General features: G+C 42.4%; 146 protein-coding genes, 1 tRNA gene and 7 pseudogenes (1 of these 154 only partly in view). 66 read left to right on the forward strand and 88 right to left on the reverse strand.

What is annotated here, in order from left to right; translation table 11 throughout:
- Window positions 1-5,910: the 3' portion of a Tc toxin subunit A-related protein gene (locus tag TI10_RS10310; protein WP_049583215.1), read on the forward strand. 1,638 nt of this gene lie to the left of the window's left edge; only the last 5,910 of its 7,548 coding nucleotides appear in the window; its start codon lies beyond the left edge, outside the window; its stop codon occupies window positions 5,908-5,910.
- A 56-nt stretch (window positions 5,911-5,966) separates the two neighbouring features.
- Window positions 5,967-10,412, forward strand: a complete 4,446-nt coding sequence (locus TI10_RS10315) for a SpvB/TcaC N-terminal domain-containing protein (protein ID WP_049583216.1) — start codon at window positions 5,967-5,969, stop codon at window positions 10,410-10,412.
- Between the two features lie 193 nt (window positions 10,413-10,605).
- Here TI10_RS10315 and TI10_RS10320 read toward each other — a convergent pair whose 3' ends face one another.
- From TI10_RS10320 to TI10_RS10365, 11 genes and pseudogenes are all read right to left on the reverse strand, one after another.
- Window positions 10,606-11,235 (reverse strand): AAA family ATPase, encoded by a 630-nt coding sequence (locus tag TI10_RS10320; protein WP_049583217.1) that lies wholly within the window; start codon window positions 11,233-11,235, stop codon window positions 10,606-10,608.
- A 140-nt stretch (window positions 11,236-11,375) separates the two neighbouring features.
- A complete protein-coding gene (locus TI10_RS10325) occupies window positions 11,376-12,353 on the reverse strand; it encodes a hypothetical protein (protein ID WP_049583218.1) in 978 nt (325 codons plus the stop codon).
- Window positions 12,354-12,617: 264 nt separating this feature from the next.
- A pseudogene (locus tag TI10_RS10330) lies at window positions 12,618-12,989 on the reverse strand (hypothetical protein); the annotation flags it as partial.
- A 34-nt stretch (window positions 12,990-13,023) separates the two neighbouring features.
- Window positions 13,024-13,755: a hypothetical protein gene (locus TI10_RS10335; protein WP_049583220.1), complete on the reverse strand. Its 732-nt coding sequence runs from the start codon at window positions 13,753-13,755 to the stop codon at window positions 13,024-13,026.
- Window positions 13,752-14,642, reverse strand: a complete 891-nt coding sequence (locus TI10_RS26475; protein WP_336431692.1) for a lipase family protein — start codon at window positions 14,640-14,642, stop codon at window positions 13,752-13,754. The genes TI10_RS10335 and TI10_RS26475 overlap by 4 nt, the downstream gene beginning before the upstream one ends.
- Entirely contained in the window at window positions 14,546-15,640 is a 1,095-nt protein-coding gene (locus tag TI10_RS26480) for an alpha/beta hydrolase family protein (protein ID WP_336431690.1), read from the reverse strand. Before TI10_RS26480 ends, TI10_RS26475 begins: the two co-directional genes overlap by 97 nt.
- Before the next feature lie 555 nt (window positions 15,641-16,195).
- Window positions 16,196-16,957 carry a DUF4123 domain-containing protein gene (locus TI10_RS10345; RefSeq protein ID WP_049583221.1) on the reverse strand — a complete coding sequence of 254 codons (762 nt, stop codon included), beginning with the start codon at window positions 16,955-16,957 and terminating at the stop codon, window positions 16,196-16,198.
- Window positions 16,954-17,304: a hypothetical protein gene (locus TI10_RS26615; RefSeq protein ID WP_049583222.1), complete on the reverse strand. Its 351-nt coding sequence runs from the start codon at window positions 17,302-17,304 to the stop codon at window positions 16,954-16,956. The genes TI10_RS10345 and TI10_RS26615 overlap by 4 nt, the downstream gene beginning before the upstream one ends.
- Before the next feature lie 126 nt (window positions 17,305-17,430).
- A complete protein-coding gene (locus TI10_RS26620) occupies window positions 17,431-17,505 on the reverse strand; it encodes a bacteriophage T4 gp5 trimerisation domain-containing protein (protein WP_387554472.1) in 75 nt (24 codons plus the stop codon).
- A 294-nt stretch (window positions 17,506-17,799) separates the two neighbouring features.
- Window positions 17,800-18,546 (reverse strand): hypothetical protein, encoded by a 747-nt coding sequence (locus TI10_RS10360; RefSeq protein ID WP_049583224.1) that lies wholly within the window; start codon window positions 18,544-18,546, stop codon window positions 17,800-17,802.
- Complete coding sequence (locus TI10_RS10365; protein WP_049583225.1) at window positions 18,543-20,459, reverse strand: lipase family protein; 1,917 nt, start codon at window positions 20,457-20,459, stop codon at window positions 18,543-18,545. Before TI10_RS10365 ends, TI10_RS10360 begins: the two co-directional genes overlap by 4 nt.
- Window positions 20,460-21,373: 914 nt before the next feature.
- Between TI10_RS10365 and TI10_RS10375 the strand changes: the two genes are divergently transcribed.
- The 3 genes from TI10_RS10375 (at window position 21,374) to TI10_RS10385 (ending at window position 26,916) form a co-directional block, all read left to right on the forward strand.
- The gene (locus TI10_RS10375) at window positions 21,374-24,121 is read left to right on the forward strand and encodes an RHS repeat protein (protein ID WP_049583227.1); all 2,748 of its coding nucleotides are present in this window, start codon (window positions 21,374-21,376) and stop codon (window positions 24,119-24,121) included.
- Window positions 24,122-24,937: 816 nt separating this feature from the next.
- Window positions 24,938-25,918 carry a hypothetical protein gene (locus tag TI10_RS10380; protein ID WP_049583228.1) on the forward strand — a complete coding sequence of 327 codons (981 nt, stop codon included), beginning with the start codon at window positions 24,938-24,940 and terminating at the stop codon, window positions 25,916-25,918.
- Window positions 25,919-25,929: 11 nt separating this feature from the next.
- Complete coding sequence (locus TI10_RS10385; protein WP_049583229.1) at window positions 25,930-26,916, forward strand: thiaminase II/PqqC family protein; 987 nt, start codon at window positions 25,930-25,932, stop codon at window positions 26,914-26,916.
- A gap of 289 nt (window positions 26,917-27,205) precedes the next feature.
- On the opposite strand, the gene fbaA is transcribed toward TI10_RS10385, so the two are convergent.
- The 3 genes from fbaA to epd form a co-directional block, all read right to left on the reverse strand.
- The gene (gene fbaA / locus TI10_RS10390) at window positions 27,206-28,282 is read right to left on the reverse strand and encodes a class II fructose-bisphosphate aldolase (protein ID WP_049583230.1); all 1,077 of its coding nucleotides are present in this window, start codon (window positions 28,280-28,282) and stop codon (window positions 27,206-27,208) included.
- 62 nt (window positions 28,283-28,344) lie between these two features.
- Window positions 28,345-29,508 (reverse strand): phosphoglycerate kinase, encoded by a 1,164-nt coding sequence (gene pgk, locus TI10_RS10395; RefSeq protein WP_049583231.1) that lies wholly within the window; start codon window positions 29,506-29,508, stop codon window positions 28,345-28,347.
- 82 nt (window positions 29,509-29,590) lie between these two features.
- The gene (gene epd / locus TI10_RS10400; RefSeq protein ID WP_049583232.1) at window positions 29,591-30,610 is read right to left on the reverse strand and encodes an erythrose-4-phosphate dehydrogenase; all 1,020 of its coding nucleotides are present in this window, start codon (window positions 30,608-30,610) and stop codon (window positions 29,591-29,593) included.
- A 371-nt stretch (window positions 30,611-30,981) separates the two neighbouring features.
- On the opposite strand from epd, the gene TI10_RS10405 reads away from it, so the two are divergent.
- Both TI10_RS10405 and TI10_RS10410 read left to right on the forward strand, forming a co-directional pair.
- Window positions 30,982-31,455 (forward strand): MarR family winged helix-turn-helix transcriptional regulator, encoded by a 474-nt coding sequence (locus TI10_RS10405; RefSeq protein WP_053093440.1) that lies wholly within the window; start codon window positions 30,982-30,984, stop codon window positions 31,453-31,455.
- 210 nt (window positions 31,456-31,665) lie between these two features.
- A complete protein-coding gene (locus tag TI10_RS10410) occupies window positions 31,666-32,037 on the forward strand; it encodes an antibiotic biosynthesis monooxygenase family protein (RefSeq protein WP_036808094.1) in 372 nt (123 codons plus the stop codon).
- Window positions 32,038-32,142: 105 nt separating this feature from the next.
- Here the strand turns inward: TI10_RS10410 and tkt are convergent, their stop codons facing one another.
- Entirely contained in the window at window positions 32,143-34,137 is a 1,995-nt protein-coding gene (tkt, locus tag TI10_RS10415; protein WP_049583233.1) for a transketolase, read from the reverse strand.
- 626 nt (window positions 34,138-34,763) lie between these two features.
- Here tkt and TI10_RS10420 point away from each other — a divergent pair.
- From TI10_RS10420 to TI10_RS10435, 4 genes are all read left to right on the forward strand, one after another.
- The gene (locus TI10_RS10420; RefSeq protein ID WP_049583234.1) at window positions 34,764-35,453 is read left to right on the forward strand and encodes a PAS domain-containing protein; all 690 of its coding nucleotides are present in this window, start codon (window positions 34,764-34,766) and stop codon (window positions 35,451-35,453) included.
- A 60-nt stretch (window positions 35,454-35,513) separates the two neighbouring features.
- Complete coding sequence (locus TI10_RS10425; RefSeq protein WP_080985021.1) at window positions 35,514-36,197, forward strand: helix-turn-helix transcriptional regulator; 684 nt, start codon at window positions 35,514-35,516, stop codon at window positions 36,195-36,197.
- A 17-nt stretch (window positions 36,198-36,214) separates the two neighbouring features.
- Window positions 36,215-36,883, forward strand: coding sequence for a helix-turn-helix transcriptional regulator (locus tag TI10_RS10430; protein ID WP_049583235.1), 669 nt, complete (start codon window positions 36,215-36,217; stop codon window positions 36,881-36,883).
- Window positions 36,884-37,367: 484 nt separating this feature from the next.
- Window positions 37,368-37,634, forward strand: coding sequence for a helix-turn-helix domain-containing protein (locus TI10_RS10435; RefSeq protein ID WP_049583236.1), 267 nt, complete (start codon window positions 37,368-37,370; stop codon window positions 37,632-37,634).
- Between the two features lie 127 nt (window positions 37,635-37,761).
- On the opposite strand, the gene TI10_RS10440 is transcribed toward TI10_RS10435, so the two are convergent.
- Together TI10_RS10440 and dnaQ are read right to left on the reverse strand one after the other, a co-directional pair.
- A tRNA-Asp gene (locus tag TI10_RS10440) sits at window positions 37,762-37,838 on the reverse strand.
- Between the two features lie 129 nt (window positions 37,839-37,967).
- The gene (gene dnaQ / locus TI10_RS10445; protein WP_049583237.1) at window positions 37,968-38,714 is read right to left on the reverse strand and encodes a DNA polymerase III subunit epsilon; all 747 of its coding nucleotides are present in this window, start codon (window positions 38,712-38,714) and stop codon (window positions 37,968-37,970) included.
- Between the two features lie 57 nt (window positions 38,715-38,771).
- On the opposite strand from dnaQ, the gene rnhA reads away from it, so the two are divergent.
- A complete protein-coding gene (gene rnhA, locus TI10_RS10450) occupies window positions 38,772-39,242 on the forward strand; it encodes a ribonuclease HI (RefSeq protein WP_049583238.1) in 471 nt (156 codons plus the stop codon).
- On the opposite strand, the gene TI10_RS10455 is transcribed toward rnhA, so the two are convergent.
- A complete protein-coding gene (locus TI10_RS10455; protein WP_049583239.1) occupies window positions 39,239-39,955 on the reverse strand; it encodes a class I SAM-dependent methyltransferase in 717 nt (238 codons plus the stop codon). The two genes, rnhA and TI10_RS10455, sit on opposite strands and share 4 nt — an antisense overlap.
- A 42-nt stretch (window positions 39,956-39,997) precedes the next feature.
- Here TI10_RS10455 and gloB point away from each other — a divergent pair, with 42 nt between their 5' ends.
- Both gloB and mltD read left to right on the forward strand, forming a co-directional pair.
- Window positions 39,998-40,750 (forward strand): hydroxyacylglutathione hydrolase, encoded by a 753-nt coding sequence (gene gloB / locus TI10_RS10460; RefSeq protein WP_049583240.1) that lies wholly within the window; start codon window positions 39,998-40,000, stop codon window positions 40,748-40,750.
- A gap of 71 nt (window positions 40,751-40,821) precedes the next feature.
- Window positions 40,822-42,186 (forward strand): murein transglycosylase D, encoded by a 1,365-nt coding sequence (gene mltD / locus TI10_RS10465; RefSeq protein WP_049583241.1) that lies wholly within the window; start codon window positions 40,822-40,824, stop codon window positions 42,184-42,186.
- Between the two features lie 191 nt (window positions 42,187-42,377).
- Here the strand turns inward: mltD and TI10_RS10470 are convergent, their stop codons facing one another.
- From TI10_RS10470 to TI10_RS25925, 6 genes and pseudogenes are all read right to left on the reverse strand, one after another.
- Window positions 42,378-43,199, reverse strand: coding sequence for an ATP-binding cassette domain-containing protein (locus TI10_RS10470; protein ID WP_336431693.1), 822 nt, complete (start codon window positions 43,197-43,199; stop codon window positions 42,378-42,380).
- Window positions 43,176-43,469, reverse strand: a pseudogene (locus TI10_RS26800) (ABC transporter transmembrane domain-containing protein); the annotation flags it as partial. The gene TI10_RS10470 and the pseudogene TI10_RS26800, both read right to left, overlap by 24 nt.
- Window positions 43,470-43,609: 140 nt before the next feature.
- Window positions 43,610-43,927 carry a hypothetical protein gene (locus TI10_RS25690; RefSeq protein WP_175445361.1) on the reverse strand — a complete coding sequence of 106 codons (318 nt, stop codon included), beginning with the start codon at window positions 43,925-43,927 and terminating at the stop codon, window positions 43,610-43,612.
- A 60-nt stretch (window positions 43,928-43,987) separates the two neighbouring features.
- Complete coding sequence (locus TI10_RS10480; protein WP_049583242.1) at window positions 43,988-44,194, reverse strand: helix-turn-helix domain-containing protein; 207 nt, start codon at window positions 44,192-44,194, stop codon at window positions 43,988-43,990.
- A gap of 122 nt (window positions 44,195-44,316) precedes the next feature.
- On the reverse strand, window positions 44,317-44,766 hold the full coding sequence (locus tag TI10_RS10485; protein WP_049583243.1) for a DUF2975 domain-containing protein: 450 nt from the start codon (window positions 44,764-44,766) through the stop codon (window positions 44,317-44,319).
- Between the two features lie 693 nt (window positions 44,767-45,459).
- A complete protein-coding gene (locus TI10_RS25925; RefSeq protein ID WP_240000706.1) occupies window positions 45,460-45,639 on the reverse strand; it encodes a hypothetical protein in 180 nt (59 codons plus the stop codon).
- 283 nt (window positions 45,640-45,922) lie between these two features.
- On the opposite strand from TI10_RS25925, the gene TI10_RS25930 reads away from it, so the two are divergent.
- Window positions 45,923-46,483, forward strand: a complete 561-nt coding sequence (locus TI10_RS25930; RefSeq protein WP_244161562.1) for a 2OG-Fe(II) oxygenase family protein — start codon at window positions 45,923-45,925, stop codon at window positions 46,481-46,483.
- A 362-nt stretch (window positions 46,484-46,845) separates the two neighbouring features.
- Here TI10_RS25930 and TI10_RS10495 read toward each other — a convergent pair whose 3' ends face one another.
- Complete coding sequence (locus tag TI10_RS10495; protein ID WP_049583245.1) at window positions 46,846-48,027, reverse strand: MFS transporter; 1,182 nt, start codon at window positions 48,025-48,027, stop codon at window positions 46,846-46,848.
- A 49-nt stretch (window positions 48,028-48,076) separates the two neighbouring features.
- Complete coding sequence (locus tag TI10_RS10500) at window positions 48,077-48,478, reverse strand: dTMP kinase (RefSeq protein WP_336431694.1); 402 nt, start codon at window positions 48,476-48,478, stop codon at window positions 48,077-48,079.
- A 921-nt stretch (window positions 48,479-49,399) separates the two neighbouring features.
- Here TI10_RS10500 and TI10_RS10505 point away from each other — a divergent pair.
- A complete protein-coding gene (locus tag TI10_RS10505) occupies window positions 49,400-50,611 on the forward strand; it encodes an MFS transporter (RefSeq protein WP_244161563.1) in 1,212 nt (403 codons plus the stop codon).
- Window positions 50,612-50,702: 91 nt separating this feature from the next.
- On the opposite strand, the gene TI10_RS10510 is transcribed toward TI10_RS10505, so the two are convergent.
- Window positions 50,703-52,088, reverse strand: a complete 1,386-nt coding sequence (locus TI10_RS10510) for an SLC13 family permease (protein WP_049583247.1) — start codon at window positions 52,086-52,088, stop codon at window positions 50,703-50,705.
- A 708-nt stretch (window positions 52,089-52,796) separates the two neighbouring features.
- Between TI10_RS10510 and TI10_RS10515 the strand changes: the two genes are divergently transcribed.
- The 5 genes from TI10_RS10515 (at window position 52,797) to TI10_RS10535 (ending at window position 57,063) form a co-directional block, all read left to right on the forward strand.
- Window positions 52,797-53,525: a helix-turn-helix transcriptional regulator gene (locus tag TI10_RS10515; protein WP_049583248.1), complete on the forward strand. Its 729-nt coding sequence runs from the start codon at window positions 52,797-52,799 to the stop codon at window positions 53,523-53,525.
- Between the two features lie 160 nt (window positions 53,526-53,685).
- Window positions 53,686-54,414: a helix-turn-helix transcriptional regulator gene (locus TI10_RS10520; RefSeq protein WP_049583398.1), complete on the forward strand. Its 729-nt coding sequence runs from the start codon at window positions 53,686-53,688 to the stop codon at window positions 54,412-54,414.
- 160 nt (window positions 54,415-54,574) lie between these two features.
- Complete coding sequence (locus TI10_RS10525) at window positions 54,575-55,297, forward strand: helix-turn-helix transcriptional regulator (protein WP_049583399.1); 723 nt, start codon at window positions 54,575-54,577, stop codon at window positions 55,295-55,297.
- 160 nt (window positions 55,298-55,457) lie between these two features.
- Window positions 55,458-56,180 carry a helix-turn-helix transcriptional regulator gene (locus TI10_RS10530; RefSeq protein WP_049583400.1) on the forward strand — a complete coding sequence of 241 codons (723 nt, stop codon included), beginning with the start codon at window positions 55,458-55,460 and terminating at the stop codon, window positions 56,178-56,180.
- Between the two features lie 160 nt (window positions 56,181-56,340).
- Entirely contained in the window at window positions 56,341-57,063 is a 723-nt protein-coding gene (locus TI10_RS10535; RefSeq protein ID WP_049583249.1) for a helix-turn-helix transcriptional regulator, read from the forward strand.
- 333 nt (window positions 57,064-57,396) lie between these two features.
- Here TI10_RS10535 and TI10_RS10540 read toward each other — a convergent pair whose 3' ends face one another.
- From TI10_RS10540 to pyrG, 9 genes and pseudogenes are all read right to left on the reverse strand, one after another.
- On the reverse strand, window positions 57,397-57,606 hold the full coding sequence (locus tag TI10_RS10540) for a helix-turn-helix domain-containing protein (RefSeq protein ID WP_036808528.1): 210 nt from the start codon (window positions 57,604-57,606) through the stop codon (window positions 57,397-57,399).
- A 462-nt stretch (window positions 57,607-58,068) separates the two neighbouring features.
- Window positions 58,069-59,261 (reverse strand): annotated as a pseudogene (locus tag TI10_RS10545) (MFS transporter).
- Between the two features lie 23 nt (window positions 59,262-59,284).
- Entirely contained in the window at window positions 59,285-60,466 is a 1,182-nt protein-coding gene (locus TI10_RS10550; protein ID WP_049583250.1) for a cysteine desulfurase family protein, read from the reverse strand.
- Between the two features lie 60 nt (window positions 60,467-60,526).
- Window positions 60,527-61,234 carry a hypothetical protein gene (locus TI10_RS10555; protein ID WP_049583401.1) on the reverse strand — a complete coding sequence of 236 codons (708 nt, stop codon included), beginning with the start codon at window positions 61,232-61,234 and terminating at the stop codon, window positions 60,527-60,529.
- A gap of 548 nt (window positions 61,235-61,782) precedes the next feature.
- On the reverse strand, window positions 61,783-61,890 hold the full coding sequence (locus TI10_RS26625; protein WP_244161564.1) for a type II toxin-antitoxin system YafQ family toxin: 108 nt from the start codon (window positions 61,888-61,890) through the stop codon (window positions 61,783-61,785).
- Window positions 61,857-62,183 carry a type II toxin-antitoxin system RelE/ParE family toxin gene (locus tag TI10_RS23685; protein WP_080985024.1) on the reverse strand — a complete coding sequence of 109 codons (327 nt, stop codon included), beginning with the start codon at window positions 62,181-62,183 and terminating at the stop codon, window positions 61,857-61,859. The genes TI10_RS26625 and TI10_RS23685 overlap by 34 nt, the downstream gene beginning before the upstream one ends.
- A 2-nt stretch (window positions 62,184-62,185) precedes the next feature.
- Entirely contained in the window at window positions 62,186-62,443 is a 258-nt protein-coding gene (locus TI10_RS10565; RefSeq protein ID WP_049583252.1) for a type II toxin-antitoxin system RelB/DinJ family antitoxin, read from the reverse strand.
- Window positions 62,444-62,589: 146 nt separating this feature from the next.
- The gene (gene eno / locus TI10_RS10570) at window positions 62,590-63,891 is read right to left on the reverse strand and encodes a phosphopyruvate hydratase (RefSeq protein ID WP_049583253.1); all 1,302 of its coding nucleotides are present in this window, start codon (window positions 63,889-63,891) and stop codon (window positions 62,590-62,592) included.
- A gap of 72 nt (window positions 63,892-63,963) precedes the next feature.
- The gene (gene pyrG / locus TI10_RS10575; RefSeq protein WP_049583254.1) at window positions 63,964-65,601 is read right to left on the reverse strand and encodes a glutamine hydrolyzing CTP synthase; all 1,638 of its coding nucleotides are present in this window, start codon (window positions 65,599-65,601) and stop codon (window positions 63,964-63,966) included.
- Window positions 65,602-65,932: 331 nt separating this feature from the next.
- On the opposite strand from pyrG, the gene TI10_RS10580 reads away from it, so the two are divergent.
- The 3 genes from TI10_RS10580 to TI10_RS10590 are packed head-to-tail and all read left to right on the forward strand — an operon-like array spanning window position 65,933 to window position 67,620.
- Window positions 65,933-66,280 carry a hypothetical protein gene (locus TI10_RS10580; protein ID WP_049583255.1) on the forward strand — a complete coding sequence of 116 codons (348 nt, stop codon included), beginning with the start codon at window positions 65,933-65,935 and terminating at the stop codon, window positions 66,278-66,280.
- 1 nt (window position 66,281) lies between these two features.
- A complete protein-coding gene (locus TI10_RS10585; protein ID WP_049583256.1) occupies window positions 66,282-66,884 on the forward strand; it encodes a restriction endonuclease fold toxin 5 domain-containing protein in 603 nt (200 codons plus the stop codon).
- A gap of 13 nt (window positions 66,885-66,897) precedes the next feature.
- Window positions 66,898-67,620, forward strand: a complete 723-nt coding sequence (locus TI10_RS10590; protein ID WP_049583257.1) for an Imm52 family immunity protein — start codon at window positions 66,898-66,900, stop codon at window positions 67,618-67,620.
- Between the two features lie 206 nt (window positions 67,621-67,826).
- Here TI10_RS10590 and mazG read toward each other — a convergent pair whose 3' ends face one another.
- The 3 genes from mazG to rlmD are packed head-to-tail and all read right to left on the reverse strand — an operon-like array spanning window position 67,827 to window position 72,225.
- Window positions 67,827-68,606: a nucleoside triphosphate pyrophosphohydrolase gene (gene mazG / locus TI10_RS10595; protein ID WP_049583258.1), complete on the reverse strand. Its 780-nt coding sequence runs from the start codon at window positions 68,604-68,606 to the stop codon at window positions 67,827-67,829.
- 29 nt (window positions 68,607-68,635) lie between these two features.
- The gene (gene relA, locus TI10_RS10600; protein WP_049583259.1) at window positions 68,636-70,867 is read right to left on the reverse strand and encodes a GTP diphosphokinase; all 2,232 of its coding nucleotides are present in this window, start codon (window positions 70,865-70,867) and stop codon (window positions 68,636-68,638) included.
- Window positions 70,868-70,908: 41 nt separating this feature from the next.
- Window positions 70,909-72,225, reverse strand: coding sequence for a 23S rRNA (uracil(1939)-C(5))-methyltransferase RlmD (rlmD, locus tag TI10_RS10605; protein WP_049583261.1), 1,317 nt, complete (start codon window positions 72,223-72,225; stop codon window positions 70,909-70,911).
- 53 nt (window positions 72,226-72,278) lie between these two features.
- Between rlmD and TI10_RS10610 the strand changes: the two genes are divergently transcribed.
- The gene (locus TI10_RS10610; protein ID WP_049583262.1) at window positions 72,279-74,630 is read left to right on the forward strand and encodes an ATP-binding protein; all 2,352 of its coding nucleotides are present in this window, start codon (window positions 72,279-72,281) and stop codon (window positions 74,628-74,630) included.
- On the opposite strand, the gene dgt is transcribed toward TI10_RS10610, so the two are convergent.
- Window positions 74,614-76,140, reverse strand: a complete 1,527-nt coding sequence (gene dgt, locus TI10_RS10615) for a dGTPase (RefSeq protein WP_049583263.1) — start codon at window positions 76,138-76,140, stop codon at window positions 74,614-74,616. The genes TI10_RS10610 and dgt overlap by 17 nt on opposite strands.
- A gap of 126 nt (window positions 76,141-76,266) precedes the next feature.
- Here dgt and mtnN point away from each other — a divergent pair, with 126 nt between their 5' ends.
- The gene (gene mtnN / locus TI10_RS10620; protein ID WP_049583264.1) at window positions 76,267-76,968 is read left to right on the forward strand and encodes a 5'-methylthioadenosine/S-adenosylhomocysteine nucleosidase; all 702 of its coding nucleotides are present in this window, start codon (window positions 76,267-76,269) and stop codon (window positions 76,966-76,968) included.
- An 80-nt stretch (window positions 76,969-77,048) separates the two neighbouring features.
- Window positions 77,049-77,876, forward strand: coding sequence for a vitamin B12 ABC transporter substrate-binding protein BtuF (gene btuF, locus TI10_RS10625; protein ID WP_049583265.1), 828 nt, complete (start codon window positions 77,049-77,051; stop codon window positions 77,874-77,876).
- An 88-nt stretch (window positions 77,877-77,964) separates the two neighbouring features.
- On the opposite strand, the gene erpA is transcribed toward btuF, so the two are convergent.
- Entirely contained in the window at window positions 77,965-78,309 is a 345-nt protein-coding gene (gene erpA / locus TI10_RS10630) for an iron-sulfur cluster insertion protein ErpA (RefSeq protein ID WP_049583402.1), read from the reverse strand.
- 331 nt (window positions 78,310-78,640) lie between these two features.
- Here erpA and TI10_RS10635 point away from each other — a divergent pair, with 331 nt between their 5' ends.
- Together TI10_RS10635 and hemL are read left to right on the forward strand one after the other, a co-directional pair.
- On the forward strand, window positions 78,641-79,426 hold the full coding sequence (locus tag TI10_RS10635; RefSeq protein ID WP_049583266.1) for a DUF1460 domain-containing protein: 786 nt from the start codon (window positions 78,641-78,643) through the stop codon (window positions 79,424-79,426).
- 50 nt (window positions 79,427-79,476) lie between these two features.
- Window positions 79,477-80,760, forward strand: a complete 1,284-nt coding sequence (gene hemL / locus TI10_RS10640; protein WP_049583267.1) for a glutamate-1-semialdehyde 2,1-aminomutase — start codon at window positions 79,477-79,479, stop codon at window positions 80,758-80,760.
- A gap of 41 nt (window positions 80,761-80,801) precedes the next feature.
- Here the strand turns inward: hemL and TI10_RS10645 are convergent, their stop codons facing one another.
- The 5 genes from TI10_RS10645 to TI10_RS10665 all read right to left on the reverse strand — a co-directional run bounded on the left by TI10_RS10645 (window position 80,802) and on the right by TI10_RS10665 (window position 84,292).
- The gene (locus TI10_RS10645) at window positions 80,802-81,062 is read right to left on the reverse strand and encodes an antitoxin (protein ID WP_049583268.1); all 261 of its coding nucleotides are present in this window, start codon (window positions 81,060-81,062) and stop codon (window positions 80,802-80,804) included.
- 265 nt (window positions 81,063-81,327) lie between these two features.
- On the reverse strand, window positions 81,328-81,537 hold the full coding sequence (locus TI10_RS10650; RefSeq protein ID WP_244161572.1) for a bacteriocin immunity protein: 210 nt from the start codon (window positions 81,535-81,537) through the stop codon (window positions 81,328-81,330).
- Between the two features lie 155 nt (window positions 81,538-81,692).
- Window positions 81,693-82,154: a DUF6392 family protein gene (locus tag TI10_RS10655; RefSeq protein WP_049583403.1), complete on the reverse strand. Its 462-nt coding sequence runs from the start codon at window positions 82,152-82,154 to the stop codon at window positions 81,693-81,695.
- 171 nt (window positions 82,155-82,325) lie between these two features.
- The gene (locus TI10_RS10660) at window positions 82,326-82,799 is read right to left on the reverse strand and encodes a DUF6392 family protein (RefSeq protein ID WP_049583269.1); all 474 of its coding nucleotides are present in this window, start codon (window positions 82,797-82,799) and stop codon (window positions 82,326-82,328) included.
- Window positions 82,799-84,292 carry an S-type pyocin domain-containing protein gene (locus TI10_RS10665; protein WP_244161573.1) on the reverse strand — a complete coding sequence of 498 codons (1,494 nt, stop codon included), beginning with the start codon at window positions 84,290-84,292 and terminating at the stop codon, window positions 82,799-82,801. The genes TI10_RS10660 and TI10_RS10665 overlap by 1 nt, the downstream gene beginning before the upstream one ends.
- A gap of 145 nt (window positions 84,293-84,437) precedes the next feature.
- Here TI10_RS10665 and TI10_RS24990 point away from each other — a divergent pair, with 145 nt between their 5' ends.
- Window positions 84,438-84,575 carry a hypothetical protein gene (locus TI10_RS24990; RefSeq protein WP_155416475.1) on the forward strand — a complete coding sequence of 46 codons (138 nt, stop codon included), beginning with the start codon at window positions 84,438-84,440 and terminating at the stop codon, window positions 84,573-84,575.
- Window positions 84,576-84,589: 14 nt separating this feature from the next.
- Here TI10_RS24990 and mrcB read toward each other — a convergent pair whose 3' ends face one another.
- Both mrcB and hrpB read right to left on the reverse strand, forming a co-directional pair.
- The gene (gene mrcB / locus TI10_RS10670) at window positions 84,590-87,049 is read right to left on the reverse strand and encodes a bifunctional glycosyl transferase/transpeptidase (RefSeq protein ID WP_049583272.1); all 2,460 of its coding nucleotides are present in this window, start codon (window positions 87,047-87,049) and stop codon (window positions 84,590-84,592) included.
- Between the two features lie 89 nt (window positions 87,050-87,138).
- Window positions 87,139-89,580 (reverse strand): ATP-dependent helicase HrpB, encoded by a 2,442-nt coding sequence (gene hrpB / locus TI10_RS10675; protein ID WP_049583273.1) that lies wholly within the window; start codon window positions 89,578-89,580, stop codon window positions 87,139-87,141.
- 92 nt (window positions 89,581-89,672) lie between these two features.
- On the opposite strand from hrpB, the gene sfsA reads away from it, so the two are divergent.
- From sfsA to panD, 8 genes are all read left to right on the forward strand, one after another.
- Complete coding sequence (gene sfsA / locus TI10_RS10680) at window positions 89,673-90,380, forward strand: DNA/RNA nuclease SfsA (RefSeq protein ID WP_049583274.1); 708 nt, start codon at window positions 89,673-89,675, stop codon at window positions 90,378-90,380.
- Between the two features lie 195 nt (window positions 90,381-90,575).
- Window positions 90,576-91,031 carry an RNA polymerase-binding protein DksA gene (gene dksA / locus TI10_RS10685; protein WP_011145244.1) on the forward strand — a complete coding sequence of 152 codons (456 nt, stop codon included), beginning with the start codon at window positions 90,576-90,578 and terminating at the stop codon, window positions 91,029-91,031.
- A gap of 188 nt (window positions 91,032-91,219) precedes the next feature.
- Entirely contained in the window at window positions 91,220-92,107 is an 888-nt protein-coding gene (gene gluQRS / locus TI10_RS10690; RefSeq protein WP_049583275.1) for a tRNA glutamyl-Q(34) synthetase GluQRS, read from the forward strand.
- A gap of 151 nt (window positions 92,108-92,258) precedes the next feature.
- Window positions 92,259-93,761, forward strand: a complete 1,503-nt coding sequence (gene pcnB, locus TI10_RS10695; RefSeq protein WP_244161565.1) for a polynucleotide adenylyltransferase PcnB — start codon at window positions 92,259-92,261, stop codon at window positions 93,759-93,761.
- Between the two features lie 5 nt (window positions 93,762-93,766).
- Window positions 93,767-94,282, forward strand: coding sequence for a 2-amino-4-hydroxy-6-hydroxymethyldihydropteridine diphosphokinase (gene folK / locus TI10_RS10700; RefSeq protein ID WP_049583277.1), 516 nt, complete (start codon window positions 93,767-93,769; stop codon window positions 94,280-94,282).
- A 70-nt stretch (window positions 94,283-94,352) separates the two neighbouring features.
- Complete coding sequence (gene panB / locus TI10_RS10705) at window positions 94,353-95,144, forward strand: 3-methyl-2-oxobutanoate hydroxymethyltransferase (protein ID WP_049583278.1); 792 nt, start codon at window positions 94,353-94,355, stop codon at window positions 95,142-95,144.
- A 53-nt stretch (window positions 95,145-95,197) separates the two neighbouring features.
- The gene (panC, locus tag TI10_RS10710) at window positions 95,198-96,052 is read left to right on the forward strand and encodes a pantoate--beta-alanine ligase (protein WP_049583279.1); all 855 of its coding nucleotides are present in this window, start codon (window positions 95,198-95,200) and stop codon (window positions 96,050-96,052) included.
- 71 nt (window positions 96,053-96,123) lie between these two features.
- Window positions 96,124-96,504 (forward strand): aspartate 1-decarboxylase, encoded by a 381-nt coding sequence (gene panD / locus TI10_RS10715; protein ID WP_049583280.1) that lies wholly within the window; start codon window positions 96,124-96,126, stop codon window positions 96,502-96,504.
- A 78-nt stretch (window positions 96,505-96,582) separates the two neighbouring features.
- On the opposite strand, the gene TI10_RS10720 is transcribed toward panD, so the two are convergent.
- Both TI10_RS10720 and TI10_RS10725 read right to left on the reverse strand, forming a co-directional pair.
- On the reverse strand, window positions 96,583-97,353 hold the full coding sequence (locus TI10_RS10720; RefSeq protein WP_049583281.1) for an ABC transporter permease: 771 nt from the start codon (window positions 97,351-97,353) through the stop codon (window positions 96,583-96,585).
- A complete protein-coding gene (locus TI10_RS10725; RefSeq protein WP_049583283.1) occupies window positions 97,350-98,276 on the reverse strand; it encodes an ABC transporter ATP-binding protein in 927 nt (308 codons plus the stop codon). The genes TI10_RS10720 and TI10_RS10725 overlap by 4 nt, the downstream gene beginning before the upstream one ends.
- A gap of 187 nt (window positions 98,277-98,463) precedes the next feature.
- On the opposite strand from TI10_RS10725, the gene can reads away from it, so the two are divergent.
- The 3 genes from can (at window position 98,464) to TI10_RS10740 (ending at window position 100,228) form a co-directional block, all read left to right on the forward strand.
- On the forward strand, window positions 98,464-99,117 hold the full coding sequence (can, locus tag TI10_RS10730) for a carbonate dehydratase (protein ID WP_049583284.1): 654 nt from the start codon (window positions 98,464-98,466) through the stop codon (window positions 99,115-99,117).
- Window positions 99,118-99,632: 515 nt separating this feature from the next.
- Window positions 99,633-99,887, forward strand: coding sequence for an AbrB/MazE/SpoVT family DNA-binding domain-containing protein (locus tag TI10_RS10735; RefSeq protein WP_049583285.1), 255 nt, complete (start codon window positions 99,633-99,635; stop codon window positions 99,885-99,887).
- On the forward strand, window positions 99,887-100,228 hold the full coding sequence (locus TI10_RS10740; protein ID WP_049583286.1) for a type II toxin-antitoxin system ChpB family toxin: 342 nt from the start codon (window positions 99,887-99,889) through the stop codon (window positions 100,226-100,228). Before TI10_RS10735 ends, TI10_RS10740 begins: the two co-directional genes overlap by 1 nt.
- 168 nt (window positions 100,229-100,396) lie before the next feature.
- On the opposite strand, the gene hpt is transcribed toward TI10_RS10740, so the two are convergent.
- From hpt to cueO, 3 genes are all read right to left on the reverse strand, one after another.
- Complete coding sequence (gene hpt / locus TI10_RS10745; protein WP_049583287.1) at window positions 100,397-100,933, reverse strand: hypoxanthine phosphoribosyltransferase; 537 nt, start codon at window positions 100,931-100,933, stop codon at window positions 100,397-100,399.
- 379 nt (window positions 100,934-101,312) lie between these two features.
- The gene (locus tag TI10_RS10750; RefSeq protein ID WP_244161566.1) at window positions 101,313-101,852 is read right to left on the reverse strand and encodes a Panacea domain-containing protein; all 540 of its coding nucleotides are present in this window, start codon (window positions 101,850-101,852) and stop codon (window positions 101,313-101,315) included.
- Window positions 101,853-101,964: 112 nt separating this feature from the next.
- The gene (gene cueO, locus TI10_RS10755) at window positions 101,965-103,509 is read right to left on the reverse strand and encodes a multicopper oxidase CueO (protein WP_049583289.1); all 1,545 of its coding nucleotides are present in this window, start codon (window positions 103,507-103,509) and stop codon (window positions 101,965-101,967) included.
- Window positions 103,510-103,714: 205 nt separating this feature from the next.
- Between cueO and TI10_RS10760 the strand changes: the two genes are divergently transcribed.
- The 4 genes and pseudogenes from TI10_RS10760 to TI10_RS10775 form a co-directional block, all read left to right on the forward strand.
- Window positions 103,715-104,062 carry a YacC family pilotin-like protein gene (locus tag TI10_RS10760; protein WP_036782614.1) on the forward strand — a complete coding sequence of 116 codons (348 nt, stop codon included), beginning with the start codon at window positions 103,715-103,717 and terminating at the stop codon, window positions 104,060-104,062.
- 112 nt (window positions 104,063-104,174) lie between these two features.
- Entirely contained in the window at window positions 104,175-105,038 is an 864-nt protein-coding gene (speE, locus tag TI10_RS10765) for a polyamine aminopropyltransferase (protein ID WP_049583290.1), read from the forward strand.
- Window positions 105,039-105,066: 28 nt separating this feature from the next.
- On the forward strand, window positions 105,067-105,861 hold the full coding sequence (gene speD / locus TI10_RS10770; RefSeq protein ID WP_049583291.1) for an adenosylmethionine decarboxylase: 795 nt from the start codon (window positions 105,067-105,069) through the stop codon (window positions 105,859-105,861).
- Window positions 105,862-105,971: 110 nt separating this feature from the next.
- Window positions 105,972-106,394, forward strand: a pseudogene (locus TI10_RS10775) (transposase); the annotation flags it as partial.
- 83 nt (window positions 106,395-106,477) lie between these two features.
- Here the strand turns inward: TI10_RS10775 and TI10_RS10780 are convergent.
- The 3 genes from TI10_RS10780 to TI10_RS10790 all read right to left on the reverse strand — a co-directional run bounded on the left by TI10_RS10780 (window position 106,478) and on the right by TI10_RS10790 (window position 107,783).
- Window positions 106,478-106,885, reverse strand: a complete 408-nt coding sequence (locus TI10_RS10780; protein WP_049583292.1) for a type II toxin-antitoxin system HicB family antitoxin — start codon at window positions 106,883-106,885, stop codon at window positions 106,478-106,480.
- A 51-nt stretch (window positions 106,886-106,936) separates the two neighbouring features.
- Window positions 106,937-107,119 (reverse strand): type II toxin-antitoxin system HicA family toxin, encoded by a 183-nt coding sequence (locus TI10_RS10785; protein WP_049583293.1) that lies wholly within the window; start codon window positions 107,117-107,119, stop codon window positions 106,937-106,939.
- Between the two features lie 124 nt (window positions 107,120-107,243).
- A complete protein-coding gene (locus TI10_RS10790) occupies window positions 107,244-107,783 on the reverse strand; it encodes a cysteine hydrolase family protein (protein ID WP_074524926.1) in 540 nt (179 codons plus the stop codon).
- 238 nt (window positions 107,784-108,021) lie between these two features.
- On the opposite strand from TI10_RS10790, the gene TI10_RS10795 reads away from it, so the two are divergent.
- Both TI10_RS10795 and TI10_RS10800 read left to right on the forward strand, forming a co-directional pair.
- On the forward strand, window positions 108,022-108,201 hold the full coding sequence (locus TI10_RS10795; RefSeq protein ID WP_049583294.1) for a type II toxin-antitoxin system HicA family toxin: 180 nt from the start codon (window positions 108,022-108,024) through the stop codon (window positions 108,199-108,201).
- Between the two features lie 20 nt (window positions 108,202-108,221).
- Window positions 108,222-108,632: a type II toxin-antitoxin system HicB family antitoxin gene (locus TI10_RS10800; protein ID WP_049583296.1), complete on the forward strand. Its 411-nt coding sequence runs from the start codon at window positions 108,222-108,224 to the stop codon at window positions 108,630-108,632.
- 130 nt (window positions 108,633-108,762) lie between these two features.
- On the opposite strand, the gene TI10_RS10805 is transcribed toward TI10_RS10800, so the two are convergent.
- The 9 genes from TI10_RS10805 to agaR are packed head-to-tail and all read right to left on the reverse strand — an operon-like array spanning window position 108,763 to window position 117,478.
- Window positions 108,763-110,667 carry an alpha-galactosidase gene (locus TI10_RS10805; RefSeq protein ID WP_080985026.1) on the reverse strand — a complete coding sequence of 635 codons (1,905 nt, stop codon included), beginning with the start codon at window positions 110,665-110,667 and terminating at the stop codon, window positions 108,763-108,765.
- 38 nt (window positions 110,668-110,705) lie between these two features.
- Window positions 110,706-111,566 (reverse strand): tagatose bisphosphate family class II aldolase, encoded by an 861-nt coding sequence (locus TI10_RS10810; RefSeq protein WP_049583297.1) that lies wholly within the window; start codon window positions 111,564-111,566, stop codon window positions 110,706-110,708.
- Between the two features lie 9 nt (window positions 111,567-111,575).
- Window positions 111,576-112,010 (reverse strand): PTS galactosamine/N-acetylgalactosamine transporter subunit IIA, encoded by a 435-nt coding sequence (gene agaF, locus TI10_RS10815; RefSeq protein ID WP_049583298.1) that lies wholly within the window; start codon window positions 112,008-112,010, stop codon window positions 111,576-111,578.
- 22 nt (window positions 112,011-112,032) lie between these two features.
- On the reverse strand, window positions 112,033-112,926 hold the full coding sequence (locus TI10_RS10820; RefSeq protein ID WP_049583299.1) for a PTS system mannose/fructose/sorbose family transporter subunit IID: 894 nt from the start codon (window positions 112,924-112,926) through the stop codon (window positions 112,033-112,035).
- Window positions 112,916-113,701 carry a PTS N-acetylgalactosamine transporter subunit IIC gene (gene agaW, locus TI10_RS10825; RefSeq protein WP_049583300.1) on the reverse strand — a complete coding sequence of 262 codons (786 nt, stop codon included), beginning with the start codon at window positions 113,699-113,701 and terminating at the stop codon, window positions 112,916-112,918. The genes TI10_RS10820 and agaW overlap by 11 nt, the downstream gene beginning before the upstream one ends.
- 10 nt (window positions 113,702-113,711) lie before the next feature.
- The gene (gene agaV / locus TI10_RS10830; RefSeq protein ID WP_011145207.1) at window positions 113,712-114,194 is read right to left on the reverse strand and encodes a PTS N-acetylgalactosamine transporter subunit IIB; all 483 of its coding nucleotides are present in this window, start codon (window positions 114,192-114,194) and stop codon (window positions 113,712-113,714) included.
- Complete coding sequence (locus TI10_RS10835; RefSeq protein WP_049583301.1) at window positions 114,160-115,377, reverse strand: AgaS family sugar isomerase; 1,218 nt, start codon at window positions 115,375-115,377, stop codon at window positions 114,160-114,162. Before TI10_RS10835 ends, agaV begins: the two co-directional genes overlap by 35 nt.
- Window positions 115,374-116,669, reverse strand: coding sequence for a D-tagatose-bisphosphate aldolase, class II, non-catalytic subunit (locus TI10_RS10840; RefSeq protein WP_049583302.1), 1,296 nt, complete (start codon window positions 116,667-116,669; stop codon window positions 115,374-115,376). Before TI10_RS10840 ends, TI10_RS10835 begins: the two co-directional genes overlap by 4 nt.
- Window positions 116,670-116,704: 35 nt before the next feature.
- Window positions 116,705-117,478 carry a transcriptional repressor AgaR gene (gene agaR, locus TI10_RS10845; RefSeq protein WP_049583303.1) on the reverse strand — a complete coding sequence of 258 codons (774 nt, stop codon included), beginning with the start codon at window positions 117,476-117,478 and terminating at the stop codon, window positions 116,705-116,707.
- 400 nt (window positions 117,479-117,878) lie between these two features.
- Between agaR and ampC the strand changes: the two genes are divergently transcribed.
- The gene (ampC, locus tag TI10_RS10855) at window positions 117,879-119,036 is read left to right on the forward strand and encodes a class C beta-lactamase (protein ID WP_049583305.1); all 1,158 of its coding nucleotides are present in this window, start codon (window positions 117,879-117,881) and stop codon (window positions 119,034-119,036) included.
- 81 nt (window positions 119,037-119,117) lie between these two features.
- Here ampC and TI10_RS10860 read toward each other — a convergent pair whose 3' ends face one another.
- From TI10_RS10860 to TI10_RS10870, 3 genes are all read right to left on the reverse strand, one after another.
- Window positions 119,118-120,416 carry a phospholipase gene (locus TI10_RS10860; protein ID WP_049583306.1) on the reverse strand — a complete coding sequence of 433 codons (1,299 nt, stop codon included), beginning with the start codon at window positions 120,414-120,416 and terminating at the stop codon, window positions 119,118-119,120.
- A 36-nt stretch (window positions 120,417-120,452) separates the two neighbouring features.
- The gene (locus tag TI10_RS10865) at window positions 120,453-120,965 is read right to left on the reverse strand and encodes a CesT family type III secretion system chaperone (protein WP_244161567.1); all 513 of its coding nucleotides are present in this window, start codon (window positions 120,963-120,965) and stop codon (window positions 120,453-120,455) included.
- 194 nt (window positions 120,966-121,159) lie between these two features.
- Window positions 121,160-122,254 (reverse strand): terpene synthase family protein, encoded by a 1,095-nt coding sequence (locus TI10_RS10870; RefSeq protein ID WP_049583307.1) that lies wholly within the window; start codon window positions 122,252-122,254, stop codon window positions 121,160-121,162.
- A 193-nt stretch (window positions 122,255-122,447) separates the two neighbouring features.
- Between TI10_RS10870 and TI10_RS10875 the strand changes: the two are divergent.
- The 8 genes and pseudogenes from TI10_RS10875 to TI10_RS10910 all read left to right on the forward strand — a co-directional run.
- Window positions 122,448-122,597 (forward strand): annotated as a pseudogene (locus TI10_RS10875) (NadS family protein); the annotation flags it as partial.
- A gap of 140 nt (window positions 122,598-122,737) precedes the next feature.
- Window positions 122,738-123,370 (forward strand): response regulator transcription factor, encoded by a 633-nt coding sequence (locus tag TI10_RS10880; RefSeq protein ID WP_049583308.1) that lies wholly within the window; start codon window positions 122,738-122,740, stop codon window positions 123,368-123,370.
- On the forward strand, window positions 123,367-124,911 hold the full coding sequence (locus TI10_RS10885; RefSeq protein ID WP_049583309.1) for an MASE1 domain-containing sensor histidine kinase: 1,545 nt from the start codon (window positions 123,367-123,369) through the stop codon (window positions 124,909-124,911). Before TI10_RS10880 ends, TI10_RS10885 begins: the two co-directional genes overlap by 4 nt.
- 73 nt (window positions 124,912-124,984) lie before the next feature.
- Window positions 124,985-126,331, forward strand: a complete 1,347-nt coding sequence (gene uhpC / locus TI10_RS10890) for an MFS transporter family glucose-6-phosphate receptor UhpC (protein ID WP_074524925.1) — start codon at window positions 124,985-124,987, stop codon at window positions 126,329-126,331.
- 17 nt (window positions 126,332-126,348) lie between these two features.
- Window positions 126,349-127,380: an ABC transporter substrate-binding protein gene (locus TI10_RS10895; RefSeq protein ID WP_049583311.1), complete on the forward strand. Its 1,032-nt coding sequence runs from the start codon at window positions 126,349-126,351 to the stop codon at window positions 127,378-127,380.
- A gap of 70 nt (window positions 127,381-127,450) precedes the next feature.
- Complete coding sequence (locus tag TI10_RS10900; protein ID WP_049583312.1) at window positions 127,451-129,529, forward strand: ABC transporter permease; 2,079 nt, start codon at window positions 127,451-127,453, stop codon at window positions 129,527-129,529.
- A gap of 15 nt (window positions 129,530-129,544) precedes the next feature.
- The gene (gene fbpC, locus TI10_RS10905; protein ID WP_049583313.1) at window positions 129,545-130,600 is read left to right on the forward strand and encodes a ferric ABC transporter ATP-binding protein; all 1,056 of its coding nucleotides are present in this window, start codon (window positions 129,545-129,547) and stop codon (window positions 130,598-130,600) included.
- Between the two features lie 352 nt (window positions 130,601-130,952).
- Window positions 130,953-131,219 (forward strand): helix-turn-helix domain-containing protein, encoded by a 267-nt coding sequence (locus tag TI10_RS10910; RefSeq protein WP_049583409.1) that lies wholly within the window; start codon window positions 130,953-130,955, stop codon window positions 131,217-131,219.
- Window positions 131,220-131,354: 135 nt separating this feature from the next.
- Here the strand turns inward: TI10_RS10910 and TI10_RS10915 are convergent, their stop codons facing one another.
- From TI10_RS10915 to TI10_RS10935, 5 genes are all read right to left on the reverse strand, one after another.
- Window positions 131,355-135,770, reverse strand: coding sequence for a Tc toxin subunit A-related protein (locus TI10_RS10915; protein ID WP_049583314.1), 4,416 nt, complete (start codon window positions 135,768-135,770; stop codon window positions 131,355-131,357).
- A 48-nt stretch (window positions 135,771-135,818) separates the two neighbouring features.
- Entirely contained in the window at window positions 135,819-138,707 is a 2,889-nt protein-coding gene (locus tag TI10_RS10920; protein ID WP_049583315.1) for a Tc toxin subunit A, read from the reverse strand.
- 134 nt (window positions 138,708-138,841) lie between these two features.
- Window positions 138,842-141,166: a hypothetical protein gene (locus tag TI10_RS10925; RefSeq protein ID WP_049583316.1), complete on the reverse strand. Its 2,325-nt coding sequence runs from the start codon at window positions 141,164-141,166 to the stop codon at window positions 138,842-138,844.
- 404 nt (window positions 141,167-141,570) lie between these two features.
- The gene (locus tag TI10_RS10930) at window positions 141,571-142,539 is read right to left on the reverse strand and encodes a threo-3-hydroxy-L-aspartate ammonia-lyase (protein ID WP_049583317.1); all 969 of its coding nucleotides are present in this window, start codon (window positions 142,537-142,539) and stop codon (window positions 141,571-141,573) included.
- A 37-nt stretch (window positions 142,540-142,576) separates the two neighbouring features.
- Window positions 142,577-143,200 carry a TetR/AcrR family transcriptional regulator gene (locus TI10_RS10935; protein ID WP_049583318.1) on the reverse strand — a complete coding sequence of 208 codons (624 nt, stop codon included), beginning with the start codon at window positions 143,198-143,200 and terminating at the stop codon, window positions 142,577-142,579.
- Between the two features lie 236 nt (window positions 143,201-143,436).
- Between TI10_RS10935 and TI10_RS10940 the strand changes: the two genes are divergently transcribed.
- Window positions 143,437-144,648, forward strand: coding sequence for a Tm-1-like ATP-binding domain-containing protein (locus TI10_RS10940; RefSeq protein ID WP_049583319.1), 1,212 nt, complete (start codon window positions 143,437-143,439; stop codon window positions 144,646-144,648).
- Between the two features lie 308 nt (window positions 144,649-144,956).
- Here TI10_RS10940 and mtr read toward each other — a convergent pair whose 3' ends face one another.
- The 3 genes from mtr to tnaC all read right to left on the reverse strand — a co-directional run bounded on the left by mtr (window position 144,957) and on the right by tnaC (window position 147,944).
- Window positions 144,957-146,240 carry a tryptophan permease gene (gene mtr / locus TI10_RS10945; RefSeq protein ID WP_049583320.1) on the reverse strand — a complete coding sequence of 428 codons (1,284 nt, stop codon included), beginning with the start codon at window positions 146,238-146,240 and terminating at the stop codon, window positions 144,957-144,959.
- An 80-nt stretch (window positions 146,241-146,320) separates the two neighbouring features.
- Window positions 146,321-147,721: a tryptophanase gene (gene tnaA, locus TI10_RS10950; RefSeq protein WP_049583410.1), complete on the reverse strand. Its 1,401-nt coding sequence runs from the start codon at window positions 147,719-147,721 to the stop codon at window positions 146,321-146,323.
- Window positions 147,722-147,845: 124 nt separating this feature from the next.
- A complete protein-coding gene (gene tnaC, locus TI10_RS26630; protein WP_074524924.1) occupies window positions 147,846-147,944 on the reverse strand; it encodes a tryptophanase leader peptide in 99 nt (32 codons plus the stop codon).
- Between the two features lie 1,488 nt (window positions 147,945-149,432).
- On the opposite strand from tnaC, the gene TI10_RS10955 reads away from it, so the two are divergent.
- The 8 genes and pseudogenes from TI10_RS10955 (at window position 149,433) to TI10_RS10990 (ending at window position 159,953) form a co-directional block, all read left to right on the forward strand.
- Complete coding sequence (locus TI10_RS10955; protein WP_049583321.1) at window positions 149,433-150,773, forward strand: MATE family efflux transporter; 1,341 nt, start codon at window positions 149,433-149,435, stop codon at window positions 150,771-150,773.
- Between the two features lie 314 nt (window positions 150,774-151,087).
- Entirely contained in the window at window positions 151,088-154,135 is a 3,048-nt protein-coding gene (gene fdnG / locus TI10_RS10960) for a formate dehydrogenase-N subunit alpha (protein WP_074524923.1), read from the forward strand.
- 12 nt (window positions 154,136-154,147) lie between these two features.
- Window positions 154,148-154,264, forward strand: a pseudogene (locus tag TI10_RS24995) (formate dehydrogenase subunit beta); the annotation flags it as partial.
- A 1,143-nt stretch (window positions 154,265-155,407) separates the two neighbouring features.
- Window positions 155,408-156,184, forward strand: a complete 777-nt coding sequence (locus TI10_RS10970) for a HisA/HisF-related TIM barrel protein (RefSeq protein WP_049583323.1) — start codon at window positions 155,408-155,410, stop codon at window positions 156,182-156,184.
- Between the two features lie 2 nt (window positions 156,185-156,186).
- Window positions 156,187-157,371, forward strand: a complete 1,185-nt coding sequence (locus TI10_RS10975) for a phosphoribosyltransferase (RefSeq protein WP_049583324.1) — start codon at window positions 156,187-156,189, stop codon at window positions 157,369-157,371.
- Window positions 157,372-157,392: 21 nt separating this feature from the next.
- Window positions 157,393-158,055: an HAD family hydrolase gene (locus tag TI10_RS10980; RefSeq protein ID WP_049583325.1), complete on the forward strand. Its 663-nt coding sequence runs from the start codon at window positions 157,393-157,395 to the stop codon at window positions 158,053-158,055.
- 194 nt (window positions 158,056-158,249) lie between these two features.
- Window positions 158,250-159,508: pseudogene (locus TI10_RS10985) on the forward strand (adenylosuccinate synthase).
- A gap of 16 nt (window positions 159,509-159,524) precedes the next feature.
- Complete coding sequence (locus TI10_RS10990) at window positions 159,525-159,953, forward strand: NUDIX domain-containing protein (RefSeq protein WP_049583327.1); 429 nt, start codon at window positions 159,525-159,527, stop codon at window positions 159,951-159,953.
- Window positions 159,954-160,359: 406 nt separating this feature from the next.
- Here the strand turns inward: TI10_RS10990 and TI10_RS10995 are convergent, their stop codons facing one another.
- The 10 genes from TI10_RS10995 to TI10_RS11040 all read right to left on the reverse strand — a co-directional run bounded on the left by TI10_RS10995 (window position 160,360) and on the right by TI10_RS11040 (window position 168,378).
- Window positions 160,360-160,665 (reverse strand): helix-turn-helix domain-containing protein, encoded by a 306-nt coding sequence (locus tag TI10_RS10995; protein WP_031281449.1) that lies wholly within the window; start codon window positions 160,663-160,665, stop codon window positions 160,360-160,362.
- 29 nt (window positions 160,666-160,694) lie between these two features.
- Complete coding sequence (locus TI10_RS11000; protein ID WP_049583328.1) at window positions 160,695-161,513, reverse strand: MrpH family fimbial adhesin; 819 nt, start codon at window positions 161,511-161,513, stop codon at window positions 160,695-160,697.
- Between the two features lie 26 nt (window positions 161,514-161,539).
- Window positions 161,540-162,085: a fimbrial protein gene (locus TI10_RS11005; protein WP_053093442.1), complete on the reverse strand. Its 546-nt coding sequence runs from the start codon at window positions 162,083-162,085 to the stop codon at window positions 161,540-161,542.
- Window positions 162,086-162,096: 11 nt separating this feature from the next.
- Window positions 162,097-162,588, reverse strand: coding sequence for a fimbrial protein (locus tag TI10_RS11010; RefSeq protein ID WP_049583329.1), 492 nt, complete (start codon window positions 162,586-162,588; stop codon window positions 162,097-162,099).
- Between the two features lie 14 nt (window positions 162,589-162,602).
- Window positions 162,603-163,178 carry a fimbrial protein gene (locus TI10_RS11015; RefSeq protein WP_049583330.1) on the reverse strand — a complete coding sequence of 192 codons (576 nt, stop codon included), beginning with the start codon at window positions 163,176-163,178 and terminating at the stop codon, window positions 162,603-162,605.
- Window positions 163,171-163,764 (reverse strand): fimbrial protein, encoded by a 594-nt coding sequence (locus TI10_RS11020; protein WP_049583331.1) that lies wholly within the window; start codon window positions 163,762-163,764, stop codon window positions 163,171-163,173. Before TI10_RS11020 ends, TI10_RS11015 begins: the two co-directional genes overlap by 8 nt.
- Before the next feature lie 24 nt (window positions 163,765-163,788).
- Window positions 163,789-164,538, reverse strand: a complete 750-nt coding sequence (locus TI10_RS11025) for a fimbria/pilus periplasmic chaperone (RefSeq protein WP_049583333.1) — start codon at window positions 164,536-164,538, stop codon at window positions 163,789-163,791.
- Window positions 164,539-164,631: 93 nt separating this feature from the next.
- Entirely contained in the window at window positions 164,632-167,187 is a 2,556-nt protein-coding gene (locus TI10_RS11030) for an outer membrane usher protein (protein ID WP_049583335.1), read from the reverse strand.
- Between the two features lie 19 nt (window positions 167,188-167,206).
- Window positions 167,207-167,755, reverse strand: a complete 549-nt coding sequence (locus tag TI10_RS11035; RefSeq protein WP_049583336.1) for a fimbrial protein — start codon at window positions 167,753-167,755, stop codon at window positions 167,207-167,209.
- A gap of 83 nt (window positions 167,756-167,838) precedes the next feature.
- Complete coding sequence (locus TI10_RS11040; protein WP_049583337.1) at window positions 167,839-168,378, reverse strand: fimbrial protein; 540 nt, start codon at window positions 168,376-168,378, stop codon at window positions 167,839-167,841.
- A gap of 684 nt (window positions 168,379-169,062) precedes the next feature.
- Here TI10_RS11040 and TI10_RS11045 point away from each other — a divergent pair.
- Window positions 169,063-169,635, forward strand: a complete 573-nt coding sequence (locus TI10_RS11045; RefSeq protein ID WP_049583338.1) for a tyrosine-type DNA invertase — start codon at window positions 169,063-169,065, stop codon at window positions 169,633-169,635.
- Between the two features lie 394 nt (window positions 169,636-170,029).
- Here the strand turns inward: TI10_RS11045 and TI10_RS11050 are convergent, their stop codons facing one another.
- Both TI10_RS11050 and TI10_RS11055 read right to left on the reverse strand, forming a co-directional pair.
- Window positions 170,030-170,626 carry an AidA/PixA family protein gene (locus TI10_RS11050; protein ID WP_049583339.1) on the reverse strand — a complete coding sequence of 199 codons (597 nt, stop codon included), beginning with the start codon at window positions 170,624-170,626 and terminating at the stop codon, window positions 170,030-170,032.
- 39 nt (window positions 170,627-170,665) lie between these two features.
- On the reverse strand, window positions 170,666-171,247 hold the full coding sequence (locus TI10_RS11055) for an AidA/PixA family protein (RefSeq protein WP_049583340.1): 582 nt from the start codon (window positions 171,245-171,247) through the stop codon (window positions 170,666-170,668).
- Window positions 171,248-171,353: the final 106 nt, after the last annotated feature.

Raw genomic sequence — 171,353 nt, forward strand, 5'->3', positions numbered from 1 at the left:
TGGCGTAAATCCGTGCTTAAACGTGCATTTAATATCGATGATATTTCCCTCTACCGCCTGCTTAAAATTACCAACCATAATAATCAAGATGGAAAGATTAAAAATAACTTAAATAATCTTTCTGATTTATATATTGGGAAATTACTGGCAGAAATTCATCAATTAACCATTGATGAATTGGATTTATTGCTGGTTGCCGTGGGTGAAGGAGAAACTAATTTATCCGCTATCAGTGATAAACAACTGGCGGCACTGATCAGAAAACTCAATACCATTACCGTCTGGCTACAGACACAGAAGTGGAGTGCGTTCCAATTATTTGTTATGACTTCCACCAGCTATAACAAAACGCTGACGCCTGAAATTAAGAATCTGCTGGATACCGTCTACCACGGTTTACAAGGCTTTGATAAAGACAAGGCAAATTTACTGCATGTTATGGCGCCCTATATTGCGGCCACCTTACAATTATCATCGGAAAATGTCGCCCATTCTGTGCTGCTTTGGGCAGACAAGTTAAAGCCCGGCGACGGCGCAATGACAGCCGAAAAATTCTGGGACTGGTTGAATACTCAATATACGCCAGATTCATCGGAAGTATTAGCAACACAGGAACATATTGTTCAGTATTGTCAGGCGTTGGCGCAATTAGAAATGGTTTACCATTCCACCGGTATCAATGAAAACGCCTTCCGCCTGTTTGTGACAAAACCAGAGATGTTTGGCTCGTCAACTGAGGCAGTACCTGCGCATGATGCACTTTCACTGATCATGCTGACGCGTTTTGCAGATTGGGTTAATGCGTTAGGCGAAAAAGCCTCTTCCGTACTAGCGGCATTTGAAGCTAACAGTTTAACGGCAGAACAATTGGCTGATGCCATGAATCTTGATGCTAATTTGCTATTGCAAGCCAGTACTCAAGCACAAAACCATCAACATCTTCCCCCAGTGACGCAAAAAAATGCTTTCTCCTGTTGGACATCTATCGACACTATCCTGCAATGGGTTAATGTTGCACAACAATTGAATGTCGCCCCACAGGGAGTTTCCGCTTTGGTCGGGCTGGATTATATTCAATTAAATCAAAAAATCCCCACCTATGCCCAGTGGGAAAGTGCTGGGGAAATATTGACTGCCGGATTGAATTCACAACAGGCTGATATATTACACGCTTTTTTGGACGAATCTCGCAGTGCCGCATTAAGCACCTACTATATCCGTCAAGTCGCCAAGCCAGCGGCAGCCATAAAAAGCCGTGATGACTTGTACCAATACTTACTAATTGATAATCAGGTTTCCGCTGCAATCAAAACTACCCGGATTGCCGAAGCCATTGCCAGCATTCAACTGTACGTCAACCGCACGCTGGAAAATGTAGAAGAAAATGCCCATTCAGGGGTTATCAGCCGTCAGTTCTTTATCGACTGGGACAAATATAACAAACGCTACAGCACCTGGGCGGGTGTTTCTCAATTAGTTTACTACCCGGAAAACTATATTGATCCCACCATGCGTATCGGACAAACCAAAATGATGGACGCATTATTGCAATCCGTCAGCCAAAGCCAATTAAATGCCGATACTGTCGAAGACGCCTTTATGTCTTATCTGACATCGTTTGAGCAAGTGGCTAATCTTAAAGTTATTAGCGCGTATCACGATAATATTAACAACGATCAAGGGCTGACCTATTTTATCGGCCTCAGTGAAACTGATACCGGTGAATACTATTGGCGCAGTGTCGATCACAGTAAATTCAGCGACGGTAAATTCGCCGCTAATGCCTGGAGTGAATGGCACAAAATTGATTGTCCAATTAATCCTTACCGAAGCACTATCCGTCCTGTGATGTACAAATCCCGCTTGTATCTGCTCTGGTTGGAACAAAAGGAGATCACTAAACAAACAGGAAATAGCAAAGATGGCTATCAAACCGAGACAGATTATCGTTATGAGCTAAAATTGGCGCATATCCGTTATGACGGTACCTGGAATACGCCAATCACTTTTGATGTCAATGAAAAAATATCCAAGCTAGAACTGGCAAAAAATAAAGCGCCTGGGCTCTATTGTGCTGGTTATCAAGGTGAAGATACGTTGCTGGTTATGTTTTATAACCAACAAGATACACTCGATAGTTATAAAACCGCTTCAATGCAAGGGCTATATATCTTTGCCGATATGGAATATAAAGATATGACCGATGGACAATACAAATCTTATCGGGACAACAGCTATAAACAATTCGATACTAATAGTGTCAGAAGAGTGAATAACCGCTATGCAGAGGATTATGAAATTCCCTCATCGGTAAATAGCCGTAAAGGCTATGATTGGGGAGATTATTATCTCAGTATGGTATATAACGGAGATATTCCAACTATTAGTTACAAAGCCACATCAAGTGATTTAAAAATCTATATCTCGCCAAAATTAAGAATTATTCATAATGGATATGAAGGGCAGCAACGCAATCAATGCAATCTAATGAATAAATATGGCAAACTAGGTGATAAATTTATTGTTTATACTAGCTTGGGAGTTAATCCAAATAATTCGTCAAATAAGCTGATGTTTTACCCCGTTTATCAATATAACGGAAATGTCAGTGGGCTTAGTCAAGGGAGATTACTATTCCACCGTGACACCAATTATTCATCTAAAGTAGAAGCTTGGATTCCTGGAGCAGGACGTTCTCTAACCAATCCGAATGCTGCCATTGGTGATGATTATGCTACAGACTCGTTAAACAAACCGAATGATCTTAAGCAATACGTCTATATGACTGACAGTAAAGGTACTGCTACCGATGTCTCAGGACCAGTAGATATCAATACTGCAATTTCCCCGGCAAAAGTTCAGGTAACAGTAAAAGCCGGTAGCAAAGAACAAACGTTTACCGCGGATAAAAATGTCTCCATTCAGCCATCCCCTAGCTTTGATGAAATGAATTATCAATTTAATGCTCTCGAAATAGATGGCTCAAGTCTGAATTTTACTAACAATTCAGCCAGTATTGATATTACCTTTACCGCATTTGCAGAGGATGGACGTAAACTGGGTTATGAAAGTTTCAGTATTCCTATTACCCGCAAGGTGAGTACTGATAATTCCCTGACCCTGCGCCATAATGAAAATGGTGCGCAATATATGCAATGGGGAGTCTATCGCATTCGTCTTAATACTTTATTTGCTCGCCAATTAGTTGCGCGAGCCACTACCGGTATTGATACGATTCTGAGTATGGAAACTCAGAATATTCAGGAACCACAGTTAGGCAAAGGTTTCTACGCTACGTTCGTGATACCTCCGTATAACCCATCAACTCATGGTGATGAACGTTGGTTTAAGCTTTATATCAAACATGTTGTTGATAATAATTCACATATTATCTATTCAGGTCAGCTAAAAGATACAAATATAAGCACCACGTTATTTATCCCTCTTGATGATGTTCCATTGAACCAAGATTACAGCGCCAAGGTTTACATGACCTTCAAGAAATCACCATCAGATGGTACCTGGTGGGGCCCTCACTTTGTTAGAGATGATAAAGGAATAGTAACAATAAACCCTAAATCCATTTTGACCCACTTTGAGAGCGTCAATGTCCTGAATAATATTAGTAGCGAACCAATGGATTTCAGCGGCGCTAACAGCCTCTATTTTTGGGAACTGTTCTACTATACCCCGATGCTGGTTGCCCAACGTTTGTTGCATGAGCAAAACTTTGATGAAGCGAACCGCTGGCTGAAATATGTCTGGAGCCCATCCGGGTATATTGTTCACGGCCAGATTCAGAATTATCAATGGAACGTCCGCCCGTTATTGGAAGATACCAGTTGGAACAGTGATCCTTTGGATTCCGTCGATCCTGACGCGGTAGCGCAGCACGATCCGATGCACTATAAAGTTTCAACCTTTATGCGCACCCTTGATCTGTTGATCGCGCGCGGCGACCATGCTTACCGCCAATTGGAGCGCGATACGCTTAACGAAGCGAAGATGTGGTATATGCAAGCGCTGCATCTGTTAGGCGATAAACCTTATCTGCCGCTGAGTACCACATGGAATGATCCACGACTGGACAAAGCCGCGGATATTACTACCCAAAGTGCTCATTCCAGCTCAATAGTCGCTTTGCGGCAGAGTACACCGGCGCTTTTATCATTGCGCAGCGCCAATACCCTGACCGATCTCTTCCTGCCGCAAATCAATGAAGTGATGATGAATTACTGGCAAACATTAGCTCAGAGAGTATACAACCTGCGCCACAACCTCTCTATCGACGGTCAGCCGTTATATCTGCCAATCTATGCCACACCGGCGGACCCGAAAGCGTTACTCAGCGCCGCTGTTGCCACTTCTCAAGGTGGAGGCAAGCTGCCGGAGTCATTTATGTCCCTGTGGCGTTTCCCGCACATGCTGGAAAATGCTCGCAGCATGGTTAGCCAGCTCACCCAATTCGGCTCCACGTTACAAAATATTATCGAACGTCAGGACGCAGAAGCGCTCAATGCGTTATTACAAAATCAGGCCGCAGAGCTGATATTGACTAACCTGAGTATTCAAGACAAAACCATTGAAGAACTGGATGCCGAGAAAACCGTGCTGGAAAAATCCAAAGCGGGAGCACAATCGCGCTTTGATAGCTATAGCAAACTGCATGATGAAAACATCAACGCCGGTGAAAACCAAGCTATGACGCTACGAGCGTCCGCAGCCGGGCTTACCACGGCGGTTCAGGCATCCCGTCTGGCCGGCGCAGCGGCTGATCTGGTGCCTAACATCTTCGGCTTCGCCGGTGGTGGTAGCCGTTGGGGGGCTATCGCTGAGGCGACCGGCTATGTAATGGAATTTTCCGCTAATGTTATGAATACCGAAGCGGATAAAATTAGCCAATCTGAAACCTACCGTCGTCGCCGTCAGGAGTGGGAAATTCAGCGTAATAATGCCGAAGCGGAGCTGAAACAACTCGATGCCCAACTTAAATCGCTGGCAGTACGCCGTGAAGCCGCCGTATTGCAAAAAACCAGCCTGAAAACCCAACAAGAGCAGACCCAAGCCCAATTGGCCTTCCTGCAACGTAAGTTCAGCAATCAAGCGTTGTACAACTGGCTACGTGGCCGACTGGCAGCAATTTACTTCCAATTCTACGACTTGGCTATCGCGCGTTGTTTAATGGCAGAGCAGGCTTACCGTTGGGAAATTAGCGATGACTCTGCTCGCTTTATTAAACCGGGCGCCTGGCAAGGAACCTATGCAGGTCTGCTGGCAGGTGAAACCTTGATGCTAAGTTTGGCACAAATGGAAGACGCCCATTTAAGACGCGATAAACGCGCATTAGAGGTCGAACGTACAGTATCGCTGGCCGAAATTTATGCTGGTTTACCGCAAGATAAAGGCCCATTCTCCCTGACGCAAGAAATCGAGAAGCTGGTGAATGCAGGTTCAGGCAGCGCCGGCAGTGGTAATAATAATTTGGCATTTGGCGCCGGCACGGACACTAAAACTTCTTTGCAGGCATCCATTTCATTAGCTGATTTAAAAATTCGTGAGGATTACCCGGAATCTATTGGCAAAATCCGACGCATCAAACAGATCAGCGTTACCCTGCCGGCGCTATTGGGACCTTATCAGGATGTGCAGGCAATATTATCTTACGGCGATAAAGCCGGATTAGCGAACGGCTGTGCAGCGCTGGCCGTTTCCCACGGTACGAATGACAGCGGTCAATTCCAGCTCGATTTCAACGATGGCAAATTCCTGCCGTTTGAAGGTATCGCCATTGATCAAGGTACGCTAACACTGAGTTTTCCTAATGCATCAACGCCAGCCAAAGGTAAACAAGCCACTATGTTAAAAACCCTGAACGATATCATTTTGCATATTCGCTACACCATTAAGTAACCATCCCAACACAGAACTAAGACAGGCCCCGAATCGGGGTCTGGTAAGGAGTTTCTATGCAGAATTCACAGACATTCAGCATGACCGAGCTGTCATTACCTAAGGGCGGCGGCGCCATTACCGGTATGGGTGAAGCATTAACGCCGGCCGGGCCGGATGGTATGGCAGCCTTATCGCTGCCATTGCCCATTTCTGCCGGACGTGGTTATGCCCCCTCGCTCACGCTGAACTACAACAGCGGAACCGGTAACAGCCCGTTCGGTCTCGGTTGGGACTGTAACGTCATGACAATTCGTCGTCGCACCAGTACCGGCGTGCCGAATTATGATGAAACCGATACTTTTCTGGGGCCGGAAGGTGAAGTGTTGGTCGTAGCATTAAATGAGGCAGGTCAAGCTGATATCCGCAGTGAATCCTCATTACAGGGCATCAATTTGGGGATGACCTTCACCGTTACCGGTTATCGCTCCCGTTTGGAAAGCCACTTTAGCCGGTTGGAATACTGGCAACCCCAAACAACAGGCGCAACCGATTTCTGGCTGATATACAGCCCCGACGGACAAGCCCATTTACTGGGCAAAAATCCTCAAGCACGCATCAGCAATCCACTAAATGTTAACCAAACAGCGCAATGGCTATTGGAAGCCTCGGTATCATCCCACGGCGAGCAGATTTATTATCAGTATCGAGCCGAAGATGAAACTGATTGCGAAACTGACGAACTCACAGCCCACCCGAACACAACCGTCCAGCGCTACCTGCAAGTAGTACATTACGGTAATCTAACCGCCAGCGAAGTATTTCCCACGCTAAATGGAGATGATCCACTCAAATCTGGCTGGTTGTTCTGTTTAGTATTTGATTACGGTGAGCGCAAAAACAGCTTATCTGAAATGCCGCCATTTAAAGCCACAAGTAACTGGCTTTGCCGCAAAGACCGTTTTTCCCGTTATGAATACGGTTTTGCATTGCGCACCCGGCGCTTATGTCGCCAAATACTGATGTTTCACCGTCTGCAAACCCTGTCTGGTCAGGCAAAAGGCGACGATGAACCCGCATTAGTTTCACGTCTGATACTGGATTATGACGAAAACGCGGTGGTCAGTACGCTCGTTTCTGTCCGCCGAGTGGGACATGAGCAAGATGGCACAACGGCGGTCGCCCTGCCGCCATTGGAACTGGCTTATCAGCCTTTTGAACCAGAACAAAAAGCACTCTGGCGACCAATGGATGTACTGGCGAATTTCAACACCATCCAACGCTGGCAACTGCTTGATCTGCAAGGCGAAGGCGTACCCGGTATTCTGTATCAGGATAAAAATGGCTGGTGGTATCGATCTGCTCAACGTCAGACAGGGGAAGAGATGAATGCGGTCACCTGGGGCAAAATGCAACTCCTTCCTATCACGCCCGCTATTCAGGATAACGCCTCACTGATGGATATTAATGGTGATGGGCAACTGGATTGGGTTATCACCGGTCCGGGGCTAAGGGGTTATCACAGCCAGCATCCAGATGGCAGTTGGACACGTTTTACGCCGTTGCACGCCTTACCGATAGAATATACCCATCCCCGCGCCCAACTTGCGGATTTAATGGGGGCCGGGCTGTCCGATTTAGTGCTGATTGGTCCCAAAAGCGTGCGTTTGTATGCCAATAACCGTGATGGTTTTACCGAAGGACGGGATGTGGTGCAATCCGGTGGTATCACCCTGCCGTTACCGGGCGCCGATGCGCGTAAGTTAGTGGCCTTTAGCGACGTACTCGGTTCAGGCCAAGCACATTTGGTTGAAGTTAGTGCGACGAAAGTCACCTGCTGGCCAAATCTGGGACATGGCCGTTTTGGTCAGCCAATCACATTGCCGGGATTTAGCCAATCCGCCGCCAATTTTAATCCTGATCGAGTTCATCTGGCCGATCTGGACGGTAGTGGTCCTGCCGATCTGATTTATGTTCATGCTGACCATCTGGATATTTTCAGCAATGAAAGTGGTAACGGTTTTGCACAACCATTCACACTCCGTTTTCCTGACGGCCTGCGTTTTGATGATACTTGCCAGCTACAAGTGGCTGATGTACAGGGATTAGGGGTTGTCAGCCTGATCCTGAGCGTACCGCATATGGCGCCACACCATTGGCGCTGCGATCTGACCAACGCGAAACCGTGGTTACTCAGTGAAATGAACAACAACATGGGAGCCCATCACACCCTGCATTACCGTAGCTCCGTCCAGTTTTGGCTGGATGAAAAAGCCGCAGCCTTAGCTACCGGACAAACACCGGTCTGTTACCTGCCCTTCCCGGTCCATACCCTGTGGCAAACAGAAACCGAGGATGAAATCAGCGGCAATAAATTAGTGACCACTTTACGTTACGCTCACGGCGCCTGGGATGGACGTGAGCGGGAATTTCGCGGCTTTGGCTATGTTGAGCAGACAGACAGCCATCAACTGGCTCAAGGCAATGCGCCGGAACGTACATCACCGGCACTTACCAAAAACTGGTATGCCACCGGAATCCCTGAGGTAGACAATACGCTATCTGCCGGGTATTGGCGCGGTGATACGCAGGCTTTCACTGGTTTTACGCCACACTTTACTCTCTGGAAAGAGGGCAAAGATGTTCCACTGACACCGGAAGATGACCACAATCTGTACTGGTTAAACCGGGCACTAAAAGGTCAACCACTGCGTAGTGAACTCTACGGGCTAGATGGCAGCGCACAGCAGAAGATCCCCTATACAGTGACTGAATCCCGCCCACAAGTGCGCCAATTACAAGATAACACTACCCTTTCCCCGGTGCTCTGGGCCTCAGTGGTGGAAAGTCGTAGTTATCACTATGAACGTATCATCAGCGATCCCCAATGCAATCAGGATATCACTCTGTCCAGTGACCTATTCGGGCAACCGCTGAAACAGGTTTCAGTGCAATATCCCCGCCGCAATAAACCAACAACCAATCCGTATCCCGATACACTACCAGATACTCTGTTTGCCAGCAGTTATGACGACCAACAACAACTATTGCGGTTAACCTACCAGCAATCCAGTTGGCATCATCTAATTGCTAATGAACTCAGAGTGTTAGGATTACCGGATGGTACACGCAGTGATGCTTTCACTTACGATGCTAAACACGTGCCTGTTGATGGTTTAAATCTGGAAGCTCTATGTGCTGAAAATAGCCTGATTGCCGATGATAAACCTCGCGAATACCTCAACCAGCAACGAACGTTCTATACCGATGGGAAAACCGATGGAAAAAATCCAACGCCACTGAAAACACCGACACGACAGGCTTTAATCGCCTTTACCGAAACGGCGGTATTAACGGAATCTCTGTTATCCGCATTTGATGGCGGTATCACGCCAGATGAATTACCCGGCCTTCTGACACAAGCAGGATACCAACAAGAACCTTATCTGTTCCCACTCAGTGGCGAAAACCAAGTCTGGGTAGCACGCAAAGGCTATACCGATTACGGAACTGAGGTACAATTTTGGCGTCCTGTCGCACAACGTAACACCCAGTTAACCGGGAAAACGACTCTAAAATGGGATACCCACTACTGTGTCATCACTCAAACCCAAGACGCGGCTGGTTTGACTGTCTCAGCCAATTATGACTGGCGTTTTCTCACACCTATGCAACTGACTGATATCAACGATAATGTGCATATCATAACCTTGGATGCGCTAGGACGCCCTGTCACTCAACGTTTCTGGGGAATCGAAAATGGTGTGGCAACAGGTTACTCTTCACCAGAAGCAAAACCATTCACTCCACCAGTCGATGTCAATGCTGCCATTGCTCTGACCGGACCACTCCCTGTCGCGCAGTGTCTGGTCTATGCGCCGGACAGTTGGATGCCGCTATTCGGTCAGGAAACCTTCAACACATTAACGCAGGAAGAGCAAAAGACACTGCGTGATTTACGGATTATCACAGAAGATTGGCGTATTTGCGCACTGGCTCGCCGCCGTTGGCTACAAAGTCAAAAAGCCGGCACACCATTGGTTAAGCTGTTAACCAACAGCATCGGTTTACCTCCCCACAACCTCATGCTGGCTACGGACCGTTATGACCGTGATTCTGAACAGCAAATTCGTCAACAAGTCGCATTCAGTGATGGTTTTGGCCGTTTGTTGCAAGCGGCTGTGCGGCATGAGGCAGGCGAAGCCTGGCAACGTAACCAAGACGGTTCTCTGGTGACAAAAATGGAAGATACCAAAACGCGCTGGGCGATTACGGGACGCACTGAATATGACAATAAGGGGCAGGCGATACGAACTTATCAGCCCTATTTCCTCAATGACTGGCGATATGTGAGTGATGACAGCGCCAGAAAAGAGGCCTATGCCGATACTCATATCTATGATCCGATTGGGCGGGAAATCCAAGTTATCACGGCAAAAGGCTGGCTGCGGCAGAACCAATATTTCCCGTGGTTTACCGTGAGTGAAGATGAAAATGATTTGTCCGCTGACGCGCTCGTGTAATTGAATCAAGATTCGCTCGTTTAATGTTAACGAGCGAATATAATATACCTAATAGATTTCGAGTTGCAGCGCGGCGGCAAGTGAACGAATCCCCAGGAGCATAGATAACTATGTGACTGGGGTGAGTGAAAGCAGCCAACAAAGCAGCAGCTTGAAAGATGAAGGGTATAAATAAGAAACTGCATTGTGAGTTCTAAATAGAGTAGCAGCATATTTTATTGCCTTTTATTTCATAGGTAATAAAATTCAATTGCTGTAAAAATCTGTCATCATGAGAACTAAAAATAACAACTTTCTCTTCTGCAAGAGAAATCAATAATTCAATTAAAAATGTTATAGAATCTGAATCAAGACCATTTGTTGGCTCATCAAAAATATAAACATCCGCATCGGTAATAAAAGCTGATGTCAATAGAAATTTCTTTTTTATCCCAAGTGACATATGTCCATACTCAATACCAGAATAATTAGATATACCAAAACCATTTAAATAGTAATCTAATTGATATTTTAAATTACTTTTCCTATAACGCTGACTTAAATTAATCACATCCATTCCCGTGATGAAATTATAAAAGTTAACATTATCCGATAGATAAAAACCATGCTGTTGCAAATTAAATCGGCTCTTTTCTCCCTTTTTTATAAAATTAACCATTCCTTTTTTAACCTTATTTACACCAGCAATACTTGAAAGAAAAGTCGTTTTACCCGCCCCATTAACTCCCGCAATACGGTTTAATCCAACCCGAAAATCACAATTGACTCCTGAAAAAATAGTCTTACCATTAATAACAACCTCTAACCCAATAACTTCAAGCATAAATAACCCCTAAAAATAACGTAAAAAAGAAAATAACACCAACAATAATAATTTTCGTGTATTGCGTTCTCAACAGAGAAATAAAAGAAACAATAATAGAAAGAAAAGCATAAGATAAAAATATAATCACAGGAAAAGATTTAACAACAAGAAAGCAAAAAATAAAAAACAAAGCAAATAAAAAACAAAGAAATACCATAATTAAAAAAGAATATTTTCCGCACAGATAAAAAGTTGGACAAATATGAAAGATAATTTATTTCAATATATGATAGATTATAAAATAACAACATGCATATATATAAAACAACACTGGCATATATTAATGATATATAATCAGCCTTGTTTGGGATTTGAGAAAAGGCACTTTCACATAATAGATATAAAAGCAGAACAGATAATGCCATAATAAGCACAGACATTTTATTTTTATTAAAACAATAACGAAGATTCATTATATAAGGCAATGAAAAAAAACCTGATGAAAATAATTTTTTATTTCTATTAATTATATAACATGGTGTGAAATTCAAATATAATATCAATGCTACTAATGGAATAACTAATGTAAAAATCAAATCATATAATATTCCACTCCTGAATGATGCCGCCAGAAGAAAGAACACAGCAACAATAAAAAAATGCAAAAAACTTAATTCAAATAAGCAAAATCCAATTACAGCAAAAGAAACTATCAAAAAAAACACAGATGAAAGGTAATGCAAATAATTAACATTTTCGTAAAAAAAACCTATAAAGAAGAAAATAACTATCGGAAAAGCACTATAAATAAAAAAAACGATACGACTAAAAAACAACGTTTTTTTACCTACCAAAGAAACGATGATTGAATTCTCCTTTGCAGAAGGAAAAAACCTTATGTTAATCAAATAAAATACCATATATACCATTAAAGATATGGCAGTAAAATAAAATGATTTTATGTAGCCATCTGGAATAATAATATTGGAAGATAAAGTTATTAAAACCTCAAAGATACCACTGAACTTTGCCGGAAGTAATAAAAGAAAAAGGAATATAATGACATTTTTATTCCCAGACGCAAATTTCTTTATCCTACCTTTATATTCCAAGGCATCAGCGATTATTAAATTCATACTGCCTCTCTAAAACCAAAATCTAAATAATGTCCTTGGTGAATCTTTAGGGAATTTCGTCCTGGAATGCAAATATAAATAGTTACTGAAAACAATACATTGATTTTTAATTAAATACTGGCGATATGACCTTAATGATGCTACTTTATTTTCCAGTATTCAATTCGATCATTATTCCAATCAATGCTCCCATCCGGGTATTCAATCCTCGCAGGTTCTTTACCCGGTGGGATAATCACTTTCGGCATCTTGGTTTCATCCAGTTTTCACCAGATGGCTGACATCGGTATAACTTACCGAAACAAAGGCTCGGTCAATCTTCCATTTACATCGTCCACCACCGTTAAAAGGTAGTTTCGCCTGAAAGTAACCGGTTTGCGGATCAGCTTTTACATCCAGACGTAATCCGTTATAAGTTGGTACCTTAAAAGGCGACATATTGGAATCGAAACGATATTCAAGGCAATCTTTTGAGATATACACAGCGGATACATATGGTTCTGTATATTTTGGCACTACCCCTTCCACCGTAATCCACTGATTCTCTTTGGGCGGAGAAAGTGGCTCATTAGGATCAGCACAGCCTGATATTAAAATCACGGATAAGACAAATAAGTATTGCTTGATATTTATCATGGTAAGTTTTCCTCAATGCCTACAGAAGGAGATATTATTTTATCTTCCAGTAATCTATCGTTTGGCGACGGAGGTCGATTCTTCCATTGGGATATTCAACCCATTCTCCTCTCCCTTTAGTTACCGTGATTTTTGGCATTTTGGTTTCATCCAGCTTAGGTTTATAGGTGATTTTCCATTTAACGCCCGGTGTTAACTTCAACCTAAAGGGATACATACTAACTTCACCCTGTAAGGACACGCTTTTCGGAAATCCTTCAACCATTTCTAAAACAGGATAAATAATCGGGCTAAAATTAATCGTATTCAATGCGGGGATTTCGCTAATATTTGTCCGGGCAGCATCATTGATAAATGCGATTAAACCTGTTCCCCCATAGGGCACTGCATCTTTTACCAGATGGTGGACATCGGTATAACTGATTGACACAAACGCTCGGTTGATTTTCCATTTACACCTACCCCCGCCATTAAAAGGTAGTTTTGCCTGAAAGTAACCGGTTTGTGGATCAGCTTTTACATCCTCCAAACGTAATCCGTTATAGGTTGGTACCTTAAAAGGCGACATATTGGAATCCAGACGATACTCAAGGCAATCTTTTGAGATATACTCTGCCGACACATGAGGTGCGGTATATTTCGGTGCCACTCCTTCTACGGTGATCCACTGATTTTCTTTGGGCGGAGAAAGCGGCTCATTAGGATCAGCACAGCCAGATATTAAAATCACTGACAAGACCGATAAGTATTGTTTGATATTTGTCATGGTAAGTTTTCCTCAATTCCTACAGCATTATCTATATAGCGTGTTAAAGCTAACGGTCCCTGTTGATCTTGTTGAGTGCAAATCAGAGCTTGCTTTAGTTGATGGTCTATTTGTAAAAATAATGCATCGCGTTGCCGAATATCAGCAACAATATCGGCCCTATCGTTCAGTGTTTTTTCAAATAGTTGTTCCTGATCTCGAAAAAAATGGTATTTATCTGGTGCAATCAACTCCGCCAGTCGTGCGCCAATGTAACAGGCATATTTCCTTGAACGATGATCAGGGAAACCCAAGGCATCCTTTTCGGTTGGATTCTCGTTCAATGGAAACCATTTGGCCTTATCCATATCTCTTATCCGCTTAAAAAATCCTTTCTGAATCTCTCCTGCGTCCTTTAGATTATGTTCCGTTTCACGGTTTAGCGACGGAATTAAATATAATTTTGTTTTGGTGGGTAAAGTAGTTCTGAGTCGTATATGGTTGCTTGGATTACGTTCTTCCTGCCATTCAATAACCAGATTGATTTTACAAAAGTGCACTATTTTTCCGTGATGCAGGAAAATTTCACCGCTTTTGGTAACATCCAACAATTCAACAGGGCTGAATAGATAGCCGAGTGGTCCCCAACAATCATATAGCCAGTTATCCAGATTTTTTTCCGGTGGTAAGGAAGGGATTGGGTCATCTTCGTTCACATGGCGGTAATGGGTGATATCTGCCAGTTCCTGTACTGCACTAGCAGTTAACACCCGGGGCATTCCATAGCTGTAAAGACACGGATCATATTCTTTCAGTTGTGCGCAATGTAGTAATGCAAGTGCGCCACCCAGACTGGGCCACAGACGAATAATTTTTTGTTTGTAGCGAACTTGGTAATATCGGGAAATACTTTTTTATCCGTATTATTAGGAACTTTTAACTTGCTAACCAGGCTAAATGCTTCCCAAAACCCTTTATGTACTTTGCCGCTGTGAATAAATCCGCTGCATAGCGCTTTTTCATCGCAACCTAATTCCAAAGGTTGGTATGTGGCATCCGTCAGGATATCTCGCTTGCTGGCTGTACCCCGCCAACTGACAATCACATCATTTTTACTGACCGCATAAAATAATTGAGTATCACCCTGTTTATTATCTCCTGCTTTTGAATCAATAAATTCCACTTGAGTGTAACGTTCACTAAACGGCACATCGTAAACTACAGGTGTTGCCAATAATGTTTCCACTTTATAGGGCAATTTTGAAACATCCACCATTTGCCGGTTAAAAAAATGTTTAACCGAACCTTCAATATCAACATCCCCGTCAGCATAGGCCAGCACGCTCATCAAGCACTGGTTATAAGCATTCACAATGGAATACTCTTTTTGATGGTGCAGCAACAAAACCCAGGCCCGAAACGGACATACTTCCAGAACATACCGTCTATTCACCGGATGGACCTGATAGCCTTGTGGTTCCGGGTCCGGGAAATGATAGGGAGGCGGAATTTTTTTAGGATCATTCCAATCATCTAGCGTCGGCAACCCATCACTGATCTGCCCGATAGTCACATAGCGATATTGATGGCCTTCGGCTTCCGCTTTTGGTTTCACCACCGAAGCCTCTTCACCGCGTTTTTCTCGCAACGGACGCTGTTCCATCTCATCGGCCAGCGGCTGAGCATCAATATATAGCGTCACCGGATGAGGCAACAGCTCCTCTTCTCTAAGCACACCGAAACCATTAGTTACCCCTCGGCGCACATAACCCGGGGTGCCGCGACTAATCAGGCGATAAGGCATGTTGACCAGCGGCTTTCCTTGTTCATCCACCAACTGAAATTCCACCCAGTTTTTCAAAAAACGCTTACAATCAAAACACAAGCGTGGATCTGATATACCCATTAGTTTGACTTCCTTCTTTATAACGTTATTTCTCCGTCCGGCTATCAATCACCTTCATCAGCATAAATATCCTGTCAAGAATAGCGTTCATTGATTTCGTCACCAAAGAAACAAGATAGTAAAAATCCTATTACCACAGATAAAAAACACCGCTTATGCCGTGAGTAATAGTGAGTTGAACGACAGGAATACAGCGGTGCATCCCCATCAATTAGTCCCTTTGAATAAAGGGAACAGAATTTGAAATTTCCGTCATACCGTCCATATTACGGAACTTAGATTATGATTATTAAATCACCACCAAATGGCAAGAAAAATTTTCATTTTTTAATTTACGAAGAATGAATTTGTAAGAAAGTGTTACAAATTCAATAGAAATTGAGTTATCGTCAATTTCAAGTTAAGCGAGTATAGATGCTAATAATTGGCATAACTCAATCCGGTTGGGTTAATATTTTCTTTTTGGCGATTGCCAGATCACACAAACCGGATTGAGTTTCCTCAAGTGAGCTATTATTTAATGCAAACATGCATACGCTACTTAATAGTCATATATCACTCACCTAATGTCTGTAAGTAATTTGCACTGGTAAGATTATTAATGCCATCTCCGTTTTCTAAACGCACTTTCAGCCAATCAATAATTCGTTCCTGTAATTTCCCTCTCGGCTTATCCAATTTCTCAGCCAATTCACCGAGGTTTTCCCATAAATCGCTAATAAGTACGAATACCTGCCCTTGCAAGGCGTAATCAGAATGGAACCAAGCCTCAATTAAATGATGGCCTAAGACAAAAGGCTTTTCATGTTCACTTTGACCACAATTCTCAGGGCGGTAATAAACCTGCGGCTCAGGCGCATCTATCATTAATTCACACACCGGCGTTAGAAACCCCGACCAATCGCTGATAACCATTGCCGGTAATAATTGATTGAGAATACGCGAATCCATACTACGCAAGAGCACCTGTTTCTCCTGTAATATCACCTGCTGACGTGAACGCCAATGATTAAGCTGTCGCACCCATAAATTTTCACTGCGATAAGCCCATCCCCAACTGTTATCGCTCAAGGCATGACTATCAAGCAAATGACCAATTACTGACAGGCAGCCTGACTTGGGCTGAACCAGCCAGGGGCTTTGCGCCAGCATGTGATCCATCGGGGTATTGCTGTATAGCGGGAAAGCCTGCTCTACCCAGTCGTTTCTATAAAAGAGAGTGACAGTGTTCGGCTTTGCCAATGAATTGAGCATAAAGAAAACGGGCGGTTTATTGGCAACATTCAACCATTGCTGCCAGTTTATGGACATGTTCATACATCCTCCTGGTTATCGATAATCAAGTTAGCTTCCAATTGAGCCTGCACAACGCAAAGCGGTCTGGCCGGATATTTAACCCCCGGCAGAGGCGCAACGCCCTCTGGTAGTTGTAGTGATAAGCCGCGCCCGGTACCGGCTGAACCTTGCCCGACTAATAAATTCGGCGAAGTCAGAATACCGCCGGGAGTTAACCGGATAAAATGACTGCCGACTTTTAAGGTAATTTCTGACGCCGCTTCCAACACCATTTTACCGCCGCTTTTCAGGTGCGTTTCCTGTCCGCTTTCAGCCACCAATGCATCCCCAGTCTGTAAATGCTGACTGCCGGTGATACGGTGCGACACATCGCCATCGGTACTGTATTTACCGGAACCGGTGATTTTCCGGTGGTCATCAGCATGGATTTCACTGTACCGGTTACTATCGATCCGTTGTTTATGGTCGTGTTTAATATGCCAGTAAGCATCATGCTAAATATGGGCGGTCAGATCTTTTTGCCCGTGCAGGTAAATCTCTTCCTGATCTTTTGCATCCTCAAAGCGCAACTCATTAAAACCTTGACCTTTGTGAGTCCGGGTCTTAAACGTGGTTCGGGTCTTTTCAGCGGGTAAAAAAAAGTATCGCCAATTGCCCAGGAAATAAAATAGAGAAATAATAATGACAACGTTATTTTCATATTGGAGTTCCTTTTTATTATGGTATTACAATGGCTATAGATCCTAGACTTTTTTTCCTGAAAATCGATAACATGGCAGAGAAAATGTAATCCATCATTCACATGAACCCTTTATTTTCTGGAGTTAGCGCATCGGTAAACTGGCGGTATGATCTTAATGATGTTACTTTATTTTCCAGTATTCAATTCGATCATTATTCCAATCAATGCTCCCATCCGGGTATTCAATCCTCGCAGGTTCTTTACCCGGTGGAATAATCACTTTCGGCATCTTGGTTTCATTCAGTTTAGGCTTATAGATAATCTTCCATTCCGCTCCCGGAGTTAACATCAACCTGAATGGACGCATTTCGCCTTCACCTAGCAAGGATATTCTTTTGGGGAACCCGTCAATCATTTCTAAAACAGGGTAAATAACCGGACGGTAATCTATAGTATTTAATGTTGCTGTTTCGTTAAGATATGTCTGGGTCGCATCATTGATAAATGCAGTTAAACCTGTTCCCCCATATGGCTTCGCATCTTTCACCAGATGGGTGGCATCGGTATAATTTACTGACACAGAGGCCCGATTGATTCTCCATTTGCACCAGCCCCCGCCATTAAAAGGTAATTTCACCTGAAAATAACCGGTTTGTGGATCAGCTTTTACATTCAACTCCAATCCATAATAAGTCGGCACTTGATAAGGCGACATTCCTGCATCCAACTGATATTCAAGACAATCTTTTGATATATACTGCGCATACACATACGGTTCCGTATACTTTGGCGCCACTCCCTCCACAGTGATCATCTTTTCCTTTCCGTCAGATGTAAAAGGGAAAAGCCAGTTGAAAAAGGTGTCGCCAAACGCCCAGTAAATAAAATAGAGAAACAATAAGAGCAGCGTTGTTTTCAATATTTTCATACAGACAGTTCCTTCTTATCACAGTAATGTTGTAAGGCCAGTGTTCCTTGTTCTTCCTGCTGGCTCACGGTTAGTGATTTTACTAACTGCTTATCCATATCCAGAAAATAGAGATTTCGGTAGTAAATATTGTCAGGGATAAGCATCTTATGATTATCCATTTTCGCCTTAAATTGACGCTGACTATCCTGATAGACCGTAATCTTATCCGGTTCGCATAACTCCCTGAGTCGTTTATCAATATAACCGGCATATTTATACGAGCTATGATTAGAAAATCCGAATCCCCCTTTTAAATCAGTACTTCTGTTTTCAACAAACAGTTTGTCTTTTTCTTGTTGACTTAACTGATTAAACAACGCATTTTGCTGCTCGCCAGCCAGAGAAAAATCTTTTTCTGTTTCCTGGTTTAATTCAGGAATTAAATAGAGCTTTGTGGTGTTATCCAATATTTCCTCAGCAACACCCATTATAGGGGAGAAATTCCTGGCGGAAATAAGCCATTCCGGGCAACTGTTAGCTTTAAAAAAATGCACAACTTTACCATGATGCAAATAGATTTCTTTACTGATAGTCGCTTGTTTAATGGCTTTAACAATCGGTGATGGAGACACTAGTTTCACTATTTCCCAATCATACCCTGCCAGCGTCCAATACTTGAAAAACCCATTATCCATATCCTGCTCAAATGGTACGGAAGGAATTACATCATCTTCATTAACATGGCGATAGTGGATAATGGAGGACAATTCCTCTACTGCACTACGAGTTAATGTTCGCGGCATCCCGTAACTGTAGAGACAAGGATTGTGTTCTTTCAGTTGTGCGCTGTGTAGTAATGCCAACGCACCGCCCAAGCTGTGACCACAGACAAATAATCTCCGTCTTTTAGCCAATCCAATGATCTCACCGAATACTGTTTTTTCTTTCTCATCGTGGACAGTTAATTTTCCAATCAGATTAAAAGCTTCCCAGAACCCCCTATGCACTTTGCCATGATGAATAAATTCGCTGCATAACGCTTTATCATCATCGCAATTTAAAGCCAATGGTTGGAAGGTGGCATCAGTCAGGTAATTTTCTAGAGTAACCGTGCCCCGCCAACTGACAATCATGTCTTTTTCGCTGGCGGCATAAAACAGTTTGGTATCACCCTGTTTATTATTCCCTGCTCGTGAATCAATAAATTCCACCTCAGTATAACGTTCACTAAACGGTACATTATAAACCACAGGGGCCGCTGACACTTTTTCCACCTGATAAGGTAACTTCGAGACATCCACCATTTGCCGGTTAAAAAAGTGTTTAACCGAGCCTACTACATTGACATCCCCATCTGCATAAGCCAGCACGCTCATTAAGCTCTGGTTATAAGCATTCACAATGGAATACTCTTTTTGATGATGCAACAGCAGAACCCAGGCCCGAAACGGGCATACTTCCAGAACATACCGTCGATTCATCGGATGGACCTGATAGCCTTGTGGTTCTGGGTCCGGGAAGTGATAAGGGGGTGGGATGTCTTTGTGGTCCCACCCTTGAATCTCCGGCACCCCATCACTAATCTGCCCGATAGTCACATAGCGATATTGATGGCCTTCGGTTTCTGCTTTCGGTTTCACCACCGAAGCCTCTTCACCCCGTATTTCCCGCAATGGACGCCGTTCCATTTCATCGGCCAGTGGTTGGGCGCCGATATACAGGGTTACCGGTTGGGATGGCATATCTTCTTCCCTTAATAATCCATTGCCATCGGTAACGCCCTTACGTCCCAGCCGAGGATTTCCTCGGATTTTCAAACGATAAGGCATATTGACCAAGGGTTTCCCCTGTTCATCCACCAACTGAAATTCCAGCCAGTTTTTCAGTATGTTTTTACAATCAATACAATCGAGTGGGCTTAATTTGCTCATTGATATTCTTTCCTTACTGTTAACGTTATATATAAGGGCGCAGCCCGAACATCATGGGATAAAAATCCCACAGGAGTTCTCCCGTCTGGCCATCAATGACCTTCATCATCACAAAAGCATCCATACTGATGAAATCAGCACAAACACCTCAATATGACCACAACTTATTGATTTATCTAAAAATGAATAAAACAGTAAAAATCCTATTACCTCAGATAAGAAACATCGCTTATACCGTGAGTAATAATGAGTTGAGCGACAGGGATACAGCAGTGCATCCCCATCAATTAGTCCCTTTGAATAAGGGAACAGAATTTGAAATTTCAGTCATACCGTCCATATAACGGAACTTAGGTTATGATTATTAAATCATCACCAAATGGCAAGAAAAATTTTCATTTTTTCATTTAAGAATAATGAATTTGTAAGAAAGTGTTACAAACTCAATAGAAATTAATTTATTGTTAATCTAATGAAGGATGAAATTACAAAAATAACCCAGTTCTCAGGGAGAATAATTCACAATATATAGAACAACCTGACCTTCACTTAATTTCCTGTTAGGAGTAGAAACATCTTGATGATTCAATCAATGAAATACCGTAATGTCATCGGTATTATAACTGCCGTTATTTAATAAATTTATCTTTAACGGTGAGATACAAGTGATTCGTTATTTAAGTTCCATCGGCATATCAAATCGGCTAACCATTTGTTTTCCCAATATTTGGCTGATCGTACCCGCTATCTGATACCTTAATTTCCATCAATACAATCTCAAAAATTACCAACGCGTTTGCATTAATAGCATCTCGATAAATCTCTTTCCTTGTCTATTTAGTGATATAAAGTCGTTTGGCTGTTGCCGTAACTTAAATTATTTTAAAGATTAACACCGTCTAAGGAGTTTAAATATGAGCAGTTATCATTCTGCAATTGACCAAAAAACACCATCGATCAATGTATTGGATAATAGGAAGTTAAATGTACGTTCTTTAGAATATCTACGCACTCAAGTTGATGAAAACAGTGATGAATTAATCACTCTCTATGAGTTCAATATGCAAGGATTTCAGGTAAAAAGTACCGATCCTCGTAAGAATAAAAACCAAAGCGGCCCGAATTTCATTCGCGTCTTTAATCTTGCTGGTCAGGTTCTACGTGAAGAAGGTGTTGATGCTGGTCGAACTATCACCCTCAATGATATTGAAGGTCGCACGGTATTGACCATCAATGCAGCCGGTGTCCGTCAAAACCATCGCTACGAAGATAACACCTTACCCGGTCGTCTGCTCGCTATTACCGAACAGGCGCAGACAGAAGAGAAAACCACCGAGCGTCTTATCTGGGCCGGCAATACGCAGCAAGAAAAAGATTACAACCTTGCTGGTCAGTGTGTCCGATATTACGATACCGCAGGACTCACTCAACTCAACAGCCTTTCCCTTGCGGGCATTGTGCTATCACAATCTCAACAACTGCTCGTCGATAACCAAAATGCCGACTGGACAGGAGAAGACCAAAGCCTCTGGCAGCAAAAACTGAGCAGTGATGTCTATACCACTCAAAATAGCACTGATGCCACCGGGGCTTTACTTATCCAGACCGATGCCAAAGGCAACATCCAGCGGCTGGCCTATGATGTAGCCGGGCAGTTAAAAGGCTGTTGGTTGACACTCAAAGGTCAAGCCGAGCAAGTGATTATCAAATCGCTGACTTACTCTGCCGCCGGACAAAAATTACGCGAAGAGCACGGTAACGGGGTTATCACCGAATACAGCTATGAACCGGAAACCCAACGGCTGATTGGTATCACCACCCGCCGCCCATCAGACGCTAAAGTGTTGCAAGATTTACGCTATCAATATGATCCGGTAGGCAATGTGATCAATATACGCAATGATGCGGAAGCTACCCGCTTTTGGCGCAATCAGAAAGTGGTCCCGGAAAATAACTATACCTACGATTCCTTGTATCAGCTTATTAGCGCCACCGGGCGTGAAATGGCTAATATAGGTCAGCAAAATAACCAACTGCCCTCCCCTGCACTACCTTCCGACAACAATACCTACACTAACTATACTCGCGGCTACAGCTATGATCGCAGCGGTAATCTGACACAAATTCGGCACAGTTCACCGGCTACCCAAAATAACTACACCACCGCTATCACCATCTCGAATCGCAGCAACCGAGGCGTTCTCAGTACGCTGACAACAGATCCCAATCAAGTGGATACGTTATTTGATGCCGGTGGTCACCAAACCAGTTTATTACCCGGTCAGACGTTGGTTTGGACATCACGAGGAGAGCTAAAGCAGGTCAATAACGGTCCAGGAAACGAATGGTACCGCTACGGCAGCAACGGCATGAGGCAACTGAAAGTGAGTGAACAGCAAACCCAGAATACTACGCAGCAACAACGGGTAATCTATTTGCCGGGGCTAGAATTACGCACAACCCAGAACAGCGCCACAACAACAGAAGAGTTACACGTCATCACATTAGGTGAAGCGGGTCGCGCACAGGTACGAGTGCTGCACTGGGAGAGCGGTAAACCAGAAGGTATCAACAACAATCAGCTACGTTACAGCTACGATAATCTGATCGGTTCCAGCCAGCTTGAACTAGACAATCAAGGGCAGATTATTAGTGAGGAAGAGTATTATCCATTCGGCGGAACAGCGCTGTGGGCAGCAAGCAGCCAAATAGAAGCTAACTATAAAACTATTCGCTATTCAGGCAAAGAGCGGGATGCTACCGGGTTATATTATTACGGTTACCGCTATTATCAACCGTGGTCAGGCAGGTGGTTAAGTGCAGATCCGGCAGGGACAATTGATGGACTGAATCTATATCGGATGGTAAGAAATAATCCAGTCAGTTTACAGGATGAAAATGGATTGGCGCCAGAAAGAGGAAAATATACCAAAGAGGTGAATTTCCTTGATGAATTAAAATTTAAATTGGCAGCCAAAAATTCACATGTTGTTAAATGGAACGAGAAAGAAAGCAATTATACAAAAAATAAATCATTGAAAGTGGTTCGGGTCGGTGATTCCGATCCATCGGGTTATTTACTCGGTCACGAAGAATTGTTAAAGGGGATAGAACAAAGTCAAATAATATATAGTCGACTTGAAGAAAATCCATACCTTTCAGAAAAATCAAAGACCAATCTTTCTTTGGGATCTGAAATATCCGATTATATGGCAAAAACCATAAAAGATACGATATCAGAGTATGCAGAAGGGCATAAATATAGAAGCAATCACCCTGATTTTTACGCAGAAACAGATTTCTTTGCTTTAATGGATAAAAGCGAAAAAAATGATTATTCAGGCGAGAGAAAAATTTATGCCGCAATGGAGGTGAAGGTCTATCATGATTTAAAAAATAAACAATCAGAATTACATGTCAACTATGCATTGGCCCATCCCTATACGCAACTTAGTAATGAAGAAAGAGCGCAACTGCAAGAAGCAGAACCCGCTATTGCAATAAATAGAGAATATAATTTCAAAGGCGTTGGCAAATTCCTGACAATGAAAGCAATTAAAAAATCATTGAAAGGACAGAAGATCAATAGGATATCAACAGATGCTATTAATGTTCGCTCTGCGGCTATCGCTGAGAATTTAGGAATGCGGAGAGCCTCATAAATTTAGTAATAGGATTTTAAATAGAAGGTAATATCATTTACTGAGTATCATTCCCCTTGAATGCAAATTCAGGGGGTAATTACACAGAATAATGTACAGACTCATTTTGGCCTGTTCTCAGACGCAAATTTTTTATCCTACTTTTATATTTCAATGCATCAGCTATTATTAAATTCATACGGCTGTCCCTAAAACCAAAATCTAAATAACGTCCTTATTTCGTTCAGAACAATTAAAGCTGATCCTCCCAATCAACGATTGATGTCTCTATAAAAGGTAAGTAATATTACTAAAATTAGGATATTGTAACCCGATCACACAAGTGATTAATATTCAACACATACTTAACATATTATTATTAATTATTATTTATAATAAATGAAATTATAAAAAAATCTCTTATATATATTGTTTTGTTTTTTACATCATATTTCATGTATAAATAAACCCAAACATTTTAAAATTTAAATTTTAAAGAATAAAAACCCATATTTAACTTCCAATACAAAATTTAACACGAAAATGATTTCATTAAATCAATACTTGGGTTTTTAGTTATTGCCTCAAATTAATAAATTTGTTATTTCTCTTATGTATTCTCACATATGTGGAATACATTAACATTAATCTTTTAACATAATGGAGCAAATCATGGACAAGAAAACAAATAGTACTCCTAGCCCCGCTGCCAAGCAGAAAGCCAAGGTCGTTATCAAACCGAAAAGTGATCGGCCAATTCTGATGGCAGTTCACCTGTAATCCCTCCTAAACAGTCAGCCCGCAAGCTGGCTGTTTTTATTTCTGGTAGAGAATACTATGGAAAAAAATAACTACGCTATATTCGGCCATTTGGAAAAAAATGGCAGTGATTTCGTATTCAGCGATAAATATATAACCTTCGACGTTGAAAATCTTTCCGGAAATATCAATGACTGGAATGCGGTACTCAACTCCTGCGACGGGAATACTCCGCTAAAAAACATCCTGGAAAAGCACCCAAAAATTCACGGTGAAGAAGCCACTGAGTTTCTGAATGCTCTGGTGAACAATAAGATTGGTTATATCAATAACTCTGGTGAAGAATTTGTATCCGGTGATGAAGCAATACTGATTCTCGAAGATCTCCAAGCGAACCTGCTTTATTCTATGCTCTATAAGAATAAATTCTGGCAAACGATGCAATCCCCACAGGATGTACCAGAAAAAGTTTATTACGGTATGGCAATTGAAAACTATCACTTCCTATTCCGTGAAAGCTGGTTTGACTCTCCGGTTCTGAGTTACCCGCCTTCAACGAAGGCCAAACTCATTATGAATAAGTTTTACGGCGAGGAGTACGGATATGATGAACTTATTCTGAATGCACTAAATCATCTAGGTATTGAAAGAGCAGACATGGCAGAAACCCTGCCGCTTCCTGAGACTCTGTCTCTCTGTGATGCCCTGGCCTACTGGTCAGCAAACGATCCGCTGTTCTTCTTCAGCATCATGGATATCCTCGAAGGAAAAGATATTAAAGTAAACAGCTATATTTTGGCGATGGAAAGCAGCGGAAAAATTCCGCCTGACTTTATTAAGCCAATTAAGGCACACGCAAATATTAATATTGCAGCCGAACATGGAATTCTTACCCGTGAATTCTTTCATGAAATCCCTGTTGTCCGTTACGACCAGATGAAGAGTATGATTACGAATACCCAACTCTTCGTTGAGCTTTACGATGATTTTCACAGTGCTGTCTGGAATTATTACTCAGACGATAGCAAACCTCTACTTCGTCGCCTGTCAGATATTTAACGGAGCCCGTCATGCAGACTTCATACCAACGTTTCATTACTCCACGTTTTCGAGATGGCGTGCAATACGCCCGCCACGGAGAAGAACATTATATTGACTACCGTCAGCAGGGAATGGTGCTTTCTCTCGATAAGAAAGATAATTCACTCGGCAATTTTCTCTCTGATTTGAAGGCTGGAGGGAAAACTCAAGCCGAACTAAAAGCTGCTCATCCAGTATTATCTGACGAAATAGAAGATATTATTGAACAGCTCGACAGCCATTATCTTCTGACAGAAAGTCATTATCCAAACATCAGCGGTACCCTGTCAGGCAAACAATTTGCCAATCAGCTTAAACGATATTCACGTGTATGGCATGCGCAACTGGGTAATTCGGCACTCTATACTGCTATGAGTGAAGGACGAGCTACCCGTTCCCAGCTCATTGGTTATACTATCGAATATTATCATATCGTCAAAGCCGCGCCGTCTATCATTGCCCCGGCGATGTCTCATAAATGCCCAGATCCCGTTTTTCAGGGAATAAAACAGCTTTTTCTCGAAGAACACGATCATGAAACTATGATGCTGAAAACACTCTCTGCGGTGGGGCTCCCGGAAGAGCAGGTTAAGAAAGCAACGCCTCTTTCCAGCACGTTTGCCATTTTCTGCACTCTCAGCACATTCGCACGTCAGCACCTTCTGAGCTTCATCTCCGCGCTATTTTTGTTCGAAGAACCTTATCCAGAATTTAACGATGTCTTCGTAACCACTTGCCAGTCACTCGATCTTCCTGAAAAATTCTGGAAACCAATCATCGACCATTCAGCTATCAATGAGGAAGGTGGTCATCATCTCATCACCGATGAGCTGCTGGAGCATATTTCAGCCATCTCCGCGGAAGAAGCTCGCGTCACATTGGTTCACATCATGACGCTGCTGGAAACCATGAAAATATGGGATGCACAGATATGCAGTAGCTATGAATCCGCCCTGAATCTACGTATTTTCGTGTAAGAACCGGCCATAGAACAATGGAGTTTAAATCATTATGTCAAATCGGCGCTCCATGCCCCAATTCTTAAAAAAAGGTCAACATGTTCAGGCATCCATTTGATTCCCCGCCTGAATGGGTTCGCTGGCATGAATGGAGACTGCATGAAGGAATGTCTATCTCACCATTGACTGATTCTTTTCACCGGCATACTCGATCAGCGCATATCACACGTGTTGTCTCTCACAGGAGTGTCATAAATGTCCGTTCTGTTCCCTCTGAATGAAAATTCAGAGGGAACTCTTTCGTTAATTACAACACATCAACCGCGTTCAATTCTTTGAAAGCCTGTTCCAGACGAGCAATCATAGAAACCTGACCGGCACGCAGCCATACCCGTGGATCGTAGAATTTCTTATTAGGTTTATCTGCGCCTTCTGGATTGCCTAACTGGCCTTGCAGATAACCTTCGTTCTTTTTGTAGTAGTTGAGAATACCTTCCCAAGCCGCCCATTGGGTGTCAGTATCGATATTCATTTTAACAACGCCATAACTGACCGCTTCTTTGATCTCTTCCGCGGTAGAACCAGAACCGCCGTGGAAAACAAAATCCAGGCTGTTATGTGGCAGATTGAATTTCTCAGCAACATAGTCTTGAGAGTTACGCAAAATTTTTGGCGTCAGTTTAACGTTACCCGGCTTATAAACACCATGAACGTTACCGAAAGAAGCCGCAATAGTGAAACGTGGGCTGATAGCATTCAGTTTCTCATATGCATAAGCAACATCTTCCGGTTGAGTGTACAGCGCAGAGCTATCCATATGGCTGTTATCAACGCCATCTTCTTCCCCGCCAGTGCAGCCCAACTCAATTTCCAGCGTCATATCGATTTTTGCCATACGCGCCAAATAATGGCTGCAAATCTCAATATTCTCTTCCAGAGACTCTTCTGACAGATCGATCATGTGAGAAGAGAATAAGGGTTTACCCGTCGCTGCGTAATGCTTTTCACCTGCCTCTAACAGGCCGTCAATCCACGGCAACAATTTACGCGCACAGTGGTCAGTATGCAGGATCACAGGAACACCATAATGTTCAGCCATCTGATGAACATGGTGAGCACCAGAAATTGAACCCAGAATAGCCGCTTGTTGACCTTCAGCTTTCAAACCTTTACCGGCAATAAAAGCCGCGCCGCCGTTAGAGAACTGAATAATAACGGGAGAACGAACTTTGGCAGCGGTTTCCAACACGGCATTGATTGAATCAGTACCTACACAGTTGACCGCCGGCAAAGCAAAGTTGTTTTCTTTGGCTATAGCGAACACTTTTTGAACATCATCACCAGTGATGACACCCGGTTTTACGAAATCAAAAATTTTAGACATGTTACGTGGGTCCTGTTTAGAGCGGGTAGCCAACCAACCAGCCGCTACCCGTCATGACTTAATTACTGTTTTGCACGTTCTTCCAACATCACAACCGCAGGCAGTTTCTTCCCTTCCACGAACTCGAGGAAAGCGCCGCCGCCGGTAGAAATATAAGAGATTTTGTCAGCAATACCGAACAGGTCGATCGCTGCCAGCGTATCGCCGCCGCCAGCGATAGAGAAAGCATCACTATCAGCAATGGCGCGTGCGACAATTTCAGTTCCTTGACGGAAATTAGGGAATTCAAATACGCCAACCGGGCCATTCCATAGAATCGTTTTGGCGTTTTTCAGAATATCCGCCAAACGTTGAGCGGATTCATCCCCCAGATCGAGGATCTGCTCATCATCTTTAATATCGCGGGTAGATTTCAACGTTGCTTCAGCCGTTTCAGAAAATTCTGTCGCCACACGAACATCGATCGGCACCGGAATATCACAGCTTATCAGCAATTTTTTCGCTTCCGGGATCAAGTCATCTTCATAGAGAGAACGACCAACATTGTGGCCTTCCGCGGCAACAAAGGTATTCGCGATACCACCGCCGACAATCAGTTGGTCGGCAATTTTAGACAGCGTATCCAGAACGGTCAGCTTGGTTGAAACTTTAGATCCCCCGACGATTGCCACCATTGGGCGAGCCGGATTACCCAACGCTTTACCTAATGCCTCTAATTCTGCGGACAGCAAAGGACCGGCACAAGCAACAGGAGCAAACTTAGCCACGCCGTGAGTAGAAGCCTGAGCGCGATGAGCAGTACCGAATGCATCCATGACATAAATATCACACAGGGAAGCATATTTTTTAGCCAAGGCTTCGTCGTCTTTCTTCTCACCTTTATTAAAGCGAACGTTCTCCAGCACAACCAGTTCACCTTCCGCGACATCTACCCCTTCCAGATACTCTTTTTCCAATCGAACAGGGGAAGATAATTTCTCTTTTAGATAGTCTACTACTGGTTTCAGCGAGAATTCTTCATTGTATTCGCCTTCTGTAGGGCGGCCAAGGTGAGAAGTGATCATCACTTTAGCACCCTGTTTTAATACTGCTTCAATGGTCGGCAAGGAAGCACGAATACGCGCATCAGAGGTGACTGTGCCATCTTTTACCGGAACGTTCAGGTCAGCGCGGATCAAAACACGCTTACCCGCCAGATCTAGATCGGTCATCTTAATTACAGACATGGTGAATCCTCTCATTGATTCTCTAAATTATTTAATCTTGCGCCGTGTGCGGATCTATTATGGACCGTCTATCGACAACAGATCATTTGAAACTCGTAGCAGCCATTGCTAACGTTGTATCTAACATGCGGTTAGCAAATCCCCACTCATTATCGCACCAGACTAATGTCTTAATCAGGTGTTGCCCACTGACTCGCGTTTGTGTGCCATCAACAATCGCGCTGTGGGGATCATGGTTAAAATCCGTTGAGACTAACGGTAATTCGGTATAGTCAACTATACCACGAAATGAAGTAGCTGCTGATTTTTGCATTAATTCGTTGATTTTTTTAACAGTTACTGAGGATTTTACCGTAACGCTCAAATCAATAGCCGTAACGTTAATCGTTGGTACACGCACGGAGATAGCTTCAAAGCGGTCACAAAACTTTGGAAAAATCCGGGTTATCCCTGCGGCTAACTTGGTATCCACCGGAATGATAGACTGACTGGCAGCCCGAGTACGCCGTAAATCTTTGTGATAAGCATCAATGACTGGTTGGTCATTCATTGAGGCATGAATGGTTGTCACTGTACCCGATTCAATTTCAAATTCATCATCCAATAATTTAATGATGGGAATAATGCAATTAGTGGTACAGGAAGCATTGGACACAATACGATCTTCTGCTGTCAGTAAATGCTGATTCACGCCATAGACCACCGTCGCATCTAAATCATTGCCCCCCGGATGAGCAAACAACACTTTTTTGGCGCCACTGGCAAGATGCGCTTCGCCATCGGCTCTGCTGCCATAAATCCCACTGCAATCAAGAACAATATCAATTCCCAATTCTTGCCAAGGCAGCATCGATATATCGGGTTGATGAAACAAACGAATATTATCATCGCCAACCTGCAATAAATCATTATTCAGGCGCACATCCCAGGCAAAACGACCATGACTAGAGTCATATTTTAGCAAGTGCGCAATTCCTTCAGCATCTGCCAGCTCATTAACAGCAATAATCGAAATTTCAGCCCGGCGCCCAGATTCATAAAGAGCACGTAAAATACTACGCCCTATTCTGCCAAAACCGTTTATTGCTACCTTGATTGTCATGTTACTCCCTGAATATAGTTATTACCACGCAACCGCTTAGAATAACTGACTAAATCACCGATGTACTGATTGCTTATCACAAAATTATCAAAATCGCGTACAGAAAACCGCTTTAGATAATAAAACGAAACGATTCAGCTATAAATAATGAGAGTACGGGAAAAGGAGATTGATAGCAATAGTCGTTGGATATTAAAGGCTGTTGCTCATATTCGTCGAACGTAAGCAAGCAGAAAGAAACAATCCCACCGTTATTTACTCACATCTGCGACATTGATCATCAATATCACTTGCTGAAATATTGACATTCAATTTCAATAAGTGGAAACTGGTTGTCGTTTTTTGAGGTGCTAAGGAAAAGGAAGTAAATCGTGTCAACCGAGAAAACTTCGGCGTTTGAGGTATTCACTGAGATCACATTGGCGGTATTTCGGCTCAATGCCTTACTGCTCTCCAAAGGGGATCAGCTCGTTGCCCCATTGGGGATCACAAGTGCAAGATGGCAAGTACTCGGTGCGATTGCGCACGCGCCACACCCACTTACCGCGCCTCAGATTGCCGCCGCAATGGGGATCACTCGCCAAGGAGTGCAAAAGCAATTGAATCTCGGGCTGAGCTCAGGGATGGTGAAAACCATCACTAATCCTCGGCATGAACGCTCACCACTCTATCAACTGACCGAGCTTGGTTGGCGTACTTTTGATGCGGCGATATCGCTGGAAGCTGACTGGGTCGGAGCACTGGTGGAATCCTCTGATCCTAACGAGCTAAAAGTGACATTGAATACCTTAATCAGCTTGGAGACGAAGCTGGAAGAGTCACCAGTGCCAAATAGCACGACATAGCGCTACGGATTCGTTTGTTAAAACTGACAAAGAACTACCAAATAGTTAACGTGGAAACAGCATGTAAATTGGTGGAACGCATTTGTTTTTACGTTGACATTGTCTCTACGTTGACATATTGCCGTTAAAAGCCGCGTAAATCGCGCGGCTCGCCTCGGCGCAGTAGCAATACAAACATAAATATAAGCAAATAATTTTCAGGAGATAGAAATGGTCAAACTAGAAGAAATGGACACCCACGTAACCCTGCGGGAACAATTATTTTCAAACACCGATGGCTCCATCGTGCTGGTGAACATATTTCATGTTGATCCCTCAATGGCTGACACCCTGATAGAGACTTGGAAGGAAGATGCAGAATATTTCCGGTCTAAGGTAGGCCTGATTTCCGCACAATTACATCGCGGAATCGCTGGCAGCGGCACATTCATGAACTATGCCGTTTGGGAGAGTCTGGAGCATTTTCGCGCTGCGTTCACGAATCCTGAATTCAAGGAAAAACTCGCCAAGTATCCTGATGGGATTGTCGGTTCGCCTCACGTATTCCAAAAAGTCGCCGTCCCTGGAATTTGCGTGGCATAAGCCGAAGAAAGCTGTCACGATCCCTGTTCGATAACGATATCGTGCAGAAAAAGAGCGCACCCGCTCAATGTTTGCCTCAGGTGCGCTCATTTATGAATTGACTCATTATTTCAGCAGAGCTTTAGCCTTAGCGACCACATTCTCTACAGTGAAACCAAACGCTTTAAACAGTTGATCAGCAGGCGCTGATTCACCAAATGTTTCCATACCAACGATAGCGCCATTCATACCGACATATTTAAACCAGTAATCGGCAATACTCGCTTCGATTGCAACACGTGCAGAAACCGCAGCAGGCAGAACTGTTTCCCGGTATGCAGCATCTTGCTTATCAAAAGCATCAGTAGACGGCATGGAGACTACGCGCACCTGACGACCTTCCTCAGTCAATTGGTGGTAAGCGCTTACCGCTAACTCAATTTCTGAACCGGTTGCGATCAGAATCAGTTCTGGCTGCCCTTCACAATCTTTCAGGATGTAAGCCCCTTTCTCAATATTAGCCAACTGCTCAGCAGTACGTTCTTGCTGTGCCAGATTCTGGCGAGAGAAAATCAGCGCTGATGGGCCTGCTTTACGTTCGATTGCATATTTCCACGCCACCGCAGATTCCACCTGGTCACATGGGCGCCATGTGCTCAGATTTGGCGTCACACGCAAACTGGCAAGCTGTTCTACTGGCTGATGAGTCGGACCATCTTCACCCAAACCGATTGAGTCATGGGTGTAAACAAAGATGCTGCGAATCTTCATTAATGCCGCCATACGCACTGCGTTACGGGCATATTCAACGAACATCAGGAAAGTTGCGCCATAAGGCACAAAACCACCATGCAGAGCGATACCGTTCATAATGGCTGACATGCCAAACTCACGAACGCCGTAATGGATGTAGTTACCGGCCTGATCTTCGTTCAATGGCTTAGAACCTGACCACATCGTGAGGTTACTTGGCGCCAAATCAGCAGAACCCCCCATAAATTCAGGCAACACTTTACCAAAAGCTTCCAAAGCATTCTGGGAGGCTTTACGGCTGGCAATATTGGCCGGATTTTTTTGCAACTGTTCGATAAATGCTTTTGATTCAGCTTCCCAGTTTGCCGGTAACTCGCCACCGGTACGACGTTTGAATTCAGCAGCTAATTCAGGATACGCTTTTTCATAGGCAGCGAATTTTTCATTCCAAGCGGATTGTTTCGCATTGCCAGCTTCTTTTGCATCCCACACAGAATAGATGTCCGCTGGAATTTCAAATGCCGGATAATTCCAACCCAGCGCCTCGCGAGTCGCAGCGATTTCCCCATCACCCAATGGCGCGCCATGAGAATCATGGGTACCCGCTTTGGTCGGCGCGCCAAAACCGATAATCGTTTTGCACATTAGCAGAGAAGGTTTATCCGCAACTTTACGCGCTTCTTCAATAGCAGCTTTGATCGAATCCGCATTATGACCATCAACGCCGCGAATCACATGCCAGCCATAAGCCTCAAAACGGCTTGCAGTATCATCGGTAAACCAGCCTTCAACATGACCATCAATGGAAATGCCATTGTCATCATAGAAAGCAACCAACTTGCCTAGCTTTAAAGTACCCGCCAGAGAGCAAACTTCATGAGAAATGCCCTCCATCATGCAGCCATCCCCCATAAAGACATAAGTATTATGGTCAACGATCTCATGACCAGGACGGTTAAATTGCGCGGCCAAAGTACGTTCAGCAATCGCGAAACCTACTGCGTTGGCAATCCCCTGCCCTAAAGGGCCTGTCGTCGTTTCTACGCCTGGAGTATAACCATACTCAGGATGGCCTGGGGTTTTAGAGTGTAACTGACGGAAATTTTTCAGATCATCAACTGAAACGCCATAACCGGTGAGATGCAACAGGCTATAAATCAGCATAGAACCATGACCGTTAGACAATACAAAACGGTCACGATCGACCCAATGTGGATCAGTTGGGTTATGATTCAAATAATCACGCCATAAAACTTCGGCGATATCAGCCATTCCCATAGGCGCGCCAGGGTGCCCTGATTTTGCTTTCTGCACAGCATCCATGCTCAGGAAGCGAATAGCATTAGCAAGGGTTTTACGAGTGGTCATTTTCTACTCCAAGTGGGATAAAAACATTTAGGGGGATAATTTTCTCAGCACAGCGTACAAACCGCAATCTTTAACGCCAAATGCCAGAAAACTATCTTAATTTCATCTGAACGGCAATTCTTTGATTTACCTTACTGTTCTATATGCTCCAGGAGATTCTCTCCCTTGCCGTCGCGATGCATCTTGAAATCCATTGGGTATATTAGTTACAAATCAAGCGATAAAATAACCCATTAAACAGAGACATATTCTCAATTTATGAGCATTTTCAGCCACTAAATTGATTATTTATATTGCTCCTAATTATATGATAATAATCTCTTAATAATTTGATTTATCAATAGTGAATACAGAGAAAAAACATCAATCAAAAGCCAATGTTATTTCAATATCAATAAACTAATAAACAATTCAAAACAAAATAATACTTATAGTTATATTTTCCTATATGATGATATTTTTACCCAAAATAATAAGCAATTTAATTAACAGACATAGATAACATAAAAAAATATTATTTTTTGGCGAATTAATTATTGCAATCCATTATATAATCAGGTTATTTTAAATAGAACATATAAAATAGACACGCAGATGACTACTTAATTAACAACTAGGGCATTTCCATGTCAAATATCAAAAACCAACCAAATAATATCACTCCACAATTAATTTACATGTGGGAAAAAAGTAATGAACCTTGGGGCGCAAAAGATCGCCAATCAAGGTTTATATATGCAAATCCTGCTTTTTACCAACTGCTTAATCTGCCCGAAGATTTCGAGATTATAGGGCTTTCAACAGGGGAACTGCCCTCACCTATTGCAGAATATACGGAAGAATATTGTCGTCAAGATCAAAAAGTGATGCAAACCATGAAAACAGTCACTTCACTTGAGACTCATCAATTTGGTGAAAATAAAATCCAGCAAACCTATCGCTGTAGTAAATACCCACTTTGTGATGAAAATGGGAACTGCATCGGCATTACTTTTCATATGTCCAAAGCTCAAAATTTTTCTATTGCTTACTATCATGAAAAAATATCTCCAACAGCTTTGGAATTTACACCTCCTAATGACATGCTGACTCAAACTGAATGGGAAGTTCTCTTTTTAGCTCTTCGCTCACTGGACGAAGAAAGTATCAGCGAAGAATTAATGATAAGTACAGAAGATGCCATGAATCATATTCAGTCAATTTACCAAAAATTTAATCTACCGCTGCATATAGAATTAGAAGATTTCTGTAAAGCAAATAAGTTTGATCTATATATTCCAGAAAGGTTCGTCGCTATTGGCAGCCAAGAGTTATAAATTCCCATTAATTCAAATCTAAAACCCAGATATTTTTCCAATAACAATAGGAATTATGTTGTGAGCTATAAAAAATTAACTGTATCGCCTCAAATTATTAATTTAATGGAAACCAGCCATGAACCCTGGGGCATAAAAGATCTACATTCCCGTTTTGTCTATGAAAACAAGGCAATGGCTATGTTGCGCGATCTTCCCCGTGGTTTTAATGTAGAAGGGCGTCTAGACAATGATCTGCCTTGGGAAGGCGCCGCTTTTGCAGAACAATTTCAGATCCATGACAGAGCAGTAATGCAAGCAGAACAAAGAATATGCTCATTAGAAACCCATTTATATGGTAGAGAAAAATTACTTTCTTCCTACTTCTTCGAAAAGTTTCCATTTTACAATGAAGATAATCAATGTGTCGGTGTCATTTTCCATGCCTGGAAAGCCGAAGCCTATTCTCTGACGCGCTTTTTTTATGGTAAGCTCCCTGCTTCTATTATGTTCCAGCCTCCTTCTGAGCTATTTACCCAACGGGAATGGGATGTCATTTTTCTATTTTTACAGAGATACACCAGTAAACAGATCGGGCGAATACTGAATATTTCTTATCGCACGGTAGAAACGCACATGTTACGGATATACAAGAAAATTGGTATTAATTCTGGTCAGCAATTGGATGAATATTGCCGCCTTAATGATTTTGATCTCTATGTTCCTGAGAGATTTTTAAAACCCGGAAGTAAAATGTTTATATAATGTGGTAAATAAAACAGATGAAAACAACGAATAATATATCAGCTCAGATAATAAACACCATAAAACATAGCCATGATCCCTGGGGTATTAAAGATAAAAGCACTCGCTTTATTTATGAGAATACCGCAATGGTTATGCTACAAGATATCCCGCTTGATTTGAACATCGAAGGACGTTTCGATTGTGAATTACCCTGGGAAGGAGCCATCTTTGAAGAGCAATTCCAACGGCATGACAGAACAGTCATGCGTTTAGAAAAAAGTATATGCTCGTTAGAAACACATCGATTTGGCAAAGAACGACGTCTTTGCTCCTATTTCTTCGAGAAATTCCCATTTTATAATGAAGATAATGAATGTATTGGTATTATTTTCCATGGACGGAAAGCGGAAGCATCGGCTTTAAAGGCGTTTTTCAATGGAAAATTGCCGCCTTCCATTATGTTTTGCTCTCCCTCAGAACAATTATCCCAACAAGAGTGGGAAATTATTTTCCTATTTCTGACGAAACATAGCAGAAAGGAAATCAGTGAGAGACTTAATATTCCTTATCAATCGGTCAAAGACCAGATAGAAAAAACATATCAGAAACTAAAAGTGAACTCTGATTCTCAATTTGAGGAGTATTGTCGTATAAATAATTTTCACCTTTATATACCAGAGAGATTTTTATTCCCGTATTTATAAATCTGATATTTATATCAAAGTTATTATAAAGGAAACAATATTATAAAATCCAAATATGAACTTATTAAACTAGTTATACTAAGACTAAACTAGATGATATATGAAATAAAATCCTAGAGTCGTGGCTTGCAAAAGATAAGGAGTTTCTCTGCATTTATGTAAATGTAATATTCATCACCGTTAATAAATTGTCTAAAAAAATAGCAAAAAAATGATCATAAGAAACTATTAATTATTTAAGCTATTAAGATAAGAATATTTTTCGTGGATAATAATAATGCTCTTTACATTCATAAAAAACACCTCCAATATATAGGGAATACTCTGTTATAAAACAATCGATAATATTATTCAGTATTCTCTCCGATAGCCAATTCAATTAACCTTGATCGATAATCTGCACCTAATTACTACCAAACAGCAAAACATTGATAATCTATCTATTATCAATGTTTTTCTCACAATTAAAACTTGGAGATTATTTATGGATATTCAAGACTGGCATCCGGCAGATATTATTGCAGCACTGAGAAAACAAGGCACAAATCTTTCAGCGGTTTCTCGCAAAGCTGGCTTAGCATCATCGACGCTGAGTAATGCATTACATCGTCCGTGGCCAAAGGGAGAAGCATTAATCGCCACTGAATTAGGTTTACATCCATCGGATATTTGGCCATCACGCTATAGACCTGGCAAAGAAAATAAATTTCTAATAAGGGTTGAGGAAACAAGTAGTATAGAAAGCTGGTAGTATCTCTATGTCTTATTTCAATGCAATTTCATTATCATTTATATTGTCTATCGAGAGATTACTACATGATATAAGTACAAACAACAAACAAAAAGCCCTGGGTAACTACCCAGGGCTTCGGAATCTTTGGCGGTGCGGACGGGACTCGAACCCGCGACCCCCGGCGTGACAGGCCGGTATTCTAACCGACTGAACTACCGCACCGCGCAGTGTTCTGGTTAAGAACGAGGTGAATATTACGAATCCAAGATCATTCCGTCAATATCTTTTATAACAAAGTGACGTGTTTGATCAACTTTTCACCCCAAAAGGTGATTTATCCACAATTTTATGTTAACTCTGTTCAGAACTTATACGCCATAAACAGCTCCCGCCTTTCTTCTCAACTAAATCCAATCTGGATTCGTGAGCGGCGAGTTCTTCATCCGTTGCATAAACAACTTTTAATGCCGTTTGAGGCCGGGTAATACGCTGTATTTCAGAAACATTCGCACCGCCAGCAATTTCCCCTTCCATTGAAAAAGTAAGAGAAGTCTGACCGCCTGTCATTATCAAATAGACATCAGCCAATATCTCGGCATCAAGTAACGCCCCATGTAAAGTTCGTTTAGAGTTGTCTATATCATAACGATCACACAACGCATCAAGGTTATTTCTTTTCCCCGGAAATAACCCTCTCGCAAGTTGTAAGCTATCAGTAATCTTGCAGAAATCCGCAGTTGGCGAAATATCACGATTCAACTTGCCAAACTCATAATCGATAAAGCCGATATCGAAGGGAGCGTTATGTATGATCAATTCAGCGCCGCGAATAAATTCAATAAACTCATCTGCAATATCAGCAAACAGCGGTTTATCCTGCAAAAATTCATCACTGATCCCATGCACTTCAAATGCTTCCGGATCGACCAATCTATCCGGCTGAATATAAACATGAAAATGGCGCCCAGTTAAACGACGGTTAATAACCTCCACAGCCCCAATTTCAATAATTTTGTGCCCTTCATAGTGAACACCTAATTTATTCATACCGGTAGTTTCGGTATCAAGAACAACTTGTCGTGTAATTGCCGTGCTCATAATGCCTTTTTATGTCAGACTTAGGGTTTTGAATTGAATAAGAAGAGTCTACCAGATATGAGCAAGCAGGTAGAAATTTTCACCGATGGATCTTGTCTCGGCAATCCGGGGCCAGGAGGTTACGGTGTGTTATTACGTTATCAACAACATGAAAAAACCCTTAGCGAAGGTTTTTATCGTACAACAAACAACAGAATGGAGCTCATGGCGGCAATTATTGGCTTAGAAACGCTAACTCGCCCTTGCAAAATTGTCTTGACCACCGACAGTCAGTATGTACGTCAAGGCATTACACAGTGGATTCATAACTGGAAAAAACGCGGCTGGCGTAAAGCAGACAAATCTCCTGTCAGTAATGTCGATTTATGGCAACGGCTTGAGCAAGCCATTAACCGCCATGACATTGATTGGCAATGGGTCAAAGGCCATGCCGGACATGATGAAAATGAACGTTGTGATGAATTGGCCCGTACCGCAGCAAACTCACCAACAGAAACCGACGCTGGATATCTCGAAAATAGAGATTAACTGCGCTTTCGGTAACATTTTGTTACGCCAACGGCACTGCCCAATTTAGGTTTTAATAACGTCACTTTTATCTGGTTTAATGTTAATGGCAGTGTACGTTTGCGGGCAATAATCAAACTGACACAACCTAATACAGACAAGTGCCGATTAACAAAACCCGTTTCATTTCGCCAAGGCAATATTTGAAAACTGTCACGGTACACCACTTCATAATTAAGCAAACTCAACCAATCAAGTTGGCGCATCAGAGAAAACATCCGGCTGCAATAGGGTTGATGACGCCATAATCCCGGTACTAATTTTCCCAAACCAAGCAGACTCAATGAATTAAAACCACTGATAATGAGCCAACCATCATCAATCATCACCCGGTCAACTTCCCGCAAAAGACGATGGGGATCAGCGCTGTAAGCCAGCATATGACTTAACAAACAAGCATCAACGGACTTTTCTTCAAACGGTAAATGGTAAGGATCAGTAATCACATGCATATTCTTGCCTTCCTTACCCACATTAATCTGATTAAAAATCGGGCACTCATTGCTGTCAATTTCAGCGCTCAAATTACCGACTTTCAACAGATGAAAACCAAATATTTTCGGCCACCAGGGTTGTAATTGGCGCTCCAAAGCGGCACGGTAATATTCCCCCCAAGGTAAATCAGCCCAAGAAGCCGGGGGATTTATGTTCTGTATTGTATGTGCAGATTTCATGGCTTCTTTTCCTTATAACCCGCTGTTAATAAGAGGTATACAATGGAGCTTATCAGCATTCCTGCCCTTTCGGATAATTACATTTGGTTACTTTGTGACGAAAATAGACATGTTGTCATCGTTGATCCGACAGAATCACAACCCGTTCTTGATACCTTAAAATCCCGCGGCTGGATACCCGATGCAATTTTACTTACCCATCATCATCACGATCATGTTGGCGGCGTTCCTGGAATTATTGATCGATTCCCTGAGCTACCAGTATACGGCCCAAAAGAAACCCAGAGCAAAGGTGCGACGATGATAGTATGTGGCGGCGATAGCATCCATTTCGGTCATTTTTGTTTCCAGATCATCGACGTTCCAGGCCATACTCTGGGACATATTGCTTTTTATCAAGCGCCTTACCTCTTTTGTGGGGATACTTTATTCTCTGGTGGTTGCGGGCGCCTGTTTGAAGGAACCGCTGAACAGATGTACTCATCTCTAAGCAAAATAGCTGAACTGCCCGATGACACACTGATCTGTTGCGCCCATGAATATACCGTTTCTAATATGAAATTTGCTCATGCTATTTTGCCCAATCATACTATCAGCGAATATCAGCAAAAAGTAACCCAAATGAGGGAAAACAATCAACCAACAGTACCAACCACATTACAAACCGAGAAAAAAATTAATGTTTTCTTAAAATGTGATGATATTGATTTACAAAGGAATATTGGAATGATCCCCAACGCTCAACCGCTTTCCGCCGTTTTCCGTCAACTAAGAAGACAAAAAGATCAATTCTGATTTAGAGAGTTGCTATATCAAGCCAAGATAAGTATTATTGGTCGTCTTTTAAGCAACCATAAAAATTAATTATGAAGACAAAAGCGATTCTGTTCGCATCTGTCTTGCTGGTTGGCTGTCAATCCGGGCCTGATTGGTCGACGACAGCCGGACAACGGGTACAGAATTCGTCTTCAACGAGTCTAAAGACAGGCAAGATAGCAGCAATTGATGATATCAATCAGCTTGCTGCTTACTGGGGAGAGGGTGATTCTGGCGCTCAGCGTGAGCTGTGGGGATACATCCGTGATGAGTTGAAGATGAAAATCCCTGATAATTACAGGGTTCGTGAACAACGAAATTATTACCTAAAAAACAAGAGCTATCTCCACGATGTAACTTTACGGGCTGAACCGTATATGTACTGGATAGTCAGGCAGATCAAGCAACGCGACATGCCGATGGAACTGGTACTGGTACCCATAGTGGAGAGTGCTTTTAACCCGCACGCTACCTCACGCGCTAAGGCGGCCGGGCTGTGGCAAATTGTCCCGGATACGGGTCGCAATTACGGCCTTACTCAGGATAAATGGTACGATGCACGCCGAGATGTTGCCGCATCAACAACTGCTGCCCTGAATCTGTTACAACGCCTGAATAAAATGTTCAATGGCGACTGGTTATTGACTATTGCTGCTTATAACAGCGGCGAAGGCCGTGTTATGCGCGCAATAAAAGAAAACCAGATAAAAGGTAAGCCGACTGATTTCTGGTCATTATCACTACCACGGGAGACTACGCTCTATGTGCCTAAAGTTCTGGCGCTCAGTGATGTCATCCGCAACAGCGATAAATATGGCATTACGCTGCCAAAATCCAATAACCAGCGAGCGCTTGCTCAAGTTGATGTCGGTCAACAAATCACGCTGTCTCAAGCCGCAGAACTGGCGGGTATGTCTCTAACTTCGATTAAAGCCTATAACCCTGGCTATAAGCGAGGAGTGACATCGCCTAACGGTCCACATTACATTATGCTGCCAAAGGCGAAAGTTGATCAGTTTAAAAACTCGCTGGCAAATAAAACAATTCTAAGCAATATTCGTCAGGAAGTTGCTAAAAACAACCGCAGATTGAGCAAACAAAGCCAATATAAAGTTCGTTCAGGCGATACATTATCCGCTATTGCAAAGCGGTTTAATATTTCCATCCGCGAATTACAACACATGAATAATCTGAAAACTGCCAGATTGTTGAAAATTGGACAAATATTAAGGGTAAATAGTGACAATGCCATTATTTACCGTGTACGCCAAGGCGATTCAATTGCCAGTATTGCTAAACGTCACGGTATCAACATTAAGGATTTAATGAACTGGAACGATGGCATAAAAACAACAGATATAAAACCAGGAATTGAGTTAACACTCTATGTCAATGAATTTTCTGATGAAGCTTAAAACTTTTTCCAGATGATATTTGACTGTTGAAATAACCACCACCTCCCCAAGAGGTGGTTTAAGGATGACAATAATAGATGGCCCTCTTCTGGTGCCATTTACTTTATATCCAGTGGAATAAAGCTGAAATTGCAATATTCATAAAAGCCTCATGATTAATATCTGAATGTTAAACATACTATTACTCAATATTATGATTCCACATTAGACAAAGTTATCACCCGATCTGCACAGGCAATGGTCGACGGACGGTGTGCAATAATTATCCGAGTTATTGATAAAGCTGAAATCTCAGCATTAATAGAAGCTTCATTATCAATATCTAAGTGACTAGTCGCTTCATCCATAAATAAAATATTTGGGCGACGATAAAGGGCCCTGGCAATCAATAAACGCTGTTTCTGTCCACCGGACAAACTCCCACCTAACTCACTTAACATTGTTTCATACTTCATAGGTAATTTAAGAATATCTTGATGGATATTGCTCAATATGGCACATTTCTCAACCCATATTTCGTCTCTATTATCATCGAAACCAGAAATATTTTCGGAAATACTACCAGAAAAAAGTTTATCCTCCTGTAAAACACAGGCAATATGCTTACGATAATTATTTAGTCCAATATCCATGATATTGATATTATTAAAAAGAATCTCACCGTGAGCGGGTTCTATTAATCCTGCCATTAATTTCATCAATGTCGTTTTGCCAATGCCAGAAGGACCAACAATAGCAACACTCTCACCAGGTTCGAAATAAAGATTGAGATTATTAATAATTGGCTTACCATATTCATCATATCGGAAAGTTAAATTCTTGACCTCCAAAGATGATGCCTTTTCTGGCTCCACAATACGACGTGATTCTTTTTGCTCTTCTGTTTTAGATAAAGCAATATCGGAAATACGCTCGTTATGTAACGACAACATTCTGAATTGCAGAGCAATGTTAATTAGATTCGCTGTCCTATCTGCAAATAATCCCCGATATGCATTAAATGCTACAAACATTCCTACGGTCATACTCTCATTAATCACTTGATTAGTCGCCAATCCAAGAACAGTAATTTGTTCTAAAGTAACGATTAACGCATTGACTTCAGCAAAAATCATATCAAACTTATTAAGACGAATTTGAGAGTTGCTTGCTTCTATATTGAGATTTAACCATTGTTGTGAACGATGTCTGATAAGACCTAATACTTTCAATGTAGTAATCCCATATAATGTCTCCATTAAATGAGAATTTGACCGAGCATTTTTTACAATTTGTTCATGGGAAGCCTGTTGATAATATTCATATAGAGGAAGATATTACGGGAAAAATATTTTAAACTAACTGTGCCTGAGGATTCAAACAACAAGCCTCAGCAAAAACTCTGATAATACCCCAGGCACTTTATTATTAAACAAATCTTAGATCACAGTACAGTATTTTTTACACATTGAATAAAAGGTTTTACCTCTTCACTTCTTTTCTTATCTAAAGGCTTTTCTGTTTCATCGGAAACATCAAACCTTCCTTTAAATTTTCCATCTACATTCGCCGTTTCCTTATCTGACTTTCCAACAACACTAATTGTGTATGAATGCCCTTTGGGAAGTAAATCCGTACATTTACTCAAGGCACCTTTTTCGTTGGCATGAATTTCATTATTAACATCATTTACTGATGTTTCTGCAAAAGAAAACGGAATATAAGCCAAACCAAGCAATAAAGCATATGATAGAAATTTCATCTCTTTTCCTTATTCACTAAATTGACATAACAATTAACAATACTAACTAACACTAACCAACTAATCTTCTTTAAACTCCAGTATATCTCCAGGTTGACACTCCAAATATTGACATATAGCATTTAAAGTAGAGAATCTAATTCCCTTAATCTTTCCTTTCTTTAATAAAGACAGATTTTGTTCGGTAATTCCTATTAATAACGCGAGATCTTTAGATTTAACCTTCCTCTTTGCCATCATTACATCTAGAGTCATATGAATTGACACAGTGTACCCCTATATAATACTCTGATTTTCAGCGTATATATCACAGGCTTGATAAAGAATACGAGAAATTATAGCCAAGCAAGCCGACATAAAAAAAGCGACAAAATGGCCGGTAGTCAAACTTATTGATATAAAATACCCCCCTGTAACTCATCCATCGTTAGCCATAAAGTTAGCAAAGGCTCACATAGAATATCTAACATACTCCAACCAATCACTCCCCAACCAGCAAATCCTAAATACCTTGCTGTTTTCTTTGAAAAGTAATCCCTTTGGCTATAACTTCTAAACAGTTGATGTAAAGACCACAAACTAAATATTAATGATGACAACGGGATACTTGTTATGAGAATTCCACCGGTAAGCTGCCACCAACTGAAAGAATATATATCAAAATTAGGTAATATTCTTTCCGTGAGAGAAAACCCAAGTCCGTACTTCTCTAGGATCAATTCTGGTTTCACCCAACTAAAAATGTTAATTATAATAGCCACCGTGATGACTAACAGAGAAAATTTAGACATGACTAAGCTAAGATTAGTCATTCGATCCAATTTTGAAGAGTCTGTCATACTTACCCCCATCATCAATCATAATCACACTATAGCCAAAAATTACCATAAAACAACACTTTCTTATCGTAAAACGATAATAATTTTATACCTTGGATTAGAATAATTAGGTAACAAATTGTTTTTCAAGCATCTTTTTAAAAAGAAAAATGAACAGATAAGGTAGATGAACATTTTTTCCTATAAGCAAAGATAATTTTTACATTTAAAAACCCATCTTAATAAGATTACTCCATGATATAAAAGTAAAAAAATATATTTCACCCGGTATATGGATTCATTGTCTGGAATAAACTCCCATGAGGATAAACTCTAAAACAATAAATATATCTGTCATCAATAAAAAGATGATTTTAATACTTAATTACTCTGAAAAAACATAATTTCAAATACAAACAGCAATTATACAAACTCTTTTTTATAAATTACCATCAAATTAATTTCATATACTTTCCCCAATATAGATAATTACAATAAAATTAATAACAATTGTAAAAATACAAATGATTACATTTGTCAATTTATAAAAAATATATAAAATACAATTACTTAGACATAAGTATAACGAAAAAACGAATTAGTACACTATAATAATGAACAAGATAAAGATACATTATGTTGAATACAACTTATCGGGTTCAATTTCCAAACTTCTTTTATTTCGAACTGATAAGAATAGAAAATTGTATACCATTATAAATGGCTAGCAAATTTCATCCAAAAATCAAAGATATTCACGAATAAAATAAAAACTCTATCACTATACCTAAGGACTACGACTATGAAAACTTCATCAACAATGCGAACCCCAGTCAAACTACCACCAATGCCATCGGAAAGCGAAGTCTCAAAAACATATAAATCAGCAGACATGGCGCGCTCCTATCTAGAGGGAGATAATCTTATTTTTACTGACAACGACGGTTTTGACCGAGCACTCAGGGATGGTTTTTTCCTCCTGAAAGCACCACCATATATGGATTTTGAACACGGCGATCGATTTGCACACCACTTCTTTGAACCAGCCGCAGAAGGCGACCTTCGACCCTATACGGGATTCAAATCATGCACTTTTTCCAATGGTTACGAAGGTTATTTCGATAGAGAACATGATCAATGGGAACATTTCCGCCTCGAACGGAAACACTGGAACCTTATGCCGTCAGAGGTCGCGACACTAGGTCGCCATATGACACACGTCGGCATATGTATACTACGCTCTGTGTTAGCTTATATTGGTATTCCTCGTCGTGATTGGGAACTCGTCACCAATGGTATTTCCGAAGGGCTAGAGAACCAAGTGTTATCGTTTAACCACTTCCGGTCAGAAAAAGCCACCCGAGGTTCTAAATTTCATCGGGATTCAGGATGGGTAACTGTCCTAAGATCAACTGAACGTGGTCTATTGGCTTATATAAATGATGAGCTTTTGGCTATTGATCCTGTTCCGGGACACCTGATCATTAACTTCGGTAGTTCGCTAGAAGTGCTGACTGAAAATTTAATGCCGAATGTTCGAGCTAACGTGCATGGCGTTGTTCGTACAGAACGCAATCGACAGCGCGATAGAATGTCGTATGTCATGTATTTAGTCAGCAATCTGGCTGGCAATATCTACAAATATGGTCCCAACGGCCCAATCAAAGTTCAATCCGTCAAAGAATTTACTATCCAAGAAATGAATCGGACATACGATGATGATAATGACGCTTTGTAGATATTTTCTGCATAATAAATCGAGGTCATAACACAGATTTAGTTGACAGATACCTTTATATCGGTATCTGTCAGGTTAAATCGACATATGAACCTCGATCCCTCTCAGACTCACCAAATCGTCAGACATATGAGAATGAATTTCTGATAGTCAAGCTGTCTTCCAACAATAATGGTATTCAATCTGAAATACCGTGTGGCTGCCATAAAAACAATCTTGCCGAAAAAAAGAGGTCAATGGGGTTTGAGGACCTATATTTACTCGAAAGAATTTAATAATAATTGCTATTGCCGAAATTAAACTTTCTAGAATTTTGTTTTTTATTCACTAGGTTACCACGATAGTAAAAGGATAAAACCGTATCATGACGTGGATTTACGATTTATTAAAACAACCACAATTATGGTTAAAAAAATACCGATAAATGTTGTAAAAAAAACGATGCTTATGGAAAAAAAATAGGATATTGTGGAACCTATCAAAGGGCCAATAAACATGGAAAGACCAACAGAAATTGACGTTAAGCCAAATATTTTAGCTGAATTATCATTAGTTGCAAATTTCTGCATATAAATGGTAATAATAATATTATTCATAGACGACCCTACTCCTATTATTACCATTGCTAAAAACATAAAAAACAAATTGATTTTATCAGAAAATAAATCGTTAAATTGATTTGTTATTCCTATTAAAAGATATCCTGTTCCCCACAAAAAGAATGAAAATAATATAATATTTAAAGATATGTTAATCTTATACTTTCCAAATACCAAACCAATTAAAACACCTGAAATACCAGAAAGGCACACAGCAAAACTATAATGGCTTCCATTTAGTCCCTGCTCCATAAAACTAAGCGCTATTAAGCTATCTGATAGATAGCCAAAACAAGTTAAAGTGGAAATAACAATAAATGGAAATAATATTTTATTGTCTTTCATTGCATTAAAGTAATTAGTTAGTGATATCTTGTTTTTCTTGCGGTTAACATTAATCAATGGTTCTGAAACAAAAATATATAAGATTGCTGAAATAAAATAAAGCATTGATATTAAAACAAGAGTCTGTTTTATTGAATAATAGATAAGAATAAAACCTAAAAATAACGGGGCCGCCATTTTGTATATTTGAAATAAAACCTGCCAATAACTAAATTTCTTTTCAAATTGGTTGGTTGATATGTTTTTTAATATTATAAAATTAGAAGGTCCTAGAAATAAACGAAGGATGTTTTTAATAAAAGAATAAAGAATATATATATTAACGTCATCAATGTTGTATTGAAATGTGGTAATAACACCGCAAAGTAACGAAATAATAATAATACATTTTTTTGGTTTTATATTTTCATCTACAAATGACGAAACATAGGGAGTTAGAAATAGTAACGATGCAGCATATGAAATTGTATATAAAGATGAGTATATCGCTCCACCATTCCAATGATATGTGATTAGCGTGAATGATATTATCATCTCCAAATACAAGGTAAAAGAATTTCCTGATGAGGCTAATATTAATTTGCGAAATTCTTTATCCATTATTTTTCTCCAACTAAAATAGACTTAATAAATATAGTACTTACAGTAATTACATCTTTCTTAGTATTTCCCCTTGAATAATATCCACGGTTAATTTAATGACTGCATCTTTAGTTAAGGTGTCAGTATCAATGATTTTCCAAGAATCATCATAAAACGTCTGGTATTGATTAAGAACGTGTTTTTGATACTCTATAAAATCATATTTTTCATTTACCTCTAATTTTCCAGATTCACTAGGCTTTAATATTTTTTTCCTCTTTTCAGCAGTACCTGGAGGAACATCAAGATATATAACCATGTCCGGCTTTGTATTTATAGATAGAACCGAATTACTTAATTCTGCTAATTCCGTAGATTTAAGTAAGAACCTTGCTAAATATTTATAATACCAACTATCACATATAATAATTTTACCTTTTATGGAACTATGCCATTTTTTGAAAAAAATTCCATTCCTTGCACTAAATCATTTAAAGGTTCTAATCCCGCGACAAACCAAATATGCTATTGTCTTTTTTACATCAAATAATCTGCCTGCATAAATTGCATAATCTGACGATGAAAACGACCCTAATATTTTAGGGGAAATGATAATTTATATATTTTCGCTTCGTGCCAAAATAAAATTACGAGATGAATTCATTAAACCATTATCATAATTCAACCCTTCATAATTAGTTAGTGGCCTAAATGCTTTCACTGTTATCACATTCACCTTATCCTCATCTGGGATTTTTTTTATCAAATATACCGGATTAAAATTTAATCCAGCTTTGTAATATTAACAGCTTTTATTATTTCAGCTATATAATAGTTAATATATTTGTGAATTCCATCACAACTAAAAATATAACTCATTGAAAAAACTGTAAATTGTTTGTTATTTTTTGTGATAAAATTTGTATTAAGCTTGGTATGCTTTCCAATAGGTTTATTTGATGTAATTATTTGAATTTATTGTCATTATTTTTGCGATCATGTATTCAATGCGGTGATCATCATATAAAATTCTGTCATTTATTAGAAAATTCTTGATGATCAAAGTTGACGTGAAATACCTATTTTATCAGCAGACCTCACCTTAGAATGAAGCGACTAAATCGTAAGACTTTAGGCTACTCAAAATCAGTAGGAATGCATCGCCACAGAGGGCGTTCAGTATTCCGTGTCACGCATAATCAGGTGACAATTACACAGAAACAGAATAAGGTACAGACTCATTAATTCCGTGCTCACTTTCTTTATTGAGTCTATTACTAACGCGTTTCCCCTTTTTCCTTTGTAATATTTTCACGTCTGCCTAATCTGGTCTGTCCCATCACGCTTTACCACAAGAAATATACGAACATCTATCTACATATGGAGTTAAATGAACCTTATGAACATAAAAACACAATATTCACCCACTCTGGGACAGAGTACAGACTATATGCTTTTATTTATCCTTTCAGTCACCGTATTCTTCGTTGGCGCAACCGAATTCATGTTGTCATCCATGCTTACCCCTCTTGCAGTAGCCTTCGGGACAACTACTGTCGGAGCGTCCTGGCTGGTATCCAGCTATGCATTTTCCTATGCTCTGGCAGCGCCTGTATTTGGGTATTTTTCAGATCGTATTAACAGAAGCAAATTACTTCTAGGTTCTCTGCTATTTTTCGCCGCAGATGGCTTCGCTATCATTCTCTCCCCCACACTTAATATCGCAATCACGCTACGAATTTTTGGCGGTATAGCATCCGCGGTAATCATACCCACCGTATTTGCCTTGATCGCCGATATTATCCCTTATAATCGCCAAACCGAAGCGATGGGCGTCGTTATGCTTGGTATGACTTTTGGTATTGCATTCGGTCCAGCTTTAGCCGGAATACTGACAGATTTAATAAATTGGCAAGCGCCATTTTTATTTAGCTCACTCGGCTGTGTCGTTACATTCATCATCGGGATCTACTGCCTTCCATCAAAAACTGTGCCTATAAAGCCAACAAACCAACAATTAATCTGGTTTCGGCAATGGTCGGTTGTCAGGCCACTCATTGCAAAAGGAGCCTGGAATGGTGCCGGTGTTTCTGCTTTTCTCCTGTCAGGGGAAGTTTTGCGTCAACGGTACGGATTTGGTCCAACCGAAATCGGCTTGACCGTTATCGCCTTTGGCGTCGGTCTGGGAATAGGGAATATGTCCGCTGGTTGGCTTCGCAAGCTTTGTAACCGAGAAGAAGTGACTTTAGTCTTTGTCAGTCTGCTACTGACTGGTGTGATCTCCGTTTTCATGCTCGCTCCAATTATGCTCTTCGGCTCACTGGGATGTTTGATACTTTGGGGAATCGCGCTTGGAGTTGGAGCTCCTACAAGTACCGTCGTTTTAGCAACACGAGCAGGTCCTAATAAAGGTATGGTTCTGGCCTTTGCAGAAACATTCAATAATCTGGGAATCTTGAGCTTAGTACCATTAACTACTATTGGGTTAATTGCAGGAGGTTCGAGCACAGCAATGGCCGTGCTATTCGTTGGGTTGATTATCGGCCTTACATTGACAATATTAGATTTCTGGCTGACGCGTTCGGCAAATCCTTTTCTATGAATATTCGCCCTCTGGCTTTATTTCCCCACCATATATTCGATGGGGATATTGATAAATTATTGTATCCAGAGGGACATGAGTAAATTTTCAGTTACAGCCAGAATAACCAAGCAAATAAAGAGATGATCGCGATGCTGGCAATATTCAGAACCATACCTACTCTGACCATTTCAGTCTGTTTAATATGACCGGAGCTGAAAACAATCGCATTAGGTGGTGTAGCAACCGGCAACATAAAGGCACAGGATGCCCCGAAACCGATAATTAGCGTCAACGTCATTATCGGCATACCCAACGCTTCCGCAACGGTTGCGAATATCGGTACTAGCAAAGCGGCGCTAGCTGTATTACTGGTAAATTCAGTCAGGAAGATAATAAATGCCGTGACCGCAACAATAATCACAAACCAGTGACTTGCGCCAAAAGTAGCGGCCATACCATTTGCCATGATTTCACTAGCACCTGAGTTTTTCAAAATAGCGCTTAAAGTCAGACCACCGCCAAACAGTATCAACACACCCCACTCGGTGTTATTCTGAATCTGGGACCAACTCGCAACTCCCGTTATACCAATCAGAACGGCAGCACCGACAGCAATAATGGTATCCAGATCTTTCACTCCCCCTAAGGCAGAACTGATAACCGTGCTAAAGATCCAGCAGAATACAGTTAATAGGAAGATCAGCATGGTCATCAAACGCTTGCCAGTCCAATCCTGTTTTTCCAGCTTCATGTTGAATTTATGATTCAAATTCGGGCGCAGCATCAGATACATAATACCCACCATCATTGGCATCAAAATAACAACCAGAGGAATGCCCAATTTCATCCAACTGAAGAAATCGATACCCAGTTGAGCCGCAGCAATTGCGTTTGGCGGGCTTCCTACCAAAGTACCTAAACCACCGATACTTGCACTATAAGCTACCCCCAACAGCACAAATACAAATGTATGGCGCTCAGAACGCGCATCCAGATTCGACAAAATACCCAAGACTAATGGCAACATCATCGCGGCAGTCGCAGTGTTACTGATCCACATGGAAAGACCAGCCGTTACACCAAACAACAGCATCACTGCTACAGACAAGCGTCCACGGGCAATCATCAGCAGACGATTAGCAATCAGCCTGTCCAGCCCTTGTATGTGAAGTGCAGTTGCCAAAGCAAAGCCACCAAAAAACAGGAAGATGATGGGATTAGCAAAAGATTTCAGCGCATCTCCCGTATTCATCAATCCCATACCAACTGCCAGAATTGGAATACATAATGCAGTAATTGTGACGTGAATAGCTTCGGTAAGCCACAGCACACCAACAAATACCATTAATGCTAAACCCGCATTGGCTTTTTCACCAAACGGCAATGTATTCAGTAAAATAAATAGTAATACAACATCAGCAGCCAGAATAATTAAGCCTTTTTTATTAGAAAAATTTGGCCTTATAGCTGCGGTTAAAGATTGAGAAGCATCCATGGTGACTCCATTAGCGCCGGTGATATCTGATCCACCATTGCTACAATTGTTAAAAAAATACAAGGCGTGTGAATATAAGGAGTCTTCTCCAGGAAGCAAATGCAGTTCTTTGAATTTTGCGACCTAAAGCGCGAGAACTAACCAATTAAATCATAACAGACGGTATTTTATACAAATTTTTGTATTTATATCACATTATTACATCTTTCCAGGTATAGAAAAGCGCTACGTTTTATGTAAATTGTCGGGCATAAAAACAGATGAACTCTCCCCTTCCCAAGCTACCGACAAACTAATTTTTTCTCATCTTTCACTGATAACTCTATGAGGAGAAAGTTTTACTATTTGAATAAGTGAAAATTTCTATAATCCCTCGCTTTCAGATGGCACGAAAACAATAGTTCACATGATTTAACCTGAACAAGTCAGATCCACGGAGTAAATTTTCCCACATTCCATCCAAAGTATTTCATATTGAAATATTCCATTGATAACATAATCAACAAAGAAAATTTTACACAATATAAAATATTAGCATATTGAAGATATTTACCCTCTGTAGAATCATCCGCACCAAATAGGCGCCCCAAAACTCATAAATATAATTATCCATTGTGTTATAAAAGTGATAACTTTACATGGAAGTTTTTACAGTTTTACAGTTTTACAGTTTTACAGTTTTACAGTTCAATCATGATGGGTGAAATTATGAAAGATAACACTAACACGATGAGTTTCTCTGTAAACAAAGATCTGGATGTTCATTCAAAAAGCTTTGATGCTTTCATATCGTACATGGAAAACAGCAACGATTTTTGGATCATAAAAGACAGCGAATCTCGATTTGTCTATGCCAATGATATTATGATCTATTATAGCGGCCTTCCTAAAGGTTTTAATATAGAAGGGAGGCTTGATAGTGAATGTCCAGCTCCGTGGTCTGAATTTGAAGATATTATACAAGCTAATGATAAAAACGTAATGGCGAATCAAAAAACCATTCCGGTACTAAACACCTTTACTTATGGCGGGAGAGAAAAAATGATCCAGCCGTTTCTAGTCGATATTACCCCTTTAATGAAGGATGGAAAATGTATTGGGGTTGTGGGGCACGGTAGAAAACTTCAAATTTATTCCATGTATCATTTTGAAAACAACAGGCATCCTGAATCATTAACTTTTGGCACACCAACTGATTTATTTACTGATAGAGAGTTCGATATCGTATTTTTTGCTTTGCAGTCATTAAGCGCTAAAGATATAGCTAAAAAATTAGGTATCACATATAGAACAGTACAAAGCAGGTTACAATTTATTTACCAAAAAATAGGGATAAATTCATTAAGCCAGTTAAAAGAATATTGTAGGGGTAAGGGGTACGACAATTATGCTCCTACCCGATTTATGAACCCTAATCCCTATATACCTCTGGCATAACAATGCACAACATTACTATCGTCACTATGCCATTAGGGTTTTGCCTAAGAGAACCTTATGCTCCGACCAAAACTCGCTTAACAACGCGAAAAGTAGTTTTGTGGGATACCTCACATGGAGGTTATCGCGGTTTTACAGTTTAATCATGATAGGTGAAATTATGAAAGATAACATTAACACTATGAGTTTCTCTGTAAACAAAGATCTGGATGTTTATTCAAAAAGCTTTGATGCTTTCATATCATATATGGAAAATAGCAACGATCTTTGGGTTATAAAAGACAACGAATCTCGATTCGTCTATGTGAATGATGCTACGCTTTATTACAGTGGCCTTCCTAGGGGTTTTAACATAGAAGGTAAACTTGATAGTGAATGTCCAGCACCGTGGGCCGAGTTTGCAGATATTATACAAGCTAATGATAAAAATGTAATGATGAGTCAAAAAACCATTCCGGTACTAAACACCTTAACTTATGGCGGGAAAGAAAAAATAATCCAGCCGTTTCTAGCCAATGTTACACCATTAATGAAGGACGGAAAATGTATTGGGGTTGTAGGACACGGTAGAAAACTTCAAATTTATTCCATGTATCATTTTGAAAACAACAGGCATCCAGACTCATTAACTCTTGGTACACCAACTGATTTATTTACTGATAGAGAGTTCGATATCGTATTTTTTGCTTTGCAATCATTAAGCGCTAAAGATATAGCTAAAAAATTAGGTATCACATATAGAACAGTACAAAGCAGGTTACAATTTATTTACCAAAAAATAGGGATAAATTCATTAAGCCAGTTAAAAGAATATTGCCGGGGCAAGGGGTACGATAATTATGCTCCGACCCGATTTATTAACCCTAATCCCTATATACCTCTGGCATAACAATGCACAGCATTACTATCGTCACTATGTCATTAAGGTTCTGCCTAAGAGAACCTTATGCTCTGACCAAAACTCGCTTAACAGCGCAAAAAACAGTTTTGTGGGATACCTCACATGGAGGTTATCGCGGTTTTACAGTTCAATCATGATGGGTGAGATTATGAAAGACAATACGATGAGTTTCTCTGTAAATAAAGATCTGGATGTTCATTCAAAAAGCTTTGATGCTTTCATATCATATATGGAAAGCAGCAACGATTTTTGGATCATAAAAGACAGTGAATCTCGATTCGTTTATGCTAATGATGTTACGCATTATTACTGCAACCTACCCAAAGGTTTTAATATGGAAGGTAGGCTTGATAGTGAATGCCCAGGACCGTGGGTCGAGTTTGTAGACATTATACAAGCCAATGATAAAAACGTAATGACGAGTCAAAAAACCATTCCAGTATTAAACACTTTCATCTATGGCGGGAGACAAAAAATAATCCAACCACTTCTAGTCAATATTACCCCTCTAATGAAGGATGGAAAATGTATTGGGGTTGTGGGACACGGTAGAAAACTTCAAATTTATTCCATGTATCATTTTGAAAACAACAGGCATCCTGAATCATTAACTTTTGGCACACCAACTGATTTATTTACTGATAGAGAGTTCGATATCGTATTTTTTGCTTTGCAGTCATTAAGCGCTAAAGATATAGCTAAAAAATTAGGTATCACATATAGAACCGTACAAAGCAGGTTACAATTTATTTACCAAAAAATAGGGATAAATTCATTAAGCCAGTTAAAAGAATATTGTAGGGGTAAGGGGTACGATAATTATGCGCCTACCCGATTTATTAACCCTAATCCTTATATACCTCTGGCATAACAATGCACAACATTGCTGTCATCACTATGCCATTAAGGTTCTGTTTAACAGAACCTTATGCTCTGACCAAAACTCGCTTAACAGCGCAAAAAACAGTTTTGTGGGATACCTCACATGGAGGTTATCGCGGTTTTACAGTTCAATCATGATGGGTGAGATTATGAAAGACAATACGATGAGTTTCTCTGTAAATAAAGATCTGGATGTTCATTCAAAAAGCTTTGATGCTTTCATATCATATATGGAAAGCAGCAACGATTTTTGGGCTATAAAAGACAACCAACATCGATTCGTCTATGCCAATGATACTATGCTTTATTACAGCGGTCTTCCTAAGGGGTTTAATATTGAAGGGAGGCTTGTTAGTGAGTGCCCGGCTCCGTGGTCTGAGCTTGAAGATATTGTACATGCTAGTGATGGCAATGTAATGACGAGTCAAAAGACCATTCCGGTACTAAACACCTTCATTTACGGCGGGAGAGAAAAAATAATCCAACCATTTTTGGTCAATGTTACACCGTTAATGAAGAATGGGGAATGTATTGGGGTTGTGGGACACGGTAAAAAACTTCAAATTTATTCCATGTATCATTTTGAAAACAACAGGCATCCTGAATCATTATCATTTGGCAACCCAACTGAGATTTTTACAGATAGAGAGTTCGATATCGTATTTTTTGCATTGCAATCGCTAAGCGCTAAAGACATAGCAAGAAAATTAGGTATCACATATAGAACGGTACAAAGCAGGCTACATGTCATTTACCAGAAAATAGGGATAAATTCATTAAGCCAGTTAAAAGAATATTGCAGGGGCAAAGGGTATGATAACTATGCTCCTACCCGATTTATTAACCCTAACCCTTTTATACCTCTGGCATAACAATGCATAACATTGCTGTCATCACTATGCCATTAAGGTTCTGTTTAACAGAACCTTATGCTCCGACCAAAACTCGCTTAACAACGCGAAAAGCAGTTTTGTGGAATACCTCACATGGACGTTATCGCGGTTTTACAGTTCAATCATAATGGGTGAAGTTATGAAAGATAACACGATGAGTTTCTCTATAAACAAAGATCTGGATGTTCATTCAGAAAACTTTGATGCTTTCATATCATATATGGAAAACAGCAACGATGTTTGGGTTATAAAAGACAACGAATCTCGATTCATCTATGCCAATGATACTATGATTTATTACAGCGGTCTTCCTAAAGGTTTTAATATAGAAGGGAGGCTTGATGGTGAGTGTCCAGCACCGTGGTCTGAGTTTGAAAATATTATACAAGCTAATGATAACCATGTAATGACGAGTCAAAAGACCATTCGGGTACTACACACTTTCACTTATGTCGGGAGAGAAAAAATAATCCAACCATTTCTGGTCAATGTTACTCCTCTAATGAAGGATGGAAAATGTATTGGGGTTGTAGGACACGGTAGAAAACTTGAAATTTATTCCATGTATCATTTTGAAAACAACATTCATCCAGAGTCATTAACTTTTGGCAAACCAACTGATTTATTTACTGACAGAGAGTTCGATATCGTATTTTTTGCGTTGCAATCGCTAAGCGCTAAAGATATAGCGAGAAAATTAGGTATCACATATAGAACGGTACAAAGTAGACTACATGTCATTTATCAGAAAATAGGGATAAATTCATTAAGCCAGTTAAAAGAATATTGCCGGGGTAAGGGGTATGATAACTACGCCCCGACCCGATTTATTAACCCTAATCCCTATATAACTCTGGAATAATGATGAACCATACCGTTATTGTCACTATTCCATTAAGGTTCTGCCGGGCAGAACCCTATTCGCCTCCCAAAAAGTTTTGGTTTACCCGATTTTGGAATACTACTCCTATCTGGCGATCTGTGAAATCAACAGAAATATATATATAGAGAGAGAAGTGTCAGCATAGTACAAAAGATTAAATAATTGATACAAAAAAATTAATTATGACAAACATCAAAGAGTGACATTAATAACGATATTTTAATCATACCTGAAGCTTTTCACAAGACACAAAAAAAGCTTCAGGCATTTAATCTCTTCTCATTGGATTTTTTTCGAGAAGTTTATTTTAATTCATTTTGAATATCTGCTTGGCCATATTTCGAAAGGCTCACAATCTAAAGCAGTAGCAATAAGTTGTTCACCCTTAGGCCACGGACGGTGCAAAGCATTTGATAAAGTGGATGATGCAAGCCCCGCACCTCTTGAAATAGCAGATAACGACGTTCCCCGTTTTTTAAGTCCGGCAATAATATCCGCTGGGTGCCAGTCGTTTTTTACAATCATTCCTTCCTCTCCTTTCAGCTTGGTTATTCAAGGTGCGATATTCGTACTCTCTTCAAATTAATATTTTTATATTGTTACAGCTTTTTCCCTGAGTCCACACTTGTGCGGAATATTAAAAAATAGGTGCTCTAAGACGTTAAACCCGGCTAACTGCCTATCCCAATAGACACTAAGTACAGCCAAATATTCTCCGCATAGGAAAATGTTATATCTGACAATTAAAAGGTCATAAATGAACTTTAATTATTAAGCAATGTTCTTTTCTGGATACTAGAATATTTAAAAAGTTTAGTTGTTTTGGGAAATGTTGGAAGCCGCATTAAATACATTAGCGAATGTCCTAAAAAAGCGCTTCAATTATGAGGAATGACGCCAATTAAATACTTTAATAGCCATCGAAAAATTGCTTACGCAACAGCAAATCAGCCAGTCGATAATTATCGACTGGCTGAATGACCGTTAACGTGCTTCATTCTGTGCCGTTAGCCTGCCCTTAATACGATAAAACCACCGCCCTCCCAACAACGCCACCACAAGTTCAAGAGATGCTATTGCAGCTAGAGTTAGGATAAACAAGGTTTTACCGGCGCCAACTAATATCCATCCGCCTATCGCTGGAAATCCAAATATCCCCACAAAGTAGGCGACAACGAACCAGGTAAGAGCCGCATGACGATTCTCAAGCGCAGAGTCGTTTACTGCCCATGTTTGAATAACGGGATACACCAATCCATACCCTATCCCCGTTAACATGGCCGCCGCAATCTGGAATATAGGGTGAACCGGTATGCCTAGCAGGGCTAGAATGCCCATAATTAAGAATAACATCAGCGCGATGACCAACGGGATACGGGGCATCGTCGATAAATGGCGGGCCAACAAAAGCCGCGATACAACCACAGTTGCTGCATGTACAGCAAAGAATGTACTTGCATTTGCTCGAGTCCCTTCGACCAGCGAACTCTGGAACGACATCATTCCAGAGAATACACAGCCTCCCAAACCCACCATCACAATGGGACGGATCGCACTACTGGCAGCAATCTTGGTTATTTTTTTCACCCAAGGTCTCAGTGATAACTCCCGTTGACCATGCGGTTCCTTGATCCCAAAGGTCGCCAGAAGTAGTGAGGCGAAGATACCGATGACGCCAACAAAGAGAAATGTTATTCGAATGGGCACTCCTGCCTGTTCAACCGCTGCGGCGAGGAGAATGGGACTACCGCAAATCCCAGCCATTTGAAACGCGCTGAAACGAGTAAACCAGTGCCCTCTGTCAGCGTCAGTGACACGCTCCGACAATGCCATCGGCCCACTGATGTAGAACATTCCCCAACCGAGTCCAATCAAGAACGCTGCGATACGCGGAATGTAACTCAGTTCACCACTGAAACCGCCTAAAAGAAAATAACCACAAGACATCGCCAATGCCGCAAGGGCTGCAAGGCGCGATGCTTCCAGTTGCCCGGCAAACCATCCCACCAAAGGAACGCCAATCAGGGTGCCGACCAAGGCCACGCTAAGGGTCGTCCCAGTGTCAATGTCACTCCCCCTTGTGACCGAAAATACGCGGAAATAAGAAAGGTGGCGCCATATCCCCCCGCAGTGAACAGGGTTCCGAACAGGAGAAAAAGTGCCGACATTGTTCGCATGAGTCAAACTCCATCTTAATTATTCATAAGACGCCGAATGGCTTTGGCGCCATCGACCTCAGTTTATTCACCGCTTTTTGTAGACGGAGACAAACATACCGTATCTCGTCCTCATTATTAAATCTGCCCAGTCCGAAACGCACACTGGCTTGAGCCTGAGCATCACTGAGCCCTATCGCCTTCAGTACATGTGACGGAGCTCTATTAGCAGATGTGCATGCAGACCCAGAAGACAACGCAACCTCGGAAAGCTCCAGCAAAAGCGAGTCAGCATCCAAACCGTTGAAGGAGACATTTAACAGACCGGGAAGGCATTCGGTGAGATGGCCGTTTATCCGAACATCAGCTACATTCTCGATAATATACAATCGAAGCAAATCCCGTAGATAACGTAACCTCATTGACTCATCAGGCAAGTTTTTAACAGACAGTTCGACGGCACGCCCGAAGCCTACTATCCCCGGGACGTTAAGGGTTCCAGAGCGTAGACCTCGCTCATGTCCCCCTCCAACAATGAGAGGAGCGAGTGCTATATTCTTATTGCGTGAATCGATATAAAGTGCGCCGATCCCCTTTGGCCCATATATTTTGTGCGCTGAAAATGAAGCAAGGCTTATATTCATGCGTTGTACATCAAATTTTATTTTGCCGAGCGCTTGCGTGGCATCTGTATGAAGAGGAATATCACGTTCTTTACAGATCGCGCCTATCTCTTCAATTTTTTGTATTGAACCAATCTCGTTGTTAGCTGCCATAATCGAAACGAGATAGGTATCATCTCTTATTGCTCGAGATATTGAGTCTGGAGATACGACGCCGTCGCTTTGCGGCGGTAAATAGGTCACCTCGATTCCCATTGATTCGAGCCTAACGCAACAATCAAGAACAGCCTTATGCTCAATTGTCGATGTGATGACATGCCCTTTTTTACCCCTATATTGAAGGCCCGCGATTGCAAGATTATTCGACTCGGTGGAGCCAGACGTGAATATAATATCGGAATGACTCGCCGCATTTATCGATGTCGATATCACTTTTCTTGCATTATCAACAGCTTCCATCGCTTTCCACCCAAATACATGGTTATTACTGGCAGCATTTCCATAAGCGCAGGTAAAATAAGGCATCATAGCTTGAAGCACATCGGGATCTAATGGCGTTGTAGCATTGTTATCCAAATATATCGGCCGAGTTAAGTTGTACATAATTTTCCCCCTTAACAAACAAAGATGAAATTATTTTTTTATTATCTTGACTATTATCTGCTAAGCAGTAACTACATCGCCTTTACTCACCTCCCCTTCTTCATTAACCAGATTGAGACGAATGGCAGTTGAAACACCGAGCATATGGCTGAGTTGTAGCCCACGCACATATGCCAAAGCTCTCGACCAAGCGCAGTCCTCAAAGAACACCTCCAGAATAGCCTCTGAACCTTTGTGATCACCTGCGGCTTTCTCAAAATATTCCTTCGTAATTGCCGCACAGGTGAGTTTCTGAGTCGGCTCTTCGTAAGCAGCATCTGATGTCGGCGGTTTGCCGTCAGCGAGGTTTTTGGACACCATCCGCCGTGTGATGATTTCGGGTATTTCTCCAGAGGCTAAGATGTGGACAAGGTGCTGCCTGGCTGAATCTTCGTGAATAACACGTATTTCACTGAGCGGAATCTGATATTTTTCTGTTACGGGCAAGAAGATATTCCTGATCGAGGCATGGAGATGACTCAAGCGGGGGTTCCGTTTTTGAGAATTAGTGAGGTTCTCTATCAGGAACTGGAGGCGGAATATCCCATGATGATCGAATGCCACGGATATCCTCGGTAATTGACCACATTTATCTTGGCTTCGCCTGGCAAACATCAAAGCAGCCTCAAAGGCTTTCAACTGAGCCTCAACAACTATCTCACGATCCTTATTAAGATAAACTCGAGAATTCCCTGCCAGTATGCTTACGTTAGTTTCTCGCTGATTCATTTTCATCAATATCCTTTTCCATGATGGATCGTATGTATAAGGATGCCCGAAGCATCCATTAATTTTTGGAGCAAAGGGAGTTCTTAAAGAGTGATTGATATAACGTATGGAAGATAAGGAGATCTTTATAATTTCACGTACGCTGAATACCGTTTTCTCTTGCGATCTCGGTTATAAAACAAGTATGTCTGATATTAGGCAAGGGTATAATTCCCATAAAAGAAGTTGGATAAAGGTTAGCGTATCTTTTTTATCAAAAAATAGATCTTCGTCTTGTTTAAACATTTTTTCTTTTTGACCTTGCAGTCGAGGCTCTGAGCCCAGCCATCGGACATCATTTAGCTCTCAGCTTACCGGGTAATTCTGTCACACCAATACAAGGCTCTAGTTGCCAAGTATGGATATGTCCGAACTGTTGTTGAGACAGCTAACTAAAATCCGTTATATCAAGGTAAATCTTCTCAGCAACATTAAAGGGGGGATTCTCGCTATTAAGCCATCGGCGAAAAGTTTCATATGTGAAAACATGGCTGCACCGACCGACTGCCTCAGGAAAACTCAAAAAAATCAGCATGGCTACCAACTCGATACAAGATCAATTCAGTGTCCGTACGTCGATAAATCAGTAGTAAATCCAGTGCTCCATGACATTCCAAATAACCAATATATACCCAATGGATTTCAAGATGCATCGCGACGGCAAAGGAACGAATCCCCGGGAGCATAGATAACTATGTGACCGGGGTGAGTGAGTGCAGCCAACAAAGAGGCAACTTGAAAGATGACGGGGATAGTTACCATTCAGGCGGTGTTCTTTATACTTCGGTGGTAATGGCTGGCCGGTTTGCAAAAGCGCAAGGGTTTTCATAATGATTTCTTGCGCTTTTTTATTGTTGACGTACTTTTTGGCATCCCTTTTAAATCGGCTCTGATAAACGAAAATCAACACTGTTACCAGCCTAAATCACTTTTTAATTCATCAAGCGTGTTGGCACGGTGAACACCTATCCCGTTCTCTAGATCATGAATTGCCTGTAACGTCTCGCTATTCGGTTGCAGCAACCCATCCGGTAGCCGACCTTCTGCGGCTAATCGATTAATAACCATACGTATAACGGTAGATAAATCGAGCCCAAGCGCTTTGGCATTTGCCATTGCCGCCGCTTTGCAGGCTGGTGACACCCTGGCTCTGACAACAGTATCAGTCATAGTAAATGCTCCCCTGTGTGTTTGATTAGAACACCGTAGCCTTTTTGTAGCCACACGTCAAAAGATTATAAATATGACTTGGTAGCCAATTATCTGAGGAGGGTTTTACCCCTCCTGTTTAATTCTAATACTTAATTAATTACCTATTAAGACTGACCTTTTACTTCTTTCAGGCCATAGAAAGGAGCGCGGTTACCCAAAGCTTCTTCAATACGGATCAACTGGTTATATTTAGCAACGCGATCAGAACGGCTCATAGAACCGGTTTTGATTTGACCTGCGGCGGTACCTACGGCCAAGTCAGCAATAGTCGCATCCTCAGTTTCACCAGAACGATGAGAGATTACCGCCGTGTAACCTGCGTCTTTGGCCATTTTAATCGCGGCCAGTGTTTCTGTCAGAGAACCAATCTGGTTGAATTTAATCAAAATGGAGTTAGCAATGCCTTTCTCAATACCTTCTTTCAGGATCTTAGTATTGGTAACAAACAGGTCGTCGCCAACCAATTGGATTTTCTCGCCCAATACTTTTGTCTGGTAAGCAAAGCCTTCCCAGTCAGATTCATTCAATCCATCTTCGATAGAAACAATCGGGTATTTTCTGGTCAAATCTTCCAGGTAATGAGTGAACTCTTGAGAAGTGAAAGTTTTACCTTCACCTTTCAGTTCGTAGTTACCCGTTTCTGGGTTGTAGAATTCAGAAGCGGCACAATCCATAGCCAAAGTGACATCTTTGCCCAAAACATAACCAGCTTGTTCTACCGCTTCTTTGATAGCAGCCAGCGCAGCCGCGTTAGATTCCAGGTTAGGCGCATAGCCCCCTTCGTCACCAACCGCAGTGCTCATACCTTTCGCTTTCAGAACTTTAGCCAAATTATGGAAAACTTCAGAGCCAATACGAACCGCCTCTTTCAGCGTTTTTGCACCAATCGGCTGAATCATAAATTCCTGAATATCAACGTTGTTATCCGCATGCTCACCGCCATTGATGATGTTCATCATTGGCAACGGCATAGAGAATTTACCCGGAGTGCCATTCAATTCAGCAATGTGCTCGTACAACGGCATGCCTTTCGCTGCTGATGCTGCTTTAGCGTTAGCCAGAGAAACTGCCAGAATCGCGTTAGCACCGAATTGGGATTTATTTTCAGTACCATCCAGGTCGATCATGATTCTGTCGATGTTAGCCTGATCTTTAGCATCCTGACCGACAACTGCCTGTGCAATCGGGCCATTTACTGCATCAACAGCTTTCAATACACCTTTACCCATAAAACGGGATTTGTCACCGTCACGCAGTTCTAACGCTTCGCGAGAACCGGTAGATGCGCCAGAGGGCGCAGCCGCTAAACCCACAAATCCCCCTTCCAGATGCACTTCTGCCTCTACGGTTGGGTTACCACGGGAGTCAATGATTTCACGACCGATCACTTTAACGATTTTGGACATTAGGTTTTCCTCAGTACAAGTTACATTTCAGGTAAGCGACGGAATAGTTCATACCGTCACTCACTGCACATCTTATTTGAGCTGGCCTTTCTGATATTTACCGGCAGCTTTAACAAAGCCAGTAAACAATGGATGACCATCACGAGGAGTGGAAGTAAATTCTGGGTGGAACTGACAAGCCACGAACCAAGGATGGTCTGGGATCTCAATAATTTCTACTAATTTATGGTCTACTGAACGACCCGCTACCCGCAGACCAGCATTTTCAATACGTTTCAACAGTAAATTATTCACTTCATAACGATGACGATGACGCTCAACAATCGTATCCGCCCCATACAAGGCGCGCACCAAGCTATCTTTTGTCAGGTGGCATGGCTGACCGCCTACACGCATCGTTCCACCAAGATCACTCTCTTCGCTACGCACTTCTAAATTACCGTCTTCATCACGCCATTCGGTGATCAACCCAACAACCGGGAACCGGCAATCAGGTTCAAATTCTGTTGAGCTGGCTTTTTCCAAGCCCGCAACATGACGAGAAAACTCAATCAATGCCACCTGCATGCCGAGACAGATCCCCAGATAAGGGATTTTATTCTCACGCGCATAACGGGCTGTCATGATTTTGCCTTCCACACCACGACCACCGAAACCACCAGGAACCAGAATCGCATCCAATCCCTTCAATAATTCAACACCACGAGTTTCAACATCTTGGGAATCAATCAGCTTGATATTCACCGTCAGGCGATTTTTCAATCCACCGTGCTTCAATGCCTCAATCACGGATTTGTACGCATCAGGCAATTCAACGTATTTACCCACCATCCCAATCGTGATTTCACCGGAAGGATTAGCTTCTTCGTAAATGACCTGTTCCCATTCGGACAAGTTTGCTTCCGGGCAATCAAGGCTGAATCGTTTACAAATATAATCATCTAAGCCTTGAGATTTCAATAGCCCTGGGATTTTATAAATGGAATCAACGTCTTTTAGGGAGATAACCGCTTTTTCCGGCACATTACAGAAAAGAGCAATTTTTGCACGTTCGTTAGCAGGGATGACGCGATCTGAACGACAAATCAGAATATCTGGTTGAATACCGATAGAAAGCAGTTCTTTTACCGAATGTTGAGTCGGTTTAGTTTTGACTTCGCCAGCCGCTGCCAGATAAGGAACCAGCGTCAGGTGCAGATATAACGTGTGTTCACGGCCAACTTCTACTGCCATTTGACGAATGGCTTCAAGGAATGGCAACGATTCGATATCACCGACAGTACCGCCAACTTCCACCAGCACCACATCATGACCTTCACCACCGCTGATGATGCGATCTTTAATTTCATTGGTGATATGAGGAATAACTTGAACGGTCGCCCCCAAATAGTCGCCACGGCGCTCTTTGCGCAGAACTTCGGAATAAACCCGCCCCGTCGTAAAGTTATTACGGCGAGTCATTTTAGTACGGATGAAACGCTCATAGTGACCTAAATCGAGATCAGTTTCAGCACCGTCTTCGGTAACGAAAACCTCCCCGTGTTGAATTGGACTCATCGTACCTGGATCGACATTGATGTACGGGTCCAGTTTCATAATAGTGACATTGAGTCCACGGGCTTCGAGTATAGCCGCCAAAGAGGCTGCGGCAATGCCTTTACCCAGAGAGGATACGACCCCGCCGGTCACAAAAATATAATTAGTTTTCATGCTGAACCTGAAAGTTTAGGTTTAAAAGATGATGGATACAACAGGACGGGAAAGCAGTATACCTGAACCTTAAATTTGCCACAAATAATCTGAACGCAAATAAGGTATTTTTCCCCTCCACAGCATTTTCAATGTAGACATGTGTACAGACACAAACTTCATTTTTCATGAAGCCAATCGTTATTGCCTCTTCTCAATTTCGAATGAATTTATTGCCTTAATTGATTAAAAAACAGCATGATTGTTCGCAATGCAATCATTTCAGCTAAATTGCACTCAGATAAAAGGCCCAATATAGGTAATAGTAGCTTATGAGTTAAGGAGCGATACCATGATTATACTGACTCAGGAACAATTCGATAAAATTATTGATGCAGGGGACAATGTTTATATTGAAAAAATCAAGCAATGCATTTTGTCAAAACATGCCGACTTGGTTGTGCATGAAGATGAGAAAAATTTGCATAAGCGACTGAGAGAGGCATATCGATATCTAATCGACGACCTAGGATTTAGAAATAAAAAGCTTATTAAATCATACCTTTATTTAACCGCCTTCAATCTTAATTTCCATGATGCGCCAGAAATCAAAAATGCCCTTGAAACAGGAGAAAACCCGGAACAACAATACAAAGATATCCTGAGGATAACAGATAACTTATTGAAAAGGAGAAATTAACATGCCTTTACCTCTGTTAGTTCCGGTAGCCCTGACTGCTGCCGAATATGCAGCATCAGCCCTTGCGGGCATATTAGTCGGCGTTGGGGTTGGCCTCGGTGTTGAGGAGATGACAAAAGAGGATGAAAAAGAGGAATCGCTAGCCCAAACAGATGAAATCAGTACAGTAAGGGAAGAATGCAAGGTGTGTCCAGCGACTGAGAAAGTAAGTTCTAACTGGGAGAGTACCAGTTCATATTCGCAGATTACCCTTGATTATCAACTCCAAATAGCTAAAACCATTTACAAACCTGACGCCAAACTTATACAAGTTTGGGAATGCTTAGGCGTGAGTTTTGATGGCTGGCGCCCAGAATGGTGCCTGTTTCTGGAATCCAAAGCTAAGTATGATCAGTTTTTTAGGAAGGGAAAGCCAATGGAGTGGTGGACGGGAAAAGATTCAATGAAAAACCAGGGAGGACGGCAGCAAGAAGTATGCACTTCATTGAATGGCATTCCACGTTCCCACTGGCATTTTATGGAACCTATGAGCGCGGCTTACTATTCAAAGGAGTTTTCTAAACATCCCAATATTAAAGTATTTCATACCCCCTTATTCAGATAATGCGAGACAACAAATGACTATTTTATCACCAGAAATAAAGCTATATTTTGACCGGCAAGAACCCTTGACTCCACAAATAGTATTAGCTGATTTATATCGAATTACTCAGCAAATCGATCACTTTTTTAGCCGTCATAAGACTTGGTATTTGACTGGTCATACTCGTAAAGAAGCATTAGAACACCTTGTTTTTGAAGAGAACCTCCCGACAGAAAAAGCGTTTCAAGTGTTTGAAAAAAATTACAAAAAAAATTTTCCTTTTATAGGAAAAAGTATTTGGGATGGTGAAGATGATGATCTTGCCTGTTCCCTATTCTATGAGAACTATCGTAGTGACAGGTTAGGACAAACTGAAATAACAATAGATCTTAATATTGACGAAAAGGAGTTTCAGTTTTCACGGTTGATTGATTTTATTACCTTTTTGGTTTTCAGCCGTAATTCCCCCTACATTATGGTGGAAACTAACGGCTATACCTTGAATCGAAATCAGGTATTTCCCGACAGGTTAAGTGCAGGTTGGATGATTTATTTACCCTTCGTTATAGACCCCTCATTGTTACCAATGGCAGATGAAATCTTGCCTATTGCCAATGATAAAGAGCAATTGGGGACATTGATCATCACCAAAAAAGGCATTTTTGACGGCGAAAATCAGGACGATATTGATAAAGCCAATGATGTTGAAATTCAGTTGGTAAATCTGGGATTACTGCCATTAATTACTGAGGTTTAACGGCAACGAGATAATTTTCTATTCTTCATCATTCCTTTGATATCTTTTCGTGAATTAGCTCCGCTTTCTGTTTCCGCTTTTTTCGCGTTGATAACAGCCCTCTTGGGCTGTTTGCCATCCCTTTCCCTCCTTAATACCAAAAGTTCGCTCTGCTCTCAATTAGCATTCTGGAAGGAAAATTTCAGCTTTCCGGCCATTCTTTCCGGTTACTGTTTCTTAACCTGCTGCCACATTTGTTCCATTTCTTCCAATGTCGCCGCTTCCAAGGTGTGGCCTTGGTTCAGGATCAACTTTTCTACTTCTCTAAATCGGTTATCAAACTTATTGCATGCTTTTTGCAATGCAATTTCCGGTTTGTATCCGAGATGGCGGGATAAGTTCACAACGGCAAACAATAAATCGCCAATCTCCTCTTCCAGGTGCTGTTGATCAACAACCGCCTGATGAGCCTCATCCATCACTTCGTCGATCTCTTCGTAAACTTTGTCCAGCACTGGCCCCAAAGTATCCCAGTCAAAACCAACCGCTGCACAGCGCTTCTGTATTTTATACGCTTTCATCAATGCCGGCAGACTTGCCGGAATGTCATCAAGGACCGAATGCAGATCTTTTTGCGCTCTTTCCTGCGCCTTACGTTTTTCCCAACCATTGATAGCTACATCACTGTTGATATCCTGCTGCTGACCGAAAATATGTGGATGGCGGCGTTCCAGCTTATCGCTAATCGCATGACAGATATCATCAAAATCAAACAATTGTTGCTCTTTGCCCATTTCAGCATAGAACACCACCTGAAATAACAGATCGCCCAATTCTTCTTTTAGATCAGAAAAATCACCACGTTCAATGGCATCAATGACTTCATAAGTCTCTTCCAATGTATAAGGCGCGATGGTTTTGAATGTCTGTTGTTTGTCCCAGGGACATCCCTGTTGAGGATGGCGCAACTGCGCCATAATCTCTAATAACCGTTTTATACCCGTCATCTTTCAAGTTGCCTCTTTGTTGGCTGCGGTCAGTTGCCATGAAGACGTTTGGCTTCAATAACATCCGGCAACTGATTGGTTTTCGCCAAGATCCGCCCCAGTACTTGCAGGTTATAAATCTCAATATTCATATCGATGGTAGCAATCTGCTGTTTGACATCACTGCGGCTACTCACCCCAAGTACATTCACCTTTTCATTCGCCAGGATCGTGGTGATATCACGCAGTAATCCACTGCGATCATTCGCAACGACACGCACAATCAGTGAGTAACCGCTGGAATAACTCTCTCCCCAAACCGCATCCACCACCCTTTCCGGCGCATTTGCCTGCAACTCTGCCAACTGTTCACAATCAACCCAATGGATAGAAATCCCCCGGCCACGCGTGATAAAGCCGACAATCTCATCGCCGGGAATGGGCTGGCAGCAACGGGCAATGTGATGCATCAAGTTACCCACACCTTCTACCACAATCCGCCCATCGTCTTTAGCAGAACTACGCTGTGGATGTGATTTATTTTCTAAATTGCGAAGCGCTTCCCGATCTGCATCCTCTGCGGTGGTTTTCTTGAGTTTGCTTTGTAAGAAATTGACCAACTGGTTAATACGGATATCACCAACTCCAATTCCCGCCAGTACTTCATCAAGTGTATGAACGTTATAACGGGCAATGAGTAGCTTTTCCGCCTCTTTTAGGCTGATATCCAAGTGTTCCAGTTCGTTATCCAGCATCTGACGACCTGCGATAATGTTTTTATCCCGATCCTGTTTGCGGAACCAGTTATGGATTTTCGCCCGGCCGCGGCTTGTGGTGACATAGCCCAAGTTTGGATTTAACCAATCACGACTTGGGTTCGGGTGTTTCTGGGTAATGATTTCAATCTGATCGCCCATTTGCAATTGATAGCTGAATGGAACAATGCGACCACTGATTTTCGCCCCAATACAACGATGTCCCACATCGCTGTGAATATGGTAGGCAAAATCCAGCGGCGTAGAACCGGTAGGTAGATCAATAACATCGCCTTTCGGTGTAAATACATATACCCGATCATCAAACACCTGGCTGCGAACCTCATCCAGCATCTCACCAGAATCAGCCATCTCTTCCTGCCATGCGATCAGTTTACGCAGCCATGCAATGCGTCCTTCATATCCGACACGATTGCCCGCCACCGCACCCTCTTTATATTTCCAGTGGGCGGCTATGCCCAATTCGGCATCTTCATGCATCTGACGGGTACGGATCTGAATTTCCAATGTCTTACCGCTTGGCCCAAGCACGACGGTATGAATGGATTGATAGCCATTCGGCTTCGGGTTAGCCACATAATCATCAAATTCATCCGGCAAATGACGATAGTGAGTATGTACTATCCCCAGTGCCGCGTAACAATCCTGCAAACGTTCAACCACAATCCGCACAGCCCGAACATCAAACAGCTCATCAAATGCCAGTGATTTTTTCTGCATTTTGCGCCAGATGCTGTAGATATGTTTAGGACGCCCGTATATTTCAGTAGCGACGCCCTCTTTAAGCATATGCTTACGTAATGTACTGACAAAGTGATCAATATACTGCTCACGATCAATTCGGCGCTCATGCAATAATTTCGCAATTTTTTTATATTCATCAGGATGGAGATAACGGAAGCAGTAATCCTCAAGTTCCCATTTAAGTTGACCAATGCCTAGTCGGTTAGCGAGCGGCGCATAAATATTGGAACACTCTTTCGCAGCCAGTACACGCTCATCTTCAGTCGCCTCTTTAACTTCCCGCAAATGGGCAATCCGTTCTGCCAATTTGATAATGACACAACGAAAATCTTCCACCATTGCCAGTAGCATCCGGCGAACATTATCAACCTGTACAGAGCAGATTGAATCGTGATGAGTGGCTTTTAACTGGCGAATAGCATCCATTTCCATAACGCCTTTCACCAGATTGGTAATCACGCTACCAAACGCCTCGGTGACAGTTTGATCGTCAAGTAATTTAGCATCCATCAATGGGAACAGTAGCGCAGCACGCATACTGTCATTATCCATACTCAGGGTAGAGAGGATCTCAACCATCTCTACGCCACGCCATAACAGAAGTTCTGCATCAGGATGATTTTGCGCTTTTTCGTGACAATAACGCCAGGTTTCGGCTAATTTCTCACCCAATTGAAGATTCGCTACATTTAAACTAGCGATCCACCTGTTTACTGCAAACTCTCCCGCAGGGGTTAAATGAGCACTTCTTACCGCAACCATAATCTCTCCCGACTACTTCATAGCTTCTACCCAACCACAATCTAACGACTAAATAGCGCCATTGACTCCAGATGACCTGTATGCGGAAACATATCCAGCATCCGCACACTGATAATTCGATAGCCAGCCTCAAGCAGAATCTTACTGTCTCTCGCCAATGTTGTTGGATTACAAGAGACGTAGACCACTTTTTCCGGGGCTAACTCAACAATGTGTGACATGACGCCTGCCGCACCAGCACGCGCCGGATCTAATAAAACCTTGTTAAACCCCAGTTTCGCCCAGGGTTGATGATGTATGTCAGCTTCCAGGTTCTCATGGCAGAAAGATATGTTATCCAAATTATTTAATCTGGCATTATATTGCCCATTAGCCACCAGCGTGGCAACCCCTTCGACTCCGACCACAGATTGCACTACGCGACCAATAGGTAAGGTAAAATTCCCCATTCCACAGAACAGATCGAGCACCCGGTCATTCGATTGTAAATCAAGCCACTCTATCGCCTGAGCAACCATTTGTTGATTCACCTGATCGTTAACCTGAATAAAATCTCTTGGACTGAAAACCAATTTTAAGCCACCAACCTGATACCAAGGTTCCGGCGGTTCATTCAGTGGTTCAAGCGAGGTTTCATCCGCCGCCAAGTAAACAGCAACGTTATGTTGCACAGAAAACGTGCATAGCTTCTCTTTATCCTCCCGTTTCAAGGGATCAAGATGGCGCAACACTATAAATGGACCATTATCTGCTAGCACCAATTCCACATGCCCTAACCGTTTCACTGCTTTCAAGTTATTCAGACACTGAGATAATGGCTGCAATAACTGTTCCAATTCAGGCCGCAAAACAGGGCACTCTTTTATAGCAACTAATTCATTGGATTGATTTTGACGAAATCCCATCACCAGTTGGCGCTGTTTTACTTGATAATGTAAACCAAGCCTTGCCCGGCGCCGATAACCATATTCGGGACCGAGAATCACCGGCTTGGCAGAAACCGTTACACCGGTTTCCCGTCTAATCAGATGTTCGAGGACGCTGGCTTTACTCTCACGTTGTAAATCAGATGCAACATGTTGTTGCTGACAACCGCCACATACTCCAAAATGCGGGCAACGAGGATTTACACGATATGGACTGTCAGATAGACGCTTAACCAACTTTGCTTTGGCAAACTGGCGCTTCTCTTCCGTTATTTGTACCTGTGCTTGTTCACCGGGCAATAATCCGGCGACAAAAATAGTTTTACCCTGATGGCGAGCTACGCCCTGCCCTTGGGCATCCAGATTATCAGCAGTGACTGTGATGATATGTCGATTTACTGTTCGGCGATTGGGGGAATAAAATTGCACCATGATTCTTACGGACTATGAATTATTAAGTTCCTATTTTCCCATAATGGACGATTATGACCAAATATAGCTTACGCATCCGCATGATGAGCCTGATCCTAGTGCCAATTTTACTGGTTGGCATGTTTTTCAGTATCTCATTCCTCTGTTATCACCATCGTGAACTGAAAAACCAGATTGTTAGATCTGGGATCAGTATTATCGAACCCCTTTCTATTGCCAGTGAAATTGGCATAAACCTGCATAACCGTGAACGTGTCAATTCATTGATAACCCGGCTTCATCGCAGAAATTCTGAGATAGTTCGGGCGATTGCCATTTTTAATGACGATAATGAACTATTTGATATATCAAACTATAAATACAATTCAGCTCAACTACAGATCTCGCCAGATATGCCTCTGCCAACCACCCTGACAAAAACGGAGGTTAAAAACAGTATTATCTTACGCATACCCATTATTTCAGAACACCACTTGTCTCAGAATCAGCAACATTCTGACATCCCATCTTTACGTCCGATTGGTTACATCGCCATTGATCTTGATTTACGGTCAGCTCACTTACAACAATATAAAGAGATCATTATCTTTATATTGCTATTACTCATTTGCCTTGGTTGGGCATCTCTGTTCGCCTACCATTTGGTTCGTAAGATCACAAAGCCTATCAGCGATATGGTCAGTACTGTCGATAGAATTCGCCAAGGACAATTAAATAGCCGTGTCAACGGGAAATATTTTGGTGAATTAGATACGCTGAAAAATGGCATTAATGCAATGGCTAAATCCCTTTCCAGCTATAAAGAAGAGATGAAAAACGATATTGATCAAGCAACATCGGATCTGCGGGAAACAATGGAGCAATTCGAAATTCAGAACGTTGAGCTGGCGATAGCGAAAAAACGCGCTCAAGAAGCGGCCAGAATAAAAACGGAATTTCTGGCAAATATGTCTCATGAATTACGCACACCACTTAATGGCGTAATTGGCTTCACCCGCCAAACACTGAAAACACCGTTAACAATACAGCAAACTGAATATTTGTATATTATCGAGCGTTCCGCGAATCATCTATTGAATATTATCAATGATATATTAGATTTTTCACGGCTTGAAGCGGATAAATTGGTATTGGAAAACGTTCCATTCCTTTTACAGGATACAATTGATGAGGTCATGGTGTTACTGACACTGAGCGCCAAAAGTAAGAATATTCAGCTAACTCACCATGTTGATCCCCAAATACCAAATCTGGTCGTAGGCGATCCCACGCGCCTCCAGCAAATATTCACCAATATCATCGGTAACGCAATTAAATTCACTGAACAGGGTTCTGTGGAGATAAAGATCAATTTGCTACAACAGAAGCACCACAAAATTAATTTAGAGATTACAGTCAGCGATACAGGTATTGGTATCAGCCCTGAACAGCAACCTCATCTATTTCAGGCTTTTCATCAAGCAAATGCCAGTATTTCCCGCCGTTATGGCGGCACCGGCCTCGGTCTAGTCATTACACGGAAACTGATCCAAGAAATGGGCGGAAATATCAGTTTTACCAGCGAGCCAAAAAAAGGTTCTGTTTTCCGTTTTGATTTATGGCTAGGAAAAAATGATTTCATTCTAACCGACTCAGTTGTACCACAAAAAACGCTTACTCATCCCCCACGTTTACCGATGACCGTCATGGCCGTTGACGATAATCCAGCCAATCTCAAACTAATAGGTTCATTACTGGAAGAAATCGTGGAAAAAACCGTGCTATGTAACAGTGGAGAAACAGCGTTGCAGTCAGCAACCTCTCACCATTTTGATGTCATTCTGATGGATATTCATATGCCAGGTATGGATGGCATCTGTACTTCCGACCGCATCCACCAGCTACGGCGACACCGCAGTACACCGATCATTGCGGTTACAGCTTATACCTGCCGACCAAAGAGCGATACAGATCAATCTCCATTTGAAGATTTCCTGACCAAACCTCTTGACGAAGATAGCCTGAGATCGGTATTAAATCGCTATGTCAAAACACCAGAATCACAACATATTAACTGGTCATTAGCATTACAACAGGCCATTGGAAAAGAACAGTTAGCTGTAGATATGCTGCAAATGTTGGTAGATTTATTGCCAATGATTAAAACAATCACAGAAAAAGTTTTGTCAGGGGAAGCAGTGGAAAATTATCAGCAGCAGATCCATAAACTACACGGTAGCTGCTGTTATAGTGGTGTGCCACAACTTAAAGCCCTCTGCCAATTAATTGAACAACAATTACAGCAAGGCATTCAATTAACGGATATAGAACCTGAATTGTTGGAACTGACAGACGAAATTGATCATGTACTCACCGCTGCCCAAAAGATATTGAGTAACGGCGAGAATATCAATTGCACACAATAAATTTCCGATATTCTTCATAAGCATAATTATCTGTCATGCCACTGATGTAATCCTGGATAAGACGGGCACGGTAATAGAATTCCATCAGGTCTTTTTCAGATTCATCAGTGGCAACAATTTTTTCCACTGCTTCACCATAAGCCAGACGATGCTTGGTGGAAAGTTTGTGTAACAGTCGAGTTTCCATAAAATAATCCTTGTGGAAATTGTTCTGGTTTAATTCCACAAAAGCCTGACGGGACATCTTCAATAACGGATAATAAAAATCCAATAGCCCATTAATAACTCGGTATCCCTGTAACTCCAATTCTTCAATTTCTGGATGATTAAATACTCTCTTACAGGCAATATTCTTCAACGTTTTAAGTAATCGATGCTCTTCACTACTATCTTCAAGCAGCGCTTGATTAAATGAACCCGCAAAAACAGCCGGCAGATGATCAATAAAACGACGAGCAGTATAAGGCACAAGTTTACCGGTGATATAAACCCGCAGATACATAAAAAATTGATCCTGCTGGCTTCGACGTAATTCGTTACCATGAGTTCCCTTGTACGCCTTTCTAACCGTGACATCGAATAGATCCCCGATCCGATGACCACCATTCTCTTGCCACTCCTGTTCCAAATATTCCATCAATGTATCGACGCTGAAAATCGCTTTTTCAACAGCATCATCCAAATCAGCAATGCAATAAGAGATATCATCTGCGGCTTCCATAATATAAGTCAGCGGGAAGCGACAGAATTCACCCATTTTAAGTTCACGATATAATTCTCGGACAAAATGCTCTTCCGACCAATAAAAACCCGGTTTTTTCATCAAGTAATTAAATTGATTTGGTATTTCTTCAAGACGAAAAGCAGGACAAGTATATTTTAGAATACAGCCAACTTGGGCATAAGTCAGATTGAGTTTTAATAAGCTATGCACCATACGGATAGCCTGAGCATTCCCTTCAAACTGACATAAATCTTTACGTAACTGGCGACGAAAGAGATCTTTTTTCACATCGCCACACAAACGCAATGCGGGGATTTCGCATCGATCTTCCCGTTTAATATTTTCCAGAGAAAAATTAAGATCGAGCTTTCTGGCAAACCAATCTTTAATTGCCGCTTCACCAAAATGACCAAATGGCGGATTACCAATATCGTGCATTAAACACGCCATTTCAATCAAACTTTCAAATGACAATAGTCGTTTATCCAACCCGTAATCGGCCAGCAAATTACGTGTTTTCAATTCATTAATAATCGTTTTCGAAATATAACGCCCAACCTGTTGCACTTCCAATGAATGTGTCAAGCGACTGCGGACAGCGGCATTATTTTCCAGTGGAAAAACCTGTGTTTTCTGCTGTAAACGGCGAATAGCCGCTGAATTCATAATCCGCCCACGATCGCTTTCAAACTGGCGAATAATCTGCTCTTCATCATTAGGATCAATATGATACTGACGGTATTTACGCTGATAGTTAAGCTTCCGACTAAAGTCTATCCCGGACATTTATCCCCCGACTTGTGAGATAGCGCTGTTTTACATCACAGATTATCTGATTGTTTCGTATTAGATGTTAAAATCAAATATGGGATGATTCTATATGATTAATTAATCAACAGCGAGTATGACATCATGAAAGTAGGCGTGATAGGTGCTATGGAGCAAGAAGTGACTTTATTGCGCGATCAAATTGAAGATCGCCAAACACTGTCACGAGGTGGTTGCGAAATCTATACCGGTAAACTCAACGGCGTGGAGATTGCACTATTAAAATCCGGTATTGGTAAAGTTTCCGCCGCAATTGGTACAACTTTGCTGCTTGAACATTGTCAGCCTGATGTGATTATTAACACCGGCTCAGCGGGTGGCCTTGATCCGAAGCTACAAATCGGTGATATCGTGGTATCCAGCGAAGTTCGCTATCATGATGCTGATGTTACCGCTTTTGGTTATGAACCCGGTCAGATGGCACAATGTCCTCCGGCATTTGTAGCGGATGACCAGCTAATTGATCTGGCGGAAAAGTGTATTCATTCTCTGAATCTGAACGCAGTGCGTGGGCTGATTTGCAGCGGTGATGCATTTATTAATGGCGCGGAACCCCTGGCGCGTATCCGGGCGATATTCCCACAAGTGACGGCGGTAGAAATGGAAGCCGCAGCAATAGGGCATGTCTGCCATCAATACAACACTCCGTTTGTCATTGTACGTGCTATCTCTGATGTGGCAGATAAAGAATCTCATATCAGCTTTGATGAATTTCTTGCTGTTGCAGCCCGTCAATCGACATTAATGGTCAACGCAATGCTGACAACGCTGAGTCAAGATAAATAATATATTACTGACACGCCCTAATTAATATTTTCGGGCGTGTCTGTGGGCAACATATTTAATGTTTTAAAGAGCACATCACAATGAAATGGATAAAAAGCGCGAGTTCAATTGGGTTATCGCTTTTACTGTTTCTCAGTAGTTTCAGTCATTTTCTGCATGCCGCTCCCTTACGGGTAATCAGTTTATCGCCGTCAACCACTGAATTAGCCTATGCCGCCGGGTTAGGCGACAATCTGATTGCAGCCAGCGCCTACTCTGATTATCCCCCTCAAGCCCGTAAACTTGAGCAAGTGGCTAATTGGCAAGGCATCAATCTGGAACGAATTATTACCCTCAAACCTGATCTGATTCTGGCATGGCGTGGCGGTAATCCCCAACGTCCGCTGGAACAACTCGCTGCTTTTGGTATTAAAATCTTTTATTCCGATCCCACCACCACCGAACAAATAGCGCAGGATTTAGAACGGCTCGCTGAATATAGCCCTCACCCAGCACAAGCAAAAAAATCAGCGACTGAACTTCGTCAACGATTTGTCAATTTGCAACAAAAATATGCCGCTCCAACCCCAAAATCGGTCTTTTTACAATTCGGCACTTATCCTCTATTTACCGCCTCGGGACATACACTGCAAAGTGAAGTGCTTTCAATCTGTGGCGGCAGCAATATTTTTGCCAACAGCCCCGTTCCCTGGCCTCAAGTCAGTCGTGAACAAGTACTCATCAGAAAACCTGAGATAATTGTTATCAGCGGTGGACAGGAACAAGTCAAATTAATTGAGAATTTCTGGCATCCACAATTACATGCCAAAGTCATTACATTACATGAAGATTGGTTTCACCGCGCGGGACCGCGCATCATTCTGGCAGCCGAACAGCTATGCCAGCAATTGAACGATAATGGTTCCTGATAAATCAGAATCACTTAAAAGATGACAGGAATATCCCGCAAACAGGTCATATGATATTCACAGACCCATTGCGGGAAATCGCCTGGAATCAGATACTAAAAGAAGAACCACAACCACAGGTTGTCTTCGCATTAGGGTTCGTGACGATAAAACGTGAACCCTCAAGACCTTCGGTATAATCAACACAGCCGCCAACCAAATATTGCAGGCTCATCGGATCAACAACCAACTCCACACCTTGTTTTTCAATGGTCATATCACCATCATTTATTTGATCATCGAAGGTAAAACTATACTGAAAACCACTGCACCCGCCACCGGTGATATAAACCCGCAAACGCAAATTTGGATTTTCTTCATCCGAAACCAAGATTTTCACTTTGTTAGCAGCAGCATCAGTAAACTGCAAAGGTAATGCGATATCATCGCTCATCATTTTTTACTCCAGACCGGAACCCGGCAAAAACATTCAGAGATTTGCCGATCATTAATAACTCGAATTATCCAATACCTGATTAGTTGGTTCAAGTTTTGTCATTCTGATAACACACGAACCGCAAAAAAATTATCACACATTTGTTTAGCATCAATGCCGCCTTAGCGACAAATGACGACCTTTTACGATAGCCTAAAAGGAGGGTAAACCGTCACGTATAGTTAAACCTGCCGTCAATCAATTAACCGTTAAGAAGGAAAAATATTGATTTATCATCATGATTAGTTACTTTATTGAATATTTTTCAAAGTAACCACATGGAGTTCCTATGCGAAAAATGTTGCCGCTGATGCTTATTGTCACCTTAGCAGGCTGTGCCGCTCATAGCAGACAAGCCGATATTGACAGCTATACCGCGAAAAAAATTAATGAAATTATCGAAAACCAAGTAAAACCGGGAAAAAAAGATAATCCAGGTGAAATAATAAAAAGCGTCTCTTATCAATTCCTGGGCACCCCTTATGCCGCAAATAAACTTATTGGCTCCCCGGCCGAACCTGAAAAATTAGTTATAGACTTCAATGGGCTAGACTGTTTTACTTTCCTTGATTATGTAGAATCGCTAAGGAAATCCAACGACCAAAATGATTTTGTAAAAAATCTCATCCAGACAAGGTATATCGACGGAAAGATTAACTTCTTGCAAAGAAAACACTTCTTTACAGATTGGTCAACTAGAGAAAAATTAAATGCCAAAGATGTAACAGACGAAATAAGTTCTTCTTACATAAGAATCACAAAAAGCCTAAATAGAAAGGCTGATGGCGGCGAATATATTCCCGGACTGGGCATTATCAAAAGAGAGATTAAATATATTCCAGGAGATAAGGTCGATGATGCCGTCATTAAGAACCTAAAGACCGGCGATTATATAGGAATATATACCCATCTTGCCGGATTGGATGTCACACATACAGGGATTTTTATTATGACAGATCATGGCCCAATGCTGAGGAATGCATCCTCACTTGCTGCGAATAAAAAAGTTGTCGATTCGCCATTTCTTGATTATGTCAAGAATAAACCCGGAATTATCGTTCTAAGAGCATTATAATCCGTAGGGCAAACGACAAACTCACTTAAAAATAGATTCAGGAGCCTTTCATGAGCCAGTCCGATATTCTTTATTCTCAGGCAAAGCAACTTATTCCCGGCGGCGTCAATTCTCCGGTACGTGCATTTAATGGTGTTGGCGGCACGCCGCTGTTTATCAAACACGCTGATGGCGCTTATCTCTATGATGTTGATGGTAAAGCCTATATCGATTATGTCGGTTCCTGGGGGCCGATGGTACTGGGGCATAACCACAGCGCTATCCGTAATGCCGTTATCAAAGCCGCAGAGCAAGGATTGAGTTTTGGCGCCCCCACCGCCGCGGAAGTGGAAATGGCACAATTGGTAACTGAACTGGTGCCATCAATGGATATGGTACGTATGGTCAACTCAGGCACAGAAGCAACCATGAGTGCTATCCGGCTGGCCCGTGGCTATACCCATCGCGATAAAATCATCAAATTCGAAGGTTGCTATCACGGCCACGCTGATTGCTTGCTGGTGAAAGCCGGTTCTGGCGCATTAACCATCGGTCAACCAAATTCACCGGGGGTTCCGGTTGATTTCGTCAAACATACGCTAACCTGTACCTATAACGATTTGAATTCAGTTCGAGAAGCGTTTGAACAATATCCGCAAGAGATCGCCTGTATTATTGTTGAACCGGTTGCGGGTAATATGAACTGCATACCGCCACAACCAGAATTCCTACCCGGTCTGCGCACGCTGTGTGATGAATTCGGTGCTTTGTTGATTATCGATGAAGTGATGACCGGTTTCCGCGTCGCTTTATCCGGCGCACAATCTTATTACGATGTCGAACCCGATATAACTTGCCTTGGCAAAATCATTGGCGGCGGTATGCCCGTTGGCGCTTTCGGCGGGCGTTATGAAGTGATGGAGAAATTAGCTCCCATTGGCCCTGTTTATCAGGCCGGAACCTTGTCCGGTAATCCGATTGCAATGGCTGCCGGCCTGGCCTGTCTAAAAGAAGTTTCTCAGCCCGGTGTACATCAACGTTTAACCGAGCTAACAGATAATCTGGCTGCTGGCCTGACGAAAGCAGCAAAAGCGGCCGGTATTCCTCTGGTGGTTAACCATGTCGGCGGTATGTTTGGCATTTTCTTTACCGATGCGGAGAAAGTATCCTGTTATCAGGATGTGATGAATTGCGATATTGAACGTTTTAAACATTTCTTTCACTTGATGCTTGATGAAGGGATTTATTTAGCGCCTTCTGCATTTGAAGCAGGTTTTATGTCTATTGCTCACATTGATGAAGATATTCAGCGTACTGTTGATGCAGCCGCTCGTTGCTTTGCCAAGCTGAAATAATTTCTTTATTTTCAAATAATAGCGCCGTATTTTTACGGCGTTTATTCTTTCCATCCTTCGAATGGGTCACAAGATTGTTCATGCTGATACCGCTCTTCTTTACTCAGAAAATCGTCGGGAATAGTTGTTCCCTTCAATGCCGCAAAAAATCCGGCCCAGTCGTGCGGCTTACAGGACAGTATTACATCTCCTGTCTCAGGATCTTTTCGGATAAAAACTTCATCAGAGTCAAACCTATAAGCTGCTGGCAGACGTACCGCTTGACTGTTCCCATCCATAAACAATTTAGCTTTATGCCCCATACAACCTCCTGATATTGATTGGTATATCCCAAAGCCTATCACAGATATTGATATACCCGTTATCTTTCAAGCTGCCTCTTTGTTGGCTGCGCTCACTCACCCCGGTCACATAGTTATCTATGCTCCCGGGGATTCGCTCCCTTGCCGTCGCGATGCAACTTGAAATCTATAGGGTATATATACCTCACACACCAGCGCCATATTCTGAATTGGGGATATCAGAATATAATCTAGGAAATCCTTTCCCTCTTTCACCTAATTTCTATTATTTTTTAAAGCCAGGCTTGCCGTTTTTAGCTCGCCATTCTTTTACAATTCTTAAAATTCCCTCTGGGGAGTCATCTTCTCCATTTTCAGGATAATAAATTAAATCTACCCCTGAAGGGTGCTCAGTTATTTTTATAAAATTCTCTAATAGAGCATCTTGCCCTTCCTCTGTACCTTCATCCAATATTATTCTTGAAACCAGATTTATAAACTCATTTTAGGTATATTCTTCCAGTTTACTTTTCAAGTTCATTTTACTTTACCTCTTTATTCATATTTTATCTTTATATACAAACACTGACAATAGTTTATTATATGCTATCCAATTAAAATAGAAAATTGGGAAAACACTCCAGAAATCGTTTATAAAAAATGTTCAAATATTAATGCATGTACCCGTAGATCAGCCAAATAGAGAAAACGAATTTCTGTATTAGGATATTGACTATTTAGCTTATGTGTATAAGCATCGTATCCACCAACAATACCAATGACCGGGATTTTTTCTGGGCTACCAACAGAATCAGGTTCCCCCATAAGTGCTCTAACAATTGCTCTATCCATTGAATGTAAAAATGGGTAAGGCATTTCTCCACTATATACGCCACTACTGTCATAAACATTGATCAATGTGAACTGTACCGATTTTAGCTGTTTTGAGGCATCATCAAAAACAAGCCTCACACCTGATTCAGGTTTGTAAAAAAACTCTTCATCTCCTTCAAAGAAATATTCAAACCTATTATCTGGAATAATCTGTTTTTCAATTAGTTGCTCTGCTGTCTGCGCCAAGTTATCAATTAACTCTTTAATGTTGATTTCCATTATTTTATAACCAAAATCTGGTATGCAATAGAATAAAACTTCGATGTTAAACATGGGTAGTGGTTTGTAAGCCTCTACCCTATCAAAGCAGGAAACTGGAAAAATGACTCCAAATCGTATTTCTAAAAGAGAATTAATTCTTCCTCTGCTCATTCCGTTTTTAAGATATCTCTACCACGTAACATTTTCAGCACGAAGGAAAGTTATTGTCTCAACCTGCTCAAACAAATCATAGGATAATTGTATATAAATACTTTCCTCAGATTCAGGTACATTGTAAAGGTAGAGGTCTTTCCAGCCATATTGACGGTTAAACACCTTGCATGGTGGAAAGGACTTAATTGCTGGCCCCAAATGCTCCTTAATCCATTCACGTGTCATTGAATTAATCAGAGGAGGTGGCAATTGATTTGGGTAAACATAACGGGGCCGTTCTTCATCGATCAATGTCAGAGTGACATGTGTCAATTTCTTACTAGCCCGATCGAAAGCTAGAAATACCCCCTCTTTCTGCATATCTAACGACACATAATCATCACCAGAGTCTCCTCTAGGCTTACTCTTATAAGGGATTAATCCTTCATCAAAAATTTTCTGATAAGTTTTCCCCAAACTATTAATTAGGTCTTCAACGTTGATAGTCATTATTTATATAACCCCTGCTTCTGATTTATATCGTGAATCTTTTGGTGAGCTTGCTCCAGTTCTTGTTCACTAAACCCTTCTTCCTCAAGGTAGGGTTTTATAGCATTAAAATTATTATCTACAGCTTGTTTTAAGTCTTTTGCATCCCTTGCGATTTGTTCTGGTGTATTACGACCTCCATAGGTTTCACTGTATTTCTGATGTACTTTCGAAGGAATGATAATAGCTGCAACATCTTTTACCTGTTTGTTTTGTTCTTTTGGTGCCAACGTGGGATTTAGCCTTTTTGCTGCTGCTTTTACAGCCGCAGCCGAAGGAATATGATCCGCATGCATACCACCTCTTAACCGACCATTAAAGTTACGATATAAATCCACTTCCAGCGATTTCACCGGCGGTTTACTCAAATACACATACACCGGCGGCATATTCGGAATGGGGAGTACCAAAATATAATCGCGGAAATCCTTCTCTTCCGGCATAGGGAACGATTCAATATCGCTGCCCACTTTATCCGGGATCGGCAACACGGTTATTTGCGACGGAATAAACGGTCGTTCTTCATTCCCGGTATGGGCCGGAACTTTGAATTCTTGTTCGTTCGGCGTCCATAAAATCGTCGGCCGGTGCTCTCCCGGCTCCCAGAACTCGTAATTACCGGTGGTCCGATTCAGCGTCATCATGCGAACCGGCACTTTATCCAAACCGCCTTCCGGGCTGACGTGATATCCCTGAACCGTTATCCTGCCGCTTTTTTCATCTCTGATCCAGCGAAAACGCACGCGAGTAGAAGCTTTACCATACTGTTCCGCTATCTGTCTCAGGCGATATGGGGTTAGGTAATCTTCCTCACCGTCATTCAACTTAGGTGAATAAAACAGCCCCATTAACCCAATTGTTACCGGATTCGGGGCCGCCAACCAACGCCCTGCACTGATGGCGCTACCACCAATGTAACGCATCACCAGCCCTTCCCCTTCCGCTACCGCGCTGCGGGCAGTTGCGGCCACAGAGGTAGCGGCTGCTTCGGCTTTATCTTCACCGTCACGGAACCACCGTTTATACCACGGTAATTTTTTATCCTGCGATTTATCCGGTTCAGGTGGGTGTTGCTTGCCCTGTGGAGGCGGTTCTGGTTTTTGCGGCGTTACAGGAGCAGGAGATGACGGAACCTGATATATCGCCATCCTGCCGAAATTATCTGCGGGTTCGGCTTCGGTTCCCGCATCAGTACAACCTTTACCCCGCAGGCAGGATTTCGCAAATACCGGTATCGGCGGCGGAGGCGTCGGCGTTACAGACGGCTTTGGCTGAATACTACCCGCTTCCTTTGTCGGCGAGGAGAAACTCTGCATCACTATATTCGCAGGAGCGACAACTCGGTCAGCAGCCTTATCCTGTTTCTCATAGCTGTCCATCTCCGAATTAATGAATCGGGCCCGGCAGGGGCAAGTACTTACACTATCCAGTGTGCCAGCCAACTTGCGCCCCATATCAAACACATCGGATACACCACCAACAATCGTGTAAGTACCGGGATGTTTGCCACAGGTAACTTTATCCCCTTCACGAGCGGTTGCCTTTCGCGATAATGGTGTAAAGCCGAAAAGGTAATGACGCGATATGTTTGGGAATCTGATGAAAAAAACGGTGAAAGGTGGCTTTGCAGACGAAAAACAATATTCAGGAAAACAATACTCAGAAAGTCAAAACGCTGACCAGAAGATCAGCGTTTTGTCATTTATCTTATTAAATATTTATACCCTATGGATTTAAAGATGACGGGTATATTATTGTCCAAACATCTCTCGTAACCAGCCCGGCGCTTCTTCTTGCTGTTGAACAGGTGCTGATACCGCTGTTTGCTGGCACAAACTCTGTGGATCATAAGTCCAAACCGGTAATGTTCGCCAACCACTGCCGCTACAACTAAAGCTGCCATCCTGATTAACCGCCATATCGACAATGCCTTCCGGTGGAATGTTATTCAGCATCAGCGGCGTCTGATTTTCCAGATAACGGCGATACACATTCAACGCCCCTGTAGCACCGGTCAGATTGGTCGGTTCGTTGTTGTCACGGCCAACCCATGCAATCACCACTTCTTTACCATCGATTCCGGCAAACCAGCTATCACGCAGATCATTGGTAGTGCCCGTTTTACCCGCCAGATTATAGCGACCAAACTTGGCCGCCAGAGAACGAGAAGTCCCGCTCGCTACCACCTGCTGCATACCGTACAGCGTCAGATAAGCCGCCTGAGCCGGTACCGCCCGTTCAGCCTGTGGGTAACTCTGATATATCACAGTGCCATCTTCCGTGATAACAGAACGTAATGCGGAAAGTGTCGCACGGTTGCCGCCACTCGCCATCGTCTGGTATTCCTGCGCCGCTTCTAAAGGCGTCAAGCTGAGAGAACCCAGTAACATAGCCGGAACCTGCTGAATCACTTCCTCCGGTACGCCAAGCCGGATCAAGGTGTTGCTGACATGATCAAGACCAACAGCCAATCCAAGATTCACTGTAGGAATATTCAGAGAATTCGCCAGCGCATCTATTAACATGACACGCCCACGGAAACGACGGTCATAATTTCTCGGTTCCCAAGCTTTGCTGTTCGGTAGTTTTACTACCAAGGGTTCATCTGCCAGCCAGTTATTCAACCGATATTGATCAGGTTCACTCAAGGCCGCCAAATAGGTAGATGGTTTCGCTAGTGAGCCAATTGAGCGACGCGCCATCATTGCTCGGTTAAATCCCGCATATTGAGGTTGAGAACCGCCAACCATCGCCCTGATTTCACCACTGATGCGATCGACAATGACCATTGCCCCTTCAAGATCAGCAATTTTGCGGGTTTTTCTCAGGCTGGCAATCCCCTCCTCTACTGCGTTTTCAGCCGCATCCTGAGATACCGGGTCCAATGTCGTGAAGATTTTCACGCCGGACAGGTCATTGACTTTATCCCCCAGTCTGTCCTGCAATTCCTTACGAACTAGCTGCATAAACGCCGGTTGTGGGGTAATAACACCACTTTTCGGTTTTACCCCCAGTGGACGAGCGCTCAATAATTTATAAAGATCTTCATCAATAATTTGCTGGTTTTGTAACAGCTTGAGCACCACATTACGACGCTGGAGAGCGAGTTTAGGATTACGCCACGGATTATAGAGCGAAGCGCCTTTCACCATACCGACCAGCAACGCCTGTTGATCTAAACTCAATTCATCCACTGGCCGACCAAAATAGTAAAGACTCGCCAGCGGGAATCCTCGGATCTGCTCATCACCACTTTGACCTAAATAAACTTCGTTCAGATACAGTTCGAGAATCCGATCTTTGCTGTAGCGATAATCCATCAGCACAGCCATATAGGCTTCATTGGCTTTACGTATCAAAGTGCGTTCATTGGTCAGGAACAGGTTTTTAACCAATTGTTGCGTCAGGGTACTTCCCCCCTGAACCGTGCGCCCGGCAGTCAAGTTAGCCAATACGGCACGCCCAATGGAAAGAATACGGATGCCATCATGTTGATAGAAATGGCGATCTTCCGTCGCCAGCAAGGTGTTAACCAGTAACTCTGGGAAACCCGAACGTGGCACAAATAACCGCTGCTCCCCATTGGGAGACTGCAACATGGTAATCAACTTCGGATCAAGGCGGAAGAATCCAAACTGACGCTGATTTTCCAGATTTTCGATCCCTGCCAAACGGTTATCGCTGAAAGTTAGCAGAGCGTGGATCTGTCCCTCTTTGCTGTCAGGGAAATCAAACGGACGGCGCAACATTTCAATGGTTTCACCTCTGACAGAAAACTCTCCTGGACGGGTAATTTTCGTCACCTGACGATACTGCATTCCTTCCAGCAGGTGTACCATCTCTTTCTTGCTGTAGTTCATGCCCGGTTCAAGATTAACCATGCGGCCATAAACTGCCGCCGGTAACTCCCAAACTTTTCCGTCAATGCGATCGCGGATTTTGGCGTCCAGATAGACACCATAAGCCGCCAGCAATACGGCAAAAATAATAAATATCTTGAATAACAACCAGAACCAACGCCGCTTTTTCTTCGGTGGACGGGAATACATTCCTTTCGTTGTCATGGGTTGATCCTCTTCATCATCGTAGTCATCATCTTCATAGCCATTATCATCGTCATCCAACAGATATCGTCTTTTTAACGGCCGTTTACGGCGGGATACCGGTTTTTTGCCTTTACGCCCGATTGGTTGACGATCTTCACCAGACATTCCAAAATTCTCCAAAGCCGCTTAGATGCTAATTAATTGATATTCATATCTTTTAGTGAATCTATTCGCCGGCAAAAAGTTGTTAAATTCTACTGCGAATATTTTTTTACCCGCCGAGTGGGTAATGTATTTGCCGGATCATCCGGCCATAGATGTTTTGGGTAACGCCCTTTCATCTCTTTTTGCACTTCTCGATACGAGCCTCGCCAAAAAGCGGCCAAGTCTTGCGTAATCTGCAATGGCCTTTGGGCTGGCGATAATAGTTCAAGCACCACGGCCACCCGCCCTTTTGCCAGAGATGGGCTTTGCTGCTCACCATACATTTCCTGCATCCGAACAGATAATACCGGTGGTTTATCACTGAAATAACAGATTGCTATCCGACTGCCAGTTGGAACAGTGTAATAAATAGGCAATTCATTATCCAGACACTGTTGTTGTTGCCAATCCAGTAAACTTTCCAGTGCCGGCAACAAATCAATCTGTTTCAGCCCTTTCAAATCACGCACACCAGTAAGGAACGGCATCAACCAATCATCAAGAGAAACCATTAATGCATCATTATCTACTGCCGGCCACTGCATTTCAGGCAACCATCTGGCCGCACATTGGATACGGATGCACAATTGAACTGCCGCCGGCGACCAGTTCAACTCATGTAATCCCTCACTACGTAACCAGTTTAGCAGGGCCTGTTGTAATTGCTCATCTGAAGGCTTTGTCAATCGTTGGGCTTTCACTGTGAGGCTGCCGCATTGCAGCCGATTCCAAGCCTGCAATGTCCCTTTGTTATCATCCCATTCAACGGCACTCTGTTCGCTAAATAAATTCGGTTGTTGCTGTATCAGTCGTTCAATATCCAGAGGACAAGCCAGCAAAATACGCGCATCAGGATTTCTGCTGTTTTGTAATAATGAAGGAGCCACCAGCCACGATTCGCCGGATAACTTTTCTTCATCATCAATTATCGCTCCCAGACCATTCGCCAGTTGAAAACGCCCTGCCTTATCCCGATTTTTGGCGATTCGATCAGGGAAACCCAGGGCTAATAGCATTGCAGCCAATCCGCCGTCTGGTTCACCAAAATGATCGCCCATATTCCTAGCTAACTGCTTTGCCCGCCGTAACCAATGAGCTTGTCGCCGCTCAACCCAATAAGTGATATCCGGCTGACCACCACGGGGCGGCTCCTCCAGAATCGCGGTCAGCATAGCGGCAGTCGCCAGCATGTCGGCCCCTCGTTCCAATCCCGCACATAACATCGCAGCCAAGCGCGGATCACTGCCAGATTCCGCCATTTTTCTGCCTCTCGACGTTAACTGACCATTGTTATTGATTGCACCCAACTGCAATAACAGCGATTTGGCTACCGCCAAAGCTGCCGCAGGCGGCCTATCTAGCCAGTGCAATTGGGAAATATCATGACATCCCCACTGCAATAAGGAGAGCCATAAGCTACTGAGATCAGCATTCAGAATTTCAGGCTCACTATGTTCTGCCGCTCTTTCTGCCTGTTCCTGGCTGAATAGATGCCAACAAACGCCGGCTTCCAGTCGGCCTGCTCGACCAGCTCGTTGCGTCATAGACGCCTGACTGATGCGTTGAGTGATCAGACGAGTCAACCCATTTTTGGGTTCAAAACGCGTCGTGCGTTCAAGGCCGCTATCAATCATCAATCGAATACCTTCAATCGTTAAGCTGGTTTCTGCAATGTTAGTCGCCAAAACAACTTTACGACGTCCACGTGGTGAAGGTTCGATAGCTTTTTGTTGCTCAGCCAATGACAACGCACCGTATAACGGGCAAAGATCAGTATCTTCAGCAACTATCTCTTTAAGCAGTCCACATACCCGTTGAATTTCTCCGCTACCCGGCAAAAACAACAGCACAGAACCTTGCTCCTGTTGGAGTAACCGCAATACAACTGAAGCTACACCCTGTTCAAAAGGTTGGTGAGCAGGCAAAGAACAATAATGTCTGGTCACCGGAAAACTTCGCCCTTCTGAAATAATCACTGGCGCATTAGGTAATAAGGAAGAGAGCCGCTGATTATCCAGCGTCGCCGACATGATCAAAATTCGTAGATCATCCCGCAGCCCTGCCTGTACATCCAGCAACAATGCCAGCGCCAAATCAGCCTGCAAGCTGCGCTCATGGAATTCATCCAGAATGACCAGAGAAACGCCTGTTAGCATGGGGTCCTGCTGTAACATTCGAGCCAGAATGCCTTCCGTTACCACTTCAAGGCGGGTAGTCGCACTCACTTTCGTTTCTGAACGCATCCGATAACCCACCGTCTGCCCGGTATTTTCATTCAGTTGAGCAGCAAGGCGATTAGCAACACTGCGAGCAGCAATCCGCCGTGGTTCTAACATGATGATGCGCCCAGAAAAATCGGCCTTTTTCAGAATTTCCAATGGCAAAACCGTCGATTTCCCGGCACCGGCCGGAGCATGAAGCAGGACCTGTTGTGAACTTTTCAACGCACTCAAAACAGGCTCGACGACCTCATATACAGGCAATAAAGACACAAACACTCCATACAAAGAAAGTTAACTTTCAACCGCCGGCATTGTAGCATTACCCGCTTCAATCTTATGCCATCAGTCATCAAGGAGTTTTTATGGAGTTCCATCCACCCTTACAATCCGCCACGCTAATTCGTCGTTATAAACGCTTCCTGGCTGATGTCATTACACCGGAAGGTGAAACACTGACTATCCACTGCGCCAATACGGGCGCAATGACCGGCTGTGCTACACCGGGAGATACGGTTTGGTACTCCACATCTGACAACCCAAAGCGCAAATACCCTAACAGTTGGGAATTAACAGAAACGCAGGATGGTCATTGGATTTGCGTCAATACGCTCAGAGCAAATGATTTAGTCGCTGAGGCCATTGCCCAACATGCCATTCCAGAATTTTCTGAATATAAAAAAATCAGTCGGGAAGTAAAATATGGCGAAGAGAACAGCCGGATAGATCTATTGTTACAAGCAGAACAACAAGTTAATTGCTATATTGAAGTGAAATCAGTGACTCTTCTCCAGGAAAATTGCGGCTATTTCCCTGATGCTGTCACGACCCGCGGGCAAAAACACCTGCGGGAATTGCAACACATAGCAGAGCAAGGGCAAAGAGCGGTATTATTTTTTGCGGTTTTGCATTCTGGCATCAGGCAGGTCGCGGCGGCAGCACATATTGATCATAATTATTCATCTCTTTTGGAACAAGCGCAAAATTCTGGGGTCGAAGTTATCTGTTACCAGGCCAACATGACAGGAAAAGGGATGATTTTAGGCGATAAGTTAACTTTTGTACTAAAATGATTAATTTATCGATTTACCTAATTATTTGCAGCCAGGTTGTACAAGGTGTAAAGGCATGCAATACATTTGCTTCCACACCATTGTGAAACTAATGGCAGGAACAATTGCCAACCCATGCTCCATCTGCTATTTATAGCGGCCTGTTTTTTTCCCCGCTAGGGGTTTGTTTGATAGTGCGTGTGTAGGAGAAGTATTATGCAAGAAGGGCAAAAACGTAAAACCTCGTCCTTAAGCATTCTCGCCATCGCTGGGGTAGAACCTTACCAAGAAAAGCCAGGTGAAGAATACATGAACGATGCCCAGTTGGCGCATTTCAAGCTAATTCTTGAAGCATGGCGCAATCAACTCAGGGATGAAGTAGATCGTACTGTATCTCATATGCAAGATGAGGCAGCGAACTTCCCTGATCCAGTTGACCGTGCGGCGCAGGAAGAAGAATTCAGTCTTGAATTACGTAACCGCGATCGTGAACGTAAGTTGATTAAGAAGATCGAGAAAACCCTGAAAAAAGTCGAAGATGACGATTTCGGTTTTTGTGAATCCTGTGGCATTGAGATCGGCATCCGTCGTTTGGAAGCCCGTCCAACCGCAGATTTGTGTATTGATTGTAAAACTCTGGCCGAAATCCGTGAAAAACAGATGGCTGGCTAACTAATGGTGTTCCGAATACGGCGTCTTCATGGCGCCGTATATACCCTATGGATTTCAAGATGCATCGCGACGGTAAGGGAGCGAATCCCCGGGAGCATAGATAACTATGTGACCGGGGTGAGTGAGTGCAGCCAACAAAGAGGCAACTTGAAGGATAACGAGTATAAACAATCGCCACTGATCCCCATATGATAAAATCTGAACGTCCCCGCGCTTATATTGGGCGTTTCGCCCCGTCACCTTCTGGCGACCTGCATTTTGGTTCATTAATCACTGCCATTGGCAGCTATTTGCAAGCCCGCGCTTGTCAGGGAAAGTGGCTGATACGTATTGATAATATTGATCCGCCTAGAGAAGTTCCCGGTGCTGCCAATCGTATTCTTCATGCGCTTGAGCATTACGGTTTACATTGGGATGGTGAAATTCTCTATCAATCTCAGCGCCATGAGGCTTACCGCCATATCCTTAATCAATTGCAACAACAAAGCTTAAGCTATTACTGCACCTGTACCCGTCAACGCATTCACCAGACTAATGGTTTTTATGATAGAAGCTGTCGTGAATTAAATTTGCCCGTCGATAATGCAGCAATTCGATTCAAACAACGTCATCCGGTTTACGGTTTTGAAGATAAATTGCAAGGATATCTGAACGCCGATCCGGTCATGGCTGAGGAAGATTTTATTATTCACCGTCGTGACGGCTTATTTGCCTATAATTTGGTAGTTGTTATTGATGATGATTACCAAGGGGTGACCGAGGTGGTAAGAGGGGCTGATTTGATCGAACCAACCGTCCGTCAGATTGCGCTTTATCAGCAGTTAAATCTGAAAATACCTGACTATATTCATTTACCACTCGCTCTGAATAAGGATGGCAATAAACTTTCCAAACAGAATCATGCTATGCCGATCCCATTGGATGATCCCCGGCCATTACTGATTAAGGCATTATCTTTCCTTAATCAACCTGTCATCGAAAACTGGCAAGACCTTTCTCGTGATCAGTTGTTGAAAAAAGCAACAGCACGTTGGGAGCTAGACCGAATTCCACGACAAGGTAAAATGCATAGATAACGTGAATAAAATTACGGTTAGTCATAACAACCATTCTCAAAAAATACACAGTAGGCTATGATTAGCCGCTGTTTTTTATTTGTTTTATATGATTAGTTACTTATCGAGGTGTACCATTTTTAACCGAGTAGCAAATTTCTGCCGTAACTTATTGATCCGCGAAGGGAAAACTAACCGCGAACCACAGGCAGCCAGTGAAGGATCAATCACCGGATCTAATCGTTCTACTCAGGAAGAGTACGTAACTCTTCACTCTAATCGCCAAAACTACCATCAATCTTCATCCAATGTGAAAAGACAAAGGAAGGTTGAACAGGAGAATCCCCATTCGGATTCATTGATAACGATCATTCCACGGGAACAACATAGTATTTCCCGCAGAGATATCAGTGAAAATGCGCTGAAAGTTCTTTACCGTCTGAATAAATCCGGCTTTGAAGCCTATCTGGTTGGCGGTGGCGTCCGTGATTTATTACTCGGTACGAAACCGAAAGATTTTGATATTGCCACCAATGCTACACCAGAACAGGTACGTAAATTATTTCGCAACTGCCGTTTGGTTGGACGCCGTTTTCGCTTAGCTCATATTATGTTTGGTCAGGAAGTGATTGAAGTCGCAACATTCCGTGGTCCACATGAACAAACGGATTCTGATGATAAAAATCAGTCACAACAAGCACAAAGCGGTATGTTACTGCGGGATAACATCTTCGGATCAATTGAAGAAGATGCTATGCGCCGCGATTTCACCATAAACAGCCTCTATTACGGCATCAGTGATTTCTCTCTGCGTGATTATGCTGGCGGCCTTCATGATCTGGAAACCGGTGTTATCCGTTTGATTGGCGATCCTGAAACTCGCTATCGAGAAGATCCAGTAAGAATGCTGCGCGCGATCCGGTTCGCCTGCAAACTCAATATGACCATCAGCGAAGATACCGCCGAACCGATTTCTCGTTTGGCTTTTCTGCTGAGTAATATTCCACCAGCCCGTCTGTTTGAAGAATCTCTAAAACTTTTACAAACCGGCCAAGGCTACAGCACTTATCAACTTCTGCGCGAATATCACCTATTTCAACCACTTTTCCCATTGGTTCAACTCTATTTCACCGAAAATAACGACTCGCCAATGGAGCGTATGGTCAATCAGGTTTTGAAGAATACCGATTACCGGTTACAGAACGATAAACGAGTTAATCCAGCGTTTTTGTTCGCCGCGATGCTCTGGTATCCACTGGTTGAACATGCAGAAAAGCTGTCCCAAGAAGGCGGCCTGGCTTACTACGACGCTTTTGCATTGGCTATGAATGATATTCTGGATGAGCAATGCCACTCCATTGCCATTCCTAAGCGTCTGACAACCGTCATGCGTGATATCTGGCAATTACAGTTACGTCTGCCACGCCGTCACGGTAAGCGGGCAAACAAGCTGATGGAACATCCTAAATTCCGTGCTGCCTATGATTTGCTGGAACTGCGAGCCAATGTCGAAAACCGCAATGAACTAAAAGAGCTTGCCCATTGGTGGGGAGAGTTTCAGCAAGTCAATGCATCACAGCAGCGGAGTATGATTTCCGACTTGGGCAGTGAGATCGTCCGCCGTCGTACACGGCCGCGCCGTCACTATAAACCAAGACTAAGCAGGAACGGCTGATAATCATGGCTCGTGTTTATATCGCTATTGGCAGCAATCTCGCGGAACCTATGCAGCAAGTAAAAAATGCGCTTGCTGCACTAAAAGATCTACCGGAAACAGAATTTATTGTCTGCTCCTCACTGTATCGTACTAAACCGATGGGGCCGCAGAATCAACCTGATTTTCTGAATGTGGCAGTCGCGCTGGAGACCACTCTAATACCGGAAGAATTACTCAATCACACTCAGGCGATTGAACTGGTTCAAGGGCGGGTAAGAAAAGATGAGCGCTGGGGGCCAAGAACACTTGATCTGGATATCATGCTATTTGGCGATCGGGTGATTAATACCGAACGCTTGACAGTACCTCACTACGGGCTAAAACAGCGCGAATTTATGCTCTACCCGTTAGCCGAAATTGCCCCTGATCTCATATTTCCTGACGGGGAAGCTTTATCTGAAAGACTAAAACATATTCCAGAAAACGGCCTGGAGCTCTGGCTGCAACCGCAGTCCTCTGATTCTAATCATTACATATAAGGATCTCAGTTCAGTCCGTGGCCGATTTCTGTACATAACAAGAAAAATTGCAGGAGAAGGAAAATAGATAATGAAACCAATAACCATGACTGATCTGAATCAGCTCAAGAAAGAAAAACGTAAGTTCGCGACTATTACCGCTTATGACGCCAGCTTTGCCCACCTGTTCGCTGAACAAGGTATCGATGTCATGCTGGTTGGCGACTCACTGGGTATGACAGTGCAAGGGGCTGATACCACCATTCCAGTGACAGTTGAAGATACTGTCTATCATACTCGTTGCGTCCGTGCCGGAGCACCTTATACTTTTATTATTGCCGATATGCCTTTCATGAGTTATGCCACCCCAGAGCAGAGTTGTGAAAATGCGGCTAAGCTCATGCGTGCTGGCGCTAACATGGTGAAACTTGAAGGCGGTAGCTGGTTATACGATACCATTAGTATGCTTACCGAGCGTTCTGTACCCGTTTGCGCTCATTTAGGACTCACTCCCCAGTCAGTTCATATTCTGGGCGGTTATAGAGTTCAGGGGCGTGATGAAGAATCAGCTAATCAATTGATAAAAGATGCCATTACCTTAGAAAAGGCGGGCATACAACTGCTGGTACTAGAATGCGTCCCGGTTGATTTGGCTAAACGTATCACCGATGAATTACAGATCCCGGTCATTGGTATTGGCGCTGGCAATGTGACTGATGGGCAAGTTTTAGTGATGCATGACGTACTAGGCATTACAGTAAGCCCGCCTAAATTTGTGAAAAACTTCCTTGAAGAAGCAGGAAATATACGTGCTGCCATCCGCTTATATAAAGAACAGGTGGAAAGCGGCATCTACCCAGGTAAAGAACACTCATTTTATTAATAAATTACCCTTATTAGCCCGAAGGCTGCAAACAGACTAAGGAGTATTAAGCAATGCTGATTGTCGAAACTGTACCGATTCTACGCCGTGAAATCCGCCGTTGGCGTCAGGAAGGAAAACGCATTGCACTGGTGCCGACAATGGGTAACTTGCACGACGGCCATATGACGTTAGTCGATACAGCCAAAGGGCAAGCAGATATTGTAATCGTCTCTATTTTCGTCAACCCGATGCAGTTTAATCGTCAGGATGATCTGGCAAGATATCCCCGCACTTTACAAGAAGATTGTGAAAAACTTCATCAACATGGTGTCGATCTGGTATTTGCTCCTGCTGATAGGGAAATATACCCTAATGGTATGGAATATCAGACTTATGTTGAAGTTCCTGGGCTTTCTACCATGTTGGAAGGGGCCAGTCGTCCCGGTCATTTCCGGGGTGTTTCAACCGTGGTGAGCAAACTGTTCAATCTAGTGCAACCAGATTTAACCTATTTTGGCGAAAAAGATTTTCAGCAATTACAACTTATTCGCAAAATGATTGCCGATCTGGCTTATGATATTACGCTGGTTTCAGTACCCACGGTGCGCGATAAAAATGGTCTGGCTCTTAGTTCACGTAATAACAATTTAACAGCCGATGAACATCTAATCGCTCCAGAACTCAGCAAGATTATGCGATCTATCGCTGAAAAAATGGCGCAAGGCGAACGCTACACAGAACAATTGCTTACTCAAGCTTCCGCGCAGCTACACGAAGCGGGCTTTGTACCTGATGAGTTGTTTATCTGTGACGCGGAAACATTGGCGCCGTTAAATACCGAAAGCAAAAAAGCCGTTATTCTAATGGCTGCTTGGTTAGGGCAAACCCGTTTGATCGATAATCAGCAAGTAGATTTAACGCAATAATCGCCGTTGTTGCATCAGGCGTTATTGACGCAAAAAAGGTTCTAAGTTGTCATCGAATCAGGAGAAAAACCATGTTACGCACGATGCTACAGGGAAAATTACACCGAGTGAAAGTCACTCAGGCGGATTTGCATTATGAAGGTTCCTGTGCAATTGATCAGAATTTCATGGATGCAGCCGGTATTCTGGAATATGAAGCTATTGATATCTATAACGTGGATAACGGCGAGCGTTTTTCCACTTATGCTATCGCCGCTGAACGTGGTTCTAGAATAATTTCAGTTAACGGGGCAGCAGCACGCCGTGCTGCGGTAGGTGATAAGCTAATTATTTGCTCATACGTACAAATCCCTAACGAAGATGCCCGTCACCATAAGCCTAATGTCGCCTATTTTGACGGTGATAATATGATGAGCCGTATAGCTAAAGCCGTGCCAGTTCAGGTAGCTTAAATTGAATTTAGTCCCCTAAAATTAGTAAGCAAAATTTAGGGGGCTTCAAAAATAGAAACTTTTAATAAATTACCGGATTTAGGTCCTCAACCCTCGCCCTGTTTCAATTAAATACCAAGCAACAAGATAAAAAACCACAATAAATGCGGTCAAAACACTTAATGTAATTATCAAAGAAACATCGGTAATACCCAGGAAACCATAACGGAAACCACTAATCATATAAACGATTGGGTTCAGCTTGGAAACCGCTTGCCAAAATGGGGGTAATAACGTCAATGAATAAAACACCCCGCCAAGATAGGTCAGTGGCGTTAATACGAAGGTCGGAATAATGCTGATATCATCAAACGTTTTAGCGAAAATCGAATTCAGCAAACCACCCAGTGAGAACAGAATAGAGGTCATCAACAATGTGATAACAATCATCCACCACGCATGAATATGAAGTGGAACAAAAAATAGAGAAACCAATGTCACCAAAATACCGACGCAAACACCACGGGCAACACCACCACCAACAAAACCTACAATAACTATATGTGTCGGAACCGGCGCTACCAATAATTCCTCAATACTGCGCTGGAATTTCGCGCCAAAGAAAGAGGAAGAAACATTGGCATAAGAGTTAGTAATCACCGCCATCATAATCAGGCCAGGGACAATAAACTGCATATAATCGACACCGCCCATTTCTCCAATGCGCGAACCAATCAAGCTACCGAAGATAATAAAATAGAGCGACATGGTAATAACCGGCGGTAATAAAGTCTGTACCCAAATACGCCCAAAACGGGTAATTTCTTTAATCCAGATAGTTTTTAGCGCCACCCAGTACAACTGAATCATTGACTATCTCCTTGCTTGTTGTTCACCAAGCTGACAAATAACTCTTCCAGACGGTTCGCTTTATTGCGCATGCTCAGAATATGAATACCCTGAGCGCTTAATTGGGTAAATACGCTATTTATTCCCTGACCACGTTGAACATCCACTTCCAAAGTGGAGGCATCCAGCAGCCGATAATCATATCCTACCAGTTCAAGAGTTGGGTTTTGCGTTGCCAGATCGAAGAAGAATGTTTCAGATTCCACCCGACTGAGTAGATTTTTCATACTGGTGTTTTCCACCAATTCACCATGCTGAATAATACCAATATTACGGCACAGCATTTCTGCTTCTTCTAAATAGTGAGTCGTTAAAATAATTGTCGTTCCCTGTGCATTTAACTGTTGCAAAAAACTCCACATAGATCGACGAAGTTCAATATCAACACCGGCAGTTGGTTCATCAAGGATCAATAATTTAGGCTGATGCATCAAAGCACGTACAATCATCAGACGTCGTTTCATCCCTCCAGACAGACGAATCGCCCGTTGATTGCGTTTTTCCCACAGATCTAACTGCGACAAATAAGTTTTCGCTCTGGCTTGCGCCACTTTTCGCGGTACGCCATAGTAACCGGCCTGATTGAGAACAATCTGCAACACCGTCTCAAACGGATTAAAGTTAAATTCTTGCGGAACAAGACCTAACTGGCGTTTAGCATTCACAATATCGGTATCAATATCATAGCCAAACACTTTAACCTTACCGCTGCTTTTATTTACCAGAGAGCTAATAATGCCGATTGTGGTGGACTTCCCTGCACCATTCGGACCCAATAATGCGTAGAAGTCTCCAACTTCCACATTCAGGTCTATCCCACGCAGCGCCTTAACACCATCAGTGTAAGTCTTAGTAAGCTGCGTTAACTCCAATGCATAAGTCATAAATTACAAAACACCTTTATTATCTGGTCGCCTTTGCGTGCAATGTGGAAACATAATGCTCCTTTTCTGCCTGACTTTCTTTGCAAAAACAGCAGAAAGATTAAAAACAAACAGCAACAAAATATTAAAATTTTAATTGATGTTGTATATGATTCTATCTTAAAGAAACACTACCAGGCTATGAATCATGATGAAAAAAATAGAAGAGCTGCTTGCCAATAACAAGCAGTGGTCAGAATCGGTTAACGAAGAAAACCCAAGTTTTTTCAAAGAATTAGCAAAAGCACAAAAACCTCGGTTCTTATGGATTGGCTGTTCAGACAGCCGGGTGCCAGCAGAAAAGCTAATTGATGCCGCCCCCGGAGACTTATTCGTTCACAGAAACGTTGCAAACCTGGTGATTCATACTGACTTAAATTGTCTTTCAGTTATTCAATATGCCGTAGATGTACTGGAAGTTGAACATATCATTATCTGCGGACACTATGGTTGTGGTGGTATCGAAGCTGCAATTGATGGCACCGAACTGGGATTGATTAACAACTGGCTGTTACATATCCGTGATCTCTGGTATAAACACAGTTCTATGCTAGGTGAATTACCCCCGAATGAGCGTCTGAACCGTCTGTGCGAAATTAATGTTGTTGAACAGGTATATAACCTTGGCCACTCAACGATTATGCAAGCAGCATGGAAACGAGGCCAGAAAGTGATGATCCACGGTTGGGTTTACGGTATTCATAATGGTCAGTTGCAAGATCTGGAAGTCACGGCTGATAGTCGTGAAAAACTGGAACTTGCCTATCGCCAGACCGTATCCAAATTGACGAATAAGAAGTAAGTTTTCAGATCACTAACAAAATACGCTGTAGAAAAGGTTATATTTAACCTCTTCTATAGTGTAATTAAACGAAGATTTATACAGATTTTTATTTTATTAAATCGCTGCCTATTTGAATCTTAAGTATTTATTTTTATTTCTTTATTTTACGAATGTACTCAATATGGTAATAAAAAGAAAACAACATAATTCATGATAAATATATTCATCATCACTACAGAAAAAAGGAAAGATAAATATATTATTATCCACTAGGTAAAAAATTCGGTTATCAGTTCTACCACCTGCATTCCATTTGACTGTTTCCTACCTTGTCGAAATTGTTACAAAAGGCTAGCGTTTCTTACTAAAATAAGGAATGTTTCAAATTTTCCTTGAATGGACAAAGTAGTTCATGAAAAGAACATTTTTATGGGCTATTGAATCACATTACCTGTAATAACAATGTTGACACTTAGGTAAAACCACTCTACAGTGTCAACAATGTGATAACCGTTACTTACGAGGAAAGTGCTATGCTCACTCATGTCAGAAAAATTGGAAACTCTGTTGGTACTATTATTCCAGCTCAGCTATTGAAATCCCTCCACCTGAAAGAGGGTGACCAATTATCAATTGTCGAAGAACAAGGAAAAATTGTAATCTCTGCGGTAAACCATCGTCCCAAGTATAAATTGGCCGATCTACTTGCTCTATGTGACTCAGAAGCACCGATACCTGAAATATTAAAAGAATGGGATGCTAGTAAACCTGTAGGGAATGAAGTGTAATGGCAATATTTCAACGAGGGGATATTATTGAAGCTTGCTTAAACCCGGTCGCGGGTCAAGAACTGCAAGGTGACAAAAGACCATGCTTAGTAATAAGTCCATACAATTTTAACAAATTAGGTTTAACAATTATTGCTCCTATAACACAAGGAGGAAATTATGCCAGGTTCGCAGGTTTTGCCGTGACATTAATGGGCACCGGTACACAGACTCAAGGAGTGCTATTAGCGAATGGCATTCGTTCCGTCGATCTAAGTGCAAGACAGGCAAGAAAAATTGAAGAGGCACCGACGTCTGTAGTTAATGAAATTTTAGCCATAGTGTCCAGCATATTGGAATAAATTCTACTATTAATCAGGGATATCTGCCGATATGGTTCTACGACCGGAAGCCGTATTAGGCACCAGAGCCGAAATGTAGATAGGAACGCAGCCCTCTACACATCATGCCTGAATCACATAAGCCAAAAACGGCAACCCAAAAGTTGCCGCTTTCAAATGAGATAAAAACTACTCTTCTAACAAAACCACATGGCCGATATAAGGCAAATGACGGTAAAGTTGCGCATAATCGATACCATAACCCACCACAAATTTATCCTCAATTGAATAACCAATCCACTCAACCGGAACATTAACTTCACGGCGGGAAGGTTTATCCAGCAAGGTACAAATTGCCAGTGATTTTGGCTCACGCAGCGCCAAAATTTCACGCACTTTATTCAGGGTATTACCTGAATCAATAATATCTTCCACAATCAATACATGCTTACCGCGAATATCTTCGTCCAGATCTTTCAGGATTTTCACATCACGCGTGGAATTCATACCGCTACCGTAACTGGAAGCCGTCATAAAATCGACTTGATGAGGGATCTGAATTTCACGGCATAAATCAGCCATAAAAATAAATGAACCTCTCAGCAATCCGACCAACACCAGCTCACTACCGCCGTCACGATAGTGTTCAGTAATCTGTTTTCCCAGTTCAGCAATACGTTGTTTAACCTCCTGTTCGGAGATCATAACTTCTACAGTGTGTTTCATTATAAAGTTAACCAATTGTTTTTAATGAATAATTATATGAAAATCAATAAAAAATCATAACCAGTTGATATGCCAATTAATACGCCATTCTTCTAGCAATATTGTTGAACAATTCCTTTTCTCTAGAATATCTAAAGGCAAGTATGGCATAAGATAAGGATGTTTATAGTATTTAGAAGAGAAACCAATCTACAGATCATACACCAAAAATATTATTTAGTAATAATAGCTCACAGCAGCAAACCAACAGATATTTTAACTTTGGCGGCGTTGTAAAAGGACAGTGAAGATAAAGAACGTCTCCTATAACCAAACTCTGTTTGCCTGAAAAATCTGCCCTAAAAGATGTGGGAAATCTGTCACCAAGATTAGTCATCAGCTACTCAGCAGAAGTCAGATAAGCAATTAATTTATCACCATCTTTACAACTGGCAGCTATCACTTCCAACGGAATCTCACCATTCTGGTTAGCCGCCATCCAAACACTATCGTGGCTGATATCACGTATTTCTTTAAAAGAGAGATTCCCATATTTTTCAATTGCTTCATTTATGCAATCAATATCAGAATCGCTAAATACATCTTCATCGAAATCACGCAAAGCACGTATTTGGTTATTTCCATAACGTCCTTCTACTGACAACGATGACCGAATAACATCAACATCACACCTATTTGGAATAAAGCGCCCGTCTCCCCTGGCTACTTTTATAATATCATAGGCATTCTCTGCAACGGGGCCATCTTTCATTGCAAGATAATTATCACCCGTAATTAACCGGCCATAACGCTCCAAATGCAGCCGGTCAGCAAAATACAGAATTTTACCCACATGATAAATGTCAGAAATTGGTGCTGTAGAGGCAACATACAGAATAGCCTCTATAGCCTTTTCTGAGTCAAATCTTGCACTAAGCATCTCAATTACCTTCATTTAAACAGGATAAATAATACACAAAACCTATGCCTATTTTAATACCTACCATAATCCCTGTACAACGCTTTGTTATGCTCCATTGCGGTCAGCAAAATTATTTACTAACAGTAAAACCCACCATCATGCCAGTATCTTCATGCTCCAGTAGATGACAGTGCGCCATAAATGGGTGTTTCGCTCCCGCCGTATGCTTGAACTGAACCAGCACTTCACTCTCCTTACCTTCCACATGCACAATATCTTTCCAACCACTGCGGTGAGCAGCAGGCTTACGGCCATTTTCACTCAAAATACGAAAGCGGGTGCCGTGGATATGGAACGGATGCAGCATCATATCGCCAACCCCAGAAATCACCCAACGCTCATACTGCCCCTGTTTTACATCAAAAGCAGGTTCCATCATGGAGAAAGCCCGCCCATTAATGGTATTCGCACGATGGAAATTTAGTTCACCACCATGATGCATATCTCCGTGGTTCATATTCCCATGATCCATTCCCATACCCGCCATAGCACGCTCACCGTAGCGTTGAGACAACATCATCATTCCCTGCATATCCAGACGACTATCCATCGCCAGATGTAAACGACGCCTATTCAAACCGTTAAAAGAAGGCAATGCAGGAAGCGTGGCAAGCTGTTCCGACAGTATTACGCGGCTAGAAAAAAGCTGAGGTTGAATACGTAAAACCGGCAGTGGCTGCTCAAATGGCGGTAACGTCATTCCTATCTGAACCACAGGCAACGTCACCAGATCGAAAGATTTGCCATCCGAAGCATCTATAACTACCTCAAAACGTTCTCCCGCCAGAATCGGTAACTCATTAACCGCAACCGGTTCCGCTAACAAACCACCATCACTGGCAACAACATACAACTGACGACCATCACTGGTCGCAATATTGAGGCTACGAGCATTACAACCATTTAGCAAACGCAAACGTAACCAGCCGCGCGGTGCAGTATGTTGGGGCAAAACAACACCGTTGGTCAGCATCATATCGCCAAACCAACCAACAGCAGCGCTCATTACATCCAGTTGATAATCAATCTGCCCCTCGTTATTCAAGCGCTTATCCTGCAACACTACCGGAATATCATCCACGCCCCATCGATTTGGCAACCCCGTATTAATAGTGTTCTCATCTTCAATCAGTACTAATCCACCAAGCCCCATTGCAACCTGATAACCCGTCTTGCCATGCGTATGTGGATGGAACCAACAAGTTGCTTCCGGTTGTTCAGGCGTAAAACTAACCGCCCGACTCCCACCTGGCGCAATCATCGCATGTGGGCCGCCATCAGCTTCCCCAGTAATCTCCAGACCATGCCAGTGAACCGTGGTTTCTTCCGGTAGATGATTACGAATATCGATAGTAACGGGTTTACCAGAAGTCAATTTCAGTGCCGGCCCCAGTAAATCACCGTTGTAACCCCAAGTTTTAGTCACCGTTCCTGCTTTAAAACTAGATTTTCCCGCTTTGATTTCAATAGCGATTTTCCCTGTCGCATCTGGCTCTAGTTGTGGAGGGACAGGTAATGCCGGATAAGACTCAGCAAAGGAGAAACGACTCCATACAGGTAACATACTGGATACACCCATAATGGCGCTTAATCTGATAAAATCACGTCGTTGCATATTCACTTCCTAGTTAACTCAACCAAAAAATAGACAACAAAAAAACATCTCATAAAGGAAACCTAAGGGCTACCCTTACAGGAAGGTCAAGCAAAGGGAATGTGATTTAAGTCGATCTTTACAGTAATTTTAAAAAATAAATTTTACCTAACAAATATATTAATATGTTAACGTACTATGACATGGATTGATTATAATAATACAAATGCGAAAATTAGCTCTCTTGACTTACATACTGGTTCTTTTCGGTTTTTCTCACCCCGCAAAAGCGCTGACAGAAAATGAAGCTGAAGATCTGGCCGATCTGACAGCGGTGTTTATCTACCTGAAATATGACTGTGGTTACAGCCAAATTCCTGACCGGGAAATTAAACGAGCCATTATTTATTTCGCTCAACGCAATAAGTGGGATTTAACTAATTACAACAGCCAATTGATGGACAAACTCAACGAAGAAAGCTACCAAGATCTAAAAGGAATTTACCTATCCAATGCGATAAAGTGTCATGCTCTCGCCAGAGATTCGCTGAGTTTATTCGCCTACGTTAAATAGTCCTTTTCCTCATACCCCCAAAGGGGTAAATTTCACCGTGCAACTATGAAAATTGTTGGTTATTATGTGCACCCAATTTTCATGACTGTCACAGTGGAGGAAAAGCCGGGATATGTCACAAAAAGAAATTTGGTACGAAACCCTGCACGCCAACTTTGGCCAGTATTTTTCCGTTGATAAAGTGCTTTATCACGATAAAACTGAGCATCAAGATTTGATCATCTTTGAAAACGCGGCATTAGGCCGCATTATGGCGCTGGATGGCACAGTACAAACGACTGAACGTGATGAATTTATCTACCACGAAATGATGGCCCATGTTCCCTTATTCGCCCACGGGAACGCCAAACGAGTACTGATTATCGGCGGTGGTGATGGTGGTATGTTACGTGAAGTCTGCCGTCATCAATATCTTGAAAGCATCACTATGGTTGAAATCGATGCTGGGGTAGTTGAATTCTGCCGTCAGTATCTGCCTAATCATAATGCCGGCGCTTATGATGATCCACGCTTTAATCTGATCATTGACGATGGCGTTAACTTCGTGAATACCACCGATCAGAAATTCGATGTCATTATCTCTGATTGCACAGATCCGATCGGGCCCGGTGAAGGATTATTCACATCTGAATTCTATCAAGGTTGCCAACGCTGCCTGAATGAAGGCGGCATCTTTGTTGCTCAAAATGGTGTTTGTTTCCTGCAACAGGACGAAGCAGTCACCAGCCATAAAAAATTGAGCAACTATTTTGCTGACAGCGGTTTCTATCAGGCTGCTATTCCAACCTATTATGGCGGAATTATGACCTTTGCCTGGGCAAGCCAAAACCCAGCACTATGCCATGTGGATCTGGCAACATTGCAACAGCGCTTTAACAACGCAGGTTTTACCTGCCGTTACTACAATCCAGCCGTTCATGCCGGTAGCTTTGCCTTACCACAATATCTGCTGGATGCACTATCTGAGAACCCATAATCACCCATTAGCCAGGAGGTGAAATAAATTGCACAAGCTGAAATTGCACGGCTTTAATAACCTGACAAAAAGCCTGAGTTTTTGTATTTACGATATCTGTTATGCAAAAAGCCGAGCTGATCGGGATAGTTATATCGCTTATATTGACGAACAATATAACGCTAACCGTTTAACGGAAATTCTTAGCGAAACGTGTTCGATCATTGGTGCAAATATTTTGAATATCGCCCGTCAGGACTATGAGCCGCAAGGGGCAAGCGTTACCATACTCGTCAGCGAAGAGCCGATGGACCCAAAGGATGTAGACAATACTGAAAATCCAGGTCCATTACCCGATTCCGTCGTTGGTCATTTGGATAAGAGCCATATCTGCGTTCACACTTATCCAGAAAGCCATCCGGGCGGCGGTATATGCACTTTCAGAGCTGATATTGAAGTATCAACCTGCGGTGTTATTTCACCTCTCAAAGCACTGAACTATCTGATCCACGAATTAGAATCAGATATTGTCACGATGGATTATCGTGTCCGCGGTTTCACCAGAGACGTAAATGGCGTGAAACACTATATCGATCATAAAATTAGCTCTATCCAGAACTATATGACTGAAGAAGTGCAATCTCAGTATTACATGATGGATGTTAATATTTATCAGGAAAATCTATTTCATACAAAAATGATGCTAAAAAGATTTGACCTGAATGATTACCTATTTAATGCCACACCAGAACAACTTAGTGAAACTGAAAAGCAGGAAATTACCCATCTTTTGAAAAAAGAGATACAAGAAATCTATTATGGACGTAATTTACCCGCTGTTTAACTTTCACTAACTTATTATTTAACCTGAGGTTTGCTTAAGAAGGGGACTAAGTGCCTGAGGCACGATCAAAGTTTTTGCTAGATAAAACAAAATCGTGGAGATCCTCAGGCATATCTAATTTAGAAAAACTTTACTGCTGCGTCGATGACTTTTGCCAAAAATTTATTCCTCTCTGGCATCAACAGTTAATTGAAAACGGCTTGCTCAAACGTCGCCGCGAAGCTTCCCTTTCTCTCAGTGAAGTCATGACGCTCCTCATTTTATTCCACATGAGCCATTATCGTGATTTTAAAACGTCTTATATTCAGCATGTTAAACACTATCTTAAGGCCGATTTTCCCAAGTTGGTCAGCTACACCTGGATGTTAACCTTGAAGCAAAGGGCGCTCATTCCCCTCTGTGCTTTTCTTTCGTCACGCAAGGCTGAAACTCAAGGGATCGCTTTTATCGATTCAACCAAAATTGCCGTTTGTCACAACCTCCGTATTCCCCGTCATCGCGTATTTAAGGGCGTCGCACAGCGAGGGAAAACGAGGTTAGTCATGTCACTTTGGTATTCTTAAAAGAAAAAACCCGCTGTTAGCGGGCTTTTCATGGTTTTGATAGAGGGATTATCTTACGAGTGTTTCGACAGCTCACGCCGAGCCAATTCAGCCAAGAATCCGCTGCGGCTATGATACTCACGATGTGAGTTCACGTATTCATCAATTCTACCCAACAAAAGTTGAGGCATAGTAATGTTTAGCTTGATGGCTTTTCCATCGTATTTAGTTAAATCCACGTCAACATAAGCCCAACTGCCGCCGGTGCAATCTTCATTGCTTAGATGGTCAGCAACAGTTCTGGCTTGTACTGGAGCCTCACCCTTTTCGCTCATGTATTCAAAATAAGTATCTAATGCGTTTTGAGCATCGCTAATAGCGTCGTCAATGGTATCGCCAGCAAAGTAACATCCGATCACGTCTGGCACAAAACCGGAAAACGATCCGTCGTCAGCCTGATGTAAATAAATAGGATATCTCATGCTTACACCTTCTCTTTGATCAAAGAGCGGCCTTTCAACCGCTTAATTAAGTTATTTCAGTCCTGCTTGTTTAAGTATTTTATTGAGCGTCCCGATCGCCAAATCTTTGCGCGGATGCGGAATTACTATCGGGCTGGGTTCCCCTGATTTCTCGAAAACATGATGCGAACCATTGGCTCGCACAAAATTCCAGCCAACTGCTTTGATTTGCTTTATTAGTTCATCGCTAGACATTATCCCTCTCTTTAATCAAAACCAAGAGAATGATAGCACCGCTTATACCCACCATCAACACCAATACCCATGATGGGTATAAGAAATATTGTTCGGGTAGCCGACTATAACCCATTATTCCAATTTACATGACTAATGCAGTGCTCATTATAATTTCAGCACCGTAAATGGTTTTAAGGTAATCCAGAGCAGCTTGCTGATCGATGCCGGGAAAAACACACACAGCATCTGACAAAACTTTGATTTGATAACCGCGTATAAATGCGCCATAAGCGGTATGTCTGACACAACAATGAGTATGTTGGCCGGTTAACACAACTTCCGTCACACCATATACTTGCAAAACCTCTTCCAGATCGGTTCCATCGAAAGCCCCATAAAATCGCTTGGGCAAAACAATTTCACGTTCTGCTCCAATAGGAGCCAGTGCCTCAATGACATTAGCGCCTGATGTTCCGGCCATTGCATGTTTACCCCAAATACTTATTTCTCGATCATCAGCTCGATGAGCATCATTAGCATAAACCACCAGCCAATCCGGTTGACGCCGGGCATGATCAATCAGCCGTTTAATTACCGGTACGATCTTCATCGCATCCGCCTCATTGGCGAGTAATCCTGTGACAAAATCGTTCAGCATGTCAATTACGATCAACGCTTTCATTCGTTTTGTCCTTTAAATTTGTTTGTACAAAAACAATTGCAGTGACTGACTTCCACCACTAAGTTACAGACAATTCTGACAAGATTTTCTTATGATTAATATTAGCTCATGAAACTGGGATGGCCGACTTTTTAGCTGCTCTAGCAACTAATAATAACGCCAATAACCCCTATTATCTTGACACATGACATTACAGGGTTATTATAACTCCACAAAGACAAAACAAGAGAGCTGGAGGATGGATAGCAGAAACGCGATAGCAATGATAGAAGCTGACGGATGGTATCTGGTGAGGGTTAAAGGCAGTCATCATCAGTTCAAACATCCGACCAAGAAAGGACTGGTAACGGTAAAACACCCACAAAAGGACATACCTTTACCAACATTAAAAAGTATCCAAAAACAGGCGGGGCTTTAGCCCACTTCTTGGAGGTGTAAATGTTATATCCAGTTGCCATTGACAAAGGTAATTCATCCTTTGGCGTCCGTGTCCCAGATATCCCAGGTTGCTTTTCTGGCGGAGATAATTTTACAGACGCGATAGAAAGCGCCCGTGAAGCAATTGAAGCGCATATCGAATTGCTGGTTGATGATAACGAAGTAGTACCAGAAGCGACCAGCGTGGAAAACTACCTGACAAACCCTGAATATATGGGGGCAATATGGGCATTAGTTGATGTAGATATTACCCGATTATTGGGGAAGTCAGAAAAAATCAACGTCACTCTTCCATCATTGCTGATCCGCCGTATCGATCAATTCGTCGCAAGCCATCCAGAATACGGGAGTCGTTCAGGTTTTTTATCACATATAGCAGCAGAAAAAGTTATTGGTAGAGCCAAAATCTAATACATCTGAAGTGTCAAATTATTGACAATATGCTGACTTTATTCTAATAAAACACCGCCATAATAGTTTCCACAAATAATCACAGCCCTGAATAAAATAGTTTATCCAGGGCCACTTAATAACACGGTGATTATTTCGATGGTGTCAAAGAAAAGGTCAACGTCTCCAACGGCTGGAGGGTAATCAACGCTGTTTTATTGATAAACTTCGGTACCGAGCTGTTCTCGCCATAATCGATATTAACGTCATATACCGAAGGCTGATTATCAGGCAATTCAAGATCGCTTTGCAGATCCAGATAATATTGTTTCACTTCATCCGATGGATTGCGCAAAGTAATAATCGACTTTTTCGGACTCCAGGCTCCCCAACCGTACACCGCTAGATCGGTGGGATCTTTACCAATCCAATGGGTATCAAACAGCACATCTTTATTTTCCTCTGACCATTTCGCCGCGTTTGCCAGCGTATCCCAATCCTCGGTGGTCAACAGTTCAGGCGTAACATACATCTCCTGTAACTGCGTGCCGCTGCCAAAATAGCTCCAAACCTGATCAGCAAAATCTTTAGGTGACTGTTTATCCAGATGCTTAGCCTGTTTAGCATAAACAATGCCATGCAGCATCAACGAATTCAGTGGAAACAGCGGCCCCTTTGTTACGACATTACGATAAGTTTCCGCATCACGGTAGGTAAGCCACTGCTGCACTTTGGAACCTGTACCGTAAAACTCCACATCATAGCCGCCACGCCAAATAGAATCGGCGAAAAATAGCCAGGAAGGCGTGGCTTTAGTGCCTGTGGTCAAGTTGATAAACAGTTCATTTCCTGTACCGCGCATATCTTCAATAAGATGGATAGCGGCATCAAAATCACTGGTGAATGAACTCCCTTTAATCACACGATCAGCATTGCCGGTGCCATCCAGCTTAAACATGGATACATTTTGTTGTTGAATCAGGTTGAGTACCCGTTTATGGAAATTGGCGTAGTAATTAGGGCCTGAAAGCGCAAATCGGCCATCTATCACTTCATAGCCAAACTCCTCCGCATGGGAAACACGTTGCTCACCAGGTTTACCATAACCGCCCCAAGGAGAAAGCCAAATACCTAAACGAGCACGATATTGATCTGCCGCCTGTTTAAGATTTTTAAATTCATGGGGAAATGCTTCACTAAAACCCCAATCTCCTTTGAGGTTATCCCAACCATCATCAAACAGATAACCACCCAACTTCACACCGCGCTTAGTCGCCAACTCCTGCCCAAATTGATTGATACGGGTCAACGCCTCTTGTTCAGTATAAGGAGTGAAGAAACCAATATCGTACCAAGAGTTGTAATGTAGAAAAGGACTATATTCACGCGGACGAGCATTGTTCAAAAACTCATTGACGTTGCGCCGCAATTGCCCTTTTTGATAAACACCAATATACGTCTTATAACTTAGCGTTTTTCCCGGTTCTAACGGGATAGAGAGCGCAATTTTTTGCGAAGTGTTCCCTTTATAAGCCTCAGTGTTAATCAATGGATTACCGGGAACAATAAAGAAACTATCGCTGATAATCGGTGAACTGACGATAGACCCGTGAACAAAAGCGGTTTTCGTGTGAAATGGTATCAACGAGACAGAGCTGAGCTCCAACGCATTTTTCTGCGGTGTAATGGTGATTTCAAACGAGCCGTACTTATCTTTACCCTCCACAGTAATTATATTTTTTACCTGAATGTCGCCATGTTTCAGGGAGACAACAATACGATTGTGCTTTTTGCTGATATCAGTAATTTGAAAATCTTTAGCCGTGAGCTTCTCTCCTGATTTCAACGTGATTTCAAACAGATTGTCAGTAATGATTTGATCGTGGTTTTTGGGATTTTCAAACTTCAGTTGCGTCACTTTACCGTGTTCGTCGCTAACAGTTACGTGGTAATTGTTGCCGTCCAACAACCAGCTATCTGCCCAGACTGGAGCACTACACAACACGGAACTCGCTAATAAACTCAACGTAATTTTATTTAACGTTCTTATTTTCACAGCAGTTTCCTTATAGTCAGAATGAAAAAACAGAATCTTCACGAATACAGCTTGCCTGTACTGCCACAAATCCGGATCTTTTCTTCTACTACTGCCTGCATAGCCTGTTTTCCCGGCGCGATATATTTACGTGGATCATTCGCATCTGGATGCTGGATGAAATAACGCTTTACCGCATCAGCAAAAGCAATTTTCAAATCGGTCGCCACATTGACTTTACATACGCCAAGGCCAATCGCTTGCTGGATCATCACTTCAGGAATACCCGATGCCCCATGCAGCACCAACGGAATATCCACCTGTTCACAGATTGCCGCTAACCGATCAAAATCCAGATGCGGTTCACCATGATACAAACCATGCGCAGAACCAATCGCTACCGCCAGAGAATCAATACCGGTACGGGCAACAAAGGCTTTTGCTGCCAGCGGATCGGTAAAAAAACTATCGGCGCTGGAGACCTGCAAATCATCTTCCTGCCCGCCTAGTCGCCCCAATTCCGCCTCAACGCTAACATCGTAACGATGACAAAATCGTACCACCTCAGCCACCTTGCGAATATTCTCTTCAAAGGGTAAATGCGAGCCATCAATCATTACCGAACGCACACCTGCGGTCACTTTATGACTGATATCCTCCAGTTCCTCATGATGATCGAGATGCAACGCCAGCGGCAAATTATGGCGGCGAGCGGCATCCTGACAGATTGACACCAAATAATCAGTCCCCGCATAACTGAAAGTACTTGGCGTACCTGCCAGAATAACTGGCGATGCCAGACGTGCAGCAGTTTCCGCTACCACCTGAACAGTTTCCAGATTATGGACATTAAAAGCAGGAACCGCATAGCCTTCACGCAAGGCCTTCTTCAACATTTGACGACTAGAAATCAGGTACATATAAACTCCTTAAATGCCATCCAGATTCGGGCTGTCATACCTGCGTTTCTGTTGTTCATGCCACAGGCTGGTTAATCCCCGCCGCCCACATTCCAGCGCCATATCACGAAATGTTTCCAAGGTTATATCTTCACGATCCAGCATCATCTCTACCGCCAATTGCATATTAGTACCGGTGATAACTTCATAACATGGATTAGCTATTGCCAGTTGCGCCGCCTGCCGGAACGGTGATCCACCCAGTAAGTCACTGAGAATAATGACACCCTCGCCACTATCGCAGGCGGCGCAGGCCGCCTCCAGCAACACCAATAATTGTTGCGTACTGACTCCCTCAGGAAAATCGACAGCACAGCACTGAGGTTGTCGTCCGACGACTTGTTCCACTGCCTGCAACAACCCACTGGCGAAATGCCCATGACCGGTGATTACAATACCTAACATTCCCTCTCCTCAGTGCCGTTTATTAAAGAAAACCCACAAACTTTCCTACAATCCCGATCACGACGGTCAAACCAATTAATTTGACCGGGGAAAATCCTTTTTTCATCAACCAAAACACCAACAGGGTGAAACACAACGGCAATAAATTCGGCATTAGTTTATCCAACACATCCTTCTGCAACGCCACACTGGCCTTACCGGCGTTTATCACCACCGGCGTCGAGAGATGGACATAGGAAGCCACTAACGCCCCGATTACCGTCATTCCTACTATCGAAGCAGCATGGGAGATCTTCTTGGTATGCTTTTTCAACAATGCTAATGCACTGGTGCCTGCACGATAACCATAATGCGCCAGACCAAAACGCAAGCCGAAATGTACGATATTGAACAACAACAGGAATATGATGGGACCGAACAGACTGCCCTGTAGCGCCAGAGAGGCCCCGATACCTGCGCAGATGGGTAGCAGAGTCAACCAGAATAATGCATCGCCAATCCCACCTAGCGGCCCCATTAGCGCCACTTTCACCGCGCGAATAGTGGAAATTTTCTCTTTATTCCGCTCCATTGCCAGCACCAATCCAGACAGGAAAGTGACATCAAACGGATGCACATTGATAAATTCCATATGCATCTTCATCGAATTTGCCAGATCTTGCGGGTTTTTGTGGATCTTACGCAGACCGGGAATCAAGGTGTACAACCAGCCCCCCGCCTGCATACGTTCATAGTTAAATGATGCCTGTAGCAACAAAGAGCGCAATGCCATACGGTTCAAATCGCCTTTGGTCAGATCCTCGCTCGGTATCGTGTCCTGATAGTCATCCTGCTCAACCTGACTGGTTGCCAGCGCCTGCGCCATCCTGTTCTCAGCTTTGGCGGCCATAGCCGCATCGGTGTCGTTAAATGCCATCTTCCATCTCCTGAGATTGAGTGGTAGGTACGCTGCGTTCAGCGGCCTCTTCCATACGGGAACGGTTAAAGAAATCGATCAGTGCAATCGCAAAAGCGCCAAGCGCTACGGCAATAATCGGCATATTAAGGAACGTGACTGAAATGAAACCCAAAATGAAATAAGCGATATAAGTCTTTTTCATCATGATCTTCATCAGCATAGAAAAACCGATAGCAGGCATCATGCCCCCCGCAACCGCCAGACCATCCAACAACCATTGCGGCGCCTTCTGTACCATGACGCTGGCAGCACCGGCACCGAAATAGATCGGTAGAAATGCCACAATAAAGTAGAAACAAAACAGTATGGTGATACCCAGATAATTCACACGCTCCACACCGCGCCAGTTCAACGCTTTCACCATCTGATCGCATTTATGCATCATGGGTGAAAACACCGTAAACAGCAGGGTGATGCAGCCTTGCACCGCAATGGAAAACGGCACCGCGATACCAATCGCTACCTTAGGATCAGCATGAGTCAAAATAGCGAATGCCGTACCAATCACACCACCAATCACCACATTTGGCGGCTGAGCGCCTGCCAGCGGCACCATGCCCATCCAGACCAGCTCCAGTGACCCTCCGACCAACAAACCCGTCTGTACATCCCCTAAAATCAGCCCAACCAACGGCCCAATCACGACTGGACGATGAAAATGAGTCAAGCCATCGAACAGATCCACCCCGGCCAATCCGGCCAGTAACCCAATCAATATCGCATCAATCAGCATAACTCACCCCTCAAACCAGCAATTTGGCGATAGGTTCTCCCGCTTCATCCGGCACTCGCCGAATCTCGCAAGTGACGCCCAGTTGCTCCAGTTCACGAAACACCACCACGTCACTGTCATCAACCGAAACCGTCTTATGGATTTGACGCTTTCCCTCAGCAAAATGCATATTACCCACGTTAACGAAGCGGATCGGTACCCCGCCTTTTACTAACGTCAGTACATCCTGCGGTGTTTTACAGACAATGAAAATTTTCTGGCGCTCAGCCGCTTTATGAATCACATCAATGGTTTTTTGCAGGGTGAAATAACGCGTCTGAACCCCATCAGAAACCACCATATCCATCAGATTTTGCTGCATCAAATCACCGGCAACGTGATCGTTAGCCACCAATACCAAATTGGCCCCCAGAGAATTGGTCCAGGTCACACCAACTTGACCATGCACCAACCGGTTATCAATTCGGGTCATTAAAATATTCGGTATCGACATAATCACTCCTGCTACATTTTATTCTTTGTGAAGACGGTGGATGATAAGGATAAATTTCCACCCCCTTCACCACGCGGTTGACTTCCCCTGTCGGACATGGATTGTCTGGCGTTATGCCCAGTGCCAGCGAGGTTTCAAACGCTAACATCTGCAAAAATATCAAATAAGGGAACAATAGCCAGATATCGTCTTGTTCACTATTAATCACCGTGAACCCTTTCCCCTGTGTGCCGCTCAGTGCAACAATTTGACACGCCAATCCGTCATGATTCAGTTCATGCCATAGATCGAGATCATAACGACGACGATATTGATCAGCAGAAAGCATCATGACCACCAGCGTATCCCGTTCAATCATAAACTTCGGCCCATGACGCACTCCCATTGACGAGTCGTAACGAGTGGCGACATGCCCGGCGGTCAACTCCAGCATCTTGAGCGCCCCCTCCTCTGCTATTCCAGTAAAACAACTGGAACCCAGACACATCATGCGTTTAAAACCGCTACGGGCCAGCCGCTTAATCTGTTCCTGCCACCGCCCTCTTTCCCGCTCACACAACGCGATCATCGCCATCAACGATTCCCCATTCTGTTCCAACGTTAACGGCCCTAGCAGCAAGATTGTTGCTAACGTCATACAACTGAAACTGGACGTCATAGCAAAACTCTGGTCATGAGAACCCTGTGGCATATTCAATGAACAGACGTGAGCGCGCCCTTCGGCATAACGCGCCAATGCCCCACCGGGATTACAGGTCAGCATCAGGTGATAACAGCGTGGCAGGAGTTGATCCGCCAGTTTTACCGCCGCCACGCTCTCCGGGCTATTGCCCGATCGCCCATAGGAAATCAGTAAAGTTGAACGTGTTGGATCAAGATATTGCAAAGGAGAAGGCACAATATCTGTCGTGCTATACGCGACCACATTCAGTCCGCACTGCTCACGCAACCAAGGCGCCAGCGTGCGCCCGATAAACGCGGAGGAACCTGCGCCACACAGCACTATCTGTAACTCTGGCTCCGATAACAACGGCTGCAAAAAGGGTCGCCACAACGCTTCCTCACGTTGCAGATTTTGATATAACTGACGCCAAAGCTCAGGCTGTTGATAAATCTCTCTGGCGGTATGCAACGCATGATGCTCACGCAACCAGACTTCGGTATAGGAAAACAGCTCATTCATGCTAAAACTCCTTGTACTTCAGGCTCACAAGCCTGCGCATAGCTCAAGAGCACAGAACGAATTTTATCGAGCACCCAGGCATGTGGGTCATTATCCAACCTTCCGGCATTAACGGCCTGCGCCTGATCAGGCAGGTACTGACTCAGTAGTGAAAGGGAAACCGGGCGACAACGCAGGTTATCCATCAAGGTGTTCACTGCCTGTTGTACTTGCGGATGCGGCCAGTAGTAACGAACGCGATCACTCAAACTGTATTGACGATCAATAAACTGTTGATGAGGTGTACCGTGGTAATAACGGTTCCAGTGCTCCGGCTGCTCAAGCATGACCTGTTCTAACGTGGCGCACAGATGAGCCGCGCCCGGTTCCCCATTCCATTCACCATCGATTTTATCGAGTGCGAACAACGCCTCACGTAAAGCAAAAGTCAAAGCCGGACCAACTTTCAGAATGGCAAAGTGATCGCGTACCAATTCACGGTAAGCTTGCGCTGTTTGATAATCAGTGGAATGGGCTTCATAGACTAAATAGGGTTGAGATTCGATATATTGACTCAGCGCCGCGGCACGTTCAGGCTGATAATGTTCGATATGATGGTGATCGAACTCCACACCCGGCTGTACCACCAGCGCAATTACCCTCGGCCATACCGGTTCCAATCCAGCCAACTGCCAAGCTTGTTGATGTACACTCAACGTTGTAGCCGCAGCCTGAGGCGTCGTGACTTGCATTCCAGCCAATGCTTCTTTGGCTCCGCCCGGTACCGGCACTTCGGTACCGATCACATAAACCGGTGGTTCTCCCCCCACCTGCTGCCAACAACGTTCCGCCACCTGACACAAACGAGCTGCACGTACCGCAACCTCCTTGTCGCCCAGCGGCGTTGGATCATCCAGACAAGACATCGAACAATCGAGATGTATCTTACGAAACCCCGCCGCCACATAATCGTGTATCAACGTTTCAGCCAGTTTCATTGCCTGTTCAGCGGGAAGATCCTGCCAGGCATTTGGTCCAAGATGATCGCCTCCTAACCAAACACGATCACGCGGTAAACCAATACGATCGGCCTGTTGCCAAACTGCATCCCGGAATTGAGCAGGTTGCATCCCGGTATAACCGCCAAATTGATTGACCTGATTAGAGGTTGCTTCAATCAGCACCGAGGTTTTACGCTCTTTAGCGACGCGCAAAGCGCTTTCCAATACCCAAGGATGAGCGGAACAGACCGAATAGATCCCCACTGCTTCACCTGATTTGTGACGACGGATAAGTTGTAATAGTGACTGCATGGTGTCTCCCATGCGGGCAAGAATCTCTGTCAGCGCTATTCGTCGGCAATAATCACATCCACGCCGAGTTCAATTAATGCCCGCCTGTAGTTATCGGGGATCCGACTGTCAGTAATCAGCCGATGAATCTGTCCGGCTTGACGGATCATGCAAAAACTTCTACGCCCAAATTTACTGGCATCCGCCACCGCGATAATTTCATGCGCCACCTCACACATTACGCGATTCAGATGGGCTTCACCGGGATGTGGCGTGGTTATCCCTGCTTCCAGATCAAAACCATCGACGCCAAGAAATAGGGTGTTAAAGCGATATTGACGCAATTGCTGTTCCGCAGCCGGACCATAGAGCGAGTAGGAATTCTGACGCACACTCCCGCCAAGCACCATCACCTCCATCCGGTCAAACCCCGCCAGTTCATAGGCAATATTCAACGCGTTAGTCATGACCACCAAATCACGCCGCTCTTTAAGAAATGGCGCGATTTGCGTGGTAGTCGAACCGGAATCAAGGATCAGGGCATCACCATCCTGAACAAACTGTGCCGCCCTGGCCGCAATGCGTGATTTCACATCACGATTCATCCGACCTTTATCTTGCAAGGGGCGATCAAAAGCGAATTGCTGATTCAACATGGCGCCGCCATAAGAACGCAATGCGCAACCTTTTTGTTCCAGATAACGCAGATCATTACGGATAGTGACGCTGGAAACCCCAAAATGGGCGCTCAGATGCTCAACGCGCACGCTGCCCTCATGACACAGCAAGTCGATAATCTGTTCACGCCTTTTTACGGTATCCACGGCCATTCCGTTATACTCCTCAGATTTTCAGCAACAAATCTACGTCACCTGTGATGAATTGCTTTCTCTCTCTTTCGATTTAATTACAACAAAAGCAATTAAATGAAATTGTGATCGCTATTACAGTCTATTATATAGACAAAAATTGGCATAAAAGGTTTCGATTAGAAACAAAACGAAAGGAAATACCAAATTTTCTGGTTACTGACTATTTCCTCAGAAATGAGTTTTTATCTGACTTTTGGATAATAATTGAGACTAAAGAAACGAAAGCGCTTGGTTTTCAATCAGCAACCGCAAAGTTTTATTTTGTCAGGTGATAGAGATCACAAATTTTGTGATTGGGTGTACAAATCCTGATAAAATCCAAGACTGAAAGCTCTTACTGTAATTAAGGACACGCCACATGACAAAACGATTTTCGGTGCTGACTGGCGGGCTGCTGCTTGCCGCTTCTCTCGGCGCTCAGGCCTCGAATACACCCGATCAGACCCGTCTGACAAATACTGTTGACAAGACCATACACTCCCTGATGCAGGAATATGACATTCCAGGAATGGCGATTGCGGTGACTTTCCGCGGTCAACATTTTTTCTATCAATACGGTAACGCATCAAAAGAGAACAACACGCCGGTCACCAAAGAGACAATCTTTGAATTAGGCTCGGTCAGCAAAACCTTTACCGGCAGCCTGATTTCTTGGGCGCAGGTGACGGGGGCCATTTCCTTCTCCGATAAGGCCAGCCAGCATTTTCAACCACTTACAGGCAGCGCCTTTGACAACATAAACCTGCTGAATATTGCCACCTATACTGCGGGCGGCCTGCCGTTACAATTCCCTGATGAGATCGACAGCAATAGCAAAATGGTGGACTGGTTTCAGCACTGGCAACCAAAGTACACACCCGGAACCTACCGCCAGTATTCCAATCCCAGCATTGGGCTAGCGGGCTATATCGTTGCCCAACGCCTTGAAAAACCTTACTCAATACTGATGGAAAAGCAGATCCTTTCACCGCTTGGTCTGCACCATGCTTGGTTTAACGTGCCCGCGCAGGAGATGAAACATTATGCATTGGGTTATTCAAAAGAGAATAAACCGATTCGCATAAACCCGGGCGTGCTGGATGAGGAAGCCTATGGTCTGAAAACCAGCGCACAGGAGCTGATCGGCTTCGTAGATGCGAATATCGATCCTTCCCGCGTAGGTGACAGCAAGTTGGCACAGGCCATTCGGGCAACCCACACCGGCTATTATCGGGTAGGGGAGATGACGCAAGGACTGGGCTGGGAGCTTTATCACTGGCCTGTTACCCTTGAGCAGGTACTGAGCGGCAACTCGGCGCAGATCGCTTATCAGGCCAACAAAGCCACGGAACTATCGCCGCCAGAACCGCCAACGGATGCGCTTTTTATCAATAAAACCGGTTCCACCAATGGCTTCGGCTCGTATGTCGCGTTTGTGCCGCAAGAGCAAATGGGTATTGTGCTGCTAGCCAACAAAAACTACCCCAACGAGGCACGCATCAAAGCGGCTTGGCAAATCCTCAAGGCGCTGAAATAACACGCAATTGCGTTAAATTCAGTTGTCTATTGGCAGCAACAGCGCCTCCCGCAGGAGGCGCTGTCCTAACATATCGAGTCGTTAAGCCAGTAAGGCTTCTAAACCTGCGGTCACCGACTCCATACGGTGACCACCTGAGTGCTCAATCACATAACGCTTGCCGACCTGAGAAGAAGCATCCAGACCCCAAATACCATGTTCGGCCTTCTGACTCAGAGGATCGCTACTAGTATTGATGTGGGTGACGTTGGCACTATCCAACTTGTCGGCCAACCGATCCCGCAATCCTACATGCAATCCCATGCTGTTGAATGCGGTGACCTTGATCCCATGTTTGATACCCGCATATTGCGCCAGCCCGCCGCCCAAAGAGTGTCCCAGAACCTCAACCTTGCCGCCATATTGTTTAGTAAAAGCCTTGACCAAGCGGTCAGCATCCTGAAACGCGCTATCCTTGATCCCTAAAGCAGCGCCGACATCGCTCTTCACCGTACCTGGACGCTTGGTTGGCTGAGTGCCCACGAAGGAAAGCACCATCGTATCTTCACGCTTGTAGACCGCAACCTTGAGCGCAGACCAGGCATCTCCCTCAAGGATTAAAGGATCATTCGCCCCCTTGCCGGGACGAACATGCAGAGTTAACTCACTGCCGGTCCCGCCACTACCATCTTTCCGGCGAGCCAGTATCGAGGACGGAATATCAGCCAGAGTGGCATGGCTGTAACCTGCCGGCATATCCCGATAGCTACTGGAGCAACTGATTCTCGCCAATTGGGCCGCATCCATCACTGCTTTAGCTCCCACAGCATTCAACGGCTCTTGTCCCGCTTTAGCCACAAATGCGGGTTTGGCAATCACCTTGGCAGAATTCAGCAATTGCTCGGCACGCGTTCCAGCCTGCAAACGATCGGACGCGCCAAGCGGTAGGTGCGAGATTCCCTTCGCTCCCGCGCCAGCCAGCCCCAAAGTAGAGGATGCCAGCAAACGCCCTGTGGATTCCGCCAGATTTTTAACGCCTGCAACCCCGACCGAAATCGCACCACTTGTTACGCTACTGGCGCCGCCAGTGATATTAGCCAATCCCTTGATAATGGCCCCAGTCCAGTAACGCGCCTTACCTTTGGCGCTCTGCGCATGGGAGTCATGTCCTCCCTGTATGGCAGTGCCAATCTTGCGAGCAGGGGCACTCAGGGTCAGATATTTCAGTGTGGTGGTCAGCACCTTGCCCGGCGACACCTGAGTACCAAGACCAGTACTGGTGTAATGGGAAGCAAGCTGATGATGAACATTGTTATTGCGAGACGGCGTCTGTACTTCTCCGTTCGAAAGGGGCGCCAATGCCGTGGCGCTGGGAGTGTGCCCAATACCTTGAATAGACATCTTATTATTCTCCTTGATTATTCAGATGACCGAAATTCAGCATACGATGGCCGAACCGGGTAATGGATGCAGCGCAGATGCTCCATTCTGCTGGGTGTTGATCACCTGAAACTGGGCCTGCAAGCTGACTCCAAGATCGAGAAACTCCCCCAGAGTCTGCATAAATGCAGTTTCGTCAAACATCTCGATCAACGCAGAGAAGCTCAACACCAGATAATTGGTACGACTGTCCAGGCTGATCTGACTGCCGCCCGTGGTGAGACCGAACATATTCAGCTCAAGGGCAGCCCGAGTCAGCATCAACTGGCCCGATTCATCTACAGGCAATCGCAACAAAGGAATATAGAGATAAAATGCTTGAACATCGTCATTATCCGGTACTTCAACGATGCACTCTCCACCTTGTCCGAAAGGCACGGTACAGTGACCATCGCCGCCAAGGCTCAAAGCCACATCTTGGCGCTTACCAACAAGGTGCAACCATTCCGATACTGTCTGTTGATATGCTTTCACTAATGATATTCTCCGCTCGTTGTCCCTTGCAGACAAAGGGTTTCGCACGCAATAAGAAGTGGAAGCATATTAACAATCACTGGCAAGCGGTGATTTATCTCCGGGGCGAAGTTTTTTATATCGACGTCGAAATAGCGCCTGATTGGCAGTTGGGTTGCACCGCGCTCAGTTCGGTCAGCAAAAGTTGTCCTGATAGCGTGGTGTAGACCATCTTGTCATGATCTCGCAGGTTAATTTATGTGAGTTTTACGAACCGGATCATATTCCCACCACCATTCAAAGGAGGGAAGTCCTAGCGATTCGAAACTTTCCGGCGGCAGAATATCGGTGAATTCTCCCCCTTCAAATACATCATCATAGGAAAGACCACTGATAGAACAATAGCGCTTACAAGTCCGAACCCAAAGCAAACAGCCACTGTAATAGGTAGTCAATCCATTAATGTAATCACGAACTTCAAGAGATGAAGTAACCAATACCTCTTTTTGTAACCGCAAGAACAAGCTCACTACCCGCCAACGCAGTTCCCAATAATGCTCCATGCTCTGTTCAACCGTATAACCATATTGTCGACACATGACACTAATTACATTGTGCTGCTTATCATCCACCGCCCGTGCTTGCTCCTTAATATAGGCGTAGAGCTCGAGATCCCATGCAGTTAAGCTGCTTATCATCTCTGACAATGCACAAACTCGGCGATCTTTAAACTCATCTTGGCTAATATTAATACCTGCAATAATATGGTTGAGCACAGGATAAGCCCAACTACCCCCACCATACATACGCATCACCAAATAATCGTCGAGCAAAGGTTTTGGTTCCACCGCTTTCCACATTTCAGCCATGATGTAAGTACGCATTCCTTCAAAAAAACGGCCTGCTAGAGTAGGGGATGCATAGCGATCTAATCGAATACGCAAGTCGCGCATTGCCCTAGCGTAACGGTCATTGTTGACGGGATATTCAGGAGATTCAAGAGCACGCTGTAGCTGAGCCGCATTATGGATAAAAGCGGCGGGATTTACGCTTAATGGCCCTTCATCACAATATTCATCATCATAGGCAAAACCCCACATTACGAAATCTGAGCCCACTTGTAGCAATTCCTTGCTCCCCTTTGGATACATTAACCCCGCCAACCGCGCGCTTCCCATTTGCCATAAACGTCGCCTTTGTGTTTCGTCACTATATAAGCGAAAGCGATCCGCATATTCACGCGAAGCTGCTTCAATCTCACAATTTTCCGGATCTTCCGCATTAACTAATGGATGTGACATATACGGGAGTGGATTAGGTATGGGGAGAATTTTAATGATATTCACAAATAATTGGCTCCATAAAGTAATTGATTGACGGAGTGTGGCTTAATAGTCATTAATTTATAGATGGATATCGGTTTTTTTTCCAATCAGTTCAATCTTTTGGATTAAATTAATTGTTGAAACAACAAGCAAGGTTAAACTATGTGATGAAAATATCATATGTGATTTACTGAAATAGCCAACCGAGGTATTTATGAAACATGAATTATTTGCCGATCTGCTAGCCAGTGCGGAAGAAATGGTGAAAATTGAAAAAGGTGATCTAACACCAAAACCGGAACACGTTCACACTTTCACGGAAATCAATGTGAAAGCAATACGCGAAGCAACTGGCCTGAAACAACCCCCTCCATCTACTTAGTCACCCGACAACTCACTAAATTTGTTAGCTTTCTTACAAATTCAACTTATTAATTTGCACAACCTGCCTTTCCTGCACATCATGCAACTTATTGCATTTACCATTATTCATTAACAATAATTATGATTAGAGTTGCACTTATTGACGACCACGTAGTCGTCCGTTCCGGTTTTGCCCAATTACTGACGCTTGAAAATGATCTTGAAATTGCCGGGCAATACGCCAGCGCCAGCGAAGCTTGGTCGGGTTTACTCAGAACCCCGATTGACGTTGCCGTGATGGATATTGCTATGCCGGATGAAAGCGGTTTGCACCTGCTCACCCGGTTACGGCAAAAACGGCCTGATTTTCGCACTATTATTCTCAGCATTTATGACACCACCGCATTTGTCCAAAGTGCGCTGGATGCCGGCGCCTGCGGCTATCTCACCAAACGATGCGGCCCGGAAGAGTTGGTACAGGCAGTACGCTCCGTACATCAAGGGGGATGCTATTTGTGTGCTGATGCGCTAAAAGCGCTGCGTCAAACATCACAGAAAGTTACAGCACTGCAAGTTCTAACCCCCAGAGAACGGGAAATATTTGATCTGCTCATCAATGGCATTAATGTTAAAACTATCGCCGAGCAACTCTATCTCAGTCATAAAACGGTTCATGTTCATCGTGCCAATATTCTTAGCAAACTCCAGTGTGATAGCACCATTGATCTGGTTCATTACGCCCTGCAACACCAGATTCTGATGGGGAACCCATGAACAGAGGATCACGATTCGGCCTGTTATCACTCTTTCTGCTGATCTTTTATTCACTGAGCTGGCTTGCTCTGTGGACCATCAGCTTCTACCTGAATGACAATGGGCAACAAGCTGCGTTACTTCTGCCACAAGGGTTACGGCTGGCACTGTTTATCCTACTGGGACGTCGTTACTTGCCAACCTTATTAGCCACTGAGATTGCCATTTTGCTATGGCTTGGCAGCGAACAACTTATTACTCACAATATCATTCTGTTATCCCCCTTTCTCAGCCTAATACCCACCTTTATCGTGCAGCAATTCTGGTGGCGCTATCCCCTGTATTGGCAACGGCTCTCAATTCTGCTGGCTGGCGTAGCCGCCAATAGCCTGTTGCAAGCTGTTTGTCTGGGGTTTGCGCTGACTGTCGGCGCCAGCCACCTGTTTCTCACCTCGTTAACCGGTGGTGTTTTACTGTCGCCTTTTGTTTATCTGATCTATGAATATCTACGTCAGCAACATTTAAAAAACATACTGCAACCGAGCAATCCAGATCCGCAGTTACGCCCTTCTTTGTTAATGTGGTGTTGTCTATTCTGCTTGCTAGGATTGAGCGCCCAGATCTTTATGTCACCAGAAATTGAAAATCTTTTGGTGATTCTAATATTTATCCCCAATGTTTTTATGGCCTACCGTTATGGCTGGCAAGGCGGCGTACTGGCGGCTTTGCTAGGGAGTCTAATGATCACGTCAGCTCGGCAATTCAATGGAGCTTTTAATGATTTAGGCGAACTGGAAATGTTCCTGACCATTCAGGCTTTATTAGGCATAGGTCTGGGGATAGCCATCAGCCGTCAACAACAGCTCGCTGAGAATTTGCAACGTTACCGTGAACTCTTAGAGCAGGAGTTAACCGCCCGTCATAATCTGATGAAGCAACTGGTTCACACAGAAGAAGACGTTTGTAAAAGTATTGCTCGCGAGTTACATGATGAAATTGGTCAGAATATTACTGCCATTCAAATTCAGGCAACGCTGATAAAACGTACCGCCACCACCCCGGCAACAGAAATGATCGCGGAACAGATCAATAAACTGGCTCAACAGATCCATCAATCCACTCGCCAATTATTACGCCAATTGCGCCCACCGGTTCTGGAAGAGATGTCCTTAGAAAAAGCGCTTCACCATCTGATCCATGAATTTGCGTTTAAAGAACGCGATATTGATTGCCAGTTGAATTACCAGATTCCTCAAAATCCAACCAATGAAACGGTGGTTTTTACCCTTTACCGTCTGGTTCAGGAGTTACTGAACAATATCAGCAAACATGCCAAAGCGACCAGAATCGCCATCATCCTGCGGCAACGCCGGGATGTGATTGAACTTAGAATCAGTGATAACGGTATCGGCATTACAGAAGATAAAAGAAAAGGCGGATTGGGCCTCCAGGGCATTGAAGAACGTATCCGTGCATTAGGTGGAGATTGGCAATTAAGTAACGATAACGGTACGCGTATAATTGTTAAGCTGCCCACAAATTCTGATGAAAATCAAGCATAACTAGGAATTATTCCTAGAGGCCTAAAACCTTATCCCATCCATTTTCATTAATTTTTCTTTATATTTCCTTTTCATGGAGGAGCCGAGTATGCAAACCACCAGCCAGGAACAGATTTCACAGCACTATCGCCGCTGGCGCAGCCGTTTGCTGATTTCCATGATCATTGGCTATGCCGCATTTTACCTGACACGAAAAAGCTTCAACTTTGTCATGCCGGTTATGCAGTTGGAACTGGGATTGGATAAAGGGCATATTGGCTGGATAACCACTCTATTTTATCTGGCCTACGGCAGCTCAAAATTTATTTCCGGCGTATTTCATGATCACACCGGTTATCGCTGGTTTATGGGCGCCGGATTAGTGATGACAGGTGTGTTAAACATTATCTTCGCTTTCTGCTCGTCATTTTCCGCACTGCTGATTATCTGGACACTAAACGGCTTCTTTCAGGGCTGGGGATGGCCGCCCTGCGCCAGATTGCTGACGCATTGGTACTCCCGCAATGAGCGTGGTTTCTGGTGGGGATACTGGAATATCTCCATCAATATTGTTGGCATTACTGTCCCAATGTTGTCCGCTTTTCTGGCGACAACTTATGGCTGGCAAACAGCGCTGATGATGCCGGGAATTATCGGCATTTTATTGGGCGTCTGGCTCTGTCATCAGTTATGCGGCACACCACAACAGCAAGGTTTGCCCAGTGTGGGGCAGTGGCGGCAGGATTCACTGGAGCTTCGACACGAACAACTATCGCTCCCCATGCCGATGATGCAGATATTGCGGGATACGATCTTAACTAACAGAACTATCTGGTTGCTAGGATTCTCCTACATTCTGGTCTATCTCATCAGAATGGCGATTAACGATTGGGGAAACCTGTGGTTGTCAGAAACACATGGCACCAATCTACTCAGTGCCAATGCGACGCTCTCACTGTTTGAACTCGGTGGTTTAACCGGCGCTCTGTTTTCCGGTTGGGGATCTGATTTACTGTTCCGCGGCCAACGCGCCCCAATGATTCTCCTGTTTGCGCTTGGGCTATTTATGGCTGTCACCGCATTGTGGCTCACCCCCATCCATCACTACGCGCTGTTGGCAGTCTGTTTTTTCAGTATCGGTTTTTTTGTATTTGGCCCGCAAATGCTAATTGGGTTGGCAGCAACAGAATATTGCCATAAACAAGCTGCCGGCACCGTCACAGGTTACCTAGGATTGTACGCCTACCTGGGCGCAGCAATCGCAGGCTGGCCGCTAAGTCAAGTGGTTGCGTACTACGGCTGGTCAGGGATGTTTGCCCTGCTCACCGCCGCAGCCGCCATGATGGGTTTGCTGTTGATGCCGCTGTTAATGGCAGACGTTGGTAAAAGGGAACATATGGCAGGGGTAGCATCGCCACTTTCCAATAATAAGCAGTTTTGAATACTAAGGATAAAATAATGAAACTGAAACCTCTCTCTACACTTATCGCAGCCGGTCTAATCGTTGCTGCATTTACCAACAGCGCTCAGGCCGCCGGACGTTTAATCGTTTATTGCAGCGCCACTAACGCCCTGTGTGAAGCTGAAACCAGAGCATTCGGTGAAAAATACAATGTAAAAACCACTTTTGTCCGTAATGGTTCAGGCAGCACCTTGGCAAAAATCGAAGCCGAAAAACGCAACCCACAAGCGGATGTTTGGTACGGTGGTACACTGGACCCACAATCTCAAGCGGGAGAAATGGATCTGCTAGAACCTTATAAATCTCCTAATCTGACGCAAATCATGCCGCAGTTCCGCGACCCGGCTAAACGTAAAGGCAACTACAGCTCCGCCGTTTACGTCGGTATTCTCGGCTATGGCGTCAACACTGAACGTCTAAAAGAGAAAAATTTGCCGATTCCAACCTGCTGGAAAGATCTCACCAAACCAATATATAAAGGCGAAATTCAGATTGCTGATCCTCAAAGTTCAGGCACCGCTTACACCGCGTTAGCAACTTTTGTTCAGCTCTGGGGCAAAGATCAGGCATTTGATTACCTGAAAAAACTGAACGCCAACATTTCTCAGTACACCAAATCCGGCATTGCGCCAGCGCGAAATGCCGCTCGCGGCGAATCCGCGATTGGTATCGGTTTCCTGCATGACTACTCATTGGAAGTAGAAAATGGCGCCCCACTAAAACTTATCGCGCCATGTGAAAGTACCGGTTATGAAATCGGCGGCGTAAGTATCATCAAAAATGCTCGCAATATGGACAACGCTAAACTGTTTGTTGACTGGGTGTTATCCAAAGAAGCTCAAGAATTGAGTTGGAAGAAAGGAAAAGCTTATCAGATCCTGACCAACACTAAGGCGAAAGCTTCTCCTTTGGCGCTTAAATTATCCGATCTGAAACTGATTAATTACGATATGGATAAATATGGCGCCAGTAATGTACGCAAAGAGTTAATTACCAAATGGGTGACAGAAGTGAAAATGGCTAAATAAAGTCAGTCAAGGGCGGATCACCCCGCCCTTAACAAGCTATCTCACGATAATAATAAAAAAGAGGGAAATTATGTCTCACGATTTTACCTTGCCTATCAGACAGAAGCAGGATGCCGTGTTCTGGTGGATTGCCCTGATGTGGCTGGCCTTCGCGCTTCTGCCATCATGGAGCCTGGACTACGGCCTTTTCGACTCTACTCAAGATGAACTTCTCGCCGCCTATGGCTGGAACGGATTAAACCTCAGCTTATTGTGGTTCCTGTTACCCTCAGTGCTGCTACTACGTTCACTCACACCAGCAAACCGCAATCAGCATAGCCGCCACTATTTTGACGCAGGTTATGCCTTATTATGCGCACTATTTGTCGTTATCAGTGCCGCTATTATCGGTCGTGGACTAGGCTACTCTACGATTCTCTTGTTTATCTCACTGGGCGCGATTATTACTCTGGCCCTGTCTCGCCTTGAGTGGCTAGGCGGCGATAGTTTTGTCATCGGTTCATTGGTCGCGGTTATTGCCCTCATCGGCATATTTATCCTTTATCCGAGTATTGCCATCTTTATTCCGATGTTTACGGATGATGCCGGTCAGTTTGCCCCATTTACTTTTATATCGATCCTGGGGCAGGCACATATTATTCAGGTTATCATCAACTCCGTTCTGCTCTCGCTGGCGGTTGGTACTGGCTGTACCTTCTTCGGGCTGGTGCTGGCAATTTATACCGCCAGAATCGCCCGCCGTTCCGCCATTATTGGCCGGGTATTTTCCATCTTACCCATCGTCACGCCGCCGTTTGTAGTCGGTTTAGGCGTCACCCTGATGATGGGCCGTTCCGGTTATATCACTGAATTTATGGCAACCTGGTTTGGCCTAACCAACACCAACTGGCTGTATGGCTTTACCGGGATCTGGCTGGCGCAAGTGCTAGCCTTTACACCAATGGCATTTATGATCCTTGATGGCGCCATCAAAACCATCCATCCCTCATTGGAAGAAGCTTCTTACACTCTACGCGCTAACCGCTATCAGACGTTCTTCAATGTTTTTATTCCGCTGTTGAAACCAGCACTGGCGAACTCTTTCCTGATTGTCATTGTCCAGTCGCTGGCCGATTTTAGTAATCCACTGGTACTGGGTGGTAGTTTTGACGTATTGGCAACTCAGATCTATTTTTATATCACCGGTTCTCAACTTGACTATCAAGCCGCCAGTACTCTCGGCGCTTCGCTGCTGGTTTTCTCGCTATTGGTTTTCTGCGTGCAATATCTGTGGATTGGTAAACGCTCCTATGTCACGGTTTCCGGCAAATCCTATCGTGGTGACGTACAACCGTTGCCAACTTCACTGGTTTGGGGTGTCTGCGCCATCCTATTTATCTGGGTTGTATTTAACATTCTGCTGTACGGCAGCATCTTCTACGGCAGTTTCACCGTCAACTGGGGAGTAGATTACACACTGACCTTGGACAACTTCATCAAACTGTTTGGTCAAGGTCTGCACGATGGCGCATGGCCATCATTACTGGATACCCTGCTCTACGCCGGTATCGCTGCACCCATTACCGCCATCCTTGGTTTGCTGATTGCCTACATTGTTGTACGTCAGGAATTTCGCGGTAAAAAAACTATCGAATTCACTACCATGCTGTGCTTTGCTGTACCGGGTACCGTCGCCGGGGTTTCCTATATTCTGGCCTTCAACGATTCACCTTTTTATCTCACCGGAACCGCAGCCATCGTCATTATCTCCATGACCATGCGCAATGTGCCGGTAGGTATCCGTGCCGGTATTGCTGGCCTTGGGCAAATTGATAAATCACTGGATGAAGCTTCACTCAGCCTGCGCGCCGGATCGATGAAAACCATCTTCCATATACTGTTACCCTTACTGCGCCCGGCGATTTTATCCGCACTGATCTACAGCTTCGTGCGTGCGATTACCACCGTCAGCGCGATTGTCTTCCTAGTGACGCCAGACACCCGCGTAGCAACCTCTTATATTCTGAATCGAGTGGAAGATGGTGAATACGGGGTTGCTATCGCTTATGGCTCGATCCTGATTGTGGTTATGCTGGCGATTATTTTCTTATTTGACTATCTGATTGGCGAAGCGCGGATCTCTCGTTCCAAAGCCAAAAATGCACAGTAATCACGGAGTGACGATATGACACAACAAAATTTTGTCGAACTGAAAAATGTAACCAAACGGTTCGGTAGCAACACCGTGATCGATAATCTGGATCTGTCTATTCCACAGGGACATATGGTCACACTGTTAGGGCCATCCGGCTGCGGTAAAACCACCGTATTGCGTCTGGTTGCCGGGCTGGAGAAACCGAGTGAAGGTCAGATTTTCATTGACGGTGAAGACGTTACGGATCGCTCTATCCAGCAACGGGATATCTGCATGGTATTTCAGTCCTACGCCCTGTTCCCGCATATGTCGCTAGGGGAAAATATTGGTTACGGGCTGAAAATGCTAGGGCGGCCTAAAGCGGAAATACGCGAGCGGGTTAAAGAGGCACTGGAGCTGGTGGATTTGGGTGGCTTTGAAGATCGTTATGTAGACCAAATCTCCGGTGGTCAACAACAGCGTGTTGCTCTCGCTCGCGCACTGATCCTCAAACCTAAAGTGTTACTTTTCGATGAACCGCTGAGTAACCTTGATGCTAATCTGCGCCGCAGTATGCGCGAGAAAATCCGCGAATTACAGCAGCAATTTAATATCACCTCGCTATATGTTACTCATGATCAAAGTGAGGCATTTGCCGTTTCCGATGCGGTACTGGTGATGAATAAAGGTAAAATCATGCAAATTGGCACGCCACAAACACTCTATCGCCAGCCAGCATCTGAGTTTATGGCAAGTTTTATGGGAGATGCCAATATCTTCCCGGCGATTTTAGCGGCTGATTATGTCGAGATTTTCCAATATCGCCTGCCGCGACCAGCAAACTTTACCACCAACCGACAATCGGTAACGGTAGGCGTCAGACCGGAAGCCATTACCCTGAACCGGGATGGAAATATCAGCCAACGCTGCACCATCAGCCATGTGGCTTACATGGGGCCACAATATGAAGTCACCGTAGATTGGCAAGGGCAAACGCTGTTATTACAGATTAACGCCACCCAATTGCAACCCAATGTCGGCGATAATTACTATCTGGAAATTCATCCGTTTGGGATGTTTATTTTGGCAGAGCAAAGCAGCCGTTAATTTGATTGCAAAAAATCCTGACTTTCCGATCAAGAGGCCGCCAGTTGGCGGCCTTATATAATGAAAAAAAGACATTGCCGCAGAACTTTTGAAGTATGATGATGAAAAATGCTCGAACTAGGACTTAGTAGAGGTGAAAGTGAGCACTAAATTGAACGAAATGCTTGGCTTTGCCAAAGAGCTGGAAGAGGCTGGTATTTCTAACGGTGATTTAACCAAAAAACTTGAAACTAAAATTCAGACTCGCAATTTAAGTACTGCACTGCTTCCAAAAGAAAAAAAGACAACCAACAAGCAGGATGCGGAGCTTACCAGAAAACGTTTTAAAACACTTAATACAAGAACGGAAATCATGAAAATGCAGACTTTTGAAAATGTATGGGACGCGATCAGTGATACACCGGAACAAGCCGAAAACATGAAAATCCGAGCGCAGCTAATGAATATGCTCAATGAATGGATTGCAAAACGGGAATTTACCCAAGCTGAAGCCGCCAGAATGCTAGGGGTTACCCAGCCCCGTATTTCAGAACTTGCCAGAGGGAAAATACAGCTTTTCAGTGTGGATAAACTGATTGCAATGATGGCTCATGCAGGTGTGTATATTCGGCATAGGTAGTGATTCCCTTTTTAATATATTGTCCATCATGGCTTCATCCCCAATTAAAACAGCAAGAACCTGGCAAATAATGGGAATAAATTTACCAGATTCCTGATTAAATATTAAATACAAAAACAGCGACAAATAAACATATTATTTAAGTAGCTCTCTTACCTGACCGGCAAATGCCTCACCGCCATCTTTCGCAGTATAACGTACATGCAAAATAATATCGGTCAAATTATCCAGAATATCTCGCTGTATACTGTCTGTTGCCGCTGATGGGAAGGTAAGTTTCCAGTCAGAAACCGCCCCAGTTCCTTCAAAAGGTAAATAGCGATCATCACCGAAATTAAGATTAAATGTACCACTATCATTAATCCCTGATGAAAGTGCGATTTGTTGGCTCGCCCGCAAATTGGTGACAATCTGCTTATTATCGCCCTCCTTATTTGACAGTAAATATTTCACACCATTAATATCCGGCGTTTTCAACGTATAACTTTTCGTTTGAGTTAAGGTCGCTTTAATATCCTGATAAGGACCAATTAATGTTGGTAGCGTGACTGATACAGAAGTGATTTGGCGTAAATAATGCCCGGCATAATCTTGATCAAATAACTTTTCATTCAGTATAAATGTCATTCCTTCACCGGTTTTAAGTTCAGATTGAATCTCTGCCCATTTTTTAGTACCAGATAATAGATTTTTTAACGAGATTGTTTTAGTTAACTCTAAACGACGTTCATTACGATTCAAATAAGCTGACTCCATTTTCAGTAGATTCAATTTAATCTTTTCACCTACCAATAAACCATTATGGTTATCATCCCAACCATTTTGCACAATAAATTGTGTGGCAAAATCCCCCATTTCATATTGCCAGCATGCTTGTGCATTTAAACATAACGAAAGCACTGCATCGTAAGCCTGACGATATAATGACATCATCTGATCATTCAGCCATTGATAAAGAGAAGATTTCGTTACTCTGGTCACCGTAAGAAATTGATACATATCCTGCTCTTTTTGCAGTTGAGCCTGAGATTGTTGTAACGTTGTATTCGCGGCGGAGATTTGCGCCTCTTGCTGTTCAAGCTGTTTTTTCAACATTTCCAGCTCACTTTCCGCCTGTTTATATTGAATCTCCCACTCTTCACGTCGCCGGTTATAACCCGCTTTAACACTCAATGTATCACTCGCCATGTGCATGATTAATGATGCAGTACGTGTAATACCGGCAGAACAAACAAGCGGCATATGCCATCGTTGTCCACCAAATGACGTTCCCGCAATGCTAGGTATCAACGAAGCGGCACCGGCGGCAGTTAACATTCCTTCCTCAACAGAAGAAATAATTTTTGCCGTACCTTGTAAATTCAGCGCATTGGTTTCATCTGTAGAAATATTTTCATCATAAAGCGCCTTATAATGATCAATTCGCTGTTGTAATGTCTGCTGACTTTTTAATAATGCCTCTTTCCCTTTTTCAGCAATTGCGACAGCATCTTTCTGCAATGAAATAGCAAAAATAGCTAACTCATTCAAATGTAATTGATTCAACTCTTCCTGTTCTGCGCGATCTTTACGTTCTTGCGCACTCAAGAGTAAATCACCAAAATGACTTAATGTATCTACCGCATGATAAACACTGGGTAATAATGCCCGGAAACGATAAGGCGGTATATTCAAAATACCCGTACTACCTGCTGCCAATAATGATCCACCGTTCGCCATTAAAGCGAGCAAATTTTTTGGATCAACCGGTGTTGCATATAATGGTAACGACAAAGGTTTACCATCTAAAGTTAAGTTATGGCGCAAATTATAAAATCTGCTGGATAAAATATCCCAATACCACAATAAATCATTGTTCAAAGGAACTCGGAAAATAGCATTATCCACCGCCGTATGAGCACCGACTTCAGTGGCTGGAAGATCAATTAATATATCAGGATCAATATTACTCTCAAATTCGCGTAATTTATTATTCTTTGAAGAGGTGACATCCGCCAATTCAATCGGTAGCCAATGACTAACTAAATCAAAATCAGGTCTGGGACCCAGTAATTGCTGTGCTTGAAGATAGCGTAATTTAGCATTATTAAGTCCGTCATTGGTCAGAAAGCGATAAAAACTATCACCAAAATCAATTAAGTTCTGCACATACATTTGAAATATGGCTTTCTTATAATGTACCGGATCTGCATAAGCTATCGCATCTGGATCTTGTAATCCTTTTAGTTGTACTGAACTATCTTGGGAAACCTCTAACAAGCTGCAATTCCAATAGCTTAGACTACCATTAGCCTTATTTTTTACTCCTGGGTTAAAAATATAATGCAACCAGTTTTGAGCATCCTGATATTGTTGTGACGCATTGAGTTGATAAGCAACTAAATAAGGCACATGAAAGAAAAGCTCCCAGAAATAAATACTATTCGCTCCGTTAAGCGCCGAATCACTATTTTCATTACTCCCCGGAATAGGCGGCTCTTTAATATGTTGCGCCTCCCAACTCAATACATCTGCAATAGAATGGTTAGCCCGCGCAATAAGCTCTTTACCAAATAGGGTATTTAATCTGATAGATCGATATTTAAATTGTAATTCAGTCATATCCAAATACTGTGCTTGCGTTTTTTTATCATAGGCCAACAGCAAATTAGGATAGGGAGTTTTACTTAGTTTAACTTCATAATAATTATAACCTAAGTCCGCATCTTCCCCCTCTTTTTTATAACCTAATTTTAAAAATACACTTGAATCATTACCATTTATTTCATCGAGATCAAGTTCTACCGTAGGAATAAGACTATTTCCATTGAGTAATTGGCGTTCTGAATATAACAGACTATCGCTTCCCCCTTTAGTATTCCATAAACAGAAATCAGCCTCCCTATAACCTGAATGATCAATATCTACTTTTGGCGTTCCCTCTCCAGATGCAACAAGTTTACCACCAGATTTATTAATCTCTGAACTGAATACTTTAGCCTCTTGCAATCCAGACAATGGCACTTCCATTTCTTTGGTAAAATGATAGGCATTACCCTGTTTTTCTCCCCATTCAGAAAAATTAACATTTAGCTCAGGATAGCCACTTTGACTTGAATTAAACATAATATAAAAATAGTCACCTGATGCATAACCATTATCATTAATAGTCACCACGACAGAAACGGTTATTTTTCCATTATTTTCTTTGGCGCCATCAGCGAGTGAAATATTAACCTTTCCTGCTTCACTCGATTTACTTTTAAGATCAATATCACATACTACAGACTTAATAACCTCTTTCCCAATTGACAAACTATTATTACCACTAAGGCGTAGTTTGCTACTGCCCATTTCAGCAAATAGTGTCATTTTCCCTGTCGCAAGCCCAGAATGACTTCCTGACTCCTGATAAACCGGTTTATCAACTAATTTATAAGTATCGCCAAAATAAGCTGACAACATATTCGATTGTGCGAGATCTTCCGTAGGATTAGATTTAATCTGTTGATAAATATAGAGATCTAATAACTTATCACCAACCAAAGGCACAGGAACTTCGTTAAATAGTAAATTACAAGAGTACGGATGATGATCTTCTTTTGATATATTATCATTTGATTTTTCTGTTTTATAAATAGCAGAAATAACTAATACAGGTTCAGCTCGCAAATCCATTAATGCAATTAGTTCAAAACCACTATTAACTTTATTCTTATCACCCGTAAAAGTACGTAATTTATTTGGAAGACTCCATTCACCATTAAATTTTCGATAGATCAAATTAATACTATAATAATTTTCTTGTTTATTATTATCAGCTTCATGTGCCAACCAAACGATATGAAGACGACCATCAATAACAATCGGCCGGATCTTAATCACTTCCCCAGTAGCAGGAATGCCAATTTTCTCCCATTCTTTCCAAGCGGTAGGATTAATGACATCTTGCATATTTCGATTAGCCATATTCAGCGATCGCCAGTAATATTGACCTGGCGTAATATTCATTTTACCAATAAAATAATATTCAGCCTGAGCGGGGGCTAATTCTTTAGTCGTATTGATATAGCCACTCATTAACTCTAAGTTACTTATCTCTTCAAATTTATTCAAGTAATTCAATATGGCTTCCTGAACAACCTCGTCACTCAATTTACCTTTATTTAAATTACCCTCTAACTCCTTAAAATCACTTGTTTTACCTTGACGTAATATAGGGCTAATATAATTCTCTGGATAATTCCATAATTGTTGAAAACCAGCCCAAATATTATATTGGCTTAAAACATTATTCCATTTTTCTACTTTATCTTCATATTGATAATCATACCCGGGTTCCATATTAAGCATAATACCATTAATATATTGCTGAACACTGGAAATCGCTTGTGCAACGACACTGGTATTAACCTGACTAGATACCTGATTATCAATAAGTAAATATTGATACAAATCATCCGGCGTCTTTAAATCGGGTACATTAGCTGTTTCTGCAATATGCCCCAAATAATAACTCACCAATCCATCACGAACATTCTCAGCTAATTTTTTAGAAACAATATTTTTCATATCCTGAACCTCTATTAAACATTTGTTATTCCACCATGACAGTTATATTTACAGAGTTGCGACTATCGCTGTACCAACCTGTTTATAATCCTCATAAGAGGAATGAGCATTAATATTTATCGTCGCTAACAATGAACGCATGGAAAGCGCCATTTCCTCAGACCAAACTTTAAGTCTCATCATGGTATCTATTTCGGCCAATGTTTTTGCTGTATTATCTTCCTTGCCAACAACATATGAATTAGCCAATATCACTTCATCACTCTGCCATGACAATAGTTCAGTTAATATTTTCACCATATTAGCTTTATCGTTATTTTGACCATCCGTATTGACGAGCTGCAAATAACGCAATATTTTATCTTCCGAGTTATCTAAAGAAGCAGCTAACTGCATCCAATCCCGATAGCGACTGAAATAATAAATAACCGATAAAGAAAGTTGCGTGCTCTGGCAGCCAAACCATTCAGGATGTTCAGAAAAATGATTCAACATCACAGTACTCAATTGGAAGGTCTTAATCACTGCAATATATCGCGATAAATCATACATCAGTATCAAATAATCCTGGTCGATCATCTCTGGCTGTAAATTCTTGTTATCAAACAGTTCAAATGACTTCAACAAAAAATCATAACTACTTGAACCGATCCAATTTAAAATAAATAACGGAAATGGTTGTGATAACTGAAATGCATTTGCCAACATACTGGCTGATATTGCATTTTGTGCAGATTGAGTTTGCGTGATAATTGCAGTCCATTGCTCAGCAATAGATAGTTTGACTTTATCATCAAGTAATATACTTTTTATCGCTTTATTAATTTCATCAGTGATATTAACATCAGGTTTAACTAAGCCATATTTTTGATGCGATACTGCATTTAAAACCGTTTGACGTGGAGTTAGCCAATTAATCAAATCACCATTATTATCTAATGCTGGCAAGGTATTCGACGATAAACTTTCCAGGGTTAAGCTTTCTGAATTACGATGCAGTCCAACTTGATTAATAAAGGCAATCTGGGCTGCATTTCCGGTCATAACGACTTCGTTTGCCGGTAATAATAATAGTTGAAGAGTACCAACAGATAATTTATTTTTTGCCAACCATTCTGTGGCTTGCTCCATTGCAATCATAATATCCAAGATATCTGTTTGCCTATTATTTCCCGATTGCGATAAATAAGGAATACCAGCAACCTGTTTTAATACTTTATTTCCACCTATCAGCGTTAAAAGAACCACACCTTCCTGTGGTGTTAATCCCAAAATTCTCGATAATTGCACAATGCGATAAAACGCAGAAATAACAGCAAGTGAACATGTTAAACTCTTCTTACCAATCGATTCGGCAACTAATGGCGCTAATAGAGAAAAATCCTTCGCTTCAATTTTCAATCCAGCGCATAACTTACTAATAATAATATCGTCCTGTTTTTTCTCCGAATAAAACTCACTATCATCAATCACCAATGGCGTATCAAATAACGCAGATGAATTGAAAATCTGATCAAAGAAAGGGATATCGGCACCCGTCGAAAAAGGGGTAATTTGATATATCAACGCGGCAAAATCATCAGGTGAGATATGATATTTCTTGCTCCAATGATGGAAAATACCTAACATACGTAAGGTATTCTCATTCATCTGTAATTGTTTATTTGCATCCCCTTCTGCCCGCATAGTCGAAGTCACCAATAGATCAATTTTATCTACCGGCAAATTAACCCATTTCCACAACCGTATCATGCGATTTAATCTATCAAAGCGTTCATGGCTCACACCTGATAATTTATTTACTTCTTGTGGCAAATTAACATTTGAAACAAATTCACGATACAAATGTAAAAAATCACTCTCTTTTGCATTTGGTCCGTTAATAAAAATGGCGCCATAACTATAAGGCGCCGCAGGCATAGTTAAATTACGCACATTTTGCGATAATCTCACGTTATTTTGTTCCAATGCCGCCCCTTTATTGGTAGATATTCCTTTTATACATAATAATTGCTCAACTTCCGCTACAGAGAGAGAAGTTTGTGTAGTAAAAGTTGATAACAATTCCAGTAATTTCTCATTATTAACACCGTAATTATCCTGATAGAATTGGCTATTAGATGAATTCAAAGGCTCACTAATTATTTTTTGCTGAGAAATTCCTAGCTGATTTGCTAAAGGTACTACAAATTCTCCATTAGCAGTATTCAGATTGGATTTAAGAAAATAAGGATAACTCTTATCTGTCTGTTGCATCATCTCCAGACAAAAAAGTTTTTTATTATCAAACGTTAGGTTAATTTGGTTTTGTGCATAATCATAAGGGAGCTGGAATGGATAACGTACATTAACCAAAAGATCATAACTGGATAAATTGGCCTTTCCTTGCTGTTTTAGCATATCTTCCAAACGCTGACTAAGCATGGTATTAACCAATGACAGTGTTGTAATTTCCTGATTAATACTGACATCATCCAGAATTAAGTGAGCTAAATCAGGTCGGCGTTTATCAATTTTAATTGCTTCAGCTTCGGCATTGATTTCAATATCCATAGCTAATTTATAAATCTCTGCCAAATAAGCAACCGGTGAATTATTTGCTTCCGGTGCGCTATTTGGGCAATATTGCTGCCAGTTATCCTGAAATAAAGATTGATATTGAGGATTTTCTTTTAATGAAAGAGAAGAATAACTCCTGGCATATGTATGATGAGTATAATGCTGCTGGCGAAATTTACGCGCTATTTGTATAGCATAGCTGTTTGCTGTATCATAAATATCTGCTGCCTGATGTTCTGAATTATACTTCGCTAAAAATAGATTACGAGGTATTCTTATAATGTCAAAAATAGATTTATAATCTGATTCAATTATCTTATCGGTAAAGTTATATTTATTACCTAATTTCTCTAGCAATGGGCTGATATCATGATTCATAGAATCGCCTTTATTTATTGGAAATATATGGATGAGGATTTTATCTAACAATGAGAATAAATTTGAGAACAGAGATGCAATAAACAATAAGGAGTTTATTGCATCATCTGATAGTTATTAAGAGTATTTAATAATTAACTGATTTTCGGTTCCAGTGTAATCAGAGCATATCCCGCACGATTGGGTTTATTTTTATGTGTCACTCTGAGTAAAACAATTTCTGAACGCGTAATATCATTTGGCGCAGTATAAGTTGCAGTATATTTTTCGATAGGATTGTCAAACTCATCTTTTCCTACAATTTCGGGTTTCCCCACCTTAGTATCTCCTCTTTCTGGCATAAGGCTCCATTCACTTGGAGAAAAATCTGAGTTACCTGTAGAAGAAAAATCTATATTTCCATCTGGTATTAATGAATCTCTGCTATAGCTAGGATCAATCCTGAACTCAGCTTGCGTGTTTTTACTGATAAGCAAAATATTCACTTTATCTAAATCGCCATTATCAGCAACAGCCGTCACCGTAACCATATTATATCCGGCCGGGAAAGAAGACGGAGGCGTATATTTGCCATTCGCATCAACAACACCATAGACAGTACCCGTTTCCACACTCCAATTCACTTTCTTATTACCATAAACAGTAAAATTGACATTCTTATTAACATCATTTTCATTGATAACAACGAAAGAAGGGCTAACCGATACTGAGGAAGGCAACAGAGTTACAACCGCTGAAGCTTTAGCGTTTGTTTTAGCATCTGTCGCAGTAATTGTCACAATTTGACTATTCCCTTTTATCTTAGTCGGTGCCGTATAATCGCCAGTATTCGCATCAATACTCCCCAATTCTGCTGGAGTAATAGACCAATTTACCGTTGCATTGGTGTTGGTTGTGAATTTATGCTTAGTGTTTACTGGCATCGTTAATTGAAGATCATTGATTTTAAAAGCAGTTGATGTTGGGGAAATATTACCAAATAACACCATATCCCCGGGCACATACACTTTATCAAATTCAAGATAATTGCTTTCAGGAAAAAGAAGGTGATTAACTGCAAATAGGCTAATGCTATTTAATTGAATTTTTGCTACGTTGGCTAAATCCGTTTCAACGACACCTTTAACAATTTCTGCTGTTTTATCAATAAACTCTGATTCAAAATCAGGGCCGATAAGACCGCCCCATCCAGATGCGCCTTGTTTATCATAACGGGTACTCATTCCATAATGTGATTCTAACTTAATTTCATCATTAGATATAACTGTAGGCGTAATATCTATCGAACCATCAACATAGAAATCAATGTTATTTCTAGAATAATGACCAGTTATTAAACTATCTTCCAAGACGCCAACGCTTTGAGAAAAATGATAAGGTTGACCACTATTACCTACTCCAGAAAAGATAATTTTTTCCTTCTCAGGTTTAATATACATGCCAGAATAAGGAGTTTTTACCTTTTCCGGCCAAATGCTCGTGGCGCCATTATATTTAACCAATCCCGTCCATACTGTATAGTTTCCCCTTTTATATTGTACAGGCTCATCACTTTCAGAATATCCGCTTTTTATATTCAAATATTTAGCTGAATCATCTTGTTGACTATCGAGACTGACTAGTTCTAATTCTACTCCGGTCGAACTCGGTAATAAATATTCATATTGCGGCTTAAGAATATTCTCAAACAGTGTCTTATTACTGAGAATTAACACCGCAGAACGATTATCCGGTATCAAATAGGGAAAATTACTTGAGTTAGTTGGTAATACTCCACCGTTAGGATTATAGTTTGTTGCAATAAATAACAACACCGCCCCATGACCATAATTATCAGAACCATATACATTAGCACCGGGTGCCGGTTGCGTTCTGATTTTAAACATTTTCGGCACTAATCCATCCGTATTATTCAACTTCAAGATACCTAACTCATAAGTGACGTCATTATTCTTGAGCAAATTACGGAAAAACTCCTTTACTTCGGCTGGCGCATTGTCAATAACATTAACTTCCCCCAAAGTCCCTTTTTTAAACTCAACGACAACTTTTCCATCATTACCAACAGCTCCTGTTGCCGCAATTAAGTCAACAGTTATGGTCATATAGTAATCATTATTCGGCGTAATTCTTTGATAATTCTTTACTCTACCATCATCATAAAGTTCTACTATCGTGCCAGAAATAAAGTTTAATTTTACCGTTGCCTGAGAACCTTCAATTGATGAATTTTCAAAGGAAATTAATGGTACTCCCAATATCAAATTGTCAAATTTTGTCTTCTTATCTTTGCTTTCCCAGAAAATAGGAGAAAAATGTGTACCTTCACTCACTTTTCTCACATATTGCTGTTCAAACAGCATATTTATTTTATCTCTATCATAGGCAGCAATAATATCCCATCCAAGAGTCTTCGTTTTCCCATTAAAATCATTAACAATACTATTTTCTGTAGACATATAATCACCTATGTTTGAAGTTATGAAAAATATGTTATTAAGGCAAGCGGATTAGATAATAGCTACCGCCATCATATTAATTCAATAATATGAAATTAATCACTTGAATAATTTATATTTGTGCTCTATTGCCAACTTAGACATAAGTTGAAGAAAACATATATATTAATCATATACATCCAAATAAATTAATTAGGATGTATATGATTAATATAACATGTATCAATGTGAATATAACATAGGAAAATATTAACATAAAATATGTAGTGGCTAACACATAATATTAGCCCCACAGTTAATATTTAAATACAAAAATCAACAACTGAAAAACAATAATTACATTGCAAAACAATATTATAAGTTCTGTGAATATCAAAAAAACCTTTCTATGTGACTTATTATGTCTAAGGTTGTTTTGCCAGCAAAGTGCAGTAACGTTCGATATCCACATTACCGCCACTGACAATAATCCCTACCCTTTGGCCTCTCAGTGATTGACTCATCTGGCAGGCAGCAGCAAAACTCAGGCAGCCGGTTGGTTCAACAATCATCTTCATTCTTTCAGCATAAAAATGCATTGTATCCACCAATTCTTCATCAGAAACCGTGAAAATATCATCAACGTTTCTTCGGATAATATCGAAAGTGTATTGACCAAGGTGTTGAGTTTGCGCTCCATCAGCAATGGTTCTTGGCGTATCAATATGGATAATCTTCCCCTGACGGAATGATTGTTGAGCATCATTACCCGCTTCCGGTTCTACGCCATAAATTTTACATTCAGGAGAGAAATAGCGAGCAGCAAGCGCACTCCCTGAAAGCAAACCTCCGCCACCAAGACAGACAAACAATGCGTTCAGTTCACCAACCTCTTCAAACAACTCTTTTGCCGCTGTTCCCTGCCCGGCAATAATATGCGGGTGATCATAAGGAGGAATTAAGGTCAATCCCTGCTTTTCTGATAATTCACGACTAATTTGTTCGCGATCGTCCGTATAACGATCATAAAAAACAATTTTACCACCATAACCTTCGGTCGCCGCTACCTTAGCCGCCGGCGCATCGAACGGCATAATGATTGTCGCCGGCATATTCAGTATACGAGCTGCCAATGAAATCGCCTGAGCATGATTACCCGATGAATAAGTCACAACCCCATTACGGCGTTGTTCATCACTAAATTGTGATAACGCATTAAAAGCACCACGAAATTTAAATGCTCCCATCCGCTGATAATTTTCACATTTAAAAAATAACTTGGCTCCAGTCATTTCATCAGCAGTACCGGAAGTCAGGACCGGAGTACGGTGAGCATAACCTTCTATACGCCGGGCAGCCGCTATAACATCATCATAAGCAGGAATATTTTGCATAAAAATAACCGTCAGTTATATAAAACATAGACAAAAATCACGCTAACTCAGAATCTCTGTGCGCCTGATTGATAATCGCTTTTGCCATCCATTTAGTGATCTCAATAATTTCTGCATTATCCATCTGCCAGATATCTTTCATCACCAGAAAGACTTCAGAGCCATAAATCAGGGAGAAAGAACGAATGACATTTTCCAAGGTATCCGGCGGAAAATGCCCTTTTAAAGGTTCAACAACCATTGCAAGGATATCTTTACGATGCCCACGAACCACTTTCTTTTCCTGTTTATCTTCAGATAAGCATCCGTGAGCCCATTGTTGCAAAGAAACCAACAGAGCAGCCCGCAATGCGCCTTCATGTTGAAACATTCGGGGATAGGCAAAATTCAACAACTCAATAATCCGCTCCTCAGTTTTTTCACTGGTAGGCTTCCAGGTAAGAATCGGTCCAAGGCTGGCGCCGACAATTGCATCAATTAAATCACTTTGAGTCGGAAAATAACGATATGCCGTTGCTCTGGAAACACCAGCATGCATTGCCAATTCAGAAACCGAAGGTATCGCTCTCTGTTCAAAAAGTTCCAACGCCGCATTTATTAGCAATGTATAAGTTTTTTTCCGAGTACCGGTAAAATGAGTTTTTGTCTTCGAGTCCATCATCCCCACAGCTCTTTCACAATAAAAATCGCTACATTAACACTTATGGTTAAAATACTTTTCCGCTATCATCACTCTACTCAACTATCTACAAAACGATCAAATTGATTCAGCTTATTTATGGATAAAATGAGATAACAGTCTCAATTTGATAATATAACAGTGATACTTGAGTCTCATCTTGACTATAATCTGTCCATGAATGAGTAGTCAGCACCAGGGAAGTATTCATAATTATAATGAAAAAAAACCAAGGCTATGTATATATCGCTACTATTTTTGATACCAAGCGCGCAGAAATTTTCTACGTCAGGGATCTGATCAAAAAAGCTGGCCTTGCTGTTCGAACTGTGGATTTGACTACTCAACCCGGCTCACTGGAAAGAGGTGCGGATATTACGGCCCAAACAGTAGCAGAGCATCACCCGCAGGGTAAAGAAGCGGTTTTCTGTGGTGATAAGGGGAAAGCCATTTCCGCAATGTCAGTTGCTTTCAATATTTTTTTATCAAAACAAACTGATGTTTTAGCCATTCTAGGTCTGGGAGGTTCCTGCGGTACAGCGCTGATCACACCGGCAATGCAATCTTTACCCGTAGGTATACCAAAACTTATGGTTTCTACTATGGCCTCCGGTGATGTTTCTGGCTATGTGGGTGTTAGCGATATTTCTATGCTGTATTCGGTCACTGATGTATCCGGTCTTAACCGAATCTCTCGCCAAGTGTTAAAAAACGCGGCCAACCAAATTGCAGGGGCAGTCTATTTTCATGAAGAGAACAATATTGAAGATAAACCGGCTATTGGTCTGACGATGTTTGGTGTGACGACACCTTGCATACAGTTATTAACCAGAGAGTTGGAACAACAGTATGATTGTCTGGTTTTCCATGCAACCGGCAGCGGCGGCAAAACAATGGAAAAACTAGCCGAAAGCCGTTTGCTTCACAGTCTACTGGATATCACGACCACTGAGGTCTGTGACTATCTGTTTGGAGGCGCTCTTGCTTGTGACGCTGACCGTTTGGGAGCAATCGCTCGCTCGCAAATACCTTATATTGGCTCTTGCGGAGCGTTGGATATGGTGAACTTTGGTCATCTGAATACTATCCCAGAACGCTACAAATACAGGCAATTTTACCGGCACAATTCGCAAGTAACATTAATGCGCACCATACCCGAAGAGAACCGCCAAATGGGAACTTGGATCGCTGAAAAACTCAATCGGTGCGAAGGAAAAGTAAAATTTATTATTCCAGAAGGAGGGTTTTCTGCTCTGGACATTAAAGATGGACCATTCTGGAATCCTGATGCTAATCAAGCATTCATCCAAGCTTTCGAGGCCACATTGATAGAAACGGAAAATAGACAACTAATTAAAAGCCCTCATCATGTAAATTCACCTGATTTTTGCCAACAGGTGATTGATGAATACCAGCAGATGATGGCTTAGTACTGGCGGCAATACTGTTGCAAAAACAACACTGACATTGAAAGATTATATACAACTAATTAATGACTAGGCAAAATGTTGCCAAAAGAGGGCATTCTAATGCTATTGTTCTATCAGTGACGAATTTACGACGTGTCTGTTGGAACGTTGTACTAAAAGAAATTAAAGCAGTTGATTATTCGTGTTCTTAAAGGGAAGCCATAAGAACTTCCTGTTAATAACCTTGCTGTAAGATGTTGGGAGTTAGCAAACTAAATTAAAACATAAATATACCTGCTTTGTTTTCTCCCTTTCGGAGCTTATTTCCGTCAACACCAGGCTCCTGCGGCACCCACCGCAGGAGTTTTTTTATGAATAAACCGGCATAGATTAAAATTTGATAAGATATGCGCAATGGCATTCAGTACACCAAATAACAAAATCAAGCCGAGCATTACATTACCTCCCCAAACTCGATACATAGGGCTGCCAAATCGCTTACGAGATGCTCTGGCAAGTAATGCGGGAACGATAGCAGCCCAAATTGTTGCAGCAAGGCCAGCAAAGCCAATCGCATGAATAAAGCCATTCGGGTAAATCATTCCACCAACCATTGGCGGAAGAAACGTCACCAATGCCGTTTTAAAACGCCCCAACTTGGTATCATCAAATTTAAGCAGATCAGCCAGATAATCGAACAACCCAAGCGTGACGCCAAGGAATGAGCTGGCAACGGCAAAGTTAGAAAAGAGAGTTAATAATAAGTCCAGAGCTGAACTGTTCAATCCCCCACTTAATGATTGAACCAAAACATCAATATTGCCCCCTTTTGCTATGATTTCGACAAAATCAGGCCGGGAAATATTTCCCATTGCGCCAATTAACCAGATCAAATAAAGCACCAAGGCCATTGATGTCCCAATAAACAGGCATCTCTTTATTTTCTCTGGCTCTTTCCCATAATATTTCATCAGGCTAGGAACATTGCCATGATAGCCAAAGGAGACCAGACAAAAAGGTAAAGTCATTAATACATAAGGCCAGTAAGTCGGATTGACTTCAGTTGTATTAAACAATACCGCTGGTTTAACGTTATAAAGCAAACCGCCAAACGTCATAAAGAAAGTTAATATCTTAGCACCAAGAATAATTGATGTTATCCGGCTGACAGTTTTAGTACTTAACCAGATAATAAATGCAACCACAAAAGCAAATAAAAAACCAGCAAACCCAGGTGAAAAGTCTATCGATACCTCCCGCATAGCATGTTGAATAATCGATCCGCTAGCGGAAATATAAGCGTAGGTTAGTATATATAAAACAAAAGCAAGGGTAATACCATTAATGATATTCCAACCATTGCCCAACAGATCTTTTGTGATGGTACTGAAACTTGAACCAATTCGATAATTAAGATTGGCTTCCAATATCATTAATCCTGAATGCAACATGCAAAACCAGGTAAAAATCAAAGCGGCGATTGACCAGAAAAACCATGCTCCTGACATAACAACCGGTAAGGAAAACATGCCCGCGCCAATAATCGTTCCGCCAATGATCATTGCGCCGCCAAATAAAGATGGAGACGATTTTGTTATCGGCAAAGTAGCCATATGCGTTACCCTAGCGTGGCTTTATATAAATAAGCAGTAAAATTGGGGATGCTCTTAGATAAAGAGCATCCCGATATTTATTATTTAATTGGTTTTAATCTTGCAACGAAATGCCGTAATACTGATGGCTCATAAGTAAATGTTAATCCTTTAATCTGAGGCATTCGCTCCTTCAAGGAAATAAAGGCTTCTACAACATAATCCATATGATCATTAGTATAGACACGGCGAGGAATAGTTAAACGCAAAAGCTCCATTGGCGATGGTTTCTGTTTGCCGGTTTTTGGATCACGACCTAATAACAAAGAACCAATTTCCACACTTCTTATTCCCGCTTCCAGATATAATTCATTATTCAGCGCATGAGCAGGGAATTGTTCCCCCGGAATATGCGGTAATAATAATTTAGCATCAACAAATACAGCATGACCACCGGTTGGATATTGAATAGGAATACCAGCCTCTCTTAATCTATTACCCAAATAAGCCACCTGATTAATACGATATGTCAGATAATCTTCATTCATTCCTTCTTCAAGACCAATCGCCAGTGCCTCCATATCGCGCCCGGCAAGGCCGCCATAAGTCACAAACCCTTCCATTGGCACACAACGGGTACGCACTTCATTAAAGAGATCTTCATCATCACGGAAACAACAAAGACCGCCAATATTGACTAAAGGATCTTTTTTAGCTGACATTGTTAACATATCGCCATATTGATACATCTCCTTGACGATCTGTTTCACGGATTTATTTTCATAGCCCTTTTCTCTTTGCTTAATAAACCAGGCATTTTCACAGAAGCGGGCTGAATCAATCACTACAGGAATATCATATTGCTTTGCAATCTCATACACGGCTTTCATATTAGCGAGAGAGATGGGCTGACCACCGGAACTATTACAGGTAACGGTTGTAATAATCGCGACAACATTATCAGCGCCCTGTTCTGCTATCGTTTTTTTCAATTCATCAATATCAAAATCGCCTTTCCAATCATAATAGGTGGTGGTATCAAAGGCTTTTGGCGTGACAACATTAATTGCTTTCGCGCCATTTAATTCAACATGAGCCGCTGTCGTATCAAAATGGAAATTAGAAATAAACACCGGATGCGTTGCACCACCTTGTGCTTTTTTACGGGCAATTAATGTCGGGAATAAAATCTGTTCCGCTCCACGCCCTTGGTGGGTTGGAATAGTATATGGGTAACCAATTAATTCATTAACTTTATCACATAGATGATAATAGTTACGGGAACCGGCATAAGCTTCATCCCCCATCATCATGCCCGCCCACTGGCGATCACTCATTGCTCCGGTACCGGAATCTGTCAGCAAATCAATATAAACCGCATCACTGGGTAACAGGAATGGATTATATCCGGCTTCTTCCAATGCTTTTTCACGTTCGGCACGGGTAGTCATACGAATATTTTCTATCATTTTAATACGAAAAGGTTCTGGAATACGTTTCATATATATTTTTTTATCCAATAGTTGGCTATACCGCATAATTCAGGCAAATTTCCAAAAACAGCCAGAAATACGCAAGAATAAATGTAGTGATTACAAGATTTAATTTTAAATATAACCAGAACAACTAATCAGGGAAAAAATGAGAAATGCGGTGATCGACATTAAACCATGCTTGCATATTACAAGAACAAATAAGATGATGACGTAAAAATATAGAAATCATAGATTGAATTTATTCCCTGACTAAAATCAGCCACTAAGATATAGATAATATTTAAATTATCCGTGACCAATTCCACAAAATAGAAAACATCAAAAATATAATTTCATATATAGATTCAATTTAATAGATTAAATAAATTATCAAGAAAAATAAAAAACAGATTTAACAAATAGATATAACAATTCAATTAATCTCCATTAATTAAATAAACCATTAATACAATAACCTAATAAAACAATAAACTATCCCATGAAAAAAAATCACTACAACAATGCCAAGATTAATACTATTTCCATATTACTAAATACAATATAGAAAAACCGATTATTGAAGATTTAAATCTAACCACTATAAAATAGCCATTATTGCTATAAAAAACTGTTTAATCAATGCTTGAATCTTTTCAAAACTCAATCTAAAACTATTTAAGCAACTCTCTTATCTTAATAACATTATCTTATTAATTTAAATAGTCTTAGTCAATTGACATTAAAAATAGAATCTTAATAACCAAAATATATTTTTCAATTTACTCTATTTTTAAATAATAAAAAAATTCCCCAAAATCCGCCCTTTATCAAAGGGCGGAAAATAGGAAAAAACAGAGGAAGAATTCCGTATAACACAATATATAACGTAATATATAACGCAATAATTGTGCTAACTGGATATCAATAGAATTCCATTTTCAATTAATTATTTTTTTCAGCTACAATAGGAGTTAAGTCATCAGAATTTAAATGATTAGGCGCTTGAGAACCGATAATACATGTTGCAGTATGAGATGAAAAAATAACACATTTTGCCGCACATATAGGAAAACTCGGGGACGATACACAAGCATGGATAGATGTAGAAAAAACAGAAAAGAAAGTTAACGTTAAAAAGGACCAAAATAACTGGTGTTGTAGTCTATTGATCATCATATCACCTCTCTGAATGGTATATTTTCATTTCCTTATATTTCGACTCCTTTAAATTCATTATAGAGCAAAATTTAACCGAAAAAAAATTTCTATCACTTCGTTGATAAACCGTTTAAGTTATTATAAAAAACTGAATGACCAAATTTGAAACATCCCATAATCCAACAAGATTATTCATCAATGCAAAACCATAAAGAATATTTAAATAAAATTCTATAATGATTCATTAACATGCATATCATATGTCGACATTCCATAAGCAGCAATAATAAATCAAAAGTTGTGTAAAGTATGTTTAACACTGAAATGTAAATCTTTATCAATGCAAATACTCATTTAAATATCTTAAGTATTTACGAATGAATTTATTTACTTACCTATTGATTTTCACTCTCTCGCAAAAAATGTACTGGCGGTCCCTTAATCACAGAATTCACTTTTTTATCTTTACCTTATCTCTGTTAACGGATAAATAAACCATGTACAATGCTTAAATATTTCCTGAGTACGCGGCATCTCAAGAAATAATTCATTTACCTTTTTCAATAAGCAGGTTTTTCAAATGCATCAAACTGATGTTACTGAGCGTTCGCTCTTTTCATTAAGCTGGCCGATTTTTATTGATATTCTTCTCCATTTGGCCACTTTATTAATTAATACTTATATGGTGAGCCATGTTTCTACTTCTTATCTGGCTGCTATGGCTGTCGGTAATCAGGTATTTGATCTGTTTATCACTATCTTCAACTTTATCAGTGTTGGATGCACGGTCGTCATTGCTCAATATATTGGCGCAGGTAAACGAGATAAAGCCAGCCAGGCAATCCATATTTCTATTGCATTCAACTTCTTGCTTGGGTTTAGCTGTGCGCTGATTACTGTCTTCTTCGGCTATAAAATCTTGCATATCATGAATATGCCGGAACATCTGATGGAAGATGGCTTTAACTATCTGCACATTCTCGGCATCTGTCTGATCCCCGAAGCCATTTCGATTATTCTGGCCGCTTGTCTGCGGGTTTATGGGAAATCGAAAGCGGCGATGTATGTTACTTTGATTGCTAACTTGCTGACAGTGCTAGGTAATATGATCGTCCTATATGGTTTCTTCGGATTACCTAAATATGGTCTGGAAGGTGTCGCCTGGTCTACGGTCTTTGGCCGGATTGTCGCCGTAATCCTATTATTCTGCCTGCTCAGTTATGGCCTGCGGATCAAATTTACGCTGGCAGGTTTCCTGCGCTGGTCACAAGGTATGTTGGGCAAAATCTTATATATCGGTTTACCCGCTGCGGGTGAAAACGTAGTGTGGATACTGCAATATATGGCGGCCATAGCATTTATTGGGCTAATGGGTGAAATTCCATTGGCAGCGCAAACACTCTATTTCCAGTTATCATTGTTTGTGATGTTATTTGGCATTTCTATCAGCATCGGTAACGAAATTATGGTCGGTCATCTGGTCGGCGCTAAACGATTTGAAGATGCTTATATCCGTGGCCTTAATAGTTTGAAAATTGGTTGTATCGTCACGATTGTAGTGGTCGCTGCTTTCTGGTTTTTCAGAGTGCCAATTCTGCATTTTCTGACGCAAGATGAAGCTATTATCAAACTGCTGTTACCTCTATTTTTGCTGTCCGTTTTTATGGAGCCAATCCGTACCGCGAATATCGTTATGGTGAACGCATTGCGCGCTTCCGGTGATGCTCGCTTCCCACTATATGCGGCCATGTTCTTTATGTGGTGTATTGCTATTCCGGTGGGGTACTTTTTGGGGATCAAAATGGAAATGGGCATTTTAGGTATTTGGATCGGTTTCTTCTGTGATGAGTGGCTGCGTGGACTTACTAACATCTGGCGTTGGAAATCTAAAAAATGGCAAACTAAACGACTCGATATTTGAATGATTAAAATAATTGTTCAGCCAGTCTCCTCAGAGTAGTTTCTTCCAGTTACCCCACACACAACAAGAGGTACCCGAATCGGCGCCTCTTGTTAATTTAAAAAAAGTCAATTCTCAAAAGCTGACGGGTGCTATTATTGAATAATAATCTCAGGTAGTTTACAGCTCATCAATGCAGTGGGTTCTCCGCGATACCCAGGAGTGTTTTGAATGACGAACGAGCCGGGCTATGAAATCAATTGCTCACAATTTATCAAAGTGTTATTGCATCAGAAGTAAAGCAATGTCGTCATTCAAAAATAAGGAGAAGACCGATGCAGGTTAGCAGAAGAACTTTCTTCAAGATCTGCGCGGGTGGTATGGCGGGAACAACAGTCGCCGCGCTGGGATTTGCTCCAACTGTGGCGCTGGCTGAAACTCGTCAGTATAAACTACTGCGCTCGCGTGAAATTCGTAATAACTGCACTTATTGTTCCGTTGGCTGCGGCATTCTGATGTACAGCCTGGGCGATGGTGCGAAAAACGTCAAAGAAAGCATTTTTCATATCGAAGGCGATCCAGATCATCCGGTCAGCCGGGGTTCTCTGTGCCCGAAAGGGGCTGGAGTGCTTGATTATATTCGCAGTAAAAACCGTCTCCAATACCCCGAGTACCGCGCACCCGGTTCTGATCAATGGCAACGTATCAGTTGGGATCAAGCGATTGAACGCATTGCCCGTTTGATGAAAGATGACCGTGACGCCAACTTTGTTGAGAAGAATGAAAACAATGTCACCGTTAACCGCTGGCTAACAACGGGTATGCTCTGTTCCTCCGCAGCGAGTAATGAAACCGGTATTCTCGATCAGAAATTTACCCGCGCAATGGGCATGATCGCTATCGATAGTCAGGCACGCCTTTGTCACGGCCCAACGGTATCTGCCTTGGGGCCAACATTTGGCCGAGGCGCCATGACCAACAACTGGGTAGATATCAAAAACGCTAACATTGTCCTGATCATGGGTGGAAACGCCGCTGAAGCGCACCCAGTCGGTTTCAAATGGGTTATTGAAGCAAAAATTAAAAACAATGCGCAAGTGATCGTTGTTGACCCACGCTTCAACCGCAGTGCTGCTGTGGCCGATTTTTATGCTCCGATCCGTGCCGGTTCAGATACCGCATTCTTACTGGGTATGATCCGCTATTTAACGCTCAACAACAAAATCCAGTCTGAATATGTTAAGGCTTACACCAATGCCTGTTTGATTGTTCGAGCAGATTATCAGTTCGCAGATGGCTTATTCAGCGGCTTTGATCAAGCCGCCAAGAGCTATGACAAATCCTCATGGCATTACGAAACCGATGAACAGGGGTATGCCAAACGAGATGATACGCTATCTCATCCACGCTGCGTCTGGAACCTATTAAAAAATCACGTTGAACGCTATACCCCTGAACAAGTTTCCAGCTTGTGTGGTACATCAGAAGCGGATTTCCTCTATATTTGTTCCCAATTAGCAACTACCGCCGTAACCCATCGTACCGCAACTATTCTCTACGCACTGGGTTGGACTCACCACACGGGAGGCGCTCAGATTATCCGCGCCGCTGCAATGGTGCAACTACTGCTAGGTAATGTGGGCATGCCAGGCGGTGGGGTTAACGCACTGCGCGGCCACTCTAATATTCAAGGCTATAGTGATCTTGGCTTATTATCACTGAATCTGCCCGGCTATCTGCCGCTGCCAAATGAGAAACAGGAGAGCCTGGCAACCTATCTGGCGCAAACAACACCAAAAGCGCTGGTTGCCAATCAGGTTAACTACTGGAAAAACACGCCGCGTTTCTTTATCAGCCTGCTAAAAAGTTTCTGGGGAGAACACGCCACCGCAGAAAATGATTGGGGTTATGACTGGCTACCTAAATGGGATAAAAGCTACGATATTATGACGCAAACGGAGTTAATGACTCAGGGCAAAATGAACGGCTACATCGTTCAGGGTTTTAATCCATTAGCGGCATTCCCGGATAAAAATAAGTCGAGTAGAGCACTAGCTAAACTAAAATATCTGGTGGTGATTGACCCGTTGATCACGGAATCTTCTAATTTCTGGCAGAACCACGGCGAGATGAATGATGTCAATCCGGCTGATATTCAAACTGAAGTTTTTCGCCTGCCCTCCTCCTGCTTTGCCGAAGAAAATGGATCGATTGCTAACTCAGGCCGCTGGCTACAATGGCATTGGGCTGGCGCACAGCCACCGGGAGAAGCGCTGCACGACGGTAAAATTCTGGGCAAATTACTGCTACGACTGCGTGAACTTTATCGTGAAGAAGGTGGCGCTTACGCTGAACCTATCATGAATCTGTCGTGGGATTATCAAAATCCTGAAGATCCGACACCGGAAGAAATTGCCCGCGAAGCCAATGGTAAAGCATTAACAGAGATTAAAGACGAAAACGGCAATATCATTCTGAAAAAAGGTCAGCAACTTTCCAGCTTCTCCCAACTGAAAGATGATGGTTCCACCTCCAGCTTCTGCTGGATCTACAGCGGTTGTTGGACCGAACAAGGCAACCAAATGGCTCGCCGTGATAACGCTGACCCATCCGGTCTGGGCTGTACGCCCGGTTGGGCATGGGCATGGCCACAAAACCGCCGGGTACTCTACAACCGAGCTTCGGTTGATCCACATGGCAAACCGTGGGACCCAAATCGTGAGCTGATTAAATGGGATGGCAATACATGGCGCGGCTTTGACGTTGTTGACTATAGCAATGCAGAACCGGGAACCCACGTCGGACCGTTTATCATGCAACCAGAAGGGGTAGCCCGACTATTCTCCATCGATAAAATGGCTGACGGGCCATTCCCTGAACATTATGAACCGATTGAATCACCGATCGACACAAATCCGCTTCATCCAAATGTTATTTCTAATCCAGTGGCGCGGATCTTTAGTTCCGACGCCGCTTGTATGGGGAAAGCCAACGAATTCCCTTATGTTGCAACAACCTATTCCATCACAGAGCTGTTCCGTCACTGGACAAAACACGCCCAACTCAATGCCGTCATCCAGCCCGAACAGTTTATTGAAATCGGCGAAAAGCTGGCGGCAGAAAAAGGCATTATTCAAGGGGATGAAGTAAAAGTGTCTTCCAAACGCGGTTTTATCAAAGCCAAAGCAGTTGTCACCAAGCGAATTCAACAATTGACCATTAACGGCAAGCAAGTTGAAACCATTGGTATTCCTTGCCACTGGGGTTTTGCGGGGGCAACCCAAAAAGGCTTTCTTGCCAATACGCTCACCCCTTCCGTCGGTGATGCCAACGCGCATACACCAGAATACAAGGCATTTCTGGTCAATATAGAAAAGGTGTAACAAGAGCGAATCATGGCAATACAATCTCAAGATATTATTCGTCGATCCGCCACGCATTCCTTTACCCCGGCGCCACGTATCCGTGATCATCAAGAAGAAGTAGCAAAACTGATCGACGTTACCACCTGTAATTCGCCGCCAATATTTTCCATCATGTCGGCATTGGTCCAAATCGTACCAGCGAACAAGACGAAGAACATGCCAGACAAGATGATGAAATGGCTGATGAATATTTTCGACACACCACAGTTAGCACGGAATTTGGCGAAGAAACATCATCCTCGTTGGTACAGAGAAATCCGTCAGAAAGCAAAACAGGAGGAAACAGATCCTTAGCAATATTTTAGTCTTTCCCAAAATTTAAACGAAAGTTATTGATCGAACGAAACGCAGTCTGGCAACAGACTGCGTTGATACTTGTATCATATATCTAAACATTACGATCAATATCACTGCAAATATATATACCCTTCATCTTTCAAGCTGCTGCTTTGTTGGCTGCTTTCACTCACCCCAGTCACATAGTTATCTATGCTCCTGGGGATTCGTTCACTTGCCGCCGCGCTGCAACTCGAAATCTATTAGGTATATTCATACCAAATAACCAATGAAATTATATTATTATAATATAAATTGTTGTCATCAATGACAAAAACAAATTATTTTTATAGAAATTACCTATGCAATAGATTTATATAATACAAACAAATAATTACCACGGAATAAATAGAATATAACTAAATATTAATTACAGTTACTATTTTAAATTCTCGGTAATTATATCCTCCTAATAGTTAAAGCTAACCACTCTAATAAACACAATTACTACACACATTTATTTGTTATAAATCGATATATTTTACTGATATTATCTAAAAAAATAGATTTATATTACTTTTAGCGATTAAAATATTGGATAAATAACACCAAATTTTTCCTAACAACATTAGCAGAATTATTTCTTATATATTCAGAATGAATCGCTATTTACCTACCTTTAAAATAACTCTTCTTAAGTAAATATAAGATTAACTAGCTTAATAAAGTTCTACAAATTGCTATAGTTAGCTAATAACCTTATTGAGTAATTTTTTCCTTTCACTATTATAAATCGATGAAATGTTATTGAATCCATTAAATCAATCCATTAATCTTTAATCCAATTTCTTTTTAAAAGAAGCAAAAAATATATTTATTCGTTACGTTATAAGCTGCAATTGCAGTAGTTACATATCATTATTAGTTTTTAGATAATTAATTAGGATGCATTCAATGATAAGTAAGGAAACATTCGAGATATTTCCCTCTGTAGATATTGTTGACGGAATAGCAATGACATCAAATTCCGCAATTCGATTAACTCGTGGTGAAAGCCCTACATTACGCAGACCTTTAGGTACTCCGGCCGAAGTAGCGCTCGCCTGGCAAAATGCCGGGGCAAAATGGATACATGTTGTTGATCTTGATGCTGCATCAGGACGGGGTTCAAACAGCCACCTGATTGCTGATGTCCTTGCTGCGGTCGACATTAACGTACAGGTCTGTGGCGGAATCAGAGATGAAACCATCTTGCGCAAAGTATTAGCAACCGGATGCCAACGCGTTAATTTAGGGACCGCAGCATTAGAAAACCCAGATTGGTGTGCCCGAGCAATTGCAGAATATGGCGATAAGATCGCCATTGCTCTGGATGTAAAAAGCACATCAGAGGGTTATCAACTGGCAACACACGGATGGAATGTCAGCAAAGGCAATCTCTGGGATGTCCTTGAGCGCCTCGACAAACAGGGTTGTCAACGCTACGTCGTAACCGATGTTGAGCGAGGCGGCATGATGAGTTCGCCAAACTTCACGCTATTACAGGAAGTTTGTGCGAAAACGTCATCGCCCGTCATTGCCGGCGGTGGAGTATCGAGCTTGGATGATCTCCGCGCTTTGGCCGATCTATCCACTATCGGTGTCGAAGGCGCAATTCTTGGTCAAGCACTACATATTGGTAAGGTTCCTCTCGAAGATGCCCTTGCTGCAACACGATCATCGAGACATTGACTATGGAATCTTTATCTCCCGTTTTGGATCTCCGCTCTATTGGCTTACTGGGCGAATTGCGTAGCGTACCTGAAACAAGCTATTTAACGAAACAAGTGATGGCGCTGCCTGGTTTACTCACAGAGAAACCAGCATTCTTGGGTTCCCGCGGTGTTGCCTATTACGAACAAAAACCTTGTCACGAACTACTGATGACGGCGAAATATTACACAGAATACATCTCTCAACTTGAGTGTACCGACAAGCTGTGTACTGCCCCGTCAAAATATATATTAGCCGATCATAGCCTGGCAAAATTGCTCAGAATCGTTGATAGCTTATTAAGTTCTCCACAGACAGTTAACGAAGATATTGTGCTATTCATTGATGGGATCAAGGAGTGTGCAAAAGTCGTCAGCTCAACGCTGATGGGTACAGCATTCACTTTTTCACCCTCTTCGATCCATGACCTAAAATTGCCTTCATCTACGGAACACAAAGTACCCAGACCGTTTATTGAAGGGGATAATCATCTGTTAACTTTGGCCGCAGCCCAAATTGACAAATGCCCCAACTCCTCTGTTGTCGGCATTATGTTAGGAGGATCAGCGGCAGCGGCAATCACAGCCGCAGCATGGGATAGCGAGCTTAATTTAGTGAAAGTTTCCCGTTACGATGATACGTCTCGCAAAAGCAATCATCTCTGGGGGCGCAATATTCCACCTGGGCAAACCGTGACAATTATTGATGATAATTGCGGAACAGGCGACACCTTACGTCAGGCAGCCGATCTGGTCATGGCCCAAACCGGGCAATGTCCGAAGGCCCGTGCCGTCGAACTGCATTGGGAAAAATTATTACGTACCCGCGTTTATGGGCATGCTGATCGTGTATTCAGCCCTGAAACTTTAGATGTATTGACGCCTTGGTGTTTCAGGCATCATCAGGTCTTGGATCGTTTAATTAATCAGCCCTTCGCTGATGATAAATATGTTCATACCACCACAGCGGATTGGGTTGCCTATTCATACAGTTTATTGTCTGTTCTTCATGACACCCTGACAGATTCAACATGGGCAGCCAAGTTATTGCGTTTTTTATTAAATCTAAAAGCACAAACACCACTGAACTATGAACAACCAATCGATGCATTTAAGGCTCTGGCATATCAATGTCCTGAATGTTCAGCTCGCAAAAACCAATTTTAGAAAAAGGGAAGTTAATTGATTATGACAACGGCACATATTATTTGGGATTGGAATGGCACATTACTTAATGATGTCAATGTTTCATTGAGCGCAACCAATTTCGCACTAGCAGAAATCGGTATTGAACCACTGACGCTGGAACAATATCGGGAACATTATTGTGTTCCAGTACAAACTTTCTATAAACAAGTGATTGGCCGTGAACCTTCGTCTTCTGAATGGTCAGTGATCGGAAAAATATTTAATTTTCACTATCGCCCGGGTATTCAGAAAGCCAGTTTAACGGAAGGCGTAAGTCAGCTCCTTGCTTCCCGTCATGAAACAGGCGCGACTCAATCATTATGTTCACTGATGGAGCATCATGAATTGGTCCCTATGCTTGATAATCATGGTATTGGTAAATTCTTTACCCAAATAGATGGTAGAAATACGCCATTATTGACAACCGGCAAATCAGAGCAGTTAGCGAATCATCTCAAAAAACTTAATGTTGCTCCTGAGCAAAGTGTGGTTATTGGGGACGCCACCGATGACGCCATTGCCGCATTAGCAGCGGGAACTCATGCCATTCTTTATACCGGAGGAACCCATAGCCGCGTCAGTCTTGAAACTGCCGGCGTTCCCGTGGTTGATACATTAAGTGAGGCGTTATTAATAGCCGATTCTTTGGTCTATAAACAGTAATAACGAGGCTGTTCAAAATAACTTAGTAAGAAAGGAATAATTTACAACGGCATACGAATAGATATTTGGCACATGAGTTTTAAAAGAGCAGCTTAGTATTTTAAAGCAGATTATTCATTATTAAAAATCATCATCCAAGATGATGATTTAACTATTATTTTGAATAAATCAATAAATAATTAAGGAATAGATTCATGTTAACTGCTGTAGTTGGACTTCAATTCGGAGATGAAGGTAAAGGAAAATTTGTTGACTATTTGTCTGTCAACATCAATAACATTGCTCGATTCAATGGCGGCGCTAATGCGGGTCATTGTGTGCAACACGGTAATCTAAGAGGCTCATTTTCTCAATTACCAGCCTCACTCAACAAAAAGAATTTATATATCTGCCAAGGTGCTTTAATCAGTCTTCCTATTCTGGTTAAAGAGATCGATTTTATACAAAAAGAAAAATTGACTCTAATATATTTATCGATCCTCGATGCCATATCGTCTTACCATTACACTCTGAGTTAAATCGAGCGTCAGAAAAATATAAAGGTAAGCAGAAGATAGGTTCGGTTGGCGTCGGCGTCGGGGCCTGTGTTGAAGACAAAGCCAATCGTCATGGCATTCGGCTTATTGATACGCTTGATAAAGAGCAATTAAGAAGTAAATTAGAATTTCTCTGGGGTATCAGAGAGAAGCAGATCAACCATGTTTTTAATGCGCAAGCTACATTAGATTTTGAAGAGATGTTAGAAACAACGCATCAATATGGCAAGAGAATAGAACCCTATTTCACGTTCACTAATGAAGTTATCGGTGATTTACTTAATTCTGGAGAAGATGTTTTACTTGAAACATCACAAGCTACTTTCTTAGATAATAGTTTTGGTACTTATCCTTATACTGTGGCATATCAGACCTTGGTGCAAACCTGCTTTGCCATGATAGGCATACCAGCACAGAAAATGCATATTGTCGGTGTGATGAAATCCTATATGATCCGTGTCGGTAACGGGCCATTCCCCACAGAATTATTGACAGAACAGGCTGATTATATTCGTGAGCGCGGAAACGAGTATGGCACCGTTTCAAAAAGGCCAAGACGTTGTGGCTGGTTGGACTTATCCCTGATTAAACAAGCGGTGAAACTCAATGGCGTAACAGAACTCGCTATAACGAATGTTGATGTTCTTGCTGATTTACCCGAAATAAAAGTCGCTATCGCCTATGAAATTGATGATAAGCTCGTCTGTTGCGATGACGCATTATTACGGCTTGATAAAGTCAAACCCATCTATAAGACATTTAAGTCCTGGGGAGAACTTAACTCATCATATACACATTTAATGGAACTGCCTATTGAGCTGGTTGACTTCTTATCTTTTATTCAAGACTATGCTGGAGTCCCAATCAAATATATTTCCTATGGGCCAGACAGAAATCAGACATTAGTCATGAAATAAAAGCGGGGAGAAAATAATGATTCACTATGTAACAGGGTTTATGTTTTCTAAAGATAAAAAACATGTCTCCCTGATTTCAAAATTACAACCCAGTTGGCAAAAAGGGAAACTTAATGGGATTGGTGGAAAAATAGAAGCGGGTGAAAGCCCTCAACAGGCAATGGCAAGAGAATTTGCTGAAGAAGCCGGCATTGAAACACGTCCTGAAGAGTGGCGATTATTTACCGTCTTAACTCGCCCTGACGTTTATCAGGTAAATTTTCTCTATATGTATGATGATCGTGTCTATTCTGTCAATTCTATCGAGAAAGAGATCGTCAATATCTATGAAACAAATTCATTGCCCGATAATGTGATCTATAACTTACGTTGGTTGATCCCGATGGCGGCCGATGAACATTTACGTTTCGATAAAGAAATAGAAATAACAGAAATGCGGGGTTAGATACGGTATAGCGAGTATTTTATCTATACCCTATGTATTTCAAGATGCATCGCGACGGCAAGGGAGCGAATCCCCGGGAGCATAGATAACTATGTGACCGGGGTGAGCGAGCGCAGCCAACAAAGAGACAACTTGAAAGATAACGGGTATCACTAACAATAGTAATGAATAGTAATGAATAGTAATGAATAGTAATGAATAGTAATGAGGAGGAAATTTCACATACATGATTAAATTACTATCTGAACTTTAATAACTTCTTCAAAAGGGGAGATGGATAAGAATGGATTCTTTGACTTGTAGTAATAACATGGCTAACGAAGAAATCATAAAAGTGACCGTTCCGTCGGTCACGAAACTCAGTCATCAACTGGTTTATAGATCCCCTTATTGGAGCCGAGATCAGTTAACATCCAAATTTACCCAATGTAGCCTCCGCAATAGGGATATATTGGTCTGTTAATTTATTGATGCTGTTATTGGTGGCAGGATAACAACAATCAAGGAAAAACCAATTTATCGGCGTCTCCAATATTGAAGCGATCTGCACCAGATGGGATAAATTAATTCGGTTTATCCCTCTCTCATAACGTGAGAGTTGTTGCTGACTAATACCTATTTTTTCCGCCAATTTTACGGCGGTCATACCCAACTCTTTCCTTCTTTTTTGAATACGCTTCCCTACTAATAGATGATCTTGTTTCATTTTCATCCCAGCCTTTAAATTAAAAAAACACCTTTTTATGGCATTGCCAAAATTATCGCCCCTGATCCTGAGAAAGGTCCTGCCTCTACTCTGCCATTTTTTTGTAAAATTGATTTCACTGTAACGGGTACATTTCCGCCAGCCGGTACAAACACAGCGACACCCTCTTCACCATTTTTCTCATTTAATAGCAATTTAGCTTTCAAACTACCATCACTTCTTAAAGGTACTAATCCCCTATCAGGTCCCGTCGCCGTCACGATAATCTCTATGTCTACATTGCAAGTCACATTGATATTTTCCGCTCTGGTTGCGCCTTCCAAGTTTGCCTCATCAATACTACCGTAATTAAGTTCAACGGAGCCTTCACTGACTTGACAAAATCCTATCGGCGGCGGTGCTACGCCACATAAAGATCCAGGTAATAATCTTCCATGAAAACCACTTCGATCGGTTTCATAAAATAGCCCGACACATTCCTGATGAGACCGAATAGCAGGGCCAAAATGTTTTGCCACTCCGGTGATCGGAAAACTGGTATATTTCAATATCTCCGCTTGCACTTGTTTCATTGTCTTAAATCTTTCCACACGAGTATTGAATAGCCTATAAGGCTGCCCGGAATAACCATCAGCAAAATGGCGATGGTTAACCGATATCCAACACGCAGAATAACCATAACAAGGATTGGGCGTAAAATCGTTTTCTGGGTCCCAACGTTCAATGACAAAAGTATAATAGGCATTTGTAGGAATTCCCTCGGATTTAGTGATATATGAAAATATTGATGCAACCGCACTTAATGAAAACAGCGATAATAAAAGTACCAGGCAAACAGAGAATAACTTTTTCATTGAGTTACCTAATAAAACTGTGCAAGTTAGTCATAATTCAGATTAAATGTCGCAATCGCATGAAATACGCCTCGCTTAATCGTCTGGTTAGCTAGCGCAGTGGGTTCTGCCTGCACATAGGCTTGCAGTACAATCAAGTTTTCCCCCTCTTTTAACGAATAGGCATCCCCCTCCTTATTCAATGGCAACCGTCTGCCTTCTGCCGTTTCTATACCGATGGCAATCCCATAGGCTTGGCTCCCTGCACTTAACGCTAATAAGCCCGGCAATTGTGGATTTTCCATGCCGCTGAATGTCAGTTTAATCGATTTCCCCACACTCATATCGCAACCCGATAACCGGAGTAGAAAAGGTTCACTATTGGTCCTACCATGCAGATACAAATATTTTTCAGAAATTGTTGCAAAATCGAGTTGGATATCTTCATCACCCGGTTTAATCGTGCAAGGTTCTTTAACCAATGCACCGTGAAAACGCATATTATCCGCAGCCTGTACCACTTGATGACTATAAACCGTGGCAGCAATAACCATAAAACCAACACGCAACACGAATAACTTTAAATATTTCATTATGTTTCCTTTCACTGGTATTCCGCCAGCAATGTCGCCGTCACTTCAAATACCCCTTCCGGCAACGTACTTCCCGGCTTTTTTACCGGCACCGCTTGTATCACCGGCTGTTTCTGTGATGTCACCGGAATACGCTTATTAAGGGTGAATGCTTTACCATCCAACGTCAGACGAATGCCTAAATCAGTAATATTGGTTTTCAATGCCGCATCATCAAATGAAGTTGGCAGGCCAATCACTGTCAATCCTAAATTCCAACCTGAGATATTAGGCGCACATACCAACTGGTAATTCACGGGCTTGGTATAATTCATCCCGTCCACCTGATGGATGCCAACATTGTGACCAAAATCGACATCAATCATATTGCCGTCATTAATAACGCAAGGGGGCGCTTCAAGCAGTGTGCCGTGAAACCACATATTATCTGCCGCCTGTCCCGGCATAATACTGATTAACCCCAGGCACACGCCCCAGAAAACACGATAGATCAGAGGGTTCATTGCATGTCTCCCGTTCACTGGTATTCAACCATCATGGTCGCACCCGCGCCAAAGTCGCCGCCTTTCAATGCCGTAGCCATATCTTTTACCGGCACCGCATGTAATTCAGGAAAATCAGGATAGTTAAATTTCATCCAGTCATTGACGGGCAATTTTCGTCCGTTATGAATGACAGCGATACCAAGCCCAGTGTGATTGGTTTGCAACACCGCTGGATCAAAACTGGCAGTGTTACCCGATATCATCATTTTCATTGCATTAGCTGGCATTTTTTCACATTTCACGGTGTATTTGACGGGTTGCATATAATTAACCCCATCAATCCGAGTAATCATCACGTCGCCAAAATCCACATCAATAGTATTGCCATTATTAATCACACAAGGTGGAGGCGCGATAACTACGCCGTAAATATTGACCGGCGTTTTGCCCGAAAAATTACTGACAGGTCTTGCTGCTAAATTTACCCTTTTTGTCAGTAAATCGGCCTGAGCATTAACACTCAATAAACAGCCAAACAGTAATACGCTCCATTTTTTCTGCCTGCGATACTGTTTTTTTATTCCCAGAGAACACAGCGAGTTAGTCATAATTCACCCTGAAATCCACTACCGCGCGATATTGCCCAATCCCTAGCGCTCTCGGCGTCCGCACCGGCGTCACGTAATATTCCAAGCTGTCCTGCCCCGCTGCCGCAAAACGTGGGCGTCCCCGCTCTCCCAACCGGATATCATTATTCGCGCTATCTGTTATCTGTAACCCCAACCCGGTAATACCGGTCACCCGCACCAGATGTGGGTAATCGCGATCCGCCGGTGCCACAAAACTAACCGTCACCACCGGCTGTAACTGATTCCACGTCAGATTGCCGTTCCGCCGGTCCTCTACAGCCCCTTTGGTTCTTAAACAGTCACGAAACTTCAATGTGAACGGGATCGGCGTCCCTTTATCACCTGGCTGGCGTAAGTCACTGTTTGGCGTACTCCCCAGATTCACCTCCTGCCATGCGGAAGTCATGTCCAATCGACAAGCCGCCTCAGTCAACCCGCCAAACACATGCAATTCACCGTGCAATCCGTCTATATCTGCTGACCGCTTTTCCCTCGCCTGACTCTCCATCACGGGTATCAGCCAGATCGCCAGTATCAGTACGCAGCCTATCCGCTTGATGTTCATCGTCGTTCCTCCCGGCTTCGCCCGTCACGACGAACTTTTAGCCACCTGACAATGGTTGCCTGCGCAACTAAAAGTCAGTTGCGGCCGGCCGCCATAATCATTGACATACGTCAGTACCGGCGCACTGCCCAATGCCCCTACACTACCACTCAGCACCGCGCTACTTTTAGGCGCTATCATCAATGGTTTAAAACCCGCCGCCGTCTCTCCCTTAAGCTGGCTCGATGCATCCACTATGGTGATGTAATAGGGTGTCGGATTGTTCACCTGATATTGGTTCCCCTGACGCGTCAAAGTCATCTTCTCTTGCCACGGATTGTCCAAATCAGTGCGGCTGGCAAAAATAGCTTTCGGGCGATAGAACAGCTTGATTCGAGTTTGTAGCGCAATCTGCAAGGTATTCGGCTTCTTGCTACGCGGCGGAATTTCACGCAAGTTAAAATAGAACAAGCTTTCCCGATCTTGTGGTAACTGCGCGATTGTTGGCAGTGACTGTATTTTCACCTGACTCTTAGCGCCCGGCTCCACCCGCTGTACCGGCGGCGTCACCACTAACGGACCATTGATTTTGTTACCCTGCTCATCTTCTATCCATCCCTGCGCCAGATATGGCAACTCTTTGTTCTGGTTGCTAATATCCATGCTGGTGGATTTGTCCTCACCGTTAAACACGATGCGGGTACGATCCAGCGCAATGGCCGCCATTGACTCACTGATCACTGACAGGCTTAAGATAGCTATCGTGACTACACTGATTGTATTCTTCAATTTCATCCTCAATTACTCATTCTTAGCATAATCATTACAGGTCACCGCGATACGTTTCGGTGACAACAACAAAGTTTTCACGCTGCCGGTCAATTCAAGTTATGGCCGTTTATTACCGTCGGCCAGTTGGCAGAGCAGTAATAACGAAGCCATCTCTTCTACTTTGGGTAATTCTGGCGGCAGCTCAATCACACATTGCAATTCCCCATCCCAACGCACATCCAGTTTCTCTCCCGGATTTATCCCGCTCAGGTAGGTGTTCCCACTATCACTGACGATACCGATCTCCCGTTGATCCTTATTCAGTACCGTTGCCCCAAATGGCGGCGCGTTACCGTCCGGCAAGCGGATCAGGGCCATCGCTTTTTCACCGGATATCACCTGAAATTTGCGATAGCCAATCGCCCCTTCCGTCAACGTCGCTTGTTGTACCGACCGTATTGCCTCTACGTTGTCCGGCAATTTGTTCAAATCAATACTCGCACTGTTACGGTAATAGTTGTTCACATCAGAGATCACCGCTTTACCAAACATATTGGTATGGGTAATCGCGCCGAAACCTTTCACCGGTACACCGCCGACACCATCGGTATCCACCATCAAACGGGTGGTGCCCGGCATATTAATGCGATGCAGCGCCGCGCCTTTTGGCGTCATGGTCATGCCCCCCTGAATAGAAAGCGCCGCCGTGGTATAACGCCCATCCTGATAACTCGCGCTGGTCGTCAGTTGAGCACGATCGCCGTAATGGGTTAAATAACCGTTCGCCGCGGCCTTGCCGTCAATACTGGTACCAACCGCTAAACGATAGTTACTGTTTTCATTAATCCGATCGTAATAACCTACCGTGTGGGAGTTACCTTCCCGGTTGGCCATTGCGTTATAACTGATAGTGCCTGAGTTACCCCACGGCAGGGATAATGTCATATACATCCCGTCGTCATTTTTACCTTCATATTTATTACGGTAAGCAGACAGATTCAGGTTAATGTTCTTATAACTTCCAATATCAAAATAGCGTGATATTGACACGTTATAACGATCGTTATTCGAACGATTCCAGTAAGTCTGGTGGCTGTAATTCAAATAGATACTGGTACCAATATGCGTGAATTGCTTATTCAACATAATGGTGTAAAGCTCTTTATTGCTCTCCGCATCGCCATCGTGATAACGGCGATCCAGATACTGGCTCATGCTCATAAAGTCACGTTCTGAGAAACGGTAACCAGCAAAAGTCACCTGGCTGTCATACTCTTCAAAACGTTTGGAATAACTGAGGCGATAAGATCCTCCCATCAATGTTTGGTCCTCAGCCGGTAAATGAGCGCGGGATTCAGTAACATCAAAGGAAAGTGCGCCAAAGGCCATCAGATCACGCCCAACCCCCAATGACAACGCGTTATAATCCCCAGCTCCCAATATCCCGCCGTACAGCGACCAACCGTTGTTTACTCCCCAGGAAAATTCGCCGATACCAAAGCCCGATCCTTCACTGTGATGCTTCCAGTTAGTCGGCTTGCCCGCCGCCAGTTTGTACTGCACCCGGCCCGGGCGGGTTAAATAAGGAATATTCGCGGTATCGATCTGAAACTCTTGTAAACCGCCATCCTGCTCCTCTACCCGTACATCCAGTTTGCCGCTCACTGCGTCATTAATGTCCTGAATACGGAATGGACCTGGCGCAACTTGGGTCTCATATAACACCCGACCCTGCTGACGAATAGTCACTCTGGCATTGGTTTTCGCTACTCCGGTTACTTCCGGCGCATAGCCTCGCAGGTTCGGCGGTAACATATTGTCATCCGTCGCCAGACTGACGCCGGTAAAACGGAAGCTGTCGAAGATATTTGAATTGAGGTAATCCTCACCCAACGTTAACTTAGCCTGCCAACGCGGTATTGCCCGGTATAAATAATAGCGGCTCCAATCCCAATTCTTCTCAGTGCTCCCTCCCCGCCCCGAGATGTGGTTGTACTGTGATTGCCAGTCTGCCCGCAGACGCCAAGCGCCCAAATTTATCCCGGTCGTACCATTAGCGCTGACATTCTGATTTTCATTTCCTTTCGTCGGCTTAGAGACCTGGGCATTGACGTTATAATCAAACATCATGCCAAAAATTCCGTCATCCCAACGTGACGGCGGGTCCCAGTCTGGCGAGCTATATTCAAGATAGGCTTGAGGCACACTCAGGTATAACGTGTCGCTGCTCAGATCACCGCGCACCGTCATGCCAGACAGCGTTTTAGTCTCCAGACACCGATTATTGTTCCACCAGGTCATCTTTGATTCCCATTCCGCCCGTAGCCCCAACTGCTTCACCAGCTCAGGCGGCAAACACGCCACACTCCCCTTCGGATCATCCGGCGGCGCCATAAAGGTAACCGGCATCTCCGGCAGTTCGCTTTTATTCAGCCTTATCGTCATTTGATAATCCCCCGGCATGATATAACCCGCACGGGAAAATTCTTTTAAATTAATCCGAGAACGATCCTGAACATCTAACACATCCGTATTAAATTCAATTTCCTGTTCCGCATACACAGCATGAGTACCTGTTAAAGCAAGCAATGACAAAACAATAAGAGGTTTCAGGACACACCTAACCGAGACCACCTTGTCATATTCAGTGGTCAAACCTAAAAACAAAGCCATAACATTCCCAGATCGATGATTAGTGATAATCCAGCCTGAACCGAACAGTGGTTCGATACTGCCCTGCTTGCAATAACTGGCGATTACCCACCAATCGCATCGCGTAATTAAGCGTCATCTGCCCTGCCTGTAAGTCCCCCAGCGGCAATGGAGTTCCCGGATACGCCTGATTGCCGTATATGTCTGTAATTTGTAATGCCACCCCTTGAGCTACGCCAGACAACCGGAAATTGTTCCCATCAGGCACGCCGTCAAACATCACCTGAAAGTGGCGCCAATCGGGTTTACCCAAGGCGGCAGAAGTCAGTACACAGTTAATCAAACGGATGGAAAAAGGGCGCGTGGCTCCCTGTCCATCATGTATCATCCGGCTTACCGGGATCGTGGCTAACTCAATCGTCTGGTCACGGCTACCTGCGTCAATCGCACAGGCCGTATCAATGATGGCGCCTTGCATGCTAACGCGGCCATATCCTTGCGTTCCTCGTGGAGCAGCCGTTTCAGCTTCAATAACACAGGAAAACATTAACAGGCAGGGCACTACAACAACGGCAGCATATCGACTCATGGCTTCTCTCCAGCTAAACTTATTCAAAATTTTTGATTAGGAAACGCCCGCTTCCCTGTCAGCGTTTCCGTGCATGAAAAGACTTATTGATAAGTCAACTGGAAGTTGGCAATGCCGGTGAAATTACCCGGAACAACGGCATCAGGTGAAGTATCACCTTGAAGATAGGCGGCAAAATGCAGATCATTATCACCATCATGCAGAGCGACAGCCGGTGAAGGGGTACCTAGTTTGATTTTGTTACCGCCCGCATCCGTGATCGCAATACCAGCACCTTTCGCAACGCCTTCGATACCTAGCAAACCATCACCGCCGGTGATACTAGATTTAGCGCCAATAAACGTCGTGGTGACTGTACTTATCGTTTCCGTCGTACAGTTATCTAAAGAAATTTTGAATGGCGTGGAAGAAGAACGGCCGCCGTTTTTTAAAGATGCGCTAGAAATAGAGCCCATTGGAACTACCTGATCAACCGTTTCTGGGGTGATAGAGCAAGGTGCATCAGTAATAGACCCGGTAAAAGTCACCGTTCCGTGACCTTGGCTAGGATTGGCTGCATTAACAGAACCCGCAACCAAAGCTACGCCTAGCCCCAGGGCCATAACCAATTTATTCAATCTCATGTGAATTAATTCCTTGAATTTAAGGATAAAATACCCAATACCATAAAAAAATAACCGTGCAGGACTCCAGATCCATGCACCCAATATTCAGCGCAAAAATAGTTTAAAAATCTCGGATTAATATTTTCTAAACCAAACAAAATGCACCAAACTGTAAATATGTTCCTATAAAACGACCGATTAAGTCAAATTTTGTGTAATGCGAAATTGCCAATATTTAACTGTTTATAATATAGGGCTTTTTTTCATTGTTTTTTACTATTTTTCACACTCTTTCATTTCTTTATTGTAAAGAATCAGTGGGTTCATCTGAATTCAATCAAATATTAATTGATTAATTAGATTATAAGTTCAAATTAATGTTTTTTTTCGATTGTTAACTCCGAAATATTATGTGCTCTTAGTGTTTTTGACTAAAAAAAACAGTTTGGTGCATTCTGTTCAGTTTCTTTTTATTGTTAAATAATTTCCATATATATAATTACTAAGCTTACAAGCTGATATTTTCTATTAAAAAATGGCTATCTATAACTATCTAAAAACGATAATTATAGATTTAGGTCAAAATAAATAGAGTTACCAGCTAATAATTTTATAAAAGTTCTATTAATTGATATATTCCGGTAGATTAATATTATTTCTCTACCTATAACAATCCGCCCCAATTTCACAGGAATTATTTTCATGAAGAAACGTAAGTTTTTAACCAGATATGAAATTAATGCGATTTTAGAAAAAGCACGTCAGGGACGTCACGCTGAGCGAGATTATTGCATGCTATTGATGTGCTTCATTCATGGATTAAGAGTGAGTGAGCTATGTAATCTAACGTTATCCGATCTTGATCTTAGCTCAGAAATTATTCATGTCAGACGATTAAAAGGGGGATTATCAACAACACATCCGCTAATACCAGAAGAAATTAAAGCGCTAAATCAATGGCTTAATATTAGAAAGAGTTGGCGAGAATCAGATACAGCATGGGTTTTTTTATCACAAAAATCAGGAGCTATTTCACGCCAGCAAGTTTATGGTTTATTAAAGCGTTATGGCAAGCAAGCATTAGTTAATATTTCACCTCATCCACACATGTTAAGACATGCTTGTGGTTACGCTCTCGCTGATTTAGGAAGAGATACACGCCTTATTCAAGATTATCTCGGTCATCGCAATATATCCCATACCGTTATTTACACTGCAAGCAATGTAAAACGGTTCTTCAAGATATGGGAGGCTCCTGCAAAAGGACTCGATTAATTTCAATATCTCTTTTTTATGTAAGAAATGTAGTATGAGAAACTATTTCTCTTGGAAACAAAAAAATCATCTCATCATCCAATGGTAAAAATCCTCGTCCATATACTGATGAGGGTTTTTTATACGATATAATAATTATTCACATTATAAGATACTACTTATTATTTCTTATAATTACTTTTAAATTCTTTTAGAAATCAATGAATAAAGCAATTAAATAAAACCATGTATTTAAGGGGAGTTTTAATCATAAATTCCATTATTAAATGAATGGATATTTTTGCAGGAATGAAGAAAATAAAATCACTGGAAATTATACTCTGTTTTCCAGTGATAACTTACAACTGTTAACATTTCATTGGTTGATTTATTAAATTTTTAGGTAATGCTAAATTTAATCAACGACTTGAACATTTAGAGAATGAGCAAGGTAGCCAACAAGATTACCAATATTGTCTTTAACATTCCATCTTTCGAAAATGGATATATACCATGAATATTTGGCTATGCCTGGAGTGCGTAATTTAGAACCTTGATTGAAAATATTACGCGTTTCCAGTACTACAGGATAATCTTGATTAGTCCCTAATGTTGCCTCTTTGCTTGGGGCCGCAACTTGAGATACAGCCGAAGTTAAAGTGGGTGGCGAAACTAGCGATTTGGCATCTACCCCTGCCATATGATACAGAAATACCTGATCATCAAATTGAGCTGATAAAGTAGAAGCTCGCCACCTAACGATATCCCCTACCTTACCTTGAATTAAAAGTGTAGCTTGAGCATTATTCTTGGGAACATAGATATTATTTTGAGAGGTAATGTAATAAATGTATTTATCATCCATGACAGTGGGTGCGCCAGGGTCTTTACTAATGGAATTGCCAAGATCATTTTTAATAGCTTGTACATCAACAACGGCAAGAATATCAATCAATTGTACACTATTAATGGATCTTATATCATTCAAGTCTGAATCTTCAATATTATTCATAATACTATTCCTATTTTTATATATTAGTTTTATAAATATTTAATCATCTAGAACTGTAATGAAAGGGTCATGACCAATATATCCAAGGAGTTGTTTTTTACGATATATTTTCATATACCAGACATACGAACCGTGTCCTGCCCTCTGAGCTGTTGATTGATGATAATATCTTGTTATTAGTCCGCCATTATTTTCCCCATCTCTTTTATATACCACACTACTTATATTATTATTATCATCTTTAGCCAAATAAGGAATGGAAATATCACCATAATCAAGTTGCGGTAATGTTATAAGCGAAACATCACCACCGTCATCAGCTTGTAATCTCATATGGCATAAAAGTACTGTATATTCAAATTGCTGTGTCAAAGACATTGGTCTCCATCTAATGTCATCAGCAACGTTAACAGTTACCTCCAACTCGCCTTTAGCATTATTTTTAGGCGTATAAAGATTTCCATTGCTTGTTATATAATAAAAATATTTATTATGTACTGATTTAGCCGTCCCGAGTGTTTTTGATTTACTTAAATCATAATTACTAAGAATAGCTTCTACATCCACACAAATAAGAATATCTACAGCTTGATATTTCGAAATCGCGATAACGTCGCTCATATCTATTCTCCATCACAATAAAGTGTTAGATTGTTTAACAATCATCTATTATATTAATAATTCAGTTCAAAAAAACCACTGATATAAATCATAGTTTTTAAAAAAA

Origin of the sequence: Photorhabdus luminescens subsp. luminescens, from assembly GCF_001083805.1 — a bacterium.
Classification (GTDB): domain Bacteria; phylum Pseudomonadota; class Gammaproteobacteria; order Enterobacterales; family Enterobacteriaceae; genus Photorhabdus; species Photorhabdus luminescens.

What these genes read in the sequence shown, in the direction of transcription:
- TI10_RS10315 (WP_049583216.1), top strand. Translation starts at nt 5,967, where the DNA reads ATGCAGAATTCACAGACATTCAGCATGACCGAGCTGTCATTACCTAAG.
- TI10_RS10320 (WP_049583217.1), bottom strand. Translation starts at nt 11,235, where the DNA reads ATGCTTGAAGTTATTGGGTTAGAGGTTGTTATTAATGGTAAGACTATT.
- TI10_RS10325 (WP_049583218.1), bottom strand. Translation starts at nt 12,353, where the DNA reads ATGAATTTAATAATCGCTGATGCCTTGGAATATAAAGGTAGGATAAAG.
- TI10_RS10335 (WP_049583220.1), bottom strand. Translation starts at nt 13,755, where the DNA reads ATGACAAATATCAAACAATACTTATCGGTCTTGTCAGTGATTTTAATA.
- TI10_RS26480 (WP_336431690.1), bottom strand. Translation starts at nt 15,640, where the DNA reads ATGGGTATATCAGATCCACGCTTGTGTTTTGATTGTAAGCGTTTTTTG.
- TI10_RS10345 (WP_049583221.1), bottom strand. Translation starts at nt 16,957, where the DNA reads ATGAACATGTCCATAAACTGGCAGCAATGGTTGAATGTTGCCAATAAA.
- TI10_RS10360 (WP_049583224.1), bottom strand. Translation starts at nt 18,546, where the DNA reads ATGAAAATATTGAAAACAACGCTGCTCTTATTGTTTCTCTATTTTATT.
- TI10_RS10365 (WP_049583225.1), bottom strand. Translation starts at nt 20,459, where the DNA reads ATGAGCAAATTAAGCCCACTCGATTGTATTGATTGTAAAAACATACTG.
- TI10_RS10375 (WP_049583227.1), top strand. Translation starts at nt 21,374, where the DNA reads ATGAGCAGTTATCATTCTGCAATTGACCAAAAAACACCATCGATCAAT.
- TI10_RS10380 (WP_049583228.1), top strand. Translation starts at nt 24,938, where the DNA reads ATGGAAAAAAATAACTACGCTATATTCGGCCATTTGGAAAAAAATGGC.
- TI10_RS10385 (WP_049583229.1), top strand. Translation starts at nt 25,930, where the DNA reads ATGCAGACTTCATACCAACGTTTCATTACTCCACGTTTTCGAGATGGC.
- fbaA (WP_049583230.1), bottom strand. Translation starts at nt 28,282, where the DNA reads ATGTCTAAAATTTTTGATTTCGTAAAACCGGGTGTCATCACTGGTGAT.
- pgk (WP_049583231.1), bottom strand. Translation starts at nt 29,508, where the DNA reads ATGTCTGTAATTAAGATGACCGATCTAGATCTGGCGGGTAAGCGTGTT.
- epd (WP_049583232.1), bottom strand. Translation starts at nt 30,610, where the DNA reads ATGACAATCAAGGTAGCAATAAACGGTTTTGGCAGAATAGGGCGTAGT.
- TI10_RS10410 (WP_036808094.1), top strand. Translation starts at nt 31,666, where the DNA reads ATGGTCAAACTAGAAGAAATGGACACCCACGTAACCCTGCGGGAACAA.
- tkt (WP_049583233.1), bottom strand. Translation starts at nt 34,137, where the DNA reads ATGACCACTCGTAAAACCCTTGCTAATGCTATTCGCTTCCTGAGCATG.
- TI10_RS10420 (WP_049583234.1), top strand. Translation starts at nt 34,764, where the DNA reads ATGTCAAATATCAAAAACCAACCAAATAATATCACTCCACAATTAATT.
- TI10_RS10430 (WP_049583235.1), top strand. Translation starts at nt 36,215, where the DNA reads ATGAAAACAACGAATAATATATCAGCTCAGATAATAAACACCATAAAA.
- TI10_RS10435 (WP_049583236.1), top strand. Translation starts at nt 37,368, where the DNA reads ATGGATATTCAAGACTGGCATCCGGCAGATATTATTGCAGCACTGAGA.
- dnaQ (WP_049583237.1), bottom strand. Translation starts at nt 38,714, where the DNA reads ATGAGCACGGCAATTACACGACAAGTTGTTCTTGATACCGAAACTACC.
- rnhA (WP_049583238.1), top strand. Translation starts at nt 38,772, where the DNA reads ATGAGCAAGCAGGTAGAAATTTTCACCGATGGATCTTGTCTCGGCAAT.
- TI10_RS10455 (WP_049583239.1), bottom strand. Translation starts at nt 39,955, where the DNA reads ATGAAATCTGCACATACAATACAGAACATAAATCCCCCGGCTTCTTGG.
- gloB (WP_049583240.1), top strand. Translation starts at nt 39,998, where the DNA reads ATGGAGCTTATCAGCATTCCTGCCCTTTCGGATAATTACATTTGGTTA.
- mltD (WP_049583241.1), top strand. Translation starts at nt 40,822, where the DNA reads ATGAAGACAAAAGCGATTCTGTTCGCATCTGTCTTGCTGGTTGGCTGT.
- TI10_RS10470 (WP_336431693.1), bottom strand. Translation starts at nt 43,199, where the DNA reads ATGTTTGTAGCATTTAATGCATATCGGGGATTATTTGCAGATAGGACA.
- TI10_RS25690 (WP_175445361.1), bottom strand. Translation starts at nt 43,927, where the DNA reads ATGAAATTTCTATCATATGCTTTATTGCTTGGTTTGGCTTATATTCCG.
- TI10_RS10485 (WP_049583243.1), bottom strand. Translation starts at nt 44,766, where the DNA reads ATGACAGACTCTTCAAAATTGGATCGAATGACTAATCTTAGCTTAGTC.
- TI10_RS25925 (WP_240000706.1), bottom strand. Translation starts at nt 45,639, where the DNA reads ATGTCTGCTGATTTATATGTTTTTGAGACTTCGCTTTCCGATGGCATT.
- TI10_RS25930 (WP_244161562.1), top strand. Translation starts at nt 45,923, where the DNA reads ATGCCGTCAGAGGTCGCGACACTAGGTCGCCATATGACACACGTCGGC.
- TI10_RS10495 (WP_049583245.1), bottom strand. Translation starts at nt 48,027, where the DNA reads ATGGATAAAGAATTTCGCAAATTAATATTAGCCTCATCAGGAAATTCT.
- TI10_RS10505 (WP_244161563.1), top strand. Translation starts at nt 49,400, where the DNA reads ATGAACCTTATGAACATAAAAACACAATATTCACCCACTCTGGGACAG.
- TI10_RS10510 (WP_049583247.1), bottom strand. Translation starts at nt 52,088, where the DNA reads ATGGATGCTTCTCAATCTTTAACCGCAGCTATAAGGCCAAATTTTTCT.
- TI10_RS10515 (WP_049583248.1), top strand. Translation starts at nt 52,797, where the DNA reads ATGAAAGATAACACTAACACGATGAGTTTCTCTGTAAACAAAGATCTG.
- TI10_RS10520 (WP_049583398.1), top strand. Translation starts at nt 53,686, where the DNA reads ATGAAAGATAACATTAACACTATGAGTTTCTCTGTAAACAAAGATCTG.
- TI10_RS10525 (WP_049583399.1), top strand. Translation starts at nt 54,575, where the DNA reads ATGAAAGACAATACGATGAGTTTCTCTGTAAATAAAGATCTGGATGTT.
- TI10_RS10530 (WP_049583400.1), top strand. Translation starts at nt 55,458, where the DNA reads ATGAAAGACAATACGATGAGTTTCTCTGTAAATAAAGATCTGGATGTT.
- TI10_RS10535 (WP_049583249.1), top strand. Translation starts at nt 56,341, where the DNA reads ATGAAAGATAACACGATGAGTTTCTCTATAAACAAAGATCTGGATGTT.
- TI10_RS10550 (WP_049583250.1), bottom strand. Translation starts at nt 60,466, where the DNA reads ATGTACAACTTAACTCGGCCGATATATTTGGATAACAATGCTACAACG.
- TI10_RS10555 (WP_049583401.1), bottom strand. Translation starts at nt 61,234, where the DNA reads ATGAATCAGCGAGAAACTAACGTAAGCATACTGGCAGGGAATTCTCGA.
- TI10_RS10565 (WP_049583252.1), bottom strand. Translation starts at nt 62,443, where the DNA reads ATGACTGATACTGTTGTCAGAGCCAGGGTGTCACCAGCCTGCAAAGCG.
- eno (WP_049583253.1), bottom strand. Translation starts at nt 63,891, where the DNA reads ATGTCCAAAATCGTTAAAGTGATCGGTCGTGAAATCATTGACTCCCGT.
- pyrG (WP_049583254.1), bottom strand. Translation starts at nt 65,601, where the DNA reads ATGAAAACTAATTATATTTTTGTGACCGGCGGGGTCGTATCCTCTCTG.
- TI10_RS10580 (WP_049583255.1), top strand. Translation starts at nt 65,933, where the DNA reads ATGATTATACTGACTCAGGAACAATTCGATAAAATTATTGATGCAGGG.
- TI10_RS10585 (WP_049583256.1), top strand. Translation starts at nt 66,282, where the DNA reads ATGCCTTTACCTCTGTTAGTTCCGGTAGCCCTGACTGCTGCCGAATAT.
- TI10_RS10590 (WP_049583257.1), top strand. Translation starts at nt 66,898, where the DNA reads ATGACTATTTTATCACCAGAAATAAAGCTATATTTTGACCGGCAAGAA.
- mazG (WP_049583258.1), bottom strand. Translation starts at nt 68,606, where the DNA reads ATGACGGGTATAAAACGGTTATTAGAGATTATGGCGCAGTTGCGCCAT.
- relA (WP_049583259.1), bottom strand. Translation starts at nt 70,867, where the DNA reads ATGGTTGCGGTAAGAAGTGCTCATTTAACCCCTGCGGGAGAGTTTGCA.
- rlmD (WP_049583261.1), bottom strand. Translation starts at nt 72,225, where the DNA reads ATGGTGCAATTTTATTCCCCCAATCGCCGAACAGTAAATCGACATATC.
- TI10_RS10610 (WP_049583262.1), top strand. Translation starts at nt 72,279, where the DNA reads ATGACCAAATATAGCTTACGCATCCGCATGATGAGCCTGATCCTAGTG.
- dgt (WP_049583263.1), bottom strand. Translation starts at nt 76,140, where the DNA reads ATGTCCGGGATAGACTTTAGTCGGAAGCTTAACTATCAGCGTAAATAC.
- mtnN (WP_049583264.1), top strand. Translation starts at nt 76,267, where the DNA reads ATGAAAGTAGGCGTGATAGGTGCTATGGAGCAAGAAGTGACTTTATTG.
- btuF (WP_049583265.1), top strand. Translation starts at nt 77,049, where the DNA reads ATGAAATGGATAAAAAGCGCGAGTTCAATTGGGTTATCGCTTTTACTG.
- erpA (WP_049583402.1), bottom strand. Translation starts at nt 78,309, where the DNA reads ATGAGCGATGATATCGCATTACCTTTGCAGTTTACTGATGCTGCTGCT.
- TI10_RS10635 (WP_049583266.1), top strand. Translation starts at nt 78,641, where the DNA reads ATGCGAAAAATGTTGCCGCTGATGCTTATTGTCACCTTAGCAGGCTGT.
- hemL (WP_049583267.1), top strand. Translation starts at nt 79,477, where the DNA reads ATGAGCCAGTCCGATATTCTTTATTCTCAGGCAAAGCAACTTATTCCC.
- TI10_RS10645 (WP_049583268.1), bottom strand. Translation starts at nt 81,062, where the DNA reads ATGGGGCATAAAGCTAAATTGTTTATGGATGGGAACAGTCAAGCGGTA.
- TI10_RS10655 (WP_049583403.1), bottom strand. Translation starts at nt 82,154, where the DNA reads ATGGAAATCAACATTAAAGAGTTAATTGATAACTTGGCGCAGACAGCA.
- TI10_RS10660 (WP_049583269.1), bottom strand. Translation starts at nt 82,799, where the DNA reads ATGACTATCAACGTTGAAGACCTAATTAATAGTTTGGGGAAAACTTAT.
- TI10_RS10665 (WP_244161573.1), bottom strand. Translation starts at nt 84,292, where the DNA reads ATGGGGCGCAAGTTGGCTGGCACACTGGATAGTGTAAGTACTTGCCCC.
- TI10_RS24990 (WP_155416475.1), top strand. Translation starts at nt 84,438, where the DNA reads ATGAAAAAAACGGTGAAAGGTGGCTTTGCAGACGAAAAACAATATTCA.
- mrcB (WP_049583272.1), bottom strand. Translation starts at nt 87,049, where the DNA reads ATGTCTGGTGAAGATCGTCAACCAATCGGGCGTAAAGGCAAAAAACCG.
- sfsA (WP_049583274.1), top strand. Translation starts at nt 89,673, where the DNA reads ATGGAGTTCCATCCACCCTTACAATCCGCCACGCTAATTCGTCGTTAT.
- dksA (WP_011145244.1), top strand. Translation starts at nt 90,576, where the DNA reads ATGCAAGAAGGGCAAAAACGTAAAACCTCGTCCTTAAGCATTCTCGCC.
- gluQRS (WP_049583275.1), top strand. Translation starts at nt 91,220, where the DNA reads ATGATAAAATCTGAACGTCCCCGCGCTTATATTGGGCGTTTCGCCCCG.
- folK (WP_049583277.1), top strand. Translation starts at nt 93,767, where the DNA reads ATGGCTCGTGTTTATATCGCTATTGGCAGCAATCTCGCGGAACCTATG.
- panB (WP_049583278.1), top strand. Translation starts at nt 94,353, where the DNA reads ATGAAACCAATAACCATGACTGATCTGAATCAGCTCAAGAAAGAAAAA.
- panC (WP_049583279.1), top strand. Translation starts at nt 95,198, where the DNA reads ATGCTGATTGTCGAAACTGTACCGATTCTACGCCGTGAAATCCGCCGT.
- panD (WP_049583280.1), top strand. Translation starts at nt 96,124, where the DNA reads ATGTTACGCACGATGCTACAGGGAAAATTACACCGAGTGAAAGTCACT.
- TI10_RS10720 (WP_049583281.1), bottom strand. Translation starts at nt 97,353, where the DNA reads ATGATTCAGTTGTACTGGGTGGCGCTAAAAACTATCTGGATTAAAGAA.
- TI10_RS10725 (WP_049583283.1), bottom strand. Translation starts at nt 98,276, where the DNA reads ATGACTTATGCATTGGAGTTAACGCAGCTTACTAAGACTTACACTGAT.
- can (WP_049583284.1), top strand. Translation starts at nt 98,464, where the DNA reads ATGATGAAAAAAATAGAAGAGCTGCTTGCCAATAACAAGCAGTGGTCA.
- TI10_RS10735 (WP_049583285.1), top strand. Translation starts at nt 99,633, where the DNA reads ATGCTCACTCATGTCAGAAAAATTGGAAACTCTGTTGGTACTATTATT.
- TI10_RS10740 (WP_049583286.1), top strand. Translation starts at nt 99,887, where the DNA reads ATGGCAATATTTCAACGAGGGGATATTATTGAAGCTTGCTTAAACCCG.
- hpt (WP_049583287.1), bottom strand. Translation starts at nt 100,933, where the DNA reads ATGAAACACACTGTAGAAGTTATGATCTCCGAACAGGAGGTTAAACAA.
- TI10_RS10750 (WP_244161566.1), bottom strand. Translation starts at nt 101,852, where the DNA reads ATGCTTAGTGCAAGATTTGACTCAGAAAAGGCTATAGAGGCTATTCTG.
- cueO (WP_049583289.1), bottom strand. Translation starts at nt 103,509, where the DNA reads ATGCAACGACGTGATTTTATCAGATTAAGCGCCATTATGGGTGTATCC.
- TI10_RS10760 (WP_036782614.1), top strand. Translation starts at nt 103,715, where the DNA reads ATGCGAAAATTAGCTCTCTTGACTTACATACTGGTTCTTTTCGGTTTT.
- speE (WP_049583290.1), top strand. Translation starts at nt 104,175, where the DNA reads ATGTCACAAAAAGAAATTTGGTACGAAACCCTGCACGCCAACTTTGGC.
- TI10_RS10780 (WP_049583292.1), bottom strand. Translation starts at nt 106,885, where the DNA reads ATGAGATATCCTATTTATTTACATCAGGCTGACGACGGATCGTTTTCC.
- TI10_RS10785 (WP_049583293.1), bottom strand. Translation starts at nt 107,119, where the DNA reads ATGTCTAGCGATGAACTAATAAAGCAAATCAAAGCAGTTGGCTGGAAT.
- TI10_RS10790 (WP_074524926.1), bottom strand. Translation starts at nt 107,783, where the DNA reads ATGAAAGCGTTGATCGTAATTGACATGCTGAACGATTTTGTCACAGGA.
- TI10_RS10795 (WP_049583294.1), top strand. Translation starts at nt 108,022, where the DNA reads ATGGATAGCAGAAACGCGATAGCAATGATAGAAGCTGACGGATGGTAT.
- TI10_RS10800 (WP_049583296.1), top strand. Translation starts at nt 108,222, where the DNA reads ATGTTATATCCAGTTGCCATTGACAAAGGTAATTCATCCTTTGGCGTC.
- TI10_RS10810 (WP_049583297.1), bottom strand. Translation starts at nt 111,566, where the DNA reads ATGTACCTGATTTCTAGTCGTCAAATGTTGAAGAAGGCCTTGCGTGAA.
- agaF (WP_049583298.1), bottom strand. Translation starts at nt 112,010, where the DNA reads ATGTTAGGTATTGTAATCACCGGTCATGGGCATTTCGCCAGTGGGTTG.
- TI10_RS10820 (WP_049583299.1), bottom strand. Translation starts at nt 112,926, where the DNA reads ATGGCATTTAACGACACCGATGCGGCTATGGCCGCCAAAGCTGAGAAC.
- agaW (WP_049583300.1), bottom strand. Translation starts at nt 113,701, where the DNA reads ATGCTGATTGATGCGATATTGATTGGGTTACTGGCCGGATTGGCCGGG.
- agaV (WP_011145207.1), bottom strand. Translation starts at nt 114,194, where the DNA reads ATGTCGATACCGAATATTTTAATGACCCGAATTGATAACCGGTTGGTG.
- TI10_RS10835 (WP_049583301.1), bottom strand. Translation starts at nt 115,377, where the DNA reads ATGAATGAGCTGTTTTCCTATACCGAAGTCTGGTTGCGTGAGCATCAT.
- TI10_RS10840 (WP_049583302.1), bottom strand. Translation starts at nt 116,669, where the DNA reads ATGCAGTCACTATTACAACTTATCCGTCGTCACAAATCAGGTGAAGCA.
- agaR (WP_049583303.1), bottom strand. Translation starts at nt 117,478, where the DNA reads ATGGCCGTGGATACCGTAAAAAGGCGTGAACAGATTATCGACTTGCTG.
- ampC (WP_049583305.1), top strand. Translation starts at nt 117,879, where the DNA reads ATGACAAAACGATTTTCGGTGCTGACTGGCGGGCTGCTGCTTGCCGCT.
- TI10_RS10860 (WP_049583306.1), bottom strand. Translation starts at nt 120,416, where the DNA reads ATGTCTATTCAAGGTATTGGGCACACTCCCAGCGCCACGGCATTGGCG.
- TI10_RS10880 (WP_049583308.1), top strand. Translation starts at nt 122,738, where the DNA reads ATGATTAGAGTTGCACTTATTGACGACCACGTAGTCGTCCGTTCCGGT.
- TI10_RS10885 (WP_049583309.1), top strand. Translation starts at nt 123,367, where the DNA reads ATGAACAGAGGATCACGATTCGGCCTGTTATCACTCTTTCTGCTGATC.
- uhpC (WP_074524925.1), top strand. Translation starts at nt 124,985, where the DNA reads ATGGAGGAGCCGAGTATGCAAACCACCAGCCAGGAACAGATTTCACAG.
- TI10_RS10895 (WP_049583311.1), top strand. Translation starts at nt 126,349, where the DNA reads ATGAAACTGAAACCTCTCTCTACACTTATCGCAGCCGGTCTAATCGTT.
- TI10_RS10900 (WP_049583312.1), top strand. Translation starts at nt 127,451, where the DNA reads ATGTCTCACGATTTTACCTTGCCTATCAGACAGAAGCAGGATGCCGTG.
- fbpC (WP_049583313.1), top strand. Translation starts at nt 129,545, where the DNA reads ATGACACAACAAAATTTTGTCGAACTGAAAAATGTAACCAAACGGTTC.
- TI10_RS10910 (WP_049583409.1), top strand. Translation starts at nt 130,953, where the DNA reads ATGAAAATGCAGACTTTTGAAAATGTATGGGACGCGATCAGTGATACA.
- TI10_RS10915 (WP_049583314.1), bottom strand. Translation starts at nt 135,770, where the DNA reads ATGAAAAATATTGTTTCTAAAAAATTAGCTGAGAATGTTCGTGATGGA.
- TI10_RS10920 (WP_049583315.1), bottom strand. Translation starts at nt 138,707, where the DNA reads ATGAATCATGATATCAGCCCATTGCTAGAGAAATTAGGTAATAAATAT.
- TI10_RS10925 (WP_049583316.1), bottom strand. Translation starts at nt 141,166, where the DNA reads ATGTCTACAGAAAATAGTATTGTTAATGATTTTAATGGGAAAACGAAG.
- TI10_RS10930 (WP_049583317.1), bottom strand. Translation starts at nt 142,539, where the DNA reads ATGCAAAATATTCCTGCTTATGATGATGTTATAGCGGCTGCCCGGCGT.
- TI10_RS10935 (WP_049583318.1), bottom strand. Translation starts at nt 143,200, where the DNA reads ATGATGGACTCGAAGACAAAAACTCATTTTACCGGTACTCGGAAAAAA.
- TI10_RS10940 (WP_049583319.1), top strand. Translation starts at nt 143,437, where the DNA reads ATGAAAAAAAACCAAGGCTATGTATATATCGCTACTATTTTTGATACC.
- mtr (WP_049583320.1), bottom strand. Translation starts at nt 146,240, where the DNA reads ATGGCTACTTTGCCGATAACAAAATCGTCTCCATCTTTATTTGGCGGC.
- tnaA (WP_049583410.1), bottom strand. Translation starts at nt 147,721, where the DNA reads ATGAAACGTATTCCAGAACCTTTTCGTATTAAAATGATAGAAAATATT.
- tnaC (WP_074524924.1), bottom strand. Translation starts at nt 147,944, where the DNA reads ATGATTTCTATATTTTTACGTCATCATCTTATTTGTTCTTGTAATATG.
- TI10_RS10955 (WP_049583321.1), top strand. Translation starts at nt 149,433, where the DNA reads ATGCATCAAACTGATGTTACTGAGCGTTCGCTCTTTTCATTAAGCTGG.
- fdnG (WP_074524923.1), top strand. Translation starts at nt 151,088, where the DNA reads ATGCAGGTTAGCAGAAGAACTTTCTTCAAGATCTGCGCGGGTGGTATG.
- TI10_RS10970 (WP_049583323.1), top strand. Translation starts at nt 155,408, where the DNA reads ATGATAAGTAAGGAAACATTCGAGATATTTCCCTCTGTAGATATTGTT.
- TI10_RS10975 (WP_049583324.1), top strand. Translation starts at nt 156,187, where the DNA reads ATGGAATCTTTATCTCCCGTTTTGGATCTCCGCTCTATTGGCTTACTG.
- TI10_RS10980 (WP_049583325.1), top strand. Translation starts at nt 157,393, where the DNA reads ATGACAACGGCACATATTATTTGGGATTGGAATGGCACATTACTTAAT.
- TI10_RS10990 (WP_049583327.1), top strand. Translation starts at nt 159,525, where the DNA reads ATGATTCACTATGTAACAGGGTTTATGTTTTCTAAAGATAAAAAACAT.
- TI10_RS10995 (WP_031281449.1), bottom strand. Translation starts at nt 160,665, where the DNA reads ATGAAAATGAAACAAGATCATCTATTAGTAGGGAAGCGTATTCAAAAA.
- TI10_RS11000 (WP_049583328.1), bottom strand. Translation starts at nt 161,513, where the DNA reads ATGAAAAAGTTATTCTCTGTTTGCCTGGTACTTTTATTATCGCTGTTT.
- TI10_RS11005 (WP_053093442.1), bottom strand. Translation starts at nt 162,085, where the DNA reads ATGAAATATTTAAAGTTATTCGTGTTGCGTGTTGGTTTTATGGTTATT.
- TI10_RS11010 (WP_049583329.1), bottom strand. Translation starts at nt 162,588, where the DNA reads ATGAACCCTCTGATCTATCGTGTTTTCTGGGGCGTGTGCCTGGGGTTA.
- TI10_RS11015 (WP_049583330.1), bottom strand. Translation starts at nt 163,178, where the DNA reads ATGACTAACTCGCTGTGTTCTCTGGGAATAAAAAAACAGTATCGCAGG.
- TI10_RS11020 (WP_049583331.1), bottom strand. Translation starts at nt 163,764, where the DNA reads ATGAACATCAAGCGGATAGGCTGCGTACTGATACTGGCGATCTGGCTG.
- TI10_RS11025 (WP_049583333.1), bottom strand. Translation starts at nt 164,538, where the DNA reads ATGAAATTGAAGAATACAATCAGTGTAGTCACGATAGCTATCTTAAGC.
- TI10_RS11030 (WP_049583335.1), bottom strand. Translation starts at nt 167,187, where the DNA reads ATGGCTTTGTTTTTAGGTTTGACCACTGAATATGACAAGGTGGTCTCG.
- TI10_RS11035 (WP_049583336.1), bottom strand. Translation starts at nt 167,755, where the DNA reads ATGAGTCGATATGCTGCCGTTGTTGTAGTGCCCTGCCTGTTAATGTTT.
- TI10_RS11040 (WP_049583337.1), bottom strand. Translation starts at nt 168,378, where the DNA reads ATGAGATTGAATAAATTGGTTATGGCCCTGGGGCTAGGCGTAGCTTTG.
- TI10_RS11045 (WP_049583338.1), top strand. Translation starts at nt 169,063, where the DNA reads ATGAAGAAACGTAAGTTTTTAACCAGATATGAAATTAATGCGATTTTA.
- TI10_RS11050 (WP_049583339.1), bottom strand. Translation starts at nt 170,626, where the DNA reads ATGAATAATATTGAAGATTCAGACTTGAATGATATAAGATCCATTAAT.
- TI10_RS11055 (WP_049583340.1), bottom strand. Translation starts at nt 171,247, where the DNA reads ATGAGCGACGTTATCGCGATTTCGAAATATCAAGCTGTAGATATTCTT.